Here is a 177,886-nt window from a genome sequence, read left to right as displayed (position 1 = left end):
GCGGCCCCCCGCCCCCCCCCCCCCCCCCCGCCCCCCCCCCCCCCCCCCCGCCCCCCCCCCCCCCCCCCCCCCCCCCCCCCCCCCCCCCCCCCCCGCGTCCAGCGCCGGAGCGGCCGGAGGCACCCTCTCCCTAACCCTCTCCCTGAAGGGAGAGGGAACAGTTCGGAGTACCGGGTCAGCGCCTGCCACGGCCATGGCCCGGTAAGCCTCACGAATTTCCTCCGGCAGGCCCCACGCGCCCGCCGCCAGAACAGGTGATGTCATGAACGACCGTTACGAAGCCGCAGGAAACCTGGTCGAGGCCCTGCTACAACGCGCCTGCGAAATGCCGCGCAAGACCGCCCTGCGATTCATCGCCGAGAACGTCGAACAGCCCATCAGCTTCCGCGAACTGGACGAACGCGCTCGCGCCATGGCCGCCTGGATGCTGCGCCACGGCCAGCAAGGCGACCGCGCCGTGCTGCTATTGCCCAGCGGTCCTGAATACGTCACGGCGTTCTTCGCCTGCCTTTACTCAGGGATCATCGCCGTGCCGGCCTATCCGCCGGAGTCGGTGCGCCCGCAGCACCTGGCGCGCCTGCGCTCGATACTCGACGACGCCGAGCCCAGCCTGGTGCTCACCGACTCCACGCTGATCGAAGCGCTGCGCCCGGCGTGCGAGCGCGAGAACGGCGAGAGCCCGCTGCTGCTGGCGGTGGACCAGGCCAACCCGGCGCTGGCCGTGGAGTGGCAGATGCCCGAGTTGGCCGATGACGACATCGCCTTCCTGCAGTACACCTCCGGCTCCACCTCGACGCCCAAGGGGGTGCAGGTCAGCCATGGCAACCTGGTCGCCAACGAGCGCCTGATCCGTCACGGCTTCGGCATCGGTGACGACGACGTGATCGTCAGCTGGCTGCCGCTGTTCCACGACATGGGCCTGATCGGCGGGCTGCTGCAGCCGATCTACAGCGGTATCGAGTGCGTGCTGATGTCGCCGCGCTACTTCCTCGAGCGCCCGCGCCGCTGGCTGGAAGCCATTGCCCGCTTTGGCGGCACCGTCAGCGGCGGGCCGGACTTCGCCTATCGCCTGTGCTGCGAGCGGGTCAACGAATCCGCCCTGGAAGGCCTCGACCTGAGCAAATGGCGCGTGGCCTTCTCCGGCTCCGAGCCGATCCGCCCGGACACCCTGGAGCGCTTTGCCGCCTGGTTCGCCCCGGCACAATTCGATGCCTCTTCCTTCTATGCCTGCTACGGCCTTGCCGAAGCGACCCTGTTCGTCACCGGTGGCGTGCGTGGGGAAGGCATTGCGCAGCTGGAAGTCGACCTCAACGCCCTGGGTGAAAACATCGCCCGCCCGGGGCGCGGTACTTCGCTGATCAACTGCGGTCGCACCCAGCCGGACCACGACGTGCAACTGGTCGACCCGCTGAGCGGCGAAACCCTCGGCCCGGACCGCGTCGGCGAAATCTGGAGCAGCGGCCCCAGCGTCGCCCTCGGTTACTGGCGCAACCCGCAAGCCAGCGCGCGCACCTTCGTCGAGAAGGACGGCCGCACCTGGCTGCGTACCGGCGACCTGGGCTTCCTGCACAACGGCGAGCTGTTCGTCACCGGTCGCCTGAAGGACATGCTCATCGTCCGTGGCCAGAACCTCTACCCCCAGGACCTGGAACGCTGCGTGGAAGAGGAGGTGGACCTGGTGCGCAAGGGCCGGGTTTCCGCCTTCGCCATCGAACACCAGGGCCGCGACGGCATCGGTATCGCCGCCGAGGTCGGGCGCAGCGTGCGCAAGCTGATCTCCGCCGAGGCGCTGGCCAAGGCCATCTCCGCCGCCGTGGCGGAAACCTTCCAGGAGGCGCCGCTGGTGGTGGCGCTGCTGGAGCCGGGCGCACTGCCCAAGACCTCCAGTGGCAAGCTGCAGCGCTCGGCGTGCCGCGCCCAGTTGCTGGACGGCAGCCTGCAGGCCTATGCGATCCAGCGTGCCGGCGAGCCGATCAGCGATGGCGCCAGCGCCAAGCCGGTCGCGCCATTGTCCGTTGAAGAGCAAGCCATCGCCGCGCTGTGGAGCGAGGTGCTGGAGCTGCCGGCGATCCGCCGTGACGACAACTTCTTCGCCCTGGGTGGCAACTCCATCAAGGCCACTCAACTGATGGCGCGCCTGCGTGAACGTCTGGGCCGTGCCGTGGCATTGCGCCTGCTGTTCGAAGCGCCGGAGCTGGGTGCCTTCGTTGCTGCCCTGGCCACCTTGCCGACCGAGCAGGTCGCGGCCGTGCCGCAGGTCCCGCGTGACGGCCTGCTGCCGCTGTCTCCGGCCCAGCGTCGCCTGTGGTTCCTCTGGAAGCTCGAGCCGCAAAGCGCTGTCTACCACATCGCCGGACGCATGAACCTGCGCGGCGAACTGCGCCGCCCCGCGGTGGAGCAGGCATTCGCCGTACTGCTGGGCCGCCATGAAACCCTGCGCTGCCGCTTCATCGAGCAGGCCGATGGCGAGGTGGCGCTGAGCCTGTCCGACGCCAGCCAGGTCGAGCTGACCGAGAGCGACTTCAGCTCCCTGGGCAACGCCCGCCGTGACATCGCTGCCCGCGAGGACGCCGATGCCTTTGCTGCGCAGCCGTTCGACCTGGCCGCCGGCCCGCTGCTGCGCCTGCGCCTGCAGAACCTCGGCGGTGGCCGCCAGGCGCTGCTGCTCTGCGTGCACCACATCATCGCCGACGGCTGGTCGCTGAACCTGCTGCTGGACGAATTTGCCGAGTGCTACCGCGCCATTGTCGAGCAGCGCGAGCCGGTGCTGCCGGCGCTGTCGCGCCAGTACCTCGATCTCGCCGCCGCCCAGCAGGCCAGGCTGGAGGCGGGCGAGGGTGCCCGTCTGCTGGACTGGTGGAGCGAGCGCCTGGGCAGCGCCCATGCACCGCTGGAATTGCCGTTCACGACCGGTGAAAAAGGCCAGAGCGCCGCACTGATCGAACAGGAAGTCGATGCAGACCTGACCGGCAAACTGCGTGCCGTGGCCCAGGCCCATGGCGCGACCCTGCCGATGCTCCTGCTCAGCGCCTACAACCTGCTGTTGCAACGCTACAGCGGCCAGCACGATCTGCGCATCGGCCTGACCCAGGCTGGTCGCGAACAGCTCGACAGCGAGCGACTGGTCGGCTTCTTCGTCAACCTGCTGGTGCTGCGCAGCGAGCTGCCCGAAGGCGCCAGCCTGCGCGGCGTTCTCCGCCAACTGCGCGACGACCTGCTGCAAGCCCAGGCGCACCAGGGTCTGCCGTTCGAACAACTGGTGGAAGCCCTGCAGCCCGAACGTGGCCACGGCCGCCATCCGCTGTGCCAGGTGGCCTTCGACCACCAGTGGCAGCCGCGCGCCGGCAACGGCCTGCCGGGCGTCAGCGTGGAGGCCCTGGAGCAGCTCGACCTGGAAACCCCGTTCGACCTGGTGCTGCGCGTCCGCGAGGGTGAGCAGACCCTGCGTCTGAGCTTCTGCTATGCCCGCGAGCGTTATGCCGCCGCGGGCATGCAGCGCCTGGTCGGGCACTTCCTCGACCTGCTGCGCGCCTTGCCGCAGATGAATGCCGACGCCGTACTGGACGCCCGCGACTGGTTGCCCGCCAGCGACTGGAGCATCGCCGTCGCCGGTGATGCGCCGGTGTTCGAGGCGCTGAGCGAGACAATCGCCGCCCAGGCCCGCCGTCATCCGGCCAAGGTCGCGCTGATCGACGAGCAGCGCGAAGTGAACTTCGCCGAACTGGAGGATCGCTCCAACCGCCTGGCGCAGCGCCTGATCCAGCGCGGTATCGGCCCGGAACGCCGGGTTGCCGTGGCGCTGCCGCGCGGCGTGGACATCCCGCTGGCCCTGCTGGCCATCATGAAGGCCGGCGGCGCCTACCTGCCGCTGGACGTCGACTACCCCGAGGAGCGCCTGGCCTGGCTGATGCAGGACGCCGGCGTCGACCTGCTGCTGACCAATGCTGCACTGGCCGAGCGCCTGCCACTGCCCGAGGGCGTCGAGCGCCTGGTGCTGGAAGAGGCCGACCTCGCCAACGCCCTGGCTGTGCGCCCGCTGGTGCGCATCCAGGCGCAGAATCTTGCCTACCTGATCTACACCTCCGGCTCCACTGGCCAGCCCAAGGGCGTTGCCGTGGCCCACGGCGAGATCGCCGCGCACTGCCGCGCCATCGGCCAGCGCTACGCGATGACCAGCGAAGATCGCGAACTGATCTTCATGTCCTTCGCCTTCGACGGTGCCCACGAGCGCTGGCTTACGGCGCTGTCCCACGGGGGCAGCCTGCTGATCCGCAATGATGCGCTGTGGACCGCCGAACAAACTCTCGACCAGCTGCGCCGCCACGAAGTCACGGTGGCAGCCTTCCCGCCGGCCTACCTGCAACAGTTGGCCGAGCAGGCCATGATCCACGGCCACGCGCCGAGCATGCGCATCTACTGCTTCGGTGGCGACGCGGTGCCCGAAGCGGCCTACCAGTTGGCGCACCAGGCGCTGAAGCCACAGCACCTGATCAACGGCTACGGCCCGACTGAAACCGTGGTCACCCCGATGCTCTGGAAGGCCGACGCGCGTACCACGTGCGGCGCCGCTTACGCGCCCATCGGCGAGGTGGTCGGCGAACGCAGCCTGTACATCCTCGACGACCGCCTGCAACCGCTGCCGCGCGGCGTGGCTGGGGAGCTGTACATCGGCGGGCATGGCCTGGCTCGCGGCTACCACCAGCGCGCCGGTATGACCGCTGAGCGCTTCGTGGCCGACCCGTATGCCGACGGCCTTCGCCTGTACCGCAGCGGTGACCGCGTGCGCTGGCGTGAAGACGGCGCGCTGGACTACCTCGGCCGCGTCGACCAGCAGGTGAAGATCCGCGGCTTCCGCATCGAGCCGGGCGAGATCGAGTCCCGCCTGCGTGCGCTGCCCGGCGTGCGCGAAGCGGCAGTGATCGCCCGTGACAGCGAGCGTGGCAAGCGCCTGCTGGGCTATGTCGTCGGCGAAGCGCTTGCCGAAGACGCCTTGAAAGCTGCGCTGCGCGCACAACTGCCGGACTACATGGTGCCGTCGCGCCTCCTCGTGCTCGACCAGATGCCGCTCAATGCCAACGGCAAGATCGACCGCAAGGTGTTGCCCGATCCGCAGGATGCCGCCAGCACCGCCGAAGCCCCGCGCGACGGCCTGGAAAGCCGAGTGGCTGCTGTCTGGGCCGAAGTGCTCGGCGTGCCGGCCGTAGGTCGCGTGGACGACTTCTTCGAGCTGGGCGGCCATTCGCTGCTGGCCACGCAGGTCATCTCCCGCCTGCGCCGTGACCTGGGCTGCGAAGTCCCCCTGCGCGACCTGTTCGAAGCCAGCCGCCTGGACGAGTTCGCTGCCCGCCTGGGCGCTGCGAATTCCAGTACTCGCCCGCCGTTGCGCGCCGTGGCCCGTGACGGCGACCTGCCGCTGTCCGCCGCCCAGAGCCGCCTGTGGTTCTTCTGGCAGATGGAGCCGGCCAGCGCCGCCTACAACGTGCCGGGCGCTCTGCGCCTGCGCGGCGAGCTGGATGAGTCCGCGCTGCGTCGTGCCTTCGATGCCCTGGTGGCGCGCCATGAAACCCTGCGTACCACCTTCGACGAAGTGGATGGTCAGGCTTTCCAGCGTATCCAGCCGGCGCAACCCCTGGATCTCGCGAGGGTCGATCTGTCCGCTGAAAAAGACCCCGAAAGCGCCACCCGCCGCCTGGCGGAGGAAGAAGCACAGCGCCCGTTCGACCTGCGCAACGGCCCGTTGCTGCGCCTGACCCTCATCAAGCTTTCCGACGCCGACCACGTGCTGCTGCTGACGATGCACCACATCGTCTCCGATGGCTGGTCGATCCGCGTGCTGGTGGACGAATTCAGCCGTCTCTACGGCGCCTTCGCCGCTGGCGAAGCGCTGCAGCTGCCTGCGCTGCCGGTGCAGTACGCCGACTACGCCCAGTGGCAGCGCGAGCTGCTGTCGGGCGAGGAGGGCCAGCGTCAGCTGGGCTGGTGGACCGAGCAGCTCAATAGCGATACGCCTGTACTGGAGCTGGCAGCCGACCGCCCGCGCCCGGCCGTGCAGAGCTACCGCGGCGGCAGCCTCGGCTTCAGTCTTGACGCTGGGCTTGGTGCACGCCTGAAACAACTGGCCCGCGAGCAGGACGTCACCCTGTTCATGCTGCTGCTCGGTGCCTACGCCGTGCTGATGCAACGCTACAGCGGCCAGCGCGACCTGCGCGTCGCGGTGCCCATCGCCAACCGCCAGCAGCTGGAAACCGAAGGGCTGATCGGCTTCTTCGTCAACACCCAGGTCATGCCGTGCCAGCTTGCCGACGACGAGTCCTTCGCCGCGTTGCTGGCCCGCCTCAAGCCTCTGGCGCTGGGCGCGCAAGTGAACCAGGACCTGCCGTTCGAACAGCTGGTGGAAGCGCTGCAACCCGAACGCAGCCTGGCCTACAACCCGCTGGTGCAGGTGAAATTCAACTTCGGCTTCGACGTCAGCCGCCTGCCCGACGCCGGCGCGCTGAAGCTGGAACTGTTCAGCGAGGAACAGTACGGCGCACGCTTCGACCTGGCCCTGGACATGGCCGAGGCGCTGGACGCCAGCGGCCAGCCGGGCGATGAACTGCGCGGCAGCTTCGTCTATGCCCGCGACCTGTTCGACGAGGACAGCGTCGCTGCCATCGCCGGCCAGTTCGAAGCCCTGCTGCGCCAGCTGTGCGCCGAGCCGCAGCGTGCGCTGGGCGAGCTGCCGCGCCCGGTGGCCTCGCGTCGTCGTGGCGAAGCCCGGCAGTGGCCGCAGCAGGACGTGCTCGGCCTGTTCACCGCGCAAGTTGCCGCGCAACCGGATGCCATTGCGGTACAGGATGAGGGCGTGCGCTACAGCTATGCCGAGCTGGATGCCCGCAGCAATCGCCTGGCCAACGCGCTGATCGACAGCGGTGTGGAGCCGGTTGAGTGCATCGCCATTTGCCAGCAACGCAGCGCGCAGTGGGTGCTCCTGCTGCTGGGTGTGCTCAAGGCTGGTGCCACCTATGTGCCACTGGACCCGGCGCAGCCTGCCGAACGCCTGCGTCGGCTGATCCAGGACAACGGTATCGGCCGCGTACTGGTGACCGAACCGGCTCTGCTGGAAACCTTCGCAGAGGCAGCCATGCTGATCCCGGCCGGTGGCCCGGAGCAGGGCAGTGCCGCCGCGCCTGCTCGGAGCGTCGATCCGCAGCAGGCCGCCTACGTCATCTTCACCTCCGGCTCCACTGGCCAGCCCAAGGGCGTGCGCGTCAGCCACGCAGCGCTGGCCAACTACGTGCAAGCCGTGCTCGAGCGCCTGCAACTGGACCAGTGCCGTGCCCGGGGTCTTGGCATGGCGATGGTTTCCTCGGTGGCCGCCGACCTCGGCCACACCACGCTGTTCGGCGCGCTGTGCGGCGGTGGCCGCCTGCACCTGGCGGATGCCAAGGTGGTGGCGGATGCCGAACGCTTCGCCGCGTTCATGCAGGACGTGGACGTGCTGAAGATCGTCCCCAGCCATCTCGCCGGATTGCTGGCGGCCGCACCGAATGCTGCCGCTGTGCTGCCACGCCGCCTGCTGGTGCTGGGCGGTGAAGCCTGTGACCGCGCGCTGCTGCAACCCATCCGCGAACTCGCGCCCAAGCTGCGCATCGTCAACCACTACGGCCCCAGCGAATCCACCGTTGGCGTGCTGACCCACGAATGGTCGCTGGTGGATGATCTGCCGGCGGCCAGCCTGCCCATCGGTACGCCGTTGGCCAACACCGCCATCCGCGTGCTCGACGAGAAGGGTCGTGACCTGCTGCCGGGCGTAGCGGGCGAGCTGTACATCGGCGGCGCCGGTTTGGCGCTGGGCTACCTCGGCCTACCGGAAATGACGGCGGAGCGCTTCGTAGAGATCGAAGGCGAGCGCCTGTACCGCAGCGGTGACCGCGTGCGCCTGAATCGTCGCGGCGCCGTGGAATTCCTCGGCCGCGTGGATGATCAGGTGAAGATTCGCGGCTATCGCGTCGAGCCGGGCGAACTGGCGCAAGCACTCAAGCGCCTGCCTGGCGTGCGCGATGCCGTGGCCCTGGCCGAGCGTGAAGGCGACGGCCCGATGAAGCTGCTGGCCTGGGTCGTGGCCGAAGGGAAGAGCGTTGAAAGTCTGCGTGAAAGCCTGGCCGCCGAAGTCCCCGAATACCTGCTGCCGGCGCAGCTGATGCTGCTGGAGTGCCTGCCGCTGAACGCCAACGGCAAGGTGGACCGCAAGGCGCTGCCGCGTGTCGAGATGGCGGCCAAACCGTTGGACAGCGCACCGCTCTCCGAGCTGGAGCAGCGCATCGCCGACATCTGGCAGGCGGTGCTGAAGGTCGAGCGCGTCGGTGCCGAGGACAACTTCTTCGAACTGGGCGGCGACTCCATCCTCAGCCTGCAGATCATCGCGCGTATCCGTAAGCTGGGTTACAAGCTCAGTCCGAAACAGCTGTTCGAGCGGCAGAGCGTCCGCCAGCTCGCGCAGTGGCTGGAAAGCCGCGCGCCGTCCGCCGCTGCTGCTCCGGCGCCGGTTACCGCCATCACTGGCGAAGTCGTCTTGTCGCCGGTGCAGGCGCGCTTCTTCGAGCGTGTACCGAGCCCCCAGCGTCACCACTGGAACCAGGCACTGCTGTTGCAACCGCGTGAAGCACTGGATGGCGATGCCCTGGCTCGTGGCCTGCACTGGCTGGTCGGCCAGCACGACGCACTACGACTGCGCTTCGACGGCAGCCGCCAGCGCTACGCGGAACAGGGGCCGCTGGACATGACCCTCCTGTGGCGCCGTCGCGCCGCCGACGCTCGCACCCTGGAGCGCCTGTGCGACGACGCCCAGGCCAGCCTGGATATCGCCAACGGCCCGCTGCTGCGTGCCATGCACGTCACGCTGGAAAGCGGCGGCGAACGCCTGCTGCTGGTCATCCACCACCTGGCGGTGGATGGCGTGTCCTGGCGCATCCTGCTGGAGGACCTGCAGTACGCCTACCGCGAACTGCGCGCCGGCCGCACTCCGGCAGCGCTGCCGCGCAGCGACAGCTACCAGGCCTGGAGCGCCCGCCAGCAGGCGGCCGCCAACAGCGCCGAAGTCGCTGCCGAGCTGGCTTACTGGCAAGGCGAACTGCGCGGTGCGCCGTCGCTCAAGCGTGCCCGCACCGATGTTCCGGGCACCTGGAAAGAAGCCGCCAATGCGCGTTTCAGCCTCGACGCCGACACCACCCGCCAACTGCTTGGCCCGGCACTGAAGGCGCAGCGCGTGCAGATCAACGACCTGCTGCTGACCGCGCTGGCCCGCGCCCTGTGTGCCTGGACTGGCGAAACCTCCGCGCTGGTGGAGATGGAAGGTCACGGCCGGGATGCCGTCGATGGCGAAGCGGCGCTGGACCTGAGCCGTTCCGTGGGCTGGTTCACCGCGCTTTACCCTGTCCGCCTGCATGCCGGCGGCGAGCCGGGCGCGGACCTGCGCGCCACCCGCGAACACCTGCGCAACCTGCCGCGCGCCGGCATGGGTTACGGCCAACTGCGCTATCTCAGCCAGCACGCGGCCAGCCTGCGTGACCTGCCGGCGCCGCAGGTGACCTTCAACTACCTCGGCCAGCTCGACCAGGCGTTTGCCGACGCCGACTTCCTGCCGGCCTTCGAAGGTGTAGGCCGTAGCCAACCGCTGAATGCCGCGCTAGGCAATGCGCTGGTCTACGCCGGCCGTGTGCTCGGCGGTGAGCTGAGCCTGGAAGTCACCTACAGCCGCTTCATGTTCGACGCTGCCGACATCGACGAGCTGCAAGCGCTGCTGCGCGCCGAATTGCAGGCGCTGGTCGCTTATTGCCTGAATACGCCACGCCCGCTGCAAGCCAGCGAACTGCCGATGCTCGGGCTCGACCAGCAACAGCTCGATGCACTGCCGCTGCCGGCCGGCGTGGACGATCTCTATCCGCTGTCGCCGATGCAGCAGGGCATGCTGTTCCACGCCCTCGACGTGCCGGGTTCCTCGCTCTACGTCAACCAGCTGCGCGTCGATCTCGATGGCCTCGATGAAGCCCGCTTCCTCGACGCCTGGCGCGCGGTCATCGCCCGCCACGCCAACCTGCGCACCGGCTTCCTCGCCAGCGCGGATGCGGCGCCGCTGCAGTTAGTCCTGCACGACGTGCAACTGCCGCTACAGTCCTTCGACTGGCGCGATCAGCCGGTCAGCGCGCAGCAGTTGGAAAGCGTCGCAGATGCCCAGCGCAACCTCGCCTTTGACTTGGCCAAGCCACCGCTGCAGCGCCTGGCGCTGGTGAGGCTGGGCGAGCGTCGCTACCACCTGATCTGGACCTGCCACCACCTGCTGCTGGACGGCTGGAGCAGTGCGCGGCTGATCGGCGAAGTGCTCGCGCTCTACCGTGGTGAAACCCTGCCGGTGCCCGCCGCGCAGTACGGCGATTACATCGCCTGGCTGCACGCCCAGGACGGCGCCGCCGGTGAGACCTTCTGGCGCGAACGCCTGAAAGAGTTCGATGAGCCGACCCTGCTGGCCACCGCCTGCAACGCCGGGTTCCGTGACGAGCCGCTGCGCGAACTGCACAGCCGCCTCGACTGCGCGCCGCTGCAACGCTTTGCCCAGGCCCAGCGCATCACCCTCAACACCCTGGTGCAGGGCGCCTGGGCGCTGCTGCTGCAACGTTACTGCGGCCAGCGCAGCGTCACCTTCGGCGCCACCGTGGCCGGGCGACCGGCCACCTTGCCGGGGGCGGAGGAGAGCCTCGGCCTGTTCATCAACACGTTGCCGATCCTGCAATGCCCGGACGACGCCCAGCGCGTCGGCGACTGGCTGCGCCAGCTGCAGGCCTTCAACCTCGACGTGCGCGAGTTCGAGCACACGCCGCTGTACGACATCCAGCGCTGGGCCGGCCGCGGCGGGCAGGCGCTGTTCGACAGTATCATCGTGTTCGAGAACTTCCCCATGGACGCGGCGCTGGCGTCTTCGGGCAACGATGATCTGCGTATCCTCGGCCACCACCCGGTGGACGGCACCAACTACGCCCTGGCCCTGGTGGCCAGCGCCGGCGAGCAGCTGGACGTGCGCTACACCTACCGCGCCGACCGCCTGAGCGCGAGCCAGGTCGAGCAACTACGTGGCCACTTCGAGCACCTGCTGCTGACCCTGGTGGAAGACGCCGAACGCCCCCTGGGCCGGGTCTGCCAACTGGCCGACGCCGAGCGCCACTCGCTGCTGCAACGCTTCAACGACACCGCGGCGAGGTTCCCGGCCGATGTGCAGCTGCAGGAGCTGATCGAGCGCCAGGTTGCCGCGACCCCGGATGCGCTGGCCCTGCAATTCGCTGACCAGCGCCTGAGCTACGCCCAGCTCAACGCCCGCGCCAACCAGCTCGCGCACTGGCTGCGCGGCCAGGGTGTCGGCCCGGATGTGCTGGTCGGCGTGGCCGCCGAGCGTTCGCTGGAACTGGTGGTGGCCCTGCTGGGCATCGTCAAGGCCGGCGGTGCCTACGTGCCGATGGACCCGGACTACCCGCAGGACCGCCTGCAACACATGCTCAGCGACAGCGGCGTGGGGCTGCTGCTGACCCAGCGACACCTGCTCGATCGCTTGCCGGCGAGTGGCGCCCGACGGGTCTGCCTGGACAGCCAGTGGAGCGAAATCGCCACGGCCGGCGAACAGAACCCGGCCAGCGCCGGCAGCCCGCAGAATCTTGCGTACCTCATCTACACCTCTGGCTCTACGGGCAAACCCAAGGGCGCCGGCAACAGCCATCGCGCACTGGTCAACCGCTTGCACTGGATGCAGAAAGCCTACGCGCTGGATGCCTCCGACCGCGTGCTGCAGAAGACTCCGTTCAGCTTCGACGTGTCGGTGTGGGAGTTCTTCTGGCCGCTGATGACCGGAGCGGCACTGGTAGTGGCTGCGCCCGGCGCGCACCGCGATCCGGCAGCGCTGCGCCAGGTGATCGAGGCGGGGCAGGTCACTACGCTGCACTTCGTGCCGTCGATGCTGCAGGCCTTCGTCGCTTCCGGCGAACTGGAGCGCTGCCCGTCGCTGTTGCAGGTGATGTGTTCCGGCGAGGCGCTGCCTTACGAGCTGCAACAGCAGTTCCGCCAGCGCAGCAGCGCGAAGCTGCACAACCTCTACGGCCCGACGGAGGCGGCGATCGACGTCAGCTTCTGGGCCTGCGACGAGGACAACGCGCGGCACGTCGTGCCCATCGGCCGGCCCATCGACAACCTGCGCCTAGTACTGCTGGACGAGCGCCTGGAGCCGGTGCCGCAGGGTGTGGCCGGCGAGCTGTACATCGGCGGCGTGGGTCTGGCGCGCGGCTACCACGCGCGCCCCGGGCTGACGGCTGAACGCTTCATTGCCGATCCGTTTGGCAGCGCTGAGCGGCTGTACCGCACCGGCGACCTGGCTCGCCAGCGTGAAGACGGCGCCATCGAGTACCTGGGACGCCTCGACCACCAGGTGAAGATTCGCGGCCTGCGCATCGAGCTGGGCGAGATCGAGGCCCGCCTGCAAGCGCAGCCTGAGGTCAGCGAAGCGGTGGTGGTGGCGAAGGACGGCGTGCTGCTGGCCTACGTCGTCGCCAGCGCCGAACCCGAAGCCCTGCGCCAGGCGCTGCAAGGCGATCTGCCGGACTACATGGTGCCGTCGCGGATCATCGCCCTCGACGCCATGCCGCTGTCGCCCAACGGCAAGCTGGACCGCAAGGCCCTGCCGGACCCGCAACTGGGCGAGCGCCTGCGCGAATACGTGGCGCCACGCAGCGACCTGGAAGTCGAGCTGGCCGGTATCTGGCAGCACGTGTTGCAGGTGGATCGCGTCGGCCTGCACGACGACTTCTTCGAACTGGGCGGCCATTCACTGCTGCTCACCCAGGTCGGCCTGACTCTGCGTCAGCGCCTGGGCCTTGAGCTGCCGCTGCATCGCCTGTTCGAGCTGAGCAACATCGAAGCGTTGGCCGCCTGGATCGAGTCGCAGCGGGCAAGCTCGGCCAGCGCAGAAGAGGAACTGGACCTGATGGATGAACTGCTCGGCGAGCTGGAGAATCTGTAATGACTCAACCGATGGACGCCCAGCTGAAACAGGTCGCGGAGCGCCTTGGCGCGCTGCCTGAGGACAAGCAGATCGTCTTCCTGCGTCAGCTTCGCGAGAAGGGCGTGAGCCTCTCGCGCCTGCCGATCCTCCGCGAAGGACGCGAGCATGCGCCGCTCTCGGCGGCCCAGGCGCGCCTGTGGTTCCTCTGGCAGATGGAGCCGCATAGCGCCGCCTACAACATCCCGGCCGCCGTGCGCCTGCGGGGCGCGCTGGACGAGGGCGCGCTGGAGCGCGCCTTCACTGCACTGATCGCGCGCCATGAAAGCCTGCGCACCGTCTTCCGTAGGGCGTATAACGCTGACGCGTTATACGCCCTACCAGCGCCGGGTGACGAAGTCATGCAGTGCATCCTGCTGCCTGGGCCGGCATACCTGGAGCGGCAGGATTTCCAGCACGAAGCAGAAGCTCGCCAATGGCTGAACCACTGCGCGCAACGTTCCTTCGACCTCGCCGAAGGCCCGCTGCTGCGCCTGCATTTGGCGCGCCTGCCGGGTGAAGCGTTGTTGCTGGTGAACCTGCACCACATCATTGCCGATGGCTGGTCCATCGGTGTGCTGATCGATGAGTTCGCGGTGCTGTACAGCGCCGAGGCGCAGGGCTCAAAAACCGACCTGGCTGAGCTGCCGATCCAGTACAGCGACATGGCCCGCTGGCAGCGCCTGTGGTTGGCGGCCGGAGAGGGCGAGCGGCAGCTTGCCTACTGGAGGGAGCAGCTGGGCGACGAATCCCTGTTGCTGACCCTGCCGGGCGACCGGCCGCGGCCGCTGGTGCAGAGCTACCGCGGCGCCACCTTCGACTTCGAGTTGCCGCGCGAGCTGAGCGACGCGCTGCGCGACCTGGCGCGCGGGCAGGGCGCCACGCTGTTCATGCTGATCCTCGCCGCCTATCAATTGCTGCTGTCGCGCTACAGCGGCCAGCGCGAGCTGCGCGTCGGCGTGCCCATCGCCGGCCGTGGCCGCGCCGAGAGCGAAAGGCTGATCGGCTTCTTCGTCAATACCCAGGTGCTGCACGCGCGCATCGACGGCGACGAATCCTTCAGCGCGTTCCTGGCCCGCACCCGAGAAGCCGTGCTGGGCGCCCAGGCCAACCCGGACCTGCCGTTCGAGCAACTGGTGGATGCGCTGCAACCCGAGCGCAGCCTGAGCTACAACCCGCTGTTCCAGGTAGCCTGCAACCACCAGCCGAGCCGCCGCGATGCCCTGCGCGAGCTGCCTGGCGGCCTGCAGCTGGAAAGCCTGGAGCTGGACAGCGGTATCGCCAAGTTCGACCTGACCCTGAACACCGAGGAAAGCCGCGACGGCCAGGTCCGCGGGCAGTTCATGTACGCCACCGACCAGTTCGACGCGACGACCCTCTCGCGCCTCGCCGGGCATTTCCTCAACCTGCTGCGCGGCCTGGTGGCCGACCCGCACTGCCCGGTGGCACGTCTGCCGCTGCTCGATGGCAGCGAGCGTGAGCAGTTGCTCTACGGCTGGAACGACACCGCGATGGACTACCCGCGCGAGGCCTGCCTGCACCAGCTGATCGAACAGCAGGTGCAGCGCTCGCCGGCTGACGTGGCGCTCACCGACGGCCAGCGCAGTTTCACTTACGCGGAATTGAACGGCCGCGCCAACCGCCTCGCGCGCTGGCTACGCGAGCAGGGCGTCGGCTCGGACAGCCGCGTCGGCGTCGCCCTGGAGCGCTCCGTCGAACTGCCGGTGGCTTTGCTCGCCGTGCTCAAGGCCGGCGGCGCCTACGTGCCGCTGGACCCGGAATTCCCCGCCGAACGCCTGGCGCACATGCTAGAGGACGGCGACGTACGCCTGCTGCTGACCCAGCAGCACCTGCTCGGCGAGTTGCCGCAGACAGGCGCCCGCGCGTTCTGCCTGGACCGCGACTGGGCGCAGTTGGATGGCTACGCCGACAGCGACCTGCACAACCTCGCGACGCCGGATGATCTGGCCTACGTCATCTACACCTCCGGCTCCACCGGCAAGCCCAAGGGCGTCGCGGTGCGCCATGGCGGGGTGGTCAACTTCATGCTCAGCATGGCCCGCGAGCCGGGCCTGGAGGCGCGGGACCGCGTCCTCGCGCTGACTTCGCTGTCCTTCGACATCTCCGCGCTGGAGCTGTACCTGCCGCTGCTGGTGGGCGGGCGTGTGGTACTGGTGGACCGCGATATTGCCCGCGACCCGTCGCGCCTGCTCGGCGTGGCGCTGGAGCAGGGCGTGACGGTGATCCAGGCGACCCCGAGCACCTGGACCCTGCTCAGTGGTCACGAGGACTTCCCGCGCCTGACCGGCTGCCGCTTCTTCTGCGGCGGCGAGGCGCTGTCCGCCGAACTGGCGGACAAGCTGACAGCCCAAACGGATGCACTGTGGAATCTCTACGGCCCCACCGAAACCACCATCTGGTCGGCGGCCTGGAAGATCGACAAGGGCGCCCGCGCGCTGCTCGGCAAGCCCATCGCCAACACCCAGTTGTACATCCTCGATGGCGAGCTGCAACCGGCGCCCATCGGTGTGGCCGGCGAGCTGTACATTGCCGGCGACGGCCTGGCACGCGGCTACCACGGGCGCCCGGAACTGACCAGCGAGCGCTTCGTCGCCGATCCCTACAGCCGGGATGCCAATGCGCGCATGTATCGCACCGGTGATCTGGCGCGCTGGCGTGCCGACGGCGTGCTGGAGTACCTCGGCCGCCTCGACCATCAGGTGAAGATTCGCGGTTTCCGTATCGAGCTGGGCGAGATCGAATCGCGCCTGCTCGGCCAGCCCGGCGTGCGCGAGGCGGTGGTGATCGCCCGCGACGCCGGAGCGGTCAAGCAACTGGTCGGCTACGTGACGGGGCAGATCGATACCGACCTGCGTGCCGCGCTGCTGGAAGAGCTGCCGGACTACATGGTCCCCGCGCAGATCGTCCTGCTCGAGCGCATGCCGCTGACGCCCAACGGCAAGCTCGACCGCAAGGCGCTGCCGGAGCCGGACTTCAGCCTGCTGCAGAAGAGCTATCGCGCGCCGCAAAGCCAGCGCGAACAGACCCTGGCGGCTATCTGGCGCGCCGTGCTGGGCCTGGAGCGGGTCGGCCTGGACGACAACTTCTTCGAGCTGGGCGGCGACTCCATCGTCTCCATCCAGGTGGTCAGCCGCGCCCGCGCCGCCGGGTTGCAGCTGAGCCCGAAGGACCTGTTCCAGCACCAGACGCTGCAGGCACTGGCCCGTGTGGCCGGTGACTACATTGCCGTCGAAACCCCGGCAACTCCGGCGGCCATCGACGCGCCGGACGCGGTGCAGCTCGCCGCCCTCGGCCTGAACCCGGCCGGAATCGAAGACATCTATCCGCTGTCGCCCATGCAGCAGGGCATGCTGTTCCATGGCGTGGACGGCAGCGAAGGTGGCGTCTACGTCAACCAGTTGCGCGTGGAAGTGCAGGGGCTGGACGTCGAGCGCTTCCGCGCTGCCTGGCAGGCCGCGCTGGATGCCCACGACAACCTGCGCGCCGGCGTGCACTGGCAAGGTCTCGACAAGCCGGTGCAGGCCGTGCACAGACACGTCGAGCTGCCGCTGGAGGTGCTCGACTGGCGTGGCCGCGAAGACCTGAGCGCGGCACTGGACGAACTGGCCGCCGCCGAACGCAGCCGCAGCTTCGACCTGGAGCGTCCGCCGCTGCTGCGCCTGGTACTGGTGCGCAGCGACGAGGTCAGCCACCAGTTGGTCTACACCCATCACCACATCCTGCTCGATGGCTGGAGCAATGCCCAGCTGTTCGCCGAGGCACTGCGTCGCTACAACGGCGAAAGCATCGCCGAGCAGGGCCGCTACCGCGACTACATCCACTGGCTGCAAGCCCAGGATCAGCAGCAGGCGCAGGATTTCTGGAGCGCGCGCCTGCAAGGCTTCGCCCAGCCCACCGTGCTGGCCGACAGCCTGGCGCGCCCGGCCGAAGGCAGCGGTCACGGCCTGGAGTACAGCCGCTACGACGCGGCGGCCACCGAACGCCTGAAAGCCTTCGCCCGCAGCCAGCGGGTGACGCTCAATACCCTGGTGCAGGCGGCGTGGGTTCTCTTGCTGCAACGCTACACCGGGCAGCAGCGCGTCGCTTTCGGCGCCACCGTGGCCGGCCGCCCCGCACAACTGGCCGGCGCCGACAGCCTGCTGGGCCTGTTCATCAACACCCTGCCCATCGTTCAGGCGCCGACCGAGCAGGCTGACCTGGGTGACTGGCTGCGCGAGCTGCAGGCCTACAACCTGGAGGTGCGCGAGTTCGAGCACACGCCGCTGTACGACATCCAGCGCTGGGCCGGCCAGGCCGGGCAGGCACTGTTCGACAGCATCATCGTGTTCGAGAACTACCCGGTCGACGCGGTACTGCGCAGCGCCCAGGGCCCGCGCTTCGGCGAGCTGAAGTCGAAGGACGAGACCAGCATCCCGATGGACCTCGCGGTGCGCGTCGGCGACCGGCTGGAGATCGAATACCAGTACCTGCGCGCACACTTCAGCGCACCGGCCGTGGCACGGCTGCGCGGCAATATGGAACAGGTGCTCGACAGCCTGCTGCACGGCGCGGGCAAGCGCGTCGGCGCGCTGCAATGCCTGTCGGCCAATGACCGCGCGGCCCTGGCCGCCTGCCGTGGCCCGCACCAGTCGCTGCCGCCCGCCGAGCCGGTACACCTGGCGATTGCGCGTCAGGCGGCTCTGCGTGGCGATGACGTGGCGCTGATCTGTGGCGACGAGGCAATCGACTACGCGGCGCTGGAGCGCGACTCCAACCGCCTGGCCCATCGCCTGATGGCGCTGGGTGTCGGCCCGGAAGTCCGTGTCGGCGTGGCATTGCCGCGCAGCGTGCGCATTCCGTTGGCGCTGCTGGCGGTGCTCAAGGCCGGCGGCGCCTACGTGCCGCTGGACGCCGAGTACCCGCGCGAGCGCCTGGAATTCCAGATGAGTGACGCCGGTATCGCGTTGCTGATCACCGACAGCCGCCTGCGTAAGCGCCTGCCGTTGCCTGAAGGCGTGCAATTGCTGGAGCTGGACGGCCTCGATCTGTCGGGCGAAGACAGCGATCTGCCGGTGGTGGCCCTGGAGCCGGAAAACCTCGCCTACCTGATCTACACCTCCGGCTCCACCGGCAAGCCCAAGGGCGTGGCGGTGAGCCACGGCCCGCTGGCCATGCACTGCGCGGCCATCGGCGAGCTGTACCAGATGGATGCAGCGACCCGCGAGCTGCACTTCATGTCCTTCGCCTTCGACGGCGCCCACGAGCGCTGGCTGACCACCCTGGTTCACGGCGGCAGCCTGGTACTGCGCGGCGATGAGCTGTGGACTCCGGAGCAGACCTACCGCGTGCTGCACGACAAGCAGGTCAGCGTGGCGGCCTTCCCGCCGGTCTACCTGCAACAACTGGCCGAGCATGCCCTGCGTGACGGCAACCCGCCGCCGGTGCGCATCTATTGCTTCGGTGGCGACGCGGTGCCCAATGCCAGCTTCGAACTGGCCAAGCGCGCACTGCGCGCGGAGCACCTGATCAATGGCTACGGCCCCACGGAAACCGTGGTCACGCCGCTGCTGTGGAAGGCCGATCGCGCGACGGCCTGCGATGCCGCCTATGCACCCATCGGCAAGGGCGTCGGTGCGCGCAGGCTCTACATCCTCGACGAACAATTGCGCCAGGTTCCGCTGGGCGTGGCTGGCGAGTTGTACATCGGCGGCGACGGCCTGGCGCGCGGTTACCATGAGCGCGCCGGCCTGACTGCCGAACGCTTTGTCGCCGATCCGTTCGATGCGAGCGGGGGCCGCCTGTATCGATCCGGCGACCTGGTGCGCGGCCGCGCCGATGGCGTGATCGACTACGTCGGGCGGATCGACCACCAGGTGAAGATTCGCGGCTTCCGCATCGAGCTGGGTGAGATCGAAGCGCGCCTGCAGGATCACCCGCAGGTCAGCGAGGCGCTGGTGGTTGCACGCGACGGCATCAGCGGCAAGCAACTGGTCGGCTACGTGGTGGGTGAAGCGGAAGGCGACGCGCTGCGCAGCTTCCTCCGCGAGCAGGTGCCGGACTACATGGTGCCGGCGCAGATTCTCAAGCTTGAGCGCTTCCCGCTGTCGCCCAACGGCAAGATCGACCGCAAGGCGCTGCCCGAACCGACCTGGCAGGGCGAAGCCTACGAGGCGCCGCGCAACGAGCGCGAGCGCGCCCTGGCCGACATCTGGCAGGACGTGCTGCAGGTGGAACGCGTGGGCATCCGCGACAACTTCTTCGATCTCGGCGGCGACTCCATCCTCAGCCTGCAGATCGTCTCCCGTGCCCGCCAGGCGCTCGGCGAGGGCGTGGAGATCCGCCTGCGCGACCTGCTGCAGTACCAGACCATCGCCGGGCTGCTGGAGCGCGCCGAGAACGTGGCTGAGTTAGCGCCGACAGCGACCGTGGAGGTCGCTGATGACGGCGAGTCCTTCGGCCTGGTGCCGATCCAGCAATGGATGTTCGAGCAGCAGCTGGAGGAGCCCAACCACTTCAACCAGGCGGTGCTGCTGGAGTGCCGCCAGCGTCTCGACGCTGATGCGCTGGAGGCATCCTTGCAAGGCTTGCTGGCCGAACACGGCAGCCTGCGTCTGTCCTTCGCCCGTGGCGCGGACGGCGTGTGGCGCCAGCGCACTCTTGAGGCCAGCGAGGTTACCGGCACGCTGCTCTGGCAGCGTCAGGCGGCGAACGCCGAGGAAGCGCTGCTGATCGCCAACCAGGCGCAGCGCAGCCTGGAACTGAGCGAAGGCCGGCTGCTGCGCGGCGTGCTCACCGACATGGCTGACGGCACCCAGCGCCTGTTGCTGGTGATCCACCACCTGGGGGTGGACGGCGTGTCCTGGCGCATCCTGCTGGAGGAGCTGCAACAGCGCTACACCGCGCAGGTCACCGGCGAGCCGGAGCCACGCTTGGAACGCACCAGCGCCTACCGGGCCTGGGCCGAAGGGCTGCGCGAGTACGCCGACAGCCAACTGGCGCAAGGCGACCTGCCGTACTGGCTGGAGCAGACCGAGACCGAGGGCCTCGGCGAGCCGCAGCGCGACAACCCGCGCGGCGCGGAGCGCATGGCGCACCTGGAGCAACTGTTCCTGCGCCTGGACCGCGAGCAGACCCAGCGCCTGCTGAAGGTAGCTCCGGAGGCTTATCGCACGCAGATCAATGACCTGCTGCTGACCGCCCTGGGCCGCACGCTCTGCCAATGGTGCGACAGCGAGTCGGTGCTGATCGGCCTGGAAGGCCACGGCCGCGAGGACATCCTTGATGCGGTCGATCACAGCCGCACCCTGGGCTGGTTCACCAGCCTGTTCCCGCTGCGCCTGACGCCGGGGCAGGGCGACTACGCCCAGGCCATCCCGGCGATCCGCCAGCAGCTGCGAGCGGTGCCGGACAAGGGTATCGGCTACGGCGCCTTGCGCTATCTGGGCGACAGCGCGCTGCGCCGCCAGCTCGCCGCCCGTGCCGAACCACGGGTCACCTTCAACTACCTCGGCCAGTTCGACCAGAGCTTCGATGAACAAGCGCTGTTCGTGCCGCTGCAGGAGAAGCCCGGCGACGCCTATGCCGCTAGCACGCCGATGAACAACTGGCTGGAGATCGTCGGCCAGGTTTACGACGGCGAGCTGACCCTGCGCTGCATGTTCAGCCGCCGGGTGTTCCGCCCGTCGCGCATCGAGGCGCTGATGGCGCAGCTGCGCATGGAACTGGAAGGGGTGATCGGCCATTGCTGCGCCCAGGTGGAAAGCGGCGCGCGCAAGGAGCAGGCCACGGTATGAACGCATTGATGAAAGAGGTTGGCATGCTGCACCCGGAGATTTCCGCCTTCCTGGACATGGTCGACGACGGCCGCCGCATGGGCCGCCCGGCGTTGCACGAACTGCCGGTGGAGCAGGCGCGGCAGGACTTCGAGGCGTCCTCGGAATCGCTCAAGGCCGGCGCGCCGTCGATGCCGGTGGAGGAACTGCTGATCCCGGCACGCGAAGGCCGGCAACTACCGGTTCGCCTGTACCGCCCGCTTGAGGCTGGCGACGGGGCGATCCTGTATTTCCACGGTGGCGGCTACACGGTCGGCAGTCTCGATTCCCACGATGGGCTGTGCCGGTTATTGGCCAGGCACTGTGCTTGTGCGGTGATTTCGGTGGGCTACCGGTTGGCGCCGGAAGCGCCGTTCCCTGCGGCGACCTTCGATGCTCGCGACGCCTGGAACTGGCTGCTGGATTCGGCCGCCAGTCTTGGCCTGGATCGGCGCCGCCTTGCCGTTGGCGGTGACAGCGCGGGCGCCACGCTGGCGACTGTGCTCTGCGCCGAGCTGGCCGGCGAGGCCGCCGAGCAACCTTGCGCCCAGTTGCTGTTCTATCCGGCGGCGGATGCCAGCGCGCGCAGCGAATCCCAGGAACTGTTCGCCGAAGGCTATCTGCTGGAGACGGCCAGCCTGGACTGGTTCTACCAGCAGTATGTGCCTGAAGTGACTCAGCGTGCTGATTGGCGTTGCTCGCCAGTTCATGCGGGGGTAGCTCTGCAAGGTAGCGCCCCGGCACTGCTGTTCGCGGCGCAGTTCGATCCACTGCTGGACGAGGGCCTGGCCTATGCCCACGCGCTGGTGGTCCAGGGCGTGGAAGTGGAGGCCGAGCGTTGCTGCGGCATGACCCACGATTTCCTGCGCATGGGCAACCTGGTGCCGGAGGTGGAGGGGTATTACCGGCGCGTGGCGGAGTTTCTCGCGGCGCGCTGGTGACGGGCTCTGCCTTGAGTGCGGTCCGCGAGCGAGCTCGCTCCTACAAGGAGCGGGGGCATAAAAAAACCGGCCCGAAGGCCGGTTGAGGGACACTGGAGTCGCTGCGCTCAGCGCATCACGCGCGCTTGAGCACCAGGGTCAGGATGTCGTAGCTGGCCACCAGCTCGCCGAGCTGGTTGGTGACTTCCACGTCCCAGGCCACCACGCCTTGCGGTTCGCCCTTGGGGCTCTTCTTGCCCTGGTCGATCTTGCGCTTGCAGGTCAGGCGCGCCTGGATGGTGTCACCGATGCCCACCGGGTTGATGAAGCGCAGGGTGTCCAGGCCGTAGTTGGCCAGCACCGGGCCGACACCGGGGGAAACGAACAGGCCGGCGGCCGCCGAGAGCACGAAGTAGCCGTGGGCGATGCGCTTGCCGAACTGCGAGTCCTTGGCGGCCAGCTCGTCGAAGTGCATGTAGAAGTGGTCGCCCGACAGGCAGCCGAAGTTGACGAGGTCGGCCTCGGTGACGGTGCGGCGATGGGTCAGCAGCGACTCGCCGATCTTCAGGTCGTCGAAGTAGCGGCGGAACGGGTGTACTTCGGTCTCGTAGACCTTGGCGCCGCGCACGTATTCGCCGGTGACGGCCATCAGCATCGTCGGCGAGCCCTGTACGGCGGTGCGCTGCAGGTAGTGCTTCACCGCGCGCAGGCCGCCCAGTTCTTCACCGCCGCCGGCGCGACCCGGGCCGCCGTGCTTGAGCACTGGCAGCGGCGAGCCGTGGCCGGTGGATTCGGCGGCGGATTCGCGATCGAGGATATGCAGGCGGCCGTGCAGGGCGCCCATCACCGGAACGACCTTGGCGGCGACTTGCGGATCACGGGTGATCAGGCTCGCCACCAGGCTGCCCTTGCCGCGCGCGGCCAGTGCGACGGCTTCGTCGATGTCGTCGTAGGCCATCAGGGTGGTTACCGGGCCGAAAGCCTCGATGTCGTGGGCGCCGCCTTCGGCGTGCGGGTCGCGGCTGCGCAGCAGGGTCGGGGCGAAGAAAGCGCCCTCGTTGACGCCGTCGCCGCGCGGGGCGAAGCCATCCTTGGCGCCGAAGACCAGTTCGCTGGATTTCAGCAGGGCTTCGACGCGCTCGGCGACGTCGGCCTGCTGCGCGTGGGAGGCCAGGGCGCCCATCTTCACGCCTTCCACCGAGGGATCACCGACCACGACCTTGGCCAGGCGGTCACGCAGGCGTTCGGCCACGGCGTCGGCATGCTTGGCGGGGACGATGGCGCGGCGGATGGCAGTGCATTTCTGCCCGGCCTTGACGGTCATCTCGCGGGCCACTTCCTTGACGAAGAGGTCGAACTCTTCGTCGTCCGGGGTGACGTCCGGCGCGAGGATGGCGCAGTTCAGCGAGTCGGCCTCGGCGTTGAACGGCACCGAGTTGCGGATCAGGTTGGGATTCACGCGCAGCTTGGCGGCGGTGTCGGCCGATCCGGTGAAAGTCACCACGTCCTGGCCCTGCAGGCGGTCCAGCAGGTCGCCGGTGCCGCCGATGATCAGCTGCAGGCTGCCAGCCGGCAGCAGGCCGGACTCATGCATCACGCGCACGGCGGCCTCGGTGATGTAGCTGGTGGCGGTGGCCGGTTTGACGATGCAGGGCATGCCGGCGAGGAAGCTCGGTGCGAACTTCTCCAGCATTCCCCAGATCGGGAAGTTGAAGGCGTTGATATGCACGGCAATGCCGCCGCGCGGCACCAGGATGTGGCTGCCGGCGAACTTGCCGGTCTTGCCCAGCGGCATGGCCGGACCTTCGTGGACCACGTTGCCCGAGGGCAGCTCGCGGCCGCCGACGCCGGCGTAGGCGAACAGCGTACCGGCGCCGCCTTCGATATCGATCCAGCTGTCGGCACGGGTGGCGCCGCTGTGGCGGGAAATCTCGTAGAGCTGTTCCTTGCGCTCGGTCAGGTACAGCGCCAGGGCCTTCAGGCGCTGGGCGCGCTGCTGGAAGTCCATGGACATCAGTTCCTTGAGACCCTGCTCACGGGCGTGGGCGACGGCTTCGGCGAAGTCCAGTGCCTCCTCGTGAGTACGCGCGACGGTCTGGCCGTTGAGCGCGCTACGCAGCGCCTGGGCGCCATGCTGGCCGACCCAGCGGCCACCGATGAAACTTTGCAGGATTGGCGCTTGGGCCATGTTGTTTTCCTCCGAATTGCTACGCAAGGGGGCCGGCTTCTGCCGGTGACCGCCGTGCCGGGTGGGCGTCGGCGGCGCAAGCCAATTGGCGGTACGAGGCCGCCGGATTAGGTCCGCCAGGGGCCTTGTGGGCCGCTGGCGGTGGAGCCTTCTTTCTTGTAGGAGCGAGCTTGCTCGCGAACCGCATTCTGTTGTTTCAGTGTCCCGGGGGAGCGATCGCGGACGAGTCCGCTCCTACGCGGGGATCGGCTTTGGGTAGGAGCGGACTCTGTCCGCGATCGATTTCACCTCAACGCCGGCGTCGATCGGTTCGCGAGCAAGCTCGCTCCTGCAGGCTCTGGATCAGAGCTGGTCGAAATCGAGCACCACGCTGTCGCTGATCGGGTACGCCTGGCAGCTCAGCACGTAGCCGGCCGCGACTTCGTAATCCTCCAGGGCGAAGTTGCTGTCCATCTCCACCTCCCCGGAAACCACCTTGCACTTGCAGGTCGAGCACACACCGGCCTTGCAGGAGTAGGGCAGTTCGGCGCCGTGCTCGTTGCCGGCGTCAAGCACGCTGACGCTGTTGCGGGCCAGCTCGAAGGACAGCTCGCGGCCATCGCTGATCACGGTGATCTGGCTCTTCGCGCTGTCGGTCGCGGCGGCGGCCTGGCGGGCTTCGCGTTTCTCGTTGCTGCCAGCGGCGGCGAACAGTTCGAAGTGGATGCGCTCGGCGGGCATGCCATTGCCCTTGAGCTGGTCGCGGACGGTCTCGGTCATCGCCTGCGGGCCGCAGATGAAGGCGGCATCCAGGCTCTTGACGTCGAGCCAGCGGCTGAACAGCTGGCCGCACTTGTCGGCGTCGATGCGGCCGTTGTACAGGTCGACGTCCTGCTGCTCGCGGCTGAACACGAAGATCAGGTTGAGGCGCTGCAGGTAGCGGTTCTTCAGGTCCTCGAGCTGTTCGCGGAACATTGCGGCGTTGCTGGAGCGGTTGCCGTAGAGCAGGGTGACGCGGCTGTTCGGCTCGGTTTCCAGGGTCGTCTTGATGATCGACAGGATCGGCGTGATGCCGCTGCCGGCGGCGACCGCCAGGTAGTTGCCATGGCGCGCCGGGTCCAGTTCGACATTGAAGTGGCCAGCCGGCGGCATGACTTCCAGGCTGGCGCCGACTTTCAGCCCCTCGTTTGCGTAGGCAGAGAAACGTCCACCCGGTACGCGCTTGATGGCCACGCGCAGTTCGCCGTCATTCACGCCGCTGCAGATGGAATAGGAGCGGCGCACTTCCTCGCCGTCCAGCTGGGTGCGCATGACCAGGTGCTGGCCGTGCTGGAAGCGGAAGCTGTCGGCCAGGTCCGCCGGGACGTCGAAGGCGATGGACACGGCGTCGCGGGTTTCGGCGCGCACTTCCTTGATTTTCAGGCTGTGGAACTTGCTCATTATTCTTCTCCGGCGGCGCCGCCGCTCAGATGCACTTGAAGTAATCGAAGGGCTCACGGCAATCGACGCAGCGGTAAAGCGCCTTGCAGGCCGTGGAGCCGAACTGGCTGAGCTGCTCGGTGTGCAGGCTGCCGCACTGCGGGCAGCGCACTTCCGGGGTCTCGCCGAGCAGGCTGCGCTTGCTGGTGCTGCCGGCCGGCGGGGCGATGCCGTAGTCGCGCAGCGCTTGGCGGCCCTCGTCGCTGATCCAGTCGGTGGTCCAGGCCGGGCTCAGCCGGCGCTCCAGTTGCGGCGCGGCGAAGCCTGCGTGTTCCAGGGCGTGCTGGATGTCCTGCTCGATGATCTCGGTGGCCGGGCAGCCGGAGTAGGTGGGGGTGACCACCACGTGCAGGTGCCCGTCCTGCCAGTCGAGCCCGCGCACGATGCCCAGATCGACCACGCTGACCACCGGCACTTCCGGGTCCATCACCGCGCCGAGCACGTTCCAGGCGCGGCTGAGGTCGTCAGCCGTGCCGGCACGTGCGCCGCGATCGCTGGTAATCAGCTCACCAGGTTGCATCGGGGTAGGCCCGCTGGAGGAACTGCATTTCGGCGAGGAGAATGCCCAGGTGCTCGGTGTGCAGGCCGCGGCGGCCGCTGAGGTAGAAATTCACCGCAGGCTCGGGCAGCGGCAGGGTTGCGGCGGCAAAGATGTCGGCGACCTTGGACTTCCAGGCGCTGGCCAGCTCGGTCGGATTTGCTGCGACGCCGGTTTCGAACAGGCGCTGCTCGACGTCATCGGCATTGCACAGCTCGACGGTAAAGCGCCAAACCTGCGGGATGGCCGCGAGCATGCGTGCATGGCTCTGCTCGGTACCGTCACCCAGGCGCTGCACCCATTCGGAGGAGCGGCGCAGGTGGTAGGTGACTTCCTTCAGGCCCTTGGCGGCGATGGCGGCGATGCGCTCGTCGCTGGAGCTGCTCAGGGCGTGCAGCACGTGGAAGTGCCAGGCGTCATAGAGAAACTGCTTGGTGATGGTGACGGCGAAGTCGCCGTTGGGTTGTTCCACCAGCAGCAGGTTGCGGAAGGCGCGCTCGTCACGGCGGAAGGCCAGGGCATCGGCGTCACGGCCGTCGTCCAGCAGTTCCACGGCGTACTCGTACCAGTTGCGCGCCTGGCCCACCAGGTCGAGGCCGACGTTCATCAGTGCCAGTTCTTCTTCCAGCGCCGGAGCGTGGCCGCACCATTCGCACAGGCGCTGGCCCTGGATCAGGGCGCTGTCGGCGAGGCGCAGCAGGTATTCGATCTTGTCGTTGTTCATTACACGCATCTCACATGTGGCCGACTTCGGGCGGCAGCTCGTAGAAGCTGGCGTGGCGGTAGACCTTGTCCTGCGATGGATCGAACAGCGGGTCCTTCTCGTCGGGGGAAGAGGCGGTGATCAGCGCGGAGGGCACGACCCACAGGCTCACGCCTTCGTTGCGGCGGGTGTACAGCTCGCGGGCATTCTCGATGGCCATGGCGGCGTCGGCGGCATGAACGCTGCCGACATGCTTGTGGTTCAGGCCGTGTTTGCTACGGACAAATACTTCGAACAAAGTCCACTCACTCATGGTGTTCTCCTGCTTATCAGGCATGAGCCGCTGCGCGTCGGCATAACGTCGTTGGAAACAGGCCCGTGCCTGTTTCCGCCTAGTTCTGCTCTAGCTCGCTAGCTCAGAGGCGGAATTAGGCGGCGTCTTTTTTCTGTTGTTGTTTGCGGGCGTAGGCGACCGCGGCTTCGCGGACCCAGGCGCCGTCTTCGATGGCTTTGCGGCGGGTGGCGACGCGCTCGGTGTTGCACGGGCCGTTGCCCTTGAGCACTTCGTAGAACTCTTCCCACTGGATGTCGCCGAAGTCGTAGTGGCCGCGTTCCTCGTTCCACTTCAGGTCCGGGTCCGGCGCGGTGCAGCCGAGCAGTTCGAGCTGCGGCACGGTCTGGTCGACGAAGCGCTGGCGCAGTTCGTCGTTGCTCTGCCGCTTGATCTTCCAGGCCATGGACTGGGCGCTGTTGGGTGAGTCGGTGTCGCTCGGGCCGAACATCATCAGGGCCGGCCACCAGAGGCGGTTGATGGCGTCCTGGACCATGTCCTTCTGCGCCTGGTTGCCGTGGCGCATCATGGTCAGGAGGATTTCGTAGCCCTGGCGCTGGTGGAAGCTCTCTTCCTTGCAGATACGGATCATGGCGCGCGAGTAGGGGCCGTAGGAGGTGCGCTGGAGCACCACCTGGTTGACGATCGCCGCGCCATCCACCAGCCAGCCCACCGCGCCCATGTCGGCCCAGTTCAGCGTCGGATAGTTGAAGATGCTCGAGTACTTGGCGCGGCCAGCGTGCAGCTTGGCGATCTCGGTGTCACGGTCGGCGCCCAGGGTTTCCATGGCGCTGTAGAGGTAGAGGCCGTGGCCGGCTTCGTCCTGGATCTTCGCCATCAGTTGCAGCTTGCGCTTCAAGGTCGGTGCGCGGGTCACCCAGTTGCCCTCGGGCAGCATGCCGACAATCTCGGAGTGCGCATGCTGGGAAATCTGCCGGATCAGGGTTTGACGGTAGGCGTCGGGCATCCAGTTCTTCGCTTCGATCTTGATCTCGGCATCGATCTTTTCCTGGAAGGCGCGTTCCTCGGGGGACATCTCCTCCAGCGCCTTGATGCGCTTCACGCCGGTCTCAACCAGTTGTGCGTACATGCTGTGTCTCCAGCCTTTTGTCTTGTTCGTGGGACGGCCTTGGCCATGGCTGTATTTTTAAATGATACAGAAATGGATGTCTAACAATAAATGATGTGTCGTAAATGATTTTTGTATCGGATCGCGGGCTTCTGAAGGGCGTGGTCGAGCGGAATAAATCGAGAAATCTCAGATTTACGCGATTAAAATCGGGGAAAAGCAGTAATTGTGTTGGAATGCTGAGAGCTGAGTGGGGCGAATTTTAGGGCGCGCGGAGTAGCTAGGAAATCGATGAAATGATACGTAAATTTAATTTTGGCGATGGTTAAAGCAGGGTTTATGGCGGGGTAGTAGGAGCGAGCTTGCTCGCGAACCCTGATTCCTTAGCTGCCGGAAAGCATGGTTCGCGAGCAAGCTCGCTCCTACGAAGAGCCGGAGGGCGTCAGGCCTGGACGATCACCTCGAATCCACCAAAGATCATGCGCTGCCCGTCGAAGGGCATGTCGCTGAATTCGGTCTTCATCCGCGGGTCTTCCATGAACTTCTTCATGCCCGTGTCCCGCGCCTCCTTGCTGGGCCAGGTGATCCAGGAGAACACCACGGTTTCGTCTTCCTTGAGTTTCACCGCCATGGGGAAGGAGGTCACCTTGCCCTCGGGCACGTCGTTACCCCAGCACTCGACGATGCTGAGCGCGCCATATTCCTTGAACATCGCCGCCGCCTTGCGTGCGACCTCTATGTAGCGCTCGCGACTGGCGGTGGGCACCGGTACGAGGAAGCCATCGACATAGTTCATCGTTCATCTCCTGCGGGTGGGTGGACGGCCGGATGCCGCCTGCCTTTGAGGGATAGTCGAAGGGTGCGGCGGGAAATCGACAGCGACCGGTGGTGAGGCGACGGGTGGTCGGTGTGGCGAGTGATTCCTGGGCTGGGGATTCTCGCGCCGGTGTGTCATGAGACCTGTAGGAGCGAGCTTGCTCGCGAACGGTCTTGTCGGTGGCGTGGGTGTTGGGCGGGTTCGCGAGCAAGCTCGCTCCTACAAAAAGCGAAAAAGCGAAAAAGCAAAAAGCCCCACCGAAGCGGGGCCTTTTGACGACGCGGACCAATCAGCCCTTGGGCTGGTTGTCGTACACGTGGCAGGCCTTGCCTTCCGAGCGCTTGAGGCTGTGGGAAGGTTGCACCAGCACGCGGGCGCTGATGCCGATGTGGGTCTTGATCTGCTTGCCCAGTTCGTTGCCGATGGCCTTCTGCTCGTCCGCCGACAGGCCCTGCAGGTCGTGGCGCAGTTCGACGTGGATGTCGATGCAGTCGAGGTTGCCGTTGCGGTGCAGGTGGATCTCGTAACACTCGGCAAGCTGCTTGATCTTCAGCACCTGCTCCTCGACCTGGGTCGGGAAGACGTTGACGCCGCGGATGATCAGCATGTCGTCACTGCGCCCGGTGATCTTGTCGATCCGCCGCATCGGTCGCGCAGTGCCCGGCAGCAGGCGGGTCAGGTCGCGGGTGCGGTAGCGGATCATCGGCAGCGCTTCTTTGGACAGCGAGGTGAACACCAGCTCGCCGTATTCGCCGTCGGGTAGTACGGCGCCGGTGGCTGGGTCGATGATCTCGGGGTAGAAGTGGTCTTCCCAGACGGTCGGGCCGTCCTTGGTCTCGGCGCACTCCATGGCCACGCCCGGGCCCATGATTTCCGAGAGGCCGTAGATGTCCAGGGCGGTGATGCCCATGCGCTCTTCCACGGCGCGGCGCAGCTCGGCGGTCCACGGCTCGGCGCCGAAGATGCCCAGGCGCAGCTTGAGGCTGTGCGGGTCGACGCCCTGGCGCTCGATCTCGTCGGCGATATTGAGCATGTAGGACGGGGTGACCATGATGATGTCTGGCTGGAAGTCGCGGATCAGCTGGACCTGCTTCTCGGTCTGGCCGCCGGACATCGGGATCACGGTGCAGCCCAGACGCTCGGCGCCGTAGTGCGCGCCGAGGCCGCCGGTGAACAGGCCGTAGCCGTAGGATACGTGCACCTTGTCACCCTTGCGGCCGCCGGCGGCGCGGATGGAGCGCGCGACCACGTTGGCCCAGGTGTCGATGTCGTTCTGCGTGTAGCCGACCACCGTGGGTTTGCCGGTGGTGCCGCTGGACGCGTGCAGACGCACGATCTCGTTCTGCGGCACGGCGAACATGCCGTAGGGGTAGTTGTCGCGCAGGTCGTTCTTGCCGGTGAAGGGGAACTTGGCGAGATCGTCGAGGGAGGTCAGGTCGTCCGGGTGTACGCCAGCCTCGGCGAAGCGCTTCTGGTACAGCGGGACGTTGTCGTGGGCATGCTTGAGGCTCCAGCGCAGGCGCTCCAGCTGGTGCTGGCGCAGCTCGTCGACACTGGCGGTCTCCATCGGGTCAAGCAGGGCACGTTCGGCATCATGGTACATGTTCATGGGTTCACTCGATTTGTTCTTGTACGCCAGCCGGTAAGGGCTGCGAGTGTCATGGGAGCAGCATAGCGCCCCCGTTCGCGGAAGGATTCGAACCCCTGCCAGAGACTTTGCTCTGCGTGTCAGTCGGTACTGAAAGGCGACTGGCGGCGCGGGGTTCGATCCCGCCGATGGATCAGATTCGTTCGATGATCAGGGCAATACCCTGGCCGACGCCGATGCACATGGTGCACAGGGCGTAGCGGCCGCCGCGCTCCTCTAGCTCATGCAGGGCGGTGGTGACCAGGCGCGCACCGCTCATGCCCAGCGGGTGGCCGAGGGCGATGGCGCCGCCGTTGGGGTTCACTCGCGCGTCGTCGTCCTTCAGGCCCAGCTCGCGCAGCACGGCGAGGCCCTGGGCGGCGAAGGCTTCGTTGAGCTCGATCACGTCCATGTCGTTCAGCGACAGGCCGGCCAGCTCCAGCACCTTGCGGGTCGCCGGTACCGGGCCGATGCCCATGATCCGCGGCTCGACGCCTGCAGTGGCCATGGCGACCACGCGGGCGCGGGCCTTCAGGCCATGACGCGCGGCGGCGGCCGGGGAGGCCATCAGCAGCGCGCAGGCGCCGTCGTTGACGCCCGAGGCATTGCCGGCGGTGACGCTGCCGTCTTCGCGGAACGGCGTGCCGAGCTTGGCCAGTTGCTCCAGGGTGGTGTCGCCGCGCGGGTGTTCGTCCTGCTCGACCACCTTGGCCGGGCCTTTGCGCTGGGGTATTTCCACCGGGACGATTTCCTTCGCCAGGCGGCCATTGGCCTGGGCGGCGGCGGCCTTGTGCTGGCTGCGCAGGGCGAAGGCGTCCTGGTCTTCGCGACTGATGTTGAACTGCTCGGCGACGTTCTCGGCGGTTTCCGGCATGGAGTCGATGCCGAACTGCTTTTTCATCAGCTTGTTGACGAAGCGCCAGCCGATGGTGGTGTCGAAGATTTCCGCGCTGCGGCCAAAGGCCTGCTCGGACTTGCCCATCACGAACGGCGCGCGCGACATGGATTCCACGCCGCCGGCCAGCATCAGGCCCGCTTCGCCGCAGCGCAGGGCGCGTGCGGCGCTGCCCACGGCGTCAAGGCCGGAGCCGCACAGGCGGTTCAGCGTAGTGCCCGGTACGGTGACCGGCAGGCCGGCCAGCAGCGAGGCCATGTGGGCGACGTTGCGGTTGTCTTCGCCAGCCTGGTTGGCACAGCCAAAGATCACATCGTCGATGGCGCTCCAGTCCAGCTCCGGGTGGCGCTGCATCAGGGCCTTCATCGGGATCGCCGCGAGGTCGTCGGCACGCACGCCGGACAGGGCACCGGCGTAGCGGCCAATCGGCGTGCGCACGGCGTCGATGATCAGGGCGTCAGTGAGGTCGGTCATTCGGAGGTCTCCTGCGCCAGCACGGTGCCGCGCACTTTGTAGGATTTGCCGTGGAACAGGGCGATCAGTTGCCCCTGGGAATTCTCGATGCGCACGTCGTAGTTGCCGGTGCGGCCGCTGCGGCTCTGCTCGCAGGCGCTGGCGATCAGCTCGTCGCCCTCGCGCGCCGGCGCCACGTAATCGATGCTGCAACCGATGGCGACGGTGGCGTCGTTGTAGCTGTTGCAGGCGAAGGCGAAGGCCGAGTCGGCCAGGGCGAACAGATAGCCGCCGTGGCAGGTGCCGTGGCCCTGGATCATGTCTTCACGCACGCGCATCGACAGTTTCGAACTGCCGGGGCCGGCATCCAGCAGCTGGATGCCCATGCGCCGGGTGGCCTGGTCGCGCTCGTACATGGCTTCGGCGCAGGCGCGAGCCAGTTGGCTGGCGTCAGTCATGGAAAGCTCTCCCTTCGGCGTGCAGACGGCGGAGCAGCAGGGAAGGGCGATAGCGATCCTCGCCGTAGGCGGCCTGCAGGTTGTCCAGCACGTGCAGCACGTTGCCAATGCCGATCTGCCCGGCCCAGGCCAGCGGGCCTTGCGGGTAGTTCACGCCGGCGCGCATGGCGAGGTCGATGTCGCCGGCGCTACCGACGCCTTGCAGCACGGCATCCGCGCCCTCGTTGGCGAGCATGGCGACGGTGCGCAGCACGGCGAGACCGGGAGTGTCGCTCAGGCGGCTGGCGGCGATTCCGGCCTTGGCCAGCAGGGCGACAGCCTGGTCCAGCGCATCGGGCGTGGTGTCCACCGAGCAGGAGATGCCGAGCCGCGAAGCTTTGGTGTAATCCAGCGCGAGGTCGATCAGCACCAGGTTGCGCAGGCCGTCCTCCCGGGCGCGCTGGCTGGCGAGGCGGCCGTCGGATAGGGCGATCACTGCATCACCGACGCGCAGCAGGCCATTGCCGGCGCGCTGGATAATCTCGATGCCGGCTTCTTTCAGGCGCTGGATCAACGGCTGGGCGACGCCCAGATCACCTTCCAGTACGCAGGAAGTGACGCTGGTGCTGCTGCTCAGGCTGGCCGGCTGCGGGCGCTCGGCGCCTTCGGCGTAGTCGTAGAAGCCACGGCCGCTCTTGCGACCGAAGCGGCCGGCATCCACCAGCTCCTTCTGGATCAGCGAAGGCTGGAAGCGGAAGTCGCCGTAGTAGGCCGCGAACACCGAGCAGGTCACGGCGTAGTTGACGTCATGGCCGATGAGGTCAGTCAGCTCGAAGGCGCCCATGCGGAAGCCGCCGGCATCGCGCATCAACGCATCCAGCGTGGCGCAGTCGGCAGCGCCTTCCTGCAGCAGGCGCAGGCTTTCGGCGTAGAACGGGCGCGCCACGCGGTTGACGATGAAGCCGGGGGTCGACCTGGTGTGGACCGGTTTCTTGCCCCAGGCCAGCGAGGTGGCATACAGGCTGTCGGCCAGAGCCGGATCGGTGGCGAGACCGGAGACGATCTCTACCAGCGCCATCAGCGGCGCCGGGTTGAAGAAGTGCATGCCGACCACCTGCTGCGGGCGTTTGAGGCTGGCAGCAAGGCTGGTGATGGACAGTGAGGAGGTGTTGCTGGCGAGGATGCAGTCGTCGCCGCACAGCGCTTCCAGCTGCTGGAACAGGCTGCGCTTGACCTCCAGGTTCTCGACGATGGCTTCGATTACCAGCTTCGAGTCGGCCAGCGCCTCGATGGCTTCCACCGGTTGCAGGCGCGCGACGATGGCGCTGCGGGCTTCGGCGTCCAGTTTGCCTTTTTCCACCAGCCGGCCGAGCTGGCGATCGATGCCATCGATCGCCTGGGCGGCAGCGCCGGGGCGGTTGTCGTAGAGCTTCACCGAATGGCCGGCCTGGGCGGCGACCTGGGCGATACCCGCGCCCATGGCGCCGGCGCCAATCACCGCGACTTTTGCGTCGTTCGAAAGTGCGCTCATCGATCAGCGGCCCTTGAAGCTGGGGGTGCGTTTTTCCATGAAGGCGGACACGCCCTCGCGGTAGTCCTCGCTGCGGCCGGCCAGGCGCTGCAGGTCGCGCTCCAGTTCCAGCTGCTCGTCGAAACTGTTGTTCAGGCTGGCGTTGAGGCTGCGCTTGATCAGCGCCAGGCCGTAGGTCGGCTGGGTGGCCAGATGGCGAGCGAGCTTGAGCGCTTCCTCGCGCAGGTTGGCGTCATCCACCACCTGGTAGATCAGGCCCCACTGCTCGGCCTGCTCGGCGGTCAGACGATTGCCCAGCAGGGCAAGTGCCTTGGCGCGGGCCATGCCGACCAGGCGGGGCAGGGTCCAGGTACCGCCGGAGTCTGGGATCAGGCCGATCTTGCAGAACGCCTGGATGAAGCTGGCCGAACGCGCCGCCAGCACCAGGTCGCAGGCCAGCGGGATGTTCGCGCCGGCGCCGGCCGCCACGCCGTTGACCGCACAGATGACCGGCAGCGGCAGGTCGCGCAGGATGCGGATCAGCGGGTTGTAGAACTGCTCGATGGACTGGCCCAGGTCGGGCACCTCTGCGCCGGGCGCAACGTTGCGGTCGGACAGGTCCTGACCTGCACAGAAGCCGCGACCTTCGCCAGTCAGCAGCAGGACGCGGGCTTCCGGGTTCTGCCGGACCTGCTTGAGTGCTTCGCGCACTTCGCCGTGCATGGCGGTGTTGAAGCTGTTCAGCTGCTCCGGGCGGTTCAGGCTGAGGAGGGCGACGCCGTCCTCGATGGAAAACAGGATGTGCTCGAAGTTCATGGGCGGACTCGCTCCATCAATGGGCAGGCTTTTGCCAGAAGAGAAAGGGGGCTGGCGCTCAGCGGCCTTCGTAGACCGGTTTGCGCTTTTCCTGGAAGGCGCGGATGCCTTCGTTTCGGTCGGCGGTGCCGGCCAGCAGGGTGAAGGCGTGGCGTTCGAAGCGCAGACCGCTGGCCAGGTCGGTGTCCTGGGCCTTGAGCAGCGCTTCCTTGGCCAGGCGCACGGCCAGCGGCGCCTTGGCGGCGATGCTGCGGGCGATCTGCAGGGCGCGCTCGACGGTGAATTCGGGTTGGGTGACTTCGCTGACCAGGCCGGCGCGCTGGGCGTGGCGGGCGTCGATGGCCTCGCCGGTAAGGACCATCTGCATCGCCAGCGGCTTGCCCACGGCGCGCAGCAGGCGTTGGGTGCCGCCAGCGCCGGGCATGATGCCGAGGTTGATTTCCGGCTGGCCGAAGCGAGCGTCTTCGCCGGCAACGAGGATGTCGGCGTGCATCGCCAGCTCGCAGCCGCCGCCCAGGGCAAAGCCGTTGACAGCGGCGATCAGTGGTTTGGAGAAGGCGGCGATGCGTTGCCAGTAACCGACACGCGGATCATTGAGGATGCCGATCAGGTCGCGCTCGGCCATCTCCTTGATGTCGGCCCCGGCGGCGAAGGCCTTGCGGCTGCCGGTAATGACCACGGCGCGGGTTTCGCTGTCCAGCTCGGCGGCCTCGAGTTCGGCGGCGAGTTCGCCGAGCAGTTCGGTGTTCAGTGCATTCAGCGCCTCGGGACGCTGCAGGGTAATCAGGCGGACGCCCGCTTCAGGCATCTGAACGGCAAGGGTGCGAGGCATGACATCGTCCTCAGGCTGCACGCACGGCTTCATGGCCGGCTGTATTGGAATTGTGGGAGGCAGGCATGGCCCGTCTCCGGCCTTCTCGCAGTATAGGCTTAAAGTGATACGGAAAAACAACTACGAAAGTTGAATCGCGTGTCTAAAGTATTTCTGCGGGTGCCACTGAGCGAGTACGGAGCCCCATCGAGTTCCTACGCTTTTGACGCGTATTTGCTGGTCTTGTAAGCCATTCTTGCGTCCCGTTGGTACCTGGTGAACGTGATACGGCAGATTTCGATTGGAGGCTTCAGCTTTGATGTGATACAAGATTTGCAAAAGAACAAATCGCTTTGTGCGGTGATGCCGGAGTGCCGGCAGTACCGCAGGAGAAACTGATGCCCTGCTACAGCCTCGAAGGCGTGCGCCCGGTCGTTCACCCGACCGCCTATGTCCATCCCACTGCCGTGCTGATCGGCGACGTCATCATCGGCCCTGGCTGCTATGTCGGCCCGTTGGCGGCTCTGCGCGGTGATTTCGGGCGGATCGTCCTCGAAGAAGGCGCGAACCTTCAGGACACCTGCGTCATGCACGGCTTCCCGGACAGTGACACCGTGGTCGAGCGCAACGGCCACATCGGCCATGGCGCCGTGCTGCACGGTTGCCGCATCGGCGAGGACGCCCTGGTGGGAATGAACGCCGTGGTGATGGATTACGCGCAGATTGGCGCGCGCTCCATCGTTTCAGCTGCCGCGTTCGTCAAAGCGAAGTTCGAATGCGTCGCGCAAAGTCTGGTGATGGGCGCACCGGCCAGCGTCAAGCGAAGCCTGAGCGACGAAGAGATCGCCTGGAAGCGCCGTGGCACCGAGGAGTACCAGGCCCTGGCCAAGCGTTGCATCGAAAGCCTCGTGGAATGCCAGCCGCTGGCGGAGGTAGAAGAAGAGCGCCCGCGCCTGGGCGACTCCGGGTTCCGCCCCAAAGTCGGGGCCGGGGTAGGGAAGGGCGCATGAGTACTGGGGTTCGCTCCAATGGCCAGGCGGTGCGACGGGCAGGTATAGTCGCCGCTCCTTCGACTGCGCAACGTGCCATGACCGCTCTAGCACCGCTGAATCAGCTGATCAATCGCTTCCAGGAACAGACGCCGATCCGCGCCAGTTCGCTGATCATCACCCTGTATGGCGATGCCATCGAGCCCCATGGCGGCACCGTCTGGCTGGGCAGCCTGATCAATTTGCTGGAACCCTTTGGCATCAATGAGCGGCTGATCCGTACGTCGATCTTCCGCCTGACCAAGGAAGACTGGCTGACCGCCGAGAAGGTCGGCCGGCGCAGCTACTACAGCCTGACCGGCACCGGCCGGCGGCGGTTCGAAAAGGCCTTCAAGCGCGTCTACAGCTCCAGCCTGCCGGCCTGGGACGGCTCCTGGACCCTGGTGATGCTCTCGCAGATCGCCGCCGACAAGCGCAAGCAGGTACGCGAGGAGTTGGAGTGGCAAGGCTTCGGTGCCATCTCGCCGACTGTCATGGCCTGCCCGCGGGCCGACCGCAGCGATGTCATGGCAACCCTGCAGGACCTGGATGTGGCCGACGACAGCATCGTCTTCGAAACCCGCGCCCAGGATGTGCTGGCCTCCCGCGCCATGCGCATGCAGGTGCGCGAGAGCTGGAAAATCGACGAACTCGGCCAGCACTACAGCGAATTCATCCAGCTGTTCCGCCCGCTCTGGCAGGCACTGCGCGAGCAGGACCAGCTACGCCCGGAAGACTGCTTCCTGGCACGCACCCTTTTGATCCACGAATACCGCCGGCTGCTGCTGCGCGACCCACAACTGCCCGATGAGCTGCTCCCGGGTGATTGGGAAGGCCGTGCGGCGCGTCAGCTGTGCCGCAACATCTACCGACTGATCCACGCCAAGGCCGAGGACTGGCTGAACCGCAACCTGGAGACCGCCGACGGCCCGCTGCCGGACGTCGGGGAAAGCTTCTATAAGCGTTTCGGCGGATTGAACTGACAGGAGTTGGCGTGAAAAATGCCTCCCGCTCTGCAACGCTGCGGTTGCAGGGTGGAGACAGCGCGGTGCGACCTTGCGTTTAGAGGGGCGCCGCGAACGATGACGACAGGCCCTGGAGGCCGTCGCTGAATAACAACAAACAATGCGTGTGAGGCTTTGCAGGTCATGAATTCTTCATCGACATTGAGGGATGACGCTTTCGAGGCGTGGCTGGGACAGGTCAACCGGGCGTGCGGTCGTTTCGATGCGCGCACCCTCGGCCCCCAGTTCCATGGACGGTTGCGCGAATACCAGGGCGGTGCGATCAAGCTTTCCGTGGTCGACATGGCCCAGGTGCATCTGTACCGGACCAGCAAGGAAGTCGGCTCCAGTGCCGGCGGGCACTATTACGCGGTGTTCCAGCTCGAAGGGCGCTCGCGCCTGGAGCAGGGCGACAACCGCGTGGAGCTGTCGCGTGGCGACATCAGCCTGATCGACGCCAGCCGCCCCAGCGACATGACCTACCTGGAGGAATCCCGGCAGCTCTCGCTGATCCTGCCGCGCCAGGTGATCGAGCGCGGCCTGCGCATGTCGGAAGTGACCTGCGCGTCGAAGATCCCGGCCAGCTCGCCGATCGCCGTGCTCGCCAACCGCCTGATCGTCGAGACCAGCCAGCAGGAAAGCCTCGGCATGCTGGAAAGCGAGGCGACCCTGGACGCGCTGGTGACCCTGCTGCGCCCCGCGCTGGCCAGCCAGGACGCCGAGCAGGACAACCACGAACGCATGTTCCGCAAGGCCACGGCCTTCATCGACCAGCACATCGGTGCCGAAGAGCTCTGTCCGGAGCTGATCGCCCGTGAGGTGGGCATCTCGGTGCGCGGCCTGTACCGCATGTTCGCCAAGAAGGGCCTGGTGGTGGCGCAGTACATCAAGAACCGCCGCCTGGACTTCTGCGCCGAAACCCTGCGCAACGCCCAGTTCGAGCAGAAGCTGTCGGCGCTCGGCTATGCCTGGGGCTTCTCCGATTCGAGCTACTTCTCCACGGCGTTCAAGGGCCGGTTCGGGGTTTCGCCGGGCGAGTACCGCAAGCGTTACGCGAATTGACTCTGACGGTGGACAGCGGTACCCAAGCGGCTGCTTGCCTCCAATGATGGGTATCGCTGCGCACCACGCCATCCTGCGTTGATGCGCGTCTGCAGCATTTCGCTCGACTGACCTTCTGGGGGATATCTGGAGCGCAGTGTTCTGCCAGGTTGCACCGTGCCGTGCGGGTTCGCGAGCAAGCTCGCTCCTACAGGGCGTGAGCGGGTGTTATTCGTAGGAGCGAGCTTGCTCGCGAACGTTTTCGGACAATGACCCTCATCACCTGAGCGCCATCCTGGCACTCCCGCCAACACGACTGGCACAGAGGAAAAGACTCTCCCCAGCGCCGCTGGCAACAATCACCTTCGATGACGCGCGCCATCCGGCCGCAAGCTGTACTCGAAGGTGATTTCCCGATGTCCCGCAACAAGCTCCGATTCGGCGCCCTTGGCCTGATGCTGGCCGGCGCACTGCTGCAACCGGTCCTGGCGTTCGCCGGCGACTGCCCGGCAAGCGATGCCCAGCAGGGCGAGACCGTCTTCGCTCGCGACTGCTCGATCTGCCACACCGCCAAGGCCGACGGCCCCGGCATGATGGGGCCCAACCTGCATGGCGTGGTCGGTCGCATGGCCGGCTCGCTCGCCGGCTTCAGCTATTCCCAGGCGATGAAGGGCAAGGGCGCGACCTGGTCGCGCGACAACCTCGACGCATTCGTCAGCCAGCCCCAGGCCGCCGTGCCGGGAACCTACATGCCCTTCGCAGGACTGGCCGACGCGGCCGAGCGGCGGGCGCTCACCTGCTGGCTGAGCCAGCAGCACTGATCTTTCAGGAGAGACCATGAACGTCACACAGACCCTGCCTCAGGTCGCTGCCTTCCTCGCACGCAAGCACGGCTGCTTCATCGACGGCGCCTGGGTGGTGCCCGAAGGCGCCCGCACCGACGTGCTCAACCCGGCCACCGGCGAGGCAATCTCCAGCGTCGCCGACATCGACACCGACCTGCTCGACCGTGCGGTGAAATCCGCCCAGGCTTCGTTCAAGTCCCGCGTCTGGGCCGACCTGCGCCCGGCCGACCGCGAGCGCATCCTGCTGCGCTTCGCCGACCTGGTGGAAGCCAACGGCGAAGAACTGGCCCAGCTGGAAACCCTCAGCCAGGGCAAGTCGATCAACATTGCGCGCATGCTGGACGTGGGCGCCACTGTCGAATTCATGCGCTACATGGCCGGCTGGGCGACCAAGATCGAAGGCCAGTCGCTGAATGTCTCCATCCCGCTGCCGCCCGGCGCCAAGTTCACCGCCTACACCCGCCGCGAGCCGGTGGGCGTGGTGGCCGGCATCGTGCCGTGGAACTTCCCGCTGATGATCGCCGTGTGGAAGCTGATCCCGGCGCTGGCCACCGGCAACAGCGTGGTGATCAAGCCCGCTTCGGAAACTCCGCTGACTGCCCTGCGCCTGGCCGAACTGGCCTTCGAAGCCGGCGTACCGGCGGGCGTGTTCAACCTGGTGACCGGCGACGGCCCGCGCATCGGTGGCGGCCTGGCCAGCCACAAGCTGATCAACAAGGTCTCCTTCACCGGCTCCACCGCCGTGGGTCGTAGCGTCGGCCTGGCCGCTGTGCAGAACATGACCCGCTTTGCCCTGGAACTGGGCGGCAAGAACCCGATGATCGTGCTGGCCGACGCCAACATCGACAACGCCGTGCAGGGCGCACTGCTGGGCGGCCTGCTGAACAACGGCCAGGTCTGCGCTGCGGCCTCGCGCTTCTACGTGCACCGTTCGCGCTATGACGAGTTCGTCGAAAAGCTGGCCGCCGCAGTAGCCGGCATGAGCCTGGGCGAGGGCATGGACCCGAGCGCGCAGATCAACCCGCTGGTATCCGCCAAGCAGCAGCGCAGCGTACTCGACCACATCGCCCGTGCCGGCGAGCAGGGCGCGCGCATCGTCTGCGGCGGCGAGCAGATCGCTGGCAGCGGTTTCTACGTGCAGCCCACCGTGCTGGCTGACGTGACCATGCAGATGGCCGTGGCCCGCGACGAAGTCTTCGGCCCGGTGCTGGCAGTCCTGCCTTTCGACGACGAAGACCAGGCCATCGAGATGGCCAATGACAGCGAATACGGCCTGGGTGCGAGCCTGTGGACCAACGACCTGTCCAAGGCGATGAACCTGGTGCCGCGCATCGAGTCCGGTACCGTGTGGGTCAACGCCCACGTCCTGCTCGATCCGAGCATGCCTTTTGGCGGCGTGAAGCAGTCGGGCATGGGCCGCGAGTTCGGCCGTGCCGTGGTCGAGGCCTACACCGAGATCAAATCGGTGTGCATCGCACACTGATTGATAGTGAGAGAGCAACACCCTCGTTTAGCAGCGGGCCTTCGGGCCCGTTTTTTTTGCGCGGGAAGTAGACAAGATTGGACTTGCAGGAGCGAGCTTGCTCGCGAACCGCCGTTCTTGCGCGCAATTCGGGGGGCTCTGTAGGAGCGAGCTTGCTCGCGAACCGCCGTTCTTGCGCGCAATTCGGTGGGGCTCTGTAGGAGCGAGCTTGCTCGCGAACAACCGACGGCAACGCAGCTGGGACGGTTCGCGAGCAAGCTCGCTCCTACGAAGAGCAGGTGCTCCTTGTAGGGGCGGGGCATGCCCGCGAACGCGCAACGCGCGCCGGCGATCCGGCGGATAAGGCTGGCGCGGCGGCCTCAATGCGCCGGCAGGATCCGCCCACGGCACTCGCCAAAGCCGATGGAGGCATATCCGTCGCGGCGGCAGCGGGCGCGCAGGATGATCTCGTCGCCGTCTTCGAGGAAGCGCCGTTCCTCGCCATTGCTCAGTACCACGGGCTGCTTGCCGCCGCCGGTGAGTTCCAGCAGGCTGCCGAAGCTGTCCGGGGTTTCCCCGGAGAGGGTGCCGGAGCCGAACAGGTCGCCCGCTTGCAGGCGGCAGCCGTTGACGCTGTGGTGCGCCACCATCTGCGCGACGGTCCAGTACATGTTCAGCGTGTTGCTCAGGGCGATGCGTTCCGCGCTCTGGTGTTCGCGGCGCATGCGCGCGGTGTGCAGCAGGACTTCGAGTTCGATATCCAGCGCGCCGTGCTGCTGGTCGCCCTGGTCGTACAGGTACGGCAGCGGCTGCGGATCGCCTTCCGGGCGGGCCGGCTGGGCGACGCGGAAGGGCTCCAGCGCCTCCGCGGTGACCACCCAGGGCGATACGGTGGTGGCGAAGCTTTTCGACAGGAACGGCCCCAGTGGCTGGTATTCCCAGGCCTGCACGTCACGCGCGGACCAGTCGTTGAGCAGGCAGAAGCCGGCGATGTGCCCCGACGCGGCATTGATCGGGATTGCCTTGCCCTGGTCGTTGCCCTGGCCGATCCAGATGCCCAGTTCCAGCTCAAGGTCCATCCGCGCGCAAGGGCCGAACACCGGTACGTCCAGGCCGGCGGGCAGGGTCTGGCCGTTGGGGCGGCGCACTTCGGTGCCGGAGGGCACGATGGTGGACGCGCGGCCGTGGTAGCCGATGGGCACGTACTTGTAGTTGGGCAGCAATGGGTTGTCCGGGCGGAACAGTTTGCCGACGTTCTTAGCGTGATGGATGCCGACGTAGAAGTCGGTGTAGTCGCCCACTTTGGCCGGCAGGTGCATACGGCACGCGGCTTGGGGTTTGAGCAGCGCGGCGCCGAGTTGCTCCATGCGCTTCTGTTCACCGCTGCCTTCGCTGAGCAGGTGGGTCAGCGCCTCACGCAGGGTGCGACGGGCGGTGGGGCCGGCGGCGAAGAAGGCATTCAGGCTGTCGCCGCTGGCAATCAGCGCTGCCTGATGCGCGGCGCCGTGGAAGAGACCGGTCTCGCAGGCGGTCTTCAGGTCGAAGATGTAGTCGCCGATGGCGACGCCGCCACGGGGCGAGTCACCCGGCGGGCTGAACACGCCCAGGGGCAGGTTCTGCAGGGGGAAGTCCGGATGGCCGTTGGCCGATTCGATCCAGCTCTGGGTGTTGTGGGCGCCGCTCATGTTACTGCTCCTGGGAAGGGTCGAAGGTCTTCTGCATGCCGCTCCAGCAACTGTCGTAGTCACGCTGCAGTTGCGGGCAGTCGAGGGCGAAGCGGCTGGGGCGCAGCACGCGGCCGGTCTCGAACATGAAGGCCATGGTCTGGTCGATCTTGTGGGGTTTGAGGTCGGCGGCGATCGCCTGCACGGTGGTAGCGTTGTCCGGGCCGTGGGCGCTCATGCAGTTGTGCAGCGAAGCGCCACCGGGGACAAAACCATCTGCCTTGGCGTCGTACACGCCCTGGATCAGGCCCATGAACTCGTTCATCAGGTTGCGGTGGAACCACGGCGGGCGGAAGGTGCTTTCGGCCACCATCCAGCGCGGCGGGAAGATCACGAAGTCCATGTTGGCCATGCCGTGGGTGTCGCTGGGTGAGGTCAGCACGGTGAAGATGGACGGGTCCGGATGGTCGTAGCTCACCGTGCCGATGGTATTGAAACGGCGCAGGTCGTACTTGTAGGGCACGTTGTTACCGTGCCAGGCGACGACGTCCAGCGGCGAATGATCGAGGGTGGTGCCCCAGAGTTCGCCGAGGAACTTCTGCACCAGTTGCACCGGGCCTTCCACATCTTCGTAGTGCGCCACCGGGGCGAGGAAGTCGCGGGCATTGGCCAGGCCATTGCTGCCGATGGGGCCCAGGTCGGGCAGGCGCAGCGCGGCGCCATGGTTTTCCGCTACATAGCCGGCTGCTTCGGCTCCCAGCAGCTCGATGCGCAGACGCATGCCGCGCGGAATCACGGCGATCTCCAGCGGCTCCAGTTCCAGCACGCCCAGCTCGGTTACCAGGCGCAGGCGGCCGGCCTGGGGCACGATCAGCAGCTCGCCATCGGCGTTGAAGAACACCCGGCGCATGGAAATATTGGCGCGGTAGGCGTACAGGCTGACGCCGCTGCAGGCCTCCGCCTCGGCGTTGGCGGCCATGCATAGCAGGCCGTCGACGAAGTCGGTAGGCTCCTCGGGCGTCGCGAAGCTGTTCCAGCGCAAGCGGTTGGGCGTGACCGCGCCGAGGGCGCTGCCGGTGATCTGCCGCTCCAGGCGTTCGAATCGCGGGTGCGCGGCGGACGGGCGTATGCGGTACAGCCAGGTGCGCCGGGCCTCGCTGCGCGGAACGGTGAAGGCGGTGCCGGAGAACTGCTCGGCGTAGAGGCCGAAGGGCACTTGCTGCGGCGAGTTCATGCCCACGGGCAGGGCTCCCGGCAGGGCCTCGCTGGCGAATTCGTTGCCGAACCCGGATTGGTAGGCAGGTGAGGCGATCATGATGGTTTACTCTTGTTATCGTAATTGAATTACGATTAACGTAATTTCGTGTCGGCGGGCCGTCAAGTCCGTCCGGGAGTTCCTTTAAGTTGAAGACCATGAACGACGCAGAAGACTCCGTCCCGACGAAGGGCACCAAGGTGCAGTCCGCCGAGGTCGGCACGCAGATTCTCAAGGCCCTGGCGGACCTCGCGCCGAGCACCTCGCTCAAGCGCCTGGGTGAGTACCTGGGCATGCCGGCGGCCAAGGTCCACCGCTACCTGCAGGCGCTGATCGCCAGCGGCTTCGCCGAGCAGGACCCGCTGACCAATCATTACGGGCTGGGCCGTGAGGCTCTGTATGTCGGCCTCGCGGCGATTCGTCGGCTGGATGTGGTGAAGCTGGCCAGCCCGGCGCTGGCCGATCTGCGCGATCAGCTGGGGCAGACCTGCTTCCTGGCCATCTGGGGCAGCCACGGGCCGACCGTGGTACAGGTCGAGCCGGCCCAGGGCATGGTCACGCTGGTGACCCAGGTCGGCTCGGTGCTACCGCTGCACGGCTCGTCCACTGGGCTGGTGTTCGCAGCCTACAAGGCCGGGCTGGAGGAGGGGGCGGATCAGAGCATTCTGGATGGCATCCGTTCGGAAGGGCTTTGTGCGATCCACGGGCTATTGATGCCAGGGGTGAACGCGCTGTCGGTGCCGCTGTTCAAGACCGGCCAGGAGTTGGCGGGGGTGATTACCCTGGTGGGTTCGCAGGCGAGCTTTGCTGCCGAGCTCCAGGGTGAGGCAGCGCAGGCACTGCTGGAGACGGCGCGAGAGGTCAGTTTGCGGATGGGGGGAGAGGTTTGACTGTCTAAGGTTTCGGTGCTCGGGCGTGCCCTCTCCCCAGCCCTCTCCCTGAAGGGAGAGGGAGCCGTTCGGCGCGAGGCGTTGACTCAGAGTCAGCCGGCGAGCGCGGTGTTATCAGCGCACGCCAGACAGTCCCCTCTCCCTTCAGGGAGAGGGTTAGGGAGAGGGCAATGGGCCGAGTGCAATACCTCCAGGGAGAGGGCAGTCGTAGGAGCGAGCTTGCTCGCGAACCAGCCTCGCCGTGAAGCTGTTCGCGAGCAAGCTCGCTCCTACAGGTAAATTTCATTCCCGTTCTAATCCCGCCCAATCCGTTGCGTTCACCAGCACATCGCTCAGCGCCTGCGCGGCGCTGGAGAGCTTGTGCTCCGCCAGGCAGAACAGGCCAACGCGGCGTTCGATGCGGGGTTCTTCCAGCGCCACGCAGCGCGCACCCAACTCCTCCATCTGCTGCCGGCACAGGCGCGGCACGGCGCTGACGCCCAGCCCTTCGGCCACCATCCGGCCCACGGTTACCAACTGGTGGCTTTCAAAGGCCACCGGCAGCCTTCCGTGTCGTGACAGGAGCTGGTCCTCCAGTAGCAGACGCACGGCCGACGGGCGCTGCAAGGTAATGAAATGGTCTTCCAGCAACTGCTCCCAGGTGATCCGAGCTTGGTTCACCAGCGCTGAATCCGCCGGCAGCACCGCGACGAAACGGTCGGTGTAGAAGGGCGTGAAGGTAAGCCCATCGAGGCTGTCCGGCTCCAGGGCGATGCCCAGCTCTACACGGCGGTTGCGCACCATCTCCAGCACCTGCTCGTTGATCACGTCGTGCACGGCCACGTTCACTTTCGGGTGGCGGTCGCGGAAAGTGCGCAGCACGGCGGGTAGCAGGTTGCCGGCAAAGGAGGGCATGGCGGCGATGGAGACCTTGCCCAGTTGCAGGGTGAAGTGCTGGTGCATCACTTCCTCCGCATTGTCCCAGTCCGCCAGCAGGCGGCGAGCCAGGGGCAGCAGTGTCTCGCCCTCGGGAGTCAGCGCCACGCTGCGGGTGGTGCGCACCAGCAACTGGCCGCCGAGGGAGTCTTCGAGGCTCTTGATCGCCAGGCTCAGCGCCGGTTGCGACAGGTGCAAGCGCTCGCAGGCCTGGGCGAAGCTCAGGCTCTGGGCCACGGCGAGGAAGGCGCGCAACTGCTTCACGGTCATATTGATTAGGATTCCAAATCAATAAATTGGAAAAACAAACTTAACAAATCAGTCGTTGCCGGTGAAGCTGCATTCGCTCTCTGACCGGCTGGTCGGATACCCCAAATAAGAAAGAGGCAGCAGCAACATGGCAGGACTCGACAAGCGTGTAGGCAGTTACGAGGAAGCCCTCGCCGGGCTTACCGACGACATGACGGTACTGGCGGGCGGTTTCGGCATCTGCGGCATCCCGGAAAACCTCATCGCGCAGATTCGCAAGATGGGCGTGAAGGGCCTGACCGTGGTCTCCAACAACTGCGGCATCGACGGCTTCGGCCTCGGCGTACTGCTGGAGGACCGCCAGATCCGCAAGATGATCGCGTCCTACGTTGGCGAGAACGCCCTGTTCGAGCAACAGCTGCTGTCCGGCGAACTGGAGGTCGAACTGACCCCGCAGGGCACCCTGGCGGAAAAACTTCGTGCTGGCGGCGCCGGCATCCCGGCCTTCTTCACCGCCACCGGTTACGGCACCCCGGTCGCCGACGGCAAGGAAGTGCGCGAGTTCGACGGCCGCCATTACGTGATGGAGCGCGCCATCACCGGCGACTTCGCCATCGTCAAGGGCTGGAAGGCCGACCACTACGGCAACGTCATCTATCGCCACACCGCGCAGAACTTCAATCCGGTAGTCGCTACCGCGGGCCGCATCACCGTCGTCGAGGTGGAAGAGATCGTCGAACCGGGCGAGCTGGATCCCACCCAGATCCACACCCCCGGTATCTACGTCGACCGCATCATCCAGGGCTCCTTCGAAAAGCGCATCGAGAAACGCACGACTCGCTAAGGATCGGCTGCGCGTCGGCCTGGCGGCGGGAAACGAGGCCTGCTCATTTAGGGCATCTGAACTCCGCGCACTCGTTTCAAATCCGCCTAGCCAGTCGCTAGCTCGCTCGATCTTCAACCGCATTGAACAAGAGAAGAGATTCAGCCATGGCACTTACCCGCGAACAAATGGCTCAGCGCGTGGCGCGCGAGCTGCAGGATGGCTTCTACGTGAACCTGGGTATCGGCATTCCGACCCTGGTTGCCAACTACGTGCCCGAGGGCATGGAAGTGATGCTGCAATCGGAGAACGGCCTGCTCGGCATGGGTGCGTTCCCCACCGAAGACAGCGTCGACGCCGACATGATCAACGCCGGCAAGCAGACCGTGACCGCCGTGAAAGGCGCGTCGATTTTCTCCTCCGCCGAATCCTTCGCGATGATCCGCGGCGGCCACGTCGACCTCACCGTGCTGGGCGCCTTCGAAGTGGACGTCCAGGGCAACATCGCCTCCTGGATGATCCCCGGCAAGTTGGTGAAGGGCATGGGCGGCGCCATGGACCTGGTGGCCGGCGCGGACAACATCATCGTCACCATGACCCACGCCTCCAAGGATGGCGAGTCCAAGCTGCTGGAGCGCTGCTCGCTGCCGCTGACCGGCGCCGGCTGTATCCGCAAGGTGCTCACCGACCTGGCGTATCTGGAGATCGAGGACGGCGCTTTCATCCTGCGCGAGACTGCGCCGGGCGTGAGCGTAGCCGAGATCGCCGAGAAGACCGCCGGCCGCCTCATCGTGCCGGACGATGTGAAGGAAATGACCTTCTGACCCAGTGATCCTTTGTAGGAGCGAGCTTGCTCGCGAACCCGCCCGGACACGTTCGCGAGCAAGCTCGCTCCTACAGATAAGGCCAGCTTTGGAGTGAAACCCATGCAAGACGTAGTCATTGTCGCCGCCACCCGTACCGCCATCGGCGCCTTCCAGGGCAGCCTGGCGAACATTCCCGCCCACGAACTGGGCAGCCTGGTCATCCGCTCGCTGCTTGAGCGCAGCGGCGTCAAGCCAGAGCAGATCGACGAAGTCATCCTCGGCCAGGTGCTCACCGCCGGCGCCGGACAGAACCCCGCACGCCAGGCTGCTATCGGCGCGGGCCTGCCGGTGGAAGTGCCGTCGATGACCATCAACAAGCTCTGCGGCTCCGGCCTGAAGTCACTGTTCCTCGGCGTCCAGGCGATCCGTTGTGGCGATGCCGAGGCCATCATCGCCGGCGGCCAGGAGAGTATGAGCCTCGCGCCCTACTTGCTGCCCAAGGCGCGCACCGGCCTGCGCATGGGCCACGCAGAACTGCAGGACACCCTGCTGCGTGACGGCCTGATCGATGCCTTCAACGACTACCACATGGGCATCACCGCCGAGAACCTGGCCCAGAAGTTCGACATCAGCCGCGAGGCGCAGGACGCCTTCGCCGCGCAATCCCAGCTGAAGGCCGCCTCGGCCATCGAGGCGGGCCGCTTCAAGGACGAGATCACCCCGGTGCTGATCCCGCAGCGCAAGGGCGATCCGCTGTCCTTCGACACCGACGAACAGCCGCGCGCCGGCACCACCGCCGAGTCCCTGGGCAAGCTCAAGCCGGCTTTCAAGAAGGACGGCACCGTCACCGCCGGCAACGCATCCACCCTCAACGATGGCGCCGCCGCCGTGCTGCTGATGAGTGCCGAGCGTGCGAAGAGTCTGAACCTGCCGGTTCTGGCGCGCATCCAAGCCTATGCCAGCAGTGGCGTCGATCCGTCGATCATGGGCATCGCCCCCGTGACCGCCACCCGTCGCTGCCTGGAGAAGGCAGGCTGGAGCCTGGATGACGTCGAGCTGATCGAGGCCAACGAAGCGTTCGCCGCGCAGGCACTCTCGGTCGGCAAGGAGCTGGGCTGGAACGCCGAGAAGGTCAACGTCAACGGCGGCGCCGTTGCCCTTGGCCATCCGATTGGCGCATCGGGCGCCCGCGTGTTGGTGACGCTGCTCCACGAGATGCTCCGCCGCGATGCGAAGAAGGGTCTGGCGACCCTGTGCATCGGCGGTGGCCAAGGTGTTGCAATGGCCCTCGTGCGCGACTGATCGGGGAACACGCGAACAACGACCAATTGGCGAGCGCCGGGCGGCATCTATCCATGCCGTTCCGGCAGGCGGGATGGGAGGTGGGCACACCGACAGACGACATCCCTCCACGGTTTTCGGCGTCCCCCGGCGCCGGCAAGCCCTTGCGTCACCGCTCGGCCCCACGCAGGCCGGGCGGTTTTTCATTCCAGAACGGGAATTGCCACAAGCCCCGTTCGACGATGAACCATTACAAGAACAACGAGGTAGACCATTATGACTTCCCACGTGCACACCCCCGGCACAGCCCTGCAGGACAGCCGTTCGGCGCGCTTCGCCATGGCTTGTTCCAACTGGGCCGAACGCTGGTTCCCCGACTCCTGGGTCTTCGCCGCACTCGCGGTGTTGATCGTCACCCTCGCTGCCCTGGCCATCGGCGCACCCGCCACCGAGACCGCCAAGGCTTTCGGTGACGGCTTCTGGAGCCTGATTCCCTTCACCATGCAGATGGCCTTCGTGGTCATCGGTGGTTATGTCGTCGCCAGCTCGGGCCCGGCTTCCCGACTCATCGACCTGTTTGCCCGCGTGCCGAAGAACGGCCGCTCGGCAGTGGCCTGGGTCGCGCTGATCTCCATGCTCGCTTCGCTGCTCAACTGGGGCCTGTCTCTGGTGTTCGGTGGCCTGCTGGTGCGCGCACTGGCGCGCCGCGAAGACCTGAAGATGGACTACCGCGCCGCCGGCGCTGCCGCCTACCTGGGCCTGGGTGCCGTATGGGCGCTGGGCCTGTCGTCGTCCGCCGCGCAGCTGCAGGCCAACCCGGCCAGCCTGCCGCCGTCGATCCTGGCGATCACTGGTGTCATCCCGTTTACCGAAACCATCTTCCTCTGGCAGTCCGGTGTGATGCTGTTGGCCCTGGTGCTGGTGTCGCTGGTGATTGCCTACATGACCGCGCCCGGCGCCGGCAGCGCCCGCGATGCCAAGGCCTGCGGCGTGGACGTCAGCTTCACCCCGCCCAGCGCACCCAAGGCGACGCGTCCCGGCGAATGGCTGGAGCACAGCCCGCTGCTGATCCTCATGCTGGTGGCCCTGGCCGGAGGCTGGCTGTTCCACGAGTTCAGCACCAAGCCTGCGATCACCGCGATTTCCGGGCTGAACACCTACAACCTGCTGTTCATCATGGTCGGTGCGCTACTGCACTGGCGTCCGCGCAACTTCCTCGACGCCGTGGCCCGCGCCGTGCCGACCACCACCGGCGTGCTGATCCAGTTCCCGCTGTACGGCTCCATCGCGGCGATCATGACCACGGTGAAGGGTGGCGACGGTTCGACCATCGCCCACCACATCTCCACCTTCTTCGTGCAGATCGCCTCCCATGACACCTACGCGCTGCTGATGGGCGTGTACTCGGCGGTGCTGGGCTTCTTCATCCCGTCCGGCGGCGGCAAGTGGATCATCGAGGCGCCGTACGTGATGCAGGTGGCCAATGAGCTGCAGTACCACCTGGGCTGGGCGGTGCAGATCTACAACGCCGCCGAGGCGCTGCCGAACCTGATCAACCCGTTCTACATGTTGCCGCTGCTGGGCGTGCTGGGCCTCAAGGCCCGCGACCTGATCGGCTTCAGCTTCGTCCAGTTGCTGGTGCACATCCCGCTGGTGCTGTTCCTGCTCTGGGCGCTGGGTACGACCCTGCAATACCTGCCGCCGGTCCAGCCGTAACCACGCATTCGGCCCCTGCAGCAGCAAGCCCGGAGGTCGAGAGACATCCGGGCTTTTTTCTGCACGGGAATCAGCCCCGGCTGATCTCCACCGGCCCCAGCACGCGTGCATCCAGGTGTTCGCCGCTGAGCTGCGCGGCGTCCTGGTCGAACACCTCGCGCAGCCAATCGCTGACCGCCTGGAAACGGCCGATGCGGCCGGCATCGCGGTGACTGAGCAGCCAGATCTCGCGCACCACCACCGGCCCGGAAAGACGCACCAGGCCCTCGCGATCGCCGAGAATGCAGGGCAGCAGGGCCATGCCCAGGCCGCTCTGGCAGGCATGGATCAGCGTGGTCACGCTACTGGCCCGCAGGGCGAAGCCGGCATCGGGGGCGAAGCCACGCACCCAGGCCATCTCCGGCGTATCGTCGAGCTCCTCGCCATAGCCGAGCCAGGCCTGTTGCGGCCAGAGTTCCACCGGCACGCGGGAGAAGGAGGTCGCGGCGTACACCGCGAAGCCGATGTCGGCGACCTTGCGCATCACCAGGGCGGCGTCTTCCGCCGGGCGCGCCAGGCGTAGCGCGAAGTCGGCCTCGCGACGGGTGAAGGACAGCGAACGGTTCGCCGGAATCAGTTGCAGCTGCAGGCTCGGATAGGCGCGCGCCAGTTGCGGCATGTGCTGCACCAGCCAGTGGCTGAAGAGGAAGTCCACCGCGGTGATGCGCACGCTGCCGCTGATGGCGCTGGCCTCGTCGCGGGTCTCCAGCAGCATGCTCTGCACATCGCCGAGGATGCGCTCGGCATGGCTGAGGAAAGCCTCGCCGGCATCGGTGGCCTTGTACCCCGAGTTATCGCGGATGAACAGACGGGTCTGCAGCGCGCTCTCCGCCGCCACCAGGCGCCGGCTCATGGTCGAGGGATCGACGCCCAGCGCGCGGCCGGCGGCACTCATGCTGCCATGGCGGGCGAGGGCGAGCAGGATCGGGATATCGTTCCAGTCGAAGTTCATGGCGATTTCCTGGCGGGCCTCAGAAGTGCACGTCGGCGGCCGGGATGACCTTCGCGCGCGGGCCGAAGCTGCTGATGCTACCCAGTACGGCGTTGTGGTGCGCGCTGATCTGCGCGGCGCTGAGCACGGCATTGTCGACCGTGGAATGGGCATCGCCCACCAGCGTCACGCTATAGCCCTGAGCGAGGGCGCGGCGAGTGGTGGTGTCGACGCAATAGTCGCTTTGCAGGCCGCAGATCACCAGGTGATCGATGCCGTGCGCGTCCAGATGCTCGGCCAGGTCGGTGCGCAGGAATGAGTCCGGGGTGGTCTTGCGTACCTTGAGGTCGGCGCCATCGGTGAGCAAGCGCGTTTCCAGCTGCCAGCCGGCGCTGCCATACTGCAGGTCATCGTCCTCGTGCTGCACCAGCACCACCGGCACGCCGGCCTCACGCGCTTCGCGGCTCATGGCGTTGATGCGCTGCAGCACGTTGTCGATGTCGAAACAGGCGTAGTCGCCGGTACACAGGTCGGACTGGACGTCGATGATCAGCAGGGCGGTGCTCATGGCGAGAGACTTCCGAAAGTCGAGTGGAGCCGGGAATGGTAGCCGGCCTGATGGCGTGGGCCAATGCCGGCAAGCGTTTGCTGCCAAAGCCGTATTTCCCTTTGCCGTGCCTTCGGCGATGGTGGCGGCCATGAACCGGACCGGATGCCGATGAACAGCCTTCCCGCCAAGACCCTGACCCTCGCCAACGGCCTGCGCGCCACGCTGATCCACGCTCCCGGTGCCAGCCGCGCCGGCGCGCTGCTGCGCATCGCTCGCGGCAGCCATGACGAGCCACAAGACTTCCCCGGCCTCGCGCATTTCATCGAGCACCTGTTGTTCCTCTGTGGCGAACGCTTCGTCGAGGGCGAGCGCCTGATGCCGTGGGTACAGGCCCGAGGCGGGCGGGTCAACGCCAGTACCCGTGCGCGGTACACCGACTACTTCTTCGAAGTGCCCGACATGGCACTGGGGGATGGATTGGCGCGGCTGGTGGATATGCTCGCGCGGCCGGTTCTGGATGAAGCCGTGCAGGTCGCCGAACGCGAGGTGCTGGAAGCGGAGTATCTTGCCCGTGGCCGCGACCCCGATACCCTGATCGACGCTGCCCTGGCGCTGGCCGTGGCGCCGGGGCACCCACTGGGGCGCTTCGTGGCCGGCCGACGCGACAGCCTGAAGGTGGAAAGCGTCGGATTCCAGAAGGCCCTGCGTGATTTCATCCGCGCCTCTCAGGCTGGCCGGGGGCTGGAGCTTTGGCTGCAGGGGCCGCAATCGCTGGAGGAACTGGAAGCCCTGGCCCGGCGCGAGGCGGGTGTATTTCCGTCGGGCGGGCTGGTTGATCCCTCCAGCGTCGAGTCCCTCCTGCCGCTGAGCGGCCAGGAGCTCAAGCTTCGTTTGCCCGGTGCGCCGCGACTGGTCCTGGCGTTTGCCCTGGACGGTATGGCGGGCGAGGGCTGTGTGCTGCTGCGGCAACTGCAAGGCTGGCTGGCCGACGAGGCGCCCGGCTCGCTGTTGGCCTGTCTGGGGCAGAACGGCCTGGGCGACAGCGCCCGTGCACGGCTGAGCCGTTTCGCCAATGGCCAGGCGTTACTGCGTTTCGATTTCGAGCTGGCCGAAGCCTCCGCCGCCGACCTTGTTGAGGCAGCTTTCTTCGCCTGGCTGGATGCCTTGCGCAAGTTGCCGGCGGAGCTTCTCGCCGCCGCTCCCGCCGATGAGTCAACGGGAGTGCTGGAGCAACTGCAACGTTGCGCGAGTAGCGCCGGGTCATCGGCATGGCTGGATCAGTTGGTGGCCCCCCGCGTGATCCGCCTGCTTGCCTGCGAGTCCGTGATCGGCGAGTCGCTGACCTCGGCCGGCTTCACCCTGGACGTTGCACGTAGCCCGCAGCGTACTGTTGAACCCTTGCGTGGTGAGCCGTGGTCCTTCACCCCGACGCAGCACCTCGCGGGTGTGGAGCCTGCGGCTCTGCACCTGCGCTGGCGCTTTGCGCAGGCGCCGGGTCGGCAAGCCTTTCTTGCCGCGCGGCAGGCCCTGCGCCCGCTGGCTGGGGCAGCGCGGCACGAAGGCGTCACGCTGCGTCTGGAGGCCATGGAAAGCGACTGGGCGCTGCTGCTGTCCGGTGCGAAGAACCATCTCGCGGAGTTGGCGGAATCGGCGATCGAAGCCCTGCGGAAGCCCTCCGCCAGGGTATTGGGGCAGGGCGCTCGGCTACTGGCAACTGAGCGCCGGCGTCGTGAAGGGGAAATGCCTATCCGCCAGTTGCTCGACCTGCTGCCACCGATGCTGGCGGGAGAAAGCGACGCGTTGCCGGACTGGTCGGCGGCTCATTGGGATGCCCTGGCCCTGGGTATTGAGCTGCCGGACACCCTGGCTGGCTACTCGACCACCAGCGCGTTGCCGCCACGCAATGGTCCGCCCGGCCGTCATCGCCAGGTGCTGGAGATGCCGGGTGAGGCCGCGCTGCTGCTGTTCTGCCCGTTGGCATCCCGTTCGGCGGCCGACGAAGCCGCCTGGCGCCTGCTGGCCCGCGTACTGGAGCCGGCCTTCTTCCATTGGCTGCGCGGCGAGCGGCAACTGGCCTACGCGCTTTACTGCGGATTCCGTCAGGTGGGTATGCGGCGTGGCATCCTTTTCGCCGTGCAGTCGCCGCTACTGTCGGCGGTGGAATTGCAGGCAGAGGTGGACAGCTTTCTCTTCCGTCAGGGTGAGGCCCTGCAGCGCATGGACCCGCAGCGCGTTGACAGTCTGCGTGCTCCACTGGCTGCCGAACTGGCGCGCACGCCGGGCGACTTCGCCGAGCGGTTGCAGCAGGCCTGGAGCGACCAGTTGGCCGGCGTCGCGCCGTCTCACCGGGTGCTCATGGCCGAGGCTCTGGACAGCCTCGGCGCCTCCGAGCTTCGTGCTGCGCATTCGGCGCTGACCTCCGCCCAGGGCGGTCACTGGCTGCTGCTCAGCCACGCCTGAGCCTCGTACTTTCGACCGAGGGTGCCGTCCGCAAGAGGGTGCCCCGGGCGACTTTTGCCTTACGCCCAGCGGCTTGCCCAAGGTACTGGTCCTCAGTAGCGGTCCGCAGTAGTGGGCCGGCGGTCGCGATCACCCGCGACCATCGCGGCGCGTCCTAAGTGCCGGCAGTCGCAGAGCCTTGCGCAGCACTCCCGCGAGACACCCGCAAGGCCCGTGGAACCTGCGCCAAAGCAGCGTATGGCGCGGCATCGAGCGTTTCGATAATCGCCTCCGACACGACTGACCCACAGTCGCCCCCCACCCGGAGAGCGCCATGAACAAGAACAAGATCGCCGTCCGCCACCAGCTGCTGCCGCTGGCCCTGGCCACCCTGGCCATGTCTTCACTGTCGAGCGGAGTACGTGCCGACATCCTGCTGTACGACAAGGACGACACGACCTTTTCCACCGACGGCTACTTCAACGCCTTCTATGTGAACAGCGATGTCGACCGCAACGGCGATACCTACGACCGGCGCCAGTCGCGGGTGAAGATGGGCTTCCTGCCCAACTACATCGGCTTCAATTTCGGCAAGAAGATCGACGACCTGACCCTCACCGGGCGCTCCTCGTTCTGGGTGACCATCAACGACAGCGAACAGGACGGCACCGATACCGCCATCGACGTCCGCCAGTTCTACGGCAACGTCGCCGGCGATTGGGGCGAAGTGCTGATCGGCAAGGACTTCGGCCTGTTCTCGCGCTCCAACATCTTCCTCGACGAACTGCTCGCCGGCTTCGGCAACGCCAGCGACACCCTAGGCCTGGTGGACGGCAAGGGCGTGTCCTTCGGCAACATCGGCACCGGCTACCCGTACCCCTTCCCGACCTCGCAGATCACCTACCGCAACAACAATCTGGTGGATGGCCTGCGCGTGGCAGTCGGCATCATGGACCCGATCGACACCAACCAGATCGACAAGGATGCCAGCGACGGCCTCGACGACAAGGCCTACCAGGATAATCCGCGCTACGAGAGCGAGATCAGCTACCAGTTCGATGTGGGTGGCGCGCAGATCTACAGCTGGGTCAACGGCGCCTACCAGACGTCGAAGAACACCAATGACGAGGTCGACAGCGTGACCTCCAAGGGCCTGGGCTACGGCATCCAGGCAAAGATGGGCGGCCTCTCGCTGACTGGCTCGGGCTTCACCGCCAAGGGCATCAACCCGTTCTTCACCAACAACGCCGGCGAAGCCGCGCTGCGTGAAGTGGACAGCCGTGGCGTGCTGCTGCAGGGCTCCTACAGCTGGGGCAAGAACCGCGTGGCCCTGTCCACCGGCGAAACCCGCGACGACGGCAACGGCCTGGGCAGCGCGGCGGACTATTCCACCAAGGGCATCGCCTACTTCCGCACCATCAACGACAACCTGAAGCTGGTGGCCGAATACAACGTCTACGAGATCGACGGCCGCAAGGGCTCCACCGTCAGCGAGGACACCGACACCTTCGCGGTGGGCGCCGTCCTCAACTGGTAACTCCGCAAACTCCTTTGGCTCCAGCTCGGCGGGTCGGCACAGCGTGTCGCCCGCCTTTTTTTACTCAAGGAAGGCTCGTCATGATCGGATTGTGGAGCGCGCACGCGCAGACATACCTGTTGGTTCTGTCCATCGCCACCACCCTGGTGTTCGCCTTGCCCATCTTCCTGGTGCCGTTGCTGTGGGCACGGGTGATGCAGTGGAAACTGCCGGAACACACGGATCTTGCGGTGTATTTCGGTCGCTGCCTGGGGGCGTTCATCCTCATCGTCGAAGGACTCATGCTGCGCGCGGCCCTCACCGCAGAGGCGCTGGTGACCACCTTCGAGGTGCTTGCGGCGGTGGCGGCGCTCATGGTCGTGGTCCACATCTACGGCGCGCTGCGACGCATCCAGCCGTGGACGGAGACGCTGGAGACGGGGTTCTATGCTGGGATGTTCATCCTGACGCTGATGTTCTGGCCGATGGCTTGAGGCGTTGCTGCCGCATTGCTTGCGCGAGTGCGTTGCCAGCTGCAGTGCCCCGGCCTTTCTGCGCCCCACAAAAAAGCCCCGCATTGCGCGGGGCTCTTTCAGTCACTCTTCACTCAAGCGTGCGAACGCAGCTCGGTGCTGAGGCCGGCCTGGGCGATCGTTGCGATTGCCTGTTCGCGTGCGGCCTCGGAGTCGTACAGCTTGCTGGTCAGCAGTTCTGCACCGGTGTTATCGCGGATCACGAAGAAATTCTTGCCGCCGGGGGACATCTGGCGCTTGTAGCGCTCGACGGCCGCACAGGAGCTGCGGAGGCTGTTGATGGCCTGCTCGGCTGCCTCCTGTGTCGGGTAGGCCAGAGTTTCCAGCAGAGTACCGTGGGCAGAGTTCTTGAGCAGAACGCGACGGTTGCCGCTGCTGAGTTCCTTGATTTCATACCAACCGGGCATGTGTAGCTCCATATAACCGGTGTCAACGTCCTGCGGGTGTTCCCGCAGGGTGACAGGCCAGTTTAGGAGTACGGGCGCTTTGTTTGTATAAGAAAAGTCCTATGAATCATAAGGTTACTGTATCAATTTGTCTCAAGGCCGGCCTGTCTCAGAAGGTCGCTTTGACTTGCAGGCCCAGCAGCAGGGCGTTGTCGATGTCCTGGCCGGAGAAGGCTCCAGGCTCGATGACGTATTGCAGGTCCGGGCGCAGGGTCAGCCAGGGCGTGGCCTGATAGCCGTAGCTCAGCTCGATCAACTGTTCGCCGCTGTCCAGGTTCGGGTAGTCCTGGCCGTTGGCAAGGGCGTTGCCTTCCTGCACTTCGCGGCTGCGCGGGTTGGGCACGGCGCGGCCGTAACCCAACGCCAGGCTGTCCTTCGGGCGGTCTTCGAAGGGTTTGTAGAGCACCACGCCAGCGCCATACCACTTGGTGAAAGGCGAGGCGGCGCTACTGGCAGCCGAGGCCTGGCCGAAGACGTGCAGGCTGCGCCCCTTGGAGGCCGGGTCGTTCCACACGGCCTGGTCCACCAGCAGATAGTGGCCGCTGCGGCCGGATACTTCCTTGTCGCTGCCGATGCGCTGCGCGTCGGAGCTGTCGTAGTACCAGCCCAGTTTGTACTCGCCGGGCAGCTCGCCCTGGGGCTTGTAGATCAGCTCGATGGGCACCACGGTGCCGGTGCTGTGCTTGGGCGTGAGGTGCCAGGCGCGGCTGGAGTTGCCGTTGCTTTCCGGGTCGACATTGAAGGCGGCGATGCGCAGCTGCCAGTCCGGCGCGAAGCTGTATTTCACCCGCGCGCCCAGGTGCGCGTTGGGGTAGTTGGTCCAGCCGCTGCCGCCGGACATGTTCAGCGGGTGGCCGCAGAAACCGGCGTTCATGAAATTGCAGAGGATACCGCTGTCCAGCCCGCCGACGTCGTTGCCCATGGCCATGTAGCCGAGCTTGAGATTCACTGCCTGGCTCAGGTCGCGCTCGTAGCTCAGCTCAGTCAGGCGAGTGTAGAGGCCGCCGTAGTTTTCCTGGATCGGCAGACGGTTGCCCACCAGGTCTTCCGAGGCGCTGTTGCCGCGACGGTCATTGACCGTCAGCTGGACTTTGCCGCCGTTGTCCAGGCCATAGAGTTTCGACAGGTCGAACTGCACGCCCAGCTTGATGTTCTGCGAATAACGCGCAGAGCGGTGCAGGCCGCCGTGGGCGTTGTAGGCGGTCTCGCCGCTGTAGTCGCCGGTGAACTTGACGCCGCGGTCTTCCAGCTCGTGGCGCAGGCCGCCCCAGTCGCCGGTCATGGTGGATCGTTCAAGCAGGCCTTCTTCGGCCAGCACAGGCAGGGACGCGACGCACAGCAGAAGGCCGGGCGTGATGCGGAGGGAGTTGCGCATGGAAATCCTGAACGTGAAGCGAATAAAAAAAGGCGCGGTGGTAGTGCCGCGCCGGAAGGAGGCGCCCGCGCGGGCGGGCGCGATGGGATCGTTACTGGCCGGCGGCTTTTGCGTTGTCAGGCAGTGCGTAGGCCATCACGTAGTCGCCGCGGTCGGTGGACTGGCGTGCGCCGCCGGCGGTGATGACGATGAACTGCCTGCCGGTCTTCGGTGACACGTAGGTCATCGGGCCGCCCTGGCTGCCGACGGGCAGGCGGGCCTTCCAGATTTCCTCGCCGTTACCGCTGTCGTAGGCGCGCAGGTAGAAGTCCTGGGTGCCGGCGATGAATACCAGGCCGCCCTGGGTGGACAGGGTGCCGCCGAGGGTCGGCAGGCCGATGGGGATCGGCAGGTGCATGCGGATGCCCAGCGGGCCGGTGTCTTCCACGGTGCCCACCGGTACCTGCCAGGCGACCTGGCGGGTCTTCATGTCGATGGCGGTAAGTGTGCCGAACGGCGGCGCCTGGCAGGGAATGCCGGCTACCGAGAGGAAGCGGTTCTTGTTCACCGCGTAGGGCGTGCCCTTGAGCGGTACGGCGCCCATGCCGGTGTTCAGTGCTTCGCCGCCGCCTGCTGCCGCGCCCTTGTTGGCCGAGGGGATCATCTGGATCCACAGGCCCAGGCGCATGTCGTTGACGAAGATGAAGCCGTGCACCGGGTCGGTGGAGAGGCTGCCCCAGTTCATGCCGCCCAGGGAGCCTGGGAAGCTCAGCGAAAGGTCGGTGCCCGGCGCGGTGTACAAGCCGTCGTAGCGCATCTTCTTGAAGTCGATACGGCACAGCAGTTGGTCATAGGGCGTGGCGCCCCACATGTCCGACTCGGTGAGGGTTTGCGCGCCAATCTGCGGCATGCCGACGGATTTCGGCTGGGTCGGCGAGTAGGGCTCATTGGGGATGTTGCCCGGCTTGACCGGTACATCCTTCACCTCGGTGAGCGGTTTGCCGGTGGCGCGGTCGAGCACGTAGATCTGCCCGGCCTTGGTGCCGATCACCACGGCGGGCACGCTCTTGCCGTCGGCCATGGGGAAGTCCACCAGGCTCGGCTGCATCGGCAGGTCGAAGTCCCAGAGGTCGTTGTGCACGGTCTGGTAGACCCACTTCTGCGCACCGGTGGTGGCGTCCAGTGCGAGGACGGAAGCGCCATAGGTGTGATCGAGCCTGGTGCGCTCCACACCATAGATGTCGGTGGAGGAGCTGCCCATGGGCAGGAAGACGGTGTTCATCGCCGGGTCGTAGGACATCGGCGCCCAGCTGTTGGGGGTGCTGCGCACGTAGGTCTTGCCGTCCGCCGGGGCCTGCTTGTCTTCCGGGTTGCCTGGGTCGAAGGCCCAGCGCATGGCGCCAGTGATCACGTCGAAGCCACGGATCACGCCGCCGGGCATGTCGGTCTGGACGTTGTCCGCGACACGGCCGCCCACCACCACGGTGGTGCCGGCCATGAGCGGGGCGGAGGAGAGCTGGTAGTAGGAATCGGGCACATCACCCAGACCCGCCTTCAGGTCCACCTGGCCGTTGTTGCCGAAGCCCTGGCAGAACTCGCCGGTGTCGGCGTCGACGGCGATCAGGCGCGCGTCGATGGTGTTGGTCAGCAAGCGACGCTGGCAGTTGGCGCCGGCCGGCACGCTGGCGGCGATGACCTGCGAGCTGTTGGGTTGGGTCGGCTGGGCGAGTTCTTTGGTGGCATCGAAATAGGCCATGCCACGGCAACGCTGCCAGACCTTGGACTGGGCGTTGATCGCGTTCTTCCACAACTCCTTGCCGGTGTCCGCGTCGAGAGCGATCAGGTTGTTGTGCGGGGTGCAGATGAACACCTTGTCGCCGACCTGCAACGGTGTCAGCTGGTCTTCCGCGCCGTTGCCGTCGCTGATCGCGACGTCGCCGGTGCGATAGGTCCAGGCCACCTTGAGCTTGTCGACGTTGCTGCGGTTGATCTGGTCCAGCGCGGCGAAGCGGCTGCCGCCTTCGGTGTTGCCGTAGTGGGCCCAGTCCTTCTGCGCATGGGCCGGGTCAACCGGCGTCAGCCCGGGACCGCTGCCGGTGGGGGCAACACTGGGGTGGGCGACGAACATGTTACCGGCGGCAATCGCCACCAGCACCGCCAGTACGCCGGCGATGCCGTACGCACCGCGGCCAGCCTCGCGCCCGGCGGAGCGCGCCAGCAGCGGATAGACCATCGCGACGACCACGCCGATGGCGCTGAACATGAACAGCCGCGAGAACAGCGGCCAGAACACCAGGCCGGTGTCGGCCACGGCCCATATCGCCGTAGCGACCAGGAAGACGGCAAACAGCCAGGCGCCGGCGGGCTTTCGCAGCGCGATCAGCAGGCCGGAAACGGCCATCGCAAGGCCGCCGATGAGGAAATACCAGGAGCCGCCAAGGCTGACCAGGCGGATGCCGCCGGCGGCCAGGGCAAGGCCGAGGAGGGAGATGATCACGCCCAGGCCGGTGAGGATGAAAGTGCTCGCGCCGGAGGCGCGCTGTACCGATTTCATACAGAGGGTTCTCGCTGTGGAATTCGGTGATTATACGCTTAGCATGCTAATTAACTAGATAGTACAATCGTCGAAGATGCGCCTTTGGTCAAAAAGCCAGGACGAATGAAATAGCCTTTTGCATGCTCGATCACTTGCAATATTCCGACCCACGAAAGCCCTGTGCAGCGGCTGCCGAGACTGGCAGCATCGCTGCTCGGTCCTACAGAAGAATCCTAGTCGCCGTGCCTGCCAATCGTTCTGTCGTACCTGCCCAATTCAAATTGCTGCCGTTGCTGATCTGCGGTGTCGCCCACGGCCAACTGGCTCGTGCTGAAGCCACGGAAACAGACAGTGAGGCGCTGCTTGCGCCCATGGTGGTGACGGGCGCCTATGCGCCGGTGTCGAGCTTCGACCTGCCGTTCTCCATCGACACCGTGCAGCAACCGCAGCTCAGCGATGGCCAACTCGGCGTCAATGCTTCGGAAGTACTGCAGCGCGTACCCGGCCTGGTGGTGCAGAACCGCCAGAACTATGCCCAGGACCTGCAGATATCCTCCCGTGGCTACGGCGCGCGCTCGGCCTTCGGCATTCGTGGGCTGAAGCTGCTCAGTGACGGCATACCGGCCAGCACACCGGACGGCCAGGGCCAGGCAGCCACGCTGAACCTCGACGTCGCGGACCGCATCGAAGTGCTGCGCGGCCCGGCCTCGACGCTTTATGGCAGCAACAGCGGCGGGGTGATCCAGATGTTCTCCCGCGACGGCTACGGCCCGCCGAAGGTCGGCGCGGAAACTACCTTCGGCAGCGACGGCTTCAACAAGAACCACCTCTATGCCGAGGGCGGCACCGACCAGGCAGGCTTCCTGCTCGACGCCTCGCGCATGGACACCGACGGCTACCGCGACCACAGCGCCGCGCGCCGCGACCAGACCTTCGCCAAGCTCAACTTCAAGCCCGACGAAGACAGCCGCCTGGCGCTGATCTACAGCAGCCTGGAGCAGAATGGCACGCAGGACCCGCTCGGCCAGACCTGGGACGCCTACCAGCATGACCCGCGCTCCGTGGCCTCCGTCGCCGAGACCTACAACACGCGCAAGAGCATCGACCACCAGCAATTGGGCATGAACTACGAGCGCTACTTCGGCGATGCGACCTTGCAGTTCAACCTCTACGCCGGCCAGCGCAGCGTGGTGCAGTACCTGTCGATCCCCAGGACCGTTGCCTCCAACTCCCAGCGCGGCGGTGGTGTGGTGGACTTCGACCGTGAATTTCACGGTGGCACCCTGCGCTGGATCCAGCCGGTGCACGGCGTGCCGGGTGAGCTGACCGTCACCACCGGGGTGGATTACGACCGCAGCGAGGATGACCGCAAGGGCTTCCAGAACTTCAGCGGCGACCAGCTCGGTGTGAAGGGTGAGATGCGGCGCAACGAGAACGACATCGCCACCAGCCTCGACCCTTACGTGCAGGCGCGCTGGGCGCTGGGCAACTGGACTTTCGACGCCGGCCTGCGGCACAGCAGCATGAAGATGGAAGTCGACGACCACTACCTGAGCAACGGCGACTCCAGCGGCTCGAAGACGTACCGACAGAACAACCCGTCGCTCTCGGTGATGTATGCCTTCACCCCAAACCTGCACGGCTACGTCAGCGCCGGAAAGGGTTTCGAAACCCCGACCCAGGCCGAGATGGCCTACGCGCCGGGCCTGACGGAAAGCTTCAACTTCGGTCTTGATCCCGCCACCAGCACGCAATACGAAGTTGGCCTGAAGGCCAAGGTCGCCGGCAACACGCGGGTCAATGCAGCGATCTTCGAGATCCGCACCGACGACGAGATCGTCGTCGCCAGCTCCAGCGGCGGTCGCACCAGCTATCAGAACGCCGGCAAGACCCTGCGCCGGGGCTTCGAGCTGGGCGTGCAGAGCGACCTGTCCGAACACTGGCAGGCCAACCTGGCCTACACCCGCCTGGACGCCACCTACGACGAGGACTTCGTCGAGAGCGGCAGTACCATCGAGAAGGGCAACCACCTGCCCGGCGTGCCCGGCAGCAGCCTGTTCGGCGAACTGGTGTGGAAGCCGCAGGATGGCATCAGCATGGGCTTCGAAGGCCAGTACCGCAGCAAGGTCTATGTCGAGGACAGCAACGAGGACAAACCGGCGCCCAGCTACGCGGTGTTCAACTGGCGCACTCGGTTCGAGCAGCACCTGGGGCCCTGGACCTTCCACCAACTGGTGCGCCTGGACAATCTGCTGGACCGCCAGTATGTCGGCTCGGTGATCGTCGGCGACAGCAACGGGCGCTACTACGAGGCGGCGCCGGGGCGTTCGTGGTATGCGGGGGCGGGGCTGGAATACCGGTTCGAGTGATCCGGTGGTGAGGGCGGTTCGCGAGCAAGCTCGCTCCTACGAAGAACTACAAGCCCACCGTAGGAGCGAGCTTGCTCGCGAACCGGTCACTGCCAACGCCGGTCATCGCCCGCGGGGCACCATAACCGCTCCGAATCCTCTATCCTCGCGAGTTTTTAATCGAGCGGGACGTGCGTGTGATGGGCAAATGGGCAATTGGCGCATTGTTGATGTGTGTGGCGGGCATGGCCTCGGCGGCTGACCCGCTGTTCGGCAAGTACAACTACGGTGCGGCGCAGAAAGGTTTCGGCAAGCCGCAGGGCTTCGAGGAATGCCTGCAGCCCATGGGCGTTACCGCTCGTTGCAAGGGCAACGTGGACTACGCCGGTACTCGCTTCCGCCTGGCGCTGACCTTCGACAAGCAGAAACTGGTCGAAGCGGTGCTGTACAGCGCGTATGACGACGCCGCGTACCGCCGAGTGCTGCAGGAAGTGGCCAAGCGCTTCATGCTGGTCGCCATCGCCGACGACAAGAGTGTGGTCGACGTGCTGGCGCACACACTGAACCCCAACCGTACCCAGGCCGACGCCAAGGCCATCGGCGACTTCGAGACCCATGCGCTGCGCAGCGGCATGATCACCTACCGTCTCTACGAGCAGCTCGACAAGTACATCAAGCCCGGCCTGGATGCGCGTCAGGTGCTGGCGACCGTACCGGCGAACATTCGAGTGGCCGAGGTCACGGTCAAGCACGGCAAGTCCGAGAACTGGCTGATCGTGAAATTCGCCAAACCGGGCCTCGCGCCGAAGAAAACCAAAGGCTGAGGCCCAGCGTCCTGCAGGCGCGCCTCATGTTCGCCACTGACGAAACTGGGGTGGCCGCGGAACTGCACGTACCTGCCTGCGCGGAGGGCTTTCGCGGATAACGTCCGCTCGTGCAGATCCCCGAGCAGCACGTTCCCAGTAGGAGCGAGCTTGCTCGCGAATGGTCGCCGTGCCGTGCCGTGCGGTTCGCGAGCAAGGACCAGGCGTCCCCCTCGGTCCTACAAAGCGCTGGCACGTGCGGTGACCGCCGCCGCGGAGGAGCAGGGAGCGAGACGAGCCCATCACGGACGAAGTTCGCTCCCAGGCGAGGGAAAACGCCGGAGTCGGCCTGTCGATGCAGCCGATACGTTAAGATCCGAGGCTTTCCCAGCGTTCCACCCGGAGAACGATCCATGGAAGACCTCAACACCCTCTATTACTTCACCCAGGTGGTGGAGCAGGGTGGCTTTGCCGCGGCCGGCCGTGCGTTGGACATCCCCAAGTCCAAGCTCAGCCGGCGCATCGCCCAGTTGGAGGAGCGCCTGGGGGTGCGTCTGCTGCATCGCACCAGCCGGCACTGCTCGCTGACCGAGATCGGCCAGGAGTACTACCAGCGCTGCGTGGCGATGCGCATCGAGGCGGAAGGGGCTTCCGAGGTGATTGAACGCAACCGCGCCGAGCCGCGCGGACTGGTGCGGCTGGCGTGTCCGACGACGCTGCTCAACTCCTGGGTCGGACCGATGCTGACGCGCTACATGCTCAAGTACCCGCTGGTGGAGCTGTTCATCGAAAGCACCAACCGCCGCATCGACCTGCTCCACGAGGGCTTCGACATCGCCCTGCGGGTGCGTTTCCCGCCGCTGGAAAACACCGACATGGTGATGAAGGTGCTGGCCAACAGTACCCAGTGCCTGGTGGGCAGCCCGGCGCTGCTCGAGCGCATGGCGGGCGGCAGCTCGCCCATGGGCCTGGCGCAACTGCCCAGCCTGCACTGGGGCGGCATGCAGCGGGAGTATCAGTGGGAGCTGTTCAACGAGGAGGGCGAGCGCCTGCTGATCTCGCACAAGCCGCGCATGGTCACCGATGACCTGCTGGCCCTGCGCAACGCTGTGCTGGCCGGTGTCGGTATCGCCCACGTGCCCCGCGTGGCGGTGCGCGAGGACCTCGCTGCGGGCAGGGTGGTGGAGTTGCTACCAGGCTGGTCGCCCAAATGCGGCATCGTCCATGCGATCTTCCCGTCGCGCCGCGGCTTGTTGCCGTCGGTGCGCACACTGATCGACTTCCTCGCCGAGGAATTCAGCAACAGCGATATGGCCTGAAGCCCCCCGTCGGCGGACAGCGTTGCGTATTGCGCATCGCTGTGTTGCCGGCCCGACCGATTCTGCCCGGAAGGTTGCCGGCTTAGTCTGGCGCCACTGTTTTCCCGCTCAAGGATTGGTCATGAACTCCGCTTCGACTACTCACACGACCGCGCCCGCGCAGTCGACCCTCTCCTCGGCCATGGTCGCGCTGCTCGCGTTCTGCTGTGGCGCCGTGGTCGCCAACCTCTACTACGCGCAACCCATCGTCGAGCTGATCGCCCCGGCTATCGGCCTCTCCACCCAGCACGCCAGCCTGATCGTCTCGCTGACCCAGTTCGGCTACGCCATCGGCCTGCTGTTCCTGGTGCCGTTGGCGGACTTGCTGGAGAACCGCAAGCTGGTGATCGGTTTCACCCTGGCTGTGGCTCTGTGCCTGGCCGGCGCCGGGCTGGCGAATGCGCCATCAGTGCTGCTGGCCTGCGCCCTGCTGATCGGCCTGACCTCCGTGGCGGTGCAGATTCTCGTGCCGCTGGCCGCGCACCTGGCGCCGGAGGAGGCCCGGGGTCGGGTGGTGGGCAACATCATGGGCGGCCTGCTGCTGGGCATCCTGCTGTCGCGACCGGTGTCGAGCCTGGTGGCAGAGGTCTTCGGCTGGCGCGGGGTGTTCCTTGCTGCGTCGGTACTGATGCTGTTGATCGCCCTGGTGATGGCGATAGCGCTGCCGCGCCGCCTGCCGGCGCACAGCGCCACCTATCCGCAACTGATCGGTTCGGTGTTCTCGCTGGCCCGGCGCTACGCCGTGCTGCGCGAACGCGCGCTCTATCAGGGGTTGCTGTTCGCCGCGTTCAGCGCGTTCTGGACCATCGCGCCCATCGAGCTGATTCGTCACCACGGCTTCAGCCAGACCCAGGTCGCGCTATTTGCCCTGGTTGGTGCCGTGGGCGCCGTGGCCGCGCCCATCGCCGGGCGGCTGGCGGATGCAGGTCACACGTTCAAGGGCACTCTGGTGGCGTTGCTGCTGGCGCCATTCGCCTTGTTGCTTGGGGCGCTGCCCGGTGCCGGATTCTTCTGGCTCGTGGTCTGTGCTGTGCTGCTGGATTTCGCCGTGCAGCTGAACATGGTGCTCGGCCAGCGCGAGGTGTACGCCCTCGACCCGCATAGCCGTGCACGCCTGAATGCGGTGTACATGACCAGCATCTTCGTCGGTGGCGCGCTCGGTTCGCTGGTCTCCAGCCCGCTGTACGAAACCATCAGCTGGACGCCGTTCGCCATTGGCATGGCCGTCGTTCCGGCGGTCGCCACCTTGCTCTTCCTGCTCCGCGGCGAGAGCCACGCCTGAGAGCACAGGCGTGCAAGGCGAAGGCGGGGGCGATTGGGTAAACTCCGGGATTTCCCGCTCCCGGAGTCCCGCCATGGACAAACTGCAGGCCCTGTCGATGTTCGTCGAGACCGTCCGTTGCGGCGGCTACTCGGCCGCGGCCCGCAAGCTGGGTGTGGCGACATCCTCGGTGACCCGCCAGGTGGCGGCGCTGGAAGCGGAACTGGGTGCCACGCTGCTCAATCGCACGACCCGTCACAGCAGCCCGACCCTGGCCGGGCAGGCCTACTATGACAAGGCCGTGGCAATCATCGAGGCGCTGGTGGAGGCCGACGGCCTGGTCAGTGATCGCGGCAGCGAGGCAAAAGGGCGGCTGCGGGTGAGCGTACCGGTGGAGTTCGGCCGGCGTGTTATCGCCCCGCACCTGGGGCGCCTGCTGGCGCGGTGCCCGGAACTGGAGATCAGCCTGTCGCTGAACGACCAGCTCGTCGACCTCCCCAAACAGCAGATTGACCTGTCCGTGCGCCTGGGAACGACGCTGATCAGCGATGACATCATCAGCCGGCCCATCGGCCAGTTCGATCGCTGGCTGGTGGCGAGCCCCGACTACCTGCGGGTTGCGGGCACGCCCCGGCATCCGCTGGAACTCATGGAGCATTCGTGCCTGCGCTTCGACTACGGCGGCCCGCACGCGACCTGGTCCTGCAGTGACGGCGAGGAAACCTGGGCTTTGAATGTGCAGGGGCGGCTGCAGAGCAACAATGCCGACGTTCTCCGGGAAACTGCCCTGGCCGGCGGCGGTATCGCATTGCTATCCGACTGGCTGGTCGCCGAGGACGTGCGCAGTGGCCGGCTGATGCGGCTGCTGCCGGACTACAAGACCTACCCCGGCAGCACGGTGAGCAGCATCAACGCGCTGTACCCGCCGAGCCTGCGCGACTCCAGCCGCATCCGCGTGTTCGTTGCGTTCCTCGAGGAAATCCTCGCGGCTCAGTGAGCGTCCGCACTGGGCTGCGTGGGCGGAGCGATCTTGCGCATCAGCGGCACCAGCAGCAGTGTCACCGCAAAGCAAGCGCCCACCAGCAGGAAGGCGTCGGCAAAGGTCAGCGTCTGGGCCTCGCGCCAGGTCAGGTCCCACAGGTGCTTGAGCGCCTGCTGGCTCGGCTCGCCGTTGAAAGCCATGGACGGTGCGAGCCATTGGTTGAGCGCTTCGTTGCTGCTGTTCAGGTGCTCCGCCAGGCGCAAAAAGTGCAGGTTGGCGCGGTCGTTGACTACCGTGGCGCAGGCGGCGATGCCGATGGCGCCACCCAGATTGCGCATCAGGTTGAACAGCCCGGAAGCCAGCTTCAGGCGATCCGGCGGCAATGAGCCGAGGGCGAGCGTCACCGTGGGTGCCACACAGAACTGCTGGGCCATGCCGCGCAGGGCCTGCGGGAACATCAGCTGTGCTGCGCCCCAGTCGTGGGTCAGCGGGGCGAACTCATACATCGACAGGGTGAACATCACCATGCCCAGCAGCAGGATCCAGCGCAGGTCGACGCGACGGGCGAGGGCGGCATAGAGCGGGATGCTCATGATCTGGAAGATGCCGGTGGAGAAAATCGCCAGGCCAATGTCCAGCGCGCCGTAGCCCCGCACGCGGCCAAGAAACAGCGGGGTCAGGTAGATGGTGGCGAAGATGCCGATGCCGGTGACGAAGCTGAACAGGCAGCCGAGGGCGAAGTTACGCTCCTTCAGTGCGCGCAGGTCGACGATGGGGTGCGTGGCGGTCAGGCTGCGGTAGATGAAGGCGACGCCGCACAGGCCGGAAATCCATGCAGTGGCGACGATGGTGTCGTCGCTGAACCAGTTCCAGCGCGGGCCTTCTTCCATGGTGTATTCCAGGCAGCCGAGGAACAGCGCCATCAGGAGAATGGCCGGGTAGTCCGCGCCCTTGAGCAGCGACAGGTCGGGCTTGTCGATGCGCACCATGATCGGCACCACGATGGCGACGAACAGCCCCGGTACCAGATTGATGTAGAACAGCCAGGGCCAGGAGGAGATGTCGGTGATCCAGCCGCCGACCACCGGCCCGAGCGTCGGTGCCAGGGAGGCAATGGCGCCGATGGTGGCGGCGACGATCACCCGTTGCTTGCCGTCGAAGTAGAGGAAGCCGGTGGTGAACACCATGGGAATCATCGAACCGCCCAGGAAGCCCTGCAGCGCACGAAAGGCAATCATGCTCTGGATGTTCCAGGCCATCGCGCAGAGCAGGCTGGTGAGGGTGAAGCCCAGCGCCGAGGCGGCGAACAGCCAGCGCGTGGACATGACCTTGGACAGCCAGCCGGAAAGCGGGATGACGATGATCTCGGCGATCAGGTAGCTGGTCTGCACCCACGCCAGTTCATCTGCGCCGGCGGACAGCCCGCCGCCGATGTCGCGCAGCGAGGCGGAGACGATCTGGATGTCCAGCAGGGCGATGAACATCCCCAGGCACATGCAGGCGAAGGAGATGACCTTGCGGCCGGTGGAGAGGCTCTCCACCGCCACCACCTCGCTGCTCCAGAAGCTCACGGCCGGCTGCTCTGAGCGACACGTTGATCGGCGTCGCCGTGGTCATGGGCACGAGTGTCCACCTCCACCAGCACGGAAAGGCCGGGGCGAAGGTTGCCGAGACGACCGTCGGCGTCGTCCAGGTGCACGCGCACCGGTACGCGCTGGACGATCTTGGTGAAGTTGCCGGTGGCGTTCTCCGGCGGGAGGATGCTGAATTGCGCGCCGGTGGCCGGTGCCAGGCTGTCCAGGTGGCCGTGGAAGACCTTGCCGGGGAGGATGTCGGCCTCGATGGTCACGGCCTGGCCAGGCTGCATGCGCGCCAGTTGATCCTCCTTGAAGTTGGCGTCCACCCACAGGCCCTGTGCGGGGACCACGGCCAGCAGCTGGGTGCCGGCGGCCACATAGCTGCCGACGCGGGCGCGGCGATTGCCGATATAGCCGTCCACCGGGGCGCGCAGCTCGGTGTAGCTCAGGTCAAGGCGTGCCAGGTCGCGGGCGGCCACGGCCTGCTCCAGCGCGGCCTCGGCCTGCTGACGCTGGCTCTGGATTACATCGAGCTGGCGGCGCGCGGCCAGCAGGCTGGCGCGGGCCTTGTCACTGTTGGCGCGGGCGGATTTGAAGCTGGCGTCGGCACGTTGCGCGGCCTCCACCGACACGGCATTGGTGCGCACCAGCGTGGCGTAGCGGTGCTGGTCATCGCGGGTGCGTACTTCCTCGGCGGCCGTGGCGTCGATCTCTGCCTGGCTCTGGCGTATCAGCGCATCCTGCAACGAAGCCTGGGCATCGACGTTGGTCAGCGCCGCTTCTTCGGCGTGCACCGCGCCTTCGGCCTTGGCCAGCGCAGCGCGGTAGTCGCGGTCGTCGATGCGCGCCAGCAGGTCGCCGGCGCGTACCAGTTGGTTGTCGCTCACCTTCAGCTCGGCGATATAGCCGGCTACGCGCGGGCTGATCACCGTCACGTCTCCGCCGACGTAGGCGTCGTCGGTCTTTTCCAGGAAGCGCCCGTCGAGCCACCAGTGCCCGGCGTAGGCGCCGGCGCCGAGGATGGCTGTAGCGGCGACGGCCAGCTTGAGGCCCTTGCGCGATTTCGGTTTGGCCGTGTCGACGGCTGGCGTGGCGGGGAGGGTGACGGACTGGTTCATGGCGGCCTCGCTCAGGCGTGATCGACTTGGGGCATGTGGACGGGGACGAGGTGGTCGCCCTCGCGACGATGGATCTGGTGGTGTGGGCCGATGGCTTCGCCGCTGTCGGCGTCCACCAGCGCGATGCGCACCGCGCGGCCGCTACGGGTGTCCACCAGCTCAGCGGCACTGGCCATGGCGGCGTGGCGCTTGCCCCACTGCAGCAGGGTCAGCAGCACCGGGCGCAGGTCACGGCCACGCTCGGTAAGCAGGTATTCGTAGCGCGGCGGGTGGTCGTTGTACTGGCTGCGCTGCAGCAGGCCGCTTTCCACCAGCGCGCGCAGACGGCGGGTGAGCACGTTGCTGGCGATGCCCAATCGTGCGAGGAACTGGTCGAAGCGGGTGGAGCCGTAAAAGGCTTCGCGCAGGATCAGCACGTTCCAGCTGTCGCCGATCAGGTCCAGCGCCTGAGCCACGGGGCAGGGCAAGTGTTCGAAGGTGGATCTGCGCATGGCTGCCCCTCTTTGGATTAGCGTCATCATCTAATAAGGCCGCCTTGCCACGGGCCTGAGGGAGCAACAGGCAAGGGCGACCGAAAAGATTACGGTTGTAATCTAATGCGGTCGCTTGCTTTGCGCAAGTGACTCGTCGAGAGGGAAAACGCGGAGGGGATAAACGGCGTGGCGGGGAGATTTTCCAAAGCCGGCAGGGGTTGCCCGATCCTGCGAAAGTTGCTGGGCAAGTTCGGGAAAAGTTGTCGTGGCAATAACTTTCCATGAACTGGAAAGTGGGTAGGTAAATTATCTGGAAGTGGTCTGGAACGTTTGTTCCACAACATTTGCGCGCGCAAAAAAAAGGCCGCCTGGGGAGGCGGCCAAACCAAAGGATGATGAAGTGGAGCAATCCTCCGGACGCTCTGGAGCGGGCATCCGGGACTCATGTTCTTCATCGGGGCGCAAGCTTAATGGCGATAGCGGCAAATGCTGAATCATTCGTCTCGATATCAACTATCGACAAGGCTGGTTGGAGGGCAAAGCGGCGGATTGTTATTTCTTCGCGGGCTCCGTCAGTGGCGGGGAAACATAAGAAATTTATTCGCATTACAAACGATAGACCTGCCAAGACAAGACCAACAAAGGGGTAGCAGATGTCCACGTTCCGACTCTCATGGCTCGGTGCCTGTGTCAGTGCATCGATCATCGGTATGCCGTTCCAACTGGCGCACGCCGCCGTCGTTTCCGATCAGTCCGAAGCCACCGGCTTCATCGAAGGCAGCACCGCTTCGCTGCTGCTGCGCAACTACTACTACAACAGCGACCGCAAGTCCGGAGACCGTGACCGCAAGGACTGGACTCAGGGTTTCACGCTGAACTACAGCTCCGGCTTCACTCAGGGCACCGTCGGTTTCGGCGTGGAGGCCTTCGGCAACTGGGGGATTCGCCTGGATGGCGGCGCTGGCACCTCCGGCACCGGCAACCTGCCAGTGCGTGACGATGATTCGCCGGAAAGCGAATACGGCCGGGCCGGGGGCGCCGTGAAGCTGCGCGTCTCCAAAACCGAGCTGCGCTGGGGCGATCTGCAGCCCACCGCTCCGGTGTTCGCCGCCGGCGGCACCCGCCTGTTCCCGCAGACGGCCACCGGCTTCAACGTGCTCAGCAGCGAGATCGAGGGGCTGGACCTGGACGGCGGCCACTTCACCGGCGGCAATGGCCCGGTGACCACCAATGGCGATCATGGCATCTGGGCCTCCTACGCCAACGTCGAGGCCAGCAGCATCGACTACGTGGGCGGCAAGTACGCGGTGAACGACACACTGAACTTCTCGCTCTATGCCTCCAAGCTCGAGGACGTGTGGCGCCAGTACTACGGCAACGCCAACTACACGCTGCCGCTGGCGGACGACCAGTCGCTGAACTTCGACTTCAACATTTACCGCACCAACGACGACGGAAGCGCCAAGGCCGGCGAGATCAGCAACACCACCTGGTCCGCCGCCGCCGCGTACACCTTCCTCACCGCCCACACCCTGACGCTGGCTTATCAGAAGGTCCACGGCGACACGCCATTCGACTACGTGGCGTTCGGCGTCAACGGCCCCGGCGACACCGGCGACTCGATCTTCCTCGCCAACTCCATCCAGTACTCGGACTTCAACGGCCCGGAAGAGAAGTCCTGGCAACTGCGCTATGACCTGGCGATGGCGACCTATGGCATTCCCGGCCTGAGCTTCATGGCCCGCTACGTCAATGGTCACGGCATCGACGGAACGAAAATGGCTGCCGACAGCCAGTACCGCGGCTATGGCTACGGTGAGGACGGCAAGCACCATGAAACCAACCTGGAAGCCAAGTACGTGGTGCAGTCCGGGCCGGCGAAGGACCTGTCCTTCCGTCTGCGCGAGGCGATCCACCGTGGCAATGCCGACCAGGTCGAGGGTGACGTCAACGAGTTCCGCCTGATCGTCGACTACCCGTTGTCCATCCTCTAACGCCAACGCAGCACCTGGCTGGGTGCTGCCCTGGGGGCTCTTCGTAGGAGCGAGCTTGCTCGCGAATGGATTGCCCGGCCGCTCCGGCGTCAAGCGGTTCGCGAGCAAGCTCGCTCCTACAGGATTCGACGTCACGCGCAGATATTCCCGGTTTGCAGGGCGGTCTTCTGCGAACCTGGAGCGCGGGCGGGGCGCTACAATCGGCGCTCCGTCCCCGTCCCGCGAGAAGAGTCGATGTCCGAAGAAGAGCGCCGCACGCAACTGATCGATGGCCCGGTGGGCAAGCTGCAATTGCTGATCGACCGGCCAGGCGTGCCGCCCAAGGGCATCGCCCTGATCAGTCATCCGCAGCCGCTGCTCGGCGGCAGCCCGAAGCACCGCGTGCCGCTGACCCTGTCGCGCAAGCTGTGCAGTGCCGGCTGGCTGACCGTGCGGCCGAGCTTCCGTGGCGTGGAGGGCAGCGAGGGCGAGTACGCCGAAGGCATCGGCGAGGCGCAGGACATGCTGGCGGTGATCGCGCACCTGCGTAACGAGTATCCCTGCCTGCCGTTGGCGCTGGTGGGCTTTTCCTTCGGCGCCTATGTGTTCGCCCGTGTGGCCAGCGAGTTGTCACCGCCGGCAGATGCCCTGGTGCTGATGGGCTTGCCGGTGGGCACGGTTCCCGGCGGCCGCGACTACCAGGCGCAAGCGGTGCCGGCCGAGTGCCTGCTGCTGCATGGCGAGGCGGATGAGATGGCGCCGCTGGCCAATCTGCTGGCTTGGGCGCGCCCGCAGCAGCGCGAAGTGCTGCTTTACGCCGGCGCCGACCACTTCTTCAAGGGTTGCCTGGAGCGTGCCGTGGAACGCGTGCTGGAGCACCTGTCCCGCGCGATCAACTGAGCGCCTGCCGCCCTAGTTCACGCAGATACGACCAGGGGTAGATGCCGCGGTCGTGGCCATCGTCGAACACCAGTTGCACGCCATAGCCCTGCAGGTTGAGTTCCTGCAGGGCGACTCCGGCCGCGACCAGGTCGATACGTCCCTGAAGACGCGCGGCCCGGCACTGCGAGCAAGGGCAGGCGCCGCGCAGGCGGGCGAAGGCGATGCACTGCTCGACGCCGTCGTCCCAGCGGATGCGCAGCTGACCCTCTGTGCTGGAGCGATGCAGCGCGACCGGCGTGTTCATGTGTTCTGCCCGAGTTGAGCGAGGGCGATGCGCACGGCCTTGCGGACTTCCGGGTCGCCGTCGTGCTCGGCATTGCGCAGGGCTTCGATGGCGTCGCCATTACCGAGCTCACCCAGTGCCAGCGCCGCCTCCTTGCGCAGGTTGCTGATGCTATGGCTGAGCACGACCTTCAGGCCTTCCAGCGCCGGCAGATAGCGCAGCTTGCCCAGCGAGCGGGCGGCACGCAGGCGCACCTGCCAGAAGTCGTCCTCCAGCGCCTGCACCAGCGCCTCGCCGGCTTCGGGCAGGGCGAGCTTGCCGAGAGTGCCGGCCGCTTCCTCGCGGACCTGCCAGGCGGAATCGGCCAGTGCGGCCTGCAGGGCCGGCAGCACGCTGGCGTCGATGGCCAGGCCGAGCGCGCCGGCGGCGGCGCGGCGGACTTCGGCGTCCGGGTCGTCGCGGGTCAGGCGCGCCAGGTGCGGCAGGGCGTCGCTGCGCTTGAGCCAGCCGAGGATGCCCACGGCTTCACGGCGTACGCCGGCGTCGGTGTCTACCAGTGCGTTGAGCGCAGGCTCGGCAGCCTCTTCCAGGCGCAGCTCGCGCAGGGCCCGCAAGGCGCTACGGCGCACGAAGGTATCGGCGTGAGTTGCCCAGGGAAGCAGGCGCACCCCAGCTTCGGCGGTCTTCAGCTCGCTCAGGCTCTGGGCGGCGGCTGCGCGAACGTCGTCGTCGCTGTCGGCCAGGGCCTGGCAGAGGGCGTCCACCACCTCGGGTTCTTCCCAGGCTTCCAGCAGGCGTGCGGCTTCGGCGCGGACGTTGGCGGCTTCGTCACCGGTCAGGGCCGCAGCGAGCCAGGGCAGGCCATCGGGATCTTCCAGGTCGGCCAGTTCGATCAGGGCGATGCGGCGCACGCCGGCGTCGGCATCCTGCAGGCGCGGTTGCAGGTCGAGAATGTCGGGGTTGTCGGTGCTGATGTGGTAAGAGGGGTTGAAGGCAGTCATATGGCGAATCGCGGTATCCGTTGAGGAGTGGGCAGGCCCAGGGGCGTCAGGCGCGGCAGCTGGCGGCCGTCTTCGTGGCGCAGCAGTTCCAGGCAGTGGCGCTTGAGCCGGGAGAATTCAGGCGTGGTGAGCAGGTCGGCGTGGCGCGGGCGCGGGAAGTCGAGGCGGATGTCTTCGAGGATGCGTCCGGGGCGCGGGCTCATGACCAGGATGCGGTCGGCGAGGAACAGCGCCTCGTCGATGTCGTGGGTGATGAACAGCACGCTGGTGCGCAGGCGCGTCCAGATCTCCAGCAGCAGTTCCTGCATCATCATCCGTGTCTGCGCATCGAGGGCGCCGAAGGGTTCGTCCATCAGCAGCAGGCGCGGCTGGTTGATCAGCACCCGGGCGATTTCCACGCGTTGCTGCATGCCGCCGGAGAGCTGCGCTGGCCAGCGCTCCGCGAAGCCGCTCAGGCCCACCAGCTGGAGCATCTCGTCGGCCTGGCGATGGCGCTCTGCGCGGGGCACGCCGCGCATCTTCAGGCCGAAGGCGACGTTGTCACGCACCCGCCGCCAGGGCAGCAGGGTGTGGTGCTGGAAGACCATGCCGCGTTCCGGCGATGGGCCGGCGACAGAGCTGCCGTCCACCTCCAGCTTGCCAGCGCTGGGCGCCAGATGCCCGGCCAGTGCGCCAAGCAGGGTGGACTTGCCGCAGCCGGACGGGCCGAGCACGCAGACGAATTCGCCCGGCTCGACGGAGAAACTCAGGGACTGCACGGCTTCGAAGGCGTCGCGGCCGCTACCCAGGTGGATCGACAGGCCATCGACGCGCACGCGCCCCGGCGCGCTGGCGGGCAGGGTCATGGCTTGCCTCCCGCCTGGCGCTGCCAGGGTGTGGCCAGGGCGCCGAGCTGGCGCACCAGCAGGCTGCTGGCCATGCCGAGGACGCCGATCAGCAGCATGCCGACAACGATGTCGGGATAGTTCTGCAAGGTGTAGGACTCCCAGGTGTAGTAGCCGATGCCCCATTGCCCGGAGATCATCTCGGCGGTGACCAGGCAGAACCACGAGGTGCCCATGCCGATCGCCAGGCCGGTGACGATGCTCGGCGCGGCGCCGGGCAGCACCACTTCGCGCAGCAACGCCAGGCGGCCGGCGCCGAGGCTGCGGGCGGAGGCGAGCAGGCGTGGGTCCACCGCTTCCACGCCGTGAATGGTGTTGAGCAGGATGGGGAACAGCGCGCCGGTGAAGGTGATGAAGATCATCGACAGCTCGGAGCTGGGGAACATCAGGATCGCCAGCGGAATCCACGCCACCGCCGGAATCGGTCGCAGCACTTCCAGCGGCGGCAGCAGGCTGTCGCGGGCCCAGCGACCGCGGCCGATGACCAGCCCGAGGAGGATGCCGGCGAAAGCCGCCAGCAGGTAGCCGGCCAGCACGCGCAGCAGGCTGCTGCCCAGGTGGCGGCCGAGCTTGCTCGATTGCGCGAGGTTCCAGGCGGCGTCGAGTACGTCACGCGGGCCGGGCACGTTGGCGAAGGTGACCAGACCGAGGTTCACGTGGCGCGCGCTAAGCATCTGCCAGAGCGCGAGGCAGGCCAGCAGCGAGGCCAGGCGCAGGCTCCAGCGGGTGAGGGTGGTGGTGTTCATCATCGATCTCCGTCGAACCCCGGGGCGCGCGGCACCGGGGTTTCACCTCAGCGACTGGCCACGGCCTGCTGGCTGGCAGCGGCGAAGTCGGCAACATCACCACCGTGCTGGTGGGCGAAGGCGTCGGCCTGTTCGCGCAGCAGGAAGGCGTCCAGCGCACCGTCCTTGCCACGAACGAACCATGCCTGGCTGGCCAGCAGCTTGATGCCGCTGTCGCTGGCCTGGGCGTATACCGCGCGGATGTCCTTGCCCTGTTGCTTGAGCTCGGCGAGCTGGCCGAGGGCTTCCCTGGCGGTCGCGTAGCTGCGCACCTTCGGCTCGCCACGAACCCAGATCTGCGCGACCTTGCGGGTATCGCTGATCGGCTTGTTGGTGAGCACATCGTTACCCAGCAGTGGCTGCTGGGCGTAGTTCTTCAGCGCGGCGTCGTAGTCGGCACCGGAAGCCTTGAACGCGGCGCGGATGTAGCGGTCGTCGACGAACTGCTCGACGTTCAGGCCACGGTCGGCCTTCTTCAGCAGCTTCAGCGTGTCGATGGCGGTGGCCACGGCCTGGCGGTACTCCGGCTTCCAGGTCAGGTCGCGCGTCTGCAGGCCGAGCGGGCCGTGGAACAGGTAGTTCACCTCGGCGGGGATGCCGGCGACCTTTTCGATCAGCTCGCTGTATTTCTCCGGCTCCTTGGCCAGCAGTTGGTTGGCCTCGTAGGTCGCGCGCAGGTAGGCCTCGACGATTTCCGGGTACTGCTGCGCGTAGTCGGCTTCGACCAGCGCGCCGTGGAAGGTCGGTGCCTTGGCCTGCGAGCCGTCGTAGATTTTGCGGGCGATGCCACGGCTTTCGAACAGCTCGGCGAAGGGCACGAAGTCGGCGTGGGCGGCGATCTTGTTGGCTTGCAGCGCAGAACCGGCGACCTCCGGCGGCTGCGCGATGATGGTGACGTCTTTCTCCGGGTCCCAGCCCTGCGCGGCGATGGCCCGCAGCAGCAGGCCGTGGGCTGTGGAGGCGAAAGGTACGGAGATGGTCTGGCCCTTGAGTTCGGCCAGCGACTGCACCTTGGAGGAGGCGGGCACGACTATGCCGTTGCCGCTGCCCTCGATGCTGCCCGAGAGCACGCTGATGAACAGGCTGCGCTTGCCGGCGGCTTCATGGGCGACGCCGTTGAGCGAGCCGGGGAAGTCGGCCATGGCGCCGAAGTCGAGCTTGCCGGCGACCATCTCGTTGGTCAGCGGTGCGCCGCTGGTGAAGTTCTTCCACTGCACGTCGTACTGCGCGTCCTGGTACTTGCCGTCGTGCGGCAGGTACTTGTCGAGCAGGCCGAGTTCGCGGATCAACAGGCCGCCAGCGGCGCAGTTGATGGTGGTGTCCTGGGTGCCGATGGCGACGCGGATGGTCTCGCCGTGTGCGGTGATACTGGCAATGGCGAGCGCGAGGCCGGCCAGGGTGGTGCGCAAGGTCATGGGTGTTCCCCTCGAATCGTGAGTGTTGGAATCGTCTCCGCCGCAGGCCTTGCGGTGGGAAACGAGGGGCGGTGCATCAGGCGTCCGGCGGTGGGGCCGGATGGCGTTTCTTATGGGTTGTTCGGGCTTTTCGTAGGAGCGAGCTTGCTCGCGAACAGCCCCTCTGCTGGCTCTGATTCGCGAGCAAGCTCGCTCCTACAAGAGCAAGAGCGGCTGCTGGTTCAACGCAGGAGGTACGGAATCTCCACGCGCACCGCGCCGGTCGGGCAGTCCTTCTCGCAGGGCATGCAGTACCAGCATTCGTCGAAGGCCATGTAGGCCTTCTGGGTGGCGGGGTTGATCGCCAGCAGGTCCATCGGGCAGACCTCGACGCAGACGGTGCAGCCCTTGTCGGCGATGCACTTGTCCTCGTCCACCGTCACCGGTGCGCTGGAGCGGAAGAAGATTTCCTGGGGTTGGTAGGCCATGGCACGCGGTCCTCATCGTGTTGCTTTGCCGGCCGTCGTGGCGGCGGGCTGGTTGTTCAGGTCGAGGGTTCGGCGCGGCGGCTCGAGCCCCTCTCCCCAGCCCTCTCCCTGAAGGGAGAGGGGGCCGTTCGGAGTCGTGGATGTTTCTGTGTTCGTCGGCTGGCTCCGTGTTCATTGCTGGCGCCGATCGAGCTCCCTCTACCGCGTGCGGGAGAGGGCGGGGGGAGAGGCGCTCTTCGATCAGCCGAAATGCCTCAAGCCGCCTCGCTCTTCACCCGCAGCTTCTCGTAAGCCTGCTGCTCGTCCTCATCCAGCGCGATCACATAGGGCTCGATGGGCTTCTTGAAGCTGGTCATCTCGCCGTCGTCGCCCTTCTTCAGGTGCGCATGACAGAACCAGTCGGTATCGTTGCGCAGCGGGTAGTCCACGCGGTGGTGGTACAGGCCCCAGCGGCTTTCGGTGCGGAACAGCGAGGCGCGGGCGGCCATCTCGGCGCAGTCGCGGATCACGCTGACTTCCATGGCGCGCATCAGCTCGTGGGGGTTGTTGGCCTTGAGCTGGTCGAGGTCGCGGGCGATCTCGGCGAAGCGCTCCAGGCCGATCTCCATCTTCCTGGTCACCTTGGGCGGCTGCAGGTAGTCGTTGACCATGCGCCGCAGCTTGTACTCGACCTGTGCTGGCGGCAGGCCGTGTTCGCGCTTCAAAGGCGCGAAGACGCGTTCACGCTCGCGCTCCACCTGGGCACTATCGACTTCGCTGAACTCGCGGCCGGCCACGTACTGCGCGGCATTGGCGCCGGCGAACCAGCCGTAGGTGAAGGCGCCGAGCATGTAGTTGTGCGGCACGGCCGCCATGTCGCCGGCCGAGTACAGTCCTTTCACGCTGGTTTCGGCCTTCTCGTTGACCCACACGCCCGAAGCCGAGTGGCCGGAGCAGAAACCGATCTCGGAGATGTGCATCTCCACCATCTGCTGGCGATAGTCGGTGCCGCGGTTGGCGTGGAACTGGCCGCGGCTGGGGCGCTCGTTGCTGTGGAGGATGTCCTCGATGGTCTGGATGGTTTCCTCGGCCAGGTGGTCCAGCTTGAGGAACACCGGGCCGTTGCCGCCTTCGAGCTCCTGGTGAAACTCCCACATCATCTGGCCGCTCCAGTAGTCGCACTCGATGAAGCGCTCGCCCTTGCTGTTGGCGGTGTAGCCGCCTAGCGGGCCGGTGACGTAGGCACAGGCCGGGCCGTTGTAGTCCTTGATCAGCGGGTTTATCTGGAAACACTCCAGGTTCGAGAGTTCCGCGCCCGCGTGGTAGGCCATGGCATAGCCGTCGCCGGCGTTGGTGGGGTTCTCGTAGGTGCCCATCAGGTAGCCGGACGAGGGCAGGCCCAGGCGGCCGGCGGCGCCACAGGCGAGGACCACGGCCTTGGCGCGGATCACCTGGAACTGCGCGGTGCGGCAGTCGAAGCCGAGCAGGCCGTTGACCGCGCCGTTGGCGTCGGTGAGCAGGCGCGTGACCACCAGGCGGTTGGTGATCTCGATGCGTGCACGCTTGAGCTGGCGATACAGCACCTTCTTGATGTCATGGCCCTCGGGCATGGGCAGCACGTAGGCACCCATGTGGTGGACCTTCTTCACCGCGTAGTCGCCGACTTCGTCTTTCTCGAACTTCACGCCCCAGCGGTCCAGCTGCTGCAGGGTTTCGAAACTGTGGGTGGCGTAGGCGTAGACCGCTGCCTGGTTGACGATGCCGTCGTTGGCGACGGTGATCTCCTTGGTGTACTGCTCGGGCGTGGCGTGGCCGGGAATGATGGCGTTGTTCAGCCCGTCCATGCCCATGCTGATGGCGCCGCTGCGCTTGACGTTGGTCTTGTCCACCAGCAGCACGCGCAGATCACGGTTGGCTTCCTTGGCCTTGATCGCGGCCATCGGGCCGGCGGTGCCACCGCCGATCACCACGATGTCGTAGGCGAGCTCCTTGTCCTCGGGAATCTGGGAAAGGTCGAACTGGCTCATTGCTGCTGTCCCTTGTGGCGGTCGATGCGCAGGCGGTACTGGAAGGCGTCGCCGCGGTAGTAGAGGTGTTCGTAGTCCAGCGGCGCGCCGTCGGCGGTATGGGTCAGGCGCTCGATGCGCATCACCGGCGAGCCTTCCTGCACCTCCAGCGCACGGGCCAGCTCGGCGTCGGCGAGGATGGCGTCGATGGCGAGATCGGCGTGGCCCAGGGGCAGGGCGCAGTCGTTCTCCAGGATCAGGAAGATGTCGCGGCTGACCAGATCGGCCTTTTCCAGACGCTTGCCGACGTGCTCGGGCAGCCAGGTGATCTCCAGCGATACCAGCTCACGATTGACCAGGCGGGCGCGCTTGATCTGCACCACGTTTTCGCCTTCGGCCACCTGCAGGCGCGCGGCGACCTGGGCGTTGGCCGGCACGGTCTTGAAGCTGCGCAGGCGGTTGATCACCTCGTAGCCGCGCTGGGTCATGGATTCACCCAGGCCCTGCAGCGTGCTGACGTTCTGGAAGGCCTTGGGCTTGGCGACGAAGGTGCCCTTGCCGTGAATCTTGAAGATCAGCCCTTCCTTCTGCAGGTCGCCGAGCGCCTGGCGCACGGTGATGCGGCTGACGTCGAAGGCCTTGCCCAGCTCAGCCTCTGACGGCATGCGGCTGAGCGGTGGGTAGGTGCCGTCGAGGATGCGCGTGCGCAGGATTTCCTTGAGCTGGCTGTAGAGAGGAACGGGCGAGAGGGGGAGTAGTTCGGCCATAGTTCATAACTTGTTATGACGAGTTGCCGAAACTATAAAAGGAATAATTGATTCAGGACAAGAAACGATTTCGCATAAGCATAGAAAGCGTCATCTTCGACAGGTTTTTTGTAGGAGCGAGCTTGCTCGCGAACCGCTTCATGCCGGGATGCTCGGATGACCCGTTCGCGAGCAAGCTCGCTCCTACAAGGCGACCAGTGCGCTTGCGAATGCCTCAGAACGGCCGGCTACCGGACAGGCTGATGCGCTTCAAGCGGCGCTTCTCGCTGGCCGGGAAAGCGTTGCGACCGTGCAGCACGGCCTGGTTGTCCCACCAGACGATGTCGCCGACCGACCATTTGTGGCTGTAGATCAGCTCGGGCTTCTGCAGGTGCTCACGCAGTTTTTCCACCAGCGCAGCGCCCTGTTGCGGATCGGCGCCGGGGATCTCCACCTCGGTGTGCACCGAGAGGAACAGCACACGCTTGCCGTTCTCCGGGTGGGTCCGCACCAGCGGGTGCTCGGTGCCCTGGATGGGCGCGATCTCGGGCGTGCGGTAGCGCACGAACGTGCCGTTGTAGCCGCCGTTCTTCAGGCGGATGAACGGGTTGTAGTTGATCAGGCGCAGAGGATCGATCTCGGTGCGGGTTGCCTCGTCCAGTGTCTCGTAAGCGCGTGCGAGGTTGGTGAACTGGGTTTCGCCGCCAGTCCTGGGCACCTCCAGCGCATAGAGGAAGGAGCCGGAAGAGGGCACCGGCGTCCATTGGTGGTCGACGTGGGCCGGCAGGGCGAAGTTGCCCAGTTCGCCGTCCTCGGTGTTGGCCACCTTGACGATGTCGGGGGCCTTGCCGTCGGCGCCCGAAGACAGCACCGGCACGTCCGCCGGCGGCTGGAACACTGCACCGAACAGGGTGGCGAAGCGCAGGTATTGCTGATCGTCGAGTTGCTGGTCCTTGAAGATCAGGATGTGGTGCTCGCGGTGGGCCTGCTTGATCGCCAGGATCTGTTCAGGCGTCAGTGGCTCGCGGGCGTCGAGGCCACGTACTTCGGCCCCCAGCGGGGCGTCGAGGGGGATGATGGCGAAGGCTTTGGCGGTGGTTTGTTTTAGGGCGGATTGGGTCATGTTTCAGTGCTCCGTTCAGGCATGGGCGGCCCTCTTCCTAACCCTCTCCCTGAAGGGAGAGGGGACAGGATCGGTGCCAGGCAAAACCAGGCGGCAGCCCTGCACCAGAGGTGCCAGGACTGCACGTGAAGTACGCTTCAATCGGATACTCCCTCTCCCTTCAGGGAGAGGGCTGGGGAGAGGGTTAAGCGGCAGAGGACCTTCAAACCTTCTTGATCGTCCGGCTGCGCTGTCCGTCGATGCCCACCGGCACTTCGCCGTGGAGCGTCACGCGGCGCACGATGCGCGGCTGGGTGCCGTAGTCGTCCACCGCATAGTGCTGGGTCGCGCGGTTGTCCCAGATGGCCACGTCGCCCGGCTGCCAACGCCAGCGCACGGTGTTCTCCAGGCGGGTGACATGGCCCTGCAGCACGGCGAAGAGATGCGCCGAGTCATGCTGCGAAAGGCCCTTCAGGCGCTTGACGAAATGCCCCAGCAGCAGCGTCTTCTCGCCGCTGATGGGGTGTACGCGCACACCGGGTGCTCGGTCTCGTAGACGGTGGAGGTGAACACCTTGCGGTATTCCTCCAGGCGCGCCGGATCGACGTTCGGGCGCACGCTGGCGTAGTCGTATTCGTTGCTGTGCACGGCCCAGAGCGAGTCGGCCAGTGCCTTCAGCTCCGGCGTCAGGTCGTCGTAGGCGGTGGCGGTGTTGGCCCAGACGGTATCGCCGCCAGACTCCGGTGCCACCACGTTGCGCAGGATCGAGGCCTTGGGATAGGCGTCGACGAAGGTCACGTCGGTGTGCCAGGAGTTGGCGCGGCGGCCCTGGGCGCCGTCGAGTTCCAGCAGGTAATGGGTACCTTCCTGTACCGGCACGGTGGGGTGTGCCACCGGCTCACCGAGCAGCTTGGCGAAGGCTTCCTGGCCCTGGTCGTCGAGCTGGGTCTGGCCACGGAAGAAGATCACCTTGTGCTTCACCAGTGCGGCCTGGATGGCGTCGATGGTGGCGCCATCGAGATTGCCGGAAAGGGTCACGCCGCGAATCTCGGCGCCGATGCGGCCGGCCACCGGGTGGATGTCGAGGCTTACTGCGTGCTGTTTGATAGCGTGTGCTGCGTTGCTCATCTCATCGTCCTCTTGCTGTGGCAATAGAGCCGCGCTCGGGCGCGGCGGATGGGGATCAGAAGTCGTATCGAACCGAGGCGCCCAGGGTGCGTGGCTGCCCCACCGAGGCGGTGTAGGAGCCGTTGATGCTGGCGAAGGCGGCCAGGTAGTAGTCCTTGTCGAAGGCGTTCTTCAGCCAGACCGAGGCGTCCAGTTGGCCGTCGCCGAGGTCCTTGCGCAGGCCGACGGAGAAGTTCGCCAGGCCGTAGCCGTCGATCTTCGAGAGGTCGGAGTTGTCCAGCGTGCCCTCGGCTTCGGAGCGGTAGGAGTAGCTGCCGGTCACGTAGGGGCGGATGCCGTCGTCGAGGTTCCAGGCGTATTCGCCGTTGAGGTTGGCGATCCACTTCGAGGCACCGACAACCCTGTCGCCGGTGAGGTCGCAGGTGGCCGGTGCGCCCGGCTGGGTGGAGATTTCCGCCGGGCACGGGGCGTCCTTGAACGACAGGTAGGTGACGTCGTTGTAGGAACCGTTGAAGTTCAGCGTCAGGCCACGGATCGGCAGGGCGGTGGCTTCGAACTCCAGGCCGCGCGAGCGCACGCTGCCGGCGTTGGAGAGCACCGAGACCAGCTGGGTCGAGCCCGGCGGCTGGTACAGGGTGGTCGCCTGGTAGCCGTGGATGCCGGTCCAGAAAATGTTGGTGTTGAGCTGCAGGCGGTTGTCGAACAGGGTGGTCTTGATCCCCAGTTCGGCGTCGTTGGCGCGTTCCGGGCCGACCAGCAGGGAGTCCGCGCCTGCCGTCGGCGCACTGGCCACGGCGAGGTTGACGCCGCCGGATTTCTCGCCGTGGGACAGCGAGGCATAGCCCAGCAGGTCGTCGCTGAACTGGTAGCTCAGGCTTAGCAGCGCCGAGGGCGCGAAGCTGTAGAGGCTCAGGTCGCCCGAGTCGTAGGCGCCCAGCTGGTTGCGCCGCACCACTGCGCCGACGCCGGTGACCGGCGCGCCGCCCACCGGGTCGAAGCGTTCGACCTTGGCGTCCTTCTCCTCGTAGGTACCGCGCAGGCCGGCGGTGAAGTCCAGCTTGTCGGTGAGGTGCCAGGTGCCCTGGGCGAACAGCGCGAAGCTGTCGGTCTCGATCTTGCCGTTGGCTTTCGAGTAGGTGTTGTTCAGCGCATTCAGGTTGGTGCCGAGCAGGTAGCGGTCGGCCAGCGGGCCGTAGTCCGTGAAGGTCTTGTTGCCCAGGTTCTGGTTGAACGCATAGGCCCCCAGCACGTAGTCGAAGAAGCCGCCGGTGGGCGAGGCCAGGCGAATCTCCTGGGAGAACTGGCGGTCGTGCACTTCCACGCCGGTATTGTTGATCGCCGAGACGTTGAGCTGTTCGTCGTTCGCCGGGGTGAAGTGCCAGTAGCGGTAGGCGCTGATGGACGTCAGCTTGTAGCCGCCGTTGAGGTTCCAGTTGGCCTCCACCGAGCTGCCACCCTGGTGCACGCTGACGTGCTGGCGGCTGTTGATGTTGACCTTGTGGCGGTCCGGATCGCGAATGGGCGAGGCTCCCACCGCGGCGGCACGCTGCCAGAAGCGGTCGGCGGCGCCGTACACCACCATGCTGCCGTTGCTGGAGTCTTCCTCGTTGTAGTCGTTGATCCAGCGCAGGTCGAAGTCCTCGTTGGGCTTGAACAGCAGTTGCCCGCGGATGCCCTGGCGCTCGCCGCCGTTGAGGGTGTTGTCGTCGTGGATGTTCTTGATATAGCCATCGTCGCGGGTGCGGTAGGCGGACACGCGCCCGGCCAGGGTGTCGGTCAGCGCGCCGGAGACGGTGCCCTTGCCCTGGAAGTAGCCGTCCTGGCCGCCGGAGACTTCCACGCTGCGCTCAGGCGTGAAGGTCGGTGCGCGGGTGCTGATGTTCAGCACGCCGGCCGTGGTGTTCTTGCCGAACAGGGTGCCCTGCGGGCCGCGCAGCAGTTCCAGTTGCTCGATGTCCAGCAGGTCGAATACCGCCATGCCCGGGCGGCCGAGGTAGACGTTGTCCAGGTAGACCCCGGCGCTGCCTTCCAGGCCGTCGCTGGCCGGGTTGTTGCCGATGCCACGCACCGCGATGCTCGACTGCCGCGCATGGATGAAGGCGACGTTGACGCTGGGGAGGATCTGCTGCAGGTCCTGCACCTTGTAGACGCGCTGGGTTTCCAGGGTTTCGCCACCGACCACGGTGATTGGCGTGGGCACCTTCTGCGAGTCTTCCTCGCGGCGGCGGGCGGTGACGGTGACCTTGCCCAGGGTGGCGTCGGCCTTGGCCGGCGCGGCGCTCACGGGCTTGGCGAAATCGGTGCTGGTGGTGCTGTCCTCGCTTTCCTCGGCGAGCACCGGGAGGGCGCCGCCCAGGGCCAGCAGCAGGACCACGGCGTAGTCCGGAGCGCGCAGCCGGCGCGGTTTGAAGGGGAAGGGCGAATGTCTCGAAGTCATGCTGTGTCCTTGTCTGTCCGCGCCAATCGCGGGCAAAAGGGAGCCGCGCCACGCGGGAGTGGCGAACGACGTTTTTGGTGTGGGTAGGTGCGGCTTCGGCTGTCAGCGACAGCGGGACAGGCACATTCGCGAGGAAAGGAGGTGCAAGGCTGGCATCGGGCGACTCCTGGTCTGAGCTATATTCTTAGTTCATAAAAGAATAGATGTTTGTTTTATTCTTCGTTGACGGAATAAGAGCTTGCATTTAAAACCAGCGCATAACGAGCGGCAAATGCCTTTGCCCACTATTTTCAATGCCGGAAATGCATCATGGATCTGCGCCAACTCCGCTACTTCATCGCCCTCAACGAACACCGCAGCTTCGTTCGCGCCGCCGATGCCATGGGCATCACCCAGCCGGCGTTCAGCCGCAGCATCCAGGGCCTGGAGCAGGAGCTGGGTTGCCGTCTGGTGGACCGTGGCAGCAAGGACCTGCGCCCGACTCCCGAGGGCCAGGTGGTGCTGCAGCACGCGCTGAGCCTGGTGCAGGGCGCCAACAACCTGAGCCACGCGGTGGCCCGGCTGAACAAGCTGGACTCGGGCGAACTGCGCTTCGGCAGCGGCCCGGCGCCGGCCCAGAAACTGGTGTCCGACGCCGTGTCACGTTTCGTCCAGCGCTACCCGCGCATCCACATCCAGTTCGGCGTGGACAACTGGGAGCGTCTGGCGCGTAGCCTGAGCCGCGAGGAGATCGAGTTCTTCGTCGCCGACATCCGCCATTTCGAGGCCGACCCGAACTTCCAGACTCGCGCGCTGAAGCCGCGCAGCGGCCTGTTCTTCTGCCGCGAGGGGCACCCGCTGCTGGCCAAGGAAAGTCTCTCCACCAACGACATGTTCGCCTACCCGCTGGCGGCCACCCTGATCCCGCCCAGCGCGCGGAAGATGCTCGCCAACCTGAGCGGCAAGATCGACATCACCACCAACGTGCAGTGTGAGGACATGGCCTCGCTGGTGCGCATCGTCAGTCAGACCGACGCCATCGGCATCGCCGTGGAAGAGGCGTTGAGCGAGCCGATGGCGCGCGGGGAACTGGTGCGCCTGCACTTCCGCAATCTGCCGCAGAACGTCGATATCCTCCAGGCCCGCTGCGGCATTGTCACTCGCAGCGGCGACCGTCTCTCGGCGGCGGCGCGGGCGATGATCGAGCTGCTCGTGGACCTGGACGCAGGAGTGGAAAGCGAGGTGGCGTGACGGCGGCGTTCCGCTACTTTCGGATAGACCCGCCGCGACCCAAGTAGCATGGGGCCCGTCCCGGCCGCTTCGTAGAATGCCCTCGTCGATATCCTGACTGGGCGTACGCCATGCACGAAACACAAGGAGTCGTTCGCGGCATGTCCAGTGCCCGCGACGTCGAGGCGGTGGCCCAGGACCTGGCGCGCCAGCTGATCCACCCCAACCTCGGCTTTGTGCTGTTCTTCTGTTCTGCCGAATACGACCTGCCGGCGCTCGCCGCCGCGCTGGAGCAGTACTTCGGCGGCATCGACCTGGCCGGCTGCACCACCGCAGGGGAGATCACCCCGCAGGGCTATGGACGTGGCTGTGTGACTGCCGTCGGGTTCGATCTGCGCAGCTTCGCCATCTCCTGTGCGTTGGTGGACGAGATGGAGCGCTTCAGCCTGATCGACGCGCAACAGATGGTCGAGTCGCTGGTGGCGGACTGCCGCAGCGCCGGGCTGGCGCCGATCAAGGACCACAGTTTCGCCCTGACCCTGCTCGACGGGCTTTCCAGCCGCGAGGAGGTGGTGCTCGCCGCGCTAAGCGCTGCGCTGGGTGCCATCCCGCATTTCGGCGGCTCGGCCGGCGACGACAATCACCTGACCCACACCCACGTCTATTACCAGGGCCAGTTCCACACGGGCGCGGCGGTGGTGGTGCTGTTCAATACCTGGCTGGACTTCGAGGTGTTCACCACCCACCACGTGCTGCCCAGCGAGGAGAAGTTGGTGGTCACCCGCGCCGACAGCGACAGCCGCCGTGTGCTGGAGCTCAACGCCGAGCCGGCTGCGCTGGAGTTCGCCCGGCTGGTCGGGGTGCCGCTGGAGCAACTGGACTTCTCGCTGTTCCCGGCGCATCCGCTGGCGGTGCGGGTGCGCGACCAGTACTACGTACGCTCCATCCAGCAGGTCAACGACGACCTCAGCCTGACCTTCTACTGCGCAGTGGAGAACGGCATCGTCCTCACCGCCATGAGCACCGGGCCGTTGCTGCCGGGGCTCGAAGCGCAGTTTCAGCGCCTGCACGAACGCCTCGGGCCGCCACTGCTGACCATTGGCTGCGACTGCTTCCTGCGGCGCCTGGAGCTGGAGGTGGCCGGCGATACCGAACCCACCGCCGAGTTTCTCCGCAGCCAGCAGGTGATCGGCTTCAACACCTACGGGGAACAATTCAATGGCATGCATATCAACCAGACCTTCACCGGTGTCGCCATTGGCCGTCCTCGGGGCAACGCCGGATGCTGAGCTGCTCGCGCGCATCGATGAGCTGCAGCGCGACAATCACAAGCTGCAGCGGATCAATGCGGCGCTGATCGAGCGTGTCGAGTCGGCTGCCTCGCGGGGTGACAACGCCTACGGTGCCTTCCAGCATTCGGTGGTGCTGGCCGAGCAGGTGCGCGAACGCACCGACGCGCTGAGCGAGGCTATGGTCGAGCTGAAGTCCAGCAACCAACTGCTCAGCGATGCGCGCCTGCGCGCCGAGACCGCGCACCAGCACCTGCTGGATGCCATCGAGAGCATCTCCGACGCCTTCGTGCTGTTCGATCCGCAGCAGCGCATCGTCCTGTACAACGAGCGCTTCCGTGCGTTCTGGGCGCAGACCCGCGCCCGTGTCGGTGCAGGAACGCGGCTCGCCGAAGTACGCCGGCTGGCGCAGAGCAGCGGGCTGATCGTCGAGGAACAACGCAGCAACGACGACGAACACACCCTCTATCGCCTGCGTAATGACCGCTGGGTACGCGTTACCGAGCGGCCGACCCGCGACGGCGGCCTGGTCGTGCTCTACAGCGACATCACCGAGATCAAGCAGAATGAAATGGCCCGCCGCGAACAGGCGGTGGCGCAGAAGTCGCACCTGCTGCAGCGCGCCGTGGACAACCTGTCCCAGGGCGTCGCCATGGTTGGCGCCGATGGCGCGCTGGAGCTGTGGAACCGGCGCTTCCTGGAACTTTGCGGGTTGGCGCCGATCGAGGCACACCGGCCCTTCGCCGAGGTCATGGCCGACAGCGAACTGCCGCTGCTGACCCCGCGCAGCCGGCCGCGCAAGGGCGAGGCGGAGGGCGTGATCGAGCAACGCCTGTTCGACGGGCGCATGCTGGAAATCCGCACCCACGCGCTGCCCACCGGCGGCTTCGTCAACACCTTCACCGACATCACCGAGCGCTACCGGCATGCCGAGGCGCTGCGCGAAAGCGAGCGCTGGATCCGCCTGATCACCGATCAGGTTCCGGCGCTGATTGCCTACCTGACTGCGGACCTCGACTACGACTTCACCAACAAGGTCTACGAGGAGTGGTACCGCTGGCCCAGCGGCTCGATGCTCGGGCGCAACCTGCGCGAGGTGCACAGCGCCGAGCACTGCCAGCGCCTGGAGCCGTACTTCGAGCGCGCGCTGTCGGGCGAGAGCGTGACCTTCGAGATCGCCGAGACCAACCTTGCCGGGCAGGAGCGCTACATGCAGCGCTCCTACGTGCCCAACCGCCAGGCTGACGGTACGGTGAGCGGGCTGTTCGTGCTGATCCGCGATATCACCGAGCGCCGCCGCACTGCCGAGGCGCTGCACCAGGCCTACCAGAACCTCGAGCAGCGGGTACGTGAGCGCACTGCCGAGCTGACCAGCCTGAACGACCAGCTCAAGCGCGAGATCGATGAGCGCAGCCAGGTCGAGGGCCGCCTGCGCGAAGCCAAGCGCGAGGCGGAGCAGGCCAACCTGTCGAAGACCAAGTTCCTTGCCGCCGTCAGCCACGACCTGCTGCAGCCGCTGAATGCTGCGCGGCTGTTCACCAGCGCGCTCCAGGAACGCAGTGGCGAGGCGCTGGTGCGCAATATCAGCCAGTCGCTGGAGGATGTGGAGACGTTGCTGGGCACGCTGGTGGACATCTCCAAGCTGGATGCCGGGGTGATCAAGCCGGACATCGCCTCGTTCGATGTCAGCGAACTGCTCGGCAACCTTGCCGCTGAATACAGTCAGGTGGCCGCCAGCGAAGGTCTGGCGCTGGACTTCGTGCCCAGTGGCGCGCAGGTGCGCAGCGATATCCAGCTACTGGCGCGGATTCTGCGCAACCTGCTGACCAATGCCATCCGCTACACGCCTTCAGGCAGAGTGCTATTGGGCTGCCGGCGACGCCGACACAGCTTGTGGATCGAGGTCTGGGACACCGGCGTGGGCATCGCCGCCGACAAGCTTGGCGAGATATTCCAGGAGTTCAAGCGTGGCGATGTGCAGCGCTTCCATCAGGATCGCGGGCTGGGGCTGGGCCTGGCCATCGTCGAGAAGATCGCGCGCATGCTCGGCCATCGCATCCAGGTGGAGTCGGTGCCGGGCAAGGGCTCGCGCTTCGCCATCGAAGTCCCGCTGGCTCGCCGCGTCGCTCGCAGCGCGCCGGAACCGGAGCGTACCGCCGACGACCTGGTGGAGCGCCTGCGCGGTTCCCGTGTGTGGGTGCTGGATAACGATGCCTCGATCTGCGCCGGCATGCGCACGCTGCTGGAAACCTGGGGCTGCCAGGTGGTGACGGCGCTGTCGGAAGAGGACCTGGCGCGCCAGGTGGACAACTTCCACGCCGAGTCGGATCTGCTGATCGTCGATTACCACCTCGACGACGGGTTGAACGGCGTCGATGCCGTTGCCTCGATCAACGCCCGGCGCGGCACGCCGCTGCCGGCGCTGATGATCACGGCGAACTACAGCAATGAGCTGAAGCAGCAGGTCCGTGAGCTGGGGCATACGCTGATGCACAAGCCGGTGCGGCCGATGAAGCTGAAGACGGCGCTGTGTCATCTGATCGATGGTGCGCACTGAGTCGGGCGCTGGTCCCATTCTGGAGGAGAGTTCTGTGCACGGATCAGCCCTCACCCTCTCCCACAGGGAGAGGGGACAGATCGTGCCGGAGGGGGTTTGGTTACATCCGATTCCCTCCCTCTGGGCGAGCTTGAGGGCAATAGCTGGCGGGAGCAGGAATTGTAGGAGCGAGCTTGCTCGCGAACCGCCCAATGCGGAAACATCGTTCGCGAGCAAGCTCGCTCCTACGAAAAGCGCTCTTTCAGACGCGCTGGGCGATGGGCGCGCGTACCTTGATAGCAGTTTCAGCCGGCCGGATTCGCGGACAAGGTCCGCTCCTGCAACGAGGCTCCGTCGTTTGAACTTGCCCTCACCCTCTCCCACAGGCAGAGGGGACAGATCGTGTCGGAGGGGGGTGGTTACATCCAATTCCCTCCTTCTGGGCGAGCTTGAGGGCAATAGCTGGCGGGAGCAGGAATTGTAGGAGCGAGCTTGCTCGCGAACCGCCCAATGCGGAAACATCGTTCGCGAGCAAGCTCGCTCCTACGAAAAGCGCTCTTTCACGCGCGCTGGGCGACGGGTGCGCGTACCTTGGCCAGCAGGATCAGGGCGATCCCGCCCAGCACCGCCAGCGACACCAGCGCCAGGCGCAGGCTGATGGCTTCGCCCAGCAGCACGGCGCCGGACAGGGCTGCCAGAATCGGCACGCTCAATTGCACTGACGCGCCCTGGATCGCCGACAGTCCCGGCAGCGCGCTGTACCAGATCGCATAGCCGATTCCCGACGCCACCGCGCCGGATAGCACGGCATAAACCACACCCAGGGCGTCCACCCTCAGATCCGAGTGGAAGAACACCGCCAGCAAGGCCGCAAAGGCAATAGCACGGACGAAGTTGCCACTGCTGATTGCCAGCGGATCGCTGCCCTTGCGCCCGAGCAGCGAGTACAAACCCCAGGCCACACCGGACAGCAGCATCAGCAGCGCGCCGGCCAGTGGCGGAGCGTTGGCGCTGGGAAGCAGTTGGGCGAGCAAGCCGCCCAGGGCCAGCAGGAAGCCCAGCAGCGCCTGCCCGCGCAGGCTTTCGCCGCGCAGCAGGCCGACCAGGATCATGGTCACCTGCACCGCGCCGAACAACAGCAGTGCGCCGGTGCCGGCGTCCAACTGCACGTAGGCATAGGAGAAAGCCGCGGCATAGACAAACAGGGCCGCCGCCGCGCGCCAGTTACCGCCTTCGCTGGCGACGCGGCGGCGCAGTTTCAGCAACAGGGTGAGCATCAGCGCGCCCGAGAAGATGCGGATGCCGGTAAAGCTCACCGCGTCGATACTGGTGGCCTTCAGGGCCAGGCGGCAGAGAAGGGAGTTGCCGGCGAAGGCGACCATCGCCAGGCCGGTGAGGCTCAGGGTGCGGGTGGAAGGCATCGAGTGGTTTCCGGTAGCGGTCGCAACGGCACGTTATGAATCAGCGGGCCTCGCTTCAACGCCGAAGGTAGGCGGCGAAGTCGATATCGCCCGCGCAGAGGATGGCCTGCACACGGTTGTGCACCTTCAGTTTGCGCAGGATCGCAGAGACGTGGGCTTTCACCGTGGTTTCGGCGATTTCCAGGTTGTAGGCGATCTGCTTGTTCGACTCGCCCTTGGTCATCCGTTCCAGCACCAGCAACTGCTTGCGGGTCAGCGCCTGCAGCAGTTCCGGCGGGATGCTGTGGTCCTCCTGGCCGCTGCGGCGCGGCGAGGACTTCTGCGTGCGGATGATGTCCGAGGGCAGGTAGACGTTGCCGTTTAGAATCTGCTCGATGGCCTCGGTCATCTGCACGCGCGGCGAGGACTTGGTGATGAAGCCTACGGCGCCGTAGGTGATGGCTTGCAGGACGACCTGCTTGTCCTGCTCGGCGGAGACGATCACCACCGGAATGGTCGGCGCTTCGTTGCGCAGGCTCATCAGCCCGTTCAGGCCATGCATGCCGGGCATGTTCAGGTCGAGCAGGATGAGGTCGAGATCGTCGTGTTCCTGGGTCAGGCCCAGGGCGCTGTCGAGGTCGGCGGTCTCCATCACTTCGCTGCCGGGGAAACCGTCGGCGATGACGTTGTGGATGGCCTCGCGGAACAGCGGGTGATCATCCGCGATCAGGATCTTGTACATGGCCTACACCTCGTTGTTGTCGTTATGGGTGGCGAGCGGCTTGCGGTCGCAGGCTACTACATGTGTCACGGAAGCAGGTGTCACGGAAGCGGTTGCGGTTGGGCGTCCTGCAGGGGCAGTCCTGCCTGTTCCCAGGCGTCGATACCGTCACGGTACCAGTAGAGGCTGGCATAGCCCAGCGCATGTGCGCGGCGTATGGCATTCCAGCTCATCCAGCAGTCGGAACGGCAGTAGAACACCAGCGGGCGTGTGGCATCGCCCTCGGTGAGATGGGCGAGATTCTGCTCCAGGTAGGCCTGCCACTGCGGCTCCAGGGTGCCGGTACCGACGTTGGCCAGCCACAGGCTGCCAGGCAGGTTGCGATGCTTTTCGTCCTCGACGAACCGGCCGTTGAGAAAGGTGCGACGGTAGACGTCCACCAGCCGGGTCTGCGGCTCGCGCTTGAGCAGCGCCTGCAGGGCGGCGGTGTCGAGGGTGACGGCGTGGTCGGCAGAAGGCGGCGTGGGGCTGCGGTACTGGGCCTGGCGGTAGCCGTCGGCGGAAAACAGCGGCGCGTCCTCGGCCTGCGCAGTCGGGAGCGCGAGGATAAGGCTGAGCAGGCACGCGGCGAGGCAGCCGCTCGCGTGGCCGTACAGGGCAGAAGCAAGGCGAGGCATGGCGGTATCTCTAGTCGTTCTTCTTGTAGTGGCCATTAGATGCCGGCTGTGCGGCTTTGGAAATTCGACGTCCGGAGGGGCGAACCGGTACCAAAGTAGTAGGTTTCACCCCTTGCGCAGGGCGGCGTGCTGCGGGTTGAAGGTCACTACGGCGAGGCTGGCGAAGAGCAACGTCAGGCCCAGGCAGACGCCCGTGGCGAGCAGGTTGAAGCGCTCGTACAGCGCGAAGCGCACCAGTTCCACGGCGTGGCTGAACGGGTTCAGCGCGCACAGCCAGTAGAGCCACTGGCTCGCCTCGCGCATTTTCCACAACGGGTAGAGCGCGGAGGACAGGAAGAACAGCGGGAAGATGACGAAATTCATCACCCCGGCGAAGTTCTCCAGCTGGCGGATGCCGTTGGACAGCAGCAGCCCAAGCGCCCCGAGCAGCAGGGCGGCCAGCAGCAACGCCGGCAGCGCCGCCAGTAGCCCCATGGCCGGTGGTTGTACCCCATACAGCCAGGCGATCAGCAGGAAGGCGTAGACCTGCAGCAGCGACACCAGCGCGGTGGCCAGCAGCTTGCTGGCCAGCAGGAAGGCGCGCGGCAGCGGGCTGGTCAGCAGCACGCGCATGCTGCCCATCTCGCGGTCGTAGACCATAGACAGCGAACCCTGCATGCCGTTGAACAGCAGGATCATGCAGCACAGCCCCGGTACGATGTAGGTCTCGTAGGTGACGTAGGTGTCGTACGGCTCGATGATCGAGATACCCAGCGCGGCGCGGAAGCCGGCGGCGAACACCAGCAGCCAGAGCAGCGGGCGCACCAGTGCGCTGAGGAAGCGAGAACGCTGCAGGACGAAGCGCAGCCACTCCCGCACCACGATTCCACGCAGACATTGCCAGTAAGCGCCGGGGCCGAAGTGCGGGTTTTCCAGGGCCTTCATGCGCAAGCCTCCAGGCGGGTCAGACGCTCGAAGGTGCGCTCCAGGTTGCCGGCATCGGGCGCACAGACTTCCCGTGTCTCGCCACGGGCGACCAGCCGGCCACGGTCGAGCACCAGGAGCGCATCCTCGGCGCGCACTTCATCCAGCAGGTGGGTGGTCCAGAGCACCGCCAGGCCGTCTTCGCGGCATAGTCGACGCACGTGTTCGTTGAGCGCCTGGCGCGCCGCCGGGTCGAGGCCGACACTGGCCTCGTCGAGCAGCAGGAGGCGAGGGCGATGCAGCAACGCGCGGGCTATCTCCACCCGGCGACGGTGTCCGCCATTGAGGGCACGCACCCTGTCGCGGCGGCGTTCCAGCAACTGCTGGCGGGCCAGCTCGGCATCGATCCGTTGGTTCGCCACGCTGCGCGGCAGGCCGTGCAGGGCGGCGTGGTAGCGCAGGTTCTGTTCCACGCTCAGGTCCAGGTCCAGGGTGCTCTGCTGGAACACCACACCCAGTTCCCGCAGCGCGAGGCGCGGCTGGCGGCGCAGGCTGCAGCCGAGCACGTCGATCTCGCCCTGCTGCAGGTCGTAGAGCCGGGTGAGCAGGGCGACCAGCGTCGACTTGCCGGCGCCGTTGGGGCCCAGCAGGGCGGTGAAGCGCCCGGCAGGCAGCTCGAACGCGAGGTCGTCGAGGGCGCGGCGCGGGCCGTAGGAGAAGCCGAGATCGCGAACCGCCAGCGCATTCATGGTGGCTGCGTTCATGGCGTCACCACCACGCCCCATGGATAGCGGCCCACCTTGATCGACTTGGTGACCTTGCGCGAGGCCACGTCGATCACCGAGACGTCGCCACTGACGCCGTTGGTGGCCAGCAGGGTCTTCTCGTCCGGCGTAAAGGCCAGGTGCCAGACGCGGCGGCCCACCAGCAGGTAGTCGAGGACTTCGAAGGTCTTCGCGTCCACTACCGCGACATGGTTGGCCGGGCCGAGGGCGACGAAGGCCAGCTTGCCATCGGCGGTCAGCTGCACGCCAACCGGCTGCACCTTGTCCGGGTGCACGCCCTGGATGGCGAAACGCAGGGTCTTGAGAATCTTGCGGCTGACGGTATCGACCACGCTGACGGTGCCGCCGATCTCCGCCGAGACCCACACCTGCGAGCCGTCGTGGGTGAATTCGGCATGGCGCGGGCGCTGGTCCACCAGCGTGCTGTCCACCAGCTTCTGCGTCGAGGTGTCGATCCAGTGCAGCATGTTGGTCGTCTCGCTGGTGTTCACCGCCCACTTGCCATCCGGGCTCACCGCCATGCCCTCGGGCTCGACGCCGACGTCGATCTGCCCGAGTACCTGGGCGGTCTGGGTGTCGACCACCGTCACCAGCGCATCGTCCTCGTTGGAGACGTACAGCCAGCGGTCATTGGGGTGCAGGGCGAACTGCTCGGGATCGGCCCCAGACGGCAGTTGCCTGATGATCTTGCGGGTGGCGAGGTCGAGCACCTGCACGGTGTCCGAGTCGCTGGCGCAGATGTACAGCAGCTTGTTGTCGTGGGACAGCGCCAGGCCGCGCGGGCGCTTGCCGGTGTCGATGGTGCCGGTGACAGTCAGGGTGTCGAGGTCGATGACGCTGAGGTTGTTGTCCTTTTCGTTGGACACGTAGGCGGTGGCGGCGAAGGCGGGTGACATCAGCCCGAGAGCGAGGCTCAGGCAGGAGAGGGCAAGCAGGCGGGGCATGGGCAGGTTCCTCATGGAATGTTCTTCTTATGGCTTCGCATCGGCCAGGTGGCACTGGCTTTCCGGTGCGTCGAGACCGAGGCTGTCGAGCTCGCTGGAGGGGTGCAGAAAGCCTTCCTGCGGCGAAGTGCTGACCAGTGCGCGCGGCTGCACCAGCGGGATCGGCTGGCGTAGCTGGCCGTCCCACGGGCGGAAGCCGAGCTTGTAGCCCTTGAATCCGTCCAGCGGCAGGTCGGGGGAGAGCGACAGCGTGCGAATCGCCATCGCGTCGGCGTCGCGCAGGCGGGTAACGGCGCTGGCGATGCTGCGCACGGCGATCCAGGCGGCGAAGTCGCGGTCGTTCATCCAGCGCCCGGCGTGCTCCTCGAAGCGCTTCTGCAACTGCGCGGCGCCGTAGGTTTCCACGGTCTTGTGCCAACCGCTGGCGACCAATCCCTGGGTACCGGCGACAGGGCGTGGCAGCCAGGTGTTGTAGGGCACGTACTCGCCGAAATCGCCGTGCTCGTCGGCTACCAGCACGGCGTCATAGTCCTCGCTGGACTGGGTGAACAGCGCCATGTCGGCCTGGGCGCTGCGGCGCTGGTCGTTGTCGAAGGTGAAGGGCTTTTCCTCGACGATCTTCGCGCCGAAGCGCTTGGCCGAGCGGCGCAGGGCATTGGCGTAGAGGGTGTCTTCCGGACGCTGGCCGACGATCAGCAGCCAGCGTGTCCACTTGCGCAGCACCAGGAACTGGGTGAGGGCGTCAGTCAGCATCAGCCGGCTGGGCAGGGTGTGCAGCACGTTCACCGCGCACTGGCTGGCGCGCAGTTCGTCATCGGCGGCACCGGCGTTGAACAGCAGGCTGTCCGGCAGCGCGGCGGCCAGTTGGCGCAGCGTGTCCGCCGGGGCGTTGACCACAAACAGGCGCAGGCCGGCGTCGTGCAGGCGCCTGGCTTCGTTCAGCAGCTTTTCCGGCGAGTCGGTACTGGCGGCTTCCAGGCTGTAGCGATGCTTGAGGAAACGCCCGGTGCTGTTGCTGTCGGTGATCGCCAGTTCGGCGCCGCGCAGGCCGGCATCGGTGGGCTCGGGGATGACGTTGGACAGCAGCGGGCCGGGATCGGGCGTGTAGCCCAGGTAGCCAATGCGGATTTCCAGCGCGGCGGATTCCTCTGCGCGTACGCCGAGGCTGAGCAGGGCGGCGCAGGCGACCGCGAGCAGATAGGCCACGCCGTGCAGGACGAACTGGCGCATGGGCGACTCCCATTGTCGATGCGGCTTGTTGTTGTGCGGCCAGCATAGGAATCGCCCGGGGCGCGGCAAATATGCAGAAAGTACCGGTGGGGCAGTACCAAGGTAGTAGGTTGCGCGCCGCGCCCGCGTCCTAGGATGGCGCTACAAGAATCAGAAGAGGAGCGTCGCCATGCGTATCGCCGTCACTCTCGTCCTGCCGATCCTGCTGATGCTCAGCCTGTTCGGCTTCGATTTTCTCTACACCCGCAACGGTTACCTGCCGGCGGCGGAACTGCGTGCGCCAACACCGCCAATCAATTGCGTCACTGCCTGTCGCAGCGCGCCGTAGATGTCTGCGCTGTGGCGGATCAATCTGCTGGTCGGGCTGTTCTTCGGTCTGCTGGCGGCCGTTTGCCTCGCGGTATTGCTGCACCAGGGCAACGATGACGTGCGCCGCGAGATGGACGCTGCCCGAGGCGTGCTCGACTACCTGGGGGAAGCGGCGTTGCGTGACCCGGCAAGCCTCGATCCAGGCCTCACTGCCGGTCTGCGTCATGTGCGCGTGCACTGGCTGGGCACCCCGGCGCCAGCGCCGCGTTCCGGGTTGGACGAATGGCTGGTCGCCCGCCTGTATCCCGACCTGGCGGCGCCGACCCTGCTGACCCTCGCCGATGGCCGGCGCGTGCAGTTGAGCCTCGACCCGCGCGATGAAATCGATGAGGTGCGCGACTCGCTGATGCAATTGCTGGTGCTGTTTGGCGTGTCGCTGCTGGCCAGCCTGCTGGCGATCCGCTGGGCAGTACGAGGTGGTTTGCACGTGGTGGAGCAACTCCAGGACGCGCTGGGGGATGTCTCCCGTGGCCAGTTCCAGGTGCGTCTGCCGGATCACTCGTTACCCGAGGCGCAGCGCCTGGCCGTTGGCTTCAACGGCATGGCCGCCGCACTGGAGCGTGCCTGCGCGGAGAACGCCGAGCTGACCCGTGCGCTGCTCGCCGTGCAGGAGCGCGAGCGCCAGCGATTGGCCCAGGCACTGCACGACGACATCGGTCAGTACCTCGCCGGCATCCGTGCGCAGGTATTCCTGCTACGCAGCCTGGAGAGCCGCGAGGGCTCAGGTATCGCTACCCTCGACCGCCTGGAGCAGCACTGCCAGGGGCTCAACCAAAGCTTCCGCGCGCTGGTGCGCGACCTGTACCCGTTGGTGCTGGAGCGGGTCAGCCTGGAAGAAGCGCTGCGCCTGCACATCGAACAATGGCAAGCCAGCCAGGGCGTGGCCTGCCGGTTGCGGCTGGATGAGTTGCCGGTGCTGCCGGCATCGGCCAAGGCGCACCTGTACCGCCTGCTGCAGGAGGCGCTGACCAATGTTGCCCGCCATGCCGGCGCCAGCCATGTGCGAGTGGTCCTGCGCCAGCGCAATAGCCGGTTGCTGCTCTGGGTGCGCGACGACGGCAGAGGCTGCAGCGGCCTGCCGCGTGCCGGCATCGGCATGCGCTCGATGCGGGAGCGCGCCCGTTGCCTGGGCGGTGAACTGCACCTGCGTCGCCGACCCGGTGGCGGGATGGCGCTGCGCCTGTGGATGCCATTGACGCAAGACTCGCTGGAAGGAGAGCGCGGGTGAAGATTCTGCTGGTGGACGATCACTTCGTGGTGCGCGACGGTGTCGCCTCGCTGCTGCGCGGGCTCATCCCCGAGGTGGAAGTGAGCGAGGCCGCCGATGGCGAAGCCGCGCTGGAGGCAGCGCAGCGCAGCGTGCCCAGCCTGGTCATCCTGGATATCGGTCTGCCCGGCATCAGCGGGCTGGAAGTGACCCGCCGGTTGCGCCAGCGCCTGCCGCAACTGCGCGTGCTGTTCTTCAGCATGCATGACGAGTTGCCGCTGGTGCGCCAGGCGCTGGATGCCGGCGCGGCGGGGTACATCACCAAGAGCGCGTCGCCGGCAGTGCTGGTGGAGGCGGTCAGGCGAATCCTGGCCGGCCATGCCTACATCGAGCAGCCGCTGGCCACACAGCTGGCGCGCCAGCCCCAGGGCGGCAACGATCAGGACCCGCGCCTGCAGGGCATGACCCAGCGTGAGTTCGAGATCTTCGTGATGCTCGCCCGTGGCCTGCCGGTGCGGCAGGTGGCGGAGCACCTGTGCATCAGCGCCAAGACAGTGTCGAACCACGTCACCTTGCTCAAGCAGAAGCTGCAGGTGGTGTCACACGCCGAACTGGTGCATCTGGCGATCGATACCGGCGTGTTGCGGGTGGGTGGCGAAGCGCTGGCCGGCTAGCCTCAGCGCTTGTAGAGGATCACCGCCGCGCGCAGTTTGCTGCGGCCGAAGCGGCTCATCTGCTCGAACTCGGCGTGGCTCACCGGAATGTGCTGGCAGTCCAGCGGCTCGCGGTGCTGGCTGTGGTCGACGTCGGGGTCGTGCAGGTAGACGAAGTCCTCGTCGCAATCGGTGACGGTCACCCAGTGCGGTGCTTTGGAGCGGGTCAGCCGGTAGCTGCTGATCAGCACCAGCGGCTGGCCGCCAGCCTCCAGCGCACTGTCGATGTCCAACTGATGGAGCAGCAATTGCTCCACGTCGCTGCGAGCCAGCTCGGCGGCGAAGTCCTCGTGGACCAGGCGCATGACTTCGCGCTTTTCCTCGCTGCGCACGCCATCGAGGAACAACGGGCCATCCTCCGACAACTGCAATTGCACGCGAAATCCCCGGCGCTGCGCCGCCAGCGCCAGCCCCTGCGGGCTGCAGCCGCCGTGGCCGGCGGTCATGTAGATGGTGGTCGCCTCGCGCCACAGGCGCAGTTCCTCGCGGCGTTCCAGGCGGCGCTTGGGCTCCAGTGCGCCCATGGCCATCAGCAGGGCCGAAGGCCCGCAGGTGAACTCGGTGGTCTGCCGGTAGTAGGGCACGTGGCGGTGGGTACGCTCGTTGATGTGGCGGATGCGCTTCTCGAAGCGCAAGGCTTCGCTATGGTCTTCGTAGTAGTCGCGCACCGTGGCGAACGGGCGGTAGCCATTGCGTTCGTAAAGGGCAACCGCCCCGCGGTTGTCCGGGCGCACTTCCAGGCGCAGGTAGGCGCAGTCGTTCTCCAGCGCCTCAGCCTCGGCGCAGTCCAGCAGCTTCTGGCCCAAGCCGATGCCGCGGGCGCGCTCATCCACGGCGATGGAGTACAGGCGCGCCAGCGAGGTGCCCTGGTGGAACAGCACCAGGGCGTAGCCGAGCAGTTGGCCGTCGGATTCGGCGACGGTGAGGCTGGCATGGGCGCGGGTGATCATCCACTGAAAATTGCGGCGGGACAGGCGGTCATGTTCGAAGCAGCGGTTTTCCATCTCGACCAGGGCATGCAGGTCGTCGGCGGAGGCGGCGCGGAACTGGAGTTTCATAGGGTAAGCATTCGTTAATCTGCGAGGGAGCACCGTGTCGGTGCTGGCTGCGAACGGGCGCTGTGTCGTGCGGTCGAAGCAGCAACCAGTATTGTCCTGGCCCATCGGCGCGGCAAGCGCGGGCCAGCTTCGGAGGTGTCGTGAGCAAGCTGTTCATTATCGTGGAACGCAAGGAAGACTGGGCCTCCTACTATCCCAGCGAAGACGTGGTCACCGCCCAGCAATACCTGGAGATGCCCATCGACGACGACAACGGCAAGCGCGTGCAGGTGATCAACCTGTGCCGCAACTACAAGTACCTGGGCCACGGCTATTACTGCTCGCTACTGGCCGAGGCGCGCGGGCACAAAGTGATTCCGTCGGTGCGCAGCATCAGCGAGCTGGCGAAGAAGTCGCTGTACAGCCTGGCGCTGGAAGACCTGGAGAAGACCCTCGACAAGGCGCTGGCCGACCATCCGTACGGCAGCACTGACGGTTTCACCCTGACCCTGTACTTCGGCAGGACCGATATCGAGCCGTTGCAGGACCTGGCGCGCCAGCTGTTCGAGGCGCTGCCGTGCCCGATGCTGCTGGTGGAGTTCCGCAAGAACCGTGGCTGGCATATCGAGGGCGTGAAACCGGGCAACATCCACAAGCTGCGCGAGGACCAGGAGGACCAGTTCGCAGCTGCGCTGGAAGGCTTCAGCCGGCAGGTCTGGCGCAAGCCGCGCTCGCGCAAGCAGTACCGCTACGATCTCGCGATCCTGCATGACCCGGAGGAGGCCTTCCCGCCGTCCGACCGCAAGGCGTTGAAGAATTTCATCCGCATTGGCCGCAGCCTTGGCATCGACGTCGAGCTGATCGAGAAGAAGGATTACTCGCGCCTGGCCGAGTACGACGCCTTGCTGATCCGTGAGACGACCAGTGTCAGCGACCATACCTACCGCTTCGCCAAAAAGGCCGAGAGCGAAGGCATGGTGGTGATGGACGACCCGGTGTCGATCCTGCGCTGCACCAACAAGGTCTACCTTGCCGATCTGTTGCGCAGCCACAAGCTGGGCATGCCGGCCACGGAAATCCTCTACAAGGACAACCCGCAAGAGCTGGAGAAGGTTGGCCAGCGCCTGGGCTTCCCGCTGGTGCTGAAGATTCCCGACGGCAGCTTCTCCCGTGGGGTGATCAAGGTGGGCAACCAGGACGAGTTGCTCAAGGCCAGCGCCGAGCTGTTCGAACGCTCGGTGCTGCTGCTCGCGCAGGAGTTCTTCTATACCGAATATGACTGGCGGATCGGCGTCTTGAACCAGAAGCCTATATTCGCCTGCCAGTACTTCATGTCCAAGGGACACTGGCAGATCTACGACCACAGCCCGGATGCCCAGGAAGTCAGCGGTGATTTTCGCACCATGGCCGTCCACGAGGCGCCGCGCAAGGTGGTGGATCTGGCGGTGAGAACCGCCAACCTGATCGGCGACGGGCTCTACGGCGTGGACTTGAAGCAGGCCGGGGACCGGGTGGTGGTGATCGAGGTGAACGACAACCCGAACATCGACTGCGGGGTTGAGGATGTGTACCTGGGGGACGACCTCTACAAGCTGGTGCTGGAAGAATTCGTGCGGCGCCTGGAAGTCAAGCGGCGCGGGCAGGGCTGGTGAGAACGATTCGTCATTGACCTTATAGGAAATCGGTCAATGGGTGGCGTCAAGATATTGCTAGCTTTACAAATTGGAGCGCCAACCGTCTGTTTTTTAAAGTTTTTCAAAATAATGGCGCCAAGGAAGGGAGCATGCTCGAGGCAGCCACGAATCTTCGTCGCCTGCTGGTGGTCGATCCATGCGACGACTGCCGCAGGTTATTACCCGGACTACGGGCAGCAGGGTGGGAGGTAGACAGCTGCGAGCTGGATAACGCCAGCAATCGCGGTTGTGACGTCGGCCTGCTGCGTTTGCAACCCCGGCATCTCGAACGCCGAGAGTCCGTCAAGGAACTCATCAGCCGCAGCGGTACGGAGTGGATAGCCGTGCTCAGCCCGGACGTATTGCCTCTGAATGAAGTGGGCGATTTCGTCAGCGAATGGTTCTTCGATTTCCATACCTTACCCTTCGATGTGGCGCGGGTGCAGGTCACCCTCGGCCGCGCCTTTGGTATGGCGCGCCTGCGCGGGCGCGGCAGCGTGCACATCGATGAGCATGAGCACGAACTGTTGGGCGAAAGCCGCGATGTGCGCGAACTGCGCAAGTTGCTCGCGAAATTCGCGCCGACCGAATCCCCCGTGCTGATCCGCGGCGAAAGCGGTACCGGCAAGGAACTGGTGGCGCGCACGCTGCACCGCCAGTCGCGCCGTGCGATCCGGCCGTTCGTGGCGATCAACTGCGGGGCGATGCCCGAGGCGCTGATCCAGTCCGAACTGTTCGGCCACGAGAAGGGTGCCTTCACCGGGGCGCACCAGCGCAAGATCGGCCGCTTCGAACAGGCTAACGGCGGCACGCTGTTCCTTGATGAAGTCGGTGACCTGCCGCTGGAGCTGCAGGCCAACCTGTTGCGCGTGCTGCAGGAGAAGCAGATCGAACGTGTCGGCGGCAGCCAGCCCATCGAAGTCGATGTGCGGGTGCTGGCGGCGACCCACGTCGATCTGGAGCAGGCGATCCGTGCCGGGCAGTTCCGTGAGGACCTCTACTATCGGCTCAATGTCCTGCAGGTGTCCACGTCGCCGCTGCGTGAACGCAATGGCGATCTGGCGCTGCTGGCCAATCATTTCGCGCATCTTTACAGCGTCGAGACCGGCCGCCGTCCGCGGCGTTTCTCGGACGACGCGCTGGCGGCCATGGCCGAGCATGGCTGGCCGGGCAATGTGCGCGAGCTGGCCAACCGGGTGCGGCGTGGGCTGGTGCTGGCGGAAGGGCGGCAGATCGAGGCGCGTGATCTGGGCCTAGAGCGGGAAAAGGGACGCGCGGTGCATTCGCCGCTGGTGACCCTGGAAGAGTACAAGCTCGGTGCCGAACGCCAGGCCATGTGCGATGCACTGGCCCGGCACGGCGACAACCTCAGCGTGGCGGCGCGGATGCTGGGCATCTCGCGGCCGACCTTCTATCGCTTGTTGCACAAGCATCAGTTGCGCTAGGGCGGGGATACCGGTCGGGGCGGGAACGGGCGCGGATCCGTTGCTCGCCGCGATTCGGAGGGTGTCGCAACAATCCCGGATCGGGCAATTCGCGCTGGCTTCACGTAGGAGCGGACTCTGTCCGCGATTGACTCGACGCCGCTCCGATTAGTCGGGGAGCAAGGCAAACCCATCGCGGACGGAGTCCGCTCCTACGTACATATGAATCTCTCTGGAAATGACAAAGGCCCCGGAAAGGGGCCTTTGCGTTGGGACAGCCGAGCCGTCAGAAGTAATACGGGAATTTCACGCTGAAGCTGAAATCCGGCGCATCCGGCGAGATGCCGATGGACAGGTTCGGCACGATGGTCAGGTTGGGGCTCCATGCATAGGTCAGGCCCCAGTTGAAGTACGCCGCGTTGGCGTCGCTGCCGGTGACGCTGGTCCAGTCGCCGCCATCGGATTTGATCTTGCTCTTCTTGGCGATCAGGTCGGAGAAGGAGAACGACATACTGGTCTTCTCGTTGAGGGCGAAAGCCACACCCGCACCGATCTGGAACCAGTCGCCGAGGTCGACCTTGCCACCTTGCTTGACGCCCTGGGTGGGGCTGATGTCGTCGAAGGATTCCTCGAAGTTGTAGGTGTAGGAAAGGCTGCCGAACAGCACGGCCGGGTCCACGGTCTTGACCAGCGAGATGCCGGGGGTGACCGACCACACGCCGTTGCCGGTGGGCAGCGATTCGGGCACGTTGAGGTTGTCGTTGTCCGAGGCGCGCTTGAGCTTGATGCCGTAGGGCTCCTTGCCGGTGGGCGCCTTGACCCGCAGGCTGACCACCGCATCGGGGCGGGACTCGGTTTCGTCCATGAACTTGTAGGCGATGCCGATGTTGACGTCGCCCAGTGTCGGGTCGCGGGTTACCTTCTCGTCGGTGGACTGCGCGGTAGAGTTGCCGGCGCCGGCCGATTCATAGGTGCTCTCGCGGTACACCACGGGGGCGTTGATATCGAACTGCCAACGGTTGTTCCAGTTGTAGCGGGCGGTGAGGTCCAGGGTCCAGTTGTCGGCGTTGATATTGTCCACGCCGATGTTGCCCAGGAAGATGGTGTCCAGCGCCAGGAAGCCGTTGAGGATCAACTGCTTGGTGTCGTAGTGGGTGTAGGTGAGGCCCGTCTCGACACTGAATGTGCCGTTGCCGAAGAAGCCGCTGGCCTCGTCGTAGAGGTTCTCCACGCTCTTGGGCGGACTGGCGTCGTCCTTGAGCGACTCGCCGTAGGAGCTGCCGCTGGAAGCAACGGTGTTGCCGGTGCCAGGCGGTGTCGGCTTGCCGGTGGAGGTAACCAGGCGCTTGGGCTGGGCGGGCGCGGCCGGCGCTTCTTCCACCTGGCGTACCCGCTGTTCAAGCACCATCAGGGCCTTCTGCTGGGCCTCGTAGCGCTGCTTGAGCTCCAGCAGCTCCTGTTTCAACGCCTCCACCTCGGCTTCCGTCGCGGCAGCGGCGAAGCTCGAGGGGAGTAATGCGGATACACAGATTGCAGTTCCTAGCGATAGCGATCGGTGCATGGCGCGCTGTCCTTCTTATAGGTTGGACCTCACAGTCGCACTGGAGCGTAGATCACATACCCATGGTGCGAAGCCCTTTGAGTTGGTCGAGATTGCAGTCGAGCGCTCCGGACGACGGAAGGTTGTTTTTGAGCACCACGCTGAGCTGTGCCAGGTTATTGACGGCATTATTTCCACCCACCATCTGCGCAGCCTGGAGCAGCCCGCCGGCAGCCAGTTGCTGCATGGCGGCGCCCTGGCCGTTGGCGTTGATTGCCATCTGCACGCCGCCATTGCTGGGCGACACGCTGACGGTGCCGGCGGCGTTGCTGGCGCTGATCGGCGTACTGTTCAACGGTGTGCCCTGCTGGGCGACGACAGGCGGGGCCTGGTCGGCTTCCTTCACGTCGATGCTGACGTTGTTGGCGACAGTGTTGTAGTCGCCCGCGGCACGGACACTCTGTGTCACGCCCTGGGTCTGGTTGAGGCCGGCGCCGCCGGTGACCGTGCCGGTGCCTGCGGCCGGCGGAGCGGGATTGCCGCTGGCCGGTTCGTTGATGGTGGAAACGTAGAACTGCGGTTTGATCGTCGATTCCTGGACTTGCATGCTCACTTTGGCGCCGATGTTGTCGCCCACGGCGTTCTTCCAGGTGCTGCTCATGACGATGCCGAAGCTGATGACCCGGCCAGGCATCACGTACTTGCCGCGAAGTTGGGCCAGCTCCTGATCTTTCAGCTCGATCGGCTTGAAGACGCTTTCCGCCTGGACCGGCAGGCAGGCCACTATGCAGGTGGCGGCAAGCAGCGGGATCAGTTTCATATTGTTCTCCCCGGAAGGATTCCTGCCTTCCGTTCTGGTTCGGTCAGAGGAAGTCGCTCTGGATGAAGCCGAATTCCATGAGCTCCGCGTCCTTGACCGGGCTGAACGCATTGATTCGGTCCCTGGCCGTCAACGGGTCGGGCGGGTTCATCAAGGCGTTGGCCTGTTCGTAACCCGGACCGATGACGGCAAAGATGATGCCGTTCCAGCCTTTGAGAAAATCTTCCTGGGTAAAGCGCTTGTGGCCCAGTACCGGGTCGCCGATGTAGACGTAGCCCTTGTAGGCACGCTGCATCACGACGAAGTGTTTGTAGCCACGGATATCCATCAGCACTATCACCGGGATCGTCAGTTTCTCCAGAGAGGCAGCGGGAATTCGGTACCCGCGGGCGCGCATGCCGATGGCTTCCAGGTAGGTCTTCATGTCGAGCATGGAGAAACCCTGGGTGCGCACCAGGTCCGGGTCGGCCCGGACCAGCATCCCCTTGATCACGAACTCCTCGTCCACGTCCAGCGCGTAGGCCTGGCGGAGGATCGTCGCCAGCGCGGCGGCGCCGCAGCTGAAGTCGGTCTTCTGCTGGACCAGGTTGCTGAACTTGCGCTCGCGGATGCTCTCGACGTGTTTGTAGGCCATCGACCCGCCGGGAAGGATGGCGAAGGGGAGTTGCGCGGCCTGCGTCGTGAGGCTGAAGAGGGCGAGCAAAAGCAGGGCGGACGTACGCATGATCGTGACGCCTGGGGGGCGGCTCAGGAGAAAGGAGGCTCCGTCGCCGGAGCCTCCAGGTGCTACGCCGTGTCGCTTACAGGCAGGATTTGCAGCCTGCGGCGATGGACAGCGAGTTGCTCTGCTGGTTGCCTACGCCAGCTGCAACGTTCGCGCCGAGGTTGCCCGACACATTGTTGAGCGAGTTGCTGATGGTGGCGTCGTTTCTGACCGGGTCTTTCCAGCCGGTGGGGACCAGCACCTGGTAGGTGGCCTGGCCTTTCAGATCAACAGTGCCTGCTTCGACGAAGAACAGCGGGTCCTTGTCTTCCTTGTGGCCGCCGCTGTTGCGACTGTCATTACCGCCACGACCGCCTTCGTCCACGACGTAGCCAACGCCGGCGCCCTTGTAGGTGCCATGGGCCTTGAACTCGGACTTCAGGGTTTCCTTCTCGTAAGTCAGGAAGGCAACGTTACCCACGGTGTTGCCCGTGGAGGTCTGGGTGGCGCCGCTGTAGGAGTCGGCACTACGACCACCGGACACGGCGGCTGCCATGTCGTTTTTCTGTTGGTTGTAGTTGCCCGAGGCGATGTTGATGCCAATGTTCCCGGAGGAGTTGCTGCCGGAGTTGTTCAGCGAAGCCTTGTTGGTGGTGGAGAGGTTCAACGCCTTGTTGGCTTCGTTGGTCTGGGTCACTTCGGTGGACGCATAGGCGGTACCGAAGATGAATTTCTCATCGGCGGTGGCCAGGGCGGCGGCGTTGGCCTGTTGGTTCATGTCGCCGGCTGCCACGTTGACGCCCACGTTACCCGATGCGGTCCCCAGCGAGCTGTCGACCGTAGCGGTGTTCTTGGTGCCCATGTTGACGACGGTGTTGTCGCTGCTCTCCTGGGTGTCTTCCACCGTAGCGCTGGCGCCTGCTTCGATCCGTGGGTCCTTGTAGGGATCGTACGGAGGCTTGGGTTGATGTTGTTCATGACCGTGACCATTGCCGTGGCCATTGCCATGCCCGTTTCCATGACCATTACGGTTATCCGCTTGCACAGCTACAGCCATGATCGCTGCGACAGCGAACACCAGCGGCTTCAGAGCCATTGACGGTTTCATGGTGTATCTCCTTTGCTTTGTTTGGCGTGTTTAGTGTTATAGGAGTTGGCTTGGGTCAATCCGCGACCCGGATGCTCAGGGTGTTGGCAATGCGATTGCCGACCCCGGCGCTCTGGCTCACCTGGACCACACCGCGACTGCCGGCAAAGGCCTGGTCGCTGGTGACGACCTGCCGGTTCCCCGTGGTGGAGTTAGCTGAGCCTGAGTTCACTGGCAGCGCGACGTTCTGCTGGGAAAGCACGCTGTCGTCGACGCTCTGCGCAACAGCGCTGACGCTGATCCGCATGGCGTTCACTTGCTGGTTGGCAGCCCCGGCGGCCTGGTTCACGCCCAGTGCGCCGTTACCGTTGGTGAAGGCGTTGCCGGTAATGCTGGCGGACGCGGCCTGGCTGGGGTCGACGAAGGCGTTGACCGTCTGCCTGAATTGGGTGGTGGCCTGGGCGTTGGTGCCGATGGCGATGGTTCGACCGTTGGCCTGTTGCTGTTCATCACCCGCTGCCTGGTTCACGCTCGCCACGCCGTTGTAATGGCGGACGGCGCTGTCGATGTTGGCGTTGTTGACCGTCGAAGGGTCGGCGGCGAAGGCGGGAAGGGTGCAGAAGAGCAATGGCAGGGTGAGCAGGTGAGCATTCATCTCAGCGATCTCCCGTCAGCATGCGCAGGGGCGAGAGGCCTTGCTGTACCGTGCGATTCACCGAGTTGGAGATGCCGCCGCCAGCGCCCATGCCGCCGCCGAGGCTGCCATTGTTGAGGCTCTGATTGCTGCCGTTGTCCATGCCCACCAGCGTGCCGCCGGGAAGAATGTGACGCTCAAGAGTGGAGCCGCTGGTGACGCTGGCGAAGTCGCTGTCGCTCAGTTCGGCGTTGCCGGTCTGGCGCACGACCTGTTCGGAAATGTTCGGATTGACGGTGACCGGGTTCGGGTCGGGGATGTCGGTCGGTCTTGTAGCGACGCGTGGCTGCACGACGCGTTGCAGGACTATGGTGCCGTCACCGGCGAGAACCGCCGGGCACAGTGGGACGCTGGCCGCGCCGCAAGCGAGCGTGACGAGCATGCCGACTATCCGTGAGTCGATGTTCCCCATGATGGCGATTCCTTCTTGGTGCGCTGAGCCCTAACCAGCGGTACCAAGAAGGAGCAGGGGGCGTGCCGCTTTGAATCAGCGATTGAGAATCAATGACATGGCTTTAGGCCATGTGCGCCACACTGGAGCCAGTGTTTCTGCGTTGATACAGAACGATCGTCCGAAAGCCGCGCGCGAGCCCTAGAACGGGGCTCGTATCACCGAAGAAGCGAGTTCTGTTGCATCGCCGATACACAACTTTGGTCGGGGAGGCCCGAGGTATGGGCAGCAAGCGTTTGCGGCGATCGGAGTGTTTCGCGCAGCTAACAGAATGTCGTGATTTGTGGAGATTCTGGTACTTCAGTACAGCAGTCTTTTCAACGAATTAGGCATTTTGCATGATGGCGCGAACCCGGCCGGATCGCGGGTGTCTGCATCTGCCTGGTGACAGAACGCAGAACATTTTTTGCCGAAGTGCCAACGCCTCCACTGCCGGTCCTGTACAAGAGAAATTTTTGTGAATTTCGTAGCGCCAGGCGGCCAATGCATTAGCATGCCGACGCCGCTGCGGCGCTCATGCGCCAGGAGCAGGCAGCGGGACAAAATCATTAGAAGTGTGCGAGCCAGCGTGCCTCGCGGGGGAAAGTAGTATGGATCTGTGGAGTGCCTTTCAGGCCTTCATCCTTGGCGTGGTCGAGGGGCTCACCGAGTTCCTGCCGATCTCCAGCACCGGTCACCAGATCATCGTGGCGGACCTCATCGGCTTCGGCGGCGAACGTGCCGAAGCCTTCAATATCATCATCCAGTTGGCTGCCATCCTGGCGGTGGTCTGGGAGTTCCGCCGCAAGATTCTCGACATCGTCTGCGGCCTGCCCACCCAACCCAAGGCGCAGCGTTTCACCGTCAATCTGCTGATCGCCTTCTTCCCGGCCGTGGTGCTGGGAGTGGCCTTCGCGGACTATATCCACCACTACCTGTTCAACCCGATCACCGTGGCCGTGGCCCTGGTGGTAGGTGGCGTGATCATGCTCTGGGCGGAGAAGCGCCAGCATGTGATCCAGGCCGAAACCGTAGACGACATGAGCTGGAAGCAAGCCCTGAAAGTCGGCTGCTGCCAGTGCCTGGCGCTGATCCCGGGCACTTCGCGCTCCGGCGCCACCATCATCGGCGGCCTGCTGTTCGGCCTGTCGCGCAAGGCGGCCACCGAGTTCTCCTTCTTCCTCGCCATGCCCACCATGGTCGGTGCTGCGGTCTACTCAGGCTACAAGTACCGCGACATCTTCCAGCCCTCGGACCTGCCGGTATTCGCCGTCGGCTTCGTCACCTCGTTCATCTTCGCCATGATCGCCGTGCGCGGCCTGCTCAAGTTCATCGCCAACCACAGCTATGCGGCTTTCGCCTGGTACCGTATCGTGTTCGGCCTGCTGATCCTGGCGACCTGGCAGTTCGCCCTGATCGACTGGAGCAGCGCCAGACCCTGATCCGATAGCGAGTGAACGTGGAAAAGAACGGCACCATCAGCCGCTGGGACGACGACAAGGGCTTCGGCTTCATCCGTCCCCAGGCCGGCGGCAAGGAAGTCTTCCTGCATATCTCCGACTTCCGCGGCGACCGCCGCCCGGAAGCGGGCGATCAGGTCTGCTATGTCGAGGGCACCGGGAAGGATGGTCGCCCCCGCGCCGATCATGCCCGCCTTGCCGGGCTGGCCATCGATACCCCGGCTATTCGCCGTAAACCCGCTCCAGCGGCGACCCGCGAGCGGGTCCGCAGCGGTCGCGAAGTAGCTTTCCCGAGCGCTCCGGCGCGATCGCCGGGCAAGGCGCTGGCGATTCTCGCGGCGCTCCTGGTTCTGCCGATCATCGGCTCGGTACTCTGGCTGAAGGAAGGCTATTTCGTCTGGTTCCTGCTGCTCTATCCCGCCTTCAGCGCACTGGCTTTCCTCGCCTACTGGCGCGACAAGCGCAGCGCCGAACGCAATGACTGGCGCACCCCCGAACAGAGCCTGCACCTGCTGGAGCTGCTCGGCGGCTGGCCCGGAGCCTTCCTCGCCCAGCAGGTGTTTCGACACAAGACCCGCAAGCTGTCGTTCCAGCTGGTGTTCTGGGCCATCGTCCTGCTGCACCAGCTGTTCTGGATCGACTGGCTCAGCGGTGGCCGCCTGCTGGGTTGGATCGGCGCGCTGATGGGGCTGGTTGCGAATTCTGCGTAAGCGCAGTCGTCAGACCGGCCAATCATCCTTGGAGAAGCCTTCCTCCAGGTAGTCGAGCAACGCCCGTACCGCCGGGAGAATGCCGCGCCTGTGCGGGTATACCGCCTGCAGGTAGGCCTCCGGCTCGCTCCAGGCGGGCAGCACGCGCACCAGGCGACCGTCCTCCAACTCCTCGGTGCAGTAGTGCAGCGGCAGCAGGGTGACCCCCAGTCCCGCCAGCGCCACGTTCTTGCGCAGGTTGAAATCCTCCACCGCCAGCCGCGCCTCCAGCGCCACTTCCTTCACCTCACCCTGCGGGCCGCTCAGTTTCATGTGCACGCGACGGTCGTTGTCGATGGCGCCGAGGACGGGCAGGGCGGCCAGGTCTTCCGGTGCGCGTAGCTTGACGCCCTTGAGCAACGCGGGGGCAGCCACCAGGGCAGTCTTGGCCCGACGCAGACGTCGCGAGATCAATGACAGGTCCTCGTCCCCCGGCGCCCGCACACGCAATGCGACATCGATGCTCTCGTTGAGCAGGTCGACGCGGCGGTTGGTCAGCATCAGCTCCAGGTTCACCTGCGGATAGGCAGCCAGAAATCCTGGGAGCATTTCGTTGAGCGAGGTTTCCGCCAACGCCACCGGGCACGACAAGCGCACCCGCCCGCGCGGTTCCGCGCTCAGTTGAGCGGCCACTTCGTCTGCCATCTCAGCTTCCACCAGCATCGCCTGGCAGTGCCGGTAATAGCGCTCGCCCAGGTCGGTGAGTGCCAGTTTGCGGGTGGTGCGCTGCAGCAGGCGCACATTCAGGCGTGCTTCCAGTTCTGCTACGCGCCTCGATAGCCGGGACTTCGGCAGCCCCAGCAGGCGTCCGGCGGCGGCGAATCCGCCGGCTTCCACCACCTTGGCGAAATAGAAGAGGTCATTGAGGTCCTGCATGGGATTGTCCTGCTGGTGAGACGAATCATTGCATTTTTGCCGACTTATCGAAGATTGGCTACATGCGTAGTCTTGCCTCCAACGACGAATTCCTCCGCCAACCCACCTGGCACCTTTCCTGGAGAACACACATGAAACTGCTGCACATCGATTCGAGCATCCTCGGCGACAACTCCGCTTCCCGCCAACTGAGCGCCGAACTGGTCGCTGCCTGGGCCGCCGCCGAGCCGGGCGTCGAAGTCACCTATCGCGATCTCGCCGCTGACGCCATCAGCCACCTGTCCTCCGCCAGCCTGGTAGCCGCCGGTACCCCGGCCGAGCTGCGCGATGCAGCGCAGAAGCATGAAGCCGCCCTGGGCGAGAAGAGCATCGAGGAATTCCTCGGCGCCGACGCCATTGTCATCGGCGCGCCGATGTACAACTTCTCCATCCCCAGCCAGTTGAAGGCCTGGATCGATCGCATTGCGGTGGCCGGCAAGACCTTCCGCTACACCGAGAACGGCCCGGAGGGCCTGGCAGGCGGTAAGAAAGTGGTCATCGTTTCCACTGCTGGCGGCATCCACGCTGGCCAACCCACCGGTGTTGCTCACGAGAACTACCTGGAGCTGGTGCTGAACTTCCTTGGCATCACCGACATCGAGGTCGTCCGTGCCGAAGGCCTGGCCTACGGTGACGAGCCGCGCCGCAACGCCATCGCCGGCGCCCAAGCGAGCATCGCCAGCCAGTTCGCCGCTGCCTGAGCCAACCTGCTCTGAGAAAAGCCCCGCCATCGCGGGGCTTTTTCATTTCCGCTCCCGCCGGCTCGGCTCTTGTAGGAGCGATTTTGCTCGCGAACAGTCTCAGGCTCCGATGCTCGGGTGGTTCGCGAGCAAGCTCGCTCCTACGTGAAAGTTCTGCGCTCGGGTTGGCCCTCTCCCTAACCGTCTCCCAGGGGGAGAGGGGACCATTCGGTGCAGGATGAAACCTCGGCGTCAGCCGGCACAATCTGCTCCCTCTCCCTCTGGGATAGGGCTGGGGTGAGGGGGAACGTAGGCAAAAACCTGCCGGGAAGAAGACAGTTGCTCCTACAGAAGGGTGCCTGGCAGCGGGTCTCATCGGCGAATCGGACTCTGTCGCTCCTTGGTCCGCTCGTCTGCCCATGTCGAGGGTGCCGGTCTGGCGCGTACTATGCAGGGAATCTCCTGGGCGGCGCCCGAAGCCCGTAACTTGTGCGGGGGGGGAATCCCGTGGCGCCTGATCTGGATACGTATCGGGACGGTCTGCACCATGGCGAGACGCCTGTTCTGGCTTTTCCTGCTCGTTACTTTCAGTACCGCCGGCTGGGCTTCGCCCGGCTGGAACGTGGGTTTCCATCGCCTGCAGGTCAGCGATCCGCTTGATCAGCAGCCGATGAAGGCCATCGCCTTCTATCCGACGCGGGCCAGCGAACAGCCCTTGCACCTGGGAAACTTCATCCTTGATGTCGCCTACGAGGGGCAGACCGCCAATGGTCGCTTCCCGCTGCTGGTAATGTCCCACGGCAACTACGGTACCCCCCTGGCCCACCGTGACCTGATCGAGGCGCTGGTGCGTAAGGGCTTCGTGGTGGTGACCCTGCTGCACCCCGGCGATAACCTCCATGACCACAGCCGTCTCGGCGCGGTGAGCAATCTCTACGGGCGACCGCTGCAGGTCTCGGAAACCATCAGTGCCGCACTGCTCGATTCCAAGGTCGCGGCTATCGTCGACCCGCGAAAGGTCGGGGTGATCGGCTATTCCGCCGGCGGTGAAACCGCGCTGATCCTGGCCGGCGCCCAGCCGCGCCTGGAGCGCCTGATCAAATACTGCCAGCAGCGCCCGGACGATCGTGACGCTTGCAGCGAGAAGGGCCAGGTACGCGCCGACCGCAATGACCTGGTACCCATGGCCGACCCGCGCGTCGGCGCTTTGCTCTTGCTGGCTCCGTTGAGCCTCATGTACGGCGCCCATGAACTGGAAGACGTGCAGGTACCGGTGCTGCTCTACACCGGCAACGAGGACCATATCCTGGACTGGAAGAAGAATGCCGCCGCCCTGGCGCGCAAGCTGCCGCAACAGGCGGACCTGCGCGTACTGGATGGGGCAGGGCACTTCGTCTTCATGTCGCCCTGCTCGGAGGAGGAGAAGGAAGCCACGCCGGACCTGTGCACCGACACCCAGGGGCTGGACCGCCAGGCCATCCACCGCGATCTGGCCTCCTCGGCAGCGGAGTTCTTCGACGTCAGCCTGGGCAGCGCAACGATGCACACCGCGGGCCGCTGATGCTCCCGTAGGAGCTAGCTTGCTCGCGAACCGACTCCCCCTGCGCGCCCGAAATATCGCGGACAGAGTCCGCTCCTGCGGTTGAGCACGCAGGCACCGGCGTGCGTAGGAGCCACGGCCTTCTCTGGGGGACATCTGCGCCTGTCTTTCCCCTCACTCCAACCCTCCCCTAAGGGAGAGGGAGCAGATCGTGCCGGCTGGTGCTGTGGTTTTCATCCTGGCCACACCGTCAGAGGGTTGGGGCGAGGGCCGCCCCGAGCGCCGGATTCGCCTGTAGGAGCGGACGCCGTCCGCGATTGCTATCCGGCCGCCCCGAACAATATCGGAACGTGGTTCGCGAGCAAGCTCGCTCCTACAGACAGCAAAGAAAAAGCCCCGCACAAGGCGGGGCTTTTTTTATCGCAACGGCGAGATGATCAGACGATCACGCCCTGGCTGCGCAGGTAGTCATCGTAGGTGCCGCTGAAGTCGGTCACGCCGTTTTCCGACAGCTCGATGATGCGTGTGGCCAGGGAGGAAACGAACTCGCGGTCATGGCTGACGAAGATCAGGGTGCCCGGATAGTTTTCCAGCGCCAGGTTGAGCGACTCGATGGACTCCATGTCCAGGTGGTTGGTCGGCTCGTCCATCACCAGCACGTTGGGGCGCTTGAGAATCAGCTTGCCGAACAGCATGCGGCCCTGTTCGCCACCGGAGATCACTTTCACCGACTTCTTGATGTCGTCGTTGGAGAACAGCATGCGGCCGAGGGTGCCACGCACCAGCTGCTCGCCGCCCTGGGTCCACTGGGCCATCCAGTCGAACAGGTTGTAGTCGTCCTCGAAGTCCTCGGCGTGGTCCTGGGCGAAGTAGCCCACGTCCGCGCTGTCGGTCCACTTCACTTCGCCGGCGGTCGGCGCCATTTCACCGACCAGGGTGCGCAGCAGGGTGGTCTTGCCGATACCGTTCGGGCCGATGATCGCGATGCGCTCCCCGGCTTCGACCTGCATGCTCAGGTTCTTGAACAGCGAGGTGCCGTCGAAGCCCTGGCTGACTTTCTCCAGGGTCACCGCCTGGCGGTGCAGCTTCTTGTGCTGCTCGAAGCGGATGAACGGGCTGACGCGGCTGGACGGCTTGACCTCTTCGAGCTGGATCTTGTCGATCTGGCGCGCGCGGCTGGTGGCCTGCTTGGCCTTGGAGGCGTTGGCCGAGAAGCGGCTGACGAAAGTCTGCAGCTCGGCGATCTGGGCCTTCTTCTTGGCGTTGTCCGACAGCAGACGCTCGCGGGCCTGCTCGGCGGCGGTCATGTACTCGTCGTAGTTGCCCGGGAACAGGCGCAGCTCGCCGTAGTCCAGGTCCGCCATGTGGGTGCAGACGCTGTTGAGGAAGTGACGGTCGTGGGAAATGATGATCATGGTGCTGTTACGCGCCGTGATGATGTTTTCCAGCCAGCGGATGGTGTTGATGTCCAGGTGGTTGGTCGGCTCGTCGAGCAGCAGCAGGTCCGGGTCGGAGAACAGCGCCTGGGCCAGCAGCACACGCAGCTTCCAGCCCGGAGCGACGGCGCTCATCGGGCCGAAGTGCTGGTCCAGCGGAATGCCCAGGCCCAGCAGCAGTTCGCCGGCACGGGATTCGGCGGTGTAGCCGTCGAACTCGGCGAACTGGACTTCCAGCTCGGCAACGGCCATGCCGTCTTCTTCGCTCATCTCCGGCAGGGAATAGATGCGATCGCGCTCAGCCTTGACCTTCCACAGCTCCTCGTGGCCCATGATAACGGTGTCGATCACGGTGAAATCTTCGTAGGCGAACTGGTCCTGGCGCAGCTTGCCCAGGCGCACGCCGTTTTCCAGCATCACCTGGCCGCCGGAAGGCTCCAGCTCACCGCCAAGAATCTTCATGAAGGTGGACTTGCCGCAACCGTTGGCGCCGATCAGGCCATAGCGGTTGCCGTTGCCGAATTTGACGGAAACGTTTTCGAACAGCGGCTTGGCGCCAAACTGCATGGTGATATTGGCGGTGGAAATCAACTGACTGACCCTTGGCTGGACATGGTGCGCGCCGGGCGCAGACGGCGCGGGCGGGCGAGGAAGGCATAGCTGTCGAACGAGACCGACAGGAGCCTGGCAAAGCCGCTCATTATGCCACAGCCGGGACCCGGCTGCATGTATTGCCGCTGCAGCGCCCGTTATGCGGGCGTATGGCGAAATCAGACAGTTGAAACCCCCCATTGTCCTGCATCAGAATTCGGTGTTCAGAATTCTGGTGGGGGCTGTATGAAAATCCTAAACGCTCAACATTCGCTCAAGCAGTACCTGGAGCAGGTCAGTGGCAAGCTGATCACCGTCGTCTCGGCCTCCGCCAGTGAAACCGAGTCACTGATCGAAACCCTGGTGGAGAAGGGCAATCGCCTGGATCTGCTGGTGGGCAGCATCAATTCCTTCACCTCGCCGGACTTCATCGACTACTGCGTCCGCGATGCCGGCACCAGCGTCACTCTGCACGTGGACTTCCGCGCGCAGAACAGCGTGCACTGGAAGCTGATCCTGATCGAACCGGACGTGGTGATCCTCGGCAGCGCCAACTTCACCGAGATCGGCCTGAGCCTGACCCGCGACACCTGCACCGTTATTCAGGATGCTGCGCTATATGCCGATTACCTGGCGCGCGTCAGCGAGATCAAGGGCATGGAAGGTGTCGTGCTGGGCGAGGACTCGCCAGCCTTCGACGAAAAACTCGAGGAATACCGCCAGAGCCACCGCCGCGTGCAGGCCAGCCTGGCGCGTAGCGCGCAGTATCTGGACGGCGAGAGCTGGCTGGGCGACGAGACCAACCAGAGCATCCCGCTGTTCATCTGGTACAGCGACCACTCCGATGATTCCGAAGAGAAGGCCGAGGCCTTCCTGCACGCCAGCAGCGATGGTGTGGATTGGGACGATGTACGCGAGTTCTTCACCTATGAGTGCGCCGAAGGCGTGCTGCCCTACGAAGAGGGCGACATGGTGCTGACCGCGCGCTGCAACGGCACGCATATCGGCTTCTATACCTTCGACCGCATCCTTTACCGCGACGGCACCTACTACATCTACTCCTACCGCAAGAAGCGCTACACCCAGCCGTTCAAGCTGGAGGACGCCAAGGAGCGTCTGAAGGACGTGATTCCGGAGTGGTACGAGGAAATGCGGACTTCGCTCAATCGCCACGACATCAATAGCGTGGTGCGCTAAGCGGCAACCGTTCATCGGCGCGCCTCCTGCGACCGGTCGGTCCCGCGTTGCGCGCCTTGGCATATCTCCTGCGGATGGCTAGCATCCTGCCAGTATCTCGACGTCGCATGCCGCTGTTGCGTGAGCCCGTCAGAAACCTGTCAGGAGGCAAAGGATCATGCCGCAACTTCCCCCCGATGAAGTCCCCGTTCGCCGCCGTATGCGCTGGCATTGGCGGCTGTTGACGCTGAAGATCTACATCCTCTCGGTATTCCTGCTCGCCTGTATGCTGGGCGGCAGCGCGATGCTGTTTCTCAATGTACTCAATGACACGCTCGAACCGGCCCAGCGCCTCGGGTCCTTCGTGGCTGGTGCTCTGATCCTGCTGCTGTGCTTCCACATCCTGCGCATGGCGCTGCCACCGATGCCGTGGCTGTCCAGGCGGCGCACCGTCGAATAGCCCCCGCAATGAAAAACGCCCCGTGGCATCACTGCCACGGGGCGTTCTATTTCGAGCCTGATCAGATCATCAGAAGATGTTGACCGGGTACTCGACGAAGACGCGCACTTCGTTGCCGTCGTCGTTGTAGGAGCGAGCGTCGTTGGACACGCGCAGCCAGGAACCGCGCAGCTTGACCGACAGGTCCTTGGCCGGGCCGCTCGGTACGACGTACTTCAGCTGGTTGAAGATTTCGCGCTCTTTGCCGTTGCTGGTCTCGGCGGTCTTGATGTTGTCGCCGTAGACGTAGGCCACGGTGTAGCTCAGGCCGGGAACGCCGTACTCGGAGAAGTCCAGGCTGTAGCTGCCCTGCCAGGAGCGCTCGTCCTCACCGTTGAAGTCCGACCAGTAGGAGTTGGCCAGCCAGATGGTGGTGCCGCCGTCGCCCAGGCCGCCCTGGTTCTGGTACCAGCCGTAGTTGTAGCCGGAATCGCCGTTGTTGCGCTGGTGCGCGACCATGAAGGTGTGTGCGCCGATGTTGTAGGCGGCCGACAGGCTCCAGATGGTGTTCTTGGTGCCGTCGATGCCGTTGTCGGAAGCGAAGTCTTCGTTGACGCGGGTACGGTAGCCGTTGAAGTCCAGGGTCAGGGACTGCTTGTCGGCCACCGGGATGACGTAGTTCAGGTTCATGTACTGCTTGCGAGCGACGTCTTCGCTCTCGTAGCCGTACAGCGAGCCACTGAAGTTGTCGGTGAACTTGTAGCTGCCGCCGAACACGTCGATGCGCTTCAGGCCGCCGCTGTCACGCCCTTCGGCGCTCTTGCGGGTTTCCGAGGTGAAGCGGCCGACGTTCAGCTCCAGGCCTTCGATCTCCTTGGAGGTGATCAGGGTGCCGGTGAAGCTTTCCGGCAGCAGGCGGGAGTTGTCGTAGCTCAGGATCGGCAGGGCCGGCATCTGGTCACCGTACTTGATCACGGTGTTGGAGAAGCGAGCTTTCACTGCACCACCGGCGCGGGCCAGGTCGTTGGCGGCTTCGCCGCTGTCGCCCTGCTTGAAGAAGTCGATGCCGGCGGCGCCGCTCTTGCCCTGGCCACCGTCCAGGCGCAGGGCGTACATGCCGAACGCGTCAACGCCGAAGCCGACGGTGCCCTGGGTGAAGCCGGAGGTGAAGGTGGCGGTGGCAGCCTGGCCCCACTCGGCCTTGTCGTCACGACCGTGCTTGTAGTCACGGTTCATGTAGGCGTTGCGGAAGAACAGGTCCAGGTGGCTGTCTTCCTGGAAGCCCTTGGCGGTGGACTGGTCTTCGGCCATGGCGGCGGTCGACGCGAGGATCCCCAGTGCGAGCAGACTGATCCGGTGGTTCAGCATCTTGATTTCCTTAATGGTGCAGCGCCAGCGACGAGAAGAAAAAAGCTCTCCGCCCCGAAGTGCGTGATCGGGGTAGGTGGAGTCCTGTGCTGGCATATTCTTTTGGTTGTATTCGGGGCGTGGTCGCCCCGGCGCCGCGGGATGATAGCAGAGGTTCGAACTTTTTCGTCCAGCCTCTGTCACGCTCCCGTCATGATTGCCTGATCAACGGTTTTGGCCGCCGGATCGTGACGGCTCGCGGGGGATAGACGAAGTCGCGGCAGATCGCCGCGCCGCATGGCTCAGCGGGAGAACGAGCGCTGGAACAGCCAGAGGCTGAGGGTCAGCCCGCAGAATGCCGCCAGGGCGGCGCACAGGAAGATCGAGCCGAAGCCGAAGCCGTTGGCGACAGCGCCCATCAGCGGCCCAGTGACGCCCAGTGACACATCGATAAACAGCGAATAGGCGCCCAGGGCCGCGCCCCGGTTTGAGGCCGGCACCAGACCCACGGCTTCCACGCCCAGTGCGGGGAACACCAGGGAAAATCCGAAACCGGTCAACGCCGCGCCGGCCAGGGCGATCCAGGGCGTAGGGGCGCTCCACAGCAGGAGCAGGCCGAGGCTTTCCACCGACAGGCAGGCAATCGCGACGCGGAAGCCCCCGTGGCGGTTGATGGCGTTGGCGAACAGCAGGCGTGCACCAATGAAGCAGCCACCGAAGGCGGTCAGGCAGTAGACCGCGTCTTTCCAGCCAAGGCTGGCGTAGTACAGGGTGATGAAGGTGGCGATGGTGCCGAAACCGATGCCTCCCAGCGCGAGGCCCATGCCGTGGGGGACGACGCGACCGAGCACGTGGTGGAAGGGCATCCGCTCGCCATGCACCAGCGCCGCCGCACGCTTGGGCCAGGCCAGGGTAAAACCGAGCGCGGCCAGCAGGACCACGCTGCCGCCCAGGCTGGCTAGCCCGAGCTGGCCGACCATCAGCACACCGAGCGGCGCGCCGACGGCCAGGGCGCCATAGCTGGCGATGCCGTTCCAGGAAATGACTTTCGCGGTGTTTGCCGCCCCGACGCGGTCGATGCCCCAGGCGATCGAGGCGCTGCCGACCAGGCTTTCCGAGGTGCCCAGCACCAGGCGCGCGACCATCAGCATGCCGAGGCTGACCCACGGCAGACCCTGAATCGCCCAGGAACCGAGCATCAATGCACCGCTGCCGGCACAGCCGACCATGCCGTAGAGTACTGCGCGCTTGGGCCCGAGGGTGTCGATGACCTTGCCGGCATAGGGACGGGTGAGCAGGGTGGCCAGGTACTGGATGCTGATGACCAGTCCCGCCATCACCGAGCCGAAGCCCAGGTCGCTGTGTACGTAGCCGGGCAGCACGGCCAGAGGAATGCCGATGGTCAGGTAGGCGATGAAGGTGAACAGGACAACGGACACCACTTGCAGCGTGGTGGACGAAGACGAGCGGGAGTCGGCAGACATGTGCAGCAGTTCGGTACGGCAAGTGGGCTTACATGATGGACCGCGACACACGTGTAGGAAAGCTAGCTAACGAACTACCTTTCAGTTCCGGCGTGATGCAAACCCATCGCGGACGGAGTCCGCTCCTACGCCCCGGTCCGCTCAGTACCTGTAGGAGCGAGCATGCTCGCGAACGCTTTTCTTCGGTGAGCATCGAAGGTGGGCGTTTCGCGAGCACGCTCGCTCCTACAAGGATGTCTTTCAGGCGCGGCGGAACAGGGTGGGGTAATCGATCACCAGACCGTCGTCATCCACCGTCAGCAATGCCTGAAAATTCGTACCTTCCAGGTTTTCGTAGAGGTAATGATGGGCGTCGATCCGCGTATAGCCCTGGCGCATCCGTACCGGCTTGAGCTTCGGCGCTTCCAGATACACCACCGCCAGCTCCCGACGCTCGCCATCGGCGAGTTGCAGGCGGCGAATGGGGAAAGTGTTGGTAAAGGGCGAAGGCCAGATGTCGATGTCCAGGCAGCCGTCCAGCTCCACAAGCGTTTCGCCTTGATCAGTCCGCCAATGACCGACGCCGTCGGTCAGCAGGTGCAGCCAATGAATACCGCGGGCGCTTTCCACGCTGAAGCGCGCTTCACTGAGGCGCCATTCGGCGTCCCAGTCCAACTGGTAGTCGAGCTGATAGGACGGCCCACCCGCCTCATCGATGGTGCGCAACTGGCTCTCGGCGCGACGTTCTCCCAATTGCAGTGATTCCCAGCTGGCTGCCGGTGCGTGCCAGATGCCTTCCCAGTCCAGTGTGCGCATCAGGGTGTCTCCAGTACGAGTCCCAGGCGTTGGCGCTTGGGCAGGCGGGCAACCACCAGCTGATGAGAGCGCGTCAGCGCTTCGCGCAGTTCGGCTTCACCCATGGGGTAGGGGCGCTGCATGGAAATCCAGAAGGCCCGCGCCAGATAGGGTGCCGGGCGGATGCCGGGGCGGTCGACGTAACCCAGGAACAGCTCCGGGCCAACCTTGAAGGCCAGACCGCCATTGCCGCTGTCGAGGAAATCGAGGATGGCGAACATCTTGTTGCCAGCCACCGAAAACACCCGGTTGCTACCCCATTTGATGTCTTCGCGGGCGCCGGGGAGTTCCAGGCAGAAGCGGGCAATCTGTTGCGGCGTCATGTGCGTGCGTTCCTTCGGTCAGTCGCGCCTTCGATCAGTCACGCGTTTGATCAGTCTCGGAAGTAAACCTCGACCAGATGGTAGCCGAACTGGCTTTTCACCGGACCGTGGACCACGCCGACCGGCTTCTTGAAGATCACCTGGTCGATGCTGCGGACCATCTGGCCGGGGCGTACCTCGCCGAGGTCACCGCCGCGCTTGCCGGAAGCACAGGTTGAATGCTTGCGCGCCAGGGCGGCGAAATCCTCGCCTTTGGCCAGGCGCTGCTTGATCTGCTCGGCTTCGGCGGCGGTCTTGACCAGGATATGGCGGGCCATGGCGACGGGCATTGGTTCGTGTCCTTAAATGAAAGCGTCTGGGGCGGCATTGTACGGCAGCAGTGATGCAGGTCGCATTTCGCGATGGGTTGCATTGTCTGGGGCAGGAGCGCTCCATAGAGTCAATAAGCAAATTCTTATTTAAAGGACGCTGCTTACAGACGGCGTCCGCCGCCACCTTGCGTATGGATGCAGTTCAATGGATATCCAAGCGATGCTCAAGATCCTGGCCACCCAGGATGGTTCGGATCTTTACCTCTCCACCGGCGCTCCGCCGTGCGCCAAGTTCAACGGGGTGCTCAAGCCCCTGGCCAACGAACCGATGAAGGCCGGCGACGTTGCCCGCATCGGCTATGGGCTGATGGATGAGGAGCAGCGTGCGGAGTTCGATCGTGAACTGGAGATGAACCTGGCGATTTCCGTGCCCGGTGTGGGGCGTTTCCGGATCAACCTTTTCAAGCAGCGCAACGAAGTATCCATCGTGGCGCGCAACATCAAGCTGGATATCCCGCTGTTCGCCGACCTGAAGCTGCCCGAAGTGCTACTCAAGGTAGTCATGGAGAAGCGCGGCCTGGTGCTGTTCGTCGGCGGCACCGGCTCGGGCAAGTCCACGTCCCTGGCGGCGTTGATCGACCACCGCAACCGCAACAGCGGTGGCCACATCATCACCATCGAAGATCCTATCGAGTATGTGCACCGACACCGCAAGTCGATCATCAACCAGCGCGAAGTGGGCGTGGACACCCGCAGCTTCCATGCCGCGCTGAAGAACACCCTGCGCCAGGCGCCGGACGTGATCCTGATCGGCGAGATCCGTGACCGCGAGACCATGGAGCACGCCCTGGCCTTCGCCGACACCGGCCACCTGGCGATCTCCACGCTGCACGCCAACAACGCCAACCAGGCGCTGGACCGCATCATCAACTTCTTCCCCGAGGAGCGCCGGCCGCAGTTGCTCAACGACCTGGGCAACAACCTCAAGGCCTTCGTCTCCCAGCGCCTGGTCCGCACCCAGGACGGCAAGCGTCGCGCGGCGGTGGAAGTGCTCCTGGGCACGGCGACCATCAGCGACATCATCAAGCGCGGTGACTTCAGTTCGATCAAGGAGATCATGGACAAGTCCCGCGCCCTCGGCATGCAGACCTTCGACCAGGCGCTGTTCGACCTGGCAGTGGAAGGCGCGATCACCGAGGAAGAGGCGGTGAAGAACGCCGACTCGGCAAACAACCTGCGGCTGAAACTCAAACTCTACAAGGACAACCCGGGCAGCGTCGGCAGCACCGCCACACCGGCGGCAGCCAAGCCGGCCGCGCCGGCGCCGGTTGCTCCGCCAGCTGCCACCCAACCGGTCGAGGCTTCCAGTTGGGGCCTGGAGCTTGCCCTGGAGGAAATCGAGGCGGAAGACGCGGAGAAGCCGGGCGGGCAGTAAGCCGCCAGATGAGCGAATAAAAAGCCCCGGCATGCCGGGGCTTTTTCTTGGACACAGGATTCGCCTGTCGGACTCCGCCAACGAACGATTCACCGCCGCTCCGATCAGTCCAGGTGTTATGCCGGCCCATCGCGGACGGAGTCCGCTCCTGCGCTCAATGATGAGCGCTGCGTCTACAGCAATGACAGCGGGTAGCTGATGATCAGCCGGTTCTCGTCGAAGCTGTTGGTGCTGCCCCAGTCCCGGCGCATGGTGGAGTTGCGCCATTTGATGTTGAGCGTCCTGAAGGCGCCACTCTGTACCGTGTACGCCAGTTCGCTTTCGCGCCCCCACTCGCGGCCGTCGTCGGTGCTGGTGTTGTGCACGTTGCGGCCCTGGATGTAGCGGTTCATCAGCGTCAGGCCGGGAACGCCGAAGGCGGCGAAGTCGTAGTCATGGCGCAACTGCCAGGAGCGTTCTTTGGCACTTTCGTAGCTGGCGTTGTAGCTGTCGTTGGCCAGGGTGCCGCCACTGGTGCCATTGACGCGGAACCATTCGTCCTCGCCCATGACCTTCTGCAGGCCGAGATAGAAGGTGTTCGCACCGTATTTGGCCGAGAACAATCCGGAGAAGGTGCGGTTGTCCAGGTCACCGGCGCGGGCGCTGCCGTCCTCCTTGCCCCAGAAGTAGCCGATATTCGCACCGAGCACCCAATCACCCAGTGGCTGGCTGTGTTGGAGCTGCAGATACTGCTGTTGGTAGATGTCTTTCAGCTGCGCATTCCACAGCCCGAGCAGGGTGCGGTCGCCATTGAAGCGGTATTCGCCGCCGACGAAATTGAAGCGATCGGAGGTGAAGGCCGGACGGTTGAACAGCGACATGTCTTCCATGCTGGCGTCATTGCGCGGGCTGTTCTGGCGGAACTGGCCGCCGTAGAGGGTCAGGCCGTCGATTTCCCTTGAGGTGACCTGGGCGCCCTGGAAGGTCTGTGGCAACGAGCGGCCGTCGTCGGAGCGCAGGATCGGCAGCACCACCATCCATTCGCCGGCCTTGAGCTCGGTCTTCGACACCTTGGCCTTGCCGGCCACCGCCAGGCGGCCGAAATCATCGGCGGGGCGACCGTCGTCGTGGGTTGGCAGCAGCTGGGTGCCGGCAGTGCCCTTGCCGCCGTCGAGCTTCAGGCTGTACAGCCCGAGAACGTCCAGGCCGAGTCCGACGGTGCCCTGGGTGTAGCCGGAACGGGCATCGAGGATGAAGCTCTGGGTCCATTCCTCCGCCTTGTTCTGCCGGGCTTCGCCGACGTAATTGCGGTTCATGTAGAAGTTGCGCAGCAGCAGGCTGGCCTTGGCGTCTTCGAGGAAGCCGGCATCGTCGGCGTTGGCCATAACGGGCAGGGCAGGCAGGAGGCAGGCGGTGATGGTGAGATGGGGCAGGCGGCGGATCATGGGTGTTCCCTCGGCATTCTTGTCGTTGTTCGGGGCGAACGAAGTCCTTCCGCGCGGCTCTTTTTTGGAGCGGCGGATGAAGGTTGAAGCGATCAGGGCGCTCGGAGCAGGCGATCAGCCTGGGGCGACAGGAATGTGGGCGGGGAATGTGCGAGCGATGCACGCGCGCAGGCGTGCCAGGGAGAGCGTGAGCATGTGAACGGACCTTTCTTATAGTTGTTGGCGCCACATCGAGGTGGCGGCTGGAGCCATAGTGGTGCTCCCTGACGGCCCGCCGCAATTCGCCCGAGGCATAAGCGTTCGCTGTTCGAACAGCAATTAACCAAATGGAACATTCCTACGCGAGCATTGCGCGTAGGATGCGTGACACAACGCCGTGCGGGACGCTTATCGCCCGGCCTTCCAGCGGACCCGCGAGGTGCTCCCGGCGCGGCGTGGCGGATTCTTTCTCCGGTGCGTCCTGCTAGGCTGTCCTGCTCTTCCTGTTGGCCTCGCGCCTGCCGCATCTGCCTAGTGAATCCGTGAGTCGATGAGTACCAGCCAATCGCCGTTGTCCGGCGTCCACCAGCCCTTCAAGGGCATCCTGCTCATCGTCCTGGCGACCTTCCTGTTCTCCAGTCACGACGCGCTGTCGAAGTACCTGGCGAGCATCTACCCCATCGTCATGGTCGTGTGGGCGCGCTATGTGGTGCACACGCTGCTGATGGCGGGCATCTTCCTGCCGCGCGCCGGTCTTGCGGTGCTGCGCACCCGTCATCCCTTCCTGCAGACGATCCGCGCGCTGTGCCTGCTGGGCACCAGCTTCCTGTTCACCACCGGCCTGCAGTACATCCCGCTGGCCGAGGCGACCTCGGTGAACTTCCTCGCGCCGCTGCTGGTGACGGCGTTGTCGGTACCGTTGCTGGGCGAGCGGGTCAGTGCCGGGCAGTGGGCGGCGGTGCTGGTGGGATTTGCCGGCGTACTGATCATTGTCCACCCCGGTGGCGATCTGTTCACCCCGGCGGTGCTGCTGCCGTTCGGCTCGGCGCTGTGCTTCAGCTTCTACCAGTTGCTGACCCGCAAGCTCAGCCAGGTGGACAGCCCGACCACCAGCAACTTCTTCGCCGGGTTGTGCAACACCCTGATCGTCAGCGCGCTGGTGCCGTTCTTCTGGCAATGGCCGGGGCTGGTGCACGGTTTGATGATGCTGGCCCTGGGCACCTGCGGGATGACCGCGCACCTGTTCCTCACCCAGGCGTTCAAGCATGCCGCGCCGGCGCTATTGGCGCCGTTCAGCTATTGCCAGATCGTCTTCGCCGGGTTGCTCGGCTTCGTGATCTTCGGCCATACGCCGGAGCCGTCGGCGCTGCTGGGCATCGCGGTGATCTGTGGCAGCGGGCTGGCCGCGGCGTGGTTGCAGAGCCGCAAGAAGTAGGGCCGGAGAGCTTTGCCCTTGTGGGAGCGAGCTTGCTCGCGAACGGATTATCCGGCCGCTCCGGCGCTGGTCTGTTCGCGAGCAAGCTCGCTCCTACAGAAAAGCAATAGCGCCGAGCGGGCTCACTCGATCTCGAACAGGCCGTGGCGGATCGGTCCGACCTGCAGGCGCTGGCGCACGTCGTCGTCGATGCGCGGGTCGTCCGGCTGGTACAGCTTCACCTGGCGATAGGCGCTGATGCGGTTGATCTCCGGGCCCAGGTATTCCCAGACCACGCGGGTGCAGGCCGGGGTGCGGCGGTCGCCGCTGGAAACGCCGGTCTTCAGGCCGTTGAGGCGGGTGATGCGGCTCTTGAAGCTGGGGATGAGGATGGTCTGGCTCATCTCGTTGACGGTGAGCGACTCATAGTCCATCAGAAAAACCCGGTCCTGCAATTGGAAGGCCGCGCCCAGGTAGCGGCAGCGCACCCAGTCCTCGGCCTGTACGTCGGTGCTGCTGGAGCGCTCCTGGCGTTCCTGGCGTTCGAAGAGGAAATTGCCGTCCTCTTCGTACAGGTGCACCAGCGACAACAGGATCGAGCCGGGGACCGACATGCAGTTGGAGTATTCGAAGTAGTAGCCGCAATAGCGCGACAGGTTGCCGGCGTGCTCGCGCAGCGGGCGGAGCATCTCCAGCACCGGGTCATTACGCTGCACATTGCTGGGCGAGGCGCCGCGCGCGCCGATCAGCCGGGCGAACTGCTCGGGCGGCAGTTGCAGCTCGTAGTCCTCGACCCCGAAGAAATCTCCAATCCTTTTGAGGTTGTACGCGGTGGGCTGGCTCTGCCCGCCCAGGTACTTGTTGAACTGTGCACGGTTGATCGAAAGCTTGCGGCAAACCTCCGAGATAGAGCGGTAGTGGGCGCACAGTAGCTTGAGGTTGGGGCCGAGGTTTTCGGACATTCGTGCCAGTTCCGGGTGATGCGACTGGCGCAATTATAGCGTCAGGTAGCATCAATTCGTAGCAAGCCGCGAAATTGTATCGAGAGGCTTCGGGCGCAACCATGCGCCCCCAGTGAGCGGGCCAGCCCCAGGCCCGTGCTCCGACAATAACAATCGAGGCCCCAGCACATGCTCGACGCGATCAACGATTTCCTCTCCGGGAAAGTCCTCATCGTCCTCATCGTAGGACTCGGTGCGTATTTCACCATCCGCTCCCGTTTCGTCCAGTTCCGCCACTTCGGCCACATGTTCGGCGTGTTCAAGGAGTCGATCCGCGGCCAGTCCGGCCAGCTGAGTTCGTTCCAGGCGCTGATGCTGAGCCTCGCCGGCCGCGTGGGCGCCGGTAACATTGCCGGTGTCGGCATCGCCGTGACCCTGGGCGGCCCCGGCGCCGTGTTCTGGATGTGGGTGACCGCGCTGGTGGGCATGTCCAGCAGCTTCTTCGAGTGCACCCTGGCCCAGGTCTACAAGCGCAGCGACGGCAACGGCCTGTACCGTGGCGGCCCGGCCTACTACATCCAGCACGGCCTGAAGCTGCGCTGGATGGCGCTGACCTTCGCGGTCCTGCTGCTGGTCACCTATGGCTTCGCGTTCAACGGCCTGCAAGCCTTCACCGTGACTCACTCGCTGCAGAACGCCTTCGACATCCCGGTGCTGTACTCGGGCATCGCCCTGGCCGTACTGCTGGCCATCGTGTTCTTCGGTGGCATCCAGCGCATCGCCGCCGTGTCCGACCTGCTGGTGCCGGTCAAGACTCTGGCCTACATCGCCGTGACCCTGTACGTGATCGTCACCCAGATCGAGCTGGTGCCGGGCATGCTGACCACCATCGTGAAGAGCGCCTTCGGCCTGGAACCGGCCTTCGCCGGCCTGCTGGGCAGCGCCATCGTGATGGGCGTGAAACGTGGCGTGTTCGCCAACGAAGCGGGCCTGGGCAGTGCGCCGAACGTGGCCGCCGTCGCCGCCGTGCGTCACCCGGCGTCCCAGGGTGTGGTCCAGGCGTTCAGCGTGTTCCTCGACACCTTCGTCATCTGCACCTGCACCGCGCTGCTGATCCTGCTCTCGGGCTTCTACACCCCTGGCTTCGAAGGCGACGGCATCACCCTGACCCAGAACTCGCTGGCCGCCGTGGTCGGTGACTGGGGCCGGATCTTCGTCAGCGTCGCGCTGTCGCTGTTCGTGTTCACCTGCATCACCTACAACTACTACCTCGGCGAAAACGCCCTGCAGTTCATCGTCGGCCGCAGCCGTTCCGCGCTGATCGCTTTCCGCATCCTGGTGCTGGGCCTGATCCTCTGGGGCTCGATGCAGAACCTGGGCACCGTGTTCGCCTTCGCCGACATCACCATGACCTGCCTGGCCTTCGTCAACCTGGTGGCCCTGGCCATGCTGATCAAGACCGGCCTGCGTGTGATGCACGACTACGACGAGCAGCGCCGCGCCGGTATCGAGCGCCCGGTGTTCGACGCCAGCAAGTTCGCCGACCTGGACATCGACCACGATGCCTGGCGCGATGCCCACAAGATCAACGCTACCGCTCCGGCCCACGGCAGCCTGCCTGCCCAGGGTTGATCCTTCCTCGGACCAAGGTCTGACATGCAAGGCCGGGACTTGTCCCGGCCTTGCGGTTTATCCTGTGAACTTTCCTATAAGAGCACTGGCATGCGTCGCGTGAAGAATCTCTTCGTCCTCTATACCGGCGGCACCATCGGCATGCTGCAGACCGCCGAGGGCCTGGCGCCGGCTGGCGGTTTCGAAGCGCGCATGCGCGAACAACTGCAAGGCCACGACGAGGTAAGCCTCGACTGGTCCTTCAGTGAACTGCAACCGCTGCTCGACAGCGCCAACATGACCCAGGCCAACTGGCTGGCCATGCGCGATGCCATCGTCCATGCGGTAGAGCAGGGCGGCCATGACGGCATACTGGTGCTGCACGGCACCGACACCCTGGCTTACAGCGCCGCCGCGCTGTCCTTCCTGCTGCTGGGCCTGGATGTTCCGGTGGTGCTGACCGGCTCCATGCAACCCATGGGGGCGCCGGGCAGCGATGCACCGGGCAACCTGCTGGGTGCGCTGACGGCGCTGCAGCGCGGCGTCGCGCCGGGCGTCTGGCTGTTCTTCGATGGTGAGCTGATGCATGGCGCGCGCGTGACCAAGCTGCGCAGCGAAGCGTTTGATGCCTTCGCCGTGTTGCCGCGCGAGCGCACAGGTGAACGCGCGCAATCACTGCCCGCTGAACTGAGTTACCGTCAGCCGCGCCAACCGGTGAATCTGGCGGTGCTGCCACTGTTCCCCGGCCTGCGCGCGGAGCATTTGCGAGCACTGCTGAGTAGCGGCGTTCAGGCGCTGATACTGGAGTGTTTCGGTAGCGGCACGGGCCCGTCGGACAACGAAGACCTGCTGGCCGCGCTGCGCGAAGCCCACGCCCGCGGCGTGGTGCTGGCGGCGATCAGCCAGTGCCCGCAGGGGCATGTGGCCTTCGACGTCTACGCCGCCGGTAGTCGCCTGCGCGATGCGGGTCTGGTGTCGGGTGGCGGGATGACCCGCGAAGCGGCGCTGGGCAAGCTGTTCAGCCTGCTGGGTTGCGGTCTGCCGGCTGCGGAGGTGGAGCGCCTGTTCGCCCTCGACCTGTGTGGCGAGCGCGTCGACGGATCGACAGATTGATTTACCGATAAGAAGCGCGCCCCGCTCAGGGGCGTGATTCTTCCACCGGCACGTTGAGCACTTCGCGCACCAGCATGGCAATGCTGCTCACGCCCATCTTTTCCTTGATCTTGGTGCGGTGCACATCGACCGTCTTGACGCTGATATTCAGCTCACGGGCGATGACCTTGCTGGCCTTGCCGTCCACCACCATCATCAGGATTTCCCGCTCGCGCCCAGTCAGCAGGTCGAGCTTGTGCTGCAGGTTCTGCTTCTGCTCCTGCCCCGCGTGCAGCTGCACCGCGCTTTTCAGCGCTGCCTGGATGCGATCGAGCATCTGCTGCGGGTTGTAGGGCTTCTCGACGAAGTCCAGCGCACCGTTCTTCATCGCCTTCACCGACATCGGGATATCGCCGTGGGCAGTGACGAAGATGGTCGGCAGGTTGATGCCCTTGTCATTGAGCATCTCCTGCAGCTGGAAGCCGCTGGTCTCAGGCATACGCACATCGAGCACCAGACAGGCGGGGAGCTTGGGGTCGTATTCGCGCAGGAATTCCTCGGCGCCGCCATAGCAAAGCGATTCGATGCTGACCGACTCGAGCAGCCAGGCGAGGGAGGTGCGCAGGTCCTTGTCGTCGTCGACGATGTAGACCACGGGTTTTCTAGCTTCCATCAGGCGTTGCCACTTTCTTTCTTATCGTTGTGAAGCTGCACGTAGGCCGCGTGCGCCGGGCTTTTGCCACGGTCGCCGCAATGGCATGCCCGGAGCATACCCATAGTCGCTGATGCTGACGATAAAGAAACCACCTACATGACTAGCGGCCATCACCCTCTGGCGTGGTGATCGTCTGAATATTACGGCCTTCTGAGCTGCCCTACGCTGGCCCCATACAAGAAAGGCCGGGCGTGCCGGCCACTCCAGCACAAGGGGCGAAGAAATGGCCAATACCCTCAGCCAGACCCAGATCGACTTCCGCAATGCCATGGCGCAGCTGCCGGCGGCGGTGAACATCATCACCACCAACGGCCCGGAAGGACGCTGCGGCATCACCGCCAGCGCGGTCTGCTCGGTCACCGATTCGCCGCCCACCGTGCTCGTGTGCGTGAATCGCGGCAGCGCTACCCATGATGTGTTCCGCAGCAACGGCCACCTGTGCGTCAACGTGCTGTGCGGCGAGCAGGAAGAGCTGGCCAAGCACTTCGCCGGGATGACCAAGGTGTCCATGGAGGAGCGTTTCGCCTGGGACCTCTGGGACGACGGCTACGCCGGCCTGCCGGTGCTGCGCCAGGCGCTGGTCAGCCTGGAAGGGCGCATCAGCGACTGCAAGGAGGTTGGCTCCCACACCGTGATGTTCGTAGAGCTGGAAAAGGTCGCCGTGCGCGAGCGCCAGGACAGCCTGGTGTATTTCAACCGCGTGTTCCACCGCGTCGACCGCGAGGCCGTGCGCTGCGCCAGCTGATGCCCGACTGATTTTCAAAACAACAAGAACGAGGTGATCGACCGTGACCCTGAAGATTTCCCAGACTGCCGATATTCAGAAGTTCTTCCAGGAAGCCAGCGGCGCGTTCAACGACGCCGGCAGTCCGCGCGTGAAGCAGCTGATTCTGCGAGTGTTGCAGGACACTGCCAGGCTGATCGAAGACATGAACGTCACCCCCGACGAGTTCTGGAACGCGGTGGACTACCTCAACCGCCTCGGCGCCCGCCAGGAAGCCGGGCTGGTCGTGGCCGGCCTGGGCATCGAGCACTACCTCGACCTGCTGCTGGACGCCCAGGACGCGGCAGCCGGCATCGGCGGCGGCACCCCACGCACCATCGAAGGGCCGCTGTACGTGGCCGGTGCGCCGCTGTCCGAAGGTGAAGCGCGGATGGATGACGGCCAGGACGCGGGCACCGTGATGTTCCTTTCCGGCCGCGTGTTCGACCCGCAGGGCAAGCCGCTGGCCGGCGCCGTGGTCGATCTTTGGCACGCGAACACCAAGGGCACCTATTCGTACTTCGACAGCAGCCAGTCCGAGTTCAACCTGCGCCGACGCATCGTCACCGACGCTGAGGGCCGCTACAAAGCGCGCAGCATCGTGCCCAGCGGCTACGGCTGCCCGCCGGATGGCCCGACGCAGGAACTGCTGAACCAGCTCGGCCGCCACGGGCAGCGTCCCGCACACATCCACTTCTTCATTTCCGCACCGGGGCACCGCCACCTGACCACCCAGATCAACCTGGCTGGCGATCAGTACCTGTGGGATGACTTTGCCTATGCGACCCGTGACGGTCTGATCGGCGAGGTGCGTTTTGTCGAGGATGCGGCTGCCGCCAAGGCGCGCAGTGTGGAAGGGCGCTTCGCCGAGCTCGAGTTCGATTTCCAGCTGCAGCACGCTGTTTCCGCCGACGCCGAAGACCGCAGCAATCGCCCGCGCGCGTTGCAGGAGGCCTGATCCCCACGGTACCGACCTTGTAGGAGCGAGCTTGCTCGCGAACCCGCCCGGCACCAGAGCGGCCGGGTAATATGGTTCGCGAGCAAGCTCGCTCCTACAGAGGACTCCGGTGATTGCCGGCAGAGTTGGATCCTGCTGGTATCTCCGCCGTGGGATGGAGCGAAGCGATACCCATCGCCCCGCTGCCGGCAGGAAGACATCGCGGACAGAGTCCGCTCCTACGCCGGGCTGTTGGCTTGGGTAGGAGCGGACTTTGTCCGCGATTACTTTCCACCCATGCCGAAGCATCGGCAGCGTGCAGTTCGCGAGCAAGCTCGCTCCTACAGAGGACTCCGGTGATTGCCGGCAGAGTTGGATCCTGCTGGTATCTCCGCCGTGGGATGGAGCGAAGCGATACCCATCGCCCCGCTGCCGGCAGGAAGACATCGCGGACAGAGTCCGCTCCTACGCCGGGCTGTTGGCTTGGGTAGGAGCGGACTTCGTCCGCGATTACTTTCCACTCATGCCGAAGCATCGGCGCGTGCAGTTCGCGAGCAAGCTCGCTCCTACAAAGGACTCCAGGGCTTGCCGGCAGAGTTGGATCCAGCTGCTAACCCCGCCGTTCCCGATGCATCAGCCAGAGGAAGTACGGGCAACCGATGAACGCCGCCAGCAGGCCTGCCGACACCGGCCAGGGATAGGCGATGTTCCGTCCCAGCCAGTCCGCCACCACCATGATCAACGCCCCGGCCACAGCGCTCAGCAATATCTGCGGCGCGGCGCGGCGCACGCCCAGATGGCGGGCGATATGCGGGCCGATCAGGCCGACGAAGCTCAGTGGCCCAACGATGATGGTCGCAGTGGCGGTCAGCACCGCGGCAGTCAGCAGGATGGTCAGGTGGCTCAGGCGCAGCCGAAGGCCCAGCGCGGTGGCGGTGCCATTGCCCAGGGTCAGCAGGTCCAGCGGCCGTGCGAGCAGAACGCTGACCCCGATCATCACCGCGCCGACAACCATTCCGGTGCTCGCCGACAGCACATCCACCTGATAGGTCGAGCCGGTCATCCAGCTCATCATCACCGTCATGCGCGGATCGCCGCTGGCCAGCAGCAGGGTGCTCAGCGAGTGCAGCAGGGTGGTCAGGCACACGCCGGTCAGCAGCAGTCGCTCGGCATTGAAGGTCTTGCGCCAGGCGAACCACAGCAGCAGGCCGAGGGTGAGCAGTGCGCCGATGCTGGCGGCCGGGACCATGTAGGCCTGCGGCTGCGGCATCACCAGGAACAGCACCAGTACGGCGATCGCCGAGCCGGAGGTTGCACCCAGCACCTCCGGGCTGGCCATGGGATTGCCGGTCAGGCGCTGCACCAGCAGGCCGGCGACGGCAAGCATGGCGCCGGCAGCCAGAGAGCCGAGCACGCGTGGCAGCCGCCATTGCAGGATCGCGTCGCTCAGGCCGGCGTCACCCCAGTGCCAGCCGTTGGCGTCCACCGCGAAGTAGATCGCCGGCAAGGGCAGCAGAGCGAGCAGGATCGCTGCGGCGATGATCAGCCGCCACGGATGCTCGCGCTGCGGTTTGGCCGGTGCCGGACGCGGGACGATGCCGCCGCTGCGCTGGCGGCTGAGCAGCCACAGCAACAGCGGCACGCTGAAGATGCCGGTGAGGATGCCGGCGGGAATTTCCCCGGCGAAGCGCGACAGCTCGCGGGCGATCTGGTCCACCACGCAGAGCAGCGCAGCGCCCAGCAACGGCGCCCAGATCAGCCGCTGCCTGAGCGTGCGTGCGCCACACAACCGGGCAATGGCCGGCGCGGCAAGGCCGACGAAAGCCAGCATGCCCACGGCGCTGGTGACGAACGCGCTGAGCGCTACGGCCACGGCCAGGCCCATCACGCGGGTGCGCAGCAGATTCACGCCGACTGCCGCCGCGCCTTCATCCTCCAGCCCCAGTGCGGCCAGCGGCCGTACCATCAGGAGGGCGATGGCCATGGCCACTGCCAGGCGCGGGGCGAGGTAAAGGGCACCGTCCCAGCCGCTCTGGTTCAGCGAGCCGGCCTGCCAGAGCAGCAGGTCGATCAGGTAGTCGTGGTTGAACAGCACCAGCAGCGCATTGAGCGACACGCAGTACAGGCTGATGACCATGCCCGCGAGGATGAAACGCAGCGGCGACAGGGTGCGACCCCAGGCGAAAGCGAACAGCAGGCACGCCGCCAACGCAGCGCCTGTCAGGGTCACGGCTTCCAGACCGTTCACCAGCAGCGCCGGGGCAAAAATGGTTGCCGCAGAAAGGGCCAGGTTGGCGCCGGCCGAAACACCCAATGTCACCGGTTCCGCCAGGGGATTGCGCAATATCTGCTGGAACAGCGTGCCGGCCAGGGCCAGCGCGGCGCCGGCCATCAGGCTCACCGCCAGGCGCGGGTAGAAGCTGAAGTGCAGCAACACCTGGCGCACGTCATCCAGATTGGGCGACCACAGTGCCTGCCACCAGAGTTCGCGGGGCAGGGCGCCTTGCAGGCCATGGAACACCAGCAGGCCAGCGAGAATCGTCAGCACCAGCGTACAGAGCGCCGGTCCGATCGGCAGGCCGCTGCGGGGTGCGCTGAGGCCGAGAGTCGATTCAGACATGGGTGGTCTCCATGGCGCTATCGAGGTAGTCGGCGATACGCTCGGCGAGGTCCAGCACCGAAGCGGCGCCAGCGTAGGGGTAGAAGCGTTGCAGCGTCAGGGTGTGACCCTGGCGCACGGCAGGCAGGTTGGCCCAGAGATCGTTGGGTTGCCGCAGGCTCTGCAGGCGCGCCGAGGTGGTGGGGATGTCGACGTAGACCAGATGCGCATCCGGGCGCTCGGCCAGGCGTTGGATGCTGACCATGGCCAGCCCCACGGGGCCGACGGGACCTTGCCAGGCATTTTCGACGCCAAGGCGATCGAGCACGTCCTGCACCATGCTGTTCTTGCCGTACACGGCAGCGTGACGGCCGTCCTGGTTGAGCACGGCGACGCACACAGGCGGCAGGCTGCGATTCGCCAGCTTCGCGCGCAGTTCGGCCAGGCGCTGTTCGCCGGCGGCGATGTAATCGGCGGCGACCTGCACAACGTCGAGGCGCCGTGCCAGGTCGTTCATGAAGTCGGTTGTGGCTTTCCAGGCGCCCTCGGGAGCGGGGTAGATCGCGACTTTCTCGGTGGGTGCAATGCCGTTGAGTCGTCGCTGCAAGGTCGGGGTCATCGGATCGCTGAGGATCAGTTGCGGCTGCAACTGCTGGATCAGTTCGAGGTTCGGTTCCCAGTACGGACCCACGTCACGCACGCTCTCGGGCAAGGCCATGGTCGGCATGCGCACCCGGTAGTAGCGGTCGTCGGAGATCGCCAGGGGCGGCACGCCCAGGGTCAGCAGTGTCTCGGCGGCCACCCAGTTGAGCGCAACGATTCGCGTCAGGCGCTCGCCGGCGAATACCGGCAGCCCGGATGCGCAAGCCAGCCCGCCGATGGCGAGGCCCTGCAGCAGGTGGCGACGGGTGAGGGACATGCACTACTCCTCGCTTGAAGCGACAGGCTCTTGAAGCAACAGGCTTCTGAAACCTCAGTCTTCCGAAACAACAAAGGGCTCCCTGCGAACAGGGAGCCCGGCAAAGCGGATGGCGACGGTTGCGGCCGCCGCCATCGACCGGCTTACCAGCTGTACTTCACGCTGGTCATGACGGTGCGGCGCAGGCCCGGGTAGCAGGAGATCGGACTGTCGCAGGTCGCGGCATATTCCTCGTCCAGCAGGTTCTGAGCGTTCACCGAGAGGGTCACGTTCTTGTTCAGCGGGTAGCTCACGCCGGCGTCGAACAGGGTGTAGTTGTCGACGTGGTAGGTGTTGGCGTTGTTGCCGTAGAGCGAGCCGGTGTAGCGCACGCCGCCGCCGATGGAGAGGCCGTCGACCGCACCTTCGTGGAAGGTGTAATTCAGCCAGCCGTTGGCCATGTGCTCGGGCACGTTGGCCGGGCGGTTGCCTTCGTTGGCGTCGTTGCTCTTGGTGATCTTGGCCTTGGTGTAGGTATACGAGGCCAACAGGTCCCAGTTCTGGTCCAGCTTTGCTTTCAGCTCGGCCTCGATGCCGCGCGAGCGCTGCTCGCCGGTGGCCTCGCTGAAGCCGGTCGGAACGCCGTTGGCGTTCAGCTGGTTGGTGAGGATGTTTTCCTTGGTCAGCTCGTAGGCCGCCAGGGTGATCAGCAGGGTTTCGTCCGGCTGGAACTTCACGCCCGCTTCGTACTGGTGCGCTTCGCTGGCCTTGAAGGCGCTGCCGTCGGAGCTGATGCCGGTGTTGGGCACGAAGGATTCGGAGTAGCTGACGTAGGGTGCCAGGCCGAAGTCGGTCAGGTAGGTCAGGCCGACGCGGCCGGTGAAGGCGTTGTCCTTCTGCATGCTGTGGGCGCCGACGTGGTTGTCCAGGTCATTGCGCACGTAGTCGTAGCGGCCGCCGGCAGTGAGGATCCAGTGATCGTCGAACTTGACCTGATCCTGCAGGTAGGCGCCGATCTGCTCGATGTTCTGGTCGTAGTCGATGGACTGGATGCTGTTGCCTTTGCTCGGACGCGGCACGCTCTGGCCGTAGACCGGGTTATCCAGGTTCAGCGACGGACCGAGAGTACGCCAGCGGGCGATATTGGCGTCCTGCCAGCTGTAGTCCGCGCCCATCAGCAGGGTGTGCTTGAAGGCGCCGGTGTCGAAGTTGGCCTGCAACTGGTTGTCCAGGTTGAAGGTGTCCATGTGCTGGTCGAAGCGGTCCGCGGTACGGATGATGTTCCGGCCCACCTGCAGTTGCGGCAGCAGGTTATTGAAGATCAGGTCGACCTGGCCGTAACGCGCGTTCTGGCGGAATTCCCAGGTGTCGTTGAGGCGATGGCGAAACTCGTAGCCCAGCGTGTACTGGTCCTGGTCGAAGTGGTTGTAGTTGTGGTCGCCCAGCAAGGTGCCGGTGGGGTGGCCGTTGACGCTGTAGTCGAAGATCGAGCCGGAGTTCCGGTCACGCAGGAAGTCGGTGAGGATGGTCAGGCTGGTGTCTTCGTCCGGCGCCCAGGTGAAGGACGGGGCGATGTAGTAGCGGTTGTCCTCGACCTCGTGGCCGTCGTCGTACTCGGCCTGGGTATTCGAGTCGCGGGCCAGGCCCACCACGCGGTAGAGGAACTGGTTCTGCTCGTCCAGCGCGCCGCCGAGGTCGAACTGCCCCTGCTTGCGGTCATGGTTGCCGCCAGTGAGTTCGACTTCGTTGATGTGGTTGGCGGTGGGCTTCTTGCTCACGCGGTTGACGATGCCGCCGGCGTCGCCCAGGCCGAACAGGCTGGAAGACGGGCCGCGGACCACGTCGATGCGCTCGAAGGCGTAGGGCTCGCTGCGAAAGAAGGCGTAGCTGTTGTTCTGCTGACGCAGGCCGTTGAGGTAGTCGCTGGTGGCCTGGGCGTTGAAGCCGCGGATGTACAGCCAGTCGAAGCCTTTCGGATCGAGGCCATAGGCTTCCACCTTGACGCCGGGCACGTAGCGCAGCGCTTCGGTCACGGTCTGGGCGCCCTGGGCGTCCATCTGCTTGCGGGTGATCACCGAGATCGACTGGGGGATTTCCAGCAGCGGGGTATCGGTCTTGCTGCCGCTGTTGGAGGTGCGCGGCACGTAGCTGTCTTCACCTTCGACAGCGCCGGTGATGACCTGGGCAGACATGTTCAGGGTGTCGCCGCTGGCGGAGTCGGCGCCCAGCAGGGTCACGCGGCTGCCTTCGACCTGGTACTTGATGCCGGTGCCCTGCAGCAGGCGTTCCAGCGCCTGGGCTGGCTCCATCTCGCCGCGCACGCCAGGGGCGCGCAGGTTCTGCACCTGGCTCTGGTTGAAGACGATCTGCAGGTTCGACTGCGCGCCCAGGCTGGTCAGGGCGGACGCCAGGGACTGGGCCGGGATGTCGATGCGGACCGGCGTGGCATGCACGGTCGTGGCAGTCAGTACCATCCCCAGGGCTGTGGCGCGAACCAGGCGGGCCAGAGGCTTCACCTTGTGCTGGGATTGCAGCGCAGTGCGGGTGCGACTCACTTTGTTAGCTCCTATGATCTTAATGCAGTTTCTAATAAGAATGATTCAGCTTGATGTGACGCGCCGGCTGGAAAAAACCGGAAAAATCCGTTCGATCTTTTTTGTTGCTGAGTGACGACCTGGTGAAAAGCGGCCATCCGGGCCGCGCAGCCGTCAATGCATCGCTACGCCGGAGCCACCGCGAGGCGGCGTGGCGCGGTGGTCTGCAATCTCCACGATCTGCCCGGCGCGCATGCGCAGCAGGCGATCGGCAACGCCGAAATAGCGGTCGTCGTGGGAGATCACGATGAGCGTCTTGCCCTGGGCGCGCAGCTCGGGCAGCAGCTCGGTGTAGAAGATCCGGCGGAACTCCGGGTCCTGGTCTGCCGCCCACTCGTCAAACACCAGCACCGGGCGTTTCTCCAGCCATGCCTGCACCAGGGCCAGGCGCTTGCGCTGGCCGGTGGAGAGATCGGTGGTGGAGAACTCCTGGCCCTGCAGGCTGACCTTGTGGGCGATTTCCAGGCGCTCCAGGTAACGGCTGGCTTCGGCCGGGATGTCCTGGCTGCCCTTGAGCAGGTCCTCGAAGAGGAAGTAGTCGGCGAAGATGGTGGTGAACAGTTGCCGGTAGTCATCGCGGTTGGCGTCGCCCACCGCTTCGCCGTTGAGCAGCAACTTGCCCTCACACGGGGCGTAGAGGCCGAGCAGCAGCTTGATCATGGTCGTCTTGCCACAACCGTTCTCACCGGCGATGAAGAGGATCTCGCCTCGACTGACCTTCAGGTTCAGCGGGCCGACACCGAAGCCTCGCGCCCCGTCATCAGTGGCGTAGTGGTAGGCCAGCTCGCGCAGCTCGATGGACTGGAAGTCCAGCGACGTTCGGCCATCTTCGGCCAGCAGCAGGTTCGGCTCAGGCGAGGAGAAACGTACCGACAGCTCGGCAATCCGGCGGAACGCGACCTGGGCGCGGGTCACCACCGGCAATTGGCCGATCAGCCCCTCCAGCGGGCCCTTCATGTACAACAGGACCAGGATGAAGCCGGAGAGCGTCGCCTGGTCGGTGCTGGGCCACAACGATTGATAGGCCAGCGCCACGCCGATGACGATGAAGAACAGCGTCGAGCCAAAGCCCTTGGCGACATTGAACAGGTTGATCGAGCGCAGTTGGATATCGCAGATTTCGTCCGCGGTGCCCTGCAGGCGTTCGCTGTAGTGCTGGAAGCGGCGAGGGCGGCTGATGCGCAACTCCTTGGCGCCTTCGGCGATGGCGCGGTAGTGCTTCTGCAGTTCGTCTTCCTTGTCCCGCGCCTCGAAGAAGCCCTTGATGCCTTTTGCCCGGGCCACGTACTGGATCGCACTGCCGATGACGATGGCGATGGCTGTGGCGAGGAACATCGGCGGCGACAGCCAGGCCAGGTAACCCAGGCAGCCGAGCGTGGTGGTCAAAGCGACCGCCAGCGGCGCGAAGGCGAAGGCGAAGTCGCTGATGGTATCGATGTCGTGGGTCAGCACCGGGATCAGCCGGTGGCTGCGGTAGCGCTCGATCTGCTCGATGGGTGCGGAAATGATCTTGCTGCCCAGGTCCTTGCGCAACCGCGCGATCACGTGCTGGCCGACGTAGTTGGTGCCCATGTCGGAAATGATCGAGCCCAGCAACGCCAGCACGCACAACCCGGTGAAGCCCAGTAGCAGGCCAGCGGGCATGCCGCCGTCGGAGTGCAGGCTGTAGTTGATGGTGGCGAGCAGCGCCGTGATCGCGGTGCCGCCGAGAATCCCCAGCAGGGTGGCGGCAGTCAGCGGCAGCCAGTGCGGCCGCAGCAGTTTGAGCATCTCGCGCAAGGCGCTTGGGGCGGGTGATTGCATCGTCTTTTCCTGAACCCGGCCTGCCGGAGGGCAGCCCGCACAACGGGGCGAGACGGCGCGCGAATCAGCAGATCATCGGCGAATCCGAATCGTTGCTATCAAGACGAATGAGCAGAAAGAAAACTGAAGAGAATTTGCGAAAAGTTCGCAAATAAGAAGATATATCCGAGTAGGGCGCTTCAGTGTCGAACTCAGTAGGCGCGGGCGCTGCCCCGTAGTGTTTGCCGGGAAAGCCAGATTCCGTCGCTCAGGGTTTCGCGAGCAAGCTCGCTCCTACAGTCCGGGACCTGGGTGCTCCTTGTAGGAGCGAGCTTGCTCGCGAAACCCGCACGGCACGCCGCTACCCGTCATGCCCGCATGGCGAGTATCAGAGCTGAACGTAACGGCTGGCGAGAACCATGCGGCCCTGATTGTCCTTGCGCAGCTCCAGCGGCAGAACCTTGGGCAGCGAATCCACCAGCGCCTGCAAATCATCGGTGCGATAGATGCCGCCGATACGCATGGCGGCGACAGTGGCATCGTCAAGGAACACCGGCTGCTTGAGGTAGCGGTTGATCAGCGGGATGGCCGACTGCAGCGTCAGGTCATCGATCACCAGCTTGCCTTCGATCCAGGCGATGGCGCCGGCGGGGGCGACCTGGGCGAGCTCGATGCGCTGGCTGCCCTGGCTGTAGCGCGCCTGCATGCCCGGAGTGAGCTGGGCGCTATTGCCGTCGACGCTGTCGGGCGGGCTGACCACCACCGAGCCTTCGAGCAGGGTGACCAGCATCTGGTGCTGGTCGGTCCAGACATTGAAGCGGGTGCCGGTTACCCGCACGTTACCGTTGTCGGTGTAGACCGAGAAGGGCTGCAGGGTGTCGTGGGCCACCCGGAAGTACGCCTCGCCGCCGCTTTTCAGCCAGGCACTGCGGCGGTCGCGGAAATCGGCGAAGAAGAGCTGGGAGTTGCTGTTCAGCTCGACTTTCGAGCCGTCCGCCAACTCCACTTCCCGTGCTCCAGGCTGCGCCGCGTAGTAGCCGACCTTCGAGGGTAGCCAGCCGGCGGACCAACCTGCCGACCATACCGCGCCGATGGCCACCAGCACGCCAGCGGCCACGGCGGCGATGCGCTTGCCGCTGCGTGGTCGGCGGGTGCTGCGTGGGCGAATACCGCCCAGCGGCGTGGGTGCAGTCGGCGCAGGCAACTTACGCGGAGTCGGCGGCAGCAATTCCGAGAGTTGCCAGATATCCAGCATCGCCTGGTATTCCACCTCGTGCCGCGGGTCGAGCGCGAGCCATTGCGCGAACTCGGCGCGCTCGGCATCGCTGCACTCTTCGTCGTGCAGACGCGCGCACCAGTGCGCGGCTTCGGCGCTGATACGGTCATCGTCGAACGGGGCGGGGGAGCTGGTCATCAGGGATCTCGGTAAGGCCGTTTGCGGCCGATATCACACTTTCTTTTCGCGTTGATGCGAGTGATTATAAATAAGCCTGACTCGGACTGTCAGCAGGCGCCTGCAGCCTCGACTGTTTTTCATAGGATGCCCGACGGGGTGGAAAGCGCGTTCATCCGGTATCACAAGGAACTGGTCCTGTACCTCAATCGCAGCCTCGGCGACCGCCAGGCGGCTGCCGATGTGACCCAGGAGGCCTTCCTGCGCCTGCTCGACCGCAAGGGTGACGAGCATATCGAACAACCTCGGGCATTTCTCTATCGCACGGCAGTCAACCTCAGCATCGACCTGCACCGGCGCGGCCGAGTGCGTCGCACCGAAGAGTTGGAAACCCTCGACCGCGAAGGCTGCCTCGACGAGCGCTGCCCGCAAGAGGAAGCCAGCCGCGAGCAGCAACTGCAACTGCTGCAGCGTGCCCTGGGCGAACTGCCCGAGACTTGTCGCCGCGCTTTCGTGCTGCGCAAGGTCGAAGGCTGCAGCCATGTCGAAATCGCCGAAACCATGGGCATCTCCCGCGACATGGTGGAGAAGCACATCGTCAACGCAATGAAGCATTGCCGGGCGCGGCTCAGGGCCTGGAGCGGGCAGGGCTGATACCGGTCGTTGCCTATCGCCTTTGGTTCGCGAGCAAGCTCGCTCCTACGGGAAGAGCCTGGCTGCTGTTTGTAGGAGCGAGCTTGCTCGCGAACCGCATTTACATACACAGACGCATGGCCTGCGTCGGGATTTAGTCCCACGCGGCTTGCGCTCGAACTTCTGTCTCTGGTGCCCGCTCGTCATTCTGAAATTTTCATGACTTAGTGAGAATCATTCTAAATTTCCCCAAGCCTGTCTCGTCTCTCCAGATAACGCGCTATCGACAGCGCAAATCATGGGCGACACGCAGGATCGAGTGCCGGCCGCCAAGCGGCGGGGTGCTCCTGGCAGGGCTGAGCAGTAAGCCGCCGACTCCCGCGTGGTCACGCCCCACGGCCATCGCGATACAGGACATTGGCACCATGACCCAGATGATCACCCCGACCTACGACGTGCTCGGCATCGGTTTCGGCCCCTCCAACCTGGCGCTGGCGATCGCCCTGCAGGAGCAGGCGCGACGCGAGGGCCGCCACTACCACGCCCTGTTCCTCGACAAGCAGGCCGACTACCGCTGGCACGGCAACACCCTGGTGGCGCAGAGCGAGTTGCAGATTTCCTTCCTCAAGGACCTGGTGACCCTGCGCAACCCCACCAGCCCGTACAGCTTCGTCAACTACCTGCACGCCATGGGGCGGCTGATCGACTTCACCAACCTGGGCACCTTCTACCCGTGCCGCATGGAGTACAACGATTACCTGCGCTGGGTCAGCGAGCAGTTCGCCGAGCAGCGCGTCTGCGGCGAGACGGTCAGCCGCGTAGAGCCGGTGCAGGGCCCGGACGGCATCGAGCTGGTCAAGGTGCTGTCCACCGACGCTCGTGGTCACGAACGCTTCCGGCTGGCGCGTAGCGTCGTGGTGAGCACCGGCGGCACGCCGCGCTTCCCGTCCGCCTTCAGCCATCTGCGCGACGATCCGCGCGTGTTCCACCACGCCCGTTATCTGGAGTGCATGGCCAAGCAGCGCTGCAACCAGAACGAGCCGATGCGCATCGCAGTGATCGGCGGCGGTCAGAGCGCGGCCGAAGCCTTCATTGACCTGAACGACAGCTTCCCCTCGGTGAAGGTCGACATGGTTCTGCGCGCAGCAGTACTCAAGCCCGCCGACGACAGCCCCTTCGTCAACGAAATCTTCGCCCCGCGGTACACCGACCTGGTGTTCAACGAGCCCAAGGCCGAGCGCGAGAAGCTGATCCAGGAGTTCCACAACACCAACTACTCGGTGGTGGACCTAGACCTGATCGAACGCATCTACGGCATCTTCTATCGCCAGAAAGTGGCCGGCGTGGATCGCCACGCCTTCCTCTGCCGCCGCAATGTAGAAGCCGCCAAGGCCGACGCCGATGGCATTGAGCTGACCCTGCGCGACAGCGCCACCGGCGCGGTGGAAACCCACCGCTATGACGCGGTGATCCTCGCCACCGGCTACGAGCGCAAGTCGCACCGCGAACTGCTCGCACCGCTGCAGGACTACCTGGGCGACTTCGAGGTGGGCCGCGATTACCGCGTACTGGCGGACGAGCGCCTGCACGCCGGCATCTACCTGCAGGGCTTCACCCAGGACAGCCACGGGCTGAGCGACACGCTGCTGTCGGTGCTGCCGATGCGCGCGCAGGAAATCGCCGCGTCGATGTTCGAGCACCTGCCGCCGCACGAGACCGCGCACAAGCCGGCGCGCCCGCTGACCGCGGAAAGCGCCTGACCCGCGGGCCCGGACTCAATCTCCGGGCCGACTAAATTTCTGCCGACCCTGCTCGTCATACGGGCGGGGTCGTTGCATTCACGAAAGGGAACCCACCATGACGCCCAGTTTCTCGCTGCCGCTGCCTGACGGCCGCAAGCTCTCCGCCGACCACGGAACCCAACGCCTGACCTTACTGCTCGACGGCCAACCGCTGCTGAGTGCGCAGCGCGAAGGCGAGTGCTGGCAGCTGAGTTCCGCGCCATCCCTGGAGGCGCTGTGGGCGTTGGCCTACTGGACCTTCGCTGGCGATGCGCAGAGCGAGCGGGTGCAGTTCACCGCCGCCAACCTGCCCGCCGAGGCGCTCGAAAAAGGCCTGGTGAGCCGCGATGAAGTCGGCGGTCGCCTGCAGATCGAGCGCGCCGCTTTCTGGCAACTGGGGAGTGCCTGGCACAAGGGTATAGCCAGTGCGGACTTCCCGCAGGTCTACCGCATGAGCGGTGGTCGTCGCCATCCGCTGCGCGCACCCAAGCCACAGGGCGAGGTCTATCGCCGCTTCGACGCGAAGCTCGGCCAGTGGATTTCCCTGCGCACCCTGGATATCGACCTGGACCTCGAACGCTTCCACCGCTGGCAGAACAGCCCGCGCGTACTGGAGTTCTGGCAGGAAGGCGGCACCCTGGAGCAGCACCGGGCCTACCTGGAAAAAGCCGCCGCCGACCCGCACACCACCACCCTGATCGGCTGCATCGACGACGAGCCCTTCGCCTACTACGAAGCCTACTGGGCCAAGGAAGACCGGATCGCGCCGTTCTACGAAGTGGGCGATTACGACCGTGGCATCCACATGCTGGTGGGCGAGGAAAGCCATCGCGGGCCGCACAAGGTAGAAAGCTGGATGACTGCCCTGGTGCATTACCTGCTGCTGGACGATCCGCGTACCCAGCGCATCGTCGCCGAGCCGCGCGCCGACAACGCGAAGATGATCGGCCACATGCAGCGCCTGGGCTTCTGGCGCGAGAAGGAATTCAACTTCCCGCACAAGCGCGCCGCGCTGATGGTGCAGAGCCGGGAAACCTTCTTCGAGCGTTGCGGCCTGTGCTGAGGGCGGCTCCCCGCGTGAGCGAGGGCTGCCGGTGATCGCAGCCCTCGCGCCGCTGTATTTCGGCGAGTTCGCCAGCTACCGCGAGGTGTTGGTGACCCGCGACGATCGCCGTCCTTCGATTCCGGCACGCGCCCTGCTGGAACGGGAAATGCTCGACAGCGTGCTGCGTCGCTTCGACCCGCCGCACGCCGATGGCGACCGACGCGCGCTGGCTTCGCAGTGGTCCAAGTGGTACCTGGTGCGCCTCATTCCTCCGGTAGTCGCCGCCGCGCTCGTGCTCGGCCGCACGCTACCGCTGGCGTTCGATGACGTGGAGGTGGTACTGGACGGCCAGGGCATTCCCCAGGCTTTCAAGCTGCCGGGGGAGGGCGGGGCTTTCGCCGCGCCGCCGGGCGATCCTTTCCAGCGCTTCGGCCATCTGCTGGAAGGCCACCTGCAACCCTTCATCCAGGCCCTCGCCGCCGAGGCGCGCGTGTCACCCAAGGTGCTCTGGAGCAACGCCGGCAACTACTTCGAATGGTTCATCGGCGAGATGGCCAAGCTGCCGCCGCTGGCCCCTATGCTCGGCCACGGCCGCGAGCTGCTGGAGATCGAGCGCCGTCCGGACGGCACGCGCAACCCGCTGTACAAGCCGATCCAGTATGTCGAGGTGTCCTGCGAGCAGCGCCCGGATGGGCTCTGGCGGCAGCGGCGGACCTGCTGCATTCGTTACCGGCTGGGAACCATCGGGCATTGCGACAACTGCCCGCTGATCGACGAACCGCCGCCCGAGCTGAGCGACCTCTGAAGCCAGAGTCTGCGGGCGCTCTGTTCGCGAGCAAGCTCGCTCCTACGAAAAGCGCTCCGAAGCCAGGGCTGGACTGTAGGAGCGAGCTTGCTCGCGAACCGCACGGCACCGACGCAATGGTGTAGCCGCAGGCGCTGCGTTGGAACGACGTTGTAAGCGATGGGCCCGGAATACGCCGCAGGTGATTCAGCGGACAAGGTCCGCTCCGACGAAAAACGACTCGGTCAACTCAGCGCAGATAACTGATCGGCGACCCGTCCACCGGGTTGCTCAGTACGCCCATGGGAATGCCGTAGATATCTTCCAGCGTTTCCCCTCGCATCAACTCTGCTGGTGTGCCCTGGGCCAGCAGGCGGCCGCCGTGGAGGGCAATCAGGTGGTCGCAGTAGCGCGCCGCCATGTTGATGTCGTGCAGTACCACCAGCACGCCCAGGCCCAGCTCGCGGCTGAGTTCGTGGACGCGGGAGAGCACTTCCACCTGGTGGGCGATGTCCAGCGCTGAAGTCGGCTCGTCCAGCAGCAGGTAGCGGCTGTTCTGCGCCAGCAGCATGGCCAGCCAGACGCGCTGGCGTTCGCCGCCGGAGAGCAGGTCCACCGGGCGGTCGGCGAAGGCGAGGGTGTCGGTGAGGTCCAGCGCGCGGTCGATCTGCTGGCGGTCCTCGCCGGTGACGCGGCCCAGGGCGCCGTGCCAGGGATAGCGGCCGAAGGCGACCAGTTCGCGCACGGTCAGGCCGTCGGTCTGCGGCAGCTGCTGCGGCAGGTACGCCACCTGGCGCGCGAAGTCGCGGTTGCCCCAGTCCTGCAGCGGCTTGCCGTCCAGGCGGATGCTGCCGCCGCTGGCCTGTTGCTGGCGGGCCAGCAACTTGAGCAGGGTGGATTTGCCCGAGCCGTTGTGGCCGATCAGGCCGATCATGTTGCCGTCGGCCAACTGCAGGCTCAGCGGTTGCAGGAGGGTGCGACCGGGGACGCTGAAACTGACATTTTCCAGTTCGAACATGGGGTCATCCGTATGGGCGGCGTGGGCGGAAAAAGCGGGAGCCCGACTCTAATGCAATCGCTAATGGTTATCAATTTTTCAGGGCCTCGCGGAACCGCCCGATTGATTGCCTGTCCCTGACCGAAAGCGCTTATGATTCAACGCTGTAATTGAACGGATGGGCCCATGGAGTCTGCTGTCGAACGCTACAAGCGGCTGCTTGCCGAAGCCCTTGCGCGTTATTTCCCCCGTACCACCGAATACCTGCGCGCCGAGCGTGAAGCGGCGCGACCTCAACCCCGAGCGCGCGGCAAGGCAAAAGGCGCGAGCAAGGCACCGGCCAAGCGCACCGCCAAAGCCAAGAAAGACGGTGACGCGGCTGCGCCCAAGCGCCCGCGCTCGCCGGCTGCGGTTGGCATCTACGGCACCGCCAGCGCTCCGGACGAGCAGCACGCCCTCGACATGCGCCAGCGCGTGGCCCAGGCCGCCGCCCATGGAATCGTCAGCCTGCCGTCGGACGAGCAGTGGGCGATGATTCTCGCTCCCGAGCCGCTGACCCGCATTTTTGCCGGAGCGGGCTCCGGCAAGTCGACGACGCTGGTTCTGCGTGTCGTCTATATGCTCTGCCACCTGGGCATCGACGCCGAGAAGGTGACGGTGATTTCCTTCACCAACGCCTCCTGCGCGCAGCTGCGCGAGCAACTGGTGAAGGTGCTCGGCTACTGGGGCCATCCGTTCGATGCGGCCCAGGCGCGGCAGTGCGTACGGACCTTCCATTCGGCCATGGGCACCCTGGCGAAAATCGCACTGAAGAGTCCGCGCTGGTTCGAGCAACTGGACGAACGCACCCCGGCCGACGAGCTGGACAACCCGCTGCTCGCCGGCCGCCTGCGGCCGGCCCAGCAGCGCCTGCTCAAACAGGTCTACCAGCAGTGCTACGCCGAGCAGCACGAATTCCGTGTGCTGGTGCATCAACTATTGGAGCTGCCGCCACCGCCCGAGGCAGAGGAAGACGGCAAGCCGCCCCGTATCGGCAAGGCGCCACTGGATTCTTTCAAACTGCCTGGAGAATTCATCGCGCTGCCGCTGTTCGAGGCTTTCTATGCCCAGTCCGGCTTTATCGAAAGCATCGGCCTGCGCATCGACCAGTTGCAGCCGAAGAAGCTCGGCTGCCCGCCGCGCGAGCGCCAGTTCATCGAGGCGCTGCAGCTGTTCTGGGCGGCCTTCGACACTGCCTTGCAGGAGCAGGGTCTGCTGACCTTCAACCTGGCTTTCCAGCGCCTGACCGACCAGCTAGGCGACGGCAAGCTGCCAGCCGAAGCCCTGGCACCGTTCCAGCATCTGCTGATCGATGAGTTCCAGGATGTCTCGCCGCAGATCGTGCAATGGCTGCAGGCGCTGCACCGCGACCTCGCCAAACGCGGCGAAGCCGTCAGCCTGATGGCCATCGGTGACGACTGGCAGTCCATCTACGCCTGGCGCGGCAGTTCGCCGGAACTGTTCATGGACTTCGACCGGCACTTCCCCAGCAAGGGCCGGCGCAAGAGCCGCGTGCTGCTGCTGGAAACCAATTACCGCAGCATCGACCCGGTGATCCGCGATGGCGAGCGGGTACTGGTGGGCGTGGCCAGCAAGCAGGCCAAGACCTGTCGTGCCTTCAAGTCGGCGGAGGCGGGTGACCACGGGGTGAAACTGGTGCAGCGCTTCGATGCGCGCAACAGCCTGCCGCTCCTGCTGGAGGAGATCCGCAAGCAGTGCGAGCACGTCGCCGCGCGCGGGTCACGGGAGAAGACTGCCGTGCTGCTGCTCAGCCGGCGCAATGAAACCCTGCAGACGATCCTCGGCGAGCTGGACCGCAAGCTGCCGGTGAAGGGCATGACCATCCACCGCGCCAAGGGCCTGCAGGCGGAAGTGGCGATCATCGTCGACGACTGTGCGCCGCCGGAGAAACACCCGCTGCGCAGCGCGCTCTACACCGCCTCGGGCTTCTTCGCCAGCAGCTACGACCAGGCCCAGCAGGACGAACAATCGCGCCTGGCCTACGTGGCGATCACCCGTGGCGTAAGCCGGGTGTTCTGGTTTACCCGCAAGGCCCAGGGGCCGACGGCGATCCTGGCGATGCGGCGCAACGTGGAAGCTGCGCCGGCATGAGGTTCAATCGTCGCGGGTGAGGACTTCCAGCAGTTCGATCTCGAACAGCAGATTGGAGTTGGGCTGGATGTGTGCGCCGACCTGACGCTCGCCGTAAGCCAGGTGCGCCGGCACGAAGAGCTTGCGCTTGCCGCCGACCTTCATGCCCATCAGGCCCTGGTCCCAGCCCTTTATCACCCGGCCAGTGCCGATCACGCACTGGAACGGGCGGCCCTTGTCGTACGAGGAATCGAAGACGGTGCCGTCCTCCAGGGTGCCCTTGTACTGGGTGGTAATCAGCGCTCCCTTGACCACGGCCTTGCCGTCGCCGACGACGATATCTTCGATCTGCAGTTCGCTGCTCATGGCGTTTTCCTGTAAGGCAGGTGCGGCAGGAACGCCGCGAGGGCGTGCGTTTTCGCAGGAAAGCACGACCTTTGCAAGCCGCCCGAGCGTTCAGCCCGTGGCCATTTCCCCGAGAATCCATTCGCGGAAGGCTTTGACGCGCGGATCGTCCGCGCTGGCCAATGGATACACCAGGTTGTAGGCGTAGTCCTCGGCGACCCGCACGCCCAGGGCGAACGGCTGCACCAGCAGGCCCTGTTCCAGTTCCCGGGCAACCATGGCATGGTCGGCCAGCCCGACAGCGCCGCCCTCCAGAACTGCCTGCACCACGTGGCTGGTGTCTTCGAAGGTAACGCAGCCACTGGCGTCGAAGTCTTCCACGCCGGCCGCCGCCATCCAGCGCGACCAGTCCGGCCAGGACGCACCTTCGGTTTCGCACACCACGTGGCACAAAGTGTGGGCCTTCAAGTCGCGCGGCTCGCGCAGGGGCGGGCCGTCTTCCAGCAGGCTCGGACAGCAAACCGGGACGATCTGGGTATCGAACAGGCGCTCGGCCTGCAGACCGGGGTAGCGCCCGCTGCCGAAACGAATGGCCAGGTCGATATCGTCGACGGCGAAGTCGCGCAGCTCGTCGCTGACGTCGAAGCTGAGTTTCAGCCCCGGATGCAGTGCCCGGAACTGCGGCAGGCGCGGCAGTAGCCAGTGGGTGGCGAAGCGCGCGGTGAGCGAAACCCGCAGTTGTTCCGAGGTGCGCGCCAATCGCCGCGCGCGCACGGTGGCACGGTGCAGCAGGCCGAGGGATTCCGCCGCCGCCTCCAGCAGCAGCGCGCCCGCCGGGGTCAGCTGGATGCTGCGGCTGGTGCGCACGAACAGGCAGAGGCCGAGCTGGTCTTCCAGCTCCTTGATCTGGTGGCTGACCGCCGCTGGCGTAAGGCCGACTTCTTCCGCCGCGCGGGTGAAATTCAGGTGGCGGCCGGCGGCCTCAAACGTGCGCAGGGAGCGGATGCCGGGAAAGGAGCGGCTCATTGATCTTCAAATCCTGTTTGATGATCTGTCGAGAAATACTCGTTTCTCCTGGCTTCGTCAAAGGCCGATAGTGGCTTCACTTGTTACTGAACTTGAAGATCACCGAGCAGAGGAAGCCAACGCCATGTCAGCCGCCATCCATCCCTACATCACCCAACGCAACGCCCAGCCCGCCAGCGCGGACGACCTGGCGCCCCTGGCCTTCGCAGGCTACGCGCACTTCACCGCCATGCAGGTGCGCGGCGGCGGTATCCGTGGGCTGGACCTGCATCTGGAGCGCTTGCGCAATGCTTCGCAGCGGTTGTTCGGCCAGAGCCATGCCGACGAGGAAATCCGCGCGGCCCTGCGCGCCGCGCTGGAGCAAGCGCCGGACGATACTTCGCTGATGGCTACGGTGTACTCGCCCGCCGGGGAATTCACTGTTGCCGGCCCCGAGCACCGGCCCGAGCTGCTGGTGCGCAGCGCGCCGCCGTCCGATGGGCCGCAGGGGCCGCTGTCACTGGCCATCGCCGGGCATGAGCGGGTGCTGCCGGAGATCAAGCACGTCGGCGAGATCGCCAAGACCTGGTACCTGCGCGAAGCAGTGGCTGCCGGTTTCGATGATGCGGTGTTCACCGACCATCGTGGCCGTTTCAGCGAGGCAACCATCTGGAACCTGGCGTTCTGGGACGGCGAGTCGGTGATCTGGCCGCGGGCGAAGATGCTCACGGGCACCACCATGGGCATCCTCCAGCGCCAACTGGACAAGCTCGGCGCGCGGCAGTCGTCGCTGAGCATCGACCAGCAGGACCTGCCGCGCCTCGCGGGCGCCGTGGTGATGAACTCCTGGACGCCGGCAGTGCCGGTAAACCGCATCGGTGATGTGGAAATCCCGGCGGCGCCGGAGTTCGTCGAGCTGCTGCGCCGTGCCTTCGACGCGGAGCCTCGGGTGAGGCCCTGAGGATTTGGTGGTTCGCGAGCAAGCTCGCTCCTACAAGAAAGCCGCGTGCATGACCCTGCAGGAGCGAGCTTGCTCGCGAACATAAGGTCAATCCAGATGCGCAGCGAAGCCAGTGGCGCCCTGGTTGATCTCTTCCCGCAAGGTCAGCGCGGGAATCTCATAGTCGCCGCCGTTCTGCCGGCGGAAGGGGATGGGCGTGGTGGCCTGGAGGTTATCCAGGCGCTCGCCCAGTTCCCGTTCGATCTGCGCGTAGCGTTCGGCGTCGACGCGGCTGGTGCGGTAGACCAGGTAGGGCGGCAGTACGTCAAAACCGGGGTAGTGCAGCACGCCGTGGTGAATCGGGAACAACAGGTCATCGATCGGCCCATTGATGCCGCGCGCGCTGTAGTGCGATTCCCAACCACCGGTGGTAACCACCAGCATGGCGCGCTTGCCAGCCAGATTGCCTTCGCCGTAGCGGTCGCCCCAGCGCGCGTCGGAGTGCTCGCCGACGCCATAGGCAAAGCCGTAGGCGTAGACCCGCTCGAACCAGCCCTTGAGGATCGCCGGCATGGTGAACCACCACAGCGGGAACTGCAGGATCACCGTGTCGGCCCAGCGCAGCTTTTCCTGCTCAGCGGCGATGTCGCTGCTCTGCCGACCGGCAGCATAGGCGCGCTTGGAGTCCAGCGATGGATCAAAGCGTGCCTCGGGGTCGCGATCGAGGCTGTCGGAGGCATCCAGCGTGGCTTTCCAGTTCATCGCGTAGAGGTCCGAGACCTGAACTTCATGGCCGCCGGCCCGCAGGCGACGCACGGCGAAATCCTTCAGCGAGCCATTGAGCGAGCGTGGCTCTGGGTGGGCGTAGACGATCAGTACGTTCATGAATGCCTTCCTGTGAGTCATCCGGTGAGAGGGGATGGACGCAGGATGCGGATTGCCAGGGTATAGTAGAAATGAATATCCGGTATCCCAGGTATATCAATGAATAATCTGCGCAGGCTCGACCTCAATCTGCTGGTGACCCTGGATGTGCTGCTTTCCGAGCACAACGTCACCCGTACGGCCGAGCGGCTGAACTTCTCGCAGCCCTCGGTCAGCGTGCACCTGGCCAAGCTGCGCGACATCTTCGATGACCCATTGCTGCTACCCGGTCCGCGCGGCATGCGCCCGACGGCGCGGGCGGAATCCCTGCGTGAGCCGTTGCGCATCGCCCTGGAGGCGCTGGAGCAGGCAGTGGCGCCATCCGCGCCTTTCGATCCGGCCCAGGCAGACAACACCTGGCGCATTGCCGCGACCGACTACGGCGAATCCACCATTCTGTTGCCGGCCTTGAGCGCCATCCGCGGCAGCGCGCCGGCTACTCGCCTGGCGCTACTGGAACTATCGCCGCCGCGCATCGCCCGGCAGGCGGAGCAGGGCGAAATCGACCTGGCGTTCCACACCACCGAAGGCAGCCCGCCGGGCATGCGCCGCCGCACGCTCTTTACCGAGCGTTATGTGCTGGCGGGCCGCGCAGGGCACCCCAAGCTCAAGCGCAAGCCGTCCCTGGCGCAGTTCTGCCAGCTGGAGCATGTGATGGTCTCGCCCGATGGCGGCGGTTTCAGTGGCCTGACCGACGAAGCGCTGGCGGCGGTGGGACTCAGCCGGCGCGTAGCCTTGTCGGTACCGCACTTCCTTTTCGTCATCTCGGCGCTGGCCAGCAGCGACCTGGTCGCTATGGTCCCGGCGCGACTGGTGCGGGATAACCCGGCGCTGCGCGTGGTGGAAGCGCCGGTGGAGGTACCGGGTTACGAGATGTCGATGCTATGGGACGAGCGTTCGCACCGTGACCCGGCACATCGGTGGTTGCGCGAGCAGATTGCGGCATCAGTCTGAGCGTTGGTGCTTTTGTAGGAGCGAGCTTGCTCGCGAACCACCGCCCAGCACCGAAGTGGTCGGGGAGTTCGTGTTCGCGAGCAGGCTCGCTCCTACAGGTAGCTCCGGCGAAGTGCCGCGCGCTCTTCGGGAGGCGGCGCGTCAGGTCACCGGGTAAACCGCGTCCGCAACAGGTACTGCAGCGAAGCGGCCAGCGTCTGCCCATGGCTCATGCCATCGAAGGCATGGAACCGGGCCTGCATGCCCGGCACCTTGGCGACGTCGTCCACCAGTTGCTGAGCGGCGCGGGGAGCGCTGGGGGTGATGTCTTCGCGCGGCTTGAAGGGCTCCTCGCCGCCGCGCATCAGCAGTAGCTGCGCGGAATGTCCGGCCAGGCGCTGGGCGAAGCCAGTCTGCTCCTTGAGGATGGCGCCGTCGCCCCACCACAGCGAAGGGCTTGCCGGGGCGTAGAAGTTGAACTGCTGCGGCCGGGTTAGCAGCGCATGGAGCGTCAGCAGGCCTCCGTAGGAATGGCCCCAGAGGGTCTGCTGCGAGCGGTCGATGGGTGCCTGGGCATTTACCGCCGGGAGCATGCGGTCGCGCATCAGGTCAAGGAAGGCATCGGCGCCGCCGCTGGGGTCGCCGGTAAGCGGGTCTTTCTGCTCGGCGAGCTCCGGGCGTGGCGGGGTGTAGTCGCGGGTGCGGCCGGCGCGGTCGAGGCGCAGGGGTGTCTGGTAACCCACGGCGACCAGCAATGGGGCCTTGCCGTTGTTCAGGTCGGCCAGCAGCTTTTCGTCCAGCGCGCCGATGGCGGCGTTGCCGTCGAGCATCCATACCAGCGAATAGCCGGCAGCAGGCGCGGGTTGGTTCGGGCGGGCGATCCACAGCTGGTAGTGGCGCTGGCCGTCGGCGGAGTCCAGCTTCAGCTCGCTGAAGCGGTAGGCCAGGTCGTTGCGCTGCAGCAGGTGGGTGTCCATTTTCTGATCGGGGGCAGGCGCGGCGTGCGCTGCCAGCCCCGGCACGGCGAGTGCCAATGCCAGGGCCAGGAGGCGAAATCTCATCAGGCTTTTTTCTCGTTCTACGAATCAGAAGGACGCGGTGAGGCTGGTGTACAGCGTGCGGCCCGGCTCGTTGTAGGTGGCGGCGCCGGCGCCTTCGATGTTCGCCACGCCCTGGGCGTTGCCTTCACGGAACAGGCGCTTGTCGAAGACGTTGTCCACCCCGGCGGTGAAGCTCAGGTTCTTGGTGAACACGTAGGTGCCGCTCAGCCCGGCGATAGCGTAGGGCGAGAGCTGGTTGTTGGCGCTGCCGGTGACACGGTCGCCGTGGTAGTCGTACTTCTTCGGCTTCTGCTTGCCGTACCAGGCGACGCTGGCCTGCAGCGACAAGGCGTCGGTGGCCTGCCAGTCGAGCATGGAGTTCAGGGTGTACTTCGGCGTTACCGAGAGCACGTCGCCGGTTTCCTTGTTCTTGGATTGCAGCATGTAGGTGAAGTTGTTGCTCCACTTCAGCTGTTCCATCAGCGGGATGGTCAGGGTGCCTTCCAGGCCCTCGACCAGCGCCTTGGGCACGTTCTCCCACTGGTAGATCGCCGCGTTGGCGTAGCTGCCGGTGCCGCCGGTAGCCTGATCGATGGGCGACAGGCCCGATTCGATCTTGTTCTTGTAGTCGTTGCGGAAGTAGGTCAGGCCGGCGATCAGGCCGTCCTGGTTGAACTCGATGCCCAGCTCCTTGTTGACGCTGGTTTCCGCCTTGAGGTCTTCGTTGCCCTGCAGGTAGCAGCTGGTGGTCTGGCCGTAGCAGCCCTGGCCTCGGCTGTAGAGCAGGTAGTCGGAGTTCAGCTGGTACAGGTTCGGCGCCTTGTAGGCGCGGGCGATGCCGGCCTTGAGGGTGACGCTGTCGGTCAGCGCGTGGGACAGGTTCAGCGACGGGCTGAAGTTGTCACCGACGATGCTGTGGTGATCCCAGCGCAGGCCCGGGGTGAGCATGGTGCCGGGCAGCAGTTCGATGTTGTCCTCGGCGAACAGCGAGAAGATCTGCGCCTGCGAGGACGTATCGCGGTTGGTGCTGGTGAGGCCCGGCACCGAGCCGCCTTCGCTGGTGGTCTGGGTATTGGCGCTCGGGTCGTCGAGCTTCTGCTGCACCCACTCGCTGCCCAGGGTCAGGGTCTGGTCGCGCCAGGCGTGTAACGGCAGGTTCACTTCGCCGTGGGCGGTCAGGTCGCGCAGGGTGGCGGTGTAGAAATCAGTGTTGCTGAAGATACCCTCGGTGCCACCGGCCAGGCCTTCGTTGATGCGACTGTTGCGGGTCTTCTCGTACTGCAGGTAGGCCATGGAACTGCCGAAGTCCCACTCGCCGCGGTGGGTGATCGAGTAGTTCTCGCGGTACATGCGGTTGGTCTCGTGACCGAGCATGGATTTCACGTTGGCGTTGCTGTTGGTGTTCTGGGTATCGCCGGTGTAGATGTTGCCCTGGCGGCTGAAACCGGCTTCGAAGTCGAGAGTCTGCTCGGGCGTCAGGTGCCAGCTGAGCAGGCCGTTGACGTCCTTGTTGCGCACGCCTTCGCGACCGGCGGGCAGGGTGCCGGCCTGGTTGCCGGTGCGGTTGGATTCGTGGCCGGCGTTGATGTCCCAGTCGTCCGAGTCGGTCTTGGCGACGTTGCCGTAGACGCGGTAGCTCAGGGTATCGGTCAGCGGGCCGTTGAGGCCGAAGGTCATGCGCTGGGTGGCGCCTTCGTCGCTGTGCTGCGGGAAGTTGCTGTAGACGGTGACGTCACCGTGGGTTTCCTTGCCGGCCTGCTTGGTGATGATGTTCACCACGCCGCCCGCCGCGCCATTGCCATAACGCGCCGCCGCCGGGCCACGCAGCACTTCGATGCGCTCTACCTGGTCGGCCGGCACCCAATTGGTGTCGCCACGGGAATCGCGCTCGCCGCGCCAGCCGTAGCGCACGGCGTTGCGGCTGGCGACTGGCTTGCCGTCCACGAGGATCAGGGTGTTTTCCGGGCCCATGCCGCGAATGTCGATCTGGCGGTTGTTGCCACGCTGGCCGCTGGTGGAGTTGCCGGTCAGGTTGACGCCCGGCATGGTGCGGATGATCTGCGACAGGTCGCTGGCGGGCGGGCGCTTCTTGATGTCCTCGGCAGTGATGATCGACACGCCCGGCATCTGCTTGGCTTCCTCGGCGGCGGTGGCGACGATCGTTTCGCTGTCGAGTTCGACAGGCTCGGAATCGGCGCTGGCGGCCTGTACGGCGAAGGACAGCAGGCAACTGGAAAGCAGCAGGAAGGGCGGAACGAACTGCATCGGACGGGGCGACATCGGTGATCTCCGGCAACTGAAAGATCGCCAAATGATAATTACTGCTATTTGCTAGTAAAGCGCATTAACTTTCTAAACACTTGCGACGCAGTCGTGGGTCGGTGCCGCTGGGAGCAAAAGGTGCAGGCACAGGCCACGATTGCCATTTTTGCTGCCGTTCTCTGCCCACATGCGCCCGTCGGCCAGTTCGACACCGCGCCGGGCGATGGCAAGACCCAGGCCGAATCCGCTGGACTCGGAGGGCTGCAGCCGCTGGTAGGGCTGGAAGATGCGTTCGAGGTCTGCCTCGGCGACGCCAGGCCCGTCGTCGCTGATGCACAGGTGCCAGAAGTTGCCCTCGCGCCAGCCGTCCAGGCGCACGCTGCCACCGCGCGGGGAGTGGCGGATGCCATTGCGCAGCAGGTTCTCGATGGCCTGGGCAAAGCTGTCCAGGTGCACCTGCACCACGCAGTCGGTGCCCAGCGAGCAGGGCAGACGCGCGGCCTCCCAGCCGCTTTCGAAGCAGGCGTCCTCGCACAGCGCTTCCCACACCGAGAGCACCAGCACTGGTTCGCGCTCCAGCTGCGGACGCTCGGTGTCCATCCAGGCCAGGTCCAGGGTGTCTTCCAGCAGGCGCTGCATGTCGTTGATCTCGCGGTCCAGCCGCTCGCGCAACTGCTGCGCAGGCAGGTCGCTGTCGTGGGCGATGCGCAGGCGGGCCAATGGAGTACGCAATTCATGGGACAGCGTGCGCAGAAGCAGTCGCTGCTGCGCCAGGCTGTGACGAAGCCGATCGGCCATGTGATCGAAGGCCAGCGCGAGCTCGCCAAGCTCGTCACGGCGGTGGGCCAGCGGCGTGCCCGGTCCTTCGCTGTCCAGGTCGTCCGCGCGCAAGGCATCGGCGCGGGCACGCAGCCGGTTGAGCGGCAGCACCAGGTGCCGATAGATCAACAGGCCGAGGAGGGCGGCCAGGAGGGTCGGAACCACGCCGTGGCTGAACAGGTGCGTCCAGGGCGTCAGCCCGCCGGGTAGCAGGCGTTCGGGCAGTTGCATGACCAGTCGGCCGCGCTCGGGGTGTTGCGCAAACTCGATGCTGACGTAAGGCAACTCGTCCTGCAGGCGCCGGCTCATCGGCCAGTCGAGCTTGCGCATGAACGTCAGGTGGCTGGATTCTTCCGCCGTCAGCGGCGTAGTGCCCAGGCTCTGCAGGTGTTCACCGATCACCGCGACCCAGGTGTCTTCGGCGGCGGACAGCTCCCGACGGAAGCGCTCGACACCTTCTGCGCCGTGCTGGTCAACGACCCTCTCCGCCTGCTCAGCGTAGCGCGCGAGGTACTCGCGATCGGCTTCGCCCAGGAAGTAGGTGCTGCGCTCCAGCGACAGGCCCCAGGTCCAGATCAGCCAGGTGAGCAACAGGCAGAAGCCGACCTGCAGTGCGGCGATTTTCCACAGCAGCGGATGACGGCGCATCAGTGACGTTCCGCGTCCACCAGGATGTAGCCCTGGCCGCGCACAGCCTGGATCTGTACCTGTTGCGCGCCGATTGCGGCCAACTTGCGGCGCAGGTTGCAGACGTGCACGTCCAGCCCGCGGTCGAGGCGGGTGTAGGCGCGGTGCAGCACGCTCTGGTAGAGGAAACTCTTGCTCAGCGCCTCGCCGGCGTGGGCGTTCAGCGTGGCCAGAAGGCGGTATTCGGAGTTTGTCAGGCCGGCGTGTTCACCGGCGCGGGAGACGTCCTGCAGTTCATCGTCAAACTGCAGCGAGCCTTGTGGGCGCGGAGCGGATCGCGCGCGATCCAGATCGACCCGGCGCAACAGCGCATCGATGCGCGCATCCAGCTCCGCCAGGCTGAAAGGCTTGGGCAGGTAATCGTCGGCGCCACGGGTGAAACCGGTGATGCGGTCCTGTTCCGCGCCAAGGGCGGACATCAGCATCACCGGCGTAGCGCGATGGCTGCGCAGGGTGTCGAGCAGGGACAGGCCATCGACGCCGGGCAGCATGATGTCCAGCAGGACCAGATCGAAGTCGTTCTGGTGAACGGCTACGAGGCCCTGGTCACCGTTGGCGCAGGTGGTGACGGAAAAGCCGCGCTGACAGAAATGGCGTTCGAGGTCCAGGCGAAGACGGGAATCGTCCTCCACCAGCAGAAGTGAAGGGGACACGGTAAACCTTGATGAGAGTTTCTTTGATGCGAATGTTTAGCATTTGCAAATATCTCATCTCTCCCGGTCGGAAGGCAATGGCAATCTGCCGCGAGGCCCTCAGACCCAGCGTCGTACCCGGCTGCAGAAGGCGTCGAACTCCGCGCCGAACAGTTCGCGCAACGCTCTTTCCTCGGGGCGGATCTGGAATCGCCCGATGTAGAGCACGAAGGCGGCGACACCGAGCACCGCCAGTGCCGAGCCGAGGAACACGCACCAGCCCAGCAGAATGATGGCGAAACCCAGGTACATGGGGTTGCGGGTGTGCCGGTAGATGCCGGCAATCACCAGTGCGGAGGCGCTTTCCGGTTTCAGCGGGTTGACCGTGGTGTGGGCGCGGCGGAAGGACGCCACGCCCGCCAGACAGACCGCGACGCCACCCAGTGCTACCAGCAGGGCCAGCCACAGACGGCTGCCCGGCGCCGTGATCGGGCGAACCGCCAACCACATCAGCAGGCCGCTGATGAACGCCACCAGGGGCGGGGGAATACGGTGTTCCAGCCAATCCATGCTCGGTCTCCGGGCCAGTGCGGCCATCTCCAGTGAGGTGCCAACACTAGCCCAGATTGCTTTCCTTAGCGCGCCTCAGCGCGGCCGACGTACCGCGCGCACCTTGCCGCTGTTGCCGCCGCCGCAGTAGAAACGCTCGCCGCCATCCGCTTCCAGGCCGGATACATGCACACCGTCGGGCATGTCCAGTTGCTCCAGAACCGCGCCAGATTGTGGGTCGATGCGGCGTAGCTCGCTGTAGGTCGCTTCTGGTTCCCATGTACCGTGCCAGAGTTGGCCTTCGACCCAGGTCACGCCGGTGACGAAACGATTTGAATCAATCGTGCGTAGGACTTCACCGGTTTCCGGGTCGATCTGATGAATCTTCCGTGCGCGGTACTCGCCGACCCAGAGCGAACCCTCCGCCCAGGCCATGCCTGAATCGCCGCCGTTGCCCGGCGCGGGAATGGTCGAGAGCACCTTGCCGCTCGCCGGGTCGATCTTCTGGATGCGGCTTTCGGCGATCTGGTACAGGTGCGCACCGTCGAACGCAGTGCCGGCGTGGGCGGGAACTTCGATGGCGCGCTCCAGGTGGCCGTCCTTCGGGTCCAGGCTCTGCAGGCGCTCGCCCACTGCGAACCAGACGCGCTGGCCGTCGAAGGTCAGGCCGTGGACGGTACTGACGCCGGGGAAGGGGCCGTATTCCTGCAGAACCTGCGCCGGGGATTGCTTGTAGTGAGTGGTCATGGTGTCGCCCTGCATGTGTGGATTGGAGCCTTCAGCCTATTCAGGCACCGAAGGGCGCGGGGAGTAACAAGGTCGTCGCGAATCCTGGCGCGGGCGGCAGTGTCCAGCGTCGCGCGCGCCCTTGCCCCAGCGCCTGTACCCGACGAGTTTCGGCCAGTGCTTCGAGGGTGCGTTGAACGCTGCGCTGGCTGGTATCCAGCGCCAGTGCAAGGGCCGAACTGGACCAGGCCTGGCCATCGCTGAGCAGCGCCAGCACTTCAGCGTTGGCGTCCTCCAGCGGCGGCGCAAGGACCACCGGATTGGCGGCAACCAGCACATAGCCACGCGAAGTCGACTGAATCCCCGCCAAAGGCTGTAGCAGACGCCGCAGACGGCCCATTTCCACGCGCAGGCGCGCCCGGTGGGTTTCATCCGGCTGGCGGGTGCGGAACACCCGGCCGATCAGTTCGACGCGTGACACATCAACGGGCCAGGCTTCGGCCAGCGCGCGGGCGAGGGCGAAAAGTACCGGGCGGCTGCCCAAGGCAAGATCACCAATACGATTGCGGCAGGCGTCGATCACCAGGGCATCGGAGCGCAGCAGGCTTTCCACTTCATCCAGCGACAGCAGGCGCGTGGTTTGTCGGTCGATGCGCCGGGCTGCCGGCGCATCAAGAATGTGCACCGCCTGATCCACCTCTGCACACAGGGCTGGAATGCCCGATGCTGCAGCCGCGTCGGCAGCCAGGCGCAATGTGGTTCGCGCCTCGCCTGCTTGCAGCCGGCGAACGGCGAGGCCGGCAGCGATCAGCCAATGCACCGTGCGCAGAGGCGCGGGTAGCGAACCCGGTTCCAGCGAGCCCAGCAACGTGTCGGCTTCATCGAGCTTGCCGATCAGCAGCGCACGGCGGATCAGCAGGTAGCGGGCATGGGCGGCATTGATCCTGTCGCCGTGGCTCTGTAGCACCTGCGCCGCCTGCTCCAGCGGTTCGGTCGGCCAGTTCAGCTCGCGGCTGGCCAGCGCCACTTCCGCCTCGGCCACCCGGCAGCGGGCGCGCTCCATCGGTTCGTGGGCGCCAAAGGCGCGGGCGGCGCGACGCAGCAGAGTGCGGGCGAGGGGAAATTCGCCCAACTGGGCCATGGCGATGCCGCGCAAGGCCAGCGCTGGCGGGTCCTCGCGCAGCGCCACGCGGTTCAGCGCGCCCAGTGGGTCGCCCGCCGCCAGGGCGCTGGCCGCCGCCGTGATCAGCGAATCCATGGAAATCCTGCCAACTTTGTCACTCCCGTCCCCCGACGCCCGCTGCCTAGTCTATGCCATGCCCATCGAGCCGCCGTTGGCGGAGGAGAACTGTCATGACTGCCCATCCCACCGCCACCCGCGAAGAATGGCTCACCGCGCGCCTGGAACTGCTGGCTGAGGAAAAGGCCCTGACCCGGCGTAGCGACGAGCTGGCGCGCAAGCGCCAGGCGCTGCCCTGGGTGTTGATCGACAAGGACTACCGTTTCGACACCGAGCAGGGGCCGGCACGTCTCGCGGACCTGTTCGCCGGCCGCTCGCAGTTGCTGGTCTACCACTTCATGTTCGGCCCGGACTACCGCGCCGGCTGCCCCTCCTGCTCAAACATCGCCGATGGCTTCGACGGTTACGCCACCCACCTGGCGAACCATGACGTGAGCCTGGTGGCGGTGTCCCGCGCGCCACTGGAAAAGCTGCTGGCCTACCGCCGACGCATGGGCTGGAGTTTCCCCTGGGCGTCATCCCACGGCAGCGGCTTCAACTATGACTTCAACGTGTCCTTCACCGAGGCGCAGCAGCGCGGCGGGGAAGTCGACTACAACTTCCGTCGCGAAGGCCCCATTACAGGCCCTGCACCGGCCCCCGTGGTGGAAACGGCCGCCTGCTGTGGCACTGATGTGGCGACCTTCACCCGCGATATGCCGGGCATGAGCAGCTTCGTTCGCGAAGGCGGCAACCTCTATCACTGCTACTCCACCTACGCCCGCGGCCTGGACTCACTGTGGGGCCTGTTCCAGTGGCTCGACCGCGCGCCGCTGGGGCGCAATGAGCAGGGTATGTGGTGGCGGCGGCACGACGAATACGAGGCCGGACGCTAGGCAGCACGTCAGTTGGCTGCGCGGCGAAATGCGCCTGGCTGCTGTCCGGTCGCCTTGCGGAAGGCACGGGTGAACGCCGCGATGGACTGGTAGCCCACGGCAGCCGCGACTTCCGCCACGCTCTGGTCGGCCTTGAGCAGCCGGCACGCCTGGCCCATGCGCAGGGCCAGCAGTACCTGGCCGGGCGATTGCCCGCAGGTTTCGTTGAAGCGCTTGAAGAAGGCCGAACGCGACAGGCCCGCGCAGGCCGCCATGTCTTCCAGTGTCCAGGGCAACTGTGGTTGCTGGATCATCCGCTCAAGCAGGCTGGCGAACTGCGGTTGGCGAGCGAGGGCGACCAGCCCGCCGAGGGATACGTTGGCCACGACCTGCTGCCGCAGCACGTAGAGGAACAGCAGATGGCTCAGCCGTTCGAGCATCTGCTGCGACGGCGCGGGCTGCCGCTGGCATTCCTCCAGGATCAGCTCGAACAGACTGCGCGCGGCCCGCTGGGACGGCTCCTCGGCACGCAGCACGAGGAAGGCGGGCAGGGCGTCGATGATCAGCGCCGACAGCCCCGAATCGAACTGGAAGAACCCGCAGACCAGCCCCACGCCATCCTCGGCCTGCAGCTCCAGCGCGGTCATGCTCTGGCGCGGCTGGCAAGCCGCCTCGTCGGCACTGGATTCGTTGGACAGCCGATATGGCACATCGCGCAGGATGAACACCGCGTCACCGCTATCCAGCCGACAGGGCGCTTCGTCTTCCAGGTGCAGCCAGCAATGCCCTTGCACCACCAGGTGGAAACTGGCCCGCGCCAAGCCATGCGTCGATGCGTGCCAGCCGCCGCAATAGCGTCCCACGTGAAACAGGCTCGCGCTCAGTTCGAGGTTGTCTAATAACCAATCAACGAGGGGGCTGGACGAAATCATCTAATGGAAAGACTCATGAGCAAGTGATAGCGACTTTAGAATATTGAATGGATTTCTTATTACCAACAGACTTTTTCGACACCCCATTTCAACGGAGTCGAACCATGTCCCGCCTGCCCATCCAGACCCTCGACAGCGCCCCGGAAGCTGCCAAGCCGTTCCTCGAGAATGCCCTCAAGGGGTCCGGCTTCATCCCCAACCTGCTGGGAGTGCTGGCCAACGCGCCGGCCGCGCTGGAAACCTACGTCACCGTTTCCGGCCTCAACGGCAAGTCCGACCTGGGCCTGCCCGAGCGCGAAGTGGTCCAGTTGATCGCCGCCACCACCCACGGCTGCGACTTCTGCGTAGCCGGGCACACGGCGGTGGCCTTCAACAAGGCCAAGCTGCCCGAGGAAGTCATAGCCGCCCTGCGCGAACAGCGCGAGCTGCCCGATGCGCGCCTGGAGGCCCTGGCCGCGTTCGCCCGTGAATCCATCGCCACCCGCGGCGCGGTCAGCGATGCTGGCCTTGCGGCCTTCCGTGCTGCCGGCTTCAGCGATGGCAATGCGCTGGAAGTGCTGCTGGGTATCAGTCTGGCGACCCTGTGCAACTTCGCCAACGTGCTGGCCCAGACCCCGCTGAACCCCGAGCTGGGCAAATACCGTTGGGAAAAGGCCACCCACTGATTTCGTGTGACCGGGCGGCAGCCGCCGCCCAAGCAAGGAGAGCGAAATGCTCGACCCGACCCTGAGCCGCTGGCTCGACGACCATGCCGAGGGCCTCGACCTCGGCCATACCGACCCGCAGAGCGTACTGCCGCAACTGGCTGCCGCCGGGCTGTTCGCCATCGGTGTGCCCGAAGAGCGCGGCGGCAATGGCGGCAGCGTGCTCGATGCGATCGACGCCATTGCCGATGTGGCCGGCCATTCGCTGACGGCCGCCTTCGTCTTCTGGGGCCAGCGCGCCTTCATCGAATACCTGTTGCAGAGCCCCAATCGCGTGCTGGGTGACCGCCTGCTCGGCGAACTGCTCGACGGCAGCCTGGCCGGCGCTACCGGGCTGTCCAACGCCATGAAGTTCCTCTCGGGCATTGAACGCCTGCAAGTGAACGCGACTTCGACCGGCGATGGCTGGAGCCTCGATGGTCGGCTGCACTGGGTGACCAACCTGCGCAAAGGGCGCTTCGTGGTGGCGGCGGCCATCGAACGAGAGGGAGCGGCACCGCTGGTGGCGGCGATCCCGTCGGACCGCGTGGGCCTGACCCGCTCTGACGATCTGCAACTGCTCGGCCTGCAATCGAGCAACACCGCTGCGCTGGATTTCTCAGCGGTCGATCTGCCGCGCGACTGGCTGCTGCACGAGGATGCCCGCCAATACCTGCCACGCGTGCGCCCGGCCTTCCTCAGCCTGCAATGCGCCATGAGCATTGGCCTGACCCGCAAGGCCCTGGAGTCCGTGCGCGAGCACCTGAGCGACCGTCGTTCGGTGCTGTGCGAAGAACAGCAGCGTCTGGCCGATGAGCTGGACGAGAAGGTTGCACGCTTGCGCGAAGGCCTGCTCGATGGCGCCTTTCTGACCGAGCCGGCGCGGTTGTTCCGCATCCGCATCGGCCTGGCCGAGGGTGCAGCTGCCGCTGTTCAGCTGGAACTGCAGGCCAGCGGCGGCAAGGCCTACCTGACCGAGCACGGCGCGGCCTTTGCCCGGCGCTGGCGTGAGTCGGCCTTCGTGCCCATCGTCACGCCGAGCCTGGTGCAACTGCGCACTGAACTGCAGAAGCAGGCCAGGGCATGAACCGAGCGATCCTGCAGGCCAGCGACGTTGCCCTGGGCTATCCCGGAGACAACGGTTGGCGCAGCGTGCTGGAAGGCTTCGCCCTGGAGCTGGCTCGCGCAGAGGTGGTCTCCATCCTCGGCCCCAGCGGCGTCGGCAAATCCAGCCTGCTGCGGGTGCTGGCCGGCTTGCAGAAGCCGGCGGCTGGCGTCGTGCAAATGCTCGGTCAGCCGATCGACGGCCCGCACCCGCGCGTTGCGGTGGCCTTCCAGGACCCGAGCCTGCTGCCATGGCTGAACCTGACGAAGAACGTCGCCTTCGGCCTGGACTTCGCCCGCCAGCCGAAGCTGGACAAAGCCACCCTGCAAGCCCGTGTGGACGAGGCAATTGCCTCGGTTGGGCTGGGCCATGCCCGCGACTTCCTGCCAGCACAACTCTCCGGCGGCATGGCCCAGCGCACCGCGCTGGCCCGTTGCCTGGCGCGGCAGCCGCAGGTGCTGCTGCTCGACGAACCCTTCGGCGCGCTGGACGAGGTGACCCGCGCCGATATGCAGCAATTGCTGCTGACAGTCATCCACGAGCGGCGTACCGCCGCCGTGCTGATCACCCATGACATCGATGAAGCGCTGCTGCTTTCCGACCGCATCCTGCTACTGGGTGACACCCCGGCGCGGACGCTGGGCGAATGGCACATCGACCTGCCGCAACCCCGTGCGGAGCTGGTCGAGGAACTGGGCGCCCTGCGGGTCGACATCCTCAAAACCCTACGGCGGGCGAGCCGCACCCACGCAAACAACCCTTCTGCGCAGGAGCCTGCCCATGTGCCTGGACGACCCCACACACTCCCGACGTGACATTCTCAAACTCGGCGCGCTGCTCACCGCCGCCGGTGCGTTGCCACTGCTGACCAGCCTGCAGGCGCGCGCCGCCAGCGAACCGGACGCACCGGTGCGCATCGGCTACCTGCCGATCACTGACGCCACGCCGCTGCTGGTCGCCCACGCCAACGGCCTGTTCGACGCAGAAGGCATCAAGGCCGAGCGCCCGGTGCTGCTGCGCAGCTGGGCACAGGTGATCGAGGCGTTCATTTCCGGGCAGGTCAACGTCATCCACCTGCTGTCACCGATGACCGTCTGGGCGCGCTACGGCAGCAAGGTTCCCGCCAAGGTGGTGGCCTGGAACCACGTCGGCGGCTCCGGGCTGACCGTGGCACCGGACATCAGCGACGTGAAGCAGCTGGGCGGCAAGACCCTGGCGATTCCGTTCTGGTACTCGATCCACAACGTGGTGCTGCAACAGTTGTTGCGTGACAACGGCCTGCAGGCGGTAGGCAAGCCAGCCAACGCCGCGCTGGCCGCCAATGAGGTCAACCTGGTGGTGCTGCCGCCGTCGGACATGCCTCCGGCGCTGGCCGCCAAACGCATCGCCGGCTACATCGTCGCCGAGCCGTTCAACGCCCTCGCGGAGAACCTCAAGGTCGGGCGCATCCAGCGCTTTACCGGCGATGTCTGGCGCAACCATGCATGCTGTGTGGTGTTCATGCATGAGCACGATCTGAACAACCGCCCGGAGTGGTCGCAGAAAGTGGTCAACGCCATCGTCAAGGCGCAGCTATGGACCCGCGACAACCGCGCCGAGGCGGCCAAGCTGCTGTCCAAGGACGGCGAGAACCGCTACACGCCCCACGCGCCGGAGGTGCTCGGCCGTGTACTGGCGCCGGCCGCCCGCGAACGCCAGCAGTACCTGGCTGACGGCGCCATCCGCCATGCCGACTGGCACGAGGAGCGCATCGACTTCCAGCCGTATCCGTTCCCCAGCTACACCGAGGAATTGGTGCGCCGCCTGAAGGACACACTGATCCAGGGCGACAAGGGCTTCCTCGCCGCACTGGAGCCGACACAGGTAGCCAAGGACCTGGTGGACGATCGCTTCGTGCGCAATGCCATTGCCAGCGTGGGCGGCTTGAGCGCCTTCGGCTTCCCCGATAGCTTCGAGCGCAGCGAGGAGATCACCACGTGACACCCGTTGTACTTTCCACGCGCCGCCACTGGGCGCTGGGCCTGGTCGGGCTCGCCATCCTGCTCGGCTTGTGGTGGCTCGGTGTGCGCCAGTTCGGTGGCGATGGCCTGGGGCAGCTGTTCTCGCCCCAGGCGACCTTCACCAGCCTGGGCGAGCTGCTCGCCCGGCCGGAGCTGTACGAGCATGTGCTGGTGAGCCTGAAACGGGTACTGCTGGGGCTGCTGCTGGCTCTCGCCGTCGGCGTACCGCTGGGCTTGCTGGTAGGCGCCTCGCGTCACCTGGAGGCGGCGACCACGCCGGCTTTCCAGTTCCTGCGGATGATTTCGCCGTTGTCGTGGATGCCCATCGCAGTAATGCTGATGGGCGTGGGCGACTCGCCGATCTACTTCCTGCTGGCGTTCGCTGCGGTCTGGCCGATCCTGCTCAATACCGCCGCCGGCGTGCGCCAGCTCGATCCGCGCTGGCTGCAGTTGTCGAGGAGTCTCAGCGCGACGCCGTTCGAGACGCTGCGCAAGGTCATCCTGCCCGGCGTGCTCGGCCATGTGCTGACGGGCGTACGCCTGGCCATCGGCATTCTCTGGATCGTGCTGGTGCCCTGCGAAATGCTCGGCGTCAGCGCGGGACTGGGTTACTACATCCTCGACACGCGGGATCGCCTGGCCTACTCGGAGCTGATGGCCATGGTGTTGCTGATCGGCGTGCTGGGCTTCGCCTTGGATGCAGTGGCGCGCAGCCTGTATCGGCGACGGGGGTGATGGGACCTTCTGAGTGTTCTTGATACAGCCCTGACCCTGGCTACGCGCCCGGCTCCGAAGGGAGAGGGGACTGTCCTGGGTTTCGGGTAGCCAGGCGCTCGCCGGCCGACTGCGGAACAACACTGAACGCCGAACGGCTCCCTCTCCCTTCAGGGAGAGGGCTGGGGAGAGGGAGCTCTGGGGCTGGCTCACAGGCATCAAATTGCCCCAGGCTCCGTATGTCACATCGCCTTGCGGTAATCCGGCCGCAGCTTTGTGAGCAGTGCCGCGACCAGGTCCAGCGCCGAGCACAGCAGGAAGTAGAGCAGGGCGACGAACAGGAACACCTCGGTGGGATGCACCATCACCCGGTTGCTCACCTGGGTGGCGACGAAGGACAGTTCGCCGACGCCGATCACGTAGGCCAGCGAGGTGTCCTTGATCAGTGAGACCCACTGGTTGAGGAACGACGGCAGCATGATCGGCAGCGCCTGCGGCAGGATCACCAGGGTGAGCACCTGCCACGGGCGCAGGCCCAGCGCGCGGGCGGCGTCCCACTGGCCCTTGGGCAGGCTTTCGATGCCTGCGTGCACCGAGTGGGCAAGGTAAGCCCCGCCGATCAGGGACAGCGCGCAAACCACCGTGCCCAGTGCCGGCACGTCGATATGCAGGACGATGGGCAGCAGGAAGTAGGTCCAGAAGATCAGCATCAGCACCGGGATGGCGCGGAAAAAGCCGAGGAACGCCACCAGTATCAGGCGTGGTTTGCCGCCCAGCACCGACAGCGCGATTCCCAGCGCCAGCCCGATGATGGCCGAGGCAACGCCGGAAGCCAGGGCGAGGATGATCGTGAGCGCAGCGCCGCCCAGCGGGCCATCCGGGTAGGCCCCGAGCAGGAAGTAGGACAGGTTGTCCGAGATTACCGAGAAGTCCATCTCAGGCCCCCTGGCGATAGCGGCGGGTCTGCTGGATCGCCTGGCCCAGCGCCTCGATCAGCGCAATGGCGCCGATGTAGAGCAGGGTGGCGATGCCGAACGCCTGGAAGGTCTTGAAGGTCTGCGTCTCCACCTGGCGCGAGGCGTAGGACAGCTCGGCCAAGCCAATGGCCATGGCCAGCGAGGAGTTCTTCAGCGCATTCATGTACTGGCCCATCAACGGCGGCAGCGCAGTGCGCAGCGCCTGCGGCAGGATCACCCAGCGCCACACCTGCAGAGGGCGCAGGCCCAGCGCCATGCCGGCCTCGCGTTGCTGTGGGCGCACCGAGGCGATCCCGGCGCGGAACTCCTCGGCGATGAATGCCGTGGTGTAGAGCGTCAATCCCCACGCGGCAGCCAGAAATTCGAAGGACGGCCACGATAAAGCACCCAGTTCGTGGGGCATGTTCAGCCAACTCACCAGGTTTTCGGGGAGCAGGGCCGGCACGCCGAAGTACCAGAAGAACAGCTGCACCAGCAGCGGAGTATTGCGAAATAGCGCGAGATAGGCCCGCGCCGGCCAGGACAGCCAGCGCGAGTTCGCCTGCCGGGCGATGGCCAGCGGCGCGCCCAGCACGGTGGCCAGAACGCAGCAGAACAGGGAGATACCCAGGGTGAGCAGGAAGCCGTCGAGCAGCCAGCGCAGGTAGGTCGGGGCGAGCAGTTCGCCGAACATGTCACGAATCCATCAGTGAATGAAACGGACACGCCCCGGCGAGCCGGGGCGTGGGATGGTGCGGAGTCAGGCGCGAATCAGCTCTTGTCGCCGATCTTGTACAGGCGGGCGAGCGGGGTCTTGGTGTCCGGCCCGAACCAGGTGTCGTAGATCTTCTGTGCCTGGCCCTGGGCTTCCAGGTCCTGCAGGCTCTGGTTGACGAACTCGGCCAGGGCCTTCTCGCCCTTGGGAATGCCGACGCCGATCAGATCATTGGAAATGGTGAAGGGCGGCACTTCGTACTTGTCCTTGTCCGGCACGTTGGCGAGCAGGCCGATCAGCTTCGGGCCGTCCTGGGTGATGGCCTGGACCTGGCCGTTGCGCAGGGCGGTGAAGGCAAAAGGCGTGTCGTCGTAGGCGATAACCTTGGCACCGGGGAACTTCTCGCGCAGCACGCCTTCGTTGACGGTCCCCTTGTCGACGCCCACGCGCCATTTGTTCAGCTCGTCCGGGCTGCTCAGGGTGCCTTTCTTGACAATGAACTGCTGGCCCGAGGAGAAGTAGGGAATGCTGAAGTCGACCTGCTCGGCACGCTCCGGCGTGATGGTGAAGTTGGCCAGCACCAGGTCGACCTTGTTCGCGGTCAGCAGCGGAATACGGTTGGCCGGGTTGGTCGGCAGCACCTGCAGCTTGACACCGAGCTTGTCGGCCAGCGCCTTGGCGTAATCCACGTCGAGGCCTTCGATCTGCTTGCTCTTGGCGTCGACGAAGCCGAACGGCGGGTTGCTGTCGAAGGCGGCGACGCGCAGCACGCCGGCCTTCTTGATGTCGTCCAGGCGGTCGGCGTGGGCCAGGCCCGAGACAACGGCCAGGGCGAGGGCGGTAACGGCAGTGAGTTTCTTCATGAACATCCAGCTCCTTGTCGGGCCACGCTCGTGTGACGGGGTCCCGGAATGATCGAGAGCGGGCGCTCGAGGGTGGGAGAAGCCCGCTGTAGAGCGGCGGGGGTCGCCCGCCGGCGAGGCCGAGTGTGGCAGTGCGACGGGGCGGCGGAGAAGGAATGAATTCGTCTATCTAATAACCGGAAGAAATATAAAGTAACCGGTTAGATAACCATTTCCATGTCCGTAGAAACCACGCTGTTTCACTTGTAGGAGCGAGCTTGCTCGCGAACGGCCCAGCGCTTGAATCACCTGGAAGATTGTTCGCGAGCAAGCTCGCTCCTACAAAGAGCAGGGGCTGTCAGGGCTTCCAGCGCGCCGCGCTGATGTCCACGGCGCGGGGCAGGATGCGCTCGGCAAGGAACAGGTCGGCAGTGCGTTGCTGCGCAGCAATGTCGGCATCGCCAAGCGGGCGGTTGGGCGAGGGCGGGCGGTGCTTGAAGGTCTCCGCGATCACCGCCGGAGAGAGTCCAGTGACTCGCGCCATGATTGCCACGCTGCCGGCTTCGTCGCTGCGGGTCAGCGCTTCAGCCTGATTGAGGCTGTCCAGTACCTGCTGGACGAACGCGGGATTCGCTCCAGCGTACTCACGGCTGGACAGGTAGAACGGCCCGCTCAGCCCAACCTCGGACCCATCCGCCAACAGCCGCGCGTTGCCGCCCAGCAGCAGCGCGGAGTACCACGGGTCCCAGATCCCCCAGGCGTCCACCTTGCCGCTTTCGAAGGCGGCGCGGGCATCGGCCGGGGTCAGGTACAGCGGCTGGATATCGCTCAGGGTCAGGCCCGCCTGCTGCAACAGGCGCAACAGCAGGTTGTGCGAGCTGGAGCCTTTCTGGAAAGCCACGCGCTTGCCCTTCAGTTCGGCCACGCTGCGGATGGGGCTGTCCTTGGGCACCACCACGGTCTCGGCCTGCGGCTTGGGCGGCTCGACGCCGACGTAGAGCAGGTCGGCGCCGGCGGCCTGGGCGAAGATCGGCGGGATGTCGCCGGTGGAGCCCAGGTCCAGGCTGCCGACGTTCAGTGCTTCGAGCATCTGCGGCCCGGCGGGGAATTCGATCCACTGGATGCGCGTCTGCGGGAAGCGCTGTTCCAGCAGGCCATGTTCCTTGGCCAGCACCAGGCTGACCGAGGCCTTCTGGTAGCCGATGCGCAGTTGCGCCGGGTCCTGAGCGTGAGCGGCGCCGGCCACGAGCAGCAGCAATCCGGCGAGCAGTCGATGAAGCAGGTTCACAGGCTCATTCCTTCCAGTCGTGGGAGGGTTTCTCCCAGAGGTTGATCCCGCCTTCCACGGCGTGGCGATCGATCTCTGCCAGTTCTTCTGCGCTGAAGGCGAGATTGTCCAGGGCAGCGACGTTCTCGATGATCTGTTCGGGGCGGCTCGCGCCGATCAGCGCGGAGGTCACGCGGGCATCACGCAGCACCCAGGCCAGCGCAAGTTGCGCCAGGCTCTGGCCCCGGCGCTGGGCAATCTCGTGCAGCGCGCGGGCGCGGCGCAGGTTGTCCTCGGACAGGTGCTCCGGCCGCAGCGAGGCGCCGCCGGGTTGATTCACTCGCGCATCCGCCGGCACGCCGTTCAGGTAGCGATCGGTCAGCAGCCCCTGGGCCAGCGGCGTGAAGGCAATGACGCCGGTGCCCAGTTCATCGGTGGTAGCCAGCAGGTCCTTTTCTACCCAACGGTTGAACAGGTTGTAGGCCGGCTGGTGGATCAGCAGCGGTACTTTCCATTCTTTCAGCAGCGCGGCCAGTTCGGCGGTCTTGCCGGCGGAATAGGACGAGATACCCACGTACAGCGCCTTGCCCTTCTGCACGGCGCTGGCCAGTGCGCCGGCGGTTTCTTCCAGCGGCGTGTCCGGGTCGAAACGGTGCGAATAGAAGATGTCCACGTAGTCCAAGCCCAGGCGCTGCAGGCTCTGGTCGAGGCTGGAGAGCAGGTACTTGCGTGAGCTGCCGCCCTGGCCGTAAGGGCCGGGCCACATGTCCCAGCCGGCCTTGGTGGAGATCACCAGCTCATCGCGATAGGCGGCGAAGTCCTCGCGCAACAGGCGGCCGAAGTTGATCTCGGCGCTGCCGTAGGGCGGGCCGTAGTTATTGGCCAGGTCGAAGTGGTTGATCCCCAGGTCGAAGGCGGTGCGCAGCAGGGCGCGCTGGCGGTCCAGCGGCACGCTGTCGCCGAAGTTGTGCCACAGGCCCAGAGAAAGGGCGGGCAGTACCAGGCCGCTGCGGCCGACGCGGCGGTAGGGGACGCGCTGGTAACGGTCGGGGTGGGCGAGATAGGTCATGGAAGCTCCTTTGTATACGGGCCGCTAGGCAAACGGGCCGCACGGGGGCGGCCCGCGAGTCGTCAGATCGTGTAGCGGTTGGCCGGGCGCTTGAGCCCGAGGTGATCACGCAGGGTGCTGCCGCTGTAGTCCCGGCGGAACAATCCGCGACGTTGCAGCTCCGGCACCACGAAGTTGGCCACATCCTCCAACCCGCACGGCAGGTGCGGCACCAGCACGTTGAAGCCGTCGGCGGCGCCGCCTTCGAACCAGGCCTGGAGCTCGTCGGCGATCTGTGTCGGCGTGCCGATCAGGCTGTAGTGCCCGCGCCCGCCGGCGATGCGCCGGCCCAACTGGGCGAGGGTGAGGTTCTCGCGCCCGGCCAGGTCGGTGAGCAGTAGTTGGCGGCTGCGCTGGCCACTGTCGGTGAGCGGCAATTCGGGCAGCGGGCCGTCCAGCGGGTAGGCGGAGAGGTCGAAGTTGCCGAGCATGCGCGACAGCAGCGCAACACCCACCTGCGGCTCTACCAGCTCCTGGAATTCCTCGAATTTTTCCTGCGCTTCGGCCTGGCTCTGGCCGACCACCACGAAGACGCCGGGCATGATCTTCAGCTCATCGGGGCTGCGGCCGAAGGTGTCCATGCGCCCTTTGAGGTCGGCGTAGAAGTCGCGCGCGGCGGCCAACGATGTCTGTGCGGTGAATACGACTTCCGCGGTCTGCGCCGCCAGCTCGCGGCCGGTCTCTGAGCTGCCGGCCTGGACGATCACCGGGCGCCCCTGGGGCGAGCGCGCCACGTTGAGTGGTCCCTGCACACGGAAGTGTTCGCCTTCGTGGTTCAGCACGTGCAGCTTGGCCGGGTCGTAGTACTGGCCGCTGGCCTTGTCGCGGGTGAAGGCGTCGTCTTCCCAGCTATCCCACAGGCCAGTGACCACTTCATGGAATTCCCGCGCGCGGGCATAGCGCTCGGCATGACCGAAGTGTTCCTGGCGGTTGAAGTTCAGTGCCTCGGCGGCGGCGTCGGAGGTCACCAGGTTCCATCCCGCGCGGCCTGCGGAAATATGGTCGAGCGAGGCGAATTTGCGCGCCACGTGGTAGGGCTCGTTGTAGCTGGTGGTCACGGTGCCGATCACGCCGATGCGCTCGGTCACCGCTGCCAGCGCCGAGAGTAGTGTCAGCGGCTCGAAGTGATCGGAGCGGGCCATGCGGCTTGCGATATCCACCGTGGGCGCGGCGACGCTGTCGGCTACGAAGACGGCATCGAACTTCGCCGCTTCGGCCACTTGCGCCAGGCGTTTGTAGAGGCGGAAGTCGAGGCCGCCGTCAGCCGGCACATCCGGGTGGCGCCACGCAGCGACGTGGTGACCGGTGGCCATGAGAAAGGCACCGAGGGAAAGGCTTCGTGTCATGTCGGGTTTCCTGTGTGTCCGTTGGGAGGACGCAAGGCAGCGGGTTCGATCTCATGGGCGGCGCCGGGGCGAGCCGGCGCCGCACTTCCTCAGAAGGCTCAGAAGTCCTTGCGCAGTTCCACGCCGAAGTAGCGGCCGTCGTCGCGCGGCACCATGCGGTAGATGTAGCTGCCGCCGCTCGCCAGCAGCGGCGAGTAGGACTTGTCGGTGAGATTCTTGCCCAGCAGGGCGACGCGCCAGCCATCGTTGTAGTCGGCCAGGGCGATGCTGGCGTTCCACAGGCCGTAGGCGCCCTGGATGGTGTCGGGGTTCTGGCTGAGGTCGTACTGCACCTTGTCCTGCCAGCTGTAGTCGGTGCCCAGCTCCACATCCAGGCCGTTGTCCAGCGGAATGCCGTAGTCGGCGCGTACGTAACTCTTCCAGTCCGGAGTGAAGGGCAGCGGCTTGCCGTCGACATTGCAGCTCGACGCCGCGCCCGGCGGGCAGGCGAAACTGTCCACGCGGGCCTTGGTGTAGGCGAGGGCGCCGGAGAGCTTCAGCTGGCGCGTGGCCTGGTAGCTGAAGTCCAGCTCCGCGCCTTCGGTCTTCACCTTGCCTGCGTTGATCAGGCGGGTCACCACCTGGCCTGCGACGGTGTCGTAGAAGTTCGCCTGGTAGTTGTCGTAGACCGTGTGGAAGACCGCGAGGTTGGCGGTCAGGCGGTTATCCAGCGCGGTGGCCTTCAGACCGGCTTCCCAGGAGTTGGAAGTCTCCGGCTTCAGCGCGTCGGTGTCGCGCGGCTGCATGTTGAAGAACACGTTGTACGCCGGCCCCTTGTAGCCGCGCGAGTAGGTGACATAGCTGGTGAGCTGCTCGCTGAGGTCGTACTGCAGCCCCAGGCGGCCGGACCAGCCGTCCTCGTCGGTGGAACCGGAGCTGGAGGTCGACGGCTGGATGCCGGTCACCGCCGTGGCCGAGGTGGAGCGGCGGCGGTGGTCGTATTCCAGGTCGTCGTGGGTGTAACGCAGGCCGGCGATACCGCGGAAGTCATCGGTGAAGTTCAGCGTGCTCTCGCCGAACACCGCGTAGGTATCGCTGCGCGTGCTGTAGTCGGCCACGCCGGTGTTCTGCGCGGTCGTGGAGGTCACCACGCGGCGGTAGGTCTCGTCGTCCACGGCGTGCATGTAGTACAGGCCGCCGACGTACTCGAGGAACTCGCCCTTGGGCGAGGCCAGGCGCAGTTCCTGGGAGTACTGGTCGTAGTTCAGCTCGCCTTTGTCGTGGGAGCTGGGGATGCTCGCGGTGACCTGCGACAGGCGGTCGCCATCCTGCCACTGGGTGTTGTCCCAGCCGCGCCAGGCGCTGATGGAGGTCAGGGTGTAGTCGCCCAGGTTCCAGTCCAGTTGCGCCGACAGGCCCTTGTTGGTGTCGTCGACGTGGGTACGGTAGTCGCTGTTGATCTTGCGGTTGTCGCTGTCCGGCGTCACCGGGCGCAGGGCGTTGGCGAAAGCCGGGCTCGTGGTGCTGGTGATGACGCCGCTGGGGCCGTCGTCGTTGCCCTTCATGTAGTCGGCGATCAGCGTGACCTTGAGGTCGTCGTTGGGCGTGATCTCGAACTTGGTGCGTGCGCCGGCACGGTTGTAGCCGTTGACTTCGTGGCCGTTGTAGACGTTGTCGACATTGCCGTCGTAGCTGCCCAGCAACGCAGTGACGCTGGCCTTGAGCTTGCCGGGGATCAGCGTGCCGCCGATGCCGAAGCGGGTGCGGTTCTCGTTGCCGCCGCCGAAGTGCGAATAGTCGATGTAGCCGGTGGTTTCGTCCGGCACTTCGCGGGTCACCACGTTGAGCACGCCGGCCGAGGCATTCTTGCCGAACAGCGTGCCCTGCGGGCCGCGCAAGACTTCGATGCGCTCGACGTCGAGCAGGTCCAGGGTCGCCTGGCCCGGGCGACCGAGCACTACGCCGTCGATCACCGTCGACACGCTCGGCTCGACGCCGGGGGAGGTGGAGATAGTGCCCACGCCACGAATGAACAGCGAGGTGTCCTTGTTCGAGGCGCCGGTGCGGAAGTTGAGGGTCGGCACCTGCTGGACGATGCTCGACACGTTGTTGCGGTTGTCGCGCTCCAGCTGTTCGCCGTCGATCACCGAGACGGCCACCGGGACCTTCTGCAGCGATTCCTCGCGGCGGGTCGCAGTGACGGTCACGGCCTTGAGCGTCGGCGCCGAGTCGGCGTTCTGGCTCTGCGGGCTGGTAGCCTCCGCGGCCTGAGCACTGATGGCAAGCGCGCCGATCACACCGGCGATGCCCAGGGCCAGCGCACTGCGCCGGCCAGTGAATTGCGGGCGCCCCAGCGCCACCTGTTGTTGCGATTGCATAGCCACTCCTCGTGCCCTGGTCCGCCCTCGGTTCTCTTGTTCCGGGGCGCCTTTTTATCTGCGGGACTGTCACGAGCGCTCGCTCGTGCGAGTGGCATGCATGGGTACGGACAGTCTGTGTTGTTAGCGCTAACATTGGCGAGTATCCTGAATCGCCACATAGATCGTCAAATAATTAAAAATTACGTTTATATTCTTTTATGCCAGGTAAATGGCGGAAGGCAGGAGAGCAGGCTTGGCCAATCAGACCCCCCGCAAACGCCGTGGCGCAGGACGCGTCACGCTGACCGCAGTCGCCGAACGTGCCGGCGTTTCCGCCATCAGCGTGTCGCGCTACTTCAACCAGCCGGCGCAGCTGTCCGATGACCTGCGCGAGCGCATCGGCGCGGCGGTGGATGCGCTGGGCTACGTACCCAACCAGGTGGCCGGCGGGCTGGCCTCGGCGCGGGGCAGGGTAGTGGGGATGGTGGTGCCGAACATTTCCGGGCCGATCTTCGCCGACACCATCCAGGCTGTCAGCGACACCCTGGCTGCCCATGGCTACCAACTGCTGCTGGCCTCCAGCTACTTCTCCGAAGACAAGGAGGAAAGCGCCGTGCGCGCCTTCCTCGGCTGGAATCCGGCAGCGCTGGTGCTGACCAGCCATTTCCACACGCCGGCCACCGAGAAACTGATCGCCGGCGCCGACATTCCGGTGGTGGAGGTCTGGGATTACCAGCCCGAACGCGCACCGATCCAGGTGGGCTTCTCCCACTACCAGGTCGGCGTGGAGGCGGTGCGCTACCTGCACGGGCAGGGCTACCGGCGTATCGCGTTCGTGCAGAACAGTGCGCCGGGGGACTTCAGTGCGCTCGACCGCCGCGACGGCTACGCCAACACCTTGCGCGAGCTGGGCGGCGAGCCATGGATGTTCGTACCCACCGAAAGCGCGCCCTTCGAAGCCGGGCGGCAAGCGATGGAAGCATTGATGGCGCGAGGCTCGGAACGCCCCGAAGCGATCATCTTCGCCAATGACAACCTCGCCGCCGGCGGCCTGCTTGCCGGCCAGCGAGCAGGCCTGAGGATTCCCGAGGATTGCGCGGTGCTGGGCTTCGGCGACTACCCCTTTGCGCCAATGCTGCTGCCGAGCCTCTCGACCATCAAGCCGCCGGCGCGGGAAATTGGCGAGATCGCCGCGCTGCGCGTGTTGCAGTCGATCGGCGTGTTGCCGCTGGAGGGCGAGGTGGAGCGCTTGAACCTGCTCGGCTGCCGGGTGCTGGAGCGCGAAAGCGGCTGAACCGCGCTGCCTGTCCGTCCACTGTAGGAGCGAGCTTGCTCGCGAACGAGTATCCCGACGACTCTGCAGTTGAGCGGTTCGCGAGCAAGCTCGCTCCTACGAAAAGCTCACTTGGCCAGCAGATCGATCACTTCCTGGTCGCTGAGCTGGTGGAAGTCGCGGTAATGGTCGCCTACCGCGCGGAACGGTGTCGGAGTATCCAGGCAGACCAGCACGTCGACCTCTTCGCGCAGGCTC

General features: G+C 65.7%; 139 protein-coding genes and 2 pseudogenes (1 of these 141 cut by a window edge). 57 read left to right on the top strand and 84 right to left on the bottom strand.

Annotation, left to right across the window (positions count from 1 at the left end; translation table 11 throughout):
- The first annotated feature begins 262 nt into the window (after nt 1-262).
- The 3 genes from ACNFH5_RS25125 to ACNFH5_RS25115 are packed head-to-tail and all read left to right on the top strand — an operon-like array spanning nt 263 to nt 21,806.
- On the top strand, nt 263-13,036 hold the full coding sequence (locus ACNFH5_RS25125; RefSeq protein WP_416750718.1) for a non-ribosomal peptide synthase/polyketide synthase: 12,774 nt from the start codon (nt 263-265) through the stop codon (nt 13,034-13,036).
- Nucleotides 13,036-20,847 carry an amino acid adenylation domain-containing protein gene (locus ACNFH5_RS25120; protein WP_416750716.1) on the top strand — a complete coding sequence of 2,604 codons (7,812 nt, stop codon included), beginning with the start codon at nt 13,036-13,038 and terminating at the stop codon, nt 20,845-20,847. Before ACNFH5_RS25125 ends, ACNFH5_RS25120 begins: the two co-directional genes overlap by 1 nt.
- A complete protein-coding gene (locus ACNFH5_RS25115; protein WP_416750714.1) occupies nt 20,844-21,806 on the top strand; it encodes an alpha/beta hydrolase in 963 nt (320 codons plus the stop codon). The genes ACNFH5_RS25120 and ACNFH5_RS25115 overlap by 4 nt, the downstream gene beginning before the upstream one ends.
- 115 nt (nt 21,807-21,921) lie before the next feature.
- Here the strand turns inward: ACNFH5_RS25115 and paaZ are convergent, their stop codons facing one another.
- The 13 genes from paaZ to paaF form a co-directional block, all read right to left on the bottom strand.
- Nucleotides 21,922-23,973: a phenylacetic acid degradation bifunctional protein PaaZ gene (paaZ, locus tag ACNFH5_RS25110; RefSeq protein WP_416750712.1), complete on the bottom strand. Its 2,052-nt coding sequence runs from the start codon at nt 23,971-23,973 to the stop codon at nt 21,922-21,924.
- A gap of 342 nt (nt 23,974-24,315) precedes the next feature.
- Nucleotides 24,316-25,392, bottom strand: a complete 1,077-nt coding sequence (gene paaE, locus ACNFH5_RS25105; RefSeq protein WP_416750710.1) for a 1,2-phenylacetyl-CoA epoxidase subunit PaaE — start codon at nt 25,390-25,392, stop codon at nt 24,316-24,318.
- A gap of 25 nt (nt 25,393-25,417) precedes the next feature.
- Entirely contained in the window at nt 25,418-25,951 is a 534-nt protein-coding gene (gene paaD / locus ACNFH5_RS25100) for a 1,2-phenylacetyl-CoA epoxidase subunit PaaD (RefSeq protein WP_416750708.1), read from the bottom strand.
- The gene (paaC, locus tag ACNFH5_RS25095; protein ID WP_416750706.1) at nt 25,938-26,693 is read right to left on the bottom strand and encodes a 1,2-phenylacetyl-CoA epoxidase subunit PaaC; all 756 of its coding nucleotides are present in this window, start codon (nt 26,691-26,693) and stop codon (nt 25,938-25,940) included. Before paaC ends, paaD begins: the two co-directional genes overlap by 14 nt.
- A 10-nt stretch (nt 26,694-26,703) precedes the next feature.
- Entirely contained in the window at nt 26,704-26,985 is a 282-nt protein-coding gene (gene paaB / locus ACNFH5_RS25090) for a 1,2-phenylacetyl-CoA epoxidase subunit PaaB (RefSeq protein WP_017520939.1), read from the bottom strand.
- Between the two features lie 115 nt (nt 26,986-27,100).
- Nucleotides 27,101-28,093: a 1,2-phenylacetyl-CoA epoxidase subunit PaaA gene (gene paaA, locus ACNFH5_RS25085; RefSeq protein WP_416750703.1), complete on the bottom strand. Its 993-nt coding sequence runs from the start codon at nt 28,091-28,093 to the stop codon at nt 27,101-27,103.
- 421 nt (nt 28,094-28,514) lie between these two features.
- Nucleotides 28,515-28,868 carry a DUF1428 domain-containing protein gene (locus ACNFH5_RS25080; RefSeq protein WP_416750701.1) on the bottom strand — a complete coding sequence of 118 codons (354 nt, stop codon included), beginning with the start codon at nt 28,866-28,868 and terminating at the stop codon, nt 28,515-28,517.
- A gap of 310 nt (nt 28,869-29,178) precedes the next feature.
- Entirely contained in the window at nt 29,179-30,498 is a 1,320-nt protein-coding gene (gene paaK, locus ACNFH5_RS25075; RefSeq protein ID WP_416750699.1) for a phenylacetate--CoA ligase PaaK, read from the bottom strand.
- 172 nt (nt 30,499-30,670) lie between these two features.
- The gene (pcaF, locus tag ACNFH5_RS25070; RefSeq protein WP_045217563.1) at nt 30,671-31,885 is read right to left on the bottom strand and encodes a 3-oxoadipyl-CoA thiolase; all 1,215 of its coding nucleotides are present in this window, start codon (nt 31,883-31,885) and stop codon (nt 30,671-30,673) included.
- A complete protein-coding gene (paaI, locus tag ACNFH5_RS25065; protein WP_416750696.1) occupies nt 31,882-32,322 on the bottom strand; it encodes a hydroxyphenylacetyl-CoA thioesterase PaaI in 441 nt (146 codons plus the stop codon). The genes pcaF and paaI overlap by 4 nt, the downstream gene beginning before the upstream one ends.
- Nucleotides 32,315-33,832: a 3-hydroxyacyl-CoA dehydrogenase PaaH gene (paaH, locus tag ACNFH5_RS25060; protein ID WP_416750694.1), complete on the bottom strand. Its 1,518-nt coding sequence runs from the start codon at nt 33,830-33,832 to the stop codon at nt 32,315-32,317. The genes paaI and paaH overlap by 8 nt, the downstream gene beginning before the upstream one ends.
- A 3-nt stretch (nt 33,833-33,835) precedes the next feature.
- On the bottom strand, nt 33,836-34,627 hold the full coding sequence (gene paaG / locus ACNFH5_RS25055; protein ID WP_416750692.1) for a 2-(1,2-epoxy-1,2-dihydrophenyl)acetyl-CoA isomerase PaaG: 792 nt from the start codon (nt 34,625-34,627) through the stop codon (nt 33,836-33,838).
- A 58-nt stretch (nt 34,628-34,685) separates the two neighbouring features.
- On the bottom strand, nt 34,686-35,459 hold the full coding sequence (paaF, locus tag ACNFH5_RS25050; protein WP_416750690.1) for a 2,3-dehydroadipyl-CoA hydratase PaaF: 774 nt from the start codon (nt 35,457-35,459) through the stop codon (nt 34,686-34,688).
- A 377-nt stretch (nt 35,460-35,836) separates the two neighbouring features.
- Here paaF and paaY point away from each other — a divergent pair, with 377 nt between their 5' ends.
- From paaY to ACNFH5_RS25025, 5 genes are all read left to right on the top strand, one after another.
- The gene (gene paaY / locus ACNFH5_RS25045; protein ID WP_416750688.1) at nt 35,837-36,448 is read left to right on the top strand and encodes a phenylacetic acid degradation protein PaaY; all 612 of its coding nucleotides are present in this window, start codon (nt 35,837-35,839) and stop codon (nt 36,446-36,448) included.
- A gap of 77 nt (nt 36,449-36,525) precedes the next feature.
- Nucleotides 36,526-37,449, top strand: a complete 924-nt coding sequence (gene paaX / locus ACNFH5_RS25040) for a phenylacetic acid degradation operon negative regulatory protein PaaX (protein ID WP_416750686.1) — start codon at nt 36,526-36,528, stop codon at nt 37,447-37,449.
- Between the two features lie 165 nt (nt 37,450-37,614).
- Nucleotides 37,615-38,532: a transcriptional regulator FeaR gene (gene feaR, locus ACNFH5_RS25035; protein WP_138523879.1), complete on the top strand. Its 918-nt coding sequence runs from the start codon at nt 37,615-37,617 to the stop codon at nt 38,530-38,532.
- Nucleotides 38,533-38,927: 395 nt separating this feature from the next.
- On the top strand, nt 38,928-39,332 hold the full coding sequence (locus ACNFH5_RS25030; protein WP_416750684.1) for a c-type cytochrome: 405 nt from the start codon (nt 38,928-38,930) through the stop codon (nt 39,330-39,332).
- A 16-nt stretch (nt 39,333-39,348) separates the two neighbouring features.
- A complete protein-coding gene (locus tag ACNFH5_RS25025; RefSeq protein ID WP_416750683.1) occupies nt 39,349-40,839 on the top strand; it encodes an aldehyde dehydrogenase family protein in 1,491 nt (496 codons plus the stop codon).
- 359 nt (nt 40,840-41,198) lie between these two features.
- On the opposite strand, the gene fahA is transcribed toward ACNFH5_RS25025, so the two are convergent.
- The gene (fahA, locus tag ACNFH5_RS25020; protein ID WP_416750681.1) at nt 41,199-42,503 is read right to left on the bottom strand and encodes a fumarylacetoacetase; all 1,305 of its coding nucleotides are present in this window, start codon (nt 42,501-42,503) and stop codon (nt 41,199-41,201) included.
- Between the two features lies 1 nt (nt 42,504).
- Nucleotides 42,505-43,797 carry a homogentisate 1,2-dioxygenase gene (hmgA, locus tag ACNFH5_RS25015; RefSeq protein ID WP_416750679.1) on the bottom strand — a complete coding sequence of 431 codons (1,293 nt, stop codon included), beginning with the start codon at nt 43,795-43,797 and terminating at the stop codon, nt 42,505-42,507.
- Between the two features lie 98 nt (nt 43,798-43,895).
- Between hmgA and ACNFH5_RS25010 the strand changes: the two genes are divergently transcribed.
- Nucleotides 43,896-44,627, top strand: coding sequence for an IclR family transcriptional regulator (locus ACNFH5_RS25010; protein WP_416750677.1), 732 nt, complete (start codon nt 43,896-43,898; stop codon nt 44,625-44,627).
- A 282-nt stretch (nt 44,628-44,909) separates the two neighbouring features.
- On the opposite strand, the gene ACNFH5_RS25005 is transcribed toward ACNFH5_RS25010, so the two are convergent.
- The gene (locus ACNFH5_RS25005) at nt 44,910-45,812 is read right to left on the bottom strand and encodes a LysR family transcriptional regulator (protein WP_416750675.1); all 903 of its coding nucleotides are present in this window, start codon (nt 45,810-45,812) and stop codon (nt 44,910-44,912) included.
- A 127-nt stretch (nt 45,813-45,939) separates the two neighbouring features.
- Here ACNFH5_RS25005 and ACNFH5_RS25000 point away from each other — a divergent pair, with 127 nt between their 5' ends.
- The 4 genes from ACNFH5_RS25000 to ACNFH5_RS24985 all read left to right on the top strand — a co-directional run bounded on the left by ACNFH5_RS25000 (nt 45,940) and on the right by ACNFH5_RS24985 (nt 50,417).
- Nucleotides 45,940-46,635, top strand: a complete 696-nt coding sequence (locus ACNFH5_RS25000) for a CoA transferase subunit A (RefSeq protein ID WP_416750673.1) — start codon at nt 45,940-45,942, stop codon at nt 46,633-46,635.
- Nucleotides 46,636-46,781: 146 nt separating this feature from the next.
- Entirely contained in the window at nt 46,782-47,438 is a 657-nt protein-coding gene (locus ACNFH5_RS24995; RefSeq protein WP_138523896.1) for a CoA transferase subunit B, read from the top strand.
- A gap of 102 nt (nt 47,439-47,540) precedes the next feature.
- Nucleotides 47,541-48,722: an acetyl-CoA C-acetyltransferase gene (locus ACNFH5_RS24990; RefSeq protein ID WP_416750671.1), complete on the top strand. Its 1,182-nt coding sequence runs from the start codon at nt 47,541-47,543 to the stop codon at nt 48,720-48,722.
- Nucleotides 48,723-48,977: 255 nt separating this feature from the next.
- Nucleotides 48,978-50,417 carry a short-chain fatty acid transporter gene (locus tag ACNFH5_RS24985; RefSeq protein WP_416750669.1) on the top strand — a complete coding sequence of 480 codons (1,440 nt, stop codon included), beginning with the start codon at nt 48,978-48,980 and terminating at the stop codon, nt 50,415-50,417.
- A 70-nt stretch (nt 50,418-50,487) separates the two neighbouring features.
- Here ACNFH5_RS24985 and ACNFH5_RS24980 read toward each other — a convergent pair whose 3' ends face one another.
- Both ACNFH5_RS24980 and ACNFH5_RS24975 read right to left on the bottom strand, forming a co-directional pair.
- Nucleotides 50,488-51,408, bottom strand: coding sequence for a LysR family transcriptional regulator (locus ACNFH5_RS24980; RefSeq protein ID WP_416750667.1), 921 nt, complete (start codon nt 51,406-51,408; stop codon nt 50,488-50,490).
- A 19-nt stretch (nt 51,409-51,427) separates the two neighbouring features.
- Entirely contained in the window at nt 51,428-51,955 is a 528-nt protein-coding gene (locus ACNFH5_RS24975; protein WP_416750665.1) for a cysteine hydrolase family protein, read from the bottom strand.
- 150 nt (nt 51,956-52,105) lie between these two features.
- Here ACNFH5_RS24975 and pqqF point away from each other — a divergent pair, with 150 nt between their 5' ends.
- From pqqF to ACNFH5_RS24960, 3 genes are all read left to right on the top strand, one after another.
- Nucleotides 52,106-54,397: a pyrroloquinoline quinone biosynthesis protein PqqF gene (gene pqqF / locus ACNFH5_RS24970; RefSeq protein WP_416750663.1), complete on the top strand. Its 2,292-nt coding sequence runs from the start codon at nt 52,106-52,108 to the stop codon at nt 54,395-54,397.
- A gap of 313 nt (nt 54,398-54,710) precedes the next feature.
- A complete protein-coding gene (locus ACNFH5_RS24965; protein WP_416750661.1) occupies nt 54,711-55,913 on the top strand; it encodes a porin in 1,203 nt (400 codons plus the stop codon).
- An 80-nt stretch (nt 55,914-55,993) separates the two neighbouring features.
- Nucleotides 55,994-56,386, top strand: coding sequence for a hypothetical protein (locus tag ACNFH5_RS24960; RefSeq protein WP_416750659.1), 393 nt, complete (start codon nt 55,994-55,996; stop codon nt 56,384-56,386).
- 113 nt (nt 56,387-56,499) lie between these two features.
- Here the strand turns inward: ACNFH5_RS24960 and ACNFH5_RS24955 are convergent, their stop codons facing one another.
- The 3 genes from ACNFH5_RS24955 to ACNFH5_RS24945 form a co-directional block, all read right to left on the bottom strand.
- Nucleotides 56,500-56,832, bottom strand: coding sequence for a DUF1508 domain-containing protein (locus ACNFH5_RS24955; protein ID WP_416750657.1), 333 nt, complete (start codon nt 56,830-56,832; stop codon nt 56,500-56,502).
- 148 nt (nt 56,833-56,980) lie between these two features.
- Nucleotides 56,981-58,246, bottom strand: a complete 1,266-nt coding sequence (locus ACNFH5_RS24950; protein WP_416750655.1) for a carbohydrate porin — start codon at nt 58,244-58,246, stop codon at nt 56,981-56,983.
- A 91-nt stretch (nt 58,247-58,337) separates the two neighbouring features.
- A complete protein-coding gene (locus ACNFH5_RS24945; protein WP_416750653.1) occupies nt 58,338-60,779 on the bottom strand; it encodes a glucose/quinate/shikimate family membrane-bound PQQ-dependent dehydrogenase in 2,442 nt (813 codons plus the stop codon).
- 353 nt (nt 60,780-61,132) lie between these two features.
- On the opposite strand from ACNFH5_RS24945, the gene ACNFH5_RS24940 reads away from it, so the two are divergent.
- The 5 genes from ACNFH5_RS24940 (at nt 61,133) to ACNFH5_RS24920 (ending at nt 67,528) form a co-directional block, all read left to right on the top strand.
- A complete protein-coding gene (locus tag ACNFH5_RS24940) occupies nt 61,133-63,130 on the top strand; it encodes a TonB-dependent receptor family protein (protein WP_416750734.1) in 1,998 nt (665 codons plus the stop codon).
- A 179-nt stretch (nt 63,131-63,309) separates the two neighbouring features.
- On the top strand, nt 63,310-63,933 hold the full coding sequence (locus ACNFH5_RS24935) for a hypothetical protein (RefSeq protein WP_416750651.1): 624 nt from the start codon (nt 63,310-63,312) through the stop codon (nt 63,931-63,933).
- Nucleotides 63,934-64,325: 392 nt separating this feature from the next.
- Nucleotides 64,326-65,231 carry a LysR substrate-binding domain-containing protein gene (locus ACNFH5_RS24930; protein ID WP_416750649.1) on the top strand — a complete coding sequence of 302 codons (906 nt, stop codon included), beginning with the start codon at nt 64,326-64,328 and terminating at the stop codon, nt 65,229-65,231.
- Nucleotides 65,232-65,352: 121 nt separating this feature from the next.
- A complete protein-coding gene (locus tag ACNFH5_RS24925) occupies nt 65,353-66,552 on the top strand; it encodes an MFS transporter (RefSeq protein WP_416750647.1) in 1,200 nt (399 codons plus the stop codon).
- Nucleotides 66,553-66,625: 73 nt separating this feature from the next.
- Nucleotides 66,626-67,528, top strand: a complete 903-nt coding sequence (locus tag ACNFH5_RS24920; protein WP_416750645.1) for a LysR family transcriptional regulator — start codon at nt 66,626-66,628, stop codon at nt 67,526-67,528.
- On the opposite strand, the gene ACNFH5_RS24915 is transcribed toward ACNFH5_RS24920, so the two are convergent.
- From ACNFH5_RS24915 to ACNFH5_RS24905, 3 genes are all read right to left on the bottom strand, one after another.
- Nucleotides 67,522-69,009: a DHA2 family efflux MFS transporter permease subunit gene (locus tag ACNFH5_RS24915; RefSeq protein WP_416750732.1), complete on the bottom strand. Its 1,488-nt coding sequence runs from the start codon at nt 69,007-69,009 to the stop codon at nt 67,522-67,524. The genes ACNFH5_RS24920 and ACNFH5_RS24915 overlap by 7 nt on opposite strands.
- A 71-nt stretch (nt 69,010-69,080) precedes the next feature.
- Entirely contained in the window at nt 69,081-70,208 is a 1,128-nt protein-coding gene (locus ACNFH5_RS24910; RefSeq protein ID WP_416750643.1) for an HlyD family secretion protein, read from the bottom strand.
- 11 nt (nt 70,209-70,219) lie between these two features.
- Nucleotides 70,220-70,699 (bottom strand): winged helix-turn-helix transcriptional regulator, encoded by a 480-nt coding sequence (locus ACNFH5_RS24905; protein WP_416750641.1) that lies wholly within the window; start codon nt 70,697-70,699, stop codon nt 70,220-70,222.
- 692 nt (nt 70,700-71,391) lie between these two features.
- Between ACNFH5_RS24905 and ACNFH5_RS24900 the strand changes: the two genes are divergently transcribed.
- Nucleotides 71,392-72,675, top strand: a complete 1,284-nt coding sequence (locus tag ACNFH5_RS24900) for an OprD family porin (protein ID WP_416750730.1) — start codon at nt 71,392-71,394, stop codon at nt 72,673-72,675.
- Between the two features lie 234 nt (nt 72,676-72,909).
- Entirely contained in the window at nt 72,910-73,554 is a 645-nt protein-coding gene (locus ACNFH5_RS24895) for an alpha/beta hydrolase (protein WP_416750639.1), read from the top strand.
- Here the strand turns inward: ACNFH5_RS24895 and ACNFH5_RS24890 are convergent.
- From ACNFH5_RS24890 to ACNFH5_RS24840, 11 genes and pseudogenes are all read right to left on the bottom strand, one after another.
- Nucleotides 73,547-73,840 carry a DUF971 domain-containing protein gene (locus ACNFH5_RS24890; protein WP_416750637.1) on the bottom strand — a complete coding sequence of 98 codons (294 nt, stop codon included), beginning with the start codon at nt 73,838-73,840 and terminating at the stop codon, nt 73,547-73,549. The genes ACNFH5_RS24895 and ACNFH5_RS24890 overlap by 8 nt on opposite strands.
- Entirely contained in the window at nt 73,837-74,820 is a 984-nt protein-coding gene (locus ACNFH5_RS24885) for a HEAT repeat domain-containing protein (RefSeq protein WP_416750635.1), read from the bottom strand. The genes ACNFH5_RS24890 and ACNFH5_RS24885 overlap by 4 nt, the downstream gene beginning before the upstream one ends.
- Complete coding sequence (locus tag ACNFH5_RS24880; protein ID WP_416750633.1) at nt 74,817-75,665, bottom strand: ABC transporter ATP-binding protein; 849 nt, start codon at nt 75,663-75,665, stop codon at nt 74,817-74,819. Before ACNFH5_RS24880 ends, ACNFH5_RS24885 begins: the two co-directional genes overlap by 4 nt.
- On the bottom strand, nt 75,662-76,450 hold the full coding sequence (locus tag ACNFH5_RS24875; RefSeq protein ID WP_416750728.1) for an ABC transporter permease: 789 nt from the start codon (nt 76,448-76,450) through the stop codon (nt 75,662-75,664). Before ACNFH5_RS24875 ends, ACNFH5_RS24880 begins: the two co-directional genes overlap by 4 nt.
- Nucleotides 76,451-76,497: 47 nt before the next feature.
- Entirely contained in the window at nt 76,498-77,904 is a 1,407-nt protein-coding gene (locus ACNFH5_RS24870) for an ABC transporter substrate-binding protein (protein ID WP_416750631.1), read from the bottom strand.
- A 221-nt stretch (nt 77,905-78,125) separates the two neighbouring features.
- Entirely contained in the window at nt 78,126-78,371 is a 246-nt protein-coding gene (locus ACNFH5_RS24865) for a 4Fe-4S dicluster domain-containing protein (protein WP_024767017.1), read from the bottom strand.
- 254 nt (nt 78,372-78,625) lie between these two features.
- A complete protein-coding gene (locus ACNFH5_RS24860) occupies nt 78,626-80,377 on the bottom strand; it encodes a fumarate reductase/succinate dehydrogenase flavoprotein subunit (protein ID WP_416750629.1) in 1,752 nt (583 codons plus the stop codon).
- Nucleotides 80,374-81,123 carry a GntR family transcriptional regulator gene (locus ACNFH5_RS24855; protein ID WP_416750627.1) on the bottom strand — a complete coding sequence of 250 codons (750 nt, stop codon included), beginning with the start codon at nt 81,121-81,123 and terminating at the stop codon, nt 80,374-80,376. Before ACNFH5_RS24855 ends, ACNFH5_RS24860 begins: the two co-directional genes overlap by 4 nt.
- Before the next feature lie 214 nt (nt 81,124-81,337).
- Complete coding sequence (locus ACNFH5_RS24850; RefSeq protein WP_416750625.1) at nt 81,338-82,225, bottom strand: TauD/TfdA dioxygenase family protein; 888 nt, start codon at nt 82,223-82,225, stop codon at nt 81,338-81,340.
- A 202-nt stretch (nt 82,226-82,427) separates the two neighbouring features.
- Nucleotides 82,428-83,332, bottom strand: a pseudogene (locus ACNFH5_RS24845) (TauD/TfdA dioxygenase family protein).
- 55 nt (nt 83,333-83,387) lie between these two features.
- Nucleotides 83,388-85,755 (bottom strand): annotated as a pseudogene (locus tag ACNFH5_RS24840) (TonB-dependent receptor); the annotation flags it as partial.
- 323 nt (nt 85,756-86,078) lie between these two features.
- Here ACNFH5_RS24840 and ACNFH5_RS24835 point away from each other — a divergent pair.
- From ACNFH5_RS24835 to nahK, 3 genes are all read left to right on the top strand, one after another.
- Nucleotides 86,079-86,999: a LysR family transcriptional regulator gene (locus ACNFH5_RS24835; RefSeq protein WP_413350833.1), complete on the top strand. Its 921-nt coding sequence runs from the start codon at nt 86,079-86,081 to the stop codon at nt 86,997-86,999.
- Between the two features lie 110 nt (nt 87,000-87,109).
- Nucleotides 87,110-88,267 (top strand): nitric oxide-sensing protein NosP, encoded by a 1,158-nt coding sequence (gene nosP, locus ACNFH5_RS24830; RefSeq protein WP_416750623.1) that lies wholly within the window; start codon nt 87,110-87,112, stop codon nt 88,265-88,267.
- On the top strand, nt 88,197-90,824 hold the full coding sequence (nahK, locus tag ACNFH5_RS24825; protein ID WP_416750621.1) for a hybrid sensor histidine kinase/response regulator NahK/ErcS': 2,628 nt from the start codon (nt 88,197-88,199) through the stop codon (nt 90,822-90,824). Before nosP ends, nahK begins: the two co-directional genes overlap by 71 nt.
- Before the next feature lie 539 nt (nt 90,825-91,363).
- On the opposite strand, the gene ACNFH5_RS24820 is transcribed toward nahK, so the two are convergent.
- The 7 genes from ACNFH5_RS24820 to ACNFH5_RS24790 all read right to left on the bottom strand — a co-directional run bounded on the left by ACNFH5_RS24820 (nt 91,364) and on the right by ACNFH5_RS24790 (nt 97,463).
- Nucleotides 91,364-92,224, bottom strand: a complete 861-nt coding sequence (locus ACNFH5_RS24820) for an EamA family transporter (RefSeq protein WP_416750619.1) — start codon at nt 92,222-92,224, stop codon at nt 91,364-91,366.
- 55 nt (nt 92,225-92,279) lie between these two features.
- Complete coding sequence (agmR, locus tag ACNFH5_RS24815; protein WP_024764454.1) at nt 92,280-92,945, bottom strand: response regulator AgmR; 666 nt, start codon at nt 92,943-92,945, stop codon at nt 92,280-92,282.
- Between the two features lie 80 nt (nt 92,946-93,025).
- A complete protein-coding gene (locus ACNFH5_RS24810) occupies nt 93,026-93,601 on the bottom strand; it encodes a PQQ-dependent catabolism-associated CXXCW motif protein (RefSeq protein WP_416750616.1) in 576 nt (191 codons plus the stop codon).
- A gap of 105 nt (nt 93,602-93,706) precedes the next feature.
- A complete protein-coding gene (locus ACNFH5_RS24805) occupies nt 93,707-94,525 on the bottom strand; it encodes an ABC transporter permease (RefSeq protein ID WP_416750614.1) in 819 nt (272 codons plus the stop codon).
- Nucleotides 94,522-95,253 carry an ABC transporter ATP-binding protein gene (locus tag ACNFH5_RS24800; RefSeq protein WP_416750726.1) on the bottom strand — a complete coding sequence of 244 codons (732 nt, stop codon included), beginning with the start codon at nt 95,251-95,253 and terminating at the stop codon, nt 94,522-94,524. The genes ACNFH5_RS24805 and ACNFH5_RS24800 overlap by 4 nt, the downstream gene beginning before the upstream one ends.
- Before the next feature lie 11 nt (nt 95,254-95,264).
- A complete protein-coding gene (locus ACNFH5_RS24795) occupies nt 95,265-96,233 on the bottom strand; it encodes a YVTN family beta-propeller repeat protein (RefSeq protein WP_416750612.1) in 969 nt (322 codons plus the stop codon).
- Between the two features lie 27 nt (nt 96,234-96,260).
- Nucleotides 96,261-97,463: an ABC transporter substrate-binding protein gene (locus ACNFH5_RS24790; RefSeq protein WP_416750610.1), complete on the bottom strand. Its 1,203-nt coding sequence runs from the start codon at nt 97,461-97,463 to the stop codon at nt 96,261-96,263.
- Between the two features lie 169 nt (nt 97,464-97,632).
- Between ACNFH5_RS24790 and ACNFH5_RS24785 the strand changes: the two genes are divergently transcribed.
- From ACNFH5_RS24785 to ACNFH5_RS24775, 3 genes are read left to right on the top strand one after another with little or no spacing between them, the layout of a single operon-like run.
- Entirely contained in the window at nt 97,633-97,791 is a 159-nt protein-coding gene (locus ACNFH5_RS24785) for a hypothetical protein (protein ID WP_416750608.1), read from the top strand.
- Nucleotides 97,792-99,060, top strand: coding sequence for a histidine kinase (locus ACNFH5_RS24780; protein ID WP_416750606.1), 1,269 nt, complete (start codon nt 97,792-97,794; stop codon nt 99,058-99,060).
- A complete protein-coding gene (locus ACNFH5_RS24775; protein ID WP_416750604.1) occupies nt 99,057-99,713 on the top strand; it encodes a response regulator in 657 nt (218 codons plus the stop codon). The genes ACNFH5_RS24780 and ACNFH5_RS24775 overlap by 4 nt, the downstream gene beginning before the upstream one ends.
- 2 nt (nt 99,714-99,715) lie before the next feature.
- Here the strand turns inward: ACNFH5_RS24775 and ACNFH5_RS24770 are convergent, their stop codons facing one another.
- Complete coding sequence (locus ACNFH5_RS24770; RefSeq protein ID WP_416750602.1) at nt 99,716-100,810, bottom strand: GNAT family N-acetyltransferase/peptidase C39 family protein; 1,095 nt, start codon at nt 100,808-100,810, stop codon at nt 99,716-99,718.
- Nucleotides 100,811-100,950: 140 nt separating this feature from the next.
- Between ACNFH5_RS24770 and ACNFH5_RS24765 the strand changes: the two genes are divergently transcribed.
- Together ACNFH5_RS24765 and ACNFH5_RS24760 are read left to right on the top strand one after the other, a co-directional pair.
- Nucleotides 100,951-102,441, top strand: a complete 1,491-nt coding sequence (locus ACNFH5_RS24765) for a RimK family protein (RefSeq protein ID WP_416750600.1) — start codon at nt 100,951-100,953, stop codon at nt 102,439-102,441.
- 131 nt (nt 102,442-102,572) lie between these two features.
- Complete coding sequence (locus ACNFH5_RS24760) at nt 102,573-103,907, top strand: sigma 54-interacting transcriptional regulator (RefSeq protein WP_416750598.1); 1,335 nt, start codon at nt 102,573-102,575, stop codon at nt 103,905-103,907.
- Nucleotides 103,908-104,172: 265 nt separating this feature from the next.
- On the opposite strand, the gene ACNFH5_RS24755 is transcribed toward ACNFH5_RS24760, so the two are convergent.
- The 6 genes from ACNFH5_RS24755 to ACNFH5_RS24730 all read right to left on the bottom strand — a co-directional run bounded on the left by ACNFH5_RS24755 (nt 104,173) and on the right by ACNFH5_RS24730 (nt 109,142).
- Nucleotides 104,173-105,447 (bottom strand): hypothetical protein, encoded by a 1,275-nt coding sequence (locus ACNFH5_RS24755; RefSeq protein ID WP_416750596.1) that lies wholly within the window; start codon nt 105,445-105,447, stop codon nt 104,173-104,175.
- A gap of 52 nt (nt 105,448-105,499) precedes the next feature.
- Entirely contained in the window at nt 105,500-106,246 is a 747-nt protein-coding gene (locus ACNFH5_RS24750; RefSeq protein ID WP_416750594.1) for a hypothetical protein, read from the bottom strand.
- Nucleotides 106,247-106,289: 43 nt separating this feature from the next.
- Nucleotides 106,290-106,970, bottom strand: a complete 681-nt coding sequence (locus tag ACNFH5_RS24745) for a C39 family peptidase (protein ID WP_416750592.1) — start codon at nt 106,968-106,970, stop codon at nt 106,290-106,292.
- A 76-nt stretch (nt 106,971-107,046) separates the two neighbouring features.
- Nucleotides 107,047-108,057: a heme utilization protein gene (locus ACNFH5_RS24740; RefSeq protein WP_416750591.1), complete on the bottom strand. Its 1,011-nt coding sequence runs from the start codon at nt 108,055-108,057 to the stop codon at nt 107,047-107,049.
- 55 nt (nt 108,058-108,112) lie between these two features.
- Complete coding sequence (locus ACNFH5_RS24735) at nt 108,113-108,691, bottom strand: adhesin (protein WP_416750589.1); 579 nt, start codon at nt 108,689-108,691, stop codon at nt 108,113-108,115.
- A gap of 1 nt (nt 108,692) precedes the next feature.
- Complete coding sequence (locus ACNFH5_RS24730; protein ID WP_416750588.1) at nt 108,693-109,142, bottom strand: hypothetical protein; 450 nt, start codon at nt 109,140-109,142, stop codon at nt 108,693-108,695.
- 629 nt (nt 109,143-109,771) lie between these two features.
- Here ACNFH5_RS24730 and ACNFH5_RS24725 point away from each other — a divergent pair.
- Together ACNFH5_RS24725 and ACNFH5_RS24720 are read left to right on the top strand one after the other, a co-directional pair.
- Nucleotides 109,772-110,602 carry an undecaprenyl-diphosphate phosphatase gene (locus ACNFH5_RS24725; protein WP_416750585.1) on the top strand — a complete coding sequence of 277 codons (831 nt, stop codon included), beginning with the start codon at nt 109,772-109,774 and terminating at the stop codon, nt 110,600-110,602.
- Nucleotides 110,603-110,619: 17 nt separating this feature from the next.
- On the top strand, nt 110,620-111,330 hold the full coding sequence (locus tag ACNFH5_RS24720; RefSeq protein ID WP_416750724.1) for a DUF1294 domain-containing protein: 711 nt from the start codon (nt 110,620-110,622) through the stop codon (nt 111,328-111,330).
- Between the two features lie 9 nt (nt 111,331-111,339).
- Here ACNFH5_RS24720 and ACNFH5_RS24715 read toward each other — a convergent pair whose 3' ends face one another.
- A complete protein-coding gene (locus ACNFH5_RS24715) occupies nt 111,340-112,245 on the bottom strand; it encodes a LysR substrate-binding domain-containing protein (protein ID WP_416750583.1) in 906 nt (301 codons plus the stop codon).
- Nucleotides 112,246-112,376: 131 nt separating this feature from the next.
- Here ACNFH5_RS24715 and ACNFH5_RS24710 point away from each other — a divergent pair, with 131 nt between their 5' ends.
- Complete coding sequence (locus ACNFH5_RS24710) at nt 112,377-112,985, top strand: FMN-dependent NADH-azoreductase (protein ID WP_416750580.1); 609 nt, start codon at nt 112,377-112,379, stop codon at nt 112,983-112,985.
- A gap of 526 nt (nt 112,986-113,511) precedes the next feature.
- A complete protein-coding gene (locus tag ACNFH5_RS24705; protein WP_416750578.1) occupies nt 113,512-114,525 on the top strand; it encodes an alpha/beta hydrolase family protein in 1,014 nt (337 codons plus the stop codon).
- 416 nt (nt 114,526-114,941) lie between these two features.
- Here ACNFH5_RS24705 and ACNFH5_RS24700 read toward each other — a convergent pair whose 3' ends face one another.
- Nucleotides 114,942-116,531, bottom strand: coding sequence for an ABC-F family ATPase (locus tag ACNFH5_RS24700; RefSeq protein ID WP_416750576.1), 1,590 nt, complete (start codon nt 116,529-116,531; stop codon nt 114,942-114,944).
- 246 nt (nt 116,532-116,777) lie between these two features.
- Between ACNFH5_RS24700 and ACNFH5_RS24695 the strand changes: the two genes are divergently transcribed.
- Together ACNFH5_RS24695 and ACNFH5_RS24690 are read left to right on the top strand one after the other, a co-directional pair.
- Nucleotides 116,778-117,728 (top strand): phospholipase D family protein, encoded by a 951-nt coding sequence (locus ACNFH5_RS24695; RefSeq protein ID WP_416750574.1) that lies wholly within the window; start codon nt 116,778-116,780, stop codon nt 117,726-117,728.
- Between the two features lie 157 nt (nt 117,729-117,885).
- Nucleotides 117,886-118,167: a hypothetical protein gene (locus ACNFH5_RS24690; protein ID WP_416750572.1), complete on the top strand. Its 282-nt coding sequence runs from the start codon at nt 117,886-117,888 to the stop codon at nt 118,165-118,167.
- Nucleotides 118,168-118,236: 69 nt separating this feature from the next.
- Here the strand turns inward: ACNFH5_RS24690 and ACNFH5_RS24685 are convergent, their stop codons facing one another.
- From ACNFH5_RS24685 to ACNFH5_RS24665, 5 genes are all read right to left on the bottom strand, one after another.
- Nucleotides 118,237-119,514: an OprD family porin gene (locus tag ACNFH5_RS24685; RefSeq protein WP_416750570.1), complete on the bottom strand. Its 1,278-nt coding sequence runs from the start codon at nt 119,512-119,514 to the stop codon at nt 118,237-118,239.
- A 281-nt stretch (nt 119,515-119,795) separates the two neighbouring features.
- A complete protein-coding gene (locus tag ACNFH5_RS24680; protein ID WP_416750568.1) occupies nt 119,796-120,977 on the bottom strand; it encodes an MFS transporter in 1,182 nt (393 codons plus the stop codon).
- 240 nt (nt 120,978-121,217) lie between these two features.
- Nucleotides 121,218-121,772 carry a putative glycolipid-binding domain-containing protein gene (locus ACNFH5_RS24675; protein WP_416750566.1) on the bottom strand — a complete coding sequence of 185 codons (555 nt, stop codon included), beginning with the start codon at nt 121,770-121,772 and terminating at the stop codon, nt 121,218-121,220.
- Nucleotides 121,772-122,134 carry an MmcQ/YjbR family DNA-binding protein gene (locus tag ACNFH5_RS24670; protein ID WP_416750564.1) on the bottom strand — a complete coding sequence of 121 codons (363 nt, stop codon included), beginning with the start codon at nt 122,132-122,134 and terminating at the stop codon, nt 121,772-121,774. The genes ACNFH5_RS24675 and ACNFH5_RS24670 overlap by 1 nt, the downstream gene beginning before the upstream one ends.
- Nucleotides 122,135-122,184: 50 nt before the next feature.
- Nucleotides 122,185-122,463 (bottom strand): peptidylprolyl isomerase, encoded by a 279-nt coding sequence (locus tag ACNFH5_RS24665; RefSeq protein ID WP_138523972.1) that lies wholly within the window; start codon nt 122,461-122,463, stop codon nt 122,185-122,187.
- Between the two features lie 187 nt (nt 122,464-122,650).
- Here ACNFH5_RS24665 and ACNFH5_RS24660 point away from each other — a divergent pair, with 187 nt between their 5' ends.
- Complete coding sequence (locus ACNFH5_RS24660; protein WP_416750562.1) at nt 122,651-123,880, top strand: PilT/PilU family type 4a pilus ATPase; 1,230 nt, start codon at nt 122,651-122,653, stop codon at nt 123,878-123,880.
- A gap of 173 nt (nt 123,881-124,053) precedes the next feature.
- Here the strand turns inward: ACNFH5_RS24660 and ACNFH5_RS24655 are convergent, their stop codons facing one another.
- Nucleotides 124,054-125,304 (bottom strand): OprD family porin, encoded by a 1,251-nt coding sequence (locus tag ACNFH5_RS24655; protein ID WP_416750560.1) that lies wholly within the window; start codon nt 125,302-125,304, stop codon nt 124,054-124,056.
- 529 nt (nt 125,305-125,833) lie between these two features.
- On the opposite strand from ACNFH5_RS24655, the gene ACNFH5_RS24650 reads away from it, so the two are divergent.
- Nucleotides 125,834-126,718: a DMT family transporter gene (locus tag ACNFH5_RS24650; RefSeq protein ID WP_416750558.1), complete on the top strand. Its 885-nt coding sequence runs from the start codon at nt 125,834-125,836 to the stop codon at nt 126,716-126,718.
- Nucleotides 126,719-126,840: 122 nt separating this feature from the next.
- On the opposite strand, the gene ACNFH5_RS24645 is transcribed toward ACNFH5_RS24650, so the two are convergent.
- Complete coding sequence (locus tag ACNFH5_RS24645; RefSeq protein ID WP_416750556.1) at nt 126,841-127,659, bottom strand: helix-turn-helix domain-containing protein; 819 nt, start codon at nt 127,657-127,659, stop codon at nt 126,841-126,843.
- A gap of 168 nt (nt 127,660-127,827) precedes the next feature.
- Between ACNFH5_RS24645 and ACNFH5_RS24640 the strand changes: the two genes are divergently transcribed.
- Nucleotides 127,828-129,270 carry an alanine/glycine:cation symporter family protein gene (locus tag ACNFH5_RS24640; protein ID WP_416750553.1) on the top strand — a complete coding sequence of 481 codons (1,443 nt, stop codon included), beginning with the start codon at nt 127,828-127,830 and terminating at the stop codon, nt 129,268-129,270.
- Nucleotides 129,271-129,360: 90 nt separating this feature from the next.
- Nucleotides 129,361-130,362 carry an asparaginase gene (locus ACNFH5_RS24635; protein WP_416750551.1) on the top strand — a complete coding sequence of 334 codons (1,002 nt, stop codon included), beginning with the start codon at nt 129,361-129,363 and terminating at the stop codon, nt 130,360-130,362.
- Between the two features lie 25 nt (nt 130,363-130,387).
- On the opposite strand, the gene ACNFH5_RS24630 is transcribed toward ACNFH5_RS24635, so the two are convergent.
- A complete protein-coding gene (locus ACNFH5_RS24630; protein WP_416750549.1) occupies nt 130,388-131,014 on the bottom strand; it encodes a response regulator transcription factor in 627 nt (208 codons plus the stop codon).
- 265 nt (nt 131,015-131,279) lie between these two features.
- Here ACNFH5_RS24630 and hpaC point away from each other — a divergent pair, with 265 nt between their 5' ends.
- Both hpaC and catA read left to right on the top strand, forming a co-directional pair.
- Entirely contained in the window at nt 131,280-131,801 is a 522-nt protein-coding gene (hpaC, locus tag ACNFH5_RS24625; protein WP_024767261.1) for a 4-hydroxyphenylacetate 3-monooxygenase, reductase component, read from the top strand.
- 43 nt (nt 131,802-131,844) lie between these two features.
- Nucleotides 131,845-132,777 carry a catechol 1,2-dioxygenase gene (gene catA / locus ACNFH5_RS24620; RefSeq protein ID WP_416750546.1) on the top strand — a complete coding sequence of 311 codons (933 nt, stop codon included), beginning with the start codon at nt 131,845-131,847 and terminating at the stop codon, nt 132,775-132,777.
- Nucleotides 132,778-133,366: 589 nt separating this feature from the next.
- Here catA and fhuB read toward each other — a convergent pair.
- The 5 genes from fhuB to ACNFH5_RS24595 form a co-directional block, all read right to left on the bottom strand.
- Nucleotides 133,367-135,376 carry a Fe(3+)-hydroxamate ABC transporter permease FhuB gene (fhuB, locus tag ACNFH5_RS24615; RefSeq protein ID WP_416750544.1) on the bottom strand — a complete coding sequence of 670 codons (2,010 nt, stop codon included), beginning with the start codon at nt 135,374-135,376 and terminating at the stop codon, nt 133,367-133,369.
- Nucleotides 135,369-136,274 carry an ABC transporter substrate-binding protein gene (locus ACNFH5_RS24610; protein ID WP_416750542.1) on the bottom strand — a complete coding sequence of 302 codons (906 nt, stop codon included), beginning with the start codon at nt 136,272-136,274 and terminating at the stop codon, nt 135,369-135,371. The genes fhuB and ACNFH5_RS24610 overlap by 8 nt, the downstream gene beginning before the upstream one ends.
- Before the next feature lie 143 nt (nt 136,275-136,417).
- Nucleotides 136,418-138,808, bottom strand: a complete 2,391-nt coding sequence (locus ACNFH5_RS24605) for a TonB-dependent siderophore receptor (RefSeq protein ID WP_416750540.1) — start codon at nt 138,806-138,808, stop codon at nt 136,418-136,420.
- Nucleotides 138,809-138,961: 153 nt separating this feature from the next.
- A complete protein-coding gene (locus ACNFH5_RS24600; RefSeq protein WP_416750538.1) occupies nt 138,962-140,650 on the bottom strand; it encodes a cyclic peptide export ABC transporter in 1,689 nt (562 codons plus the stop codon).
- 367 nt (nt 140,651-141,017) lie between these two features.
- Nucleotides 141,018-142,043 carry a FecR family protein gene (locus ACNFH5_RS24595; RefSeq protein WP_416750536.1) on the bottom strand — a complete coding sequence of 342 codons (1,026 nt, stop codon included), beginning with the start codon at nt 142,041-142,043 and terminating at the stop codon, nt 141,018-141,020.
- A gap of 126 nt (nt 142,044-142,169) precedes the next feature.
- Between ACNFH5_RS24595 and ACNFH5_RS24590 the strand changes: the two genes are divergently transcribed.
- The 4 genes from ACNFH5_RS24590 to fhuF all read left to right on the top strand — a co-directional run bounded on the left by ACNFH5_RS24590 (nt 142,170) and on the right by fhuF (nt 146,286).
- Complete coding sequence (locus tag ACNFH5_RS24590; protein ID WP_416750534.1) at nt 142,170-142,676, top strand: sigma-70 family RNA polymerase sigma factor; 507 nt, start codon at nt 142,170-142,172, stop codon at nt 142,674-142,676.
- Between the two features lie 404 nt (nt 142,677-143,080).
- Nucleotides 143,081-144,415, top strand: a complete 1,335-nt coding sequence (locus tag ACNFH5_RS24585; RefSeq protein WP_416750532.1) for a lysine N(6)-hydroxylase/L-ornithine N(5)-oxygenase family protein — start codon at nt 143,081-143,083, stop codon at nt 144,413-144,415.
- A gap of 97 nt (nt 144,416-144,512) precedes the next feature.
- Nucleotides 144,513-145,499 (top strand): GNAT family N-acetyltransferase, encoded by a 987-nt coding sequence (locus ACNFH5_RS24580; RefSeq protein ID WP_416750530.1) that lies wholly within the window; start codon nt 144,513-144,515, stop codon nt 145,497-145,499.
- Between the two features lie 31 nt (nt 145,500-145,530).
- On the top strand, nt 145,531-146,286 hold the full coding sequence (fhuF, locus tag ACNFH5_RS24575) for a siderophore-iron reductase FhuF (protein ID WP_416750528.1): 756 nt from the start codon (nt 145,531-145,533) through the stop codon (nt 146,284-146,286).
- Between the two features lie 229 nt (nt 146,287-146,515).
- Here the strand turns inward: fhuF and ACNFH5_RS24570 are convergent, their stop codons facing one another.
- On the bottom strand, nt 146,516-147,283 hold the full coding sequence (locus tag ACNFH5_RS24570) for an ATP-binding cassette domain-containing protein (RefSeq protein ID WP_416750526.1): 768 nt from the start codon (nt 147,281-147,283) through the stop codon (nt 146,516-146,518).
- A 165-nt stretch (nt 147,284-147,448) separates the two neighbouring features.
- Here ACNFH5_RS24570 and ACNFH5_RS24565 point away from each other — a divergent pair, with 165 nt between their 5' ends.
- The gene (locus tag ACNFH5_RS24565; protein ID WP_416750524.1) at nt 147,449-149,413 is read left to right on the top strand and encodes a UvrD-helicase domain-containing protein; all 1,965 of its coding nucleotides are present in this window, start codon (nt 147,449-147,451) and stop codon (nt 149,411-149,413) included.
- 3 nt (nt 149,414-149,416) lie between these two features.
- Here the strand turns inward: ACNFH5_RS24565 and ACNFH5_RS24560 are convergent, their stop codons facing one another.
- Complete coding sequence (locus tag ACNFH5_RS24560) at nt 149,417-149,758, bottom strand: FKBP-type peptidyl-prolyl cis-trans isomerase (protein WP_416750522.1); 342 nt, start codon at nt 149,756-149,758, stop codon at nt 149,417-149,419.
- 90 nt (nt 149,759-149,848) lie between these two features.
- Nucleotides 149,849-150,763, bottom strand: a complete 915-nt coding sequence (gcvA, locus tag ACNFH5_RS24555) for a transcriptional regulator GcvA (protein ID WP_416750520.1) — start codon at nt 150,761-150,763, stop codon at nt 149,849-149,851.
- Between the two features lie 124 nt (nt 150,764-150,887).
- On the opposite strand from gcvA, the gene ACNFH5_RS24550 reads away from it, so the two are divergent.
- Nucleotides 150,888-151,703 (top strand): aminotransferase class IV family protein, encoded by an 816-nt coding sequence (locus ACNFH5_RS24550; protein WP_416750518.1) that lies wholly within the window; start codon nt 150,888-150,890, stop codon nt 151,701-151,703.
- Nucleotides 151,704-151,790: 87 nt separating this feature from the next.
- On the opposite strand, the gene ACNFH5_RS24545 is transcribed toward ACNFH5_RS24550, so the two are convergent.
- Nucleotides 151,791-152,567 (bottom strand): NAD(P)H-dependent oxidoreductase, encoded by a 777-nt coding sequence (locus ACNFH5_RS24545; protein WP_416750516.1) that lies wholly within the window; start codon nt 152,565-152,567, stop codon nt 151,791-151,793.
- A 99-nt stretch (nt 152,568-152,666) separates the two neighbouring features.
- On the opposite strand from ACNFH5_RS24545, the gene ACNFH5_RS24540 reads away from it, so the two are divergent.
- Nucleotides 152,667-153,560, top strand: coding sequence for a LysR family transcriptional regulator (locus ACNFH5_RS24540; protein ID WP_416750514.1), 894 nt, complete (start codon nt 152,667-152,669; stop codon nt 153,558-153,560).
- Between the two features lie 146 nt (nt 153,561-153,706).
- Here the strand turns inward: ACNFH5_RS24540 and ACNFH5_RS24535 are convergent, their stop codons facing one another.
- From ACNFH5_RS24535 to ACNFH5_RS24505, 7 genes are all read right to left on the bottom strand, one after another.
- Nucleotides 153,707-154,600, bottom strand: coding sequence for an alpha/beta hydrolase (locus ACNFH5_RS24535; protein WP_416750511.1), 894 nt, complete (start codon nt 154,598-154,600; stop codon nt 153,707-153,709).
- Nucleotides 154,601-154,624: 24 nt separating this feature from the next.
- Entirely contained in the window at nt 154,625-156,844 is a 2,220-nt protein-coding gene (locus ACNFH5_RS24530; protein WP_416750722.1) for a TonB-dependent siderophore receptor, read from the bottom strand.
- An 87-nt stretch (nt 156,845-156,931) separates the two neighbouring features.
- On the bottom strand, nt 156,932-158,308 hold the full coding sequence (locus tag ACNFH5_RS24525) for a histidine kinase sensor domain-containing protein (RefSeq protein ID WP_416750509.1): 1,377 nt from the start codon (nt 158,306-158,308) through the stop codon (nt 156,932-156,934).
- Nucleotides 158,308-159,000 carry a response regulator transcription factor gene (locus ACNFH5_RS24520; protein WP_416750507.1) on the bottom strand — a complete coding sequence of 231 codons (693 nt, stop codon included), beginning with the start codon at nt 158,998-159,000 and terminating at the stop codon, nt 158,308-158,310. Before ACNFH5_RS24520 ends, ACNFH5_RS24525 begins: the two co-directional genes overlap by 1 nt.
- A 99-nt stretch (nt 159,001-159,099) precedes the next feature.
- Nucleotides 159,100-159,549 (bottom strand): methyltransferase family protein, encoded by a 450-nt coding sequence (locus tag ACNFH5_RS24515; RefSeq protein ID WP_416750505.1) that lies wholly within the window; start codon nt 159,547-159,549, stop codon nt 159,100-159,102.
- Nucleotides 159,550-159,624: 75 nt separating this feature from the next.
- Nucleotides 159,625-160,275, bottom strand: coding sequence for a glutamine cyclotransferase (locus tag ACNFH5_RS24510; RefSeq protein ID WP_416750503.1), 651 nt, complete (start codon nt 160,273-160,275; stop codon nt 159,625-159,627).
- Nucleotides 160,276-160,315: 40 nt separating this feature from the next.
- Nucleotides 160,316-161,512, bottom strand: a complete 1,197-nt coding sequence (locus ACNFH5_RS24505) for a helix-turn-helix domain-containing protein (RefSeq protein WP_416750501.1) — start codon at nt 161,510-161,512, stop codon at nt 160,316-160,318.
- 95 nt (nt 161,513-161,607) lie between these two features.
- On the opposite strand from ACNFH5_RS24505, the gene ACNFH5_RS24500 reads away from it, so the two are divergent.
- The gene (locus tag ACNFH5_RS24500) at nt 161,608-162,369 is read left to right on the top strand and encodes a DUF899 domain-containing protein (RefSeq protein ID WP_416750499.1); all 762 of its coding nucleotides are present in this window, start codon (nt 161,608-161,610) and stop codon (nt 162,367-162,369) included.
- A gap of 8 nt (nt 162,370-162,377) precedes the next feature.
- On the opposite strand, the gene ACNFH5_RS24495 is transcribed toward ACNFH5_RS24500, so the two are convergent.
- Nucleotides 162,378-163,280, bottom strand: a complete 903-nt coding sequence (locus ACNFH5_RS24495; RefSeq protein WP_416750497.1) for an AraC family transcriptional regulator — start codon at nt 163,278-163,280, stop codon at nt 162,378-162,380.
- Nucleotides 163,281-163,384: 104 nt separating this feature from the next.
- Between ACNFH5_RS24495 and ACNFH5_RS24490 the strand changes: the two genes are divergently transcribed.
- Genes ACNFH5_RS24490 through ACNFH5_RS24470 form a run of 5 tightly spaced genes read left to right on the top strand, consistent with a single transcriptional unit; the run spans nt 163,385 to nt 167,803 of the window.
- Nucleotides 163,385-163,945, top strand: coding sequence for a carboxymuconolactone decarboxylase family protein (locus tag ACNFH5_RS24490; protein WP_416750495.1), 561 nt, complete (start codon nt 163,385-163,387; stop codon nt 163,943-163,945).
- A 46-nt stretch (nt 163,946-163,991) separates the two neighbouring features.
- Nucleotides 163,992-165,050 (top strand): acyl-CoA dehydrogenase family protein, encoded by a 1,059-nt coding sequence (locus ACNFH5_RS24485; RefSeq protein ID WP_416750493.1) that lies wholly within the window; start codon nt 163,992-163,994, stop codon nt 165,048-165,050.
- The gene (locus tag ACNFH5_RS24480) at nt 165,047-165,883 is read left to right on the top strand and encodes an ABC transporter ATP-binding protein (RefSeq protein WP_416750491.1); all 837 of its coding nucleotides are present in this window, start codon (nt 165,047-165,049) and stop codon (nt 165,881-165,883) included. The genes ACNFH5_RS24485 and ACNFH5_RS24480 overlap by 4 nt, the downstream gene beginning before the upstream one ends.
- Entirely contained in the window at nt 165,849-167,048 is a 1,200-nt protein-coding gene (locus ACNFH5_RS24475) for an ABC transporter substrate-binding protein (protein WP_416750489.1), read from the top strand. The genes ACNFH5_RS24480 and ACNFH5_RS24475 overlap by 35 nt, the downstream gene beginning before the upstream one ends.
- Nucleotides 167,045-167,803: an ABC transporter permease gene (locus tag ACNFH5_RS24470; protein ID WP_416750487.1), complete on the top strand. Its 759-nt coding sequence runs from the start codon at nt 167,045-167,047 to the stop codon at nt 167,801-167,803. The genes ACNFH5_RS24475 and ACNFH5_RS24470 overlap by 4 nt, the downstream gene beginning before the upstream one ends.
- A gap of 221 nt (nt 167,804-168,024) precedes the next feature.
- Here ACNFH5_RS24470 and ACNFH5_RS24465 read toward each other — a convergent pair whose 3' ends face one another.
- The 7 genes from ACNFH5_RS24465 to ACNFH5_RS24435 form a co-directional block, all read right to left on the bottom strand.
- On the bottom strand, nt 168,025-168,717 hold the full coding sequence (locus tag ACNFH5_RS24465; RefSeq protein ID WP_416750485.1) for an amino acid ABC transporter permease: 693 nt from the start codon (nt 168,715-168,717) through the stop codon (nt 168,025-168,027).
- A gap of 1 nt (nt 168,718) precedes the next feature.
- On the bottom strand, nt 168,719-169,432 hold the full coding sequence (locus tag ACNFH5_RS24460) for an amino acid ABC transporter permease (protein ID WP_416750483.1): 714 nt from the start codon (nt 169,430-169,432) through the stop codon (nt 168,719-168,721).
- Nucleotides 169,433-169,509: 77 nt separating this feature from the next.
- On the bottom strand, nt 169,510-170,316 hold the full coding sequence (locus ACNFH5_RS24455) for an ABC transporter substrate-binding protein (protein WP_416750481.1): 807 nt from the start codon (nt 170,314-170,316) through the stop codon (nt 169,510-169,512).
- Nucleotides 170,317-170,653: 337 nt separating this feature from the next.
- Entirely contained in the window at nt 170,654-171,583 is a 930-nt protein-coding gene (locus tag ACNFH5_RS24450) for an aliphatic sulfonate ABC transporter substrate-binding protein (RefSeq protein ID WP_416750479.1), read from the bottom strand.
- Between the two features lie 4 nt (nt 171,584-171,587).
- Entirely contained in the window at nt 171,588-172,631 is a 1,044-nt protein-coding gene (mgrA, locus tag ACNFH5_RS24445) for an L-glyceraldehyde 3-phosphate reductase (protein ID WP_416750477.1), read from the bottom strand.
- A gap of 62 nt (nt 172,632-172,693) precedes the next feature.
- The gene (locus ACNFH5_RS24440) at nt 172,694-174,016 is read right to left on the bottom strand and encodes an LLM class flavin-dependent oxidoreductase (protein ID WP_416750475.1); all 1,323 of its coding nucleotides are present in this window, start codon (nt 174,014-174,016) and stop codon (nt 172,694-172,696) included.
- 98 nt (nt 174,017-174,114) lie between these two features.
- The gene (locus tag ACNFH5_RS24435; RefSeq protein ID WP_416750472.1) at nt 174,115-176,373 is read right to left on the bottom strand and encodes a TonB-dependent receptor; all 2,259 of its coding nucleotides are present in this window, start codon (nt 176,371-176,373) and stop codon (nt 174,115-174,117) included.
- Between the two features lie 235 nt (nt 176,374-176,608).
- On the opposite strand from ACNFH5_RS24435, the gene ACNFH5_RS24430 reads away from it, so the two are divergent.
- On the top strand, nt 176,609-177,649 hold the full coding sequence (locus ACNFH5_RS24430; protein WP_416750470.1) for a LacI family DNA-binding transcriptional regulator: 1,041 nt from the start codon (nt 176,609-176,611) through the stop codon (nt 177,647-177,649).
- A gap of 107 nt (nt 177,650-177,756) precedes the next feature.
- Here the strand turns inward: ACNFH5_RS24430 and ACNFH5_RS24425 are convergent, their stop codons facing one another.
- Nucleotides 177,757-177,886, bottom strand: the final stretch of a protein-coding gene (locus tag ACNFH5_RS24425; RefSeq protein ID WP_416750468.1) for a phosphoribosyltransferase. It continues 512 nt past the right edge of the window; only the last 130 of its 642 coding nucleotides appear in the window; the start codon falls outside the window, past its right edge; its stop codon occupies nt 177,757-177,759.

It is taken from the genome of Pseudomonas sp. NY15435, from assembly GCF_048068295.1.
Lineage (GTDB): Bacteria > Pseudomonadota > Gammaproteobacteria > Pseudomonadales > Pseudomonadaceae > Pseudomonas.
The sequence above is the reverse complement of the archived record's forward strand: the minus strand, read 5'-3'. Positions and strand labels throughout refer to the sequence as shown.

Coding starts and splice junctions, on each gene's coding strand:
- ACNFH5_RS24675 (WP_416750566.1), bottom strand. CDS start 121,772: ATGCGCACACTGGACTGGGAAGGCATCTGGCACGCACCGGCAGCCAGC.
- paaX (WP_416750686.1), top strand. CDS start 36,526: ATGACCGCTCTAGCACCGCTGAATCAGCTGATCAATCGCTTCCAGGAA.
- ACNFH5_RS24640 (WP_416750553.1), top strand. CDS start 127,828: ATGCTCGACGCGATCAACGATTTCCTCTCCGGGAAAGTCCTCATCGTC.
- paaI (WP_416750696.1), bottom strand. CDS start 32,322: ATGACTGACGCCAGCCAACTGGCTCGCGCCTGCGCCGAAGCCATGTAC.
- ACNFH5_RS24670 (WP_416750564.1), bottom strand. CDS start 122,134: ATGACGCCGCAACAGATTGCCCGCTTCTGCCTGGAACTCCCCGGCGCC.
- ACNFH5_RS24805 (WP_416750614.1), bottom strand. CDS start 94,525: ATGAAGGCCCTGGAAAACCCGCACTTCGGCCCCGGCGCTTACTGGCAA.
- ACNFH5_RS24690 (WP_416750572.1), top strand. CDS start 117,886: ATGCCGCAACTTCCCCCCGATGAAGTCCCCGTTCGCCGCCGTATGCGC.
- ACNFH5_RS24480 (WP_416750491.1), top strand. CDS start 165,047: ATGAACCGAGCGATCCTGCAGGCCAGCGACGTTGCCCTGGGCTATCCC.
- feaR (WP_138523879.1), top strand. CDS start 37,615: ATGAATTCTTCATCGACATTGAGGGATGACGCTTTCGAGGCGTGGCTG.
- ACNFH5_RS24790 (WP_416750610.1), bottom strand. CDS start 97,463: ATGCGCCAGTTCGTCCTGCACGGCGTGGCCTATCTGCTCGCGGTCGCC.
- ACNFH5_RS24780 (WP_416750606.1), top strand. CDS start 97,792: ATGTCTGCGCTGTGGCGGATCAATCTGCTGGTCGGGCTGTTCTTCGGT.
- fhuB (WP_416750544.1), bottom strand. CDS start 135,376: ATGTCTGAATCGACTCTCGGCCTCAGCGCACCCCGCAGCGGCCTGCCG.
- ACNFH5_RS24500 (WP_416750499.1), top strand. CDS start 161,608: ATGACTGCCCATCCCACCGCCACCCGCGAAGAATGGCTCACCGCGCGC.
- ACNFH5_RS24560 (WP_416750522.1), bottom strand. CDS start 149,758: ATGAGCAGCGAACTGCAGATCGAAGATATCGTCGTCGGCGACGGCAAG.
- ACNFH5_RS24515 (WP_416750505.1), bottom strand. CDS start 159,549: ATGGATTGGCTGGAACACCGTATTCCCCCGCCCCTGGTGGCGTTCATC.
- ACNFH5_RS24665 (WP_138523972.1), bottom strand. CDS start 122,463: ATGCCCGTCGCCATGGCCCGCCATATCCTGGTCAAGACCGCCGCCGAA.
- ACNFH5_RS24740 (WP_416750591.1), bottom strand. CDS start 108,057: ATGAAACCGTCAATGGCTCTGAAGCCGCTGGTGTTCGCTGTCGCAGCG.
- hpaC (WP_024767261.1), top strand. CDS start 131,280: ATGGCCAATACCCTCAGCCAGACCCAGATCGACTTCCGCAATGCCATG.
- paaG (WP_416750692.1), bottom strand. CDS start 34,627: ATGAACTTCGAGCACATCCTGTTTTCCATCGAGGACGGCGTCGCCCTC.
- paaZ (WP_416750712.1), bottom strand. CDS start 23,973: ATGGCCCAAGCGCCAATCCTGCAAAGTTTCATCGGTGGCCGCTGGGTC.
- ACNFH5_RS24570 (WP_416750526.1), bottom strand. CDS start 147,283: ATGTTCGAACTGGAAAATGTCAGTTTCAGCGTCCCCGGTCGCACCCTC.
- ACNFH5_RS24580 (WP_416750530.1), top strand. CDS start 144,513: ATGACGCCCAGTTTCTCGCTGCCGCTGCCTGACGGCCGCAAGCTCTCC.
- fahA (WP_416750681.1), bottom strand. CDS start 42,503: ATGAGCGGCGCCCACAACACCCAGAGCTGGATCGAATCGGCCAACGGC.
- ACNFH5_RS24455 (WP_416750481.1), bottom strand. CDS start 170,316: ATGAAGAAACTCACTGCCGTTACCGCCCTCGCCCTGGCCGTTGTCTCG.
- ACNFH5_RS24540 (WP_416750514.1), top strand. CDS start 152,667: ATGAATAATCTGCGCAGGCTCGACCTCAATCTGCTGGTGACCCTGGAT.
- ACNFH5_RS24655 (WP_416750560.1), bottom strand. CDS start 125,304: ATGATCCGCCGCCTGCCCCATCTCACCATCACCGCCTGCCTCCTGCCT.
- ACNFH5_RS24995 (WP_138523896.1), top strand. CDS start 46,782: ATGGCACTTACCCGCGAACAAATGGCTCAGCGCGTGGCGCGCGAGCTG.
- ACNFH5_RS24610 (WP_416750542.1), bottom strand. CDS start 136,274: ATGTCCCTCACCCGTCGCCACCTGCTGCAGGGCCTCGCCATCGGCGGG.
- ACNFH5_RS24925 (WP_416750647.1), top strand. CDS start 65,353: ATGAACTCCGCTTCGACTACTCACACGACCGCGCCCGCGCAGTCGACC.
- paaA (WP_416750703.1), bottom strand. CDS start 28,093: ATGTACGCACAACTGGTTGAGACCGGCGTGAAGCGCATCAAGGCGCTG.
- ACNFH5_RS24880 (WP_416750633.1), bottom strand. CDS start 75,665: ATGACCCTGCCCGCCAGCGCGCCGGGGCGCGTGCGCGTCGATGGCCTG.
- ACNFH5_RS25030 (WP_416750684.1), top strand. CDS start 38,928: ATGTCCCGCAACAAGCTCCGATTCGGCGCCCTTGGCCTGATGCTGGCC.
- ACNFH5_RS25120 (WP_416750716.1), top strand. CDS start 13,036: ATGACTCAACCGATGGACGCCCAGCTGAAACAGGTCGCGGAGCGCCTT.
- ACNFH5_RS24525 (WP_416750509.1), bottom strand. CDS start 158,308: ATGCGCCGTCATCCGCTGCTGTGGAAAATCGCCGCACTGCAGGTCGGC.
- ACNFH5_RS24545 (WP_416750516.1), bottom strand. CDS start 152,567: ATGAACGTACTGATCGTCTACGCCCACCCAGAGCCACGCTCGCTCAAT.
- ACNFH5_RS24590 (WP_416750534.1), top strand. CDS start 142,170: ATGCCCGACGGGGTGGAAAGCGCGTTCATCCGGTATCACAAGGAACTG.
- ACNFH5_RS24585 (WP_416750532.1), top strand. CDS start 143,081: ATGACCCAGATGATCACCCCGACCTACGACGTGCTCGGCATCGGTTTC.
- ACNFH5_RS25010 (WP_416750677.1), top strand. CDS start 43,896: ATGAACGACGCAGAAGACTCCGTCCCGACGAAGGGCACCAAGGTGCAG.
- ACNFH5_RS24750 (WP_416750594.1), bottom strand. CDS start 106,246: ATGAAACTGATCCCGCTGCTTGCCGCCACCTGCATAGTGGCCTGCCTG.
- ACNFH5_RS24710 (WP_416750580.1), top strand. CDS start 112,377: ATGAAACTGCTGCACATCGATTCGAGCATCCTCGGCGACAACTCCGCT.
- gcvA (WP_416750520.1), bottom strand. CDS start 150,763: ATGAGCCGCTCCTTTCCCGGCATCCGCTCCCTGCGCACGTTTGAGGCC.
- ACNFH5_RS24900 (WP_416750730.1), top strand. CDS start 71,392: ATGCCGTTCCAACTGGCGCACGCCGCCGTCGTTTCCGATCAGTCCGAA.
- ACNFH5_RS24960 (WP_416750659.1), top strand. CDS start 55,994: ATGATCGGATTGTGGAGCGCGCACGCGCAGACATACCTGTTGGTTCTG.
- ACNFH5_RS24955 (WP_416750657.1), bottom strand. CDS start 56,832: ATGCCCGGTTGGTATGAAATCAAGGAACTCAGCAGCGGCAACCGTCGC.
- ACNFH5_RS24965 (WP_416750661.1), top strand. CDS start 54,711: ATGAACAAGAACAAGATCGCCGTCCGCCACCAGCTGCTGCCGCTGGCC.
- ACNFH5_RS25000 (WP_416750673.1), top strand. CDS start 45,940: ATGGCAGGACTCGACAAGCGTGTAGGCAGTTACGAGGAAGCCCTCGCC.
- ACNFH5_RS24685 (WP_416750570.1), bottom strand. CDS start 119,514: ATGCTGAACCACCGGATCAGTCTGCTCGCACTGGGGATCCTCGCGTCG.
- ACNFH5_RS24490 (WP_416750495.1), top strand. CDS start 163,385: ATGTCCCGCCTGCCCATCCAGACCCTCGACAGCGCCCCGGAAGCTGCC.
- ACNFH5_RS25080 (WP_416750701.1), bottom strand. CDS start 28,868: ATGAACTATGTCGATGGCTTCCTCGTACCGGTGCCCACCGCCAGTCGC.
- nahK (WP_416750621.1), top strand. CDS start 88,197: ATGGCATGCATATCAACCAGACCTTCACCGGTGTCGCCATTGGCCGTC.
- ACNFH5_RS24725 (WP_416750585.1), top strand. CDS start 109,772: ATGGATCTGTGGAGTGCCTTTCAGGCCTTCATCCTTGGCGTGGTCGAG.
- ACNFH5_RS24695 (WP_416750574.1), top strand. CDS start 116,778: ATGAAAATCCTAAACGCTCAACATTCGCTCAAGCAGTACCTGGAGCAG.
- ACNFH5_RS24800 (WP_416750726.1), bottom strand. CDS start 95,253: ATGAATGCGCTGGCGGTTCGCGATCTCGGCTTCTCCTACGGCCCGCGC.
- ACNFH5_RS24855 (WP_416750627.1), bottom strand. CDS start 81,123: ATGGCCGAACTACTCCCCCTCTCGCCCGTTCCTCTCTACAGCCAGCTC.
- ACNFH5_RS24630 (WP_416750549.1), bottom strand. CDS start 131,014: ATGGAAGCTAGAAAACCCGTGGTCTACATCGTCGACGACGACAAGGAC.
- ACNFH5_RS24910 (WP_416750643.1), bottom strand. CDS start 70,208: ATGAACCAGTCCGTCACCCTCCCCGCCACGCCAGCCGTCGACACGGCC.
- paaF (WP_416750690.1), bottom strand. CDS start 35,459: ATGCCTCGCACCCTTGCCGTTCAGATGCCTGAAGCGGGCGTCCGCCTG.
- ACNFH5_RS24905 (WP_416750641.1), bottom strand. CDS start 70,699: ATGCGCAGATCCACCTTCGAACACTTGCCCTGCCCCGTGGCTCAGGCG.
- ACNFH5_RS24565 (WP_416750524.1), top strand. CDS start 147,449: ATGGAGTCTGCTGTCGAACGCTACAAGCGGCTGCTTGCCGAAGCCCTT.
- ACNFH5_RS24505 (WP_416750501.1), bottom strand. CDS start 161,512: ATGGATTCGCTGATCACGGCGGCGGCCAGCGCCCTGGCGGCGGGCGAC.
- paaB (WP_017520939.1), bottom strand. CDS start 26,985: ATGAGTGAGTGGACTTTGTTCGAAGTATTTGTCCGTAGCAAACACGGC.
- ACNFH5_RS24595 (WP_416750536.1), bottom strand. CDS start 142,043: ATGACCAGCTCCCCCGCCCCGTTCGACGATGACCGTATCAGCGCCGAA.
- ACNFH5_RS24535 (WP_416750511.1), bottom strand. CDS start 154,600: ATGAGATTTCGCCTCCTGGCCCTGGCATTGGCACTCGCCGTGCCGGGG.
- ACNFH5_RS24945 (WP_416750653.1), bottom strand. CDS start 60,779: ATGAAATCGGTACAGCGCGCCTCCGGCGCGAGCACTTTCATCCTCACC.
- ACNFH5_RS24680 (WP_416750568.1), bottom strand. CDS start 120,977: ATGTCTGCCGACTCCCGCTCGTCTTCGTCCACCACGCTGCAAGTGGTG.
- ACNFH5_RS24860 (WP_416750629.1), bottom strand. CDS start 80,377: ATGAGCCAGTTCGACCTTTCCCAGATTCCCGAGGACAAGGAGCTCGCC.
- ACNFH5_RS24485 (WP_416750493.1), top strand. CDS start 163,992: ATGCTCGACCCGACCCTGAGCCGCTGGCTCGACGACCATGCCGAGGGC.
- ACNFH5_RS25005 (WP_416750675.1), bottom strand. CDS start 45,812: ATGACCGTGAAGCAGTTGCGCGCCTTCCTCGCCGTGGCCCAGAGCCTG.
- ACNFH5_RS24600 (WP_416750538.1), bottom strand. CDS start 140,650: ATGCAATCACCCGCCCCAAGCGCCTTGCGCGAGATGCTCAAACTGCTG.
- ACNFH5_RS24935 (WP_416750651.1), top strand. CDS start 63,310: ATGGGCAAATGGGCAATTGGCGCATTGTTGATGTGTGTGGCGGGCATG.
- ACNFH5_RS24875 (WP_416750728.1), bottom strand. CDS start 76,450: ATGAACACCACCACCCTCACCCGCTGGAGCCTGCGCCTGGCCTCGCTG.
- pqqF (WP_416750663.1), top strand. CDS start 52,106: ATGAACAGCCTTCCCGCCAAGACCCTGACCCTCGCCAACGGCCTGCGC.
- ACNFH5_RS24475 (WP_416750489.1), top strand. CDS start 165,849: ATGTGCCTGGACGACCCCACACACTCCCGACGTGACATTCTCAAACTC.
- ACNFH5_RS24885 (WP_416750635.1), bottom strand. CDS start 74,820: ATGACTGCCTTCAACCCCTCTTACCACATCAGCACCGACAACCCCGAC.
- ACNFH5_RS24645 (WP_416750556.1), bottom strand. CDS start 127,659: ATGTCCGAAAACCTCGGCCCCAACCTCAAGCTACTGTGCGCCCACTAC.
- paaC (WP_416750706.1), bottom strand. CDS start 26,693: ATGAACAACGACAAGATCGAATACCTGCTGCGCCTCGCCGACAGCGCC.
- ACNFH5_RS24870 (WP_416750631.1), bottom strand. CDS start 77,904: ATGACCTTGCGCACCACCCTGGCCGGCCTCGCGCTCGCCATTGCCAGT.
- ACNFH5_RS24735 (WP_416750589.1), bottom strand. CDS start 108,691: ATGAATGCTCACCTGCTCACCCTGCCATTGCTCTTCTGCACCCTTCCC.
- paaD (WP_416750708.1), bottom strand. CDS start 25,951: ATGCAACCTGGTGAGCTGATTACCAGCGATCGCGGCGCACGTGCCGGC.
- ACNFH5_RS24930 (WP_416750649.1), top strand. CDS start 64,326: ATGGAAGACCTCAACACCCTCTATTACTTCACCCAGGTGGTGGAGCAG.
- ACNFH5_RS24795 (WP_416750612.1), bottom strand. CDS start 96,233: ATGCCCCGCCTGCTTGCCCTCTCCTGCCTGAGCCTCGCTCTCGGGCTG.
- ACNFH5_RS24850 (WP_416750625.1), bottom strand. CDS start 82,225: ATGACCCAATCCGCCCTAAAACAAACCACCGCCAAAGCCTTCGCCATC.
- ACNFH5_RS24985 (WP_416750669.1), top strand. CDS start 48,978: ATGACTTCCCACGTGCACACCCCCGGCACAGCCCTGCAGGACAGCCGT.
- paaK (WP_416750699.1), bottom strand. CDS start 30,498: ATGAACATGTACCATGATGCCGAACGTGCCCTGCTTGACCCGATGGAG.
- ACNFH5_RS24745 (WP_416750592.1), bottom strand. CDS start 106,970: ATGCGTACGTCCGCCCTGCTTTTGCTCGCCCTCTTCAGCCTCACGACG.
- ACNFH5_RS24635 (WP_416750551.1), top strand. CDS start 129,361: ATGCGTCGCGTGAAGAATCTCTTCGTCCTCTATACCGGCGGCACCATC.
- hmgA (WP_416750679.1), bottom strand. CDS start 43,797: ATGATCGCCTCACCTGCCTACCAATCCGGGTTCGGCAACGAATTCGCC.
- ACNFH5_RS24510 (WP_416750503.1), bottom strand. CDS start 160,275: ATGACCACTCACTACAAGCAATCCCCGGCGCAGGTTCTGCAGGAATAC.
- ACNFH5_RS24835 (WP_413350833.1), top strand. CDS start 86,079: ATGGATCTGCGCCAACTCCGCTACTTCATCGCCCTCAACGAACACCGC.
- ACNFH5_RS24550 (WP_416750518.1), top strand. CDS start 150,888: ATGTCAGCCGCCATCCATCCCTACATCACCCAACGCAACGCCCAGCCC.
- ACNFH5_RS24920 (WP_416750645.1), top strand. CDS start 66,626: ATGGACAAACTGCAGGCCCTGTCGATGTTCGTCGAGACCGTCCGTTGC.
- ACNFH5_RS24915 (WP_416750732.1), bottom strand. CDS start 69,009: ATGTGCCTGGGGATGTTCATCGCCCTGCTGGACATCCAGATCGTCTCC.
- ACNFH5_RS24895 (WP_416750639.1), top strand. CDS start 72,910: ATGTCCGAAGAAGAGCGCCGCACGCAACTGATCGATGGCCCGGTGGGC.
- ACNFH5_RS24660 (WP_416750562.1), top strand. CDS start 122,651: ATGGATATCCAAGCGATGCTCAAGATCCTGGCCACCCAGGATGGTTCG.
- ACNFH5_RS24865 (WP_024767017.1), bottom strand. CDS start 78,371: ATGGCCTACCAACCCCAGGAAATCTTCTTCCGCTCCAGCGCACCGGTG.
- ACNFH5_RS24810 (WP_416750616.1), bottom strand. CDS start 93,601: ATGCCTCGCCTTGCTTCTGCCCTGTACGGCCACGCGAGCGGCTGCCTC.
- ACNFH5_RS25115 (WP_416750714.1), top strand. CDS start 20,844: ATGAACGCATTGATGAAAGAGGTTGGCATGCTGCACCCGGAGATTTCC.
- ACNFH5_RS24980 (WP_416750667.1), bottom strand. CDS start 51,408: ATGAACTTCGACTGGAACGATATCCCGATCCTGCTCGCCCTCGCCCGC.
- ACNFH5_RS24950 (WP_416750655.1), bottom strand. CDS start 58,246: ATGCGCAACTCCCTCCGCATCACGCCCGGCCTTCTGCTGTGCGTCGCG.
- ACNFH5_RS24890 (WP_416750637.1), bottom strand. CDS start 73,840: ATGAACACGCCGGTCGCGCTGCATCGCTCCAGCACAGAGGGTCAGCTG.
- ACNFH5_RS24435 (WP_416750472.1), bottom strand. CDS start 176,373: ATGCAATCGCAACAACAGGTGGCGCTGGGGCGCCCGCAATTCACTGGC.
- paaH (WP_416750694.1), bottom strand. CDS start 33,832: ATGAGCGCACTTTCGAACGACGCAAAAGTCGCGGTGATTGGCGCCGGC.
- ACNFH5_RS25025 (WP_416750683.1), top strand. CDS start 39,349: ATGAACGTCACACAGACCCTGCCTCAGGTCGCTGCCTTCCTCGCACGC.
- ACNFH5_RS24755 (WP_416750596.1), bottom strand. CDS start 105,447: ATGCACCGATCGCTATCGCTAGGAACTGCAATCTGTGTATCCGCATTA.
- agmR (WP_024764454.1), bottom strand. CDS start 92,945: ATGTACAAGATCCTGATCGCGGATGATCACCCGCTGTTCCGCGAGGCC.
- mgrA (WP_416750477.1), bottom strand. CDS start 172,631: ATGACCTATCTCGCCCACCCCGACCGTTACCAGCGCGTCCCCTACCGC.
- ACNFH5_RS24705 (WP_416750578.1), top strand. CDS start 113,512: ATGGCGAGACGCCTGTTCTGGCTTTTCCTGCTCGTTACTTTCAGTACC.
- ACNFH5_RS24820 (WP_416750619.1), bottom strand. CDS start 92,224: ATGCCTTCCACCCGCACCCTGAGCCTCACCGGCCTGGCGATGGTCGCC.
- ACNFH5_RS24465 (WP_416750485.1), bottom strand. CDS start 168,717: ATGGACTTCTCGGTAATCTCGGACAACCTGTCCTACTTCCTGCTCGGG.
- ACNFH5_RS24940 (WP_416750734.1), top strand. CDS start 61,133: ATGGTGGTGACGGGCGCCTATGCGCCGGTGTCGAGCTTCGACCTGCCG.
- ACNFH5_RS24530 (WP_416750722.1), bottom strand. CDS start 156,844: ATGCAGTTCGTTCCGCCCTTCCTGCTGCTTTCCAGTTGCCTGCTGTCC.
- pcaF (WP_045217563.1), bottom strand. CDS start 31,885: ATGACCGACCTCACTGACGCCCTGATCATCGACGCCGTGCGCACGCCG.
- ACNFH5_RS24770 (WP_416750602.1), bottom strand. CDS start 100,810: ATGAAACTCCAGTTCCGCGCCGCCTCCGCCGACGACCTGCATGCCCTG.
- nosP (WP_416750623.1), top strand. CDS start 87,110: ATGCACGAAACACAAGGAGTCGTTCGCGGCATGTCCAGTGCCCGCGAC.
- paaY (WP_416750688.1), top strand. CDS start 35,837: ATGCCCTGCTACAGCCTCGAAGGCGTGCGCCCGGTCGTTCACCCGACC.
- ACNFH5_RS24785 (WP_416750608.1), top strand. CDS start 97,633: ATGCGTATCGCCGTCACTCTCGTCCTGCCGATCCTGCTGATGCTCAGC.
- ACNFH5_RS25125 (WP_416750718.1), top strand. CDS start 263: ATGAACGACCGTTACGAAGCCGCAGGAAACCTGGTCGAGGCCCTGCTA.
- ACNFH5_RS24730 (WP_416750588.1), bottom strand. CDS start 109,142: ATGGGGAACATCGACTCACGGATAGTCGGCATGCTCGTCACGCTCGCT.
- ACNFH5_RS24990 (WP_416750671.1), top strand. CDS start 47,541: ATGCAAGACGTAGTCATTGTCGCCGCCACCCGTACCGCCATCGGCGCC.
- ACNFH5_RS24650 (WP_416750558.1), top strand. CDS start 125,834: ATGAGTACCAGCCAATCGCCGTTGTCCGGCGTCCACCAGCCCTTCAAG.
- ACNFH5_RS24440 (WP_416750475.1), bottom strand. CDS start 174,016: ATGACACGAAGCCTTTCCCTCGGTGCCTTTCTCATGGCCACCGGTCAC.
- ACNFH5_RS24760 (WP_416750598.1), top strand. CDS start 102,573: ATGCTCGAGGCAGCCACGAATCTTCGTCGCCTGCTGGTGGTCGATCCA.
- ACNFH5_RS24975 (WP_416750665.1), bottom strand. CDS start 51,955: ATGAGCACCGCCCTGCTGATCATCGACGTCCAGTCCGACCTGTGTACC.
- ACNFH5_RS24495 (WP_416750497.1), bottom strand. CDS start 163,280: ATGATTTCGTCCAGCCCCCTCGTTGATTGGTTATTAGACAACCTCGAA.
- ACNFH5_RS24715 (WP_416750583.1), bottom strand. CDS start 112,245: ATGCAGGACCTCAATGACCTCTTCTATTTCGCCAAGGTGGTGGAAGCC.
- ACNFH5_RS24460 (WP_416750483.1), bottom strand. CDS start 169,432: ATGTTCGGCGAACTGCTCGCCCCGACCTACCTGCGCTGGCTGCTCGAC.
- paaE (WP_416750710.1), bottom strand. CDS start 25,392: ATGAGCAAGTTCCACAGCCTGAAAATCAAGGAAGTGCGCGCCGAAACC.